At 56.5% G+C, this 230686-nt stretch carries 186 protein-coding genes, 3 tRNA genes and 2 pseudogenes (2 of these 191 cut by a window edge); 89 read left to right on the top strand and 102 right to left on the bottom strand.

Annotated features, from left to right (window positions below):
- A protein-coding gene (locus P4G45_RS07790) for a glycosyltransferase family 39 protein (RefSeq protein WP_348269106.1) crosses the window boundary here: on the top strand, nucleotides 1-833 show its 3' portion. The gene continues 568 nt to the left of window position 1, outside the view; 833 of the gene's 1401 nt are visible here — the last part of the coding sequence; its start codon lies beyond the left edge, outside the window; its stop codon occupies nucleotides 831-833.
- On the opposite strand, the gene P4G45_RS07795 is transcribed toward P4G45_RS07790, so the two are convergent.
- The 3 genes from P4G45_RS07795 to serS all read right to left on the bottom strand — a co-directional run bounded on the left by P4G45_RS07795 (nucleotide 796) and on the right by serS (nucleotide 3297).
- Nucleotides 796-1512, bottom strand: coding sequence for an outer membrane lipoprotein-sorting protein (locus P4G45_RS07795; protein ID WP_348269107.1), 717 nt, complete (start codon nucleotides 1510-1512; stop codon nucleotides 796-798). The genes P4G45_RS07790 and P4G45_RS07795 overlap by 38 nt on opposite strands.
- A gap of 68 nt (nucleotides 1513-1580) precedes the next feature.
- Nucleotides 1581-1961, bottom strand: a complete 381-nt coding sequence (locus P4G45_RS07800; protein WP_348269108.1) for a hypothetical protein — start codon at nucleotides 1959-1961, stop codon at nucleotides 1581-1583.
- Nucleotides 1962-1965: 4 nt separating this feature from the next.
- Nucleotides 1966-3297, bottom strand: coding sequence for a serine--tRNA ligase (gene serS / locus P4G45_RS07805; protein ID WP_348269109.1), 1332 nt, complete (start codon nucleotides 3295-3297; stop codon nucleotides 1966-1968).
- A gap of 327 nt (nucleotides 3298-3624) precedes the next feature.
- On the opposite strand from serS, the gene P4G45_RS07810 reads away from it, so the two are divergent.
- On the top strand, nucleotides 3625-3924 hold the full coding sequence (locus tag P4G45_RS07810; protein ID WP_348269110.1) for an STAS domain-containing protein: 300 nt from the start codon (nucleotides 3625-3627) through the stop codon (nucleotides 3922-3924).
- Nucleotides 3925-4107: 183 nt separating this feature from the next.
- Here P4G45_RS07810 and P4G45_RS07815 read toward each other — a convergent pair whose 3' ends face one another.
- The 4 genes from P4G45_RS07815 to cyoE form a co-directional block, all read right to left on the bottom strand.
- Complete coding sequence (locus P4G45_RS07815; protein ID WP_348269111.1) at nucleotides 4108-4572, bottom strand: single-stranded DNA-binding protein; 465 nt, start codon at nucleotides 4570-4572, stop codon at nucleotides 4108-4110.
- Between the two features lie 71 nt (nucleotides 4573-4643).
- Nucleotides 4644-4871, bottom strand: coding sequence for a hypothetical protein (locus P4G45_RS07820; RefSeq protein WP_348269112.1), 228 nt, complete (start codon nucleotides 4869-4871; stop codon nucleotides 4644-4646).
- Between the two features lie 10 nt (nucleotides 4872-4881).
- Nucleotides 4882-5460, bottom strand: coding sequence for a DUF420 domain-containing protein (locus tag P4G45_RS07825; RefSeq protein WP_348269113.1), 579 nt, complete (start codon nucleotides 5458-5460; stop codon nucleotides 4882-4884).
- Nucleotides 5460-6416 (bottom strand): heme o synthase, encoded by a 957-nt coding sequence (cyoE, locus tag P4G45_RS07830; RefSeq protein WP_348269114.1) that lies wholly within the window; start codon nucleotides 6414-6416, stop codon nucleotides 5460-5462. The genes P4G45_RS07825 and cyoE overlap by 1 nt, the downstream gene beginning before the upstream one ends.
- A gap of 607 nt (nucleotides 6417-7023) precedes the next feature.
- Between cyoE and P4G45_RS07835 the strand changes: the two genes are divergently transcribed.
- Together P4G45_RS07835 and P4G45_RS07840 are read left to right on the top strand one after the other, a co-directional pair.
- Nucleotides 7024-7587, top strand: coding sequence for a YdeI/OmpD-associated family protein (locus tag P4G45_RS07835; RefSeq protein WP_348269115.1), 564 nt, complete (start codon nucleotides 7024-7026; stop codon nucleotides 7585-7587).
- Nucleotides 7588-7944: 357 nt separating this feature from the next.
- Nucleotides 7945-8202: a hypothetical protein gene (locus P4G45_RS07840; RefSeq protein ID WP_348269116.1), complete on the top strand. Its 258-nt coding sequence runs from the start codon at nucleotides 7945-7947 to the stop codon at nucleotides 8200-8202.
- Nucleotides 8203-8407: 205 nt separating this feature from the next.
- Here P4G45_RS07840 and P4G45_RS07845 read toward each other — a convergent pair whose 3' ends face one another.
- The 3 genes from P4G45_RS07845 to P4G45_RS07855 are packed head-to-tail and all read right to left on the bottom strand — an operon-like array spanning nucleotide 8408 to nucleotide 12290.
- Nucleotides 8408-10600 carry a xanthine dehydrogenase family protein molybdopterin-binding subunit gene (locus tag P4G45_RS07845; RefSeq protein ID WP_348269117.1) on the bottom strand — a complete coding sequence of 731 codons (2193 nt, stop codon included), beginning with the start codon at nucleotides 10598-10600 and terminating at the stop codon, nucleotides 8408-8410.
- Nucleotides 10597-11589, bottom strand: a complete 993-nt coding sequence (locus P4G45_RS07850) for a xanthine dehydrogenase family protein subunit M (RefSeq protein WP_348269118.1) — start codon at nucleotides 11587-11589, stop codon at nucleotides 10597-10599. The genes P4G45_RS07845 and P4G45_RS07850 overlap by 4 nt, the downstream gene beginning before the upstream one ends.
- Nucleotides 11586-12290, bottom strand: coding sequence for a 2Fe-2S iron-sulfur cluster-binding protein (locus P4G45_RS07855; RefSeq protein WP_348269119.1), 705 nt, complete (start codon nucleotides 12288-12290; stop codon nucleotides 11586-11588). Before P4G45_RS07855 ends, P4G45_RS07850 begins: the two co-directional genes overlap by 4 nt.
- 330 nt (nucleotides 12291-12620) lie before the next feature.
- On the opposite strand from P4G45_RS07855, the gene P4G45_RS07860 reads away from it, so the two are divergent.
- Both P4G45_RS07860 and ribB read left to right on the top strand, forming a co-directional pair.
- Nucleotides 12621-12848 (top strand): hypothetical protein, encoded by a 228-nt coding sequence (locus P4G45_RS07860; RefSeq protein ID WP_020713518.1) that lies wholly within the window; start codon nucleotides 12621-12623, stop codon nucleotides 12846-12848.
- A 106-nt stretch (nucleotides 12849-12954) separates the two neighbouring features.
- Nucleotides 12955-14097, top strand: coding sequence for a 3,4-dihydroxy-2-butanone-4-phosphate synthase (gene ribB / locus P4G45_RS07865; RefSeq protein WP_348269120.1), 1143 nt, complete (start codon nucleotides 12955-12957; stop codon nucleotides 14095-14097).
- A gap of 2 nt (nucleotides 14098-14099) precedes the next feature.
- Here the strand turns inward: ribB and P4G45_RS07870 are convergent, their stop codons facing one another.
- On the bottom strand, nucleotides 14100-19943 hold the full coding sequence (locus tag P4G45_RS07870; RefSeq protein WP_348269121.1) for a choice-of-anchor D domain-containing protein: 5844 nt from the start codon (nucleotides 19941-19943) through the stop codon (nucleotides 14100-14102).
- A 124-nt stretch (nucleotides 19944-20067) separates the two neighbouring features.
- Complete coding sequence (locus P4G45_RS07875; RefSeq protein ID WP_348269122.1) at nucleotides 20068-20721, bottom strand: HAD family phosphatase; 654 nt, start codon at nucleotides 20719-20721, stop codon at nucleotides 20068-20070.
- 73 nt (nucleotides 20722-20794) lie between these two features.
- Between P4G45_RS07875 and P4G45_RS07880 the strand changes: the two genes are divergently transcribed.
- On the top strand, nucleotides 20795-21961 hold the full coding sequence (locus tag P4G45_RS07880) for a pyridoxal phosphate-dependent aminotransferase (protein ID WP_348269123.1): 1167 nt from the start codon (nucleotides 20795-20797) through the stop codon (nucleotides 21959-21961).
- A gap of 61 nt (nucleotides 21962-22022) precedes the next feature.
- Here the strand turns inward: P4G45_RS07880 and P4G45_RS07885 are convergent, their stop codons facing one another.
- The 4 genes from P4G45_RS07885 to P4G45_RS07900 all read right to left on the bottom strand — a co-directional run bounded on the left by P4G45_RS07885 (nucleotide 22023) and on the right by P4G45_RS07900 (nucleotide 24898).
- Nucleotides 22023-22649 carry an MBL fold metallo-hydrolase gene (locus P4G45_RS07885; RefSeq protein WP_348269124.1) on the bottom strand — a complete coding sequence of 209 codons (627 nt, stop codon included), beginning with the start codon at nucleotides 22647-22649 and terminating at the stop codon, nucleotides 22023-22025.
- A 192-nt stretch (nucleotides 22650-22841) separates the two neighbouring features.
- Nucleotides 22842-23138, bottom strand: a complete 297-nt coding sequence (gene secG / locus P4G45_RS07890) for a preprotein translocase subunit SecG (protein ID WP_348269125.1) — start codon at nucleotides 23136-23138, stop codon at nucleotides 22842-22844.
- Nucleotides 23139-23178: 40 nt separating this feature from the next.
- Nucleotides 23179-23263 (bottom strand) — tRNA-Leu (locus P4G45_RS07895).
- A 180-nt stretch (nucleotides 23264-23443) separates the two neighbouring features.
- Nucleotides 23444-24898: a radical SAM protein gene (locus P4G45_RS07900; protein WP_348269126.1), complete on the bottom strand. Its 1455-nt coding sequence runs from the start codon at nucleotides 24896-24898 to the stop codon at nucleotides 23444-23446.
- Nucleotides 24899-25651: 753 nt separating this feature from the next.
- Between P4G45_RS07900 and P4G45_RS07905 the strand changes: the two genes are divergently transcribed.
- Nucleotides 25652-29137: an alpha-amylase family glycosyl hydrolase gene (locus P4G45_RS07905; protein WP_348269127.1), complete on the top strand. Its 3486-nt coding sequence runs from the start codon at nucleotides 25652-25654 to the stop codon at nucleotides 29135-29137.
- A gap of 48 nt (nucleotides 29138-29185) precedes the next feature.
- Here P4G45_RS07905 and P4G45_RS07910 read toward each other — a convergent pair whose 3' ends face one another.
- From P4G45_RS07910 to P4G45_RS07950, 9 genes are all read right to left on the bottom strand, one after another.
- Nucleotides 29186-29563: a DUF192 domain-containing protein gene (locus tag P4G45_RS07910; RefSeq protein ID WP_348269128.1), complete on the bottom strand. Its 378-nt coding sequence runs from the start codon at nucleotides 29561-29563 to the stop codon at nucleotides 29186-29188.
- 529 nt (nucleotides 29564-30092) lie between these two features.
- Nucleotides 30093-30992 (bottom strand): type II secretion system F family protein, encoded by a 900-nt coding sequence (locus P4G45_RS07915; RefSeq protein ID WP_348269129.1) that lies wholly within the window; start codon nucleotides 30990-30992, stop codon nucleotides 30093-30095.
- A gap of 10 nt (nucleotides 30993-31002) precedes the next feature.
- On the bottom strand, nucleotides 31003-31974 hold the full coding sequence (locus P4G45_RS07920; RefSeq protein ID WP_348269130.1) for a type II secretion system F family protein: 972 nt from the start codon (nucleotides 31972-31974) through the stop codon (nucleotides 31003-31005).
- A gap of 13 nt (nucleotides 31975-31987) precedes the next feature.
- On the bottom strand, nucleotides 31988-33349 hold the full coding sequence (locus P4G45_RS07925) for a CpaF family protein (RefSeq protein WP_348269131.1): 1362 nt from the start codon (nucleotides 33347-33349) through the stop codon (nucleotides 31988-31990).
- 33 nt (nucleotides 33350-33382) lie between these two features.
- A complete protein-coding gene (locus P4G45_RS07930) occupies nucleotides 33383-34606 on the bottom strand; it encodes an AAA family ATPase (RefSeq protein ID WP_348269132.1) in 1224 nt (407 codons plus the stop codon).
- Complete coding sequence (locus P4G45_RS07935; RefSeq protein ID WP_348269133.1) at nucleotides 34603-36036, bottom strand: type II and III secretion system protein family protein; 1434 nt, start codon at nucleotides 36034-36036, stop codon at nucleotides 34603-34605. Before P4G45_RS07935 ends, P4G45_RS07930 begins: the two co-directional genes overlap by 4 nt.
- 32 nt (nucleotides 36037-36068) lie before the next feature.
- A complete protein-coding gene (gene cpaB / locus P4G45_RS07940; RefSeq protein WP_348269134.1) occupies nucleotides 36069-36878 on the bottom strand; it encodes a Flp pilus assembly protein CpaB in 810 nt (269 codons plus the stop codon).
- A gap of 4 nt (nucleotides 36879-36882) precedes the next feature.
- On the bottom strand, nucleotides 36883-37425 hold the full coding sequence (locus P4G45_RS07945; RefSeq protein ID WP_348269135.1) for a prepilin peptidase: 543 nt from the start codon (nucleotides 37423-37425) through the stop codon (nucleotides 36883-36885).
- A 143-nt stretch (nucleotides 37426-37568) separates the two neighbouring features.
- Nucleotides 37569-37757, bottom strand: a complete 189-nt coding sequence (locus P4G45_RS07950) for a Flp family type IVb pilin (RefSeq protein ID WP_348269136.1) — start codon at nucleotides 37755-37757, stop codon at nucleotides 37569-37571.
- Nucleotides 37758-38069: 312 nt separating this feature from the next.
- On the opposite strand from P4G45_RS07950, the gene P4G45_RS07955 reads away from it, so the two are divergent.
- From P4G45_RS07955 to P4G45_RS07965, 3 genes are all read left to right on the top strand, one after another.
- Nucleotides 38070-38561 carry a TadE/TadG family type IV pilus assembly protein gene (locus tag P4G45_RS07955; RefSeq protein ID WP_348269137.1) on the top strand — a complete coding sequence of 164 codons (492 nt, stop codon included), beginning with the start codon at nucleotides 38070-38072 and terminating at the stop codon, nucleotides 38559-38561.
- On the top strand, nucleotides 38561-39028 hold the full coding sequence (locus tag P4G45_RS07960) for a TadE/TadG family type IV pilus assembly protein (protein WP_348269235.1): 468 nt from the start codon (nucleotides 38561-38563) through the stop codon (nucleotides 39026-39028). Before P4G45_RS07955 ends, P4G45_RS07960 begins: the two co-directional genes overlap by 1 nt.
- A gap of 102 nt (nucleotides 39029-39130) precedes the next feature.
- Nucleotides 39131-40885 (top strand): pilus assembly protein TadG-related protein, encoded by a 1755-nt coding sequence (locus P4G45_RS07965; protein WP_348269138.1) that lies wholly within the window; start codon nucleotides 39131-39133, stop codon nucleotides 40883-40885.
- Nucleotides 40886-40993: 108 nt separating this feature from the next.
- Here P4G45_RS07965 and P4G45_RS07970 read toward each other — a convergent pair whose 3' ends face one another.
- Nucleotides 40994-41962 (bottom strand): amidohydrolase family protein, encoded by a 969-nt coding sequence (locus tag P4G45_RS07970; RefSeq protein ID WP_348269139.1) that lies wholly within the window; start codon nucleotides 41960-41962, stop codon nucleotides 40994-40996.
- 345 nt (nucleotides 41963-42307) lie between these two features.
- Between P4G45_RS07970 and P4G45_RS07975 the strand changes: the two genes are divergently transcribed.
- The 3 genes from P4G45_RS07975 (at nucleotide 42308) to P4G45_RS07985 (ending at nucleotide 48946) form a co-directional block, all read left to right on the top strand.
- Nucleotides 42308-45712: a glycosyl hydrolase gene (locus tag P4G45_RS07975; RefSeq protein ID WP_348269140.1), complete on the top strand. Its 3405-nt coding sequence runs from the start codon at nucleotides 42308-42310 to the stop codon at nucleotides 45710-45712.
- Between the two features lies 1 nt (nucleotide 45713).
- Nucleotides 45714-47009 (top strand): MFS transporter, encoded by a 1296-nt coding sequence (locus P4G45_RS07980; protein WP_348269141.1) that lies wholly within the window; start codon nucleotides 45714-45716, stop codon nucleotides 47007-47009.
- A gap of 569 nt (nucleotides 47010-47578) precedes the next feature.
- Nucleotides 47579-48946: a GGDEF domain-containing protein gene (locus tag P4G45_RS07985; RefSeq protein ID WP_348269142.1), complete on the top strand. Its 1368-nt coding sequence runs from the start codon at nucleotides 47579-47581 to the stop codon at nucleotides 48944-48946.
- A 105-nt stretch (nucleotides 48947-49051) separates the two neighbouring features.
- Here the strand turns inward: P4G45_RS07985 and P4G45_RS07990 are convergent, their stop codons facing one another.
- The 5 genes from P4G45_RS07990 to P4G45_RS08010 form a co-directional block, all read right to left on the bottom strand.
- Nucleotides 49052-50212 carry an energy transducer TonB gene (locus P4G45_RS07990; protein WP_348269143.1) on the bottom strand — a complete coding sequence of 387 codons (1161 nt, stop codon included), beginning with the start codon at nucleotides 50210-50212 and terminating at the stop codon, nucleotides 49052-49054.
- Between the two features lie 244 nt (nucleotides 50213-50456).
- Nucleotides 50457-52145: a hypothetical protein gene (locus P4G45_RS07995; RefSeq protein WP_348269144.1), complete on the bottom strand. Its 1689-nt coding sequence runs from the start codon at nucleotides 52143-52145 to the stop codon at nucleotides 50457-50459.
- 95 nt (nucleotides 52146-52240) lie between these two features.
- Entirely contained in the window at nucleotides 52241-53950 is a 1710-nt protein-coding gene (locus tag P4G45_RS08000; protein ID WP_348269145.1) for an Ig-like domain-containing protein, read from the bottom strand.
- Nucleotides 53951-54141: 191 nt separating this feature from the next.
- Entirely contained in the window at nucleotides 54142-55551 is a 1410-nt protein-coding gene (locus tag P4G45_RS08005; RefSeq protein WP_348269146.1) for an ATP-binding protein, read from the bottom strand.
- Between the two features lie 3 nt (nucleotides 55552-55554).
- Nucleotides 55555-56265 (bottom strand): response regulator transcription factor, encoded by a 711-nt coding sequence (locus P4G45_RS08010; RefSeq protein ID WP_348269147.1) that lies wholly within the window; start codon nucleotides 56263-56265, stop codon nucleotides 55555-55557.
- Between the two features lie 174 nt (nucleotides 56266-56439).
- On the opposite strand from P4G45_RS08010, the gene P4G45_RS08015 reads away from it, so the two are divergent.
- From P4G45_RS08015 to P4G45_RS08025, 3 genes are all read left to right on the top strand, one after another.
- Complete coding sequence (locus P4G45_RS08015; RefSeq protein WP_348269148.1) at nucleotides 56440-59289, top strand: TonB-dependent receptor; 2850 nt, start codon at nucleotides 56440-56442, stop codon at nucleotides 59287-59289.
- Nucleotides 59290-59970: 681 nt separating this feature from the next.
- Nucleotides 59971-60762: an alpha/beta hydrolase gene (locus P4G45_RS08020; protein WP_348269149.1), complete on the top strand. Its 792-nt coding sequence runs from the start codon at nucleotides 59971-59973 to the stop codon at nucleotides 60760-60762.
- 77 nt (nucleotides 60763-60839) lie between these two features.
- Nucleotides 60840-62276: an ATP-binding protein gene (locus tag P4G45_RS08025; RefSeq protein ID WP_348269150.1), complete on the top strand. Its 1437-nt coding sequence runs from the start codon at nucleotides 60840-60842 to the stop codon at nucleotides 62274-62276.
- Nucleotides 62277-62532: 256 nt separating this feature from the next.
- On the opposite strand, the gene ftsH is transcribed toward P4G45_RS08025, so the two are convergent.
- From ftsH to P4G45_RS08045, 4 genes are all read right to left on the bottom strand, one after another.
- A complete protein-coding gene (gene ftsH / locus P4G45_RS08030; RefSeq protein ID WP_348269151.1) occupies nucleotides 62533-64488 on the bottom strand; it encodes an ATP-dependent zinc metalloprotease FtsH in 1956 nt (651 codons plus the stop codon).
- A 30-nt stretch (nucleotides 64489-64518) separates the two neighbouring features.
- A complete protein-coding gene (locus P4G45_RS08035) occupies nucleotides 64519-65238 on the bottom strand; it encodes a nitroreductase family protein (RefSeq protein ID WP_348269152.1) in 720 nt (239 codons plus the stop codon).
- 205 nt (nucleotides 65239-65443) lie between these two features.
- A complete protein-coding gene (locus P4G45_RS08040; RefSeq protein ID WP_348269153.1) occupies nucleotides 65444-66601 on the bottom strand; it encodes a hypothetical protein in 1158 nt (385 codons plus the stop codon).
- A gap of 389 nt (nucleotides 66602-66990) precedes the next feature.
- On the bottom strand, nucleotides 66991-67554 hold the full coding sequence (locus tag P4G45_RS08045) for a lipocalin family protein (protein ID WP_348269154.1): 564 nt from the start codon (nucleotides 67552-67554) through the stop codon (nucleotides 66991-66993).
- A 270-nt stretch (nucleotides 67555-67824) separates the two neighbouring features.
- Between P4G45_RS08045 and P4G45_RS08050 the strand changes: the two genes are divergently transcribed.
- Together P4G45_RS08050 and P4G45_RS08055 are read left to right on the top strand one after the other, a co-directional pair.
- Nucleotides 67825-68604, top strand: coding sequence for a hypothetical protein (locus tag P4G45_RS08050; RefSeq protein ID WP_348269155.1), 780 nt, complete (start codon nucleotides 67825-67827; stop codon nucleotides 68602-68604).
- Between the two features lie 14 nt (nucleotides 68605-68618).
- Nucleotides 68619-68756, top strand: coding sequence for a hypothetical protein (locus tag P4G45_RS08055; RefSeq protein ID WP_348269156.1), 138 nt, complete (start codon nucleotides 68619-68621; stop codon nucleotides 68754-68756).
- A 720-nt stretch (nucleotides 68757-69476) separates the two neighbouring features.
- On the opposite strand, the gene P4G45_RS08060 is transcribed toward P4G45_RS08055, so the two are convergent.
- The 5 genes from P4G45_RS08060 to P4G45_RS08075 form a co-directional block, all read right to left on the bottom strand.
- Nucleotides 69477-70565 (bottom strand): LacI family DNA-binding transcriptional regulator, encoded by a 1089-nt coding sequence (locus P4G45_RS08060; protein ID WP_348269157.1) that lies wholly within the window; start codon nucleotides 70563-70565, stop codon nucleotides 69477-69479.
- 47 nt (nucleotides 70566-70612) lie between these two features.
- Nucleotides 70613-72181 carry a hypothetical protein gene (locus P4G45_RS08065; RefSeq protein WP_348269158.1) on the bottom strand — a complete coding sequence of 523 codons (1569 nt, stop codon included), beginning with the start codon at nucleotides 72179-72181 and terminating at the stop codon, nucleotides 70613-70615.
- A gap of 73 nt (nucleotides 72182-72254) precedes the next feature.
- Complete coding sequence (locus tag P4G45_RS17010) at nucleotides 72255-72461, bottom strand: twin-arginine translocation signal domain-containing protein (protein WP_373694169.1); 207 nt, start codon at nucleotides 72459-72461, stop codon at nucleotides 72255-72257.
- An 11-nt stretch (nucleotides 72462-72472) separates the two neighbouring features.
- Nucleotides 72473-73744, bottom strand: coding sequence for a GDSL-type esterase/lipase family protein (locus tag P4G45_RS08070; RefSeq protein WP_348269159.1), 1272 nt, complete (start codon nucleotides 73742-73744; stop codon nucleotides 72473-72475).
- Nucleotides 73745-73757: 13 nt separating this feature from the next.
- Nucleotides 73758-75794, bottom strand: a complete 2037-nt coding sequence (locus P4G45_RS08075) for a beta-galactosidase (protein WP_348269160.1) — start codon at nucleotides 75792-75794, stop codon at nucleotides 73758-73760.
- A 428-nt stretch (nucleotides 75795-76222) separates the two neighbouring features.
- On the opposite strand from P4G45_RS08075, the gene P4G45_RS08080 reads away from it, so the two are divergent.
- The 4 genes from P4G45_RS08080 (at nucleotide 76223) to P4G45_RS08095 (ending at nucleotide 85804) form a co-directional block, all read left to right on the top strand.
- Nucleotides 76223-79711 carry a carboxypeptidase regulatory-like domain-containing protein gene (locus P4G45_RS08080; protein WP_348269161.1) on the top strand — a complete coding sequence of 1163 codons (3489 nt, stop codon included), beginning with the start codon at nucleotides 76223-76225 and terminating at the stop codon, nucleotides 79709-79711.
- 361 nt (nucleotides 79712-80072) lie between these two features.
- A complete protein-coding gene (locus tag P4G45_RS08085; RefSeq protein WP_348269162.1) occupies nucleotides 80073-81671 on the top strand; it encodes a right-handed parallel beta-helix repeat-containing protein in 1599 nt (532 codons plus the stop codon).
- Nucleotides 81664-83472 (top strand): hypothetical protein, encoded by a 1809-nt coding sequence (locus P4G45_RS08090; protein ID WP_348269163.1) that lies wholly within the window; start codon nucleotides 81664-81666, stop codon nucleotides 83470-83472. Before P4G45_RS08085 ends, P4G45_RS08090 begins: the two co-directional genes overlap by 8 nt.
- Before the next feature lie 241 nt (nucleotides 83473-83713).
- Nucleotides 83714-85804: a glycoside hydrolase family 3 C-terminal domain-containing protein gene (locus P4G45_RS08095; RefSeq protein ID WP_348269164.1), complete on the top strand. Its 2091-nt coding sequence runs from the start codon at nucleotides 83714-83716 to the stop codon at nucleotides 85802-85804.
- A 156-nt stretch (nucleotides 85805-85960) separates the two neighbouring features.
- Here the strand turns inward: P4G45_RS08095 and P4G45_RS08100 are convergent, their stop codons facing one another.
- Complete coding sequence (locus P4G45_RS08100; protein ID WP_348269165.1) at nucleotides 85961-86398, bottom strand: hypothetical protein; 438 nt, start codon at nucleotides 86396-86398, stop codon at nucleotides 85961-85963.
- Nucleotides 86399-86712: 314 nt separating this feature from the next.
- Here P4G45_RS08100 and P4G45_RS17015 point away from each other — a divergent pair, with 314 nt between their 5' ends.
- Nucleotides 86713-87204, top strand: coding sequence for an HD domain-containing protein (locus P4G45_RS17015; RefSeq protein ID WP_373694170.1), 492 nt, complete (start codon nucleotides 86713-86715; stop codon nucleotides 87202-87204).
- A gap of 18 nt (nucleotides 87205-87222) precedes the next feature.
- Here the strand turns inward: P4G45_RS17015 and P4G45_RS08105 are convergent, their stop codons facing one another.
- Nucleotides 87223-88368 (bottom strand): PLP-dependent aminotransferase family protein, encoded by a 1146-nt coding sequence (locus P4G45_RS08105; protein WP_348269236.1) that lies wholly within the window; start codon nucleotides 88366-88368, stop codon nucleotides 87223-87225.
- A gap of 138 nt (nucleotides 88369-88506) precedes the next feature.
- Nucleotides 88507-88698 (bottom strand): annotated as a pseudogene (locus P4G45_RS08110) (GntR family transcriptional regulator); the annotation flags it as partial.
- Between the two features lie 79 nt (nucleotides 88699-88777).
- Between P4G45_RS08110 and P4G45_RS08115 the strand changes: the two are divergent.
- From P4G45_RS08115 to P4G45_RS08160, 10 genes are all read left to right on the top strand, one after another.
- Complete coding sequence (locus tag P4G45_RS08115) at nucleotides 88778-89329, top strand: hypothetical protein (protein WP_348269166.1); 552 nt, start codon at nucleotides 88778-88780, stop codon at nucleotides 89327-89329.
- Nucleotides 89330-89512: 183 nt separating this feature from the next.
- Nucleotides 89513-89977, top strand: coding sequence for an SRPBCC family protein (locus tag P4G45_RS08120; RefSeq protein ID WP_348269167.1), 465 nt, complete (start codon nucleotides 89513-89515; stop codon nucleotides 89975-89977).
- A gap of 368 nt (nucleotides 89978-90345) precedes the next feature.
- The gene (gene nadA / locus P4G45_RS08125) at nucleotides 90346-90924 is read left to right on the top strand and encodes a quinolinate synthase NadA (protein WP_348269168.1); all 579 of its coding nucleotides are present in this window, start codon (nucleotides 90346-90348) and stop codon (nucleotides 90922-90924) included.
- Nucleotides 90884-91561 (top strand): FAD-binding protein, encoded by a 678-nt coding sequence (locus tag P4G45_RS08130; protein ID WP_348269237.1) that lies wholly within the window; start codon nucleotides 90884-90886, stop codon nucleotides 91559-91561. Before nadA ends, P4G45_RS08130 begins: the two co-directional genes overlap by 41 nt.
- Nucleotides 91562-91690: 129 nt before the next feature.
- On the top strand, nucleotides 91691-92155 hold the full coding sequence (locus P4G45_RS08135) for a carboxymuconolactone decarboxylase family protein (RefSeq protein WP_348269169.1): 465 nt from the start codon (nucleotides 91691-91693) through the stop codon (nucleotides 92153-92155).
- A gap of 72 nt (nucleotides 92156-92227) precedes the next feature.
- Nucleotides 92228-92593 carry a hypothetical protein gene (locus P4G45_RS08140; RefSeq protein ID WP_348269170.1) on the top strand — a complete coding sequence of 122 codons (366 nt, stop codon included), beginning with the start codon at nucleotides 92228-92230 and terminating at the stop codon, nucleotides 92591-92593.
- 96 nt (nucleotides 92594-92689) lie between these two features.
- Nucleotides 92690-94186, top strand: a complete 1497-nt coding sequence (locus tag P4G45_RS08145; protein WP_348269171.1) for an FAD-dependent monooxygenase — start codon at nucleotides 92690-92692, stop codon at nucleotides 94184-94186.
- 84 nt (nucleotides 94187-94270) lie between these two features.
- Nucleotides 94271-95065: a class I SAM-dependent methyltransferase gene (locus tag P4G45_RS08150; RefSeq protein WP_348269172.1), complete on the top strand. Its 795-nt coding sequence runs from the start codon at nucleotides 94271-94273 to the stop codon at nucleotides 95063-95065.
- Between the two features lie 461 nt (nucleotides 95066-95526).
- Entirely contained in the window at nucleotides 95527-96711 is a 1185-nt protein-coding gene (locus tag P4G45_RS08155; RefSeq protein ID WP_348269173.1) for an alpha/beta hydrolase, read from the top strand.
- Nucleotides 96712-96935: 224 nt separating this feature from the next.
- The gene (locus P4G45_RS08160; protein ID WP_348269174.1) at nucleotides 96936-97163 is read left to right on the top strand and encodes a DUF4113 domain-containing protein; all 228 of its coding nucleotides are present in this window, start codon (nucleotides 96936-96938) and stop codon (nucleotides 97161-97163) included.
- Between the two features lie 212 nt (nucleotides 97164-97375).
- On the opposite strand, the gene P4G45_RS08165 is transcribed toward P4G45_RS08160, so the two are convergent.
- Nucleotides 97376-97999, bottom strand: coding sequence for a HAMP domain-containing sensor histidine kinase (locus P4G45_RS08165; protein WP_348269175.1), 624 nt, complete (start codon nucleotides 97997-97999; stop codon nucleotides 97376-97378).
- Between the two features lie 635 nt (nucleotides 98000-98634).
- Between P4G45_RS08165 and P4G45_RS08170 the strand changes: the two genes are divergently transcribed.
- The 6 genes from P4G45_RS08170 to P4G45_RS08195 are packed head-to-tail and all read left to right on the top strand — an operon-like array spanning nucleotide 98635 to nucleotide 104883.
- Nucleotides 98635-99504, top strand: coding sequence for an STAS domain-containing protein (locus P4G45_RS08170; RefSeq protein ID WP_348269176.1), 870 nt, complete (start codon nucleotides 98635-98637; stop codon nucleotides 99502-99504).
- Between the two features lie 5 nt (nucleotides 99505-99509).
- On the top strand, nucleotides 99510-99905 hold the full coding sequence (locus P4G45_RS08175; RefSeq protein WP_348269177.1) for an STAS domain-containing protein: 396 nt from the start codon (nucleotides 99510-99512) through the stop codon (nucleotides 99903-99905).
- Nucleotides 99889-100290: an anti-sigma regulatory factor gene (locus tag P4G45_RS08180; RefSeq protein WP_348269178.1), complete on the top strand. Its 402-nt coding sequence runs from the start codon at nucleotides 99889-99891 to the stop codon at nucleotides 100288-100290. Before P4G45_RS08175 ends, P4G45_RS08180 begins: the two co-directional genes overlap by 17 nt.
- Before the next feature lie 6 nt (nucleotides 100291-100296).
- On the top strand, nucleotides 100297-101301 hold the full coding sequence (locus P4G45_RS08185) for an ATP-binding SpoIIE family protein phosphatase (RefSeq protein ID WP_348269179.1): 1005 nt from the start codon (nucleotides 100297-100299) through the stop codon (nucleotides 101299-101301).
- Nucleotides 101298-103430, top strand: a complete 2133-nt coding sequence (locus P4G45_RS08190; RefSeq protein ID WP_348269180.1) for an ATP-binding protein — start codon at nucleotides 101298-101300, stop codon at nucleotides 103428-103430. The genes P4G45_RS08185 and P4G45_RS08190 overlap by 4 nt, the downstream gene beginning before the upstream one ends.
- Nucleotides 103423-104883, top strand: a complete 1461-nt coding sequence (locus P4G45_RS08195; protein WP_348269181.1) for a response regulator — start codon at nucleotides 103423-103425, stop codon at nucleotides 104881-104883. The genes P4G45_RS08190 and P4G45_RS08195 overlap by 8 nt, the downstream gene beginning before the upstream one ends.
- A gap of 1292 nt (nucleotides 104884-106175) precedes the next feature.
- Here P4G45_RS08195 and P4G45_RS08200 read toward each other — a convergent pair.
- Nucleotides 106176-106252 (bottom strand) — tRNA-Met (locus P4G45_RS08200).
- A gap of 165 nt (nucleotides 106253-106417) precedes the next feature.
- Here P4G45_RS08200 and P4G45_RS08205 point away from each other — a divergent pair.
- Nucleotides 106418-107689 carry a BON domain-containing protein gene (locus P4G45_RS08205; RefSeq protein ID WP_348269182.1) on the top strand — a complete coding sequence of 424 codons (1272 nt, stop codon included), beginning with the start codon at nucleotides 106418-106420 and terminating at the stop codon, nucleotides 107687-107689.
- 205 nt (nucleotides 107690-107894) lie between these two features.
- Nucleotides 107895-109877 (top strand): peptidyl-prolyl cis-trans isomerase, encoded by a 1983-nt coding sequence (locus P4G45_RS08210; protein WP_348269183.1) that lies wholly within the window; start codon nucleotides 107895-107897, stop codon nucleotides 109875-109877.
- Nucleotides 109878-109983: 106 nt separating this feature from the next.
- On the opposite strand, the gene P4G45_RS08215 is transcribed toward P4G45_RS08210, so the two are convergent.
- The 4 genes from P4G45_RS08215 to P4G45_RS08230 form a co-directional block, all read right to left on the bottom strand.
- Nucleotides 109984-110304 (bottom strand): Hpt domain-containing protein, encoded by a 321-nt coding sequence (locus P4G45_RS08215; protein WP_348269184.1) that lies wholly within the window; start codon nucleotides 110302-110304, stop codon nucleotides 109984-109986.
- A gap of 39 nt (nucleotides 110305-110343) precedes the next feature.
- Complete coding sequence (locus P4G45_RS08220) at nucleotides 110344-110721, bottom strand: response regulator (protein ID WP_348269185.1); 378 nt, start codon at nucleotides 110719-110721, stop codon at nucleotides 110344-110346.
- Nucleotides 110722-110789: 68 nt separating this feature from the next.
- Nucleotides 110790-112484, bottom strand: a complete 1695-nt coding sequence (locus P4G45_RS08225; RefSeq protein ID WP_348269186.1) for a response regulator — start codon at nucleotides 112482-112484, stop codon at nucleotides 110790-110792.
- Nucleotides 112485-112641: 157 nt separating this feature from the next.
- Nucleotides 112642-113709, bottom strand: a complete 1068-nt coding sequence (locus tag P4G45_RS08230; RefSeq protein ID WP_348269187.1) for a deoxyhypusine synthase — start codon at nucleotides 113707-113709, stop codon at nucleotides 112642-112644.
- A 343-nt stretch (nucleotides 113710-114052) separates the two neighbouring features.
- On the opposite strand from P4G45_RS08230, the gene P4G45_RS08235 reads away from it, so the two are divergent.
- Both P4G45_RS08235 and pncB read left to right on the top strand, forming a co-directional pair.
- Complete coding sequence (locus tag P4G45_RS08235) at nucleotides 114053-114478, top strand: hypothetical protein (RefSeq protein ID WP_348269188.1); 426 nt, start codon at nucleotides 114053-114055, stop codon at nucleotides 114476-114478.
- Between the two features lie 446 nt (nucleotides 114479-114924).
- Nucleotides 114925-116229 (top strand): nicotinate phosphoribosyltransferase, encoded by a 1305-nt coding sequence (pncB, locus tag P4G45_RS08240; protein ID WP_348269189.1) that lies wholly within the window; start codon nucleotides 114925-114927, stop codon nucleotides 116227-116229.
- A gap of 7 nt (nucleotides 116230-116236) precedes the next feature.
- Here pncB and hydA read toward each other — a convergent pair whose 3' ends face one another.
- The 5 genes from hydA to P4G45_RS08265 all read right to left on the bottom strand — a co-directional run bounded on the left by hydA (nucleotide 116237) and on the right by P4G45_RS08265 (nucleotide 122800).
- Complete coding sequence (hydA, locus tag P4G45_RS08245; RefSeq protein WP_348269190.1) at nucleotides 116237-117664, bottom strand: dihydropyrimidinase; 1428 nt, start codon at nucleotides 117662-117664, stop codon at nucleotides 116237-116239.
- Nucleotides 117640-119058, bottom strand: a complete 1419-nt coding sequence (gene preA / locus P4G45_RS08250) for an NAD-dependent dihydropyrimidine dehydrogenase subunit PreA (protein ID WP_348269191.1) — start codon at nucleotides 119056-119058, stop codon at nucleotides 117640-117642. Before preA ends, hydA begins: the two co-directional genes overlap by 25 nt.
- Entirely contained in the window at nucleotides 119051-120379 is a 1329-nt protein-coding gene (locus tag P4G45_RS08255) for an FAD-dependent oxidoreductase (RefSeq protein WP_348269192.1), read from the bottom strand. Before P4G45_RS08255 ends, preA begins: the two co-directional genes overlap by 8 nt.
- A gap of 53 nt (nucleotides 120380-120432) precedes the next feature.
- Nucleotides 120433-121239: a nitrilase-related carbon-nitrogen hydrolase gene (locus tag P4G45_RS08260; protein WP_348269193.1), complete on the bottom strand. Its 807-nt coding sequence runs from the start codon at nucleotides 121237-121239 to the stop codon at nucleotides 120433-120435.
- 319 nt (nucleotides 121240-121558) lie between these two features.
- Nucleotides 121559-122800 carry a porin gene (locus P4G45_RS08265; RefSeq protein ID WP_348269194.1) on the bottom strand — a complete coding sequence of 414 codons (1242 nt, stop codon included), beginning with the start codon at nucleotides 122798-122800 and terminating at the stop codon, nucleotides 121559-121561.
- 484 nt (nucleotides 122801-123284) lie between these two features.
- Between P4G45_RS08265 and P4G45_RS08270 the strand changes: the two genes are divergently transcribed.
- Together P4G45_RS08270 and P4G45_RS08275 are read left to right on the top strand one after the other, a co-directional pair.
- Nucleotides 123285-124853, top strand: a complete 1569-nt coding sequence (locus tag P4G45_RS08270) for an ammonium transporter (protein WP_348269195.1) — start codon at nucleotides 123285-123287, stop codon at nucleotides 124851-124853.
- A gap of 105 nt (nucleotides 124854-124958) precedes the next feature.
- On the top strand, nucleotides 124959-125297 hold the full coding sequence (locus P4G45_RS08275; RefSeq protein ID WP_348266006.1) for a P-II family nitrogen regulator: 339 nt from the start codon (nucleotides 124959-124961) through the stop codon (nucleotides 125295-125297).
- Nucleotides 125298-125368: 71 nt separating this feature from the next.
- Here the strand turns inward: P4G45_RS08275 and P4G45_RS08280 are convergent, their stop codons facing one another.
- Nucleotides 125369-126277, bottom strand: a complete 909-nt coding sequence (locus P4G45_RS08280) for a LysR family transcriptional regulator (RefSeq protein ID WP_348266007.1) — start codon at nucleotides 126275-126277, stop codon at nucleotides 125369-125371.
- Between the two features lie 110 nt (nucleotides 126278-126387).
- Here P4G45_RS08280 and nuoI point away from each other — a divergent pair, with 110 nt between their 5' ends.
- From nuoI to P4G45_RS08295, 3 genes are all read left to right on the top strand, one after another.
- Nucleotides 126388-126891, top strand: a complete 504-nt coding sequence (gene nuoI, locus P4G45_RS08285; RefSeq protein WP_348266008.1) for an NADH-quinone oxidoreductase subunit NuoI — start codon at nucleotides 126388-126390, stop codon at nucleotides 126889-126891.
- A gap of 422 nt (nucleotides 126892-127313) precedes the next feature.
- Nucleotides 127314-131075 (top strand): carboxypeptidase regulatory-like domain-containing protein, encoded by a 3762-nt coding sequence (locus P4G45_RS08290; RefSeq protein WP_348266009.1) that lies wholly within the window; start codon nucleotides 127314-127316, stop codon nucleotides 131073-131075.
- A gap of 60 nt (nucleotides 131076-131135) precedes the next feature.
- Nucleotides 131136-132812: a CRTAC1 family protein gene (locus P4G45_RS08295; protein ID WP_348266010.1), complete on the top strand. Its 1677-nt coding sequence runs from the start codon at nucleotides 131136-131138 to the stop codon at nucleotides 132810-132812.
- A 32-nt stretch (nucleotides 132813-132844) separates the two neighbouring features.
- On the opposite strand, the gene P4G45_RS08300 is transcribed toward P4G45_RS08295, so the two are convergent.
- Nucleotides 132845-133957, bottom strand: coding sequence for a tetratricopeptide repeat protein (locus P4G45_RS08300; protein WP_348266011.1), 1113 nt, complete (start codon nucleotides 133955-133957; stop codon nucleotides 132845-132847).
- 44 nt (nucleotides 133958-134001) lie between these two features.
- Between P4G45_RS08300 and P4G45_RS08305 the strand changes: the two genes are divergently transcribed.
- Complete coding sequence (locus tag P4G45_RS08305) at nucleotides 134002-135006, top strand: nuclease (RefSeq protein WP_348266012.1); 1005 nt, start codon at nucleotides 134002-134004, stop codon at nucleotides 135004-135006.
- A 43-nt stretch (nucleotides 135007-135049) separates the two neighbouring features.
- On the opposite strand, the gene P4G45_RS08310 is transcribed toward P4G45_RS08305, so the two are convergent.
- Complete coding sequence (locus P4G45_RS08310; RefSeq protein WP_348266013.1) at nucleotides 135050-135625, bottom strand: DUF2062 domain-containing protein; 576 nt, start codon at nucleotides 135623-135625, stop codon at nucleotides 135050-135052.
- Between the two features lie 65 nt (nucleotides 135626-135690).
- On the opposite strand from P4G45_RS08310, the gene P4G45_RS08315 reads away from it, so the two are divergent.
- On the top strand, nucleotides 135691-136485 hold the full coding sequence (locus tag P4G45_RS08315) for a lysophospholipid acyltransferase family protein (RefSeq protein WP_348266014.1): 795 nt from the start codon (nucleotides 135691-135693) through the stop codon (nucleotides 136483-136485).
- 43 nt (nucleotides 136486-136528) lie between these two features.
- On the opposite strand, the gene P4G45_RS08320 is transcribed toward P4G45_RS08315, so the two are convergent.
- The 5 genes from P4G45_RS08320 to cdd form a co-directional block, all read right to left on the bottom strand.
- Nucleotides 136529-137362, bottom strand: coding sequence for a purine-nucleoside phosphorylase (locus P4G45_RS08320; protein ID WP_348266015.1), 834 nt, complete (start codon nucleotides 137360-137362; stop codon nucleotides 136529-136531).
- Between the two features lie 17 nt (nucleotides 137363-137379).
- A complete protein-coding gene (locus tag P4G45_RS08325) occupies nucleotides 137380-138615 on the bottom strand; it encodes a nucleoside transporter C-terminal domain-containing protein (RefSeq protein ID WP_348266016.1) in 1236 nt (411 codons plus the stop codon).
- A 578-nt stretch (nucleotides 138616-139193) separates the two neighbouring features.
- A complete protein-coding gene (locus P4G45_RS08330; protein ID WP_348266017.1) occupies nucleotides 139194-141788 on the bottom strand; it encodes an AMP-binding protein in 2595 nt (864 codons plus the stop codon).
- A 257-nt stretch (nucleotides 141789-142045) separates the two neighbouring features.
- Nucleotides 142046-143434: a thymidine phosphorylase gene (locus P4G45_RS08335; protein WP_348266018.1), complete on the bottom strand. Its 1389-nt coding sequence runs from the start codon at nucleotides 143432-143434 to the stop codon at nucleotides 142046-142048.
- Nucleotides 143431-143859: a cytidine deaminase gene (cdd, locus tag P4G45_RS08340; protein ID WP_348266019.1), complete on the bottom strand. Its 429-nt coding sequence runs from the start codon at nucleotides 143857-143859 to the stop codon at nucleotides 143431-143433. The genes P4G45_RS08335 and cdd overlap by 4 nt, the downstream gene beginning before the upstream one ends.
- 84 nt (nucleotides 143860-143943) lie before the next feature.
- On the opposite strand from cdd, the gene P4G45_RS08345 reads away from it, so the two are divergent.
- The 6 genes and pseudogenes from P4G45_RS08345 (at nucleotide 143944) to P4G45_RS08370 (ending at nucleotide 153845) form a co-directional block, all read left to right on the top strand.
- On the top strand, nucleotides 143944-146088 hold the full coding sequence (locus P4G45_RS08345; RefSeq protein ID WP_348266020.1) for a chemotaxis protein CheA: 2145 nt from the start codon (nucleotides 143944-143946) through the stop codon (nucleotides 146086-146088).
- A gap of 83 nt (nucleotides 146089-146171) precedes the next feature.
- A pseudogene (locus tag P4G45_RS08350) lies at nucleotides 146172-146665 on the top strand (chemotaxis protein CheW).
- Nucleotides 146643-147014, top strand: a complete 372-nt coding sequence (locus P4G45_RS08355) for a response regulator (RefSeq protein ID WP_348266021.1) — start codon at nucleotides 146643-146645, stop codon at nucleotides 147012-147014. The pseudogene P4G45_RS08350 and the gene P4G45_RS08355 overlap by 23 nt, the downstream one beginning before the upstream one ends.
- Nucleotides 147015-147040: 26 nt before the next feature.
- The gene (locus P4G45_RS08360) at nucleotides 147041-148249 is read left to right on the top strand and encodes a chemotaxis response regulator protein-glutamate methylesterase (RefSeq protein ID WP_348266022.1); all 1209 of its coding nucleotides are present in this window, start codon (nucleotides 147041-147043) and stop codon (nucleotides 148247-148249) included.
- On the top strand, nucleotides 148236-149066 hold the full coding sequence (locus P4G45_RS08365; protein WP_348266023.1) for a protein-glutamate O-methyltransferase CheR: 831 nt from the start codon (nucleotides 148236-148238) through the stop codon (nucleotides 149064-149066). The genes P4G45_RS08360 and P4G45_RS08365 overlap by 14 nt, the downstream gene beginning before the upstream one ends.
- Nucleotides 149067-149108: 42 nt before the next feature.
- Nucleotides 149109-153845 (top strand): DNA glycosylase AlkZ-like family protein, encoded by a 4737-nt coding sequence (locus P4G45_RS08370; RefSeq protein WP_348269238.1) that lies wholly within the window; start codon nucleotides 149109-149111, stop codon nucleotides 153843-153845.
- Between the two features lie 92 nt (nucleotides 153846-153937).
- Here P4G45_RS08370 and P4G45_RS08375 read toward each other — a convergent pair whose 3' ends face one another.
- A complete protein-coding gene (locus P4G45_RS08375; RefSeq protein ID WP_348266024.1) occupies nucleotides 153938-154546 on the bottom strand; it encodes a hypothetical protein in 609 nt (202 codons plus the stop codon).
- A gap of 10 nt (nucleotides 154547-154556) precedes the next feature.
- Nucleotides 154557-155135 (bottom strand): hypothetical protein, encoded by a 579-nt coding sequence (locus tag P4G45_RS08380; protein WP_348266025.1) that lies wholly within the window; start codon nucleotides 155133-155135, stop codon nucleotides 154557-154559.
- A 147-nt stretch (nucleotides 155136-155282) separates the two neighbouring features.
- Here P4G45_RS08380 and P4G45_RS08385 point away from each other — a divergent pair, with 147 nt between their 5' ends.
- The 5 genes from P4G45_RS08385 (at nucleotide 155283) to P4G45_RS08405 (ending at nucleotide 160720) form a co-directional block, all read left to right on the top strand.
- On the top strand, nucleotides 155283-156161 hold the full coding sequence (locus P4G45_RS08385) for a DNA-formamidopyrimidine glycosylase family protein (RefSeq protein ID WP_348266026.1): 879 nt from the start codon (nucleotides 155283-155285) through the stop codon (nucleotides 156159-156161).
- An 82-nt stretch (nucleotides 156162-156243) separates the two neighbouring features.
- The gene (locus P4G45_RS08390; RefSeq protein ID WP_348266027.1) at nucleotides 156244-156456 is read left to right on the top strand and encodes a heavy-metal-associated domain-containing protein; all 213 of its coding nucleotides are present in this window, start codon (nucleotides 156244-156246) and stop codon (nucleotides 156454-156456) included.
- A 10-nt stretch (nucleotides 156457-156466) separates the two neighbouring features.
- Nucleotides 156467-158860, top strand: a complete 2394-nt coding sequence (locus P4G45_RS08395) for a heavy metal translocating P-type ATPase (protein ID WP_348266028.1) — start codon at nucleotides 156467-156469, stop codon at nucleotides 158858-158860.
- 91 nt (nucleotides 158861-158951) lie between these two features.
- Complete coding sequence (locus P4G45_RS08400) at nucleotides 158952-159227, top strand: metal-sensitive transcriptional regulator (RefSeq protein ID WP_348269239.1); 276 nt, start codon at nucleotides 158952-158954, stop codon at nucleotides 159225-159227.
- 35 nt (nucleotides 159228-159262) lie between these two features.
- Nucleotides 159263-160720: a glycosyl hydrolase family 79 C-terminal domain-containing protein gene (locus tag P4G45_RS08405; RefSeq protein ID WP_348266029.1), complete on the top strand. Its 1458-nt coding sequence runs from the start codon at nucleotides 159263-159265 to the stop codon at nucleotides 160718-160720.
- Nucleotides 160721-160759: 39 nt separating this feature from the next.
- Here P4G45_RS08405 and P4G45_RS08410 read toward each other — a convergent pair.
- Together P4G45_RS08410 and P4G45_RS08415 are read right to left on the bottom strand one after the other, a co-directional pair.
- A tRNA-Lys gene (locus tag P4G45_RS08410) sits at nucleotides 160760-160835 on the bottom strand.
- Between the two features lie 75 nt (nucleotides 160836-160910).
- On the bottom strand, nucleotides 160911-162488 hold the full coding sequence (locus tag P4G45_RS08415; RefSeq protein ID WP_348266030.1) for a hypothetical protein: 1578 nt from the start codon (nucleotides 162486-162488) through the stop codon (nucleotides 160911-160913).
- Nucleotides 162489-162688: 200 nt separating this feature from the next.
- Here P4G45_RS08415 and P4G45_RS08420 point away from each other — a divergent pair, with 200 nt between their 5' ends.
- The 4 genes from P4G45_RS08420 to thiS all read left to right on the top strand — a co-directional run bounded on the left by P4G45_RS08420 (nucleotide 162689) and on the right by thiS (nucleotide 166875).
- Nucleotides 162689-163696: a lysylphosphatidylglycerol synthase transmembrane domain-containing protein gene (locus tag P4G45_RS08420; protein ID WP_348266031.1), complete on the top strand. Its 1008-nt coding sequence runs from the start codon at nucleotides 162689-162691 to the stop codon at nucleotides 163694-163696.
- Nucleotides 163697-164107: 411 nt separating this feature from the next.
- Nucleotides 164108-166111 carry a DALR anticodon-binding domain-containing protein gene (locus P4G45_RS08425; RefSeq protein ID WP_348266032.1) on the top strand — a complete coding sequence of 668 codons (2004 nt, stop codon included), beginning with the start codon at nucleotides 164108-164110 and terminating at the stop codon, nucleotides 166109-166111.
- A gap of 181 nt (nucleotides 166112-166292) precedes the next feature.
- The gene (locus tag P4G45_RS08430) at nucleotides 166293-166613 is read left to right on the top strand and encodes a hypothetical protein (protein WP_348266033.1); all 321 of its coding nucleotides are present in this window, start codon (nucleotides 166293-166295) and stop codon (nucleotides 166611-166613) included.
- A gap of 43 nt (nucleotides 166614-166656) precedes the next feature.
- A complete protein-coding gene (gene thiS / locus P4G45_RS08435) occupies nucleotides 166657-166875 on the top strand; it encodes a sulfur carrier protein ThiS (RefSeq protein ID WP_348266034.1) in 219 nt (72 codons plus the stop codon).
- A gap of 48 nt (nucleotides 166876-166923) precedes the next feature.
- Here the strand turns inward: thiS and P4G45_RS08440 are convergent, their stop codons facing one another.
- The gene (locus P4G45_RS08440) at nucleotides 166924-168120 is read right to left on the bottom strand and encodes a glycosyltransferase family 4 protein (protein ID WP_348266035.1); all 1197 of its coding nucleotides are present in this window, start codon (nucleotides 168118-168120) and stop codon (nucleotides 166924-166926) included.
- Nucleotides 168121-168430: 310 nt separating this feature from the next.
- On the opposite strand from P4G45_RS08440, the gene P4G45_RS08445 reads away from it, so the two are divergent.
- From P4G45_RS08445 to P4G45_RS08460, 4 genes are all read left to right on the top strand, one after another.
- Nucleotides 168431-169735, top strand: coding sequence for a carboxypeptidase regulatory-like domain-containing protein (locus tag P4G45_RS08445; protein ID WP_348266036.1), 1305 nt, complete (start codon nucleotides 168431-168433; stop codon nucleotides 169733-169735).
- Between the two features lie 12 nt (nucleotides 169736-169747).
- Nucleotides 169748-170599 carry a zinc metalloprotease HtpX gene (locus P4G45_RS08450; protein ID WP_348266037.1) on the top strand — a complete coding sequence of 284 codons (852 nt, stop codon included), beginning with the start codon at nucleotides 169748-169750 and terminating at the stop codon, nucleotides 170597-170599.
- Nucleotides 170600-170628: 29 nt separating this feature from the next.
- Nucleotides 170629-171117 (top strand): DUF4149 domain-containing protein, encoded by a 489-nt coding sequence (locus P4G45_RS08455; protein WP_348266038.1) that lies wholly within the window; start codon nucleotides 170629-170631, stop codon nucleotides 171115-171117.
- Nucleotides 171118-171208: 91 nt separating this feature from the next.
- Entirely contained in the window at nucleotides 171209-171922 is a 714-nt protein-coding gene (locus P4G45_RS08460) for a ZIP family metal transporter (protein WP_348266039.1), read from the top strand.
- 317 nt (nucleotides 171923-172239) lie between these two features.
- Here P4G45_RS08460 and P4G45_RS08465 read toward each other — a convergent pair whose 3' ends face one another.
- Nucleotides 172240-172500 (bottom strand): hypothetical protein, encoded by a 261-nt coding sequence (locus P4G45_RS08465; protein WP_348266040.1) that lies wholly within the window; start codon nucleotides 172498-172500, stop codon nucleotides 172240-172242.
- Nucleotides 172501-172711: 211 nt separating this feature from the next.
- Between P4G45_RS08465 and P4G45_RS08470 the strand changes: the two genes are divergently transcribed.
- Entirely contained in the window at nucleotides 172712-173080 is a 369-nt protein-coding gene (locus P4G45_RS08470) for a VOC family protein (RefSeq protein ID WP_348266041.1), read from the top strand.
- A gap of 13 nt (nucleotides 173081-173093) precedes the next feature.
- On the opposite strand, the gene P4G45_RS08475 is transcribed toward P4G45_RS08470, so the two are convergent.
- Nucleotides 173094-173456: a hypothetical protein gene (locus P4G45_RS08475; protein WP_348266042.1), complete on the bottom strand. Its 363-nt coding sequence runs from the start codon at nucleotides 173454-173456 to the stop codon at nucleotides 173094-173096.
- A gap of 140 nt (nucleotides 173457-173596) precedes the next feature.
- On the opposite strand from P4G45_RS08475, the gene pdxT reads away from it, so the two are divergent.
- The 3 genes from pdxT to P4G45_RS08490 are packed head-to-tail and all read left to right on the top strand — an operon-like array spanning nucleotide 173597 to nucleotide 175964.
- Nucleotides 173597-174199, top strand: coding sequence for a pyridoxal 5'-phosphate synthase glutaminase subunit PdxT (gene pdxT / locus P4G45_RS08480; RefSeq protein WP_348266043.1), 603 nt, complete (start codon nucleotides 173597-173599; stop codon nucleotides 174197-174199).
- A gap of 53 nt (nucleotides 174200-174252) precedes the next feature.
- Nucleotides 174253-174993, top strand: coding sequence for a cytochrome b/b6 domain-containing protein (locus P4G45_RS08485; protein ID WP_348266044.1), 741 nt, complete (start codon nucleotides 174253-174255; stop codon nucleotides 174991-174993).
- The gene (locus P4G45_RS08490) at nucleotides 174990-175964 is read left to right on the top strand and encodes a molybdopterin-dependent oxidoreductase (protein ID WP_348266045.1); all 975 of its coding nucleotides are present in this window, start codon (nucleotides 174990-174992) and stop codon (nucleotides 175962-175964) included. Before P4G45_RS08485 ends, P4G45_RS08490 begins: the two co-directional genes overlap by 4 nt.
- 54 nt (nucleotides 175965-176018) lie before the next feature.
- Here the strand turns inward: P4G45_RS08490 and P4G45_RS08495 are convergent, their stop codons facing one another.
- The 13 genes from P4G45_RS08495 to P4G45_RS08555 form a co-directional block, all read right to left on the bottom strand.
- Nucleotides 176019-177173 carry a glutathione-independent formaldehyde dehydrogenase gene (locus tag P4G45_RS08495; protein WP_348266046.1) on the bottom strand — a complete coding sequence of 385 codons (1155 nt, stop codon included), beginning with the start codon at nucleotides 177171-177173 and terminating at the stop codon, nucleotides 176019-176021.
- Between the two features lie 529 nt (nucleotides 177174-177702).
- The gene (locus P4G45_RS08500; protein WP_348266047.1) at nucleotides 177703-178392 is read right to left on the bottom strand and encodes a dienelactone hydrolase family protein; all 690 of its coding nucleotides are present in this window, start codon (nucleotides 178390-178392) and stop codon (nucleotides 177703-177705) included.
- 48 nt (nucleotides 178393-178440) lie between these two features.
- Complete coding sequence (locus tag P4G45_RS08505; protein ID WP_348266048.1) at nucleotides 178441-178674, bottom strand: hypothetical protein; 234 nt, start codon at nucleotides 178672-178674, stop codon at nucleotides 178441-178443.
- A gap of 49 nt (nucleotides 178675-178723) precedes the next feature.
- Nucleotides 178724-179623 carry a flagellin gene (locus P4G45_RS08510; RefSeq protein ID WP_348266049.1) on the bottom strand — a complete coding sequence of 300 codons (900 nt, stop codon included), beginning with the start codon at nucleotides 179621-179623 and terminating at the stop codon, nucleotides 178724-178726.
- Nucleotides 179624-179676: 53 nt separating this feature from the next.
- Nucleotides 179677-181074: a flagellar hook-associated protein FlgK gene (gene flgK / locus P4G45_RS08515; RefSeq protein WP_348266050.1), complete on the bottom strand. Its 1398-nt coding sequence runs from the start codon at nucleotides 181072-181074 to the stop codon at nucleotides 179677-179679.
- Nucleotides 181062-181322, bottom strand: coding sequence for a hypothetical protein (locus P4G45_RS08520; RefSeq protein ID WP_348266051.1), 261 nt, complete (start codon nucleotides 181320-181322; stop codon nucleotides 181062-181064). The genes flgK and P4G45_RS08520 overlap by 13 nt, the downstream gene beginning before the upstream one ends.
- Nucleotides 181323-181324: 2 nt before the next feature.
- Nucleotides 181325-181636, bottom strand: coding sequence for a flagellar biosynthesis anti-sigma factor FlgM (gene flgM, locus P4G45_RS08525; RefSeq protein ID WP_348266052.1), 312 nt, complete (start codon nucleotides 181634-181636; stop codon nucleotides 181325-181327).
- Between the two features lie 39 nt (nucleotides 181637-181675).
- Nucleotides 181676-182005 (bottom strand): hypothetical protein, encoded by a 330-nt coding sequence (locus tag P4G45_RS08530; RefSeq protein WP_348266053.1) that lies wholly within the window; start codon nucleotides 182003-182005, stop codon nucleotides 181676-181678.
- Complete coding sequence (locus P4G45_RS08535; RefSeq protein WP_348266054.1) at nucleotides 182002-183171, bottom strand: flagellar basal body P-ring protein FlgI; 1170 nt, start codon at nucleotides 183169-183171, stop codon at nucleotides 182002-182004. Before P4G45_RS08535 ends, P4G45_RS08530 begins: the two co-directional genes overlap by 4 nt.
- A gap of 10 nt (nucleotides 183172-183181) precedes the next feature.
- Nucleotides 183182-184015, bottom strand: a complete 834-nt coding sequence (locus tag P4G45_RS08540) for a flagellar basal body L-ring protein FlgH (RefSeq protein WP_348266055.1) — start codon at nucleotides 184013-184015, stop codon at nucleotides 183182-183184.
- Nucleotides 184012-184551: a flagella basal body P-ring formation protein FlgA gene (locus P4G45_RS08545; RefSeq protein ID WP_348266056.1), complete on the bottom strand. Its 540-nt coding sequence runs from the start codon at nucleotides 184549-184551 to the stop codon at nucleotides 184012-184014. The genes P4G45_RS08540 and P4G45_RS08545 overlap by 4 nt, the downstream gene beginning before the upstream one ends.
- 7 nt (nucleotides 184552-184558) lie before the next feature.
- Nucleotides 184559-185347, bottom strand: coding sequence for a flagellar basal-body rod protein FlgG (gene flgG / locus P4G45_RS08550; RefSeq protein ID WP_348266057.1), 789 nt, complete (start codon nucleotides 185345-185347; stop codon nucleotides 184559-184561).
- Between the two features lie 54 nt (nucleotides 185348-185401).
- Nucleotides 185402-186160, bottom strand: a complete 759-nt coding sequence (locus P4G45_RS08555; RefSeq protein ID WP_348266058.1) for a flagellar hook basal-body protein — start codon at nucleotides 186158-186160, stop codon at nucleotides 185402-185404.
- 293 nt (nucleotides 186161-186453) lie between these two features.
- Between P4G45_RS08555 and P4G45_RS08560 the strand changes: the two genes are divergently transcribed.
- Together P4G45_RS08560 and P4G45_RS08565 are read left to right on the top strand one after the other, a co-directional pair.
- Complete coding sequence (locus P4G45_RS08560; RefSeq protein WP_373694101.1) at nucleotides 186454-186810, top strand: response regulator; 357 nt, start codon at nucleotides 186454-186456, stop codon at nucleotides 186808-186810.
- Nucleotides 186811-186858: 48 nt separating this feature from the next.
- Nucleotides 186859-187329, top strand: coding sequence for a chemotaxis protein CheX (locus tag P4G45_RS08565; RefSeq protein WP_348266060.1), 471 nt, complete (start codon nucleotides 186859-186861; stop codon nucleotides 187327-187329).
- A 16-nt stretch (nucleotides 187330-187345) separates the two neighbouring features.
- Here P4G45_RS08565 and P4G45_RS08570 read toward each other — a convergent pair whose 3' ends face one another.
- The 4 genes from P4G45_RS08570 to P4G45_RS08585 form a co-directional block, all read right to left on the bottom strand.
- Complete coding sequence (locus P4G45_RS08570) at nucleotides 187346-187885, bottom strand: YceI family protein (protein ID WP_348266061.1); 540 nt, start codon at nucleotides 187883-187885, stop codon at nucleotides 187346-187348.
- Nucleotides 187886-187974: 89 nt separating this feature from the next.
- Nucleotides 187975-188859, bottom strand: coding sequence for a pirin family protein (locus P4G45_RS08575; RefSeq protein WP_348266062.1), 885 nt, complete (start codon nucleotides 188857-188859; stop codon nucleotides 187975-187977).
- 40 nt (nucleotides 188860-188899) lie between these two features.
- Nucleotides 188900-189361 (bottom strand): MarR family transcriptional regulator, encoded by a 462-nt coding sequence (locus P4G45_RS08580; protein ID WP_348266063.1) that lies wholly within the window; start codon nucleotides 189359-189361, stop codon nucleotides 188900-188902.
- A gap of 391 nt (nucleotides 189362-189752) precedes the next feature.
- Nucleotides 189753-190064 (bottom strand): hypothetical protein, encoded by a 312-nt coding sequence (locus P4G45_RS08585; protein ID WP_348266064.1) that lies wholly within the window; start codon nucleotides 190062-190064, stop codon nucleotides 189753-189755.
- A 17-nt stretch (nucleotides 190065-190081) separates the two neighbouring features.
- On the opposite strand from P4G45_RS08585, the gene P4G45_RS08590 reads away from it, so the two are divergent.
- Nucleotides 190082-190243 carry a hypothetical protein gene (locus P4G45_RS08590; protein ID WP_348266065.1) on the top strand — a complete coding sequence of 54 codons (162 nt, stop codon included), beginning with the start codon at nucleotides 190082-190084 and terminating at the stop codon, nucleotides 190241-190243.
- Between the two features lie 119 nt (nucleotides 190244-190362).
- Nucleotides 190363-190809: a super-infection exclusion protein B gene (locus tag P4G45_RS17020; RefSeq protein ID WP_373695306.1), complete on the top strand. Its 447-nt coding sequence runs from the start codon at nucleotides 190363-190365 to the stop codon at nucleotides 190807-190809.
- Between the two features lie 8 nt (nucleotides 190810-190817).
- Here P4G45_RS17020 and P4G45_RS08595 read toward each other — a convergent pair whose 3' ends face one another.
- The 4 genes from P4G45_RS08595 to carA form a co-directional block, all read right to left on the bottom strand.
- The gene (locus P4G45_RS08595; RefSeq protein WP_348266066.1) at nucleotides 190818-191729 is read right to left on the bottom strand and encodes an IS1595 family transposase; all 912 of its coding nucleotides are present in this window, start codon (nucleotides 191727-191729) and stop codon (nucleotides 190818-190820) included.
- A 501-nt stretch (nucleotides 191730-192230) separates the two neighbouring features.
- Nucleotides 192231-193274: a 6-phosphofructokinase gene (locus P4G45_RS08600; RefSeq protein ID WP_348266067.1), complete on the bottom strand. Its 1044-nt coding sequence runs from the start codon at nucleotides 193272-193274 to the stop codon at nucleotides 192231-192233.
- Nucleotides 193275-193331: 57 nt separating this feature from the next.
- Entirely contained in the window at nucleotides 193332-196613 is a 3282-nt protein-coding gene (carB, locus tag P4G45_RS08605; RefSeq protein WP_348266068.1) for a carbamoyl-phosphate synthase large subunit, read from the bottom strand.
- A gap of 67 nt (nucleotides 196614-196680) precedes the next feature.
- Nucleotides 196681-197820: a glutamine-hydrolyzing carbamoyl-phosphate synthase small subunit gene (carA, locus tag P4G45_RS08610; protein WP_348266069.1), complete on the bottom strand. Its 1140-nt coding sequence runs from the start codon at nucleotides 197818-197820 to the stop codon at nucleotides 196681-196683.
- 146 nt (nucleotides 197821-197966) lie between these two features.
- Here carA and P4G45_RS08615 point away from each other — a divergent pair, with 146 nt between their 5' ends.
- The 5 genes from P4G45_RS08615 to P4G45_RS08635 all read left to right on the top strand — a co-directional run bounded on the left by P4G45_RS08615 (nucleotide 197967) and on the right by P4G45_RS08635 (nucleotide 202322).
- Entirely contained in the window at nucleotides 197967-198119 is a 153-nt protein-coding gene (locus P4G45_RS08615; protein ID WP_348266070.1) for a hypothetical protein, read from the top strand.
- A gap of 181 nt (nucleotides 198120-198300) precedes the next feature.
- Nucleotides 198301-199134 carry an ATP-dependent sacrificial sulfur transferase LarE gene (gene larE / locus P4G45_RS08620; RefSeq protein WP_348266071.1) on the top strand — a complete coding sequence of 278 codons (834 nt, stop codon included), beginning with the start codon at nucleotides 198301-198303 and terminating at the stop codon, nucleotides 199132-199134.
- 39 nt (nucleotides 199135-199173) lie between these two features.
- Nucleotides 199174-200484, top strand: coding sequence for a nickel pincer cofactor biosynthesis protein LarC (gene larC, locus P4G45_RS08625; RefSeq protein ID WP_348266072.1), 1311 nt, complete (start codon nucleotides 199174-199176; stop codon nucleotides 200482-200484).
- Complete coding sequence (gene larB / locus P4G45_RS08630) at nucleotides 200481-201236, top strand: nickel pincer cofactor biosynthesis protein LarB (RefSeq protein ID WP_348266073.1); 756 nt, start codon at nucleotides 200481-200483, stop codon at nucleotides 201234-201236. The genes larC and larB overlap by 4 nt, the downstream gene beginning before the upstream one ends.
- 60 nt (nucleotides 201237-201296) lie before the next feature.
- The gene (locus tag P4G45_RS08635) at nucleotides 201297-202322 is read left to right on the top strand and encodes an aldo/keto reductase (RefSeq protein ID WP_348266074.1); all 1026 of its coding nucleotides are present in this window, start codon (nucleotides 201297-201299) and stop codon (nucleotides 202320-202322) included.
- Nucleotides 202323-202387: 65 nt separating this feature from the next.
- Here P4G45_RS08635 and P4G45_RS08640 read toward each other — a convergent pair whose 3' ends face one another.
- The 4 genes from P4G45_RS08640 to P4G45_RS08655 all read right to left on the bottom strand — a co-directional run bounded on the left by P4G45_RS08640 (nucleotide 202388) and on the right by P4G45_RS08655 (nucleotide 207116).
- Nucleotides 202388-203164 carry a glucose 1-dehydrogenase gene (locus P4G45_RS08640; protein ID WP_348266075.1) on the bottom strand — a complete coding sequence of 259 codons (777 nt, stop codon included), beginning with the start codon at nucleotides 203162-203164 and terminating at the stop codon, nucleotides 202388-202390.
- 125 nt (nucleotides 203165-203289) lie between these two features.
- A complete protein-coding gene (locus P4G45_RS08645) occupies nucleotides 203290-204372 on the bottom strand; it encodes a sugar kinase (RefSeq protein ID WP_348266076.1) in 1083 nt (360 codons plus the stop codon).
- A 112-nt stretch (nucleotides 204373-204484) separates the two neighbouring features.
- Complete coding sequence (locus tag P4G45_RS08650) at nucleotides 204485-205747, bottom strand: tagaturonate epimerase family protein (protein ID WP_348266077.1); 1263 nt, start codon at nucleotides 205745-205747, stop codon at nucleotides 204485-204487.
- 94 nt (nucleotides 205748-205841) lie between these two features.
- Entirely contained in the window at nucleotides 205842-207116 is a 1275-nt protein-coding gene (locus P4G45_RS08655; protein ID WP_348266078.1) for a lactate racemase domain-containing protein, read from the bottom strand.
- Between the two features lie 70 nt (nucleotides 207117-207186).
- Here P4G45_RS08655 and P4G45_RS08660 point away from each other — a divergent pair, with 70 nt between their 5' ends.
- The gene (locus P4G45_RS08660; protein WP_348266079.1) at nucleotides 207187-207930 is read left to right on the top strand and encodes a dienelactone hydrolase family protein; all 744 of its coding nucleotides are present in this window, start codon (nucleotides 207187-207189) and stop codon (nucleotides 207928-207930) included.
- A gap of 60 nt (nucleotides 207931-207990) precedes the next feature.
- Here the strand turns inward: P4G45_RS08660 and uxaC are convergent, their stop codons facing one another.
- Both uxaC and P4G45_RS08670 read right to left on the bottom strand, forming a co-directional pair.
- Entirely contained in the window at nucleotides 207991-209388 is a 1398-nt protein-coding gene (gene uxaC, locus P4G45_RS08665; RefSeq protein ID WP_348266080.1) for a glucuronate isomerase, read from the bottom strand.
- A gap of 155 nt (nucleotides 209389-209543) precedes the next feature.
- Nucleotides 209544-211349, bottom strand: a complete 1806-nt coding sequence (locus tag P4G45_RS08670; RefSeq protein ID WP_348266081.1) for a hypothetical protein — start codon at nucleotides 211347-211349, stop codon at nucleotides 209544-209546.
- A gap of 217 nt (nucleotides 211350-211566) precedes the next feature.
- Between P4G45_RS08670 and P4G45_RS08675 the strand changes: the two genes are divergently transcribed.
- Nucleotides 211567-213729: a glycoside hydrolase family 20 zincin-like fold domain-containing protein gene (locus tag P4G45_RS08675; protein ID WP_348266082.1), complete on the top strand. Its 2163-nt coding sequence runs from the start codon at nucleotides 211567-211569 to the stop codon at nucleotides 213727-213729.
- A gap of 19 nt (nucleotides 213730-213748) precedes the next feature.
- Nucleotides 213749-214876 (top strand): N-acetylglucosamine-6-phosphate deacetylase, encoded by a 1128-nt coding sequence (nagA, locus tag P4G45_RS08680; RefSeq protein WP_348266083.1) that lies wholly within the window; start codon nucleotides 213749-213751, stop codon nucleotides 214874-214876.
- Nucleotides 214877-214921: 45 nt separating this feature from the next.
- Here the strand turns inward: nagA and P4G45_RS08685 are convergent, their stop codons facing one another.
- The 4 genes from P4G45_RS08685 to P4G45_RS08700 form a co-directional block, all read right to left on the bottom strand.
- A complete protein-coding gene (locus P4G45_RS08685; protein WP_348266084.1) occupies nucleotides 214922-216475 on the bottom strand; it encodes a hypothetical protein in 1554 nt (517 codons plus the stop codon).
- 278 nt (nucleotides 216476-216753) lie between these two features.
- Nucleotides 216754-219183, bottom strand: coding sequence for a lanthionine synthetase LanC family protein (locus P4G45_RS08690; RefSeq protein ID WP_348266085.1), 2430 nt, complete (start codon nucleotides 219181-219183; stop codon nucleotides 216754-216756).
- Nucleotides 219180-220403 (bottom strand): hypothetical protein, encoded by a 1224-nt coding sequence (locus P4G45_RS08695; protein ID WP_348266086.1) that lies wholly within the window; start codon nucleotides 220401-220403, stop codon nucleotides 219180-219182. The genes P4G45_RS08690 and P4G45_RS08695 overlap by 4 nt, the downstream gene beginning before the upstream one ends.
- 144 nt (nucleotides 220404-220547) lie before the next feature.
- A complete protein-coding gene (locus P4G45_RS08700; protein WP_348266087.1) occupies nucleotides 220548-221075 on the bottom strand; it encodes a hypothetical protein in 528 nt (175 codons plus the stop codon).
- Between the two features lie 451 nt (nucleotides 221076-221526).
- Between P4G45_RS08700 and P4G45_RS08705 the strand changes: the two genes are divergently transcribed.
- Nucleotides 221527-225222 carry a hypothetical protein gene (locus P4G45_RS08705; protein WP_348266088.1) on the top strand — a complete coding sequence of 1232 codons (3696 nt, stop codon included), beginning with the start codon at nucleotides 221527-221529 and terminating at the stop codon, nucleotides 225220-225222.
- Between the two features lie 175 nt (nucleotides 225223-225397).
- Nucleotides 225398-226924, top strand: a complete 1527-nt coding sequence (locus P4G45_RS08710; RefSeq protein WP_348269240.1) for a TonB-dependent receptor domain-containing protein — start codon at nucleotides 225398-225400, stop codon at nucleotides 226922-226924.
- A gap of 852 nt (nucleotides 226925-227776) precedes the next feature.
- On the opposite strand, the gene P4G45_RS08715 is transcribed toward P4G45_RS08710, so the two are convergent.
- The gene (locus P4G45_RS08715) at nucleotides 227777-228427 is read right to left on the bottom strand and encodes a BON domain-containing protein (protein ID WP_348266089.1); all 651 of its coding nucleotides are present in this window, start codon (nucleotides 228425-228427) and stop codon (nucleotides 227777-227779) included.
- Between the two features lie 347 nt (nucleotides 228428-228774).
- On the opposite strand from P4G45_RS08715, the gene P4G45_RS08720 reads away from it, so the two are divergent.
- On the top strand, nucleotides 228775-229680 hold the full coding sequence (locus P4G45_RS08720) for a universal stress protein (protein ID WP_348266090.1): 906 nt from the start codon (nucleotides 228775-228777) through the stop codon (nucleotides 229678-229680).
- 118 nt (nucleotides 229681-229798) lie between these two features.
- On the opposite strand, the gene groL is transcribed toward P4G45_RS08720, so the two are convergent.
- A protein-coding gene (gene groL / locus P4G45_RS08725) for a chaperonin GroEL (RefSeq protein ID WP_348266091.1) crosses the window boundary here: on the bottom strand, nucleotides 229799-230686 show its 3' portion. 735 nt of this gene lie beyond the right edge of the window; 888 of the gene's 1623 nt are visible here — the last part of the coding sequence; its start codon lies beyond the right edge, outside the window; it ends in the stop codon at nucleotides 229799-229801.

Raw genomic sequence — 230686 nt, forward strand, 5'->3', positions numbered from 1 at the left:
TTGCAGTTGCGGTGCTTGCTGCGATGGTCTGGCTGGCCTGGGTTCCCGGGCGCGGTGTGAGTTCGGTCTGGCCAGTGGCTCTGGCGGCTGTATGCATGGTGCTTCCGCTGGCTCCTTGGACGGTGCGGAATTGGGAGACGTTTCATGTGATACAGCCGCTGGCTCCTCGCTATGCCACCGATCCGGGAGAGCTGGTGCCGCTGGGCTTTCAGCGATGGTATCGAAGCTGGGGCATCGAATTTGCTTCGACCGAAGCTGTCTATTGGAACTACGATGATGCTGGGATCGACATTGGGGATGTGCCGTCGCGGGCCTTCGATTCAGAGGCGCAATATGAGCGTACCAATGCGCTGCTGAACGACTATAACCAGACCGACAATGCCACCCCTGCTATTGACGCGCAATTTGGGAAGCTTGCGGAAGAACGGATTCAGGACGATCCGGTCCGATACTATGTTGCATTGCCGGTGGCCCGCCTGCTGGACATGGCGCTGCGGCCCCGGACCGAGATGATGCCGATTCCACTGAACTGGTGGCGCTGGGCGCATCCGGCGAAGAGCTTATTTGCTTATGGCTATGCGGGGTTGAATCTTGCCTATCTCGTGCTGGGCGGCGTTGGGTTCTGGCTTTGGCACCGGCGCAAATGGAATGGAAATCCCGCGCTGGCATGGTCGATGATGGGGTTTGTGATCCTGCGGTGCGCTGTGCTGCTGACGCTCGATAACTCGGAGCCGCGCTATACGCTGGAGTTCTTCCCCGTGATCTTTGTCTGGTCGGCGATGGTGTTTTCGCGGCCTAGCGCCGATCGACTGTCGTCTTCTTGTCGGTCTTGATGGCGAAGGGCTTCGTATTAACAGGCTGGTTGTAGCGGATGTTTGTGAAGTAAGTGGTGCGCTCGTCTTCCGACGGTGTAAAGAACTGCTGCTTCAAGGAAATGCCGCGCGCCGGATCGACCCAGATGATGACGTGGGTAAACATGTTGCGCACGTTGGGGTCTTTCGAAACGAGATTGAGCTTGGTCGTGGTCACCATTTTGGAGCCGTCGTTGATGGGTTCGGTGCCTTGATCGGTGATGTCCCAGGCTTTGGCGAGATCGGTGCCGCTGCCGCCGAAGCCGAGAGTGAGGAAGCTCTCATACTGTGCCTGCTTGTTTCCCGCGCTCATAACGGTAAGGTGATCGGAGCCGGGATCGAAGAGTTGCAGGCTGCCATTTTTATACTCGATGACCTTCGCAGTCGGGGGATTGATCTTCGCGCCCATCTGCAAGGTAGAGCTGTTTTTGAGGAAGTAGATGGTGCCGTTCTGGGTGGTCGTCTCTTTGACGACGCGCTCGTAGATGTCCCATCGGAAGTCGGCCTCTGCCGATTTGAACTTTGTGCTTGCCTGATCCATCTGATGGAGGACGGTGTTCAGGTCTGCGGGCTTGCTTTGAGCGAATGAGGAAACCGGAGTGATAAGAAGCGCGGCGGCAGGAATGAGAAGCGTTGCGGCTACACGGCGGAAAATCTGCATTCGTTTTATTACTCCCGTTGATTGGATGAGTCGTGTTGCGTTGAGGATACTTGCGGATGATTTCGACGCTAGCGAAGCACCCAGGCGTTGTAGGCGATGGTCTTGCCCTGGGCGTCGTGAACGGCCTCGTAGCGCTCCAGCGTGACGCCGCCCGAGATGGGTTCGATCACGCGGAGAATGGCAGCCTGACGGTCGCTGTCGGTAGCCGCTCCGTGCATGTCTTCGGCACGGATCTGATAAACGAAGAGGTTGCCTTCCTCGTTGCTTCCCGCCGCCTTTACGAGGACTTCGCTCGATTGCAAAGCGACAGTTTCGACCGGCTTGTCTTTGAAATCGATGAATCTTGGCCCGACGAAGAGGAAGAGCAGGATCAGGGTCACCATGACGTCGTAGTGGAAGCTGCCGCGCTCGTAGGTCCAGAAGAGATAGTTGCGAAGAAGTTTAATCATCGCGTCAGCTCCTGCCTTGCTGTTTGCCGATGACTGTATCACCGTTCATATATGGGACGAGCGCTTCGGGGACTCGGATGGTGCCGTCGGCCTGCTGGTAGTTTTCGAGGATGGCAAGATAGGTGCGTCCTACGGCGAGGCCGCTGCCGTTCAGCGTGTGAAGAAATTCACCTTTCTTGGCACCGGTCGGACGGTATTTAATGTTGGCGCGCCTCGCCTGGAAGGCCTCAAAGTTAGAGCAGGAGGAGATCTCACGGTAAAGATTCTGGCCGGGGAGCCAGACTTCGAGATCGTAGGTCTTGGCCGAAGAGAAGCCCATGTCGCCGGTGCAGAGCAGCATGCGGCGGTAGGGAAGACCGAGGCGTTCCAGCACAGTCTCGGCGTGGCGGGTGAGGCGCTCGTGCTCTGCGTTGGAGTTCTCGGGCTTGGCGAACTTGACCAGCTCGACCTTCTGAAACTGGTGCTGGCGGATCATGCCGCGAACGTCTTTTCCATAGCTGCCGGCCTCGCTGCGGAAGCAGGGAGTGTAGGCGCAGAAGGAGATGGGGAGCTGCGCCTCGTCGAGGGTCTCGTCGCGAAAGAGGTTGGTGACCGGGACTTCGGCGGTCGGGATAAGCCAGTGGTCGGAGTCCTGATATTGGCCCGGTTCGTAGGGGCGATCCTTGTCTTCGCAGTGAAAGAGGTCTTCGGCGAACTTGGGAAGCTGGCCGGTGCCGAAGAGCGACTTCGAGTTGACCATGTAGGGCGGGAGGACTTCGGTGTAGCCGTGCTCGCGCGTGTGGAGGTCGAGCATGAAGTTGGCGAGGGCGCGTTCGAGGCGCGCTCCCTGGCCGAAGTGGACGACGAAGCGTGAGCCGGAGATCTTGGCGGCGCGGTTGAAGTCGAGGATGCCGAGGGCCTCGCCCAACTCCCAGTGAGGCTTGGCGGGGAAGTCGAAGGCGGGCTGTTCGCCCCAGGTCTTTTCGATGCGGTTGTCGTGCTCGGACTTGCCGAGGGGAACGTCATCCTGCGGCAGGTTGGGCAGGGTCTGCATCATCTCGCGCAAGCGCTCGTCGGCTGCTGTTGCCGTGGCTTCGAGGGATTCAGCTTCGGCTTTGAGAGTGCGCGTCTGCTCGGTCTGAGCGGTGGCGTCCGAGCCTGCCCGGCGGAGGGCGGCGATCTCTTCGGTGAGCTTGTTGCGCTGGGCCTTCAGCGTCTCGACGCGGGTGATGGCATCGCGGCGTTGCTGGTCAGTTTCGGCGAAATTGCCAAGCGCGACGGCGGGATCCATGCCCCGGGCGCGCAGTTTTTCCTCCACAAGGGGCAGGTTTGCCCGCATAAACCCTAGATCAATCATTGAGAACCATTTTAGCGTCTCGGCTGGAAAAGAGTGGCGCAGGAGAAGCAGGTTTCTCCTCCGTGAGCGAGATGACGACCTTTGGTGAAGGAGGAAACAGGTAATTCAACATCGTGGAATACAAATCTACCGGGTATCCCGCTCTGGTATCCAAACAACGAGGTCGTCCATGCGCGCCGGGTCGAGAGCATTCAGCAGCGTGGCTCGGGAAGCTGTGTGAGAATATTCATTACGTTGTAATAAATGATTTGATTACTGATCTCTATACTCCAGGGTATGCAAGATCGAGAATTGACGTATAGCTCCTGCGATGGCGCTAAAGACGGCATGCTTATCCTGACTCTGAATGGACCGTTGTTGCTCGGCAACCTGTTTGACTTTCAGAGTTTGCTTAGAGGATTGAAACCGTCCTGTTTGATTCTTGATCTGACCAATGTTCCCTATATGGATTCGGCGGGGCTCGGTGTGCTGATGAATTACTACGTTTCGGCACAGAACAATCACCGCGAATTTCTTATCGCGGGAGTGAACGAAAGAGTTCAGGCACTGCTTGAAATGACGAAAGTAGACCAGATTCTCAAGACCTATCCGTCAGTGGAATCGGCAGAGGCTGCCTCGCAGTTATAGGTCTTCCACGCTCAGGCAGATCGCCCGAGATTCGGGTAGTTGTATCGGAATTGAATTTTCAGATACAGAGTGCCAAGATCGAAATCTTTTATTTCTATATTGCTGGGGGAGGAGCGGCCTGCCTCTCCTCCCCCAGTTTAAGCCCTCTATGTCAAGTAAATAAACCGAAATCCAAGACCGATTCTAGAAGGGGATGTCGTCGTCGGTGATGCCTTGGTCTGCGTAGTCGGGTTGAGATGCAGGCGTGCGCTGATCGTAGCTGGCGGTGTTTGATTTGGTGTAGCCCCCGCCTCCTTCGCTGCCGCCTTCTCCTTTTCCAGAGAGGAGGGAGAGATCGCTGACGATGATTTCGGTCTTATATTTCTTCTGGCCTGTGGCCTTGTCGTCCCAGGACGAGGTCTGCAGTCGACCTTCGACGTAGAGCTTATTACCCTTCTTGACGTAGTCGCGGACTATCTCGGCAGTGCGCTGGAAGGCGACTAGGTTATGCCATTCGGTTTTGTCGGTGTACTGGCCGTCCTGACCTTTGATGCGGTCGGTGGTGGCGATAGAGAAGTTGGCGACCGTCATGCCGCCGGCGGTCGCACGGATCTCGGGATCTTTGCCGACATTGCCAAGAAGGATGACTTTATTAACGCTCTTTGCCATAAGGGATGCTCCGGTTCATTACTGGTTTTGAAGGTTGAGGATAGCAGATGAGGATGCGTTTTTCAGCAGCCTCATTGGCGGCGGTGGTCGCCCATGACTTTCGCGACGGCGAGGATGAGGGTCAACAGGCCGGTGGGGAGGCAGCCCATGGCCAGCATCAGTGCGAGCCAGCCCGCGTCGGTGTGCGGACCCTGATGGCTGACGCCGCCGAAGAGCGTGATGGTCAGCAGGGCCGCAAGGATTCCTGTCGAGAAGATGCCGATGCCGGAGCGGAGAAGCGTGCGTGTGTCTGGTTGCATAGGGGTTGGCTCAGTGAATCAGGGATTGCATGGCGTAGACGATGACTCCGGTGACGGAGACATAGAGCCAGATCGGGAAGGTGTAGCGGGCGATGCGTTTGTGGGCAGGGAAGCGGCCGGTCAGCGAGAGGAAGAAGGTAATCAGGATGAGCGGGAGCGCGATGGTAGAGAGAATGATGTGGGAGGCGAGGAGTTTCCAATAGAAGGGCCACCACGCGCTGAGACGGTTGAAGCGGGTTTCGCCGTGGAGGGCGAAATTCACCAGATAAGAGCCAAGAAAGATAGTGGAGAAGAAAAATGCCGTGAACATGGCGGCGCGGTGCTGCGGGATGCGTCGGCTGCGAATGAAGCGGTAGCCGAAGAGCAGCGCGATGGTGGAGAGCGCGTTCAGGACGGCGTTGACCAGAGGCAGCGAGTGGAGATGAGTCCTGCCAACGTCAGTTGGAGTGTGGAAGTAGACGAGCCAGCAGATGAAGGCGCTGGCCAGAACGCTGACAGCGATGATAATGGCGATGGTCGCGGGCGGCGTGCGCAGATCGTTGCTGGTAGAGAGTGTGCTTTGTGTCGTCGTTGGAGTCGGGGTCGTCATTAGAAGAGCAGGCGTCCTTGCGCGTTCAACATCAGCGCGGCCATCAGCAGTGGCAGATAAATGATCGAGGCGTGAAGAAGATCGCGGGCGTAGCGGCGCGATTCGTCGGCGAGCGGATTGCGGGTGATGCGGGCGAAGCGGATGGTGTAGAAGAGATATCCGGCGCTGAGAATGCTTGCGGCGATGGCGTAAGGAATTCCTGTAATGCCGAGCCAGGTCGGCCAGACACTGACTGGAATCATCAGGACGGCGTAGAAAAGCGACTGAATGACGGTGCTGCGCGCGGCGTCCTGCGCGTCGGGCTGGGTGGGAGTGAGGCGAATTCCGGCGCGGGCGTAGTCTTCGCGGTACATCCAGCCGATGGCCATGAAGTGCGGGAACTGCCAGATGAAGAGGATGGCGAAGAGCGCGACGCCGGGCCACTCGATGATTCCGCGAGCTGCGGTCCAGCCGATGAGCGGCGGAAGCGCTCCGGGAAAGGCTCCGATGAAGGTGTTGATGACGGTGAAGCGCTTGAGCGGCGTGTAGATGCCGACGTACAGAATCGCGGTGAGGAGGGTCAGAGTTCCGGTTAATAAATTTGTTGTGTAGGCGAGATAGAGCGAGCCGAGAAAGACGGCGGCGAATCCGAGGATCAGGCCGTGAGCAAGGCCGATGCGTCCGGCAGCCATGGGACGGCTGGCGGTGCGGCGCATGAGATGGTCGGTGCGGCGCTCGAGAGCCTGATTGAGCGCTGCCGATCCACAGGTGACGACCGCAATTCCGGCGATGGCTTCGATGAGACCGGCGTGGAAGGGGCTGATCCCGCTGTGCAGGCTGCCGAGATAGAAGCCCGCTCCGGCAGTGATGACGACCATGGCGGAGACGCGGAGCTTGAAGAGGGTGGCGTAATCGCTGAGCAGGGTGTGTGGCTTCGCCGGGGCGAGGACTTGATCGGTTGTCGCGGAGGTGGCCACGTTCTTAGGATACAGCGGATAACGCGGATTGTTTGCGCGATAGATTTTCAGGTGCGGCTGGGCGGAATTGAGAATCTATCGGCAGGCTCAGTAAATTTCTGGATGGCTTGGCTTCTCCTCCGGCTTCCTCCCTTCTCTCTTGATCCGGGTATACCCCCCCTGTACTTTTGGTCTCAAAGTCTTGCATCTAAACAGCTTATTTTGCAAAGTCTTCATTCTAAAGATGTTGCTTGTAAGTCATTCATTTGAATGATGTTGGAGTTCTTAAAAAAGAGAAGCCCCGGTTATTGGACCGGGCCTTTTCAACCTGCTTCTATTCTATTGGATCGGTGGAAACTGTTTTGCAATTTAAAACAAGTTTATCTTCTTTGTTTTGTTTAGGTTGCAAAAAAGTGGGTCTTGACAGGTTGCCTAAATCGGAGTTGCTGTTGGTGTGGAGGAAGGCAACCGCAGATTCCCTTCGGGAATGACAAGCAAGAGGCACGTCCGACTCTACGCGAACTGCTACTTTGCTCTAGCGGATGCCGCTCCGTTGGATTATCAACCACACAATAACTGCCGAGTTGCCGGTTAGCATTGTCTGGACAGAATGGATGGTGCGATGGAGATGGCTTATCGAGAGCGCTGGACGAAAGAGATTGTGGAGATGCGACGGTTGCTTGCCGAGTTCGCCATGAAGGAAGAGTGCAAGTGGGGAAAGCCCACCTACACCGTGAACGGAAATAATGTTGTCATCCTGCAAGGGTTTAAAGAATTCTTTGCCTTGGGGTTCTTTCAAGGAGCGTTGCTGAAGGATCCAAAGAAACTTCTAGTGCAATTGGGGCAGACGCAGGCGGGACGAGTGATGAAGTTCGCCGTTGCCGAGGAGATCATTTCCAAGGCTGCGACGATCAGAGCTTACGTGCGTGAGGCGATGGCCATTGAGAAGGCCGGTCTGCGGGTGGAGAGGAAGAAGACCGAGGATTTTCCGGTACCGGAGGAGTTGAAGGCAAAGTTCCAGAGCGATCCGCGGTTCAAGAAAGCTTTCCTTGCATTGACGCCAGGGCGCCAACGGGGATATTTGTACCACTTCGCTGCGGCGAAACAGGGGTCGACGCGAGTGGCTCGGATAGAAAAGGCTATGCCGGCGATTCTCGCCGGACGTGGATTTCTAGAGCGCCCCAAGAGGTAGCTCGGCCTTATTTCCCCCTTCCCAGCGCGTACGTGGGGGCCCAAAGCTTGCGGGCTCCGAGGATAGTGCTCGACGTGGTTAGGGATTGAACCTCAGCAATACTCGTGGATGCCACATCCAACCCCGAGATGGAAGCGGGCCTCTAAGTAATCGCTGTGAAGTTTTTTAGGAGGCAATATCTCTTCAAATTTAGGTCGACTCGTTGTTACACTCGCGTCCTGCGGAATTCTCTGCGCAGGGCAGGCATTTGGCCAGCCGAACCAAACGTGCAAGCTTCAAGATCTCAACGGCACGTACGGATTCACCCTGCAGGGTAACAACCTTGCTCGTGGTGTGGGCTACATCGTCGCCGGGGTCTTGACGTCCGACGGAAGTGGCAACATCACCGGTTCAGGAAAGCAGACCGTCGGAGGGCAGGTCTCTGACGCGCAGTTCACTGGCACTTACCAGATCAATGCGGATTGCACCGGCACAACTCATCTGCAATTTACCGGAGGCGTTCAATCAGATCTGTTTTTTGTTCTCGTCCAGGATGGCCAAGAGGCCATGATGCTCTACGAAGGACCTGGTGTGCTGGAGAGCGGCAACGCCAAGCGAGTACACACTAAGCCTTGATCGAGCAGGGAAATGTAAGATTCCCTGTTGTTCGGGTCCGATGTCCCTGACCGGACTAGGACCCGCAACAGTGGGAATGGAAGGCAAACGCAGATTCCCTTCGGGAATGACAACCAAGAGGCACGGCCCGACTCTACGCGAACTGCTCATTTGCTCTAGCGACGATGAAGCCGTCGCGAAGATGGGGCATCCGGTTTGGTTGGGTTCATGCGGTCATGAGTTTGTCGAGAGTGATGGGTAGGTCGCGGACGCGTTTGCCGGTGGCGTTGTAGATGGCATTGGCAATAGCGGCGGCGGTGCCGGTGATGCCGATTTCGCCGATGCCGCGTGCGCCGAGAGGGTTGAACCTGTAGTCGGGAATGTTGAGGCAGGTGACGTCGATTTCGCCTACGTCGGCGTTGACGGGGACGTGGTATTCGGCGAAGTTTTCGTTGACCGTGCGGCCATATTTCTTGTCGATGAGCGCCTGTTCGTGGAGGGCCATGCTGATGCCCCAGACGATGCCGCCGGTGAGTTGGTTGATACCGGTCTTGTCATTGAGCAGGGTGCCGATGTCGTAGGTGGCGACGACGCGGCGTACGTGGACCATGTGGGTGTCGGCGTCGACGGCGACCTCGGCGAAGACCGCTCCCCAGGAGTGGGAGGTGAAGCTGTCGCGGTCTTTGGCGAGTTCGCTGGTGGCGGTGGCTTCGACGGGAGTGCCGCCGTTGCGGGCGATGAGAGCGGTGATGGTCTCGGATTTATCGGGTGCGGATTTGAGGAAGAGCTTGCCGTCTTTGGCTTCGAGGTCTTCGGCGGTGGCTCCGTGGAGGGGAGACTGTGTGTCGGCTACCGCGAGTTGCGCGAGTTTGAGCTTGGCCTGGGATGCGGCTTCGTAGACGGCAGGGCAGACGGAGGCGGCGGTGGTCGATCCGCCGGAGCCGCCGGAGCGGGGGAGGTTGGTGTCGCCTAGTTTGACATCGACCAGCGAGGGGTCGATGGAGAAGGCGAGGGCTGCGGCCTGGGCGAGGATGGTGTAGGTGCCGGTGCCGAGGTCCTGGGTTCCGATGCCGACGAAGAGGCGGCCGTTGGGAAGGATGCGGACTACGGCGGAGGAGGGAGAGCGACCGGCTCCGTAGTTGGCGGTGGCCATGCCGTGGCCGATGAGCTTGTTGCCTTCGCGGAGTTGACCGGGCTGCGTATTGCGTTTGGACCAGCCGAAGCGCTCGGCGGCCTGGGCGTAGGCTTCGCGGAGATGCTTGCTCGACCAGGGCTTGCCGTTACGAGGATCCTTTTCGGCGTAGTTGGCGAGGCGGAGCTGGATGGGATCGATGTTGAGTTTTTCGGCCAGCTCATCGAAGGCGATTTCGAGGGCGACGCTGTTGGTGGCTTCGCCGGGGGCGCGCATCCAGGTGCCCATGCCGAGGTTGAGGGGGACGACGAGGTGGCTGACCGAGAGCGATTCGCTGTCGTAGAGCAGCGTGGTTGGGTTGGCGGCGCTCTCAACCCAATCGGAGATGAACGAGGTGTAGCAGGTGGAGTCGTGCTGCTGGAGCAGGAGCTTGCCGTCGGACGAGGCGGCGAGCTTGATGTGCTGGCGGGTATTGGGGCGCGAGCCTACGGGGCCGAACATCTGGTCGCGATCGAGGACGAGCTTTACGGGACGCTGAGCGACTTTGGCCGCCATGGCCGCGAGAATGGTGTGCGACCAGACGTAGCCCTTGCAGCCGAATCCGCCGCCGGTGTAAGGGCATTCGACGTGGACGTTGGTTTGCGGGATGGAGAAGGCGCGGGCCAGTCCCTGCTGAACGCTGGTGATGCCTTGCGTTGCATCGTAAACGTTGAGCTTATCGCCGTCCCATGCAGCGATGGTGGCGTGAGGCTCCATCGGGTTGTGGTTCTGGACGGGCGTTGAGTAGGTCTGCTCGATGGTAACGGTGGCTTTGGCGAGGGAGGCGTCTGGATCTCCACGGCGGGAGGTGCCGCCGCGTTTGGGCGGGCGTGCCTCTTTGAGGAGACCTTCGAAGTCAAGCTTTGCGGGCTGCTCCTTGTAGGTGATGTGGAGCAGCGCGGCGGCGGAGCGAGCCTCGGGCAGGGAGCGGGCGACGACGACGGCGATGGGCTGGCCACTGTAATAGACGGTCGTGTCCTGGAGGACGTTGACGTTGCCTAGCTCTGCGAGTTTCGGTGCGTTGAACGGGGTGAGGATGCTGTGGACACCGGAGGCGCGGGTGGCGGCTGCGTCGTCGATGGCGGCTACGGTTCCGGCGGGGATGGTCGCCTGCACGATGTAGGCATAGGCGACGTTCTTGACGGGGAACTCGGCTGCGTATTTCGCACGGCCGGTGACCTTGGCCAAGGCGTCGTAGCGGTGGTCGAGCTGGCGCTCGGGCTGCTGCTCTAGCGGAGTGTCGATCATGCTTGTGCTCCTTGCGCGGCGAGGGTGAGGGCGCGCACGATGCTCTGTTTGGCGAGTTCGATCTTGAAGGCGTTGTGCTCGTAGGGGTGGGCTCCGGCTACGGCGAGGTCGGCGGCTTTCTTGAAGGCTTCGGGACTGGCTGTTGCACCGGCCAGAGATTTCTCGGCTTCGAGGGACCGCCAGGGTTTGTGGGCTACTCCGCCCAGTGCGAGGCCGGCTGATTTGATGGTGTTGCCGTTCATTTCGAGGCCGGCGGCTACGGCGACCAGCGCGAAGGCGTAGCTCTGGCGGTCGCGGACTTTGAGGTACCAGGAGTTTTTTGCAAATCTGGGCGCGGGAAGTTCGACGGCGGTGATGAGCTCGTCGGGCTTGAGATTGGTTTCGATCTGCGGAGTCTTGCCGGGGAGGCGGTGGAATTCGGCGAAGAGGATGGTGCGTTTGCCCTTGGGGCCTTGGACGTGGACGGTGGCGTTGAGAGCGGCCATGGCTACGTTCATGTCGGAGGGGTTGGTGGCAATGCAGTCTTCGCTTGCGCCGAGAATGGCGTGTATGCGGTTGAAGCCTTGGATGGCTGCACAGCCAGAGCCGGGGTTGCGCTTGTTGCAGGCTGGGAAGGCTGTGTCCATGAAGTAGTAGCAGCGCGTTCGCTGGAGGAGGTTGCCGCCGGTGGTGGCCATGTTGCGCAGTTGCGGAGAGGCTCCGCTGAGGAGGCCCTGGGAAAGCAATGGGTAGTTGTGGCGAATCATCTCGTGGTTGGCGAGGTCGCTGTTGCGGACGAGGGCGCCGATGAGGGCACCGCCGGTGGATGTGGTGGTGACCTGGGTGAGATCGAGGTGGTTGATGTCGATCAGCGTGGCTGGATGCTCTACGCCGTCCTTCATCAGGTCGATGAGGTTGGTGCCGCCGCCGAGGAACTTTGCATCGCGGGCGGAGGCGGCATGGATGGCTTCTTCGGGGGCGGTGGCGCGTTGGTAAGTAAAGGGGTTCATGCGCTGGCTCTCTGCGCCGCGCGGACGGCGGCCACGATGTTGGGGTAGGCGGCGCAGCGGCAGATGTTGCCGGACATGCGCTCGCGGATCTCATTGTCGGTGAGCTGAGGGTTGCTGAGGTTTCCGGTCTCGAAGGAGACGGTGCTTAGAGTGCCGTGCTTCTGCTCAGTGAGCAGAGCGGTGGCGGAACAGATCTGGCCGGGGGTGCAGTAGCCGCACTGGAAGGCGTCATGCTCAAGGAAGGCGGCTTGCACGGGGCTGAGATTGTCGCCGTCGGCGAGGCCCTCGATGGTGGTGATCTCGGCTCCGTTGGCTACGGCGGCGAGAGTGAGGCAACTGTTGACCCGGCGACCGTCGATGAGGACGGTGCAGGCTCCGCATTGGCCATGATCGCAACCCTTTTTGCTGCCGGTGAGATCGAGGTGGTCGCGGAGGGCGTCGAGCAGGGTGGTGCGAGTGTCGAGGGTGAGGGCCTCGGATTTGCCGTTGACCTTGAGGGTGACGGAGATCGTCTGGGGGACGCTGGCGGCGGCGGTTTGGGCGGCCTCGGCTTCGGCCATGCGGGGGAGGCCGGTGGCGACTCCGGCGCTTAGGATGCCTGCGGCTTTGACGAAGGTGCGGCGGGAGATTTCGCTGTCGGAAGAGTCTGACTCGTTTTCGAGGAGTTCTTCATCGAGAGGGGAGCAGGGGGGTGTGCTCATTGAGATTGCCTCACATGCCGGTTGATCTTGCAAAAGTGGTCGGATCACAGGTGGACTTGATGGCATAGACGGACGGTGTGTCGAAAAAGATGCCCGCCTGCCTGGAGGAACGGATGACCGGATCATTAGCGTCGCCGAAAGAGAGCGATTGGCTTCGCTTAGAAAGATATCGCAGAGTGGGTGACTTTGTTCGAAATCGTGAAGAATGGCAGGGAAATGCTTGATTTATGAGGATAAATGCCATAGAATGAATACAGCGTCAATTTCCCTTAAATCGCCGCACGAAGTGCGATGGGATTAATTAGACATTAGAAGAGGTACTGAACAGATATGGCAAAGCGTCGCGGAAACCCGAACTGGGGCAAGCCTGAGCCGATAGGGCCAGTTGTGCCAACGGTTACATCGTTCGAGCAGGTTGTGAAAGAGTTCAAATTGACACCCGACCAGTACATCCGGTCGACCCGGCTGCGTGAGTGGGCCCGGCGCAACAAGAATTCCAAATATATCCCCGAGGCGCTGCTGGAGGCCTGGGGCTTTGAGATTGAGTCGACTCTGTAAGCAGTAGTCTGGAGCGATAAGCGCCGCCTGAAAATGGCGGCGTTTCTTTTTTGCGTCGAACGTATGATGAGTTGAGTCGAAAGTAGTGCAGGGTTGGAGGTAGTCGATGTTTGCCGATGTTGCCGAGGCGGTCGCGGAGATACGGGCTGGACGAATGGTGGTGGTCGTCGACGACGAGGACCGCGAGAACGAGGGCGACCTTACCCTGGCGGCGGAGTTTGTTACGCCTGAGGCCATCAACTTTATGGCACGGTTTGGGCGCGGTTTGATTTGCCTGACGTTGACAGAAGAGCGGGCGGATTATCTGCGGCTGGGGCCCATGACGCAGGAGAATACTTCGCGATTTGGCACGGCATTTACCGAGAGCATCGAGGCTCGGGAAGGCGTGACTACGGGAATCTCCGCGGCGGACAGGGCGCATACGATTCGCGTGGCGATCGATCCGGGTTCTACGGCTCAGGATCTGGCGCGGCCGGGGCATGTTTTCCCGCTGCGAGCGCGGAAGGGCGGCGTGCTGGTGCGGGCGGGGCAGACCGAGGCTTCGGTCGATCTGGCGCGGATGGCCGGACTGATTTCGGCGGGCGTGATCTGCGAGATCATGAATGAAGACGGGACCATGGCGCGTGTCCCGGATCTGATAAAGTTCTGCGAACTGCATGGGCTCAAGATGGTGACGGTAGCGGACCTCATTCGGTACCGGTTGCAGAATGAGCGGTATATTCATCGCGTTGCGGAGTCGCTGATGCCGACGGCGCATGGCGAGTTTCGCATGATCGCTTATGAGAGCGAGGTGGAGGGCGGCGAGTCGCATGTGGCGCTGGTGTACGGCGATGTGGCTGGCGATGAGCCGGTGACGGTGCGGGTGCATACGCACTGCCTGGCGGGGGATGTGTTTTCGACGACGCTTTGCGATTGCAGGGCGGTGGTCGAGAACTCTTTGCGCATCATTGCCGAGACAGGCCGGGGTGCTTTGGTGTACCTGCACAATGGAACCAAAGGTTTTGGCATCGATCGTGGGACGGTGCCTGCGCGGGTGGCTCTGCATCGCGAACAGCGGTCTCGCGAACGGGGTGATGACCGGACGCAGAGGACGCTGCGGCAGGTGGGGCTAGGGGGGCAGATTCTGTCCGATCTGGGGATTCATAAGATCCGGCTGCTGACCAATACACCTACGCATGTGCCAGCTCTGCAGGGATTTGGGATTGAGATTGTAGAGCAGGTTCCGGTGCCGGTTGGCGTGAAGGTTTAGGCCTACTGAACGGTCAAGTTAAGGGTGACGGTTTGGCTGAGTTTGGGGCCGCTGGTTGAGGTGGCGGTGATCTGGTATTGGTAGGTGCCGGGGGGCGTTCGGAGGAGAGATGCATCGGGTGGATTGATGCTGCCTCCGCTGCCGCAGCCGCTGAGGGTGAGCAGCGTGGCTGCCGCGAGGACCATGGCGCAGAGTTTGGTGCGGGCACTGGTGGGGCGAGTTCTCCAGAAGAAGATAAGAGCGGTGGGAAGGAGGCAGAGGAGTGTGCCTTCATGGAAGGGGTGCGTGGTTTGCGCGGTGGTGGCGTTGGCGGTGGTGATGGTATTGAGGGTGGCGGTGGTGTTCTGGACGGCTCCTTTCATGGCGATGCTGGAGGGCTGCAGCCCGCAGGTTGCGTATTGGCCCGGGGTGATGGCGGTGCAATTGAGGATGATGGTGCCGCTGAAGCCGTTTTGCGGAGTGAGAGTGAGCGGATAGGTGGCGGGGTCGCCGCTCTTGACCGTGGCGCTGGAGGTGGGGTTGCCGTTGGCGGTGAGGGTGAAGCTGCCGTTGGGAACTCCCGTGCCGGTGAGAGGGAGCTTCATGGGGGAGTTGACGTCGGAGCTGGTGACGGTGAGGGTTCCTGCGCGGACGCCTGAAGTGGCTGGCGTGAAAGCGAGGGTGATGGAGCAGCTGGCGCCCGCGTTAAGGGTGGTGATGGCGCAGGGGTTGGTGACGACGTAGTCGCCGGTGAGAGCCAGGGCGAGGTTGGTGATGGGGATGTTGCCAGAGTTGCTGAGGGTGAGCGTGAGGTCTGCCGAGGTGCCGAGAAAGATGCTTCCGAAGTCGAGCGACGCGAGGTTGGCCTGAAGGTGCGACTGCGCTCCCACGCCTGTGAGCTGGACGGTGAGGGGAAGGGTCGAGAGGGAGCTGGCTACCTTGATGGTTCCGATGCGCGGTCCGGATTGGGTGGGGGTGAAGGCGGCGTCGATGGTACAAATTGCGGCTGCAGCGAGTGCGCCTCCGGGCGCGGGGCAGGTTCCGCTTAGCGTGTAGTCTCCGGTGACGCTGATGCCGTTGAAGATTGCCGGGGCGGAACTGGTATTGGTGACTGTGAGGGGAAGGGTCGTCGTGCTGCCGACGAGGAGGGTGCCGAAGTCGAGCGAAGTGGGAGAGAAGTTGAGGCTGGATGGGTTTGCAGTGCCGACGAGGCTGATGAAATCGAGCGCGGTGCTGGCGTCGGAGGTGATTTCGAGCGCGCTGATGCGAGTGCCGGGAAGTTGGGGCGTGAAGTTTACGGTGAGCGTGCAGCTTGATCCGGAGACGAGAGTGTTGCAGGTGCTGGAGGAGGTAAAGTCGGGGGTGGTCTGAAGGCCAGTGATGTGGAGGGTGCGGGTTCCGGTGTTGGTGAGGGTAACGGTGTGGGGAGCGGAGATATTGCCGACGGCGGTGGCGGCGAAGGCGAGGGAGCTTTCTGAGGCGATATAGGCGACGAGCGGGGCGCTGTTGTCGGGGACGCTGACGAGAATCGGGGCGGCGGTTCCAGTGAGATCGACGAGGTCGGGGCTGGTGAGGGCATCGCTTTCGATGACGAGCGATCCGGTGTCGGTGTTGGAGAGAGGAGAGACTGTTCCGGTGGCTGCCTGATTGAGCGGCGAGTAAGTGACGGTGACGGTGCAGGTCTGGCTGGGAGCGAGGGCCGCGCCGCAGGTCGTTGCGCTGAGGAAGGGCCACTCGGTGGTGATGCGACGGATGGTGATGGGGGCGGTGCCGGAATTGGTGAGCGTGAGTGTCTCGCTGAGTAATTGCCCGGATGCGACCTGGCCGAAGTTAAGCAGGGTGCCGTCGCCGCCGGTGGGGGTCAGATTGCCCGTGATGCTGAGGTTGCCGGAGCCGAGGCCGTAGCCTTCGACGTAGCCCAGGCTGGTGATGGTCGCGCTGCCATCGGTAGGGGTGGCCTGGGCAAAGACGGTTCCGGTGACGTCGCCGCTGACGAGGGGAAGAAAAGTGGCGGAGAAGTTGCAGCTTGCGTTAGGTGCGAGTGCGGCGCAGGGTGGAGTGGAGAGGACGAACTGGCGGGGCAGGGCGAGCGCGAGGGTGAGGAACTTGGCGGTGAGATTGTTGATGGTGAACTGGCGGGTGATGCCGGTGGTTCCGGTGGCCTGCGGACCGAAGTTGGCCTCGGCGGCGATGATCTGGAGCCCGGAGTTGTCGGTAGTGTAGGCGCCGGTGAGAGGGACGGTGTAGGTGGCGGCTCCGGTGAGTGAACTGGTGACCGGGATGGTGAGGGTGTCGGTTGCGTTGGCAGTGCCGGGAGTGAAGGTGATGGTGACGGTGCAGGTGGCTGCGGGGGAGAGGGTGGTGCAGGTGGTGGTGGCGGTGAAATTGGCTGTGGCGACGGTGGGCGTGGCGATCTGGAGGATGGCGGTTCCTGTGTTTTTGAGGGTGATGGTTTGCTGCGTGGCCGTGATGCCGGGGACGGGGTTGAAGGTGAGGGTGTTGGGCGTGAGGGAGAGGCCGGGGTCGGGTGCGCCGAAGCCGGTGAGAGGAGCGGTGACGGTGTTGGCGCTGGTTGGAATAGTGAGGGTTCCGGTCTCGGAGCCTGCGGCTGTAGGCGTGTAGGCGACTTCGATGAAGCAGGACGCGGTAGGCGCGAGGATGGCGCTGCAGGGTGCGCCTCCGGTGGGGGCGTTGCTGATGCCGAAGTCTCCGGTGATGGCGGGTGGGGCGATGGTGACGGTTGCGTTGGTGAGGTTGGTGAGGGTGAAGAGGGTGGGGGCGCTGGCACTGTGGATGGGGATGGGGCCGAAGTCGTTGGTGATGGGAGTGAGGACGAGTCCGGTGAGGGGAAGGCCGTTGCCGGTGAGGGTGAGAGGGTAGGCGTTGCCGCTGGTGCTGGAGGAGAGGGCAACGGCGGCGGTCTGCGGGCCGGTGGTGGGTGGAGTGAATTGCAGGCCGAGCCAGCAGTTGGTGCAGGGGCCGGTGGCCGTAGTGGTGAAGGCGGAGGCAGGGGGCTGGCCATGGCCGTAGCCGATGTCTTCGACGAGGAGGGCTTTGAAGGCGGGGCTTGAGGTGGCGGCGGTGAGGGTGGGGAAGGATTGCGTGATCTTGTACCACTGGACGGCGGGCTCACCGGTGATGACGTTGCCGAAGTCGACGTTGCCGTTATTGGTGCCGAGGATGGGAGTGGCTGTGCCGCTGAGGGCAACATAGGCAGGCGTGGTTCCGCTGCCTGCGGTGACGGAGAGCAGGCCCTGCCGGGTTCCGGGTTGCGAGGGGGCGAAGGTGATGACTACCTTGCAGGTGGTGTGGCCCGGGAGGGAGGCGGTGCAATCAGTGGCCTGGGTAAAGTCTCCGGTGAGGGCGAGTGCGAGTGGAATGGGCAGGGTTCCGGTATTGCCGATGGTGACGGTCTGCGTGGTGCTGGACGTGGCTGTGACGGGAATGGCGTTGGGAAAGTTGAGAGTCGTCGGAGAGACGGTGAGGTTGGGGTTGACGGTGGCTCCGCTGGCTCCGGGGGGCGGGAGGGTTTTGCCGTTTACGAGGACGATGAGGCCTTCGTCGAGCGAGAGGGTGATGGAGTCATCGGAGGGAGATTTTGGGGAGAGGTAGCTGAGTTGTATCTGGCAGACGGTGTGGGGGAGGAGTTGGCTGGGGCAGCGGTCGGAGAGAGTGAATGGGGAAGGGCCAGGAATGGTGACGGCGGTGTGCGGAATGGTGGCGGCGGAGTTGTTGGAGAGGTAGAGATAGCGCGGGAGGCGGATGCCTCCGGTGTATTGGGTGCCAAAGTCGATCTCGGTGGCGGAGAGATTGAGAGATTCGGCTTGAGAGTAGCCGGTGAGGAGGAGGCTGCGGGAGCCGATGGTCCAGTTGGACTGGATGGGGCCGTCGTTGGCGGAATCATTGGAGGCGATAAAGGCGATGGTAATGTGACAGTTTGCGCCTGAGGGGAGCAGCTTCGCTGTGCCGTTGGTCGTGCAGTCGCTGGATTGCTCGGTGAATTGGGAGCCGCCTGTGGTGGAGGTCGCGACGGTTTGGCTTTGCTGGCTTAGGTTGGTGAGGGTAACGATGCGCGTGGCGGCGGGGCTTGAGGCGGTCTGGATACCGAAGTCCAGCTCTTTGGGAGAGAAGACGATTGGGTTTGGAGAGGTCGTTGATGCGGGGAGATTTGCAGTTTGGGTGGTGGCGTTGGCGGCTTGCGCGGTGAGCGAGCCGGGGCCGGAGCCGTTGAGGGATATGCTGCACTCGGCTCCGGGGTTGAGGGTGGGGGCGCAGTTGGTGGCGAGGGTGAATCCGCTGGCGGTGAGTTGCAGGTCGGTGGCGGCGATGCCGCCGAGGTTGCGTAGAGTGATGTTTGGAGAGTCGTCGGTGGAGAGGGCAAGACTGGGGGCTGCTGTGGCGGGATTGACTTTGGTGAGGTAGGCGGCTGATCCGGCACAGAGGCTTCCGGTGCAGGTGCCGGGAGCAAGGACGGCGTCGCGCATGTTGGAAGGGAGAGCGGCGGTGGGTGCGTTGTAGAGCGAGAGGTCGTAGGTCTGGGTGGGGAGGAGGCTCGAACTGGCGGTGGGAGTTACGGCTCCGGCGAAGATCGGTTGGCCGGTGGTGTCCGTAGTGAGTGAGGTGAGGGTGACCGGGGCGCTGGCGTATGAGGGGTTTGTAGTGGGAAGGCCGCCGAAGCGTAGCGTCTGATCGATAGTGTTTTGCGGTGTGACGCGCAGGGCGAAACTGTTGCCCGTGGTCGAGAGGGCTGGGATGGGAAGGAGTGGAGTGGTGAGGTTTCCTGTGGCCCATGTGTCGCCGCTCGACGTGTCCGCGATGAAGGATTGCGTGCCCGGGGCGAGGAGGACGGAGGATAGGACGGTGCTGCCATCGAGCGGGATGCGCAGCAGGCTTTGGTAGGTGGTGTTGACCAGCGGCGTGGTAACGGTGGCGATGGGGAATTGGCCGAGGGCGATGGTGCCGGAGAGGAGGAGATTTTGGGCGGCGGGGTCGAGCGCGAGGGAGGAGATGCCGTTGCCGGGAATGAAGGTGGAAAAGGAGATCCCGCTTCCGGTGGGGGTAAGTTTGGTGAGGAAGCCGGAGTTGGTGCCGAGCATCTCGGGGACGAGGGCGTTGAGGGTGGGGTAGCCAGGGGAGGTGGTGTATCCGGCGATGTAGGCGTTGTCGGAGGTGTTCGCTGCGATCGCCGCGGGAGCGGTATTGCCGTTGGCTCCGCTGAGATAGGTGGCGTAGAGCAGCGTGGTTCCGGTGGCGTTGAATTTTTCGACGAAGCCGCTTTGCGTGCTCCCTGTGGCTGGGTTTTGGATGAAGGCGGAAGGAGTGACGGGGAGATTTGCGTTGAAGATGCTGCCGGTGATGAAGACGGCGTCGGGGGTAGCAGTGATTGATGTGGCGGCGGTGCGTCCGCTGCCGGTGAAGGTGACGAAGAGAGGATTCAGGTTGGCGTCAAACTTGGCGATGAACGAGTTGGTGGAGGCATCGGCCGGGCTGGGGAAGGCTGCGCCAGAGGTTGCGGTGAGAGAGCCCGAGGTAGAGGTTCCGGTGACGTAGACGTTGCCCGAGGGATCGAGGGACATCGCTACTCCGATGTCGCCCTTGGCGCCTAGTTGTGCCTGGGCGAGAACAGTGGTGGCATTGGCGTCGGTTTTGAGAAGGCGGACGCCATCTTTCTGATCGACTAAAAGGTAGACGCCGCCGTTGGGCGCGGAGAGGACGGCATTGAATTGGCCCTGACTGGCTGTGGCGCGGAGGCCGGTGAAGACGAGTTGCTGAGTTTGCTGGGCGGTGAGGGGTATTGGGAGTGTTGCGGGAATGAGAGTGCAAAGGACGCAGAGGATGAGGCGAAGGGAGGATCGTGTTTTCATCATGGTCATTGGCTGCGGTGGTGCGCTGATTGCAGCCTGCCCTTAATATCCATGGTGTTGCGGGGGAGGAGTTGATTTCTTTAAGAATTCGTTACGAAGGTCATGACTTTGTGCCGATTTGGGAATGCTATGAGATCGCAGCTTCCATTGGAAGGTTGAGCAGGGAATCGAGGCCTCGGCGGCGTAGCTCTTGTTCAAATGCGGGCTGATCGAGATTGTATTGGATGGCCTGCATGCCGATCGATTGGGCGGCTTCGATGTTTTCGGGCTTGTCGTCGATGAAGAGAATTTCGGAGGGCTGGGTAGCAAGGCCCTGGGCAGCACAGTAATAGATGGCGGCTTCGGGCTTGGCGAGCCTTAGGGAGTAGGACCAGATGCAGAGGTCGAAGTCGGCGATCCAGCCGAACTTTGCGGTGAGGCCTTCTGCCATGGCGTCGCCGATGTTGGAGAGGATGCCGGTGCGAATGTCGGCGCGTTGCAGGCGCTGTGCCCACTCCACCATGGGGAGGTTGAGGCGGGACCAGAGGTTGACGTCGGCGGCGATGAGGGCGGCGACCTGCTCGGTCGTGAAGGTCGCGTGGGAGTCTGCGGCGACTTTGTACCAGTAGGCCTCGCCGGTGTAGGTGCCCCGGTCGTACTCATGGCGATGCGCCCAGTATTCGCGGTGAAGATCGGCTTCGGAGAGGCCGCTGATGGTGAGCATCTGCTGCCAGACGGCGGGGTCGGGGCGTAGGGAGAGGACCTGGCCGAAGTCGAAGAGGACTGCATTCACTGGGTTCATAGGTTGAATGGTTATTGTAGGGGAAACGGATGCTTAGGCGGATTTAAGACGAAGCGCAATTTAGCATGGGTGGGTGAACTTTCGATTTTCTCGGCGTACGGGATGGGATGTTGGGGAGAGCGGCTTCGCGGCGGCGATTCGTGAGGCGCGGGCTGCCGGACGCAGGATCTATGATCTAACTGTTTCAAATCCAACCATTTGCGGGTTTGAATATGATGCGGAAGGTTGGCTGGCTCCGCTAAGTAATCAAGAGGCTTTGGTTTATGACCCCGACCCGAAGGGATTGCTGTTGGCTCGGACGGCGGTGGCGGAATATTACCGAGAGCATGGAGCGGTGGTCGATCCCAATGCGTTTGTGCTGACTACAAGCACCAGCGAGGGGTATGGGTATCTGTTTCGACTGATTTGCGATGCCGGCGATGAGGTGCTGGTAGCGCAGCCGAGCTATCCACTCTTCGATTTTCTGGCTGATCTTGAGGATGTGAAGCTGAGGCCCTATCCGCTGTTTTATGACTTTGGGTGGTGGATTGATTTCGCGGAACTGGAGCGCGGGATTGGGCCTCGTACCAAGGCGATTGTGGTGGTGCATCCGAACAATCCGACAGGACATGGGACCAAGGCTGTCGAACGGGAGAGATTGCAGGAGATCTGTGCGCGGCATGGGTTGGCTTTGATTGTGGACGAGGTGTTTCTGGATTATTCGCTGCATCGGGCAGATTCGGAGGAGTTGGTCAGTTTTGCGGTGGGGCCGCATCCGGTTTTGACGTTTGTTTTGAGTGGGATGAGTAAGATCGCGGGGCTTCCGCAGATGAAGGTGGCCTGGATTGGCGGATTCGGGCCAGAGGCGGTTCAGCGGGAGGCGATGGGAAGGCTGGAGGTGATTGCCGATACGTTTCTGTCGATGAACGCGCCGGTGCAGATGGCACTCCCTTTCTGGCTGGAGGAGCGGAAGGGAATTCAGGAACAGATTCTGGAGAGGGTTCGGGTGAATCTGGCCCGCGCTGAGGCAAGTGGAGTGGAGGTGCTTCGGTTGGAGGCCGGGTGGTGCGCGATTCTGCGACTGCCGAGGGGCGGAGAGGTGGCAGAGGAGTTATTGCAGGAATGGGGGGTGATCGTGCATCCGGGGTCGTTCTATGGAATCGCGGAAGACGGTCGGGTGGTGATTAGTTTGATTGGGCCGGTGGACGAGTTTGCTGGAGGGATGGAGCGAATTGGGGGTTGTATGGGGAGAATCAAGTGAGTAAATAGCTCATGCGCTAGCAATAAAGTAATAGATTAGCATTCTTCTATAAGTTGTTGATTTATTGAAGGAACGGATTGGATTCGCGCTCGGATCCTATGGACGTCTTCGGGCCGTGGCCGGGGATGACGGTGACCTCGTCGGGGAGTGTGAGGAGGGAGTTGTGAATCGATTGGATGAGTTTTCGGCTGTCGCCTCCGGGGAGATCGGTGCGGCCTACGGAACCGCTGAAGAGAGTATCTCCTGCGAGCACGAGGGATTGCCTGGGGAGATAGAGGCAGACGCTGCCCTCGGTGTGGCCCGGGGTGTGGAGGATGGAGCCGGTTAGTCCAGAGATAGAGATGACCTGACCGTCTTCAAGACTGGCGTCGGGTGGGGCGACCTCCGGCGTGGGAATGCCGAGCCAAGCCGCCTGGATATCCATCATCTTGACCAGAGGCAGATCGTTCTGGTTGTAGAGGATGGGCGCTCCGGTGAGTTGCTTGAGGCGTTGCGCCCCGGCGATATGGTCGATGTGGGCGTGGGTGACGATGATCTGCTTGACCGTGAGGTGATGCTTTTCGAGGGTGCTGACGATCCGGGAGATATTGTCGCCCGGATCGACAACGATGGCTTCGCGAGAGGTTTCATCGCCGAGAATGGAGCAGTTGCACTGGAGCGGGCCGACGATCAGGATTTCGTGAATCATGCTTAAAGACTAAAGGCTTAACACGGATTTACACCGGATAAGAAGGGATTTAAAACAGGAAAGGCAACGGCAAAATTCAGGGATCTCTCCACTCCGGCGCGCTTCCGTCGAGATGACGTGGGTTTGTTGCTGGAACATGAAAAATGCGCAAGCCTTTTGGCCTGCGCATGGATGAATCCTGAAGCAAAAGGCTTATTTCTTGGGAGTGGTCTGGGTGACCGGGTGACCTGCACCTGAGAGGACTGAATGGTCTCCGCTGGAGCGAGAGAGCATGACCGTGAGGGAGATCGAGGTAATCATGAAGAGCACTGCGGACCAGGCGGTGAGCTTGGTGAGCAGCGTGGTCGCGCCGCGGGGGCCGAATGCTGTCTGCGAACCCTGTCCGCCGAAGGCACCGGCGAGATCTGCGGAACTTCCTTGCTGCAGAAGGATGATACCGACGATGAAGAACGAGACAATGACGTGAATGATAAGGACGAAATAGAGCATCGGGTTGCTTTACGACCTTCTTAAGCCAGAATGTTTGGATTGGTGCGGAGGAGGGGACTTGAACCCCTATGCCTTGCGGCGCTAGCACCTCAAGCTAGTGCGTCTGCCAATTTCGCCACCTCCGCATTATTTCTCTTACGTTAGAACGCGAGAGGTGCGGTGAGCAATCCGAAACCTAGTATAGCATTCCGATCGGGATAGATGGATAGAGAAATGCACAGGATTGGGTGCGTGATTTTGTGCTGGCCGGCTGGTTGAGCCCCATGTCCCCGGAAGAGGACATGGGGCATCCGGATTTGTGGTCTCTATGGGAGCATGGCGAATGGGCCTGACTGGCTCGCGTGCTCGACGTTGAGGAAGGCGGGGCGGGGACTGTTAGATGAAAACTCCAGATCCCAGATTGGTGATTGTAGCTCCGGCATGGGCTTGGCCTGAAAGAGCTTTCTGCATTGTCCGGCGGTCCAGCGCGCCCACCTTTTTGACTTCTTGCGGCGTGCGCTGTCGGTGGAGATTCCAGTGCCCGCATACATCTGCCGGTAGAGCTTCGACAGAAACATAAACGCGACTCTTGCGCGCAAGGTCGGTGTGCAGGCGGACCTTTGCCAGATGGCGCTCCAGTTGTAAAACCGGTCCCAGACCTTTTGAGTCCGCTCTCGAATTTCTTCCGAACTCATGGATGGATGCGGCGTGAACATCTTGGGGCGTACCGCTATGGGAATGAGCCAGTAGCGCGTGATCGGGACGTCGCCGACCAGCGTGGGATGCTCTGCCTGTTCCTTTTCCCAGCGAAGGAAGTCCACTGTGCCGGGGAATGGCGTCATCATGACGAACTGGGCGAAGGTTACGCCAGCCTTCAAGGCCATCTCCACAGTTGCGTCGAAGGTTGCGGGCTTGTCGGTTGGCAGACCGAAGATAAATGAGCCGAGCACATGGACGCCGTGCTGTTTGAATGTCTGTAACTGTTTTGCCAGCGCTTCGCCAGAGTAGTTGAAGTCCTTGAAGACCGCTTTCAGGCCCTCGGGGGTTACGGCTTCCACGCCGACTAGCGCGCCCTTGATGTTGGCCTTGCGCATGGCGTCGAGATACTCGCCGTCTTCGCCTGCTTCCATCGTGATCTGGGTGAAGAAGACCATATCCTTGGGCAGCTTGGCCAATTCTTCCATGAGGCGGAAGCGCTCTGCGCGAATGCTGGTGAGTTCTTCAAGGCGGGCGGTGTTGTTCTGCTCGCGAGCTAAGCGGAGATCGGTGAGGGTCACTGGGTAGAAGTTGTCGTCGGCGAGAGCGATGAAGCGAAAGCCAATGCGCCGCAGGGCGACGATCTCGTCGATGACTTTCTGGAACTGGCGCTGGCGCGGCTTCTGTCCGTCGGTGCGCCAGACGCTACAGAAGGAGCAATGCTTTGGGCATCCGCGGGTCGTCTGGACCGAGGCCCACATATACTTATCGCGCGGCATCAAGTCCCAACGCGCGGGAATAAACTCGCTGCCTTCGAGACGGCCTCCGTCGTAGATTCTGCCGGGCTTGCCTGCGAGACAATCGGTGACGACCTTGGCCCAGATGAGGTCGCCGTCGCCTTTGACGACAGAGTGAGCCTCGCCGCGTTCAAAGGATTCCTCGGGAAAGAGTGTCGCATGAATGCCGCCGTAAACGACCCATGCGCCCCGCGCTCGGGCCATGCGTCCAACTTCGTATCCACGCAGGGCGTTGCCGGTGTGGACGCTGATACCGACGATGTCGCCTGGGGAGATGGACTCTGGCACAATCTGCTCCAGGGACTCATCGACGAGAATGGGGTCTCCGGCGCTGGACGGGGTGGCTGCTGCCAGGACAAACAGCCACCTTGGCGTGATAACCGCGGTACCAAATGAATTGTCGCTGGGATTAACAAGATGGACTTTAATAGTAGAGCCTTTCCTCGTTCGAGTACTCCGGCTACCGGATCGGTTCGTGCAGACCAGGCCGCTTTGGTTAACGGGCTTAAAAACTAAGCTCAGTTGGCGGACCGTAATACCTGCGGTTCGTCGTCTAGGCGACATTATAAGGAACTGCTGCCATGAATGTCTTGCCCGGCAATTAAAAGGTAAAGGCGACCAGTGGTTGTTTGGCGGGCTATATAAGCCGGGAGTTGGTACTATGGGGCGCCGGGACATCCAACAGACCATGGCAGGTCATCTGACATGCAAGCTGGTTCTTTTTGTCCAACATTCGAGCTTTCGTGAATGTAGTCCGCGCGACTGCACTCGGAATCCCTTTGAGGAGTTCAACATGCAAGAGAAGGCGATGCTAAATGCCGTAGGGACTTCCCTGTAGACTCACAATTCAATGATGACGACGCATTTGTTTGTCAGATAGTAAAGACTGGGCAAGTAACCAGAATGGACGATAGGCCAATGATGGAATTTCACATTTCGCGTGACTCTCGCGACCGCTACAAGGTGAAGGAAGTACTTTTCTCGTTCAGTGGGAATGCTATATTCGCTAATCTCGCCGGCAGCAGGGAATTAGCGCACCGCATGAACGAAGTACGTGGCACTCAAGCGGACCCGGCAGGTTACATCAACCCCGGCGCGCTCTACGCGATGGGATTGATCGATGAAGCCAGCCATGCTCTGATTGCGCACTACCGCAAACATGTCGATCCAAACGTCATTACCGAGGCGCTAGCCTGGTTCGGAGATCGGGTTGGGCAAGCGTCGCTAGATAATCTGCTGCTTGCTTTCGTCACCAAATTTCCTTCCACCTCGGTTTATGTGGGCGAACAGGAGCCCGCCCAGTGGCTTCGCGGGGCGACCGATGGCATTGAGCACCGTGCTGCTGCACTGGAAGAGCTTCTTTTGCTCTGGACTGCGAATGCCAACCCGGCGTTCGAGCCCTTCCAGGAACTGTTTGACGACTCCGATCTCGCGGCAGCAACTGTCTATCCCAAGGTGGTAGAGGGTTTCCGCGATTATTTTGGAAGTAAGCCCTCCCTTGGGCCCGGCTTGCCGAACCTCTTCGACATGCTGCGCGCTCCAGTTCTGGCTGCTCCGCAATCTCTGAGCGGGCAGCTTGAGTTTATTCGCGGCCAGTGGGTTACTTATCTTGGCGAAACTCTACGGGACGTGATCCTGGCCGAAGACATTCTGCGCGAAGAAGAAGTTGCCATCTGGATGCGTTTCCATCCCCCTTCGCCAGATGCCGGAATGCGCCAGAAAGGGCACGCGCATTTTCACCAGGACCAGCACTCGGAGGTGCCTCAGTTCGCCAGTAGCCAGGAAGAATATGAAAAGTTCAGCCCGGACAAGGATTGGATGCCGAACACGGTGATGGTTGCCAAGAGTACCTACGTGTGGCTGGCGCAGCTTTCGAAGCAATATGGCCGTCCAGTTCATCGGCTCAACGAGATACCGGATGAGGAACTGGATTCGCTTGCGCGCCAGGGTATGAATGCTCTCTGGCTGATCGGAATCTGGGAGCGCAGTCGCGCGTCGCGGATTATCAAACGGTACTGCGGCAATGGAGAAGCGGTCGCTTCGGCTTATTCGCTGTATGACTACACCATAGCTGCCGAACTCGGTGGGGAGGCTGCCTATACGAATCTACGCGACCGGGCGTTTGCTCGGGGCATTCGCCTTGCCAGCGACATGGTTCCAAATCACATGGGCATTGATTCGAGCTGGGTCATCGATCACCCCGAGTGGTTTCTCTCGCGGCCTGACTGCCCTTACCCTGCATATCAATTCAGCGGACCCAACCTCTCGGGAGATCACCGAGTTGAAATCAAGATCGAAGACCATTATTACGAACAGACCGACGCAGCAGTCGTCTTTCGCCGCCGGGATAACTGGACCGGAGATATCCGGTACGTCTACCACGGTAACGATGGCACCAGCTTTCCCTGGAATGACACTGCGCAGTTGAACTATCTGAGTGCCGCGGTGCGCGAGCAGGTGATTCAAACGATCCTGCATGTTGCGCGTCTTTTCCCCATCATCCGCTTCGACGCTGCGATGACTCTGGCCAAGCGCCATATCCAACGGCTCTGGTTTCCCTCACCCGGCAGTGCAGGAGCCATTCCGTCGCGTGCCGAATGCGGTATGACTACCGCTGAATTCGATGCTGCCATTCCTGAGGAATTCTGGCGCGAGGTCGTGGACCGTGTGGCGACGGAGGTTCCCGGTACGCTGCTGCTGGCCGAAGCCTTCTGGCTGATGGAAGGCTATTTTGTGCGCACTCTGGGAATGCACCGCGTCTATAACAGCGCCTTCATGAACATGATGCGCGATGAAGAGAACGCGAAGTACCGGCAGGTGCTGAAGAGCACATTGGAATTCGATCCGGGAATCATGAAGCGCTATGTCAACTTCATGAGCAACCCGGATGAACGCACGGCGATCGACCAGTTCGGCAGCGACGACAAGTATTTCGGAGTAACGACGATGATGGCGACCTTGCCCGGCCTTCCTATGTTTGGACACGGTCAGGTGCAAGGTCTTACAGAAAAATATGGCATGGAATACTTCCGGCCCCGCTATGACGAAAGCCCGAACACGTGGCTAGTGGATCGCCATCAGCGGGAGATCGCCCCCCTTCTGCACAACCGGGCACTGTTTGCCGAGAGCGACAACTTCCTGCTCTACGACCTCTGGAAAGATGACGGAACCGTCGATGAGAACGTCTTCGCCTACTCGAATCGACGGGGTAACGAACGCGCACTGATCATTTATCACAACAAGTTCGCATCGACTCGCGGCACCGTTCACAACTCCGTGGCGTACCAGGATAAGGCCACCGGTATGCTACGCCAGCGCAGCCTGCAAGAGGGCCTCGGGTTGCCGGCAGACGGCTCGATTTTGATCGCCTATCGAAATATAACGAATGGGTTGGAATATTTGCGCCGCGCCAGTGATCTGACTTCCTCCGGATTCCACATCGACCTCGAAGCCTATCAGCACACCGTTCTTCTGAATTGGCGCGAACTGACTGCTGATGCCGAACATCCCTGGGATCGTCTTCACGATGCGCTTCACGGCGCAGGCGTAGAGAGCCTGGATGAAGCTCTGTTAGGCCTCAAACTTGTGCCTCTCCACGAAGCCATTCTTGAGCTTCTTGCGCCAGAGATGATGGGGAGACTGGCGGCGGCTGCGGACGAGGCGGCCATCCTTGCAAAACCTCGCAAGCCGAAAAATCGTCCGAAACCCGAACCGGCTGCGGACGAGGAGGAGTTGCTCCAACCATTGCTCCACTCCGCCGTTCAAGTTATTGACGAAGCCCGCAAGATATATCTCGCGAAGGTTGGCCTGACCGCGCAAGGCCAGGCTGGACTTAGGAATGGAATGATCGCCCATCGTCTTGAACAACAGATACGGTCGCTCATAAAGCTGCCGCAGCTTGCAGCGGGATTTTCTTTCGAAGGGCCTGCTCCAATCCGGACTGTGCTGCCAGGGACCGGCGCTGGCGTGGTGAATACCAAGGTGTGGGGACTTCCACTGGCCTACCTTCTTCTTGAAGGCTTGGCGCAAACGGTGGATGCCGATCAGACAGACGAAGCGGCGCTCGCGCTTTTTGAGAAGCTCCGTTTGCGCGACGTCTTCGCCAGGGCTTTTGCTGCCTTGGGTCTTAAAACAGAAGACAGTTGGCGTGCGGCAGCTCGGATTCGTCTGCTATTTTTGTCCGGTTGCAACAGTACGGAGCAGCAGCTCCCAGGTGTTGTGCCTCCAGACGATCAAGAGCTGGAAACAATATTCGGCTTCCCTCCGAAGTTATGGAAAGACCCGGATTTCCGCTGGCTCATTGGTCTGCATGATGATGGAGGCAAACAATACTTCGTCCAGGAATCGCAAGAAGAACTGCTCTGGTGGTGCCAATTGCCCTGTCTGCTCAAGCTGACGCGCACTCCCAGCCAGCAGGAGCTTCTGCTTAGTCTGAAAGCCAAGTTAGAAGACGCCACTACAAAGGCAAAAATCGCTAAATACCAACTTGCCCCAGAAACTTCAGTCAGCAAATTAGGCGAAGACTAACGAGCCATAAACCCGGCGAAGGAGTTGTTCGTGACCCGCTCAAGGATTTTATTGTGAGTCTGTCAGGGTCAACTGATCGCCGGGCTCGATTCTGCATTGTTCGATTTGACCCGCGGCTAGCTCCAGCACGCTATGAGTTTTAAGGCTCACACTCGTAACGCGAAACGGAGCCAGCCGAGGCCAAACCTTGAGCACGCGCAGATCTTTACTCAGCGCTACGACATCAATAGCAAATAGCATCCCTAAGGTGTGGACACCCGACGAAGGCCGAATGAGCAAACCGCATCCGGCATCGAGCCGCCTTTTACCGAGAAGGCCGAACAATCGTGTGGAGAATGTATTCGCAAGAACAATTCGCGTGCCGATCGTTACGGCCTTCCCGGTGTTACTGACGGTTAAGTACTTCATATTTTTGCCGACGTCCATAACTTAGACAGCTTTCTTTCTGCGATAGATGATGACGCCAAGGACAACGACTGTGAGCATGCCTGCAATCGCCCGGATGATGATTGTTGTATCCATATTTATTTCTCCTTTCCGACAGATGTCGATTGATCAGAAGTTTTGTGCTGTAACTTTACGGGCCTAAGCGGTTTTCTTTCTGCGGTAGATGATGACGCCAAGAACAACGGCGGTTAGTACGCCCGCAACCACCCGAATAATGATTGATGTATCCATATTTATTTCTCCCTTTTTAGATAGAGGTGTATTGACCAGAAATTTTATGCGGCAAATTTTTACTGAGCCTAGGCGGTTTTCTTTCGGCGGTAGATGATGATGCCGAGAACAACCACGGTTAGCACGCCCGCAATAACTCGAATGATGATTGCTGTATCCATGTCCATTTCTCCTTTCCGTATGCGTCGCCTTACCAGGCGCACACCCATCGTTCAGGACTGAATGTGCAGAACTGCTTATCTGCAGACAGTCAATTCCATATCTCCTATCGGCTCCCTTACTTCAATGCACTCAGGTTCTTTGCAAGGTTAAGAATTGCAGGGCCAAGTAAAACAATGAAGATGCAAGGGAAGATAAAAAGCACGAGAGGAAATAAAATTTTGATTTTGGTTTTGGCGGCGGCCTCTTCCGCGCGTTGTCGCCGCCTTGTGCGGATTTCTTCAGCGAAGCGGCTCAGGGCTCGAATAATCGGAGTTCCGAAACGGTCCGTCTGAATCAACATATTCACAAGCTCTGCGAACTCGGGAATTTTTGTACGGTCGGCCATGCTCTGCCAAGCTTCCAGACGAGGCTTGCCCGCTCGCTGCTCAAGGTTGATCTGCATGAACTCCTCATTGAGTTCGGGATGGCTGATAGCTAGTTCCTGTCCTACACGCAGCAGCGCCTGATCCAGTCCGAGGCCGGCATCGACACAGATGACCATCAGATCGATGGCATCGGGAATGCTTTTCTGAATACGCTTTTGCCTCCCTTTGCCGAGATGGCCCAGCCAGAAGTCCGGGATCATGTAACCGATGACGCCAAGACAAAGGCACCACATCAACGTATTGCCATGATTGAAGCTGCCGCAGACAATGCCCGCCAGGGGACAGAGAAAGCGGGCGGTGAAGTAGAGATCCATGCCACCGCCGCTCCGCAACCCGGCGCTTAGAAATCGTTGTTTGAGCTTTTCGTCCTCGGCCATGCCCACGCGCGCACGGAACGCCCTCGCAACTAATAAAACTTTCTCCTGTGCCCGTTCTTTGGTGCCTATCTTTCTTTCGTCCGGCCGGTTGCTCTGCACGATTTCAAGAATGTGTCGTGCTCCGCGCGAGGGCCGCAGCAGAATCGGAGCGACCAGCAGGGCGATGACGCAGAAAAAGGTCAGGGAGAGCGCGATGTAGAAGATCAGGTCCATATTGAGTTTTCTAGACCTCAATTCCATTGACGATGCGATGAATGATGACGGAACCCAGAACAATCAGAACCACCGCGGCATAGATCATCTTTCGGCCGCCGGGATCGGTCATGAGAACACTCGAATACCCTGGGTTGACGGCGTTGGTAAGAAGCAGCATGAGGATAGGCAGTGCGCTGAGGATCCACCCCGTCATGCGGCCCTGTGCTGTTTGAATGCGGATCTCTCCGTGAATGCGCAGTCGTTCGCGGATGATGAAGACCGTGCGATCGAGGATCTCTACCAGATTGCCGCCGGTGTCTCGCTGCACGAGGATCGCGGTCACCAGAACGCGTAAGTCCTGCGATGGGACGCGGTCGAGCATCTGCAACAGAGCGTCGCGAAGCGGCAGGCCAAAATTCTGCTGTTTGAAGACTTCACGGAATTCGAATGCGGCCGGTTCAACCGCATCCTGTGAAACCATTTCGATCGCAGCGGCCATCGAATGCCCGGCACGGAGAGCGCGGCCCATCATGTCAACAGCGCCTGGCAGGGCGGCATTGAATGCTTGAATCCTCTTTGACCGCTTCCATGAAATAAAGATATATGGAATGCAGCTAAGGATGAACGCTGCGCCCAACTCCAGGGGAAGCATAGGCGCGACGAGAAAACTAACAAAGAATCCTGCGGCAGCGAGTGCCAGACTTAAGAGAACCAGATTCGATACGGTGGTGGAACTGGCGCTCTGTGCAATGCGTGTTTGAAGCTTCTGCGAAATTCCGTACTTTTCGAGAATGGCTTCGAGCCAGCCGAATTGGCTTGTCCGGCTTATCTTGAGCAGTTGCAGGCCTTCAAAGGATCCATCCGACTGCATGTCTCCAGCTTTGATTGCAGCCAGCCGCTGCTGAACAGTTTTGTCCAGTTGCGTCGGGCCGGTGGCGAGAGCTACCAGGCTGAACGTGACAATCAAAATCGTACTGAATCCAAGAACAAGAAGGATCATAAGTTTGTCACCGCTACACTTCCACCGAGTGGTCCATCATGCCCGCCGGAAGCGGAATCCCCGCCGCTTTGAGCCGCTCTCCGAACTTCGGCATAATACCGGTCGAGCGGAATCTGCCTTTGACCTTGCCGTTTGGCCCGAGGCCCTCTTTCTCAAACACAAATAAATCCTGCATGCTGATCACATCGCTGTAGGCGCCGGTGAGCTCCGAAATATGGGTAATGCGCCGGCTGCCGTCGCTCATGCGCGCCGCCTGCACAATCAGGTCGATTGCCGAAGAGATCTGCATGCGAATGGCTTTTTCCGGTAACCTCATGTCTCCCATCATGCACATTGTTTCAAGACGTGCCAATCCATCTCTTGGGGTATTGGCATGGATGGTTGTAATCGATCCGTCATGACCGGTATTCATGGCCTGCAACATGTCGAGCGCTTCCTCGCCTCGAACCTCGCCGAGGACGATGCGATCGGGACGCATTCGCAGTGCATTGATGACCAGTTCTCGCTGTTTCACCGCTCCTTTGCCTTCCACATTCGGAGGACGGCATTCCAGCCGCACCACGTGGTCCTGTTTCAGTTGCAGCTCGGCGGAGTCTTCGATGGTCACAATTCTCTCGTTCGCTGAGATATATCCCGAGAGGACATTGAGAAGCGTCGTTTTACCGGCGCCAGTGCCGCCGCAGACAATGACATTAAGCCGCGCTTTAACCGCTGCGCCCAGTAGTTCAAGCATCGGCTGCGTGAGTGCCTTGTTCCTCACTAGATCCTCGGCGGCCATCGGCGTCGAGCCAAAACGGCGAATGGAAAGGATCGGACCATCTACCGCCAGCGGCGGGATGATGGCGTTGACGCGGGAGCCATCTTTCAGGCGCGCGTCCACCATGGGGGATGATTCATCGACGCGTCTGCCCACGCCAGAGACGATTTTATCGATGATCTGCATGAGGTGGCGATTGTCCTTGAACGTCACATTCGTGTGTTGCAGTACGCCACGGCGTTCCACGTAAACGTGGTTGTAGGTATTCACCAGAATGTCGCTGATGGTGTCGTCCTGAAGCAGCGGTTCGAGCGGCCCGAGTCCAAAGACCTCATCGAGTACCTCCTGGGCCAGCCGGTCGCGTTCAGACGAACTCAGCGGAATGCTCTGTTCGCCGATGATCTGCTGGATCAACGAAAACAGCTGTTGCTGGCCGGCGCGGGTTTCCTGAATCGCGCCAAGCTTCTCCAGGTCGAGACGCTTGATGAGCTCTTGATGGATTATCGATTTCAGTCCTTGCTGCTCTTTTCCCTGGGACGCTCTGGCGTTTCCGTTTCCGTTGCGCAGGGTCGGCCCGATGACCCGGAGCGGCATGATGTTGAGACTGCTGTCAGCCATAAAGATTCCTCTTCCTGCTCAAACCCATTTCGCTTACCACAGAGCAAAGCGTTTCTTCGCTGGAGGTGCGAGTTCCGTGCTATTTGCACCCACCAGCATGTTGGACCACTTTGTGAACTGCAGTGAAAATTCCGATTTGCGCTCCGGTCCGATCGGCTCGCCTACGTTGATCGCGCGCACACACTCGGCATAGCTATTGCAGATTCTGACTTCTACCGGCAGCCGGATTGCCTTTTCAATCTGTTCAATTCCCACGGCGTCGCGCGAGGAGAAGCGATTGATGACAACGTGAACCTTGACGGTGGTGTGCTCATTCTGGATCAGGCCGTCGATATATCTCGAGAGATCGCGGATCGCACCGATCTCGGGGGTCGCAATCAGATAAATCTGATCGGAGCGGTCCATGACTGCGAGATTGGTTTCGGCGAAAGATGTTTCGCAATCGAGGAGGACGTAATCGTATTCGCCCCGAAGAAACTCGAGCGTCCGTTCAATAGCGTCGGGATCGATGTTCCGCAGAGCATCGTGGGAGTCTGGGGAGGAGAGCACATCGAGACCGCTTTGGTGAGTCGCTATAAATCCGCGTAGAAGGTCAGAGTCAAGACGGTCGACATTCCGGAGCAGTTCGTGGAAGTGATAACGGTTCCCATCCAGCCCTAAATAGAGGCAGACATGGCCCAACTCCTGATGATTGTCGATGAGCAGGACCTTTTTCTTGTGGCAGCGAACCAGGAAAGTCGCGAGTTGCACGGCCACTGTCGTTGTTCCCACACCGCCTTTGGCGCCGAAGAAAGACAGGATTTGCCCAGTGTTGCGCGCTCGACCCATATTGTTCGACCATTGCTGCTCGAGGCGATCCAGCGTTTTGGCAAACGGAATGGGATCAAACGGCTTCTTTAGAAATTCGTTGCAGCCTGAGCGCATGGCCCGCAGCAGAAGTTCGCTGTCTGCCAGAGAGGAGAGAGCAATGACGGCGATCTTTCCAAAAAAGAGTTGATGCAGATAAGCGGTCGTCTCCAGGGCAAGTTCAGCATCCTGATCGAAGTCCACTACGGCGATGATCGCGTCCGCATTCTTCACATCAATCGAGAACTGAGTCCGCCGGAGCGGGGACATGTATTCCTCAGACTCCGCCGGGGCCACTTTCCACGGCATATGAGCGGTCGGTTGCAGAAGCTTGTCCGTCAGGTCGCGATCGACGCAGACGGTCAGCATCGCCACATTCAGAGCTTGCGAGTTGTTGACTGCCTGAATCACGGTTGAACTCTCTTGCTCACGGTTTTGTCGAACGCTTGCGGTGTCATGGTGGGAATGGCTAGATGTGGCTCTGCAGGAGAAGTGGAATCGGTGAGAGGATCGACGATGCTTGGCGTTACGATCACAACCAGTTCCACTACGGAATGGTTGATGCTCTTCGACTTGAACAGAGTTCCCAGGACCGGGATGTCACCGATGCCCGGCGTTTTTGACAGCAGATCTGTCGTCCGGTGGTCTAGCAATCCGGAGATCGCAAAGCTCTGGCCGTCCTTCAACTCCACCTGAGTATCGGCGCGCCGTGTTGAGAGCGCAGGGATCGTATAACCGGAGATGGTTACAGCGTTGCTGTAATCGAGCGCGCTGACCTCTGGCGTCACCTTGAGTTGAATAGTGCCTTCCGGAGTGACAACTGGAGTGAAGTCAAGTTTGACTCCATAGGGGCGAAACTGAATCGTCACCGAGGTAAAGCCGCCTGTTCCTCCCTGTATAACGGGGAACGGAAATTCGCCGCCGGAGAGAAAGGAGGCCTTTTGCCCGCTCACAGTGGTAATGGTCGGCTCCGCCAGTATTTGCAGAATCTGCTTATTTTCCAGGTCTTTAACGACCGCGCCTACATTCAGGCTGCTGTTATAGAAAAGCAAATTGAGCGGATCGCTGAGCGCAAGAAGAGATGCTGCCGTGGAACCCGCGCTCGACGAACTGCTGCTGCTCGATGAACTCTGATTTTGATTCGTCGTAACGGCAGGGAACTGTCCCGTAGTGAAATTGCTGGTGTTCTTTCCAACGCTGAAGAAGTTGAATCCTGCCTGGTCTGCCTTTGACCTGTCGATCTCAACAATTCGTACCTTCAGTCTGACCTGCTTTGCGTGCTGTGGAGCGAGCACAAGTGAATCGGCGACATTTTTTGAATAAAGCGCGGCCAGCTTCAGAGCCGTATCTGCGGCTGCAGTGTCGGAGACCGTACCGGCGAGCGAAACCTGATCTTCGTTTCCCTCCGCCCTGATGCTCTCGTAAGGGAGTGCTTCTTTCAGAGATTTGCGCAGGCCATCTACATCGACATCCGCTGAGACGAGATACGCCTGCGATTCTCCGGTCTCATTCCAGAGAACCAGGCTGCTGATGCCCGCCGTCTTGGCTGTAATTACGATCTGAGTCGGGCTAGCGGTAAACGAGTCGAGCACTGCGGGATTGCTGACATAGATTCGGCGAAGTCGTGCCTTCGTGTTGACAAACATCGACCTTCCCACGAGGAGGTGCAACGGATTGCCCACCGCCTCTGCGCGACTCATTGATCCCGCGACCGCCAGAGGAGCAGTCGCGACCCTGGATGCCTGGGCTGGTATTGCTCTGACGAACGTTTGCGCTGCCGCGCACGCAAGTGTTGTTGCGGTATAGCCGAACAGCATGATGGCGCGACGCAGATTCTTCAAGAATTTTTCTCTTCCATGTGTCATCAGGCTGCTCAATTGAAACTATCCGTCTGCGGTTTCTGGCCCAAGAGGGTCTCTACAACCCAAGGTTTATGCGCGGGCTGTGCAGGACGCCTAGAGATTACAGTCGTTTTCGTAGGCTGTCCGGCCATCAGTTGCGGGAGTGTCACCGGTGGCGTATCGGCCTGCTGGTGGTCTGCTCCGTTGCGGAGCACGAAATGGACGGTGCCCTGGCTGCTTGCCAGCACCGCTTTCGCGGCGTCTTCCGGCTTCAGCAGCAGGGTGACTACATCCACGGTGGTTGGCTTGCCTGCCGGATCAGGCTGGTATTGGTGTCCCGCAGCGAGCACCTCCACATCCTGAAGTGCCGTGGCCGTAACCGGCCCCGGCCGATCGTTATCGCGAAAGGTCACCAGTACGTCAACATGGGTGCCGGGGAGTAGAAAGCCCGCAACACCCACCACTTCATCAGACTTAAGCGCGATAGCTCGCATGCCTTCCGGAATTTTTCCGGTCAATCCTACACCCGATCCGGCTGCACTCAATTGCCTGTCCAGAATCGGCTCTCCTGCAGCTAACGGATACAGTACGGCTCGTCCAATGATGTCTTCCGGCTTCATGAAGGCGCCTTGGAGCGGTATCGATTTTGGCCAGTCAACCAGCGAAATGTCCTCACGTTTAAGCACCGCGCCGGCGTCCAAGGGGTGAGCGGCAGCAGCATAGCGGTTCTGCACCTGCACGGCAGGGTGCGATTTGGCCACCTTTTTGCTCAGCCAGAAAGTAAACAGACCGGACACCATCAATGCGGCGATCAGAGCTATGGTAAGGCGGCGTGCGATCACTTCTTCACCTTTGCACCGTCAGGACAAAAAACATGAGAGCGCAGCCCACGGCAATGGCCAGGGCATAAGGGAGACGAAGCGTCTGATTGTTCGCGATATTCAGTTCCGGATGCGGCGCAAGCCCCTCGTGTCGATGGTGGGCCGCAAGCGCGCCTATATTGGATACGGTTTCCTTGACGCGGCCACGGTAGAGCACGAGCCCCAGCGCCATCACTCCGCCGGCAAGCGCGGTCAAAATAAGTAAATAGCCGGTACGGGGCAGCCCGGCAATGCAGCCAACCGCCGTGATGAGCTTGACGTCGCCACCGCCCATACCACCCGCGATGTTGAGTAAAAGAAAGATGAAACCGCAGATCAGGCCGGCAGCAAGAGCCGAGCCCAGTTGTCGCCACCCGCCCAGCGCGAGATGCAATAGAAGGCCGAAGACGATGGCTGGCAGCGTTAGCAGATTCGGCACCCGGCGGCTCCGCACGTCGTACACCGCGCCGATGATGGCGCAGAGGAGGGCAGCAGCCGGGTACACGAAATCTGTCGTTAATCCGAACATTGGAGATCCAAGTAAGGTAAAGATGCGCACCGGTCATGCGTGCGCATCAAACACGGTTAAAAGTCTGGCAGCGAGGATGATCGGTCTTAGCTGGTTCCTGCGCTGCCAGAGAGAAAAGTAACGATAGCTAGGCTGGCGTCTGGTTAGGAGCCGATGGCGGCGGTGATCTTGCCTCCGACGGAGGTAATGGCACCGGTGATAATGGTCGAAAGGCTGCCAGAAGCTGTGAGGGCAATGCCGGCAACCATCGCCACGACGAGCGCGTATTCGACGAGATCCTGACCTGACTCGTCGTTCAGAAGGTTGGCAAAAATCTGTTTGTAATTCTTCATTGGTAATTCTCCTTGAGAGGTTAGGGCGGGTTACCCTCGCTCTGTAGCGAAGGCTTAATGCGTGATGATGTGATTGATACTGTCACGAATCCAGCGGTTCTCAATGACCCTTAAGTGTTAGTTGTTTGGACTTTAGTTACTATCCGGTACCGCTAACGTGGCATCGATAAAGCGGTAATGCGGAATTGATAATGAATCATCATTCGCTGACGGAGGGATAGACTCCGCGGAGGCTTGCTTTCGCTGGAGTGGGAGTCGTGGACAGCAATGGACTGCAATTACAAAAAACGCGCAGGTGAGGCAAAGGGGTCTGTGGGCAGAAGCCGCTTCTGGCGTCAGGACGAAGGCCAAAGCCTGATTGAGGTCGCCCTCTTCGTTCCCCTGTTTACACTGCTCATTATCTACGCGGTCGACTTCGGCTTTTTTTTCCTGGCAGCCACGACGCTGACGACAGCCGCAAGAAACGCAGCCAGCTTCGCGATCCAGGGAGTCAAGTCGCCTTCTCTGGCCGCCGAGCCTGCCGCGAGTCTTGTTCAATCTCTTGCGATCGCCAGCATCGGTCTTCCTAACGCCTCGTCTGCCAAAGTGCAGGTCTGCTCAAACTCTGTGGGCACTCCCTCGGCCAGCAACATCGCGCAATGCACGTCGTCTACCTATACGGCCGGCACCGATCCTGAATCCCCCATTTTTCAGTTGAACCGTGTGGACATTGTCTACACCGTGACTCCGCCCATTCCTCTTCCCGCTGGCGTATTTCCCAACCTGACCTTCCATCGCTATGTAGAGATGAGGGCCATCCAGTGATGCTCGGGAACTGGATGATTGGTCGCGGCCTTCGCAAGACGCTGCAAGACGAGGATGGCACGGCGCTACTGGAGATGGCCATCTCTCTCACAGCGACCTTCCTGCTGGCATTCGCGCTCTTCGAACTGTGCATGCTCACCTACACCTGTATCGTCCTCAATGATGCCGCGCAGGAAGGGGTCCGCTACGCAATCATGCATGGGACAGACAGCAGCAATTGCAGCGGTCCAGATAATGGTTGCGCCGATAAGACCTATGCGAATGTTAAGAAGATTGTTACAAAGACTGCCTCCGCTTCGCTTCACGACCTATCGGCGATGACCGTCAACGTGACCTATGGAAGTGTCACAGCAACGCCAGGTAATCCTGTTTCAGTCAAGGTGGTCTACACGTACGTTCCCTATATGAATTTTCCAGGTTTGAAGCGAACGATGACCTTTACATCTCAGGGGCGGGTCTTATTTTGATTCGACGTATTGAAATTTGTTTAGCAGGTGCTACCGGTCTCTTTAGTTGTTGAGATTGCATTTAGGTACATAGCCGGAGAGATTATCCGGCAGGATAAACCGATGAAGGAAACGAGAATTAACCGGAACAGCGAGTCGGGCCAGGCGTCGATACTGCTGATCATCATGCTGGCTTCTTTTCTGCTTGGGTCGTTAGCTTTCTCCGTCGATTTCGGCAATCTCTGGTTTCGTCGTCAAGCAGCCCAGACAGCCGCCGATGCGGCCTGTCAGGCGGGCGCGATGGATATGCTCTACATTGCCAGGGGAAATACCCTGTCTGGCATGGGGTTTACCCCTGGAACCAGCAGCAACTGCACATCGTCCTCAAGCTCGACCATTTGCTGGTATGCGAACAGAAACGGCTTCAGCGGCTCGGGCTATACCGCAACGACGGCTGGCAGCCAGGTAAGCTGGACCTTTCCAACATCGACCTCCGTGACTGGCGTTAAGGCGGCGGGTGTTACCTATCCTTTCCTGCAGGTAACGGTCCAGCAGAACGTAAAGACGTGGTTCATGGGTTTATTGGGCAAGAACTACCAGGCAGTTGCGGCAAGCTGTACCTGCGGACTTACTCCAGGGCCCGCACCAGCGCCGCTTATCATCCTGCACCCTACCCTCGCTGGCGCGCTGACCAGCACGGGCGCCACTAAGATTCAAATTGCGGGTGGCCCGCAAACCAGTATTCAGATAGATTCGACCAGCTCGACAGCGTATCAATGCGTGTCGCCGGGTTCGCTCGACACCAGCACGGCCGGCCCTAATGGTACGGGTGGTAACATGGCGATTGCCGGCGGACCCGCTGCCAATCCAACCTGTGGCGGAGGGTTAGGTTGGAATGGGGGTACCACGGGATCGTGGCAGGGCGGAATTACCTCACTCAATCAAAAGACCACTGATGGCACCACCATGCTCAACGATCCTTACAAGAGTGTCCCTGCTCCAACCCGTCCAGCTGTACCCGCCGAAGCAACAACTCCCGTGGATTCTCCCGATCATCACCAAACGGCCGACGGCACCAACGGTTTCGACCAAGGCACCTGGGTTGCCACCGGTGTGGATAGCTGCCCGAACATCAACCCGTCACAGCAATATCTGTGGCACAGCAAGACACAGGGTAAGGACGTCTATGCGAATTGTCTGGAGTTCACGCCCGGGTACTATCCCACCGGCATCGATCTGACAAGCATCTCCGGCGCTGGAGCCAGCAGTGCCACAATAATTTTCATGCCTGGGATTTATTATCTGAACGGAAACCTGAAGGTTGGCGCGAGCAGCACAGTCCGGAATGCGTGGCCAGCCACCGAGCCCTCCACCCAGGGCGTTGTTTTCTATTTTCTGACTGGGGCACCTCAATTTTCCGGTGGTTCGGGCGCCGCCAACGCCAATATCAATTCAGTTCCTTCCTATTACCTAAATTGTTCGAGTACTACAACCCCCGGCAGCATGCCATCTTCTGTTAACGGGAATGTGCTGGTGGCACAGTGTAGTTCGGCAGCGACCTACGTCGGTTCGACGAGCACGGACACCTATTCGGCTTCAGGGAGCAGGGGATTGCTTTTCTTTCTGGCCCATTCGAATGTGTTCAGCGGAACTATCGTTGGAAATGGCGCGTCGTTGATTTTTACCGGTGCATTTTATTTTCATAACACTACCTTCCAGGACAGGGTGGAGTGGGACGGCGCCGGTGCTTCGACGACATACGCAGTTGGCAATATTGTGGTGGACCAACTGACACTGGGTGGAAGCGGAAATATCAAAATGGGCTTGAACGGAATTGAAGTCGGCGCCGGGCCCCCTCTGGTCGGCCTCTTTCAGTAGCGATCTATTTTTGGCCTATATCTACATAATAGATATAGGCCAAAACATTTATTCCGTGTCTTGGAGGTAACCCTGAGCACATCGGCGATTCTTTAGGTGTGCCTCGGCTTACAGATTTTCCTGGCTTGCGCTTCGTGGGCGCCACTTGTAGGCAGCCATGGAGTTTTTCCAGAAGAACTTTTGCGCCACCGCGTTGCCTTTCGGCAGAACATAGCCCCGTACGAGCGCGAGTGTATCGGCATATGTGGCCAGATGATCGCTGTTGGGCCAGTCACTGCCGTAGAGAATGCGATCCTCGCCGAAGATGTTCCAGATTATGTCGAGCCGCTCGCGATAATAAGCAGGGTCTTTTGGGACGTTCTGGCCAACTCTAACGGGGATCTCTGAAAGCTTTATAAAGATGTTTGGATTGGCCGCACAGTGACGAAGATTGGACCAGTATTCATTGCGCGCAGTGCCGGGAGGCGGTATTGGCGCGGAAGGCAAGTGATCGATGACGATGCGCAACTCTGGAATCTTGTCCGACACCCCGACGATCGCTCGAATAAGATCGTCGTCAGGATTGGCGCTATCTAACTCAAGACCGTAGCCCGAGAGTCGTTTCAGGTCAGAGATAAAATCAGGGTTTCTCGAGTCCACTCCCAAGTCGCGTTTCCAGAGATTTCCATAACGAATGCCCAGGAAGAGGGAGTTTGCGTGGAGGCGCTCTAGTTCCTTCGCGTAATCCGGTGTTCCGGGAATTAGATCGCCAACCATTCCTACGATGACGGGGTTCCTTGCTGCAACCTCCAGCACCCAGTCATTATCGCGGAGCAAAGGACTGGCCTCGATAGCTATCGCTCCTACCACCCCGAGCGGCGCCGTGATCTTTGCATAACGATCGGGAAGTGCGGGTTTATAGATGACGGTATCGCTGGGCTCTGGCCATGGAACCCCGCCCGGGCGACCAGGATCGAAAAGATGAATGTGGGCATCAATGATAGGAATCTGGGATGCTGAGACGGCTGCATGAATTGGACGGGTCGCCCACGATGCACCTGCGGATGCTGCGAGTTTTAGAAAGTTTCTGCGCCGCATGTATACCTCAGTGTTCGTCTGGAGAAGGAAGCAAGCAGTTTCTTGTCTCGAGGCCAATTCAAGCGCCTGGGAGAGAAGAACGATCCGAGGCACGTCAATACTACATCGGTCGCCAATGACGCTGTCAACCAGCCGCCTGTGTCCATCGCCAATCGGTTTCGCCTGTCTGTCTGCGCGGAAGGAAGCGCTTTAGTTTTCCGATTGAGATAGTTGCCCTATTGATCTTTCGTGTGGTATCAAAGTGTGGCTTGCGAAAAACGGTTCCACGGCGTTCGAGCGGGTTCGCTCACATCCAAAAAGGAAACCGAGCACTGGGCGGCTAACAACTGAAAGGATCCATCAGAGATGATCAGAAGCAAATCGACAGCAATCGCCACTCTCATAGTGCTCTGCCTTCCAGGTGTTGGCGCCATCAAGGCGCATGGACAGGCCAGTCAAGATTCGATGATGCGTGAATTCGAAAATCCGCCAAACAGCGCTCGACCACGCGTGTGGTGGCACTGGATGAATGGAAACATCACAAAAGAGGGAATCGATCTCGATCTGCACTGGATGAACAGGGTGGGAATCGCGGGCTTTCAGACCTTCGACGCTGCTTTGGCAACACCACAGGTAGTGCCAAAGAGATTGGTGTACATGACGCCCGAGTGGAAGGACGCGTTTAAGTACGCGACGACACTTGCCGGGCAACTCGGTATGGAAGAGGCGATCGCAGGTTCCCCGGGGTGGAGTGAGACCGGTGGTCCATGGGTTCCGGCTTCGCAGGGGATGAAGAAATACGTATGGAGCGAGACGGTTGTTGAGGGCGGTCATCCATTCACCGGTAAGCTGGCCCATCCTCCGATCAATACTGGCTCGTTTCAGGATCTCGGTGTGCATGATGCGTTGGAGGCACCGAAAGGTTCGAAGCCTATTCCTCAGTTCTATGCCGACTCGGTTGTGATCGCGTACCGCAGGCCTGCTGGCGATATTCCGCTTGAATCTCTGCATCCAGTCATAACGGCTAGCAGCGGTACACCTGACTTTTCCATCCTTTCTGATGGAAAGTTGCAGAACACGACGAATCTGCCTATCCCGAGCGCGGGTGGCGAGGCCTGGATACAGTATGAGTTCTCTACTCCGCAGACAATCCGTGCGCTGACGCTGGCGATGAAAAACATCGGTGGATTGCCTGCGGCTCTCTCCGGGATCGGTAATCCTGAGAAAACCCTGGAGTCGAGTAGCGACGGAAGTAATTTTCAAACGGTTGCACAGATTCCCGATGGGCAATCGCCGGAGTATACGATATCGTTTCCGGCCGTGACGGCGAAGTACTTCCGCGTTGTGTTCAAGCGGAAACTTCCTCCACCTCTGCCTGATTGGGCAAAAAATATAGATCCCCACTCGTTCGGCATCAAGCTTGGGGCGCCTCCAACGGAGTACGAAATATCTGAGTTGGAATTACACACGGACGGTCGGGTAAATCGCTTCGAGGAAAAGGCGGCGTTTGTTCCCGTGCCGGATCTGTATGAGTACGCAACTCCATCGGAGCCTTCTGCGGATGCGGTGCAGAAGAACGACGTCATTGATGTGACCAGCAAAGTGCGGCCCGACGGCACGATGGATTGGACGCCTCCCGCCGGCAACTGGGTCGTTCTTCGCTTCGGCTATTCGTTGCTTGGCATCACCAATCATCCTGCGACGGCCGAAGCCACGGGTCTCGAGGTGGACAAGCTGAACCGCGGCTTTGTCAAGAATTACATGAACAACTATCTGGACAGTTATAAGCAGACCGTCGGCGCCGATCAGATGGGCAAGCGTGGTATCGAGTATGTGATTACCGATAGCTGGGAGGCGGGAGCGCAGAACTGGACCGACGACATGATTGTGGAGTTCAAGAAGCGGCGTGGCTACGATCCGATTCCGTGGATGCCGGTACTCACGGGCCAGGTTGTCGAGAGCGCCAAGGCTAGCGATGATTTTCTATGGGACTTGCGCAAGACCATTGCAGACCTGACCGCGGATGAACACTACGGCCAGGTAGAAGCGTCTCTGAAGGAACGGGGAATGGGACACTACGGAGAGTCCCATGAGGCAGGCCGCGCTTTTATCGCCGATGGGATGGAAGTCAAAAAGTTGGATGACATCCCGATGGGGGCGATGTGGACTCAGACACCCGGGGTAAATGAGGTGCAGTACGATTTCAACGCGGACGATCGTGAATCAGCGTCTGTGGCGCACATTTACGGTCAAAACATTGCCGCCGCAGAGTCGATGACCGCAGCTGCCGCTCCGTGGGCGTGGTCGCCTGCTACGCTGAAGCCGACTGCGGATCAGGAGCTACTCAACGGCATCAACCGGATCGTCATTCACGAGTCGGCACACCAGCCACTGATCGGCAAAGCACCTGGTTTAACCCTCGGACCTTTCGGACAATGGTTCAATCGCAACGAGACCTGGGCGGACGAAGCGGGTCCGTGGATCGATTACCTTGCGCGCAGCAGTTACATGCTGCAGCAGGGGCGGTTCGATGCCGACTTGCTCTACTTCTATGGTGAGGATTCCAACCTGACCGCAATCTTCAATAAGAAGGCGCCGGAGATACCTGCGGGATACGGCTTCGACTACATCAATGCGGATGGACTGATTCACGCGATCAGCGTAGCCAACGGCCTGCTCACAACGAAGAGCGGTATGAGTTACCGTGTCCTCGGACTTGATCCCTACGCGAAGCATATGTCGCTTCCCGTGCTTCGCGCCATCGACAAGCTGGTGCGAGAGGGCGCCGTAGTGGCCGGTCCGAAGCCGGTTGACGATCCCAGCCTCGCCGATGATCAGGCGGAGTTCCAACGCTTGAATGAAGCACTCTTTGGGGACGGTACGGGCGTTCACCACGTCGGCAAAGGCGAGGTGTTTGCCGGACAGAGTCTGAACGAGGTTCTCACTGCCTTGAAAGTGGCCCCAGACTTCGACTACACCAAGGGAGAGGGTGACACACAGATTCAGTTTAATCATCGCAAGTTGACTGACGGTGATATTTACTTTGTGGACAACCGCAGCGACCGAGACGCGTCAGTGGATGCAAGCTTCCGAGTGGCGGGTAAACTGCCTGAGATATGGCATGCTGAGACCGGGAAATCGGAGCCAGTATCATATAAGATCGCGGATGGCCGCACGACCGTACCCTTGCACCTGGAGCCATGGGGCACAGCGTTCGTTGTATTTCGCAAACCTGCCAAAGAATCATCGCATCAGCTTCCTCCTAAGACGGAGACGAACGTTGCCACGGTCAGCGGGCCATGGACTGTTGCTTTTCAGCCAGGTCGCGGAGCACCGGATTCCATCAACCTGGAAAAACTGATCTCATGGAGCGATAGTACCAACCAAGGCGTGAAGTATTTCTCGGGCATTGGAACATACACGACGACTCTTCAGGCCGAGCCGCAGTGGTTTCAGAAGAACGCGCACCTTTGGATCGATCTCGGCGACGTAAAAAACATGGCGGATGTAACGGTGAACGGCAAGGACCTGGGCCAGATCTGGCACGCGCCCTATCGAGTCGATGTGACGGGGGCGCTGAAGCCTGGCGCGAACGAGGTCACAATCAAAGTGACCAATGCCTGGGTGAATCGTCTGATCGGTGACGAACAACCAGGTACCACGGTGAAATATACCTTCGCCGACGTCAAGCCATATCGGGCAAACTCGCCTTTACTGCCTTCGGGGCTGCTGGGACCGGTGCGGATCTCCTCAGTAGCGACGCAGCAGTAGGGTGTCATCAGCTTCCTCGAATCCGGCGGACCAGGCGATCGCGCATGCGAAGCGTCGCCTGGTGCCGTTCCTGCTCCTGATGTATGTGGTGTCGTTCCTCGATCGGGCCAACGTTGGATTTGCGAAGCAGGCGCTTCAGCAGTCCCTCGGCCTATCTGCTGCCGCGTACGCTCTGGGGGCCGGCCTGTTTTTCGTCACGTATGCGCTGTTTGAGATTCCCAGTAACCTCATCATGCAAAGGGTAGGTGCGCGCGTCTGGATGTGCCGCATCATGGTGAGTTGGGGTCTGGTCTCGATGGCCACCATGTTCGTTACCGGCCCGATCTCTTATTACGCGCTGCGCCTGATGCTTGGAGCTGCCGAGGCGGGTTTTTTTCCGGGTGTTCTTCTTTATCTCACCTATTGGTTCCCGAACCGTACCAAAGGTCAGGTTCTTGGCCTGTTTTACTTCGGTGCTCCTCTTGCCCTTGTCCTTGGCGGCCCGGTATCGGGAGCGCTGCTCCAGATACCCTCTACTAGCGGACTGCAGGGCTGGCAGTGGATGTTTCTTATTGAAGGACTGATGGCCGTGATCGTCGGAATCTGGGCATTCGCGTATTTACAAGATAAGCCTCAGGATGTTGCGTGGCTCACAGAGATACAGAAGGCAGCTCTGCTCAAAGAGCTTTCCGAAGAGGAGCAACTGAGACGTGCATACGGGGCCACGGGTCTTAGATCGTTGCTGAAAAGTGGTCCGTTGCTCTACTGCACGCTTATTTATCTTCTTATTCAGATGAGTGTGTATGGTGTGGTCTTTTACCTGCCGACGCTGGTGGGGGCGATGCTGGGCCGGACGATGGGCTTTAAGGTGGGCCTTGTATCAGCTATCCCGTGGGTTTGTGCGGTTGCGGCCACTTATTGGATACCACGTACGGCAGACCGTCATCGGAATCATCGGCTGCTCGCTGGCCTGACACTCTTTGGTGCCGGGATAGCAAGCGCGCTGTTCGGGTCGGGAAGCTCGCTCGTAGCCATGCTCGCTTTATGCTTCGCTGCGTCAGGGTTCATCGCTGTCCAGCCACTGTTCTGGACGCTTCCCATGGGTTATCTGGCTGACAATGCAGCTGCGGGTGGACTTGCTCTGATCAATGCAGCAGGGGCCGTGGGGGGATTCCTAGCGCCCAATGCGAAGGTTTGGGCGGATACTCAGTTTAGCTTCCCTCGGGCTGGACTGTATCTACTTGCAGGCTTTTCTTTACTAGCTGCAATACTTATCCTGGGCGTGAGAAAGATCGAACTATCGCGCGTGAGAGGTTGATCGCGCACGTGATCCTCGCGGAACAGTGCCACGCAGTGGGCGACGTGCACTCACGATCATCTGGCCGCGATAAACGCGTCTGACATTCAAAGAATCCCAACCTCCTGATGATTGTCCTTTGGGCATCTTAGGGAGAAGAGTTGGGCAGCGCGCGGCGGAAATTGGAGAAATGATTCGATTTCTTGACCCTCGACGCGTCGACGAGCGGATGAGGCCACTGTGCATCGGATTTTCAGGCTGGTACCAGTACTCTTTCTGTGAAACGCCAGCATCTAACCGACGATGTGTCGATGTGGGTGCGAATATTCCGGCTCGTTTTCAGGGGGAAAGTCTCAGTGACTTGGCAACGCAAACATCAAAGATCAAGCCAAGATATCGAGAATCAGGGTAAGCCAGGTCCGCTACGCGAGGTTGTCGCTTCGTCTAGTCGGCAACGGTTTACAGATTTTACAAATCCTAGACTGTTACTTGCTTTAGCACTTTTAGATGTTGTGACATGCTCCGTACTTGGGGAGTTTAGACCATTCCAGAGGGGTCTTCTTGGGCTTGTTGGTGCGGGAGTGCCATTTTTGGCCGCGCTAGGATGCTTGCAGCGTGGTTTTAACGGCCCCATTGAGACAAGAAGAAGCTGGAACCTGATAGCCGCGGGTCTCGTTCTTTGGGCTGTTGGGCAGGCTGGGCTTTCATATTTGAGCGGTGCCTTCGATTTACGGCAGATGCTTGCTCCAACGTGGAACTTCTTTTTCTTTGCTTACGGAATTCCAATCATATTGGCGTTGTCTTCTGCCAATGAGAATGTGGGGCTTCGATCGTTTCTGTGGCCGGATGGGGCGATTGCAGCAATCGTCGTCGTATTGGCCAATTTGCAGCTCTTTTCAAGTGCTCCCGGCTGGAGTCGCTTAGTGCCGCTTTCTGTAACCGACCTTGGAAATATCTACAACATACAGAACGTCCTGCTCGCCTGTGCATGTACGTTGCGTTTGCTTTTATCTTCGCGGGGAGAGAAGAGGACGATCTATTCCATCCTTTCAGGATTTCTGTGGATCAATGCTCTGGTTTGGGCGATCTTGAGCTCCTTTAAGGAGATGCCCGTGCCGATCCGAAATGCCCTATGGGAACTGCCGTTTCTTTTGCTCCTGACTGCGCTTGCGTTCTGGCCGCAATCTCACGGCTCTAAGGTAGCTAAAGGAACTGGGATCTTGACAGTAGGGTTTTTGGTGGACAATTTAAGCCCGGTTTTGTTAACGATAGGCGTGATCATCCTGGCCTCCGAAATCAAGAGAGAACACATTGTCTTCAAAGTCCTCTCGATGACCATCGCTGTTGTGCTTTTTGGTATTCGAACGGCCATACGCCAAAGCGACTACTTTCGTGGGCACTTGCAAATCGTTGAGAGCCAACAGGCATTGGAAGAAGCGAATGTTCAACTGACCCGAGATGCGGTACGAGATGGTCTGACGGGTGCATACAATCGACGGTACTTTGATCAGACGCTTACCGAAGAATGGAAGAGAGCGAGCCGCGCACAGCAGCCTCTCTCACTGATTATGGTCGATGTCGATCACTTCAAATCGCTTAACGACCACTATGGACATCCAACGGGGGATGCCGTTCTGCGTGCGATCGTTCGGACTCTGACGACCGTGTTAAGGCGCCCAAATGATCTACTCGCACGCTACGGAGGCGAGGAATTCGCTGTGATTCTGCCTGGAACTGATTTGAAGGGAGCCATGCTAGTCGCCGAACACATGAGGGCTTCAATCGAGGCAAGAGAGATCCCAAATGATCGATCAGGTTCGGGTCGAGTAGTAACTTTGAGTGTAGGCGTGGCGAGCGACCAGCCTGCGATTGGGGGCACCCAGCAGGAACTGCTGGATAGGGTCGATTCAGCTCTCTATCGCGCTAAATCGCAAGGAAGAAATCGAATTTGCTCTTAGCATCTAGTGGGAGATGCTGAAATAGTAGAGGATGGAGACGGTGGGTACTGAACACAACTGCCGCGCAGACGTTCCTTGCGTCGGGCCATCACACGAATTCAACTTCTAATGCTTGAGCGCGAAATCGACCTTAACAATAGTCGCAATTTCTGTTGCCTTGCCATGGATGACGTAAGGCTTATAGACCCAAGTGCGGACAGCGCTGGTCGCTGCTTTTCGAAGGAGATACGGCCCTTTGATTACGTGCACAGATTCCACGGTTCCATAGGGGGAGATGATCGTCTGAAGGAAAACAGGTCCTTGAACATGGGTCAGGCTTGCCAGCTTCGGGTAGGAAGGTAGGCTGCACTCCAACAGATTTCCCGTCATTATGCCGGATGATATGCCGATGCTGTGTGTCTTTTCCTTCGATGAGTCCGAATCTGGCGGCGTGGATGTCGTTGCAAAGCTTATATTTCGTCTCAGAGGAGAGAGACGAGCGCTGTTCGACTTGGCGGATCCATCGAATTTACCGAAATGATCGGAGTGGGCTGTAGGATTTTGCTCTAGGCTTCTTACGCGGGAGAAGCCCTTTTGGGGATCGAAATTTTTCTCGCTTGTGTTTGAGAGTGGGAGAGATATGGCCGCTTGGCTCGGGGGAGGGAAGCTGGTGGATGCAATTTTCCCATCGATGGAGCTACTCTTCTCTGAAGATATTGCTCTCTCGGAGTGTGTACGACGGGCAGTGAGGCTCCGCAGAGATGAGATTGCCAGAAGTGAGAGAATCCCGAAACCAGCCACATAGAGATATTGCCTGGGCTGTGGGAAAAGCTTCACAGCTGCAACGGGAAATATCAATTTCTTACCGTCGCCGTTTTTCGGTCCATTTCGATCAGAGGATTGTGGAGCGTAGGCTGGATCCAGGACTTCGGGAACGCGTGAGAGTGCAGGATCATTCTTATGAGCAAGAAGAATGGCGTCGAACTCCGTAACGAGGTCTCCTATTTGACTATCCGCAGTAGAGACTTCGGTTCCTGCCACCGAGATCACAAGGAGCGTAAGCAATTCGCATTGAGAGAGATTGCCCTTCTCTTTCATTTGTACGAACGCCGTGTGCTGCCAGAAATCAGCAGCAAAATTCGTATTCTCTTTTAATTCTCGAATAAATGCAGAGAGATTTTGAGGTGTTCCATAGGAGATGGAATGCCGATCGAAGAGGAATCTATACTCTCGGACATCCGGATCCGACTGGCAGGCAATTTCTTGAAGATTTGGACACAATTCCATTCATAAGCTTGGATGCGCGTTTCATCTCGCAGGTAGTATGGATCTTGAAAGATATGGACTTCGGAGCACCGCTGAATCCTCACCCGCCCCGACCTAAGTCATTCATTCGAAAAGGGACGTTCGGGAGGCAACGGGAGGCAATAAGCGCTAGAGGAACTCATTGGAAAACGGCCGGCCAAGGGTTAACATGGCCGGCCGTTTTCTGAGTTGCTCTAGCGCTGCTCATTGCATTGAACAGGCAGAGCTAGTTCACTGTGTGGCCACGATGTTTAGCTTTCTTCGAAACCTCTACCAGCGAGGTGTCAGCCGCCGAGGTATCCGACACGTCATTTGCAAAGTTCGCACCCGAAGGAACGAGGTAGTTCTGCACGGTTGGGGTTCCTGAATTACCAGTACGAACCTCGATGCGGGCAGAATCGACGCCCTTCTCGTCCACAAGGTAAGCTCTGGTATTGATGGCCCGCTCCACAGCCAGGGTAGAGCCGTGTCTCTCTGCGGGACCACTGTTCCCGACAACCACGTACTTAGCATCGGAAGAACGCTGCAAGTTCAACGCAACATCGTCCAAACATGCCTTTCCTTCATTATCGACACGGCTGGGGCGACGTTTGTCTCTGCCGAAATCTATCGTGCAGAGCGCTTGAGTCTTCGCCACTGGCGCTGGTGTGGGTGCATTGATCGTCACGGTGGTAGTCGCCGAAGCGGTCTGTCCCGTGTCATCGACTACGTTGCATGTCACCGTTACTGCGCCTGGTGCAATGTCCGCCGTGTTCAGAGTAGCGCTATTGGTGGAACCGCTGATCTGGCCTGAAGCCGAGCTGTAGCTGTACGACAGAGGACGGTTCTGGGGGCTGGACGCTTGCGTGGTAATGGTAGAAGAATCGCCCGGATTCACGGTCGATGGGTTGGCTGAACAGGCAACGGTTGGTGGTCCGAAAGGCTTCACCGTGAAACCGGCGCTGCAATCGGCGGACTGACCAGCTTTTGCACCTTCCGTCACATGGCCGGTAACCGTGTAGCTGCCTGGGGCCAGACCGGTGGTATCAATATTCGATACGGAAGACGTGCCGCTGGCTTTGCCGCCCGTCGTGGTCCATCCGTAGGTCGCCGTCCGCTTCGGGTTGAGATTTATGGCACTTCCCGTTACCGTCACCGGATCTCCCGGAAACACCTCGGCGGGGCTAACTGAGCAGCTGTAGCCTACTGGTTCGGGCCGAGCCATACCTCCGAACATGAATACTGCACCGCTCTGGAGTCTCACGCCGCGAAGTTCGGTGGTGGGAACAGTCGCAGATGGTCCAAATTGATGGTTGGAAAATACATAATCGCCTTGTATAGGACGCCACGCGAAGTGCCTGGTCAAAGGAACGTCGATTCCACCTCCACCGATAAACCCGATGCTGTCGCTGCTGCCGATCCCACTATATTCGGAATGCAGTCTCTGCCAGCCGACCAAGCCTTCGATAAAAGGGGCAAAGTGTGCCTTGCGATACGTCAACTTAGGTCCAATGGACGCGGTGTAAAGGTTGGAGTCATCCAGTGTGCCAATGTATCCTGCAGCCAGATTTGGTCCGCCCTCTCCATCGCCCCAATCTCCGCTGAAATCACCCGTCACACCTAGCCAGCGAGTGAAATTGTAGGTAATGCTGGCACCAACACCTCGAGGATTCGATTCCTGGCGAAGGCTCACAGGAAGCGTTGCTCCGGGATTAAGGTAATGCAGATTCGCACCAGGATAAAGGAAGGAATATCCGCCAAAGAGCTCCCATCGCGGATAAGGATGGTCCTGATTTGTAATCGGATGAGGAGCTGGAGCACTGATAGAAGCCTGGTCCTGCGCCTGGGCTAGCGTTCCGGTACTACATAGGACCGCAAATGCTGCGATCAGTATTGCTGTAACAGGCCCACGAGGGCTCTGAGAATAAAATGACATAGGACAGTTCCTCCGAACTTTGAGACTTGAGAGCGAATTGGAGCGCAGCCCCGGTAGATGACAGCTTTAGGCTGTCGTCTACCGGTTGCTCATAGTTAGGGGGCAGTAACTGCGTTGCTGTCCAGGGTGACCGCGCCATTGCTGGCCAATGCTCTGCCGTGCAGACTCGCACCGGTATCCAATGTGATCGATTGGAGAGACAGGATCGTCCCACTAAAGGCGGAGTTTGTGCCAAGCGTCGCCGAGCTGCCGACCTGCCAGAAGACGTTCTTTGCCTGCGCCTTTCCCGCGAGAATGACTTGCGTGGAACCTAGCGTCGTTAGCGTAGAGCCGACCTGGAAGATGAAGACAGCATCCTGATTGCCTTGAGCGTCTAGAGTCACATTGCCTGACGATAGTTGGACAGTGCTGGACGTCTTGTACACTCCCGGTGTGAAGGTCAGGCCGGTCATGTCTCCCGGCAGAACTGCCGCTCCCTGGACTCCGGCCGCGTAGTTATAAGCGGCTGTCAAATCCAGTTGCGCCTGTGCTGCAGTCGGATCCGTCAGGAACATGGCTGCCGGTGGGGTAAGCGTTCCTGGAGGAAATCCCGTGACCGCCGATCCCGGGCTAAGTCCGAGGTTTCCGCCTGTGAGACTGGTTGGGCCCGTATTCGTCACAGTCGATCCCGCGAGCACCAGAAAATTAGCCGCTGAGTTCAGAGGAACGGCCTGTTGGCACGCCACACTTGAGGTTGTGAAGGTCCAAACCTCGTCGTTTGCGAGCCCATTGCCGGAGAGATCCTTGGCTCCCGTCGTGATTGTGGCGGTGTACGAGGTATTCAGCGAGAGCGGCGCGCTCGGGGTATAGGTTGCCGTCAGGCTGGGCAGATCGTAGCTCACGGTTCCTGCGGCGCCCGCTCCAGCAAGAGTGAAAGTGCTGCTATTGATCGTGGTTGGGTTCATTGCTTCGCTGAAAGTGCCCGTGACCAGCGTGTTCGGACAAGCTCCATTGGCAGGAGTAACCGTAACCACTGTTGGCACAACCGGCACAGTGCAAGCGGATGTCGTGAAATTCCAGACATAGTCGCTCGCTAAGGCGTCGCCCGCCGCATCTTGGGCTCCCGTTGTGATGGTGGCCGTATACTGCGCGCCGACAACCAGGGGAGTGGAGGAAGATGGGGTGAACGTCGCGATATTGCCTGAAGAATTATAAGTAACCGTGCCTGTCACAGAAGAGTTGTTCGGCCCCATTACTGTAAAGGTAGAAGCATTGATGGTAGAAGACTTCATCTGTTCGTTGAAGGCTGCGGTAACAACCGTGCTTATACATGCAGTCTGGCTGCCATTGATCGGTCCCACTGTTACGACTGTGGGCAAAACGGGCGGTGGAATCACGATGCATATGCCCGAAGTGAAGCTCCACACATAATTGCTGGCGACTGCGTTTCCGTACAGATCTTTGGCGCCTGTGGTGATTGTCGCCGTATATTTCGTATTTTCGGCAAGAGGCGCGGATAAAGTAAAAGTCGCCGTTTTATTTGTGGAATTGTAGGAAACCTGTCCCGATACTGCTGTTCCATTCGGTCCGGCCAACGTGAAGGTGGTGCCGTTGATCGTGGAAGGATCCATCGCTTCGCTGAAGGTGGCATTCACAACGCTGAGACCACAGGCAGCAGTGGTGCCATTCGAAGGGCTGACGGAAACTACGGTAGGTAAGTTGAGTCCGGGAGTACCGGGATTCTTGTCTAGGTCTTTACATCCGGTGGTAACAAAAATAAGTAGGAATGCTACTAACCAGATCTTGTAGCTATTGTGTTTCTGCATAACCGAAGCCTCTTGTTCTTAGGCCTTGGTTGAAGTTCCGAGATACGTTGTAATCCCCGAGGTCTGAGTCTAGCGTAGCAGTGTACACGTCGGCTATGTCTACGTCCTTCGGGGGATAGACCATGCTCGGTTTGGCTGCTATGCTTTAGTCCATCGCGAAGCAGCCTTCGCCAACGAAGGCTGCTTAAGTTCTATAGCGTCCCAATTGTGGGAGGCTTCATTGCTTGACAATTGGTGGGAAATATCATCTGGATGCAGGTGCCGCCCTCCAGCCGGTTCGTCGCTCGCAGGGTTCCCCCATGAAGTCTGACGGCACGTTCTGTTATCGCCAGACCGACGCCAAAGCCGCCAGTAGAAGAACTGCGTGCCTGATCAACGCGGTAGAAGGGCCGGAAGATGTGTTCCAGTTCGGCGTCCAGTATGCCAGGGCCGCAGTCGTCCACTTCAATCTTTGCAAACCGCTTCGCCTCCACAGACATCTCGGTGATCCGGATCGTAACCACGGTATTCGGGTATGTGTAACGAAGTGCATTGCGAATTACATTTTCAATTGCGCGGTACAGCAGCTCCCAATCGCCGCGGATCGTGCAATCACTATCCTGCGCCAGAACGACGGTGCAGGGACGCCGTTGCGCTTCGTATTCGGCATCCGGCAGGATCTGCTCGCAGATTTCATTGAGGGAGATTGGTTTGAACCCTGTGGTGTTCTCCCGTGCCTCCATCGAGGATAGGGTGAGCAACTGACCGACGAGTTGGTTGAGTCTTTCAGCTTCTCGTTCGATGCGCGATAAGTGCTTGCCGAGTTCAGGTGCCGCATCCTCATGTGCCAACTCGAGGGCGACACTTAATCTTGCGAGCGGCGAGCGAAGCTCATGAGAGACGTCGCGTAATAGAAGTTTTTGAGCACCGACCAGGGACTCGAGCCTTTCTGCCATGTGGTTGAAGTCGTGGACGAGACCCTGGAACTCATCCGAGTTTGGCCTTAATGGGCCTGAAGGTGCTTCTTCGACGCGCGCGCTGAGATTTCCCCCAGCGAGTTCACGCGCCGCCTTCCGTAAACGTACGAGGGGACGGCTGAATAGAAGCACCAAGACAAAAGTTGTCAGGCCACCCACGGCGATCGCAACGGGCAGTTGCGGGAACGCGAAATGCATAAGATTCCACCCGTGCCGCTGTGGTCGACTCGAGGGAGGCTGAAACCAGACATACTCGTAGTGCGTGCCGTTGGTGGACACAACCGGAACAAGCCAGACATAACCACTCGCTACCATCCTTCCGTCGACCCTATCAGGGAAACGTGGAACTAAATCCCTTAGCGAAAGTGCGTTCGAAGTGCGACAGACGGTGTGCCCACTCTGATCGAGGAGCGCCGAACCGGAGGGTTCGTGGCGCGTGGCGTTAGCTGCAAAGCTACTGCAACCGCCAGCTTCATAGGCTCGAAGAGCAACAGCGCCATCGTGTTGAAGATTACTGTCGAGTGCATCGGAAAGAATATTTGGACCTGGAAAACGTTGCCGGACGATCAACGTCGTTGAGATGACGAAGATTAAGCTTTGAGCGAGCCAGAAGATTGCAAAGATCTTGAAGAATAATCCGCGCATACGTCAGCTCCGCCCGCTTGCGGGAGTTCGGCGCAAGACGAGTTGATAACCTGTCCCTCGCACTGTCTTCACGCGATCATCACTACGGCCATCCCCAGCCAGTTTCTTACGAAGGCGGCTTACGTGCATATCCAGGCTCCGATCAAATGGGTTGAATTTGCGACCGAGCACCTCTTCTGCCAGGCCTTCGCGCTCCACTACCTTGCCGGGTGATCGCATCAGAACTTCTAACAGTGTGAATTCAACATCAGTCAGATCGATCTGTGCACCGTTCTGCCTTACAGTCCGTGCTGCGGGGTCAAGCACCAGGTCCTCGACGACAACAGCCGAGGACTTATCTCCCACAACCGGGACCAAACTTCGGCGTCGAATCGCACGAATACGTGCGAGAAGTTCACGTGCGTTGAAGGGCTTGGCAAGGTAGTCATCCGCTCCCATCTCAAGTCCGACGATGCGATCAACATCTTCTCCGCGCGCTGTCAGAAGGAGAACGCTTCCGGTCGAAAAACTTCGGATCTGTTTGAGGACCTCGAAACCGTCTAAACCGGGCAGCATTACGTCCAGGAGAATCATGGACCATTGACGGCCCTTAGCGACTTCGAGCCCGGCGTCCCCTCGATGGACCGCACGAACGCGCAGATCGTAGCGGCCGAGGTACTCCGTCAACATGTCGCACAACTCGACGTCATCATCGATCAGAAGAATATCTTCCATTGCCTCACAAACTTTCTCCCTTAGGGTACCCCTCTCAGCCCTCAGTGTTGAGACTCTTCATGTAACAAATGGTCAAGAGCTTCGTTACAAACCGTTACAGAGCGTTACTCAACGTAACCGCACGGGATCATGCGATGCGGTGTTCTTGAGATACGCCACGAAGAGGTAACGATAATGAAAAAAATTACTGCTTCTCAACTAATTCCATACCTGTTTTTGATTGTGTGTCTCCCCATCCCCGCGTTCGCACAAGTGGCTACAGGGACCATCAGAGGAACGGTCAGCGACCCATCCGGAGCGCTCGTGCCTCAGGCCGAGGTCACACTCGCGAACTCCAGCGGGTTTTCGCGCAAGATCAAAAGCGGTGCAGCCGGAACATTCGAGATGATGCGCCTGGTTCCCGGACGCTACTCCTTGAGTGTCAACGCAAAGGGTTTCACGCCAGCGACGGTGAATGACGTCGATGTGTTCGGCGGGAAGGTAACGAGCCAAAACCTGAAGCTGGAGATCTCCGTCGAGTCGGAGGTCCAGGTCACCGCTGAGAGTTCCACTGTGAGCACCAGTCCAGACGACAATGCAAGCGCGCTGGTCATCAAAGGCAAAGATCTGGACGCACTGTCAGACGACCCGGACGATCTTCAAAATGAATTGTCCGCTCTTGCTGGCCCGACTGCCGGACCAAGCGGCGGTCAGATCTATATCGACGGATTCACGGGTGGACAGCTTCCTCCAAAGAGTTCCATCCGCGAGATCCGCATCAACCGCAATCCGTTTTCCGCTCAGTATGACAAACTCGGCTACGGCCGAATCGAAATTCTGACAAAGCCGGGGACCGATAAATTCCATGGGTCGTTTATGGTGAACGGGAACGATAAAGCGTTCAATTCGCTCAACCCATTCGTCACCAAAGAGCCCTCTTATTACTCGTCCTTTCTAACCGGAAATGCGAGCGGTGCCTTAAGCAAAAGCGCATCCTGGTTTACCAGTGTCTTCCGCCGCGACAACCAATCGAACTCAATCATCAACGCCGACATCCTTGGTACCGACGGGACGACACAGAACTTCACGCTGGCGGTTCCCAACCCCCAGTCACGAATCGACATAAGTCCTCGCCTTGATTTCCAACTCGGCGCAAACAATACACTCAGCGTGCGCTACATGTTCGATCGTCAGAAAGAAAACAACAGCGGTGTCACTGGATTTGCACTGCAGAGCCAGGCTTACAACGTCCTCAACTACGAGAACACGGTGCAGATCAGCGACACCCAGATCCTGAGCCCGAAGATTGTCAACGAGACACGCTTTCAATACACGGCGGACCGCGACAGCCAGATTGCATCCTCTACTGACCCGACGATCACGGTACAGGGCGCATTCACGGGGGGCGGAAGCAACTCGGGAACCGTCCGAGACAATCAGGATAGATTCGAGTTGCAGGATTACATCACATCAGCCGAAGGAAGACACGCGCTGAACTTCGGCGGCCGGTTGCGGCTTACTCACGAGATCAATTCTTCAACCTCCGGTTTCAATGGGAACTACATCTACCAGTCTCTGGCTGCCTATGCCGCGGGTAGACCATCGGAGTACAACGTGACCGTCGGCAGTTCCAAAGCGGGTGTCAATCTGTTCGACGCCGCGCTCTTTTTTCAGGACGATTGGACGGCGCGTCCGAACCTCACGGTGAGCTACGGCCTGCGCTATGAAGGCCAGAACCGAATCAGTGATCACTCCGATTGGGCTCCTCGCCTCTCGGTCGCATACGCACCTGGGGCGCGCAATGGCAAGAAGGCAAGCACAGTCTTCCGCGCTGGCTATGGCTGGTTTTTCGACCGATTCTCTCCGACGTACGTTCTGGATGCCATCCATCAAAACGGCATCAACCAGCGGCAGTACGTCGTGAAGAACCCCACCTTCACGGTGGGCGACGCCCCTTCAGCATCCGTGCTATCGAGCACCAACACGACTGCTCCAACGCTCTATACCGTCGCCCCAAATTTGAAGACCGCCGTCAATATGCAGGCGGCGGTTGGGGTCGATCATCAGTTCGGAAAGGCGGTGACACTCTCGGTAACATACCTTAACTCGCGCGGAGTACATCAATACCTAAGCGACAACACGAACGCGTACATCGCTTCAACCTACAACGCGACAACGGGAACGGGAGTCAGGCCCAACGGGATTAACGAGAACATCTATCAGTTCCAGTCGGGCGGTGTCTATAACCAGAATCAACTGATGCTCAATTACTCCATCAAAGCGAGGAAGGTATCTCTCTTCGGCTTCTACGTGTTGAGCTCAGCGAAGGCAGACACCTCAGGCGCGACCTACTTTCCTTCCAATCAGACAAATCCGGGAAGTGACTACGGACGAGCGACCTTCGATGTGCGGAATCGCTTTCTGCTCGGTGGCAATTACATCGCCCCGTTCGGAATCTCGGTCAGCCCCTTCCTTGTCGCAAACTCCGGCAGTCCATTCAATATCACGGTCGGCCAGGACCTCAACGGGGACAACCAATACAACGATCGCCCCTCCTATGCAACCGAAAGCAGCACCGACACGCTGCAGACTGTCTACGGAAATTTCGATCTTAATCCGGACGCGGGTGCAGCCCGGATTCCTTATAACGCCGGTGTCGGTCCGGCACAGTTCAGTATGAATCTGCGCGTGAGTAAGACCTTTGGCATCGGCCCGCGGGTCGAAGGCGGCGCTGGTGCCGGATCTTTTGGCGGCGGTCCAAGGGGGCCCGGCGGTCCTGGCGGAGGCGGTCCCGGCGGCGGCCTTGGGCCGGGAGGCTTGAGCGGCAACAACGGTCCGCCAAGGCTTGATCAGGCGCCTCCTCGCCGTTACTCGCTGACATTCTCTGCGATGAGTCGGAACGTGTTCAACCATGTAAGTCTGGCGGCGCCGGTAGGCGTGCTCGATTCGGCGCGCTTTGGCCAGTCCACTGCAATCTCCGGAGGTTTCTTCGGTTCGGCCGCTGCCAATCGCAGCATCGACCTTCAGGCCGCTTTTAACTTCTGAGATGCGCTGCCGCTCGTACCGGACTAAAATCCGACGATTTCAAAAGCCTGTCCCGGCGAGAGGGAACTGATCAAGAAAATAAATTCTCTGCTGGTGGATGGTCGGTGTGGAAGGACGAGGCCCCACTTTTCGGCGGTTGAGACTCTTCCTGCAACTGAGGTGTATGCTTGGCTGGCACAAAATCAGCATAAGAAAGATCAAATGAACAATTTGGAAGTTTCTCTGCCTAGTGAGTTGGTGTCAGCCGAAGCAAAAATCCAGTGGATTTCGCCTACATGGATGAGGCCGTATCTTTGCTTAATTAGCAATCCTAGTCATTCTTTGCACGAAGTGATGACGGTGGAGCAGGTCCTCAACGGCCCCGATGGTGATCGTAAAGCAGTAGTGTCTGCTCAGGTATCCCTTGTCTGCCGGATGAAGTCGCTAGGGTTTCTTCGATAAAGGTATTAGGCAGGTGAGGCAGCAGACGGCTTCCTGTATTGGTACATGACGACTGACCCTGGTGAGACGGAAGAGGGGCTGCGGGCCTCCTGGCACGAGTACGCCATGATCTCTAGGAGGCGCACGCAATCATAAAAGCCTCTCTGGTACCTACCTGCCTTTTTGCGGTTGGTCGTGGGCCCACGTATCATAGGAATCTTGAGCAGTCGATAAATAAGGCCTAAAGTGGCTTATAAGGACATGATGAAGGCCCTGCAACGAAACAATGTACATGTACTGGGAACAGGCGATCGAGTGCTCATGTTTGCTCACGGGTATGGCTGTGACCAAAGCATGTGGCGGCATGTGTACCCCTCCTTCCTGGACAAATTCAAGGTCATTCTCTTTGATTACGTCGGCTCCGGCTCTTCCGACGCATCCGCTTTTGATCGCACCCGGTACAGTACTTTGAACGGATACGCATCGGATGTACTCGAAATTCTCCATGAATTGGAAATTGAACGTGTCAATTTCGTTGGGCATTCGGTGAGTTCCATGATTGGAGCTCTTGCAGCCAACCGAGAACCGGATCGTTTCGACTCCCTGGTGATGATTGGGCCGTCGCCAAGTTATATCAACGATGGTGACTACATCGGTGGATTCGATAAAGAGGACATTGATGGTCTTCTATCTTCACTCGAAAGCAACCATATGGCGTGGTCAGCTACGATGGCTTCCGTGATTATGGGAAACCCGGAGTCACCAGAATTAGCCGGGGAACTGGAAGCCAGTTTTTGCAGAATGGACCCGATTTTGGCACACCACTTTGCTCGGGTGACGTTTCTCTCGGACAACCGGGCGGACCTCCCGCAGATCAAAACACGTACGCTGATCTTGCAATGCGTAAAGGATATGATCGCGCCCGCCAGCGTGGGAGAATATGTACACCAATGCATCCCGGGAAGCCAATACGCGGTGATGGACGCGACAGGTCACTGTCCGCACATGAGCTCCCCGAAAGAGGTAACCCGAGAGATTCTGGCGTTTCTTTAGAGGAGACAGAAATAGAAGCTCCTTCCGAGGCGTTCTTCAGTCAACTTATTTGCGACACTCCTTCCAGTCAGTTGGTTATGAAGATGGATGGAACCCTGCTGTACGCAAATGAGCGTTTTCTATCCCTGACCCAACTCGCTCTCCCGGATCTGAAGAACCTTCGGTTCCAACAGCTGCTCACTCGCGGAGCAGCGATTTTTTATGAGACTCAGTTTGCCCCGAGTTTGATCCTTCGCGGGTACCTCGATGAAATCTCCTTCGAACTGATACGTGCTGACAAAAGCCGCGTTCCTGTTTTCGTGAATGCTATAGCTCGGCGTGACGCTTTCGGCTCTCAAATTGACATTGTGATGGCTGTGTTTGAAGCAAGCCAGCGCCGGGCGTATGAAGAGGAGTTGCTTCGTTCTCGAAAGAGCTCGGAACAAGTTGCCGAGGTCGTGCACCGTTCCTCCGACGCGATCATTACCCTGACGGATAAAGGCGTGATTCGGAACTGGAATCGCGGCGCGGCTCAAATTTTCGGTTGGCAGCGAGATGAAGTTTTAGGGCAAGAACTGGCTTCACTGCTTCTCCGCGACAGCGGACAGATCGAGTTCGCGAGAGCTACTTCGATCCTTCATTCGGGCGCGGACCAAACGTTCGAGCTGGAAGGATTTCACAAAAGTGGACGTTCCATCCAACTTTCTCTCAGTCTCACGGCACATATGGAGGCGCCTGGAGTTCTCGTTGCTTTTTCAGCGATCATTCGGGATATTACGGCTCGCAAGCTATCAGAGAAAGCTCTCATTCAAACCGAAAAATTAGCTTCGGTAGGCCGACTCGCAAGTTCGATCGCACATGAGATCAACAACCCGCTCGAAGCGATCACCAACCTTCTGTACATCCTTGCAGGAGAGGTCGAGGGCACCCAAGCTAGAGACCTGGTTCAGACTGCCCAGGAGGAATTGGCGCGAGTTTCTCATATTGCGGCTCACACACTTCAATTCCACCGGCAGAGCAGCAATCGCACCCCTCTTGATCTGCGTATTCTCTTTGAGTCCGTCTTGGGTTTGTACCGGGCTCGTATGATCAACAGCGGAATCACGGCTGAAATCGAAACAAGGAGAGCTTCCTCTCTATATTGTTACGAGGGCGAACTTCGGCAAATTATCGTAAATATTGTGGCGAATGCTTACGATGCAATGAAGAAGGGAGGCAGACTCCTGCTTCGGGCTCGAGATGCTACTGATTGGCGAACTGGCACGAAGTGCGTTCGTCTCACAGTCGCAGATACAGGAATCGGAATTGAAAAGGAAATTCTGGCTCGAATATTTGAGCCTTTCTTCACGACGAAAGGCATTGGGGGTACGGGTCTTGGGCTTTGGATCACCCAAGGCCTGGTTGAAAATAACCGAGGTATTATTCAACTGCGCAGTACCACCTCATCAAGCAAATGCGGCACCGTTGTAGTCCTTCGATTTCTAATAGACCCACCGGCCGATCAATCTTCTGAGGCGAAATCTTTGGCTCGTTGAAGATCGGAGTTTTGACGACATCGGCTAGTTCCTTTTCAGGAAGACAGTTCCAATAGTCAAGGTTGCAGCAGAAGTTGGCGCGGCACGCGTCGATCCGTGTCCTTGCGTAATAGGCGTTCCACGTCGCGCCGTAGCCGCGCAAACCACCTCTACTGGCACGGGAGGCCAATCCTTGGCTCGATCGCCGCGCCAAAGTCCTCGCAAGCGTCTGCGGCATAATCGGCATCCGCGCCGCTCCAAGCGCAGTCCTGAACCCTCAAACCTCTACCGCTTTGCGCGATTCTTCTCCATGTTTGCTCGTGGCAATGGCTTCAGACGCCGAGTTTTTCGCTAGTGCTTCTTTTACGGCATTGCCGCTCACGGTCTCTTGCGCCAGCAGTTGCTGAGCCAACGTCTTCAAGCCCTCGCGGTGGTCCTTCAGTAACGCTTGGGCTCGCTGATATTGTTCAGTTATCAAGCGCTGGACTTCTTCATCGATCGCCTGGCGCGTCTCTGGACTTATCTGGCTGTTGTCCTCGACGGATGTCCCCAGGTATTGCAGTTGTTGGCCCGCGTAGCGTACCGACCCGAGCTTCTCGCTCATGCCGTATTCGACAACCATGCGGCGGGCGAGTTCCGTCGCTCGCATAATGTCGTCGCTGGCCCCGGTGCTGATGATCTGAAACTCAACGATCTCGGCGGCACGTCCGCCCAACATCACGGCGATCCTGTCCTTTAGTTCGTCGATCGTGAGGAGATAACGGTCTTCGGTTGGCATCTGCATGGTGTAGCCTAACGCTCCGCGGCTGTGAGGAACGATGCTAATTTTGCTGACCGGTTCGCCATGGGGCACCAGTTCGGCCACCAGTGCGTGGCCTGACTCGTGGTACGCAACCGTTTTCCGTTCCTGCTCATTCATTACCCGGCTCTTTTTCTCCGAGCCTGCGACCACCCGCTCTATCGCAACCTCGAAATCGTTCAATGTAACGGCGACAGCCTTGTGCCTGGCGGCGAGCAGCGCAGCCTCATTCATGGCGTTCGCAAGATCTGCTCCGCTGAAGCCAGCCGTCATCCGCGCAGCCCGCTCGATGTCAAAATCCGCCGCGAGTTTTACTCGCTTGCTGTGAATCCGCAGGATCTCCACCCGGCCGATAAGGTCCGGATTTCCAATGGCGATCTGTCGGTCAAAGCGGCCGGCACGCAGCAGCGCCGGGTCGAGCACCTCCGGACGGTTGGTAGCCGCCATGATGATGACTGGGGCGCTGGCATCGGTTTTGAAGCCGTCGATCTCGGCCAGCAACTGGTTCAGGGTCTGCTCGCGCTCGTCGTTGCTGCCTAGGCGCATGACACCTCCCCGGCTTTGGCCGATGGCATCGATCTCATCAATGAAAACAATTGCCGGAGCAGCCCTCCGCGCCTGCTCGAACAGGTCTCGCACGCGCGCAGCGCCGACCCCCACAAACATCTCTACAAATTCCGAGCCGCTGGTTTCGAAGAAGGCAACTTTGGCTTCTCCGGCCGTGGCCTTGGCTAGCAGAGTCTTGCCCGTTCCCGGCGGCCCGACCAGCAATACTCCCTTAGGGATGTGCCCGCCCAGTTGAGCAAATTGCTCAGGCGCCTTCAGAAACTGAATAATCTCCTGGAGTTCGGCAATTGCTTCATCAGCTCCGCCAACATCCTTATAAGTGACGGAGATGTCCTCAGGCTTAACCTCGATCGCTTTGCTCCTGCCAACTCCAAAGATGCCGCCCGCGCCTCCGGCCGCTCGCCTGTACCCCATGTACCAGAACCCGCCAAGCATCACCATTGGCAACAGGTAGCCGAGCAAGAATTCGCCGATGGGATTGGGAGGACGCTCGAATCGGTAAGGAATATTTGCGTTCTGTAGCTCTTCGATTAGCTTTGGGTCGCCTGCCGGCGCAGGAAAGGCGGTGAACGGCACGGTAGGAGGGAAAGCATTTGGCGTAGGGTTCTTCATCTTCCCATCGATACTCCTTGCACCGATGGTTATATTTACAAGTTGTCCAGCAGCCAGCTTCTTCTTGAACTCGTTGTAAGGAATCTCCGTGGCTCCGCTGAAAAGAACCGTGGTCAACAGCTGAATCAACCATAACGCAAGCAGACTCGTGATCAGGTAGCCGATACCGAAACGAAACTGCCGCCCACTTTGTTCCTGGTGTTTCTTTGGGTCGTCGTTGTTGCGTTTACGTGGCGACAAGTTCGATTCGTCCACGATCCACCTCATCTGTATAGCCGTAAAGGGTCAGTCAAAGCCCCGATTGCCAAACCGGTTGTGATGTACGAAGTCGTCGATATCGCGACGCACCCGAAGGTATTTAGCTGGCTTCGATGCCAGAAAGCCAAAGCGGCAGGCAAATGCGATCTTCATAGGAGGGGGAATATTCAGAATGGCTCCCACCTGGCCTTCCACGCCCGCTGTGCTGAAAGTACTCAATATCTGGCACCCTATGCCTAACGATTGAGCCATGAGCCACATGTTCTCCATTACGCAGCCCAGACTCATCATCCCCAGCACATCTCCCTCGGAAGCCGGAGCTCTCTGGGTCGCATCGTAAATGACGACAAGCAGGAGAGTACTCTGTTGAAGTGCATCGCCCAGGAATGAATGCAGGATTTCGATTGCGGCATCGGGCGTGGCATCGGGCTTACGCCAGGAGGCGGGGAACATGCTGGCCAACACGCCAGTTTTCTTGTTTAACAGTTCCTCTTCGGAGAAAGACATCTGCAGGTAATTCTCACGCAAAAAAGTTTCGGATACCTGCGAGCCGATACTCCCGATGGCCTGCAATCGTTGTTGGTCATCAACTACGACGATCTCGAAGTTCTGCATATTGTGAGCCGTGGGGGCCCAGCGAGCCGCTTCGAGGATTTTCTCCAGGTCTTGCCTCGAAATGGGGAGCTGCGGATCGAATGGCTCGCGCGCCGAATGTCTTGCTCGTACGATCTCCAAAAGGTCACTCATCTGTGCCACTCGATCCGTGTTGCTACGCATGTTATGCGCTTTGACTCGAACGTATGTATGAACACCAAGACCCTCATGTTCTCCCCCAAAAACTTCCATTGAGCCGGGCACCCCAGATTGCGCTTCAATACTGCAGATATCGAGGCCGCAAGAACCAGCACGTCTCCATTGTCGCGAGTGCAGCCACTTGGTCCTGGTGAATACCTTAACGATCTTTTACTTGTGCCGTCGCGTCAAAAGCCTTATACCGCAGGATCGCAGCTGCGGAACCCCCTGAGGGCAGTTGTTGATGGGCGAAGGTTGCAACGTGGCCGCCATGACGAAGAGTTTCCAGCGCAATCAAATTTAGCAATTCTTCTTGATCAGAAGCTCTGTTTTGCTCACTAAGCAACAAGAGTTGAATATGACCGGAACGAGCGGCAGTGAGCATGGAGGGGATGCCGGTCAGGGTCAGGCCGCTCGATTGTTTTTCTGCGAACTGCGACAGGAGATTTGTCTCGTCAACAGCAGCCTCATCATCCAGGACTTTTAGCGCTGAGTGATGGAGGTCGGAGTTGGAAACCCTCTCCGGGCTCCCCTGAATGTTTCCCTCAAGCAGATGCGGATAGTTGCTTAGCTTCTTATATATCGCCAGTTCGCGTTCGACTGCAGCCAATATCAGGGGCAACTCTTCTCCCCTATAGCGCTGGTTTATCTCGTGGTCGATTATTCTGAAAAAGTGAGAGATGTATTCTTCGGTCTTCTCTTCCGCCGTACCGGTTCCAAAGTGAATCCTGCTGCGACTACCGGGCGCGGATCCGGCCGCCGAGCGGGCCTCCAGATCATGATCGGGTTTGTCAAATGCTCCGGCTTGCTCAACGCTTCGAGGAATCGATGCGGGAAGATCCACCTCGACCGCTTCAAAATTGCTGCACCGGAGTAGTCGAACGTGTTTCTCGCTAAGAGCAAGAATGATAAATTGAGTAGGCTTGGAGAGAACCGACAACAAAGGCGTGATGTGGAAGTCGTTGCCAACATGCACCGACTCCGATACGACATGCGAAGTTCGAAAGATGCGGATCAAATTTCGTGCGCAAAAAAATGCCAAGCCGCCTCGTTCTTTCTCCCACCGCCTCTCTTTCGCAAATTGGCGCAGTTGTTCTAGTGGGAGATCATCGCCGTCAGCAAGCACAGCGGTTGAACCCAGCTTTTGCGTTGCAAGCTGCAGCGCGGCCTTAAACTGCGCATCGAAGCGAATGGAGTCGTTTTCAGGAGAGTAAGCAGAGAGATAGATCGAAAGACAAGGAGGCTTTGCCACTTCCGCGAGTTCCGAAACCTGTCTGATGGAGTTCAGTGATTCTTCAATGATTCGGTCGATGGCCATTTCGAGTTCTCTTTTCCCGGCAGTTTATTGGCAACTGTAATTGCTCGCTGATCTAGACCCCAGAGACAATCAATTTCTATAACTGGTTTGCCTGTCGGGGCTGTGATCAGCATCACTCATTCGCTGAAGCGATGCCGCAAGATAGACTCGTTGCGTCTGCCCGGATAGTGCAAGCATCACAGGGGAGATGACGCGGCTTATGTCACTGGTTGCGCTGGACCTGGCCTTTGCCGCAGTAATGCTGGCATGGCAGAACCGGTGTCCGAGCAGAGAAGGGAACCTGGGTCTTCCCAAACCCCAACAGTGCCGCGGTGAACGGCATGATCTGGCTCACGTCTGGGCTCGGGTGGGCGGGGAAGCGTCTCTACAGAATGCGCCGAAGACCACCGTCAATACGTCTGCTTCGTCCTCTCAAGCCTTGCCGCATCATAACCCTTGGCCGCTAGGCGATTCGTAAGTTCAGCATAGAGCGTATCGTCCATCTTCGGAGTGCGGCTCAGAACCCATAGGTATTTTCGGCTTGGTTCCCCGATCACGGCATACTCATAATTCGGGCCGAGGTCGATAATCCAATAGTCGCCAAAGAACGGCCAGAAGAATGTCACCTTGAGCTTAGAGCAAGTTTTCCGGTCAACTACCTTGGCCCAACCGCGCGATTGGGTAAGCTTGCCTTCGTGAGTTATGCAGCTATTCACTACGCTGATCTTGCCGTCGGCACGGATGGCATATGTCGCCTTCACGTCGCTGGCACACTTGCGCTCGAAACGATTGGGGTACTTTGCAATCTCATACCAGCGCCCAACGTAGCGGTTTAGGTCAACGTTCGGAACCGAATCAAGAGGAGAATCAACGCCTGCCGCTCTAGCCAAAGAGAAAACTCCCATCAATGCGAAACCAGGATAAATGAGTGTTTGCACTTTCATAAGCAATGGATTTCCTTTTTTGATCCCCATCCGTTCACATTGAACTGTCTCTGAGAGGGGTCCCGTTCAATACTTTTAACGCGATCCCTCTCAAATGGGGCCTATCTGCTCAGAGTATGCTCAGCGAAGCTGAGCCGTTTAAATTCTGGTGCGACGACGATGATATGTATATCGAATACTCTCAACCGGCGCTATCGTCTTTCTCGTTTTTTGCTTCTATGCGTCATGCTGATGGTTGGGGTTCCTGATGCTATAGCGGCACCGGCATTCTCCGGACAAACTCCGACGGAGGTCTTGCATGTGCCGGAACTCGAAACCGGTTTTCATCTTCTGTACGAATTAAAAACGGTAGAAGCTCGCGCCCAGTTTAGGGCCTGGCAGAAAACCCACCCAGAAGATCCTCTTGCGAGTGCTTCGGAAGCTGCGAGCTATTTATTTGAGGAGTGCTATCGACAAGGAGTTTTAACCTCCGCGTTTTTCTTGGACAATAAGCGTTTTCTTAGCAAAATCCCTCTTGCCCCGGACCCGGAACGACGCGCAGCCTTCTTCGCCGCGGACAAACAGGCCCAGGATCAGGCGCAATTGCGATTGAGGACAAACCCTGACGATACGAATGCTCTGTTCGCCATGACTCTAAGCCTGGGCATGCAGGCCGACTATGCCAGTCTGATTGATAAGCAACAGATGGAGAGCCTGAAAAAGACCCGAGAGGCGGATCTATATGCTAAAAAACTATTGGCGATCGCGCCGGACGCTGCCGACGCTTACTTCACACTGGGCAAGGCGAATTACGTCCTCGGAAGTCTTCCGGGTTTCAAGAGGCTTTTTCTCAGCCTCCTTGGAATCCATGCTGACAAACGGGTCGGCATTCAGCAACTCGAGATCGCCGCCGAGCACGGTCATTATCTCCGTCCGTTTGCGAAGCTCACGCTGGCCCTGGCGGCCATCCGTGAAAGAAAGAGAGATGTGGCCCGCGCACAATTTAAGGAACTGGCCACGGAATTCCCTGAAAATCCACTCTTTGCGGCTGAACTGAACAAGGTCAATGTCCCTCCCACAGCGGCTGGCCCTCAAAAATGAATTAGGAGCAGAAGGTGCAGCAGGAACTGATGCGACACGCCTCCATCCAGACGACGATGAATGTCTATGGACAAGCGATGTCGTCATCGAAGCGGGAAGCGAATGGAAAGGTCGTGGAGATGGTGCTCAAGCCGATGAAACCGAGCGCCTGAACTCCACTTTTTGCTATTGGGAGTTTATGGGAGTCTGCAGGTAGTTTCAGACTTTTGTAAATTGTTGATTTGATTGGTTGCGGGGACAGGATTTGAACCTGCGACCTTTGGGTTATGAGTTCTGAAATCTAGGCACTGGCAAGCGACGAGAATCGCCGAGCTGCACCACCGGGCACCGAGAACGATCCCGGGAAGCTTACTGGAACCGGGAAATTGGGTTCGACCGACAACTGTCGTTTTGATCTCTCAAGGCACGGTATCGCTAGTGGGATGTCCCTTCCAGGTAACTGCGGCGTCCAGGAAATTACTCTGTCTGGGCTGTGGCTCGTTGCTGTAACCCGCTTGGCCGAATGTTGATGTTTGGTTGGCCGATAGCCCGCATTCGGGTTCGAGAACTGCGGCGTGTTGCTCAATTGGGTCGCATCGATGTAGGTCTCCAGGGAGGCCTCGCGGAAGATGGGGAAGCTCTTGAACAGCGAGATGTTGTCCTGCTACGGGATGCGCATTCATTTTGGCAATTTCGCCCTGCTTATCCATGACGTGGCAATGGCAGTTTTGGCTGCCATTGGTGGGTAATCTAGTGAAAACTAGGCGCCGAATACGTCGGCGGGTGATTTCGCCAAGCGCACAGTCGAACCTGTTCCGAAGTTCGTCGGCAAGCGCGCTCAGTATGAGCTTTCTTGTATTCGGCGAATGGGTTGTAATCACCGTTCACAGATATCATGACCGTTTTCTTGCCGTCGCTTGAGATGAGCTGCGCTTGATTCGCAATCCACGAGTCGCCGCTGCGTGAAAGTTGGTGGATTCGCGGACAATGAGTGAGGTGCCGACACGAATGGCCTGGTGAGGGGTCTTCATCTCGGAGCTGGTGATCAGTTGCAGGGCATTGAAGGCGTTGCGTGCGAGATCTTCGCGTGACATGCGGACTGTGGTGAGGGGCGGATTGGCAAATTCAGCCAGATGGATATCATCAAAGCCGATCACGGACATATCGCCTGGCACTTTGACATTTCGTTGCGACAGAATTCGCATTACACCAACTGCCATGATGTCGTTTGAGCAGATGATCGCTGTCGGCCGGACAGCCATGTCGAGAAAGTGACGTGCAGCAAGCGTTCCGCCCTCAAAGGTATGTGCCCCTTCGAAGATCTGCGACTCTTTCGCTTGCAGTCCGATCGAACGGACTGCCTGGATGAATGCTTCTTTTCTGCGCAGGTTCGTGAGATGAGGCATCGGGCCGCCGGCAAATGCAATTTGACGATGTCCCAGGACGGCCAGATGCTGAACCGCCTGCGTAATTCCCTGGGCATAGTCTACTTCCAGCACGACGGAGCGCGGGGCATTGGTACTCACATCGATGGAGACCATCGGAACATCCTGTGCGATGAGCTCGTCCAGCAGGTGCGATTCAGCACGAAAGGTCATGACCGCCACTCCCTCGACCCTTCGCTGTGCGAGCCGTTTGATGAACAGCCTGGCGTGCTCGTAGTTATAGTTGGTTGAGCCGACCATTACTTCAAAGTCATTCTTGCCCGCAATATCCTCAAAGCTCTGAATCAACTCCGGGAAGAACGGATTTGTGATCTCGGAGACGAGGAGGCCGAGCGTACGGCTGCGACCAGACACCAGGGCGCGCGCCTGGGGATTGGGCACATAGCCAAGCTCCTCGATCGCCTCCCAGACACGCTTCGCTAACTTCTTGTCTACGGAAGCCAAGCCGTTAGTGACTCGCGAAACAGTTGCAACTGAAACGCCAGCCCTCTTCGCGACCTCTTCAGACCGCGATGGAGCGGCAACTCGTTTACTCATGAAATCAGCCTCAGTCCCAATGCCGACATTGTCAAGCCGGTTGCCCTTCAACTCCAGAGGATGTTAAACAAAATGCAGCAGACCACCAATAGAACTGCGAGCGCGTACAACGTCTTCGAAGCCGGGAGGACTGCGATTTCAGCGAGACCGGAAGAATTCGCGGGCTGCAACCGTTGCTCGGCGGGGATTAAACGAGTGGCGACCAGGCAGGCTATTAGCGAAGTGCCGAAGCTCACGATAGCGGTGTGGAAGTTCGCATTGAGTTCACTGCCTGAATGTAGCCAGTGACTGCGATATGCCAACTGCGTTATTCCTCCCATGACGATTCCGCAAAGCGCACCGGCAATTGCCCCGGCAGACGAGGCTCGCCGGGAGATGACGCCCATGATGACTACCGCGAAGAATGGAGCCAGAGTCAGCGAGAAGATGGCGAGCATGAACTCGGACAAGCTCTCGAAGTAGAGAGTCGCGCACGCTCCTGCCAGGCTCAGGACGACACAAAGCACGCTGGCAATACGGCCGACAAAAATATAGTGCTGCTCCGGCCGATCCGGCCTGAGGGCACTGCGGTAAATCTCCTGGGTCCACAGCGCGGAGAAGGCTGAGATATTGCCGCCGAGCCCTGTCATAAGACTGGCGACGAGAGCCAAAATGCCAACCCACAGAAACCTCGGATCATACAGGGAGCGCATCAACATCGCCGCGGTCTGATCCAGCGTGCCTTTTCCCGAGGAAGGCAACGAGTGGCCGACGAGCAGGATCGGCATGACCACCAGAAACGAGAACAACAGTTTGCCAAAGCCTGCATAAAGGGGTACCCGTCGAGCCGCTTCAGTAGAGCGTGCGGTCAATGCGCGTTGCATCAGGAGAAAGTCGGTACACCAGTAGGAGAACCCGATGACCACGCCCAGACCTATAACGACTCCGACCAGGTCCACGGGGACTTTCGCGGAGAGGAGCGGTGTTGCGCGCCATAGGTGGGTACGGGTACTCCAACTCTCTGCCGGTTGCCCAGCGACATGCCGCGACAGGTACAGCAGCGGCAGCAGACCGGCGAACATGACGAAGAAGTGAAGGATCTCTGTCCGCATCGTTCCTCGAAGGCCTCCCGTCAGGACGTTTGTCATCGCCACGCCTGCCGCAACGAGTGCGCACGTCGTAAACGTCCAGCCGGCGAAGACGTGCAACGTCATCGCGAGCGCATAGAGGCTGATGCCCGCGGTGAGACATGTGCTACCCAGCAGAACAGATGCGTTCAGCAACCTGACCTCTGGTCCGAAGCGCCGCTCAAGATATTCGGGAACGCTGCGAACGCCGCTCCGCTGATAGACCGGCAACACGACGAAGGAGACGAAGATCATCGCAGGAATCGCTCCGATCCAATAGAAGTGAAAGGTCTGCACGCCATAGCGGGCAGCAATCCCGCTGAGCCCTACTATCTCGAGTGCCCCACAATTTGCTGCCAGAAACGAGAGGGTGGCCACCCAGGTTGGCAGATTCCCAGTTTCATTCAGGAAGTCGTTCGATGTTTTCTGTTTATGGAAGGAGCGAATCGCAATGACCAGCGTACAGCTAAAGTAGGCTGCAATGAGCAATGAAGGAAGATGCGTGTACACTCGAATTCTTCCTTTCACTTAGAGCGCAGCCCAAGGGAGCGGCTTCCAGGCTGACATTGATAGCAGCTCACCGTCAACCGTTTGAATGTCTGTAGGGTTCACGATTAATGCTGCGAGAAGATATCCCTCCCAAACCATCGCTGTAACCAAACTCCGACAGTAGAGCCGACCCAGGGCTCTTCGAACACCACGCGCTTCGACCCCACGGCCCAGTGCCGGCAACTGTTGCAGTCGCCAGTGATCCCTGTTGAAGAAAACTTCTGCGTGAAATTCTTCCCATGGTCAGTCTCCTTATTTCGATCCAGACGCCAATTCTAAAGAGTAGTGGTGTACCGGAATCTTCAAGCTATCGCGTCCCTTGGTTGTAAGCCCCTGCTCGCCTTCCGCAAGTGCGTCACTGGCAGCTTGCTTCCCGCTCGCTGATGTATCCACACGCAAAGAAAACTCCGCCTCTTCAAGCTTAGACCTACTGTCCAGATCTCCGCTCAATTCTTTAGCCTGATGCAGCATCGGCGTGTTCATCGTCGCGAGATTGATCCCATGTGCAAGCTCTTCAGCCGTAAACGGACCGAGTGCCTTCTCATGATCTACCTTAACCGTATATTTTCCGGCTGGAAGATCGGCGACGCTAAGTGTCTCTTGATCGAGGGATGAGAGATCCGTCAGGGATAGAAGCAGCCGCATGAGGGGGTCATTGAGATTCAGCGGAAGAGGAAGGGCTTCGTCCTGCTGATCCCAATTCAGTGTTGTGCCGCTGGCGGACAATCCGGAAACATGTGTTCTTTCCGATGCATCCACTCTGGATTGTGCGGCGTTCAGCTTGACGGTGCTTACAATTGGGGTGACGTGCCAGGCCTTCATGACCGCTGCAGCAATAACCCAATGCGCTGCTTCAGCCGGATGAATGTGATCGGGGATAAAGAGTTGCGCCAGTACCGGTTGTGCTTTGGCTGCCGACTCGATGAGATCTTCGACGGGAGCCTCTACGTTGATTACCGGTACCTTTTCGGATGCGCCGATCGCGGGAATGCTGTTCGCGATTCGTTTGGTGGTATCCATGTAACCGGTGAATTCGGTGCCGTGAGTGACCTCATCGTATGACGTGTTCTCCAGCAACGTAATACGTGCGTCCGGTGCGGCCTCGCGCAGAAGCGTCAGCAACTTCTTGTATCCGGTCTCAAATGGAGGAATGACGTCTGGGTTGAAACTTGTGTATCCACCTTCGTTCATGCCCAGCATCACGGTAATGACCGAAGGATGGAATGGAGCGACATCGCGGGTGACCCGTGTGGCGGCATCTCCTGCGTATCCCCCCGTGACGCGATCCCCCGGAACGCCGGCATTATGAAATGCGATATTCAGCTTCGGGTACCGCGTGTCCACGAAGGATTCAATGTCCTGCGTGTAAAAGCGCTGTGCCGTGATGCTGTCCCCGTAGAACGTGACTCGATCGCCATCGTGCAGATAAAACGCCTGAGCGTGAATGACCGGTGCGGCGGCTACGAAGATGCTCCCCAGCAATACAAGCCGTAACGAAGATGGTTGCAGTATTTCGCGAAACATCGATAAATTCTCCTCAGTTTTCTTCCACGATGATGACATCCCATGGCTGCACGGTGACAGTCTTGCCGTGCGCAATAGGATGGGCAGTAGGTAGGTCAACTCCATCAGCATAGGGATAGACGAACTGCTGTGCGGAGCCTGAATAATTCAGGTAGTAGTGAACGCGCTTATTGAAGCGGTTCGTACCGTGCTTCACGTGAACGGGCGCCGGAAGCGATTGGTCCGGGCCAGTGAGGCCGGACCGCGTCAGTACGTCGAGCAAGACGCGACGTTGCAGCTCATCGGACAGATAGGTGCCCTCGTAGGTCAGCGTGCCGGAGCCAAAGCTATTGCGGGTAATGGCCGGCCATCTGCCAAAGAAGGGATGGTCATACCAGGCCAGGGCAGTAGCGTGTTCGGGCATAAGAAATTCGGCCCAATAACTAACTTTGTTTTCGGCACCGGCTCCGAATGGATCGCCCTTCAGGGCGAGCGGATGCTCGAGGCTCGAAAATTCCTGGTAGCTGAAGCCGGTGGCTTTCCTCAGAGGCCCAGGAGCGCGTTCCCAGCGCACGGCCGAGTCCTCGTTGGCAAAGCCGCTCTTGAAGGTCATCAGGACGTGACCACCGTTCTCTACATAGTCGGAGATCTTCTGCAACAAGGCATCATCAGCGATATAAAGGGCAGGAATAATGAGAACCTTATACCGCGAGAAGTCCGGGTCTTCCGGAAAGACGAAATCTGCACCGACGTTAAGACGATAGAGCGTGTGGTGGACCTGGCTGACCAGCGTGCCGTAATCTGCTACAGGCTGTGCACTGGCCCATTGCGGACCTGAACTGGAGAAAGGCATGAAGCTGATCGCATTGAGCGAGTCGGTGCTCCAGAGGATTCCGACCTGGTTTGAGATTTTGAGATCGACAAGATGGGGACCAATGCGCCTAAGCTCGTTTCCAATACGTGAGACCTCTGCGTATGCCCGATTAGGCTCAAGATCGTGAGATAGAACACCCTTCCAGTAGGTCTCCTGGCCAGAGTGGATTGAGCCCCAGTGCCAGTACTCGACCATGTTCGCGCCGCTGGAGAGATCGGTATAAGCATCCAGACGGAGCTGCCCGTCGTATGGAGGGTATTGGAAGGCCGAGGTCCAGTCGGTGGTTTGCGCGTTGGTCTCGGTGATGAGGTAATTGGAGTGCTTCAGGGATCGGGTGAAGTCACCGTGTTCGGCCTGTGCCCATCCATCCATGTTGTCCTGTGTGCCGTGATAGATGTTGTCCGCGGCGATATCGAGTGACTTGGCAACCTCAAATTCATTTACATCGCGGTGCATTGCCCCGGCAAAATCGGTGGTAACAAATTGGTCTGGCCTGCGGTACTGCCGCACGAGAGCGGCCTGCCAGGCCAGGTAATTTGTGACTCGCATTTGCTGCCAACGCGACCATTCCAGCTTATAGCCGGTGCTTTGGGCGCTGTCGGGCGTGGGCATTTCGTTCCAGTTATTGATGTCCTGACCCCAGTAATTGAGGAACCAAGCTTTGTTAAGGTTTTGCGGTGTACCAAATTTCTCCTGGAGATGATGCACGAAGCCAGCGAACACGTCAGGGTTGGAGGCTCCATTGGAGCTGGTCTCATTGTCGACCTGCCATCCAATAACGTTGGGGTTATTGCGGTAATGCTCGACCAGATGAGCGACGAGTCGCTGCGCATAGGACCGGAATATGGGATTGTCGGTATCCATATTCTGGCGCATACCGTAAAACTGCGGAGCTCCCCCGAGGGGACGGGCGAGCATCTCGGGATGCTCGTGGTACAGCCAGACGGGGAGGGAATATGTGGGCGTTCCCATGATGACCTTGATTCCCGCCTTACCCATGGCATCAACGACGCGGTCCATCCAGGCGTAGGTGAAATGGCCGTCCTCCGGCTCCCATAGGCTCCAAGTCGATTCGCCCATACGTACGACGGAGAAGCCAGCTTTCTTCATCATGGCTACATCCTGATCGAGGCGCTCGTAAGGCTCGTACTCGTGATAATAAGCTGCACCGTACAACACGTTGGGAAGCAATTCCACAGAAGGCGTGGGGCTGCTTGTTTGCGAGTCCTGCCCATGAGCGAGTGGAAGACTACAAGTCAGCAAAGCAGCCAAAAGCACAAAGAACACTTTTTTTGCAGCGGCTATCCGACGATATAAAAGGTGCATGAGAAAACTCCGTTAAGAAATCCTTTTCTGAAACTTATCATGAGATGCGGGACATGGGCCCCCGATGGGGCTTATCCACTATATCTCCAGTGATATATACAAAATGATTTGACTAACGATCTAAAAATTAAAAAGAACATGCTTGACAACAGCATAGAGGCGGAGGCAATCTCGTATGCGCCTTAAGAATTCGTTTTCTTAAGGAGGTTCAGAACACAGTTCAACCGCTGCTTTGGACAAGAGGCAACAAATTTATTGCAAGGGCAGGCCAGTTCTCAAGAAATCAGGAGAAGATCGACATGAAAAATATTCGTAATAAGTGCTTTGGGTTATGCGCCGTGGTTTGCGTATTGTTCCTTGCTGCTGGTACGGCGAATGCCCAGGCAACCACCGGACTCATCGTCGGACAAGTAACGGATGCGACGGGGGCCGTGATACCGCAAACCGTCATCACGGCAAAGGATGAAGACAAGGGCGTAACCTTCACGGGGCGATCTGACGGCAGCGGCAACTACGTCATTCTCAACCTTACTCCCGGCACTTATACGGTAACGGCTGCGCACCAGGGCTTTGGAGATTCCTCGTTGCAGCATGCCACCCTGGTAATCGATCAGAAGCTTCTCTTGAATTTCCACCTCACGCCGGGAAGCGTATCTACGAGCATCGAGGTGACCGACAAGGCCCCCGTGCTACAGACACAGAGCGCCGAGGTGGGGACCGTCATCAGCGGAGACGTCATCACATCGCTTCCTCTGCTCTCACGCGACTTTTACAGCCTGACCACCTTGGTTCCCGGTGTGGCTCAAGTGGGCGGCAGCATCAACAGCTACGCCTTATCGGTAAGCGGCCAACGAGAGTTCGCCAACTCAATCCTTCTCGATGGCGTGGAGTCCACAACGAACCGCACCCAGGATGTGACGGTTACGCCAAGTGTTGATTCGGTACAGGAATTCAAGGTCATTACCTCTAGCTATGATGCGGAATATGGCAATGCCGCCGGAGGAGTGGTGCAAGTCCAGACCAAAGCCGGCACGAATAAATATCACGGAGTTGCCTACGAATTCTTCCGCCCTAATTTTTTGACGGCAAAGCCCTATTCTTTCGGAGGATCAGAACCTGCTCCCACTCTCAAGCAGCACAATTTCGGGGGCACCTTCGGTGGCCCGATATTCAAAGACCGCTCCTTTTTCTTCGTCTCCTATGAAGGGAGTCGCCAGAATAATGCGTATACCTATCTCGATTCGACGATTCCATTCGGCCTGATAAAGACGCAGCCCGATGGCTCGGTTGACCTTTCCGGATTGGTGGATCCCAATGCGGGACTAGACCCCAGTTCCTGCAATGGAAAGCCATGCCCCAAGGCTGGGACTGTGGATCCGATCTTCGACCCAGCGATCTCTTACGCCTGCTACGGCGGCTATACTGGCTGCTTGCCTCAACAGTTCCCTGGAAATATCATTCCGGCGAGTCGCGTGAGTGCGGCGGGGCTGAACACACTGCTTAAGTTCTTCCCCAAGCCCAACCTCCCCGGAACCCGCAATGGATGGTTCTCGAATTATGCTGTGGACTCTCCGGTTACATCCAACACCAACCAGGTCGACTCGCGTTTTGATCAGGTGATCACCCAGGCAGACCGTCTATATGCCATCTATCACTGGGGCACAAACAACTCCCTTGTCACTGACCCATATCACGGCAATACGGTGGTACCAGGCGCTGGGGATGCCGATCAGGCCAACAAGCAGGATGGGGGTGCTCAGTCGATTTCAATCACAGAGGATCACACCTTCTCGGCGACCATGTTGAATGAGTTTCGTTTTGGCTACACGAGATACTATCTTGATCAATACAGCTTGCTGAATGGCACCGACTACTCGACGAAGTATGGGGTGGGCAATATCGCGGTTCCCGGCTACTCCGCAACAGTGGGTTTCCCGTACATGTACCTCGCGGATGGTTATCTTACCGGGGGCTCAACCTACAAGCCATACCACGTTCTGGATAACAACTCCCAATTCACCGACTACCTGACAATGACCGGCATTTCCGGGCACACCATCAAGATTGGCGGAGACTTCCGCAAGCTGAATTCTCATCCGAACTTCTCACTGTTCCCGACGGGCTTCCAGTATTACTCGAGCTTTGGTACCGCTGAAACGTCCGATCCCACTTTCAACTCGGCAAATGGGTATGCGCAGTATGTCCCCAATGGATGGAACGCCTATGGCGGATCAGACATTGCCGACCTGATAGTCGGGATTCCTCAGGTTGTGGATATGGGTTTGCAGTTGACCAATCCTCACACGAAGTCCTGGGATCTGGATTTGTACGCTCAGGATTCATGGAAGGTAACGCAGAAGCTAACGTTGAATTATGGGGTACGCTACGAGTACCAGAACCCATATACGGAAGCCAACAACTATATGTCCAACTATGACGTGGCTACCAATCGTATTCTGGTTGCCGGAGTTGGCGGAAATTCAAATTCGCTCGTGGCTGCACGGCGGAATCAGTTTGCTCCCCGCGTTGGCTTTGCCTTCCAGGCAAACCCGAAAACCGTTCTTCGCGGCGGATTTGGAATTTTCTACACCCCAGAGAATGACGGCCGCGAAGACTTCCTGACAAAGAACACTCCCTTCGCAACGCAGTCGAGCTACTACAACACACCTTATAACGGATATGTGACGTATCAGCTTGACGCAGGTGTCCCGCGCAACACAAAGATCCTCTCTCCTACTTCAGGGGGATATATCGACCCTGCCACTATTCCGAATGGCTCCCTCAATGTGACCTATGCGCTCGACCCCCACATCAGGACCGGGTATTCGGAATCGTTCAACGCGGCGGTGGAGAGACAGGTTGGATCCTCGATCTCTGTAGATCTGGCTTATGTTGGCTCCCTTAACCATGCTCTGCCGTATGAGATTGGCGATATCAATCAGAATCCACTCGATAGTACGAATAAATATGACAATCGCCTTACGGCAGACCTGGGGCAGATCCAGTACCTCACCGATTCCGGCTTCGGTGACTATAACTCCATGCAACTGAAGGTGACCAAGCGGCAGTCACACAACCTAAGTTTCCTGGGAAGCTACACCTATAGCCATAATCTGGACAACGGCCCGGCTCCGTTCAATCTCGGACACATTAACAATGACAATCCTCAGAGTCCTTATAACCTGCGCGCGGAGTATGCGTCCGCAGATAGTGATCTGCGGCACAACTTCGTCTTTAGTGGATTGTGGTATCTCCCCATCGGACGGGGACAGCGTTACTTTTCCCAGTGGAGCAATGTAACGAACACAATCCTGGGTGGGTGGCAGTTGAACGCCATCTATGTGATGCAGTCTGGAACGCCCGTGAATGTTGTGCGCGGCAATAATCCGACGGGCTCGTCCGCAGGGTTGAGGCCCAACCTGATCGGGACGCCAAATCTGGCGCGGGGAAAGCGCACTCTTGCCAAATACTTCAACACGGCGGCATTTACAAACCAGCCATTCAATGTGCCGGATCCCCTCGCTCAAATTGCTCCCGGCAATGCAGGACGCAACCTTGTCGTAGGCCCCGGCAACATCAATCTAGACGCCTCGATCTTCAAAGAAGTGCCCGTCACCGACCGTGCAAAGCTGCAATTGCGGATGGAGGCTTTCAATACTCTGAACACTCCGCATTTTGGCAATCCAGACGGCAATGCAAACAGTGGCACCTTCGGCGAGATCATACGGCAGAATGGGGCCGCCAACGCCAATCGTGTCATACAACTAGATATAAAGGCCATCTTCTAAACCATTCTTCTACCCGCGCTGCCGTGTATTTCGGCAGCGCGGCTTTATTTTTCCGAGAGCTTATTCGATGATTGCCGTCCGACGTGCATGCCTGTTCTTCTCCGTGATGACCTGTCTGATTTCAACCTGCTTCGGACAAACCATCGCTCAGCAAAGCAACTCACCCGGGCACGAATATTTTGTCGATTGTTCCAGCCGCATCAATGGAAATGGCGAATCTTCCACATCGCCATGGAACTCTCTGCAGTCATTCCAGGCAAAGGTCTTCTCCCCGGGAGATGTTATCCAATTGCGCCGCGGCACTGAATGCCGAGGCTCGCTGTGGCCTAAAGGATCCGGCAGTACGGATTATCCGATACGGTTGACTGCTTACGGCGAGGGCGCGCGCCCCAAAGTGGTCGCCGGAACATCTGCTCAGGAGACGTTACGACTCTTTGATCAGCAATATTGGGATATCGACTCGCTCGATCTATCAGGCGGCACCACCTACGGCATTTTCGTCAGCGGAACGAAAGGCATTCTGCACCATATCCACCTCTCGAACCTTGCGGTTCACGATGTGTTCGGCGGCCCCATGAAGAACAAAGACAATGGGCTCGTGATGTTTTCTCCTGGCAGCGTCGACCAGCATTTCGACGACGTACTATTGGATGGTGTGACGGCCTGGAATACGAATCAATGGGTCGGGATTATGATTGGCGGCGGAAATCTGGGCTACCCGCCGGAGAGCGTCTGGAACACAAATGCGGTAATCCGCAACTCCACCGTACATGATGTACAGGGCGATGGCATTGTTCTGTTCCGCGTGCGCGGAGGAAGCATTGATTCCAGCGTTGCGTGGAATACCGGCATGCAGATTACGCAATCGATCGGTACGCCGAATGCGATCTGGACGTGGATGTGCGACGACTGCACCGTCGAGGGGAATGAGGCGTATCTGACGGACAGCCCCGGAGTCGACGGCGGCGCATTCGACATCGACTATGGAAATACAAAAGATTCTGTCATCGATAATTATGGCCACGACACGCAGGGCTACTGTGTCGCTATCTTTGGCGCCGGATTTGTGACCCGGCAGAGCGTCGTGCGCGGAAACCTTTGCATCAATAACGGCCGCAGTCCGCGTATGGCGAATTACCAGGGTGCAATCTTTCTGTTGTCGTGGAATGACGGTTCCATCGACGGGCTGACCATGGAAAATAACACTGTCTACTGGAGCCCATATGAGAATGCGCCGGCATTGTTGAACCAGGGGAACATCAAGCCAGGAACGGCGGTATTTCGCAACAACACGATTTACTCCACCGCGCCATGGATGGTAGATAGCAATACGTCACTGTCATTGGCACAAAACCATTACAGCTATTTTGGAGCTGGAACTCCGGAGTGGCGATATGGGACATCACGGTTCACAAGCCTCACAGCAATGCAAGGCGACTCGCATCAAGAGACAGGGAGCAGTCTTTCGCAGCATGTGCTGCAACAATGGCCTCGAGTATATGAGCTGAACGCCGAATTGGAGCAAACAAAAGCCGCCAGCGCGGTACCGCGTGAGCAACAGCAGATTAAAGGTTGGGTGCTCTCTTGCTTGCTCCCGGTTTCCCTCGATGCGAATGGAATGATGAGCGATGCAGCGTTACGGCAGATGGTGGTGCTGAAAAGCTTGAGCCAGCAGTATCGAGCGCTAGGCTTGCAGGTAAAATTGCGGATGACCTCGCCTGATGCCCAGTTATTCAAAACCGAAGCATTCCATAATGCGGTCGTCGATCTTGATCTGGCCGGCATTACGACGGAGCAGGATTCAGGCAGCGGCGTGGAGCAGACCATGCTATTGATGCCTGGCGGAAAAATTGTCGCACGATGGAAGGGATTCACTGGACCGTCGACGCTGGGGCTCGCGCTACGTCGATGGATGGGTGAGCCGAATTATTCGCAAATGGGAGTTAAAGCAGATGAATAGTGCGAAACGCTTTGTTGTTGTTTCTGCGGCCCTGGTTCTTATAGGTGGCACTTGCTCCGCTGCGCAGTATGCCTTAGCGCAGAAGGGATACTCCAGAAATGTTCTCGGCTCGCCGACCCTGCCAGACCCAATCTCCATTTACAACAACTGGTCAGCCTATGACGAACTCTCGGACAACATCCCGCTCACACAGGACCTCGCCATGCGAGAGCTCGACAATGTCATTCGTCTGCGGAAACTTGGAGTGCGTTTCGATTACTACATGATGGATGCCTTCTGGTTTGATCCTGATGGTGGGTACCGCACATGGAGACAGCCAAATTGGCCGAATGGTCCCGATGCCTGGATCAAAAAATGCCAGGACAATGGCATTCGCCCTGGTATGTGGTTCAGCTCGAATACGCTCGTGAAGATCAAGCCTGCTCCACAGTGGCGCGACTCGCTGAACAAGCAGGGAAGCGCCATGTCTTTCTCTGAAGGCGGATTTTTGCCCGATTTTGTGGATGTGCTGCAGTACTGGTACGGCCACGGCATTCGCATGTTCAAATTTGACTTTGTTGACCTGACGGTGGCTACGCCGAAGGACGAGGCCACGCTTACCAAAGCCGAGATTGTGCGACGAAATGCGACGGCGTTCCGCAATGCGCTGGCGGCGTTCCGCACTCAGCATCCCGATGTTGTCCTTGAAGGCTTCAATGGCTTCGGCGGTGTTCTGGACTCCACCTCATACCCGTTTCCCTTCAAGGATCCCGTCGATCTGCGTTGGCTGGGGGTACTCGATGCGCAGTACTCCGGTGACCCTCGCCCCGGCGATGTGCCTGAGATGAACTTCTGGCGCTCGATGGACATCTATAGCGATCATCAGGTGCGCCGCTTTCAGGAGTCCGGATTGCCAATCGAGCGTATCGACTCCACCGGCTTCATGGTGGGCAAGACCGGCACCATCTATTACCGCGGCATGCATGCATGGAAGGGGGCATTGATTCTTATGCTGGCGCGTGGCGGCTGGATGAATACAACGCACGGCAACCTTGAGCTCATTGGAGAAGATGAAGCCCGCTGGTTCGCTCGTGTGCAGTCGCTGTATCTACACCTCCAGTCGGAAGGCCGCATCAAGACCTTCGGCGGCATTCCCGGCAACGTGCAGACGTACGGGTTTGGCGCGTTGGATGCCAATGGCAGCGTATACGTGATGGTGAATCCGGGACAAGATATGGCGAAGATCCGGATGCCGTTACTTTCACAGGCGCAGAAACCACTCGGGCAGGGACGGTTGCTCTTTCGAGACGCAGGCTTCGTACCACGCCTGAACGAAGATACGATCGAACTTGGACCGGGGCAGATGGCCATGGTGGGTTTCGGCAAGTACGCTACGCCCGCATATGATTTTGGCATCCAGCAGGATGTGGTTATTCCGCGTGCAATCCGCCCTGTGGAGGCTGAGTTCAAGTCAATTGGTAAAGGCATCATTCAGGCGACAATTCCGGCACCTGCGGGTGGCGATCTGCGCCTTATCATGCAGCAATATTCCCCCGATGGAAGCCTTCGCCGGACGTGGGCGGGCGGTCCGCCAAACGGTACGAACATGGACAAAGTTTTTCTGCTGAAGGCAGAGCAGGAAGGCCGGGAACTACCCATTCGCGAAGACTATAATCGCGTGATCTGGGCCGGACTCTCGTGGGCCGCAGGCGAGATCAGCCAGAATTACCTGCACGCGGGAGAGCCTCTAACACTTACCTTCCAGTCTACGGAGAAGGATCCGGTGACACTGAAGGGCAGTTTGTATCTTGTGGACTATTAGCTCAGATTGCAGGTCGCAACTCGTCAGGAGCTCTAAGCCGGTGACAGATTCTGACTTCTCAACCAGACGCGTTATGTGGCCCACATAACGCGCAAGCCGGAACCGACAAGAAGGAACACTGATGTCATTTTGCATGTTTTCTAAGAGTCTAAAGATCTCTTCGCTTCTGATTGTTCTGGCGCTCGCATCCGCTGGCGCAGTGCAGGCTCAAACACCGCAAGATGCATCGCGAATGCCGTGGATGAACACGGCTCTTTCGCCGGATCAGCGGGCCGACATGGTGATCGGCCAGATGACCCTCGACGAAAAGATTCAATTCGTTCACGGAACCGGCTGGGGCATCTCGAATGTCATCGACGCTCGCTCCAACGGCGGTGCCGGCTTTGTTCCCGGTATCCCCCGTCTGCACATTCCCGACATCAACATGACTGACTCAGCCGTCGGAATCTGCAAGGCTGCGATTCAGGGCCGTTATGCTACGTTGCTGCCATCCACTCTAGGAGCGGCTGCAAGCTGGGACCCCGATGGGGCCTTCCTCTATGGATCGGTGATCGGGCGCGAGGCCCGCGCCCTCGGATTCAATATGTCCATCGGGGGCGGCGTCGATATCACCCGTGAGCCGCGCAATGGCCGCAACTTCGAATATGCCGGCGAAGATCCCGTGCTGGCTGGAACCATGACGGGCGAGTTGGAACGCGGCGTCAAATCCGAGCACGTCATGAGCGACATCAAGCACTTTGCACTTAACGACCAGGAGACCGGGCGAACCGTCGTCAACGTCCTGCTTGACAAGCGATCCATGCGCGAGTCCGACTTACTCGCCTTCGAGGTTGCTATAGGAATCGCCGAGCCATCAGCCGTGATGTGCTCCTACAATCTCGTCGAGGGCGATCATGCCTGTGAAAACGACTATCTTCTCAACCAGACACTGAAGAAGGACTTCCACTTCAAGGGCTGGGTCGTTTCGGATTGGGGTGCAACCCACAGCACAGTGAAGTCCGCGCTGAACGGCCTGGACCAAGAGATGCCGGGAGACGACAACTACTTCAATGCACCTCTCAAAAAGGCAGTTGAAGACGGCCAGGTTCCGATGACACGCCTCAACGACATGGTGCATCGCATTCTGCGCAGCATGTTCGCCGCGGGTGTCGTCGACAATCCTCCAATTCGCAGCGTGGTCGATCCGTTTCGTGGCCGTGATGATGCCCAGCGTATCGAAGAAGAGAGCATTGTGCTGCTCAAAAACTCCGGCAATATTCTGCCGCTCAAGGCCTCCGCCGCAACTTCCATTGCGCTCATAGGATCACACGCCGATGTTGGTGTCCTCTCCGGCGGCGGATCCGCGCAGGTGGATGCGCCCGGCGGCAACGTAATCGATCCAAAGCCCGGCCCCTCCCCCTGGGGAGAATCCATCTACTTCCCCTCGTCGCCGCTTCGCTATATCCGAGCGAAGTCGCCACAAAGCAAGGTTCAATTCATCGATGGAAAAGACGCTGTTGCTGCGGCAAAACTGGCTGGCTCCTGCAATCTGGCCATCGTCTTCGTCACCCAGCCGATGACGGAAGCCAAGGATGCGGCAACGCTATCCCTGCCTGACAATCAGGACGCTCTTGTAGAAGCAGTGGCCAAAGCCAATCCCAACACCATCGTTGTTCTCGAAACCGGTGGCGCCGTCACCATGCCCTGGGTGCAGGATGTCAAAGGAATCGTAGAAATGTGGTACCCCGGCATAGGAGGAGCACAGGCGCTTGCCAATATTCTCTTTGGCCACGTCAATCCTTCGGGCAAGCTCGCCGTCACTTTCCCAAAAAGCGACGCGGACCTGCCGCATCCAACCGCTCCCGGCCTTGAACCCGTCAGCAATGGAGACTCCCATCACGAGGTGCGTCCCTTCGACCTCACCTACACCGCAGGGGCCGAGGTCGGTTACAAGTGGTTTGAGGCGACCCATCGACAGCCGCTATTCCCGTTCGGCTTCGGGCTTTCGTACACCACCTTCGCCTACTCCGGCCTCCAGATCGATAACCATGCGCGTACGGCTCGCCTCACTATAAAGAACACGGGATTTCGCGAAGGTACTGAGATCGCCGAGCTGTATGTTGCGCTTCCGTCCGCTGCACTCGAGAATTACAAGCGACTCGTCGCATGGCAGCGGGTCACGCTTGCGCCTGGAGAATCGAAGAGCCTCACCCTGACCATGAATCCGCTCTATCTCTCTATCTTCGACGTCCCCAAAGACGCATGGCAACTTCTGCCCGGCGACTATAAGGTGACGGTGGGTCCATCCTCCGGCCAAGCTCTCCTGAAAGCCACCCTACACGTGCGCCCATAAAAGAGAGCGGTGCAACCCTGAAACCGAGAAGATTTCGATCATCTCTCATCTCTGAGATCGCGAAGCGGCGCAAAAAATCGAGGGTCATTCATGCTTTCACTGGAAAAGGACAACGTGTGAGTCTCGAGTACCCAGGGGGGATACCTCCGGTATGCCTTAGAACGTAGTGCTGACCGTCAGGCGGAAGGTCTTGCGCGGCTCGCGAAGCAGGTAGTTCGCCCCGTAGTATTGCACCGCCTGCTGGTAGGTGAACAAGCCCGCATCCGACGTTGGGAAGAAGCTTTGGAACTTGTTGCCCGCGCCCGAGTTCGGCACGGCAAGGTCCTGCGGAATCTGCTTGTAGAGCCGCAGCGGGTTATAAGCGTAGTAGAGCCGGAACGGTGCATTCACAATCGGCAGAATCACCTGAAGCTCAGCACCGTTCGACATGCGCGGCACAAAGTTCGTGCCCGGAACCACATGCAGCCGGTCCGGGAACGCTACCGACTGACCGCCGAAGCAGGAGCCGTTGACCAGCGTCGGGCAGCCATAGGATGCGCCGGAGATGACCGACTGGCCGGCGATGCTCTGCCGCAACTGGTTGGGCTTGCGCATCGAAGGTCAGGTTGAAGTCGGTATCCAACCACTCGTTAGCAGTCTCCAAACGTTCCAGATTATTCCTCCATCACCGAGCGAAGGCGCCTCACCGGCCCTGCACTTCGGCGCTTCTTTAATATCATGCAGAAGTGGAAGGTAGACACGAAAGACGCGCGGTTTCTGCTTGGTGGAATTACCAGCCGGCGCTTCAAACAGTTATCCTCTCGCCCGGAAGGACGAATTCTCAACCAGGATCAGCTTTTTCGAGCAACCAGCGTGATCGCAATCGATCAATCCCTCCACAAACTGCTCCCTCGGCGGGAGGGTGATGAATGGGTACAAACGCCCAACAGGCAATTCCGCGGGGGAACATATTCCCTCATTGCTACTGGCCATTCAATCATATCGAGGGTATCTATCCGGGGGAAGTTGCCTCATCTGCCGTCACTGTGTCTGTTTTCGCACGTCTATTGCTATGTGAGTTGCGCCACCGGAGGGACAGCAAGTCGAGAGAAAGTGGCAGCGCGGCGCGTGTTTGGATTGCTACCAGAACCGTTGGCGACGGACCTGTATCGAGCCGGGAGGAATTCGAGGCTCGCGTCACTCCCGAAGCACGTTTCGCACGCGCAATTGACCGCTTGCAGCCACTTCTTCACAACTACTACACACGCGGCTTAAGTTGGAAGCAACATGGGATTTCGGCAGTGCAGGTTCGAAAAGTCATGTCAGTCATTGACGAAGCGTCAAGGCCCCTTGGAGAACTTGCCGCCGCAATCATCGAAGATTCTGTCGATCGAGGTTTCCTTCCCGAGACAAGCAGCTAAAGGCACGACTCGGAAGACTCAATTCAATACCGATGCGAGCACATCCACCCCGCGCCGCAATTCGTCAGGAGTACATCCGGCGAAACCCAGCATCAAGCCATTAGGTTGGTGACTTCGAATGGCGAACTGTGAGAGCGCTGCGATTTCGAGGCCCTGAGCGCGGGCGCGCCCCGCGACAGTTTGGTCGAGTTCGGCTCCTTGAAGCCAGCCGATCGTCCGCATTCCCGAGGGTGCAAGATCTACATTTAGCCGCCCACTCAATCGGTTCTTGGCAGCTTCAACCAGGACGCTGACTCGTTCTGAATAGATCTGGCGCATGCGCCGGATGTGGTGTCCGAAGTGCCCGTCGAGGATAAACTCTGCCAGGATTGCCTGCTCCAATGTCGGCGAATGGCGGTCGATCAGGAAGCGAGCAGACGCAAATGCTTCAACGAGCCGCTGAGGGAGCACGAGGAAACCAAGGCGCAGAGAATTGAACAGCATCTTGGTAAATGTTCCGACATAAATTACGGTTCCGGATCGATCGAGACTCTGTAGCGCGGGGACCGGCCGTCCGAAGTAACGATACTCTGCGTCAAATTCGTCTTCCACAATCCATGCCCCTTTGTCGATCGCCCAATTCAGCAGTTGCAGTCGGCGCGGAAGCGACATCGTGATACCAAGCGGAAACTGATTGGCAGGTGTTGTATAAATCAATTGTGCCTTTTGGTGATGGCGCGGAACCGTTGCGATTTTGATTCCTTGCTCATCGACGGGTACTGGCACAACGCGGCCACCACCCGCTTTGAAAGCGGAAACAGCACCTGGATAGCCGGGATCTTCCATCAACACCACGTCGCCGGGGTCCAGCAGCAGACGAGCCACAAGATCGAGCGCCTGTTGCGCTCCCGCAGTGATGATGACTTGATCAGGTTCACAGCGCACACTCCGGGCGCTTCCCACATATTCGGCAATAGCTTTCCGAAGCGGCGCATATCCATGCGCATCGCCTTGTCCGTAAAGCGATCTCGGCGCGCGACGTACTACTCTGCCTGCAATTCGCGACCAAAGGTCGACCGGAAACAGATCGATTGCCGGCTCGTATGCCCGAAATGCCTTGCCCACAGAACGAGACGCAGGAAGTGGAGAAATATTGTCGGCCGTGAGATTGCCTCTCTTGGACAAGCCTGCTCGCGATGGTCGATCCGAAGCTTGAATCGCAGGACGGTTCGCAGACAACAAATCGTCCGGGAGCGCTAGCGCCACAAATGAACCTGCCCCTTTGCGCGTCTCGATGTACCCTTCGTCTTGAAGATGTTCAAAGGCAGTGACAACTGTTCCACGAGAGCATTGATACTGTTGAGCCAATCCGCGGCTGGAGGGCATTCGCGTTCCGCGCTTGAGCTTACTCGATAAGATTGAATTCCGAATCTCGTCTCTTAGCCAACGCCACAGCTCTTTTTCCCCCCTTGGGTGTGTTAGCGGCAAATCCTGAAACGTCTCCTGTTTGCTCATCGTGGACTACTCCATATTTCAATTATGGTCCGGTTGGCCATCCACTGCACGCATATCTTAAGAGTGGAAGGACATTGATATGCAACCAAGACTGGAGGTTCAGAAGATCGCACGGCAGGAATGCCGCACAGTCATAGCCTTGGAAACGTACGTTAGGAACTCCGGGCGACGACTCGGTAAGAGGGTGTGCCCCCAACTGCAAACAGAAAGTGAGTTGGTCTCAATGGCCATCGAGGAGAAATCTATGAATTTAGGTAAACTGTTTCACCGCTTCCGCGTACCAATGCTCACCCTGGTAGTTTGCACCCTGGTGTTATTCGGCGCGCAATCTTCTTCGGCCCAAGAGATCACCGTATCAACGCCGAGGTTTTCTGTCGGGAGCCAACACTACTCAACCGGAACCTACAGGTTCACTCTTATCTCCACATGCTTTCTCTCCATTCGCAAAGTGGGTGGTGGAGACGAAAAGATGTTTCTGATACGGCATGAAGGCGACAGACAGCTGGGAGCAAAGGGTGGCCTGACCTTCGATGAATCCAAGGGACAAAGAATTCTTCGAGCAGTCTATATTCCGGGGGCAAACATGGCCGCCGAGTTGGTCGGAGACGAGATCGCGAGGAATGGAGAGTAGATCATATACGGCGGTCTTGACGAACTCTCTCCCTAAGGGGCGCGATCGGCAAGCGAGGTTCAACAGACCAATGAAGTAAGGACTGTGATCGAACTCACCACATCATACGATTCGCAATTAAACGAAGGGCGAATTGCTGATCCCTGGCCAATCCCGAACGTCCGATAAAGACAAGGAGCTGCGATGACTCTGGCAACTGAAGCAGGAACGGAAAAACACTTTGTAAATCCTGCCTTGCTTACCATCATCTTCGATATCGAGGCATCGTCCGATCGAGTGTTCACGGTGCTATGCAATGTTGAGCGCTGGCCCGAATGGACTTCAACGATGTCGAGTGTTCGACGAATTGATGACGGCCCTTTATCGGTGGGAAGTCGGGCGCAGGTTCGACAACCCGGATTGCGCCCGGCAATTTGGCAAGTCACCGAAATGGAACCAGGAAGGAGTTTTAGTTGGGCCACTCGCAGCCCTGGAGTGCACGTTACGGGGCGCCACCTCATCGAGAAGCGTGGGGCAAGCAGTAGGGTGACGCTGTCAATCGAATTCGCGGGGCTTCTAGGGCCGGTGGTCTCCCGCCTGTTTCGCAAGATGAACGAGCGGTACCTCACGACCGAGGCCGAGAGCCTCAAAACGCGCAGCGAAAGCTGAATGTTGGAAGCGAAGAAATATTTTCACTAGTTTTGAGCTCATCTGATATCTCGGTGCCGGCGCAGAAGCGTGAAACCGGTTACAGCCGGTTAGGTCCCCGGTTGTAGAGGAGCAGGCTTGACATCAATCGCAAAACTATCCAGCTGATTCGCATCGGCAAGTGGCCAGGAGGAGCAACCACCTGCACACCTGAATTAGCGCATTAACCGTGGCAACATGACAACGAAGGTTACGGTCCCGGTGCATCTGTTGCGGACCGCTCACCAGCGAAATCTCCCGTCTAGAGGAACATTCCTTAATATCGCTACGCATCTGAGGCGGAACTGCATGCGCACATTCACGCTGCGAAACGTGAGCTAGGAGAGCAAGTGATCATACTCGGTCACTTCTACCAAAGAGACGAAATCGTCCGCCACGCGGACTTTCTCGGCGATAACTTTCAGCTGGCTCACGCTGCCAAGAGCCGTCCAGAGGCAGGATACATCGTCTTTTGCGGCGTTCACTTCATGGCGCAGACGGCCGCAGTCCTTTCCGGTCCAGATCAGAAAGTAATTCTCCCAAACCTAGCGGCCGGTTGCTCTATGGCCGACATTGCAGACATCGATTCCATATGGGATTGCTGGGAGGATCTCACCGCTTTCCTGGACTACGAGGCTGGCGGGAAGCAGCGAGTGCTGCCGGTGACGTATATGAATTCTGCGGCGGGCATCGAAATCCTAAAGGATGCATGTTGGCATGTCCTGAACGCCGATGTTGTTGTGATGGCGAGTGGTGGCGCTGGTCAGGTCTTTCTCCACACTACAAACCCGCGTTGTGCGACTGGCGATGGATTTGCGATGGCATTTCGCGCCGGGGCGGAGAATTGCGGATGTGGAGTTCTACCAATTCCATCCAACCGCACTTGCGGTGGGGTCAACGTTCCTCTGTTCAGAGGCAGTGCGTGGTGAAGGCGCCGTGCTGGTGAACGCTGCCGGGCAACGGTTCATGCAGAGCGTCCATCCCGATGCCGAGTTGGCGCCGCGAGACGTTGTGGCACGTGGCATTGCAGTCGAGATGGCGGCCCAAGGTGGCCGGGCAGTCTGTCTGGATGCCTCTGTAGTGGAGGCAAAGCATGGCGCGGGATTCCTCGCGCATCGCTTTCCGACCATTGACCGTGCGGTGAAGGAGCGCGGGCTCGATTGGGCACACGAACCAATCCCTGTTACGCCAGCTGCTCACTATTGGATGGGTGGAGTTCGCACAGACCCGTTGGGGCGTACGAGCATTCCTGGGCTGTTTGCGGTAGGAGGGGTGGCGTGCACCGGAGTGCACGGCGCCAATCTGCTTGCTTCCAATTCACTCCTTGAGAGTGCAGTCTTTGCATGGCAAGCGGCCCAATTCTGGAACAGCAACAACTACGACCCAATATCAAAGAATGAAGAGCCGAACCATGCGATCCGGTTCTACGAACGCGAAGCGGTTCTCACAACGCATGTCGATCGTCTCGCACTCCCTTTCCCGCACCGAGTCGCGCACCGTCGTGACTTTCCTATCGCAAGCACCGCATGGCACGTTCGCTCGTCTACTCGCGGCGGCCTGTGTTGAGACGCCGCGCACGAGTACAGAGCTCTGTGACCGTGGCTTAGTCAGCTTGGAGTGGACCGCTCCAAATTTCAATTATGGTCCGGTTTGATGTCCACTGCACGCATAGTCTGAGAGTGAGAGGAGATTGATATGCAATCAAGACTGGAGATTCAAAAGGTCGCGCCGCAGGCATACCGCACAATGGCGGCGCTGGAAACATACGTTAGAAACTCCGGGCTGGAAGAAGCCCTGATTCTACTTGTAAAGCTGCGTGCATCGCAGATCAACGGTTGTTCGTACTGCATCGACATGCACACAAAGGATGCACGTGCGAACGGCGAATCGGAGCAGCGTTTGTATGCGCTCAGTGCTTGGCGGGAAACTCCGTTCTTCACTGACCGGGAACGGGCGGCGCTCAACTGGACCGAGGCGCTCACCTTGATCAGCCAGAGCCAGGCGCCGGACAGCATCTATGAAGAGGTGCGGGAACGGTTCAGTGAATTGGAACTAGTCAACCTGACAATGACCATCGTCACGATCAATGGCTGGAATCGTATTTGCGTCGGATTCAGAAAGGTCCCCGGAACGTATGAGCCGGCTTCGAAGCACCCATGATCCAAGAGGGAAGGGGGACGAGATTCACTGGACGTTGCGGATACGCCGTCGAATTCCTAGCGAGGAGAACATATGGAAACTCAGGAATACAAGAAGGGCCGTGAACTCTGCGAAAGACTTCACGGTAAACATAGTGGCGGCGCTCTAGTCGCAATGCTAGAAGAGATCTGTCCTGATTATGTCGACATGACAAATGGAATGGTCTTATGCCGCAATCACCGCAAGACCAGGCTTATCGATCGAAACCAAAGTATTACTCTTGCTTGCCTGCTGCATATGCCGTGGCGAACTCCCGCTGCAAGTGAAAGCTTACGTGGAGGCGGCTCATGGTTTGGGCATTTCGAAAGAGACGATCCTGCAAACGCTTCCAATTGCGGGATTTCCTGCAGTCACGAACGCATTTCTTTGCGCCAAAGAGGCGCTGGCCGCCTGAAATAAATTGTGGGCTCGACTGCAGCGTTCGTTACAGCGATTGATGTGCTCATCGACCTCCTAAGCAAGTGCGGAAGGGGAGGGCCGGAATCGGAGGAATCTATGAAAAACAACCGGAACAAGGTAGATATCTTGATCGTCGGTGCTGGACCTGTGGGCCTGTTCCTGGCAAATGAATGTGCTCGTCGAGGTCTGCAGTACCGCATCGTCGAAGAGCGCTCATCGCAGTCAGAATATTCCAAAGCGCTGGCCATTTTTCCGCGGACACTTGAGATCTTCGACATGGCGGGGATTGTAAACCCGTTCCTCGATGTTGCTAACCCGGTGAAGTCGGTGGCCGTAGTGACCCGCGATATAACGCTTGCCCGTTTGCGTTTCGAACCCGAGGAAAGCCCGTATGGATTCGTCGCAATGGTTCCACAGAACGTTACTGAAAGATTACTGGTTGAAGAGCTGAAACATAGAGGCGGAATGGTCGAGTACAACACAGCATTCTTCTCCGCCACGCAACAAGATGGTAATGTCGTCGTCACTCTCGATCACAACGGCGAGGTCGAAAGGATCACAGCTTCGTTCGTCGTCGGATGCGACGGGGCGCATAGCAAGGTCCGGAAAACGTTAAATGTTCCCCTCGAAGGAGGAGACTACGAGACTCCGTTCATGCTTGCCGATATTGAGACGAACGACGCTCTTCCCGGTGACGAACTGCAATTATGCCCAAGTGAATTCGGACCGGTCGCCATCTTTCCAATGAGCGCAACCCGTCGACGCATTGTGGCAACCATCGAGCAGCCGCAGGGAGATGCGCCCAACTTGGAACTCGTTCAGAAGATATTGCACGAACGGGCGTCTCGCGAGATTGAGGCTCATGCTCTCCACTGGAGCAGCTATTTCCGCATCCACCACCGGCACGCGGCCAAGCTGCGCGACGCACGGATCTTCATCGCAGGAGACGCCGCACACATTCACAGTCCATTTGGTGGACAGGGAATGAACACAGGCTTGCACGATGTCTGGAACTTGATTTGGAAGCTTGACCTGCACCTCCAGGGTTATCGATCTGAAGAACTCCTCAATAGCTACGCAGAAGAACGGATTCCCGTAATCAAGAGCGTCATCCAAACAACTGATCTTCTGACTAAGGCGATGGGGACATCAAGTGTGATCGCTCAGGCCCTGCGTGATGCTGCGATACCCATCGTTTCACGCTTAGCCCCCTTTCAGCACGCTTTTGTGGAGCGACTCTCGGGACTTGGCATCGCCTATCGTTCAAGTCCAATTATTGAGGGATCGGGCGAACGGTACTTGGACGATTCCATGCGTGGTGGTAATGGAATCTGCGGGCGCTTTTTGCTGGTTACCCAAGGCACCGAAGATCCGTCAATTACCGACGCAGCGAAGCTGATCTGCTCGGAATTCGATGATCTTGTCGAGTGGAAATCGTCGCGAGCTGACCCGCCAAAAAATGGGGTCAAGCTTGTCAGGCCCGACGGCTATCTGGCGTTCTCTTCACGGTGCGATGATGGCCTCGCTGCTATGAGTTCGGTACGGTCAATCCTGATGCGGGTGGCCGCACAACCGCAAGTTGCCACCGCTTAGCGAACTGTCAATAGGAGAGGTATTGAACCAGAGACGAATCGTTGGGAACGTGCGGATAGGGTTCCGCCCCTGGTGGTCAAAGTCATGACGCAACCTCAGAATATCTACGATAATCCAGAGTTCTTTCAAGGCTATCGGGAGCTTCGTGAAAGCGGCTCCAGTTTGAACAATATTCTCGAGCAACCAGCACTTTGGTCCATGCTCCCAGCGTCGCTGACTGGAATGCGCGTGCTCGATTTGGGGCGCGGTTTCGGCAACTTTGCCCGAAAGGCGCGACAAGGTGGGGCACGGCAAGTCCTTGGTATCGACATCTCAAAACAAATGCTTGCCTATGCAAGAGAATTAACCCTTGACGATGGAATCCAGTATCGCCGTGCCAGTATCGAAGCACTCGATTTGGGTAGCCAGCGTTTCGATCTGACCGTGTCGTCTCTCGCACTTCACTACGTCAGAAACTATGCAGCCGCAGTTGTGCGCGTGGCGCTTCTTCTGAAGGAAAGAGGGCGGTTCGTATTCTCAGTCGAGCATCCGATCTGTACAGCAATGGCCCAACAGCAATGGACACGAGACGACGCTGGCCAGGCGCTGTCTTGGCCCGTCGACCAATATCAGTCTGAAGGTGAGAGGCAGACCAAGTGGTTCGTAGACAAAGTTGCGAAATATCACCGCACGATCGAAACGTACGTGAGCGTGCTTATCGAAAATGGATTTTGCCTGCGCGGCCTCCGCGAGCCGAAACCCGCAGTTGCGACGTCACCCTTGATTCCCGACTTGGATCTGCACCGGCGTCGCCCCCCGTTTCTAGTTCTTTCGGCCGACCTACAAAGCGCAAGTCCTCGAAATGAGCAGGCAACAAATCATAATCGGAGATCAGCGTGATTCACTCGGATTCATCACTAAAGAGCGCAATGGGTTCGTGGATGTGCCTCAACCCAGAAGTTCTCATTCGAAGTGGGCCCTTAACAACGGCGTTTATGCAGATTGGACTGACCGACTTTCGTTCTGCAGCTCAATGGGTGTGTTCACTTCCATACGGGAGGAACTCGAACCCAAATGAGCACATGGTCGTGTTCTTCGAAGGCCATGGTACATGTAGCACAAAGCACGCACTTATCTGCCGGCTGGCGATTGAGCAAGGTCTCAACATGGCACTAACCGTCGGGATCTATGAAATGACGGAAAGCAATACCCCAGGAGTTGGAATCGTGCTGGAAAAGTATGGCCTCGAAGCAAGTCGTACAGGACCATGAACTCAATTCAAGTGTCATTGCCGCTGGTCGGTTCCTGTTTGAAAATCTGGATGCGTACTGCATTCACAGCAATCCTATAGGAGATGTTAGGTGAAAAAGAATCGTTGTTTCCACGGTTGTGCGCTTTTTGTATCTTTACTGGCCTGCCAATGCGTCGCGCAGACGCAGACAATTCAATCCACTGCAGCGGCGGAACAGCCTCAGCAGAAAATGATGTCGCGGCAGAAGGTGACGGACATCATCGCTGCATCGCGGAAGATCGTCTCGCCGAATGGCGTCGAAGAACTTCTGCCTGTACAGATCAATGGGATCACGCAGTGGTTATCTATTCGCGGTCGAGATCGTCGCAACCCAATTCTGCTATTTCTCCATGGCGGACCGGGATCTCCGACAATGCCCGCCGACTACACCTTTCAGAGCCCGTGGGAAGACTACTTTACCGTCGTGCAATGGGATCAGCGTGGCGCCGGAAAGACCTACGCCTCCAACGATCCCAAAGCGCTCGCTTCGACCATGACGGTGGAGCAAATGACGAGCGACGCGGAACAGGTCGTTCTGTACCTGCAGAAAAACTATGGCAAGAAGAAGATTTTTCTGCTGGGCCATTCCTGGGGAACCGTCCTTGGTGTTGCTTTAGCTCAACGACATCCTGATTGGTTCTATGCCTATCTGGGAGTCGGGCAGGTAGTGAATGACGAAAAGAGCGAGGAAGAGGGTTACCAATTTGCCATGCAGCAAGCGAAGTCCCATAACAACCTTGAAGCAGAAAAAGAGTTGACAGCGCTCGCTCCATATCCAGGAAAGCTTACGTTCGACCGGATCGGGGAGGAGCGCAAATGGCTGATGTACTACGGCGGATTGACCTACGGGCGGACCAATTTCTCCTACGACGGTAATGCATGGTCTCTCTCTCCTGACTACACACAGAAGGATCTGGATCTTGTGAACGATGGCAGTTTCTTCTCTGTGACGTACCTTCTTGGAGCGCTCGAGGCCGTGGATTATGATTCCGTGACAAATTTCAAGTGTCCGATCTTTCTTTTTGAAGGACGGCACGACTATACGACGTCTCATACACTGGCGGCGGAGTGGTTCGCGCGCATCCATGCTCCGTCAAAGAAGTTCGTGTGGTTCAATAACTCCGCTCACATGGTGATGCAGGAAGAACCTGGGCGCTTTCTCTACCACCTGATCACCGATGTCCGTCCCTTGGCTGCGAAGGCTGGGGATGTCCCACCGGGTGATGAGCAAAGCGTCTCTTTGCAGCAGCAGTAGCAGGCGCATTGATCCCACTCACCATGCACGGCCGGAGGTCCGAGTGGTGACGGCTGGGCATGACGACCTACCTTGTTACGGGCACGGCGGCGGCCACCGCGGCCCGCGAGCGGAAGCGAGCTTCGTTAGCCTCACAGAACCTTCTACTGTGTATATAAACCGCCCACCTAAGGCGAGTGACGTGGAATGACAATTGTTGTGGATTTCTTACTGCTGTAAGGGTGATGTTGAACGAGTTGATTGATGCGAAAGCCTCATCGGCTCAGATGTTCCCTCCGCGTGATCCGCAGAAATCAGCACGGCTGATGAACGCGATGGATAACATTAGCGGCCGTTTGGGACCAGGGATGGTAATTCCGGCTGTGTCTGGCATCGACCGGCGCTGGAGGGCCAAAGCAGAATTCCTGTCGCCGCGCTATACGACCCGGCTAGAAGAAAGAAATCGTGACTGACACAGCTTAGGACGGCGCCGACTTCAATCCTTCGTAGTAGAAATTCGGTAGACAACCAGGATTTAGAAGAAGCCGGTCAGTTGCTTCAGGCGCGCTTGCTCGTTGAAACAAGCGAAGGTATGACCGCCGCTGAACCCGTAGCCGTCTCTGTTGTACATCGTCCATTCCAATAAGAGCTGACCGTAGTGGACAAGAAGTCCGTTGCTTCTAAACTAGCAAGCTGGCAAGGAGATTCGAAATGCTGTGCCACTCCTGCCCTGTCGAATACTGCTTCGGGTCTTCAATCTGCCGTGATGGCCTTCGACGATCGACTTCGAGATAGCCAGGCCTAAACCTGTTCCCAGATCCTGCTTGGTGGTGAAAAATGGCTCGAATATCTGAGAGAGAATCGATTCTGGGATTCCGTGGCCGTTGTCAGCGACCATAATGTGAATCTCTTGTCCTGCTTTTCGAATACTGAGCGCTAGCGATCCTCCAATTGGAAGGGCATCTAACGCATTCCCAACAAGATTGGATAGGACCTGGAGCATCTCCCCGGCGTGCCCGTTGATAGCTGCTTTTTCGGGAAATACCTTCCGAACCTGCAGGCTGTTTGTTGAAATTTTGTGTTGATGTACGCGAAGCGCCGCCTCTGCGACCAGGATCAGATCGATCGGCTTCATCTCCGAAGACTTTCGATAGAAAGTGAGCGTTCTCGTTGCGATTTGTCTTACGGTTGCGAGCTGCTCTGCAAGCAAGCGTGCATATTGGCGCACCTTTGCTGGATTTTCGGCTTCCTCGTCAATCAAATAGGCAAGATTTCCGGCCGCGTCAAGAGGATTATTGATCTCGTGCATGATAGCCGCGCGAAGTATCCCGCTGTGGCCAGGGTTTGATTTTTGCGCGATGTCTCGACAATTTCGATCCACTTGGCCTGATCATATAACGCTTCTACCATGACAAATCCCCGTTTCCAGAAGAGGCTCTGGACTGGAGAAAACGTCTGCGAGGCGTTTTGTGAGCTGGAGAAAAAGTACCTCCACTGACCAGTTTCTTCACTTCCGACAGAAGGAGACAGTTTTCAATCCTAATGTCGCGCACCAAATGTTGGATGCATAAATGCTGGCTTTAGTTTTCAAATGCCTCCAAATAGCGAACGCACCAACTATTGGAACGGGTTTCATCTACAAATCGTTGCAAGAGCGGGAATCACTGGGATTCGATCAACAGGTCGCCACCGGTGTCCATAGTAGGGCCAAGTTCTATATCTGAAAGGGTTGAAGAAGACGGATTTGGCTCCTCGTCCGTTTCGCGTCGACGAGCCCAGTCGGGGACCTGAACGACACTCTCCTTTCCATATTTCAAGGTCATTCAGCGGCCCACTGAACGGATATAGCAACCACGGTTTAGAACCATCGCGATGTGTCTGAAAAATGACGAAATGATGTGCGAACAGTAAGATTGAAGTTCTGTGCAAAAAAGGAGCCGATGAATGAGCGCGTTTCAGCAGCTAGTCCGGTCGAATGAGTCAGGAATTCTCACTGGCTGGATACATGAGATGTCCAGTACAACGCGCCGTAGCGACCTTATGGACGACGCTGATTTGAAGCAACAGGCAGCGGAGTTCCTGCGGCTGTTCACAGACGCCGCGCAGTCCGGCTCTGACGTCCAAGCTCAGGAGTTCGCAGCGACCAGAGAATTTCTGAAAGCCATCGCGAAGTCCCGTATGGAGCAGGGGTTCTCTCCGGTAGAAACGGCTATGTTTGTTCTTTCCTTGAAGCAACCAGTTTTTAATGCTCTCAAGGACGCTCTTAAGGCAAATGCGTCCGAACTGGTGACAGAGATTTGGCTGTCAGGAGATCTCTTGGACAAACTTGCGATGCTGACTGTCGATATCGCGATCGTGTTTCGTGAGCAAACGATTAGCCGGCAGCAAGAAGAGATGTTGGAACTCTCAACTCCCGTAGTAAAGTTGTGGGATGGGGTCCTCGCGCTTCCGCTCATCGGGACCTTGGACAGCGCTCGTACACAAGTCGTCATGGAATCGCTTCTCACGGCCATCGTAGAGACCAACAGCCAGGTCGCCATCATCGACATCACCGGCGTTCCGACCGTGGATACCTTGGTGGCACAGCACCTCATCAAGACCATTACAGCTGCGCGTTTGATGGGCGCGGATTGCTACTTGAGCGGCATTCGCCCGGCAATTGCCCAGACTATTGTTCATCTGGGCATCGACCTGATTGATGTTCAGACTAAAGCTAAACTTTCGGATGCGTTCGCGGTGGCTCTACAGCGCCTCGGCAAGACCGTCGTATCAATAAAGACTTCGGCAAGTCACGCGCCCAAGGGTAGGGAATAAAACAAATGGATCGTATCCCCATCCTAAAATTTGGCGACTGTCTTCTCGTCACGATCCAGGTGGATATGCACGACGAGCTCGCGATGTCTTTGCAGGAAGATCTGACTGCACAGATCGCGAAGTACGCTTCGCGGGGAGTGCTCATTGACATCTCTTCGCTTGAGATCGTCGACTCCTTCATCGGGCGCATGCTTGCAAATATCGCAGCCATGTCCCGTGTACTGGACGCGCAGACGGTGTTGACCGGCATGCAGCCCGCAGTAGCCATCACACTGGTCGAACTTGGTATGTCACTTCCCGGCATCAAAACCGCGCTCAACATTGAGCGCGGCATGGAACTGCTTAAAGAGTATGTGAAGCAGGAGGTTGATGCCGAGGACGTCGATGACACTGAATCGTGAGACCCATCTCATCTCGGTTTCGGACGATGTCGTCCGCATACGGCAGATCGCCCGAGCTTGGTGCGTGGAACTAAAGTTTAGTCTCGTCGATCAGACTAAATTCGTAACGGCAGCGAGCGAACTTGCGCGCAACACATTGGAACATGGCGGTGGTGGCAGGATGAGCGCCGAGATTGTTGAAAATGGAGCGCGACGCGGTCTCAAACTGGTCTTTCAAGACAACGGACCAGGGATTTCGGATTTAGAACTAGCACTCAAGGATGGCTATACAACGGGCGGCGGCATGGGGCTCGGTTTGAGCGGCAGCAAACGACTTGTCAATGAATTCGATATCAAGAGCGAACCGGGGCAGGGCACGACTGTCACGATTGTCCGCTGGAAGTAGCGAGCCTTGCAACATCATCAGAAATCGATCGCGATCACCGATCGCAGCTCCATTGGGGAGGCGCGCCGCTCCGCAATTCATGCGGCGCAGACACTCGGCTTTGACGAAGAGCATCGTAGCAATATCGGGATCGTTTCTACGGAAGCCGCGACCAACATGCTGCTGCACGGACGCGAGGGGGAACTGCTTATCTGCCCGAATCTTTGCGTCGACGGCGCATGGCTGGATTTGATTGCGTTGGACTCTGGTCCGGGAATACGTGATGTAAGCCGGGCTATGGAAGACGGTTATTCCACAATAGGCACTGCCGGTCAGGGCATGGGAGCCATTCAGCGCATCTCTGACACTTGTTCGCTCTATTCGGCAGTAGGTAAAGGAACAGCGTTTTGGTGCCGCTTCGTCCGCGGCCGAATACCCGCGACAGCGAATGTGGGAGTGGTGAGCCTCCCCATCAAGGGCGAGACGGTTGCCGGCGACTCCTATCTGGTATTGGAACGACATGGCCGGACGATCTACGTGGTGGTGGATGGTCTTGGACACGGAGCCGGGGCGACAGAAGCGTCGCAGGAGGCAGTCACTTCAGTCGAAAGACATTTCGAGCAGCCAGCCACAGTCATCATTGAACGGGCTCATGATGCGTTGAAGAAGACGCGGGGAGCTGCGCTTTCAATCGCCATTTTCGAATCTGCAGATCGAACACTAACGTACGCGGGAGTCGGCAACGTCAGCGCCATCGCCGTGACCGCGTCCGCCTCGCGCAGCCTAGTGACGCAGAATGGAACTCTTGGCGCAGTAATGCCACGCTCTCCGCAGCAATATGTATATCCGGTTGAGCCGGACACAACCCTCATCATGTTTTCTGACGGCCTAACATCCAAGGTCAGCCCGGCTGGCTATCCTGGCATTCTCCATCGTCCTCCCGGACTCCTGGCAGCCCTGCTCTACAGGGACTTCAGCCGCAGGCGGGACGATGCTACGGTACTGGTCGCAAAGCTCGGAGACAGGTCATGAACAGGCACATCCATAGTGTGAATCTGACGACTGAACGCGAGGTGGTCAGCGCCCGGCAGCAAGGCCGCACCATCGCCAGCGCCCTCGGCTTCGATCATCACGATCAGATTCGCATCGCCACAGCTGTGTCGGAAATTGCAAGGAACGCGTTCCGTTACGCGAAAGATGGGACAGTCGTCTTTAGCGTTGACCCTCAGGTACGGCTGTTCCGCGTCACAGTAACCGACCATGGCGCTGGAATCCCCCACCTTGATGTCGTGATGGAAGGATCATACCGATCTACAACCGGCATGGGCATGGGTATTTTGGGTACAAAGCGTCTGATGGACGAATTTTCTATCGATACGACCCGGTTGGGTACCGCCGTCGAGTTTGGAAAATTTCTCCCAGTCCACAGTACCGCTCTTGGTGAAGATGATCTCCAGAGACTCATCGCCGAAGTTGCACGGCAGCATCCGGCTGCGCCGATCGACGAGTTGCAGACGCAGAATCGTGAGTTGTTGCGAACGCTGAACGAGCTTCGTGAGCGCAAAGAGGAACTGGATCACATCAACGCTGAACTCCAGGACACCAATCGCGGCGTTGTAGCGCTGTACGCGGAGCTGGATGAGCGTGCCGACTACCTGCGAAGAGCGTCCGAACTGAAGAGCAGCTTCCTGTCCAACATGTCCCACGAGTTTCGTACGCCGCTCAATTCCATGCTGGCTCTGACGCGAATGCTGCTCGAAAGGCTTGATGGAGAACTGACTTCGGAGCAAGACCAGCAGATTCGCTTTATTCAGCGCTCGGCAAAAGAACTTTCAGAGATGGTGGATGACCTCCTCGACCTGGCAAAGGTCGAAGCGGGTCGGTTCAAGGTGAACGCCAAGACTTTCGACGTGAGTGAGCTGCTTGGGGCGCTTCGAGGGATGCTGAAGCCCTTGCTGGCCGAAAGCTCGCTGAATTTGGCCTTTGCATACGCTGAAAAGCTGCCTCCCCTGCATACGGATGAACAGAAGATATCGCAGGTACTGCGTAACTTTATCTCGAATGCAATCAAATTTACGCCGCACGGGGAGGTGCGTGTTTCGACACGCGTCGTTGATGATGAGATTGAATTTTCTGTCACGGACTCCGGTATCGGCATTTCCGAGAGTGATCAGCGCATCATCTTCGAAGAGTTTTCTCAGATCGACAGCGCGATGCAAAAGAAGGTGAGGGGAACCGGCCTCGGTCTGCCTCTGTCAAAGAAGTTCGCCGAGTTGCTAGGCGGTCGAGTGGAAGTGAAGAGCGCAATGGGCGCGGGCTCTACCTTTTCCCTGATCGTTCCGATTGTCTTCAACAGCTCCTCTGCCTCCGTAGAGCCGGTCGTCCCTCTGCTCGATGCCGACAAGAAGCTCATCCTCATCGTGGAAGATAATGCCGAAACGGCATTTATCTATTCCAAATATCTCTCGAAGGCGGGCTTTCAGGCTCATTGCGTCTCGACGGTGCAGGCGGCCGAGGAACTTATCACCAAGATTCGGCCGGCCGCCGTCATTCTGGATGTTCTCTTGGGTACCGAGACTACTTGGGATTTTCTGCGCGAGATCAAGAAAGAAAAAGAAGCAATTCCTGTATTGGTGATGAGTGTCACTGACGATGCTCAGAGAATCTTTGGCTCCGGTGCCGATTCGTACCTCCTCAAGCCGTTTGTGCCCGAAGAAATGATTGCCGAAATCCTAAAGTTGACGTCGCCGTTCGAACGCATACGTATCCTCATGATCGACGACAACGAGGTCTCCCGGTACCTGCTTCGGGGGCATATACCGGAGACACGTTACGAAGTCTTCGAGGCGAGGGATGCCAGGGAAGGGCTTCGCATGGCACAGCAACTGATGCCCGCGCTCATTTTTCTCGACTTTTATATGCCGGATCTCAACGGAGCAGAAGTTGTTCGCAATATCCGCAACTCCAAAGACATCGCGCAGACCCCGGTCGTCTTGCACTCCACCAAGGTCCTCGATGCCGAGGAGCTGGAGTATTTTCGCGAAAACTCCATCACCATTTTCCCCAAGCAGACTCTGACTCTGACAGACTCGTCCGTCCGGATTCGCTCGCTCATTGAAAGTCTTACTGCCCACGGGAACGAGGAGGAGCCTCGTGTCTGAACTAGAAAATCGCGGGCGCGTTCTGATCATTGATGATCGAGAGGAGACCCGCTACATTTTCCGACGAATCCTGGTTCGAGCAGGTTTTGCAGTCGAAGAAGCAGCGACTGGCAGTGAGGGATTGGTGAGAGCACTGTCTCTACCAGACATCGTCATCTCAGATGTGAATCTCCCCGACATGCTCGGCTACGAGGTGTGCAGGAGACTGAAATCTAATCCTGTCACGGCCAGCATCCCCGTGTTGCAGATATCCGCATCTTTCGTTTCAGACGAGAGCAAGGTCCAGGCACTGAAAGAAGGGGCAGACTCCTATCTGACGCAACCCGTAGAGCCGACTGTGCTTGTTGCGCAGGTTGAGGCGCTTCTACGGTTGCGCCGCGCGGAGTCCCTTTCGCATCACTCGGCTCTGCAATGGCAGACCGCCTTTGACGCCTTGAATGATGGCCTTGCGCTCGCAGATTCAAACGGACGCACGATTCGTGTAAATGCGACCTTTATGCAGCTTCTTAATTTGGTCGCGGCGGATATTGAAGGGAAAAGGCTCGCCGATATCTTTCAAGCGAATTTTCAGATGAGCTTGGAGAGCTTGCTGGAATCGAGTGAAAGAGGCCAACTTGGAGAGCTTTCATTCGGGAATCGTTGGTTTAGGGTGCGTTATGACACGATCAAAGCAAATCTTGATATGGAAAGTGGCTCGATTCTGATCCTGACCGATACGACGGATCATCGAAAACTGCAAGAGATGCTGAAATTGAGTGAGCGGCTAGCGGCTACCGGTCGGCTGGCCCACATCATCGCGCACGAAATCAACAATCCGCTTGAGGCGATGTCGAACCTGCTTTATCTGGCGGCAAACGGATCGAGAGAGAATTTTCCGGAAACCCAAAGCTACATAAATCAGGCATCAGAAGAGCTGCTGCGCATCAGCCGAATCACAAAGCAGGTGCTGGCTTTCCATCGCGAGTCGACGTTGCCCACGATGTGCGCGGCCAACGAAATGATCGAAGGTGTCATCGCGCTCTTCCGTATTCATGTCGCGAAGCAGAACATAACGCTGAAATCGGATCTTAGATCCAACGATCAGCTACTGCTCCACTCTGGTGAAATGCGACAGGTATTCAATAATTTGGTCACGAATGCTTTGGACGCTATGGGAGTATGTGAGGGTACGGTGTTGGTACGCTGCATGCGTTCCGTTAGCTATCCGGACGGCGTACCAGGGGTGCGCTTCCTCTTCAGCGATTGCGGAAGAGGAATTCCGCCAGAGGCTTTGCCTCGGATCTTTGAAGCGTTCTATACCACCAAGGATTCGAAGGGCGCCGGTACCGGTCTGTGGCTGAGCTCTGAAGTAGTAGCCAAGCACCAAGGGCTGATCCGCGTCAGGAGCAGAACATCAGGGTCTTATCGGGGTACCCTCTTCGACGTTTTCATTCCTTTGCCATCTGCAAATTAGCCGTTGTAAATTAGCGTTGCAAGTATCCCGCTCTGATTCTAACTTTGCAATTATCGCCAATCCACCGCTGGACGACGCCTTCCAGCAGTATGCCTGGCAAGCGTAAAGGCAGAGAATGAAAGCCCGTTAAGACGACCTTATAGCAGAGCTCCGCTGTCCGGTTTAGCTTTGACAGGAAGAGATCTAAATGGCAATGCATTCTACTCATACCGTTCCTGCGCTCGGCGACTTGTTGCGATGGATACGAGCCGTTCCTCAGTCTCACGACCAGCCTCTTCGCCTCCCCGTGCCAATGCGGATGCAAGCGGACCTTCGTCGCCTCCCGTCAAACACACCAGACCAGAAGCGTATTGCCGGAGATCGGCGCAGGCAGCGGCGCCCTCCTGTTTGGAAGTCTTGCGCATCTTGAATTGCGTGATGAGCTGACAATGATTCTGCTATCCCTCCCGGGATTCGCAGAGCAATGGAATCCGAGCGGGTTCTTCCAATGTGTTGGTGTGGGAGCCAGATCGGCGGTGTGAGACGAAGTCCCATGTCCGATACAGCGAAATGAAAACGAGCGGAGCCATAGACTCCGTTCCGATCCACCAGGGCCATAGCACTCTCTTGGGCATTTGAATGAGGCGAGTAGGCAGAATTGGCACACGGCACTTGATGCTTGGGGGCTCTTGGGCGAGCGCGGTAGGCGAAAATGGCGCACAACCCAGCTCTCGACACTGCTTTAAGTCCTTTGGATTACCGCCTACTGTGCAAATAAACTCCCTACTGTGTATATAAACCGCCTACCGAAGGCGAGTGATCATGTTATGTACTGATGCCGAGAATTCCAGAAGTCATAGGCGGGACGTAAGCAAAGAGCACGCATGGCTTCGCGATTCCCAGTGACCGGCAGCGCTCCTTACCAGTTTTTCCGGCTTGAGCAGCCCCCTGCGCTTCTCGCGTGTGTAGAACAACGAAATTGCCTGCAGAAAGTCTGTGTTCGAAACCTCAGCAATGATTCCGGATGCAGTTCCTTCTCTCCATTCGTACGGACGCCAACATACGGCACGTCACACATACCGAAGCCTCCTAGACGATGCAGGGGCACCCATCGGAGTCCAGCAGAAGCTCATGCGGCACGCGCAGGTGAGCACGACAATGGACATCTATGGATCTGCTTATCTGGAGTCGAAGAGGGCAGCTAATGGGAGCGTCGTCAATCTTATCTTGGCTCCAAAACAGATTGGCCAGAACCATGCCACCACATGAGTTCTGGCTTATCTTTGGTTTCTATCGGTTCGGAAACCCCTAAATGGTTGCGGGGGTAGGATTTGAACCTACGACCTTTGGGTTATGAGCCCAACGAGCTACCGGGCTGCTCCACCCCGCTCTTTGAATATACCGCTATTTGAATGGAAGGTCAACGCACTCCAAAAGCAGGAATTAGACGAGGTATTTGTGTTGTACTGGAGTAACTTTTTTTCGCAAACTGCGTTTTTATAGATTGGCAACTGTGCCTAATAAATTTGGTTTGACAGTCGCCACGAGGGAAATCATGCAACAGTGGAAGTGCTTTCAGATCTCAGGTCTCGTGCTAGGTGTTCTGCTAACGGCTGGCGGTGCGGCGACCGCGCAGGAAAAAACGGCGATAGTGCCAGATGCGCAGATTGAAGCCAACGTTTTGAAGGCGTTAGCGGCCCAACCTCAGCTGGCGGATCAGGCGATCAGCACGACCACTGTTTTTGGTCAGGTCACACTCACCGGGACGGTGCGGGATGAGGCCTCCCGAGACATGGCCGAGAAGGTCACGTCCGATGCTCCCGGAGTCAAGAAGGTGATCGACCAGCTGGCCATCGGCACGGTTGCGGCTGAAGGCAGCCCCGCACCGGATCAGGGAGCCGCAGCCGAAGGCACTCAACCTGAGTTGCAGTCAGATGGGACCTATGCGCCAGCACCCAATGGGCAGCAACCGGACAATCAACAGAACGGAGAGATGGGCGCCGCTGGAGTACCCCCGTCGAATGGCCCAGAGAATGGACCTCAATATGGTCCGGCCGGACCTCCTCCTCCGCCACAGGAAAGCCAGAATCAGCCCGAAGGCCAGTATCGGCCACCTTACAACCCGTCCAATGGCCCGGCGAACGGCCAGGCGCCTCCTCCTCCTCAGTACCGGAGACCCTATCCTGCGCAGCGGGGTGGGGAAGCGGTTGTCGTTCCCAGCGGCACGATGCTTCGTGTCCGGGTAAATGAGGGAATGGATAGCAAAAACACTGCACCGGGAACGATGTTTGATGGTGTTGTCATCAACGATGTCGTCGCCGGAAATGCAGTCGCGATTCCACGCGGCACAGCGGTGCAGGGAAAAGTTGTGGATGTGCATAACGCCGGTGCATTGAACGGAAAAGGAGAGCTGGCGCTGCAACTGACACAGATAACGCTAGCTGGTCAAACATATCCGATCGTCTCCGATGCCTGGAGTCATCAGGGTGCAGACAAGACCGGACAGACCGTGGGCAATGCGGTTGGGTTGGGAGCGTTTGGTGCTCTCATCGGAGCCGTGGCAGGCGGTGGCCCGGGAGCGTTGGTTGGCGCCGGACTCGGCGGGGCTGCGGGTGTCGGCGTTTCGGCTGCGTCCCGGCGTGGCGAAGCGATGGTTCCGCCCGAAGCGATCCTGAACTTTCGTTTGGCTCAGCAGGTGCCATTGACGACTGTCTCGCAAGATGAGATGAATCGCCTGGCATCCGGTATCCAGCCAGCGCGGCAATTGCAGCGGCGTCCTTATGCCCCGCCCTATTACTACTATGGCCCAGCTTATTACCCTTACTAGAGGGTGCGTTAGACAAGAGTAGGCAGTGAGAAGCAAACCAGTTGGATGAATTCAGGCGCTGGCTGATTTATACTTGTAGCTTGCCCTGCAAATGGCTCGGTGCACGTCGAAAAGACATGCGGCCAGGTCACGCAAAATCCCGGGCACGCGGTCGCCTTCCGGCATGGAGGGCGGGAACGCGCGAAGTGAAGGTCTTTCGTCTAGCATGATTCGTATTCTGCAGCAGGACAACCGCCTCATCAAGATCATCTTTGCCGTCATTATTACCGTGGCGTGCGTCACCATGGTGATCACGCTTGTTCCCGGCATCTTCGACAATGCTGATACCACCGCTGGGCCGAATGGCACCTTTGCAACGGTTCGCGGTCCTGGCATCCTGGGGCGGTTCACCGGCGAAAGCATTCCCATCAAAGAAACAGATGTGGAGCAACTGGCGCAGCGACAGTTGCAGCAGCAGCACCTTCCGGATTTCCTCATGCCGTACATGACCCAGCGCGCCGGGCAGGTGCTGGTGCAGCGAGCGATCCTGAAGCGTGAAGCAGACAAGATGAAGCTGCAGGTGAGCGACGAAGACCTTCGTCGTGAGTTGCAGACTGGGCCCTTCGCGCAGTACCTCTTTCCCAATGGGCAGTACATCGGCGACGACGGCTACATGAACTTCGTGCAGAGCAACTTCCAGACCAGCCGCAGCGACTTCGAGTCCAAGGTGAAGAGCGACTTGGAATTGAACCGGCTGCAGGCCCTGATTACGGGCGGCGTGACGGTCCCGGACAGCGCGGTTCGCGAGGCTTACCGGGTGCAGGGAACCAAGGTCAAGTTTGATTACGCTGTGATCTCGTCTGACGATTTAGCCAAGACGATCAATCCGAGCGACGCGGAGTTGCAGTCCTTCTTCAAGGCGAACCAGGCCCGCTATGCCACAGCGATCCCCGAGACTCGCAAGATTCAGTACGTCGCCTTCGACGCATCGAACCTGCCCGGCGGCAAGCCTCAGATCACCGATGCCGAGGTGCAGGCTTACTACAAGCAGCATCAGGATGAGTACCAGGTGAAGGACCAGGTCAAGGTCCGGCACATTTTGATTGCCGTTCCTCAGGGCGCAGATGCCAAGACGGATGCCGCAGCCAAGGCGAAGGCTGAGGATGTGCTGAAGCAGATTAAGAGCGGCGGCAACTTCGCCGAGCTTGCCAAGAAAAACTCAGATGACCCGGGAAGCAAGGACCAGGGCGGCGAGCTCGGCTGGCTCGACCATGGCAAGACGGTTCCGGAGTTTGACAAGGCCGCCTTTGCATTGGCTCCCGGACAGACTTCCGATCTAGTCAAGACGCAGTTCGGTTATCACATTTTGCAGGTCGAAGATAAAAAGACCGCTCACGAGCGGCCTTTGGAAGAGGTAAAGTCGGAGATTGTTCCTGTGCTGGAGCAGCAGAAGGCTGGAGCAGCCGAGCAGAACTTCGCGACGCAGTTAGCGGCAGACGCAAAGAAAGAGGGTCTCGACAAGGCTGCAGCGGCAAAGGGTCTGCACGTCGTTACGACCGACTATGTAGCCAAGGACGGCGTTATAGCCGGGCTGGCTGATGGATCTGCTCTGTTGACGCAGGCTTTCGCTACGACAAAGGGAGCGGCTCCCGCGGCGGTTTCGACCGGCAACGGCTTCGCGGTATTTCAAGTCGAGGATGTGAAGACGGCACACGCGCCGGACTTTGCCGACTATAAATCTCACATTCTTGACGACTACAGAGAACAGCAGTTGCCGCAATTGCTGAGCACCCAACTCACTAAGCTGGATGACCGGGCCAAAGTTCTAAATGACCTGAAGAAGGCAGCCGCTGAAATGAACGTTCCAGTGAAGACCAGCGACTTCGTCTCCAAAGATGGTCAGGTTCCTGATCTGGGCGCGATGAGCGGCCCGGGCGCAGTGGCTTTCTCGCTAGCCAAGGGAGCCATCTCTGGACCGATTAATGCAGGCAGAGTAGGAGTTGTCCTTACGGTCCTCGACAAACAGGAGCCGACTGCGGACGATATTGCCAAGAACTTTGACAAGATGCGAGCGCAGTTGATGGGAGAACGTCAGGATGAAATCTTCCGCGTATATATGGGAAGCCTGATGGAGAAGTACGAGAAGGGCGGGGCAGTGCGGTATTCGAAAAAGCCGGCTGAACCAGGTCAGGCCCCCATCGGCGGTTAGAATCCTGTAGTTTTGCAGTAAGGCCCGGACAGATGTCCGGGCCTTGTGTTTTTAGATCACCTTGGAAGCTGGATGCGATTTCGCGAGCGCTTCGGTTGAACCATAATTATTTGCCGAGTAATGTCTGACGCAGCTCTGTCGTCAACGATGTGAGGTCACTGTGAGAATCGGAGGTTAAGGTCTTCAGTATCTGCTCCATTTGACGGGCGATCTCCGTGCCATGGTGGTAGCCGAACATTCCGAGAGAGCCGGAGAGTTTGTGGGCGACCTCGAAGGCCTGCGCCCGCAAGGTTTCACTCATCGTACCCGATGCAGCTTCCGATGCGGCGCGGTCGAGAAGGTCGAGCCGTTCGTACAGCGTGGGCAGATGGCGTTCCCACATGCTTCTCAACAGGACATCGATTTTAGCTTCTTCTTCTGGGGTCATTGGGGAATCTGCGGCGTTGCTGAGTGGCAATCTGACTCGCTAGTCTTCTTTCCAGCCAAGCGCCTCAGATATCTGATGGGCCAGGGTCAGAGGATCGAAGGGCTTGAAGAGAATTGCGGCCAGGCCGAGGCTGGCGAAACGGCGCTGATCTACTCCTTGCACCTTGGCAGTGAGCAATAGAACGGGGATGTGGGCGACGAGTGGATTCTGCTGCATGTTGCGGAAAGTGGTTGGGCCGTCTACGCCGGGCATCATGACGTCCATGAGAATTGCATCGGGTTGCTCGGCAGTTGCGACCGCGATTCCTTCGACGCCGGAACCGGCAGTGAAAACCTGCCAGCCAGCGGTCGCCTCCAGCGCGAGCGCGGCGACTTCGCGGATATCGTCCTCATCGTCAATGATCAAGATGCGTCGCATAAGCGTGCCTATTCTCTCATGCTACCCGAAGGATTGCCGATAACCGTGCAGCTTCGCCGGAGACTGGTTCACGCTGACGGGCCGACCGGAGCGAGGTCGGAAAGTTTCGAGCGCAGGCGCTGGACCATTGAAACCACAAGTTCCTCGACCTCCTGCGGTTGAATACGTGCTTTGGTGAGGAACTCGGTGGGACCGAGACGGAGCTTGGCCATTTCACTATCTGAGACTTCGCGGCCCGAGTAGACGATGAGCGGCAGCGCGCGAAGCTTGGGTTGCTGACGGAGCCACTCGACCAGACTGAAGCCATCGCCGTCGGGAAGCGTCAGATCAAGAATAAGCAGGTCCGGGGGCGAGTCGATGCATTGCCGGATTGCCTCCTGCCGCGTGGCAGCGTGGCAGATCTTTACGCTGGCGCTCCGAAAGCTGGCGAGTACGACGTTAGCCAGATCGCTGTCATCCTCAATGAGCAGAACATTGGCTGGCCCTTCGCCATGATGCAAGACGCGGCTCAGTTCGGCGAAGAGATGCTTTTCGTCGAAGGGTTTCTGCACCCATCCCTGGGCGTCGCCGATAAATTGCGGGCGCAGTGTGGAAGACAGGACGCTGAGGACGACGACAGGGATGTGAGCGGTGGCAGGATTGTTGCGGAGGTGCTGGAGAGTCTCCCACCCGCTGAGTCCCGGCATATACAGATCGAGGAGAATGGCTTCAACCTGATGCTCGGCGGCGAGGACAAGCGCTTGCTGGCCAGAGTTGGCTTCGATGACGGTGTAACCCTGACGCTGAAGGTGCTCAGAGACTACAGTGCGGATTCCGGGATCGTCGTCGCAGATCAGGATAGAGGCGTGAACAGGAGAAGACGGTAGCGAAGCAGGTTGAGCCACATCGCTCGCTCGCGTGACCCGAGGGAGCATGACATAGAACGTGGCTCCGGGGCCGAGGTTACGCTGCGCCCAGATCGATCCACTGTGCTGCTGGACGATGCTGCGGCAGATGGAGAGACCGAGACCAGTTCCGCCTTTTTGGCGGGCGTCGGAGGGTTCGACCTGCTGGAAGCGGTCGAAGATGCTGTCCAGCTTGTCGCTGGGAATGCCCCGGCCTTCGTCTGAGACCTTGAGCAGGATGGAGTCTGAGGATGCTTCGGTGTAAATGCTGACGGTCGACGCTGCGGGCGAGAACTTGATGGCGTTGGAGAGCAGGTTGGTGAGGACCTGAAGGATGCGGTCAGAGTCGCCGTCGAAGAAGAGGCCTTCTTGCGGACCAGCCGGCGTAATGAGTTGGAGGTGAACGGTGTTCGCGTCGGCCATCGGCTTCATGGTTTCGATGGCCTGCTTGCAGAGGTCGCGGAGAGAGCAGCGGCGGACCTGAAGCGGCGCGCGGCCGGATTCCATGCGCTCGATATCGAGGATGTCGTTGATGAGGCGGATGAGACGATCGGTGTTGGTGACGGCGATGCGGAGGAGGTTTTGTGCCTTGGCGTCGACATTGCCGATAACGCCGGAGGAGAGCAGACCGAGTGCACCGCGAATACTGGTAAGTGGCGTGCGTAGTTCGTGGGATACGGTAGAGATGAACTCGTTCTTCAGGGTGTCAAGCTGCGAACGTTCGGTAAGTTGGAGATTGTGCTGATGCTGCTGTTCGCGGGCCTGCGTGAGCTGGACAGAGATGTCCCGCAGATTGCGTCGGGCGCGAAGAGCGACGAAGGCAAGAACGGCGATGAAAGCAAGCAGTACAAGATATCCGGCAATGAGGAGCGTGTTCATTTGAGGCCCGTAACTCTATAGTAACTTCCTGGCAGCGTAATAGTAACGCATTGACTATGACTGTTAGATGTATGGAATCTGAATGGAATCTGATTGATACATAAAAAAAGGACGTTCCAGAGGGAGCGCCCTTTTTTTCGGCTTGATAAGAAGGGAGTTAGACCGTAACGGGAACCTGGTTGAGGATGGTTGCCCATTGCTTGCCTTTGCGGGCGGCGTGGGCCTTTTTGTGGAAGGCGTAGCCAGCGATAAGGGGAAGGGCGAGGGTGGCCTCTGAGAAGACCATCTGCTCGTAGGTGAGGTCTACCTTGCCCCAACTGGATGCTTCTTTCAGGGTGCTTCCGGAGAGAGCACCGTCGCGGGCGTCGGCTACGGTGATCTGGATCGCGTATTTGTGCATCGAGGCTTCGACGCCGAGCACGTCTGCGGCTACGACGATGTCCTGAGCGAAGTTTTTGGGAACGCCGCCGCCGATCATGAGCAGGCCGGTGGTTGGGTTGGCGATCTTGAGCTGGGTGATCTCGTAGAAATCTTTGGCGGAGTCGATCGAGACCATTGGCTTGCCCTGACGCGCGTGCTGGTGAGCAACGAGGCCGAATCCGGCAGAGCAGTCGGAGAAGGCCGGGCAGAAGATGGGAACGTTCTTCTCGTAGGCGGCGAGGATGATGGAGTCGCGTCCGCCTGCTGCCGGGGTCTTGCCTTCCTTGACCAGGTAAGCACCCATCTCGCGGATGAACTCGCGAGAGCTGTAGGGGCGATGTTCGAGGGAGTTGGTGATCTGGTGGATGGTCTCGTCGCAGATGCGCAGCTCTTCTTCGTCGATGAAGGTATCGTAGATGCGATCGATCATCAACTCGCGGAGATCGGCGTCACCGGCACCGTACTTATACTCGTCACCGGCGATGTAGTGGTTGAAGCCGAGGGCCTCGAAGAAGTCCTGATCGACGATGTTTGCTCCGGTGGAGACGATGGCGTCAACCATGTTGTTGCGGATGAGATCGATGAAGACCTTCTGCAGACCGGCGGAGATGAGCGAGCCGGCGAGGCAGAGGATGACGCCGCAGTCGGTGTCGCGGAGCATCATGTCGTAGATGGAGGCGGCCCGGGCGGCGTCGCGAGAGCTGTAGGCCATCGACTGCATGGCGTCGATGAGGGGGACGACGTTGTGCTGCTTGATGTCGATGTGCTGAATGGGCTGGCTGAGGAGTTCTTTTTTGGTTGGCATGGCAAGTATTAGGATAGCAACTTTGGGGCTGTATTAATGCGGGTTTGAGTGTAAATTTCCGTTGTAAAAGCGCGCTGGAGATGGATCGGGCTTGCAGAAGCTGCTGGAATGGGTGGCACGGAGAAAAACGTACCTCAGGGGCTGAAGCCCCGTTTCCGATGGAGGATCTGCGGCACGGCTGAAGCCGTGCCCTTAAGCGAGACGGGCCTTTTCCGGCTGGTTCGTTCGCTGCGTCGGCCTGGAGGGTGGGCAGGATGGCGGTTTCGCTGATCTCGGCTACGGGTGCGAGATCTCCGTAGCGAGGGTTGGTGATGACCTCTTCGACGGACTGGTTATCCTGCTGATGGGATTCGGTTTCGCCGACTTCGGGCAGGTTGAGGCTGGCGATCTGCAGGCCGTAGAGGAGCAGACCGGCTTGTTTCGTCGGGAGGTTGTCGCAGGCGATACGCTGAAGGACTTCGGTGATGGCGGCCAGGATGGAGCTGCGATCTTCGAGTGGGGGCAGCTCAAACTCCGTCCAGGTCCGGCGCTCCCGCTTCTCGTCGGCGAAGCCGCGTGTGGTGTGATGGTAGTAACAGAAGTGCTCGCCATGCAGCGATGGGCTGCCGCATCGGTGGCCGTCGATGAAGATGTGGCGGCAGCGGTAGCGTTTGGATTTATCTTGTGTGGCCTCGGTCGTGGCTTCGATGATCTTCATGGTGTATCCCCCCCTGTACTTAAAGTCCCAAAGTCTTCAAAAGAAAGGGCCTACCTGTGGACTTCGAGGTAGACCCGGTTAAATGCGAAAGCCCGGCACTAGGCCGGGCTGTTGATTTACTGCATTGGGTTAATTGTAGCGGATGGGAGATAACTCTTTTGCAATTTTATGTTGCTGAAGATGCAGGAGTTATGCGATTTAGGGCTTGACAAGGTTTTCCACAGGAGGGTTAGGTGCAACGAAAAACCGGACCTCAGGGGCTAAAGCCCCGTCGCACGGGAATGCATTTGCGGCACGGCTGAAGCCGTGCCCTTAAGCGAGACGGGGATCTCTCCCAGGTTATTGAAGTTCCCTGCATTCGAGCAGTTCGGGTTACCCGGTCCTCGGTGTGGGCAAGATTTGGCGATCCGGGTGGCGGGTCGAGCTTGACGGTTTGTGTCCTGTCTTCGTCTGAGCGCGTGCTGATTGGAAGGAAGCGGACGGTTGCGTGTTGCGGGGCTGGAGGCGAGACTGGTGGCATGAATGTTAATTTTGCGGAGCGGGCGCATAACCATAACTGGAAGCTGGATCCAATTGTGCGGTCGCTGCTGGACACGGACTTTTATAAGCTGCTGATGCTGCAGTTCATCTGGAAGAACTTTCCGCAGGTGCATGTGACCAGCGAGGTGGTGAATCGGACGGTTTCGGTGAAGCTGGCGGAGCGCGTGGGCGCGGCGGCGCTGATCGAGCAGATGGAGCATGTACGCGGGCTGCGGTTTCGCAAGAGCGAGATGGTTTGGCTGGCGGGCAATAGCTTTTATGGAACACGGAGCATCTTTGAGCCGAAGTTTCTGGAGTGGCTGGAGCGGGACTTCAGGCTGAGCGGCTATGAGGTGATGGAGCAGGACGGACAACTGGTGCTGCGGTTCAGCGGGCTGTGGACCGAGGTGACGATGTGGGAGATCTATGCGCTGGCGATTGTGAGCGAGCTGAAGACGCGGTCGGCGCTGGCGGAGTTGAGCGAGCTGGAGCTGGACATTTTGTATGCGCGGGCGAAGACGCGGCTGTGGGACAAGATTGAGCTGCTGCGCGGGGTGGACGATCTGGAGCTGTCGGACTTTGGGACTCGGCGGCGGCATAGCTTTTTGTGGCAGGAATATGTAGTCGAGGCGCTGCGGGCGGGGTTGGGCGACCGGCTGAAGGGAACGTCGAATACGGCGCTGGCTTATAAGCACGATCTGGAAGCGATGGGCACGAATGCGCATGAGCTTCCGATGGCGCTGGCGGCGATGGCGACGAGCGATGAGGAGTTGCGGGCTTCGCAGTATAAGGTGCTGGAGCTTTGGCAGCAGAGTTATGGTGGCGCGCTGCTGGTGATGCTGCCGGATACGTTTGGGACGACGCAGTTTCTGGAGGGCGCACCGGATTGGGTGGCGGATTGGACCGGGCAGAGGGTGGATAGCAAAGACCCTATGGCTGCGGGAGATGAGTATATTGCGTGGCTGATGCGGCGGGGGCGCGATGCGAGAGGGAAGCGGCTGATCGCTTCGGATGGTTTGGACGCGGAGGACATTGTTAGGCTGGTTGCTTATTTTCGCGGGCGGATACGGTTCAGCGCGGGTTGGGGGACACTGCTTACGAACGACTTTCGGGGGTGCCATCCGCGAGGGGAGGACACCCTCGAACCGATCAGCCTGGTGTGCAAGCTGATGACGGTGGAGGGCAGGCCCGCAGTGAAGCTGAGTGATAATGCGCGGAAGTCGACCGGGCCGGCGGAGGAGATTGCACGGTATCGGCGGGTGTTTGGGAGTGTGGCGGTGGAGGGAGCGCTGGTGGTTGTCTGAAGATGACTCAGCGCCATGCTCCGCCGCGTGGCTCGCGCTTCAGATATCGGCCGCGGCCTGGCTTGCCGAGGAACCTTCCGTGCTCGACGATCAATTCACCGGCGGAGTAGACCTGCCGCGCATTTCCCCTGACTTGATAGCCCTCGAACATGGAGTAGTCGCAGCGCATGTTGTGGGTGGCGGCGCTGATGGTGTGCTCAGACTCGGGGTCCCAGATTACGATGTCGGCGTCGCTGCCGGGGGCGATCGTCCCCTTTTTGGGATACATGCCAAAGATGCGCGCCGGGGCGGTGGCGGTGATCTCGACGAACCTGTTCAGCGAGAGACGGCCGGAGTTGACGCCATGATGATGGATCAACTGCATTCGGTTCTCGATGCCCGGACCTCCGTTGGGGATCTTCGTAAAATCGTCGATGCCCAGTACCTTCTGATCGGCGAAACAGAAAGGACAGTGGTCGGTCGAGACCACTTGTAGATGATCGTGCTTCAAGCCATCCCACAGGCGGGCCTGGTTCTTTTTTTCGCGCAGAGGAGGAGTGAAGACATACTTGGCATCCTCGAAGGAGCCGGTGTTCATATTGTCTTCAATCGAGAGCAGAAGATACTGGGGGCAGGTCTCGGCGAAGGCGGGAACTCCGCGGTCGCGTGCTTCGCGGACCTGGTTCAAGGCGTCTTCGGAGGAGAGATGCACGATGTAGACGGGCGCGCCGGCGATCTCAGCCATCGCGATTGCGCGCTGCACTGCTTCGGCTTCGGCGAGCGTGGGCCGCGTGAGAGCATGATAGATCGGTGCCGTCTTACCTTCGGCGAGGGCCTGCTGGACGAGCACATCGATGACGCTGCCGTTCTCGGCGTGCATGCAGACGAGCGCGCCGTTTTTGGCGGTCTGCCGCAGCGCCTTGAAGATGGTGGCATCGTCGGCCATGAGGACGTTGGGATAGGCCATGAAGAGTTTGAAGCTGGCTACGCCTTCGCGCACGAGGTCGTCCATGTCGTCGAGGCCAGCCTTGCCAGCGTCACTGCCGAGATCGGTGACGATCATGTGCAGACCGTAGTCGATACAGGCTTTGCCCTCAGCCTTCTTCCACCAGAGATCGAGCGCGTCGCGCATCTTCGTTCCTTTGGCCTGGATGGCGAAGTCGACGATGGTAGTTGTGCCGCCGATAGCTGCGGCGCGGGTTCCGGTCTCAAAGTCGTCGCTCGACATGGTGCCGCCGAAGGGCATGTCGAGATGGGTATGCGCGTCGATGCCGCCCGGCAGAACAAGCATTCCCGCCGCATCGACAACCGTATGTCCGTTAGAAGAAATTCCGGCGCGGACTTCTTTGATGACTTCGCCTTCTACCAGAACATCGGCGGCGAAGGTCTTGTCCGCGGTGACTACGGTTCCATTCTGAATGAGCAAACCCATCAGCAACTCTTTCCTGTGAGGCATTCGGCAGTACGTTCTTCCCAAGTCTCCGATGGCAGATGTGTCTTCACTTCCACCATGGTGATGCAGTCATCGACAGGACAGACCAGCGAACACAGATTGCAGCCCACGCATTCGGTCTCGTCCACTCGAGGAATTCGTGCGAGCGGAGTTGCATAGCTGGGAGTTGTAACACTCGCAGCGTCCAGCTTCGGAATCGGAGTAACAGTAATTGTGTTTCTGCTTGCAGCTTCTATTTCAGATGGCTTCAGGTGTAACTCAACGGGGCCGTCTATTGGGCCGCTTACGCGGTCGACGTGGATGCACTGATGCGCTCCGTCCCAACATGCGGTGTAGCAGAGCCCGCAGCCGATGCACTTCGCTTCATCAATGTGCGCGACGACTTTGTAGTTCAGGTTCAGGTCCTTCCACTCCGTCACCTTTGGAAGACTGAGCCCACGAAAGTCTTCGATGGATTGAAAACCCTTCTCGCACATCCAGTTTTGAAGACCGTCGATCATGTCCTCGACGATGCGGTATCCATAGTGCATCACCGCCGTGCACACCTGAACAGTGCCGGAACCAAGCAGGATATATTCAGCAGCATCCTTCCATGTGGCGACGCCACCGATGCCGGAGATAGGCAGCATCGACTCCGGATCGCTCATCACCTGCTGCACCATGTTGAGCGCAATTGGCTTCACCGCCGGTCCGCTGTAGCCGCCATGTGTTGACCTGCCGTCGACATTTGGCTGCGGAATGAATGTATCCAGATCGATACCGGTGATGGAGTTGATGGTGTTGATGGCGGCGAGCGCGTCGGCACCACCGCGTTTCGCTGCCTGCGCGATTACACGAATGTCGGAGATATTCGGCGTCAACTTGACGATGACCGGAGTCGTAGCCTTCTCCTTCACCCATGCCGTAATCATCTCCGTATACTCCGGCACCTGGCCGACAGCGGAGCCCATGCCGCGTTCGCTCATGCCGTGGGGACAGCCAAAGTTCAACTCCAGACCATCGGCGCCTGCGTCTTCGGCCTGTTGCACGACTGTGTGCCATGCTTCGCGGGTGGACTCAACCATCAACGATGCGATGAGCGCCTGCTTCGGGTAACGCTTCTTCACCTCTGCCAGCTCACGCAGATTTATATCAAGCGGACGGTCACTGATCAGCTCGATGTTGCTGAAGCCCATCATGCGCTGGCCATTCCAGTTGATCGATGAATAGCGCGAAGAGGTATTCGTTACCTGCGCTCCCATCGTCTTCCACACGGCTCCTCCCCAACCGGCATCGAAGGCCCGCATAATCTGCTCGCCGGTATTGGTCGGTGGGGCAGATGCAAGCCAGAATGGGTTTGGCGATTTGATGCCCGCAAAAGTAACCGCAAGATCGGGTTTCACTATGTAGTTAGACATACGCGACCTCCAGCAGACGAGCGATGGCCGCTCCGGCACGCTTACCGTCCGCAACTGCGTCTACTACTTCACGACCGCCGTTGACGCAATCGCCGCCGGCAAAGTACTTCGGATTTGTAGTTTGTCCGGTGGCGCGGTCTACTACTACCCGCCCTTGCTGCAACTGCACATCTCGGCATTGGGCTAATAGCTCTAGCATGGGCGATTGTCCAATCGCGGAGACCACCATGCTGCACTCTAAATGGAAGGTCGAATCTTCAATTGGTCGGAGTAAGCCGCCGGAGCCGATCTCCATGCGTGCACATTCGACGGAGGTAATCCCTTCAGAGGACGCACGGATGGCCATCAGTTGCGTCAACCAGAGAAAACGGATGCCTTCCTGCAACGCCTGTCGATATTCAAAATCAAAGGCCGAGATGTGCTTTCTGGTGCGCCGGTACAAGATCGAAACCTCTTTCGCTCCCAGCCGCTTCGCAGCGTTGGCAGCGTCGATGGCGGTGTTGCCCGCTCCTACCACTACGACCTTCCCCTCTATGTGCGTGGTCTTTCCCGTCTTGTAGTCTTCTATCAATTGCAGAGCTTCAGTAACTCTCGGCTGCTGATCGCCAGTAACGGCGAGCTTATGCATTGCGCCAAGCCCTACACCGATGAAGATGATGTCGAACTCAGCTTCGAGTTTTGCAAGGGAAGTCTTAGTGCCAATTTCGACGCCAAATCGAAAGTCGACTCCCAGTTCCTTAATCAATTCGATCTCACGAAGGCTATCGAGCAACGGCAGCTTGTACTCGGCTATTCCATAGGTATTCAGGCCGCCCGGCAGAGGATGCTTGTCGAAGATAGTTACCTGAAAGCCTCGCTGCTTCAATTCCGCCGCCGCAGCCAAGGATGCGGGGCCAGCGCCGATGCAGGCAATCTTTTCGGGACGATTCTCATATGACTTACGCGGCAGCCTTCCACCTTGCGCATGAAAGTCGTCCATGGCAAAGCGCTGGAGCCGTCCAATCTCAATCGGCTGCTGGTTGAGGCCATGCATGACGCAGGCTCCCTCGCATAGTACCTCGACGGGACACGCTCGAGCGCAACTGGCTCCTAGAATGTTTGCATCGAGGATGCCGAGAGCGGCGCCGTGCAGGTTGCCGCTGGCGATCTTCTTAATGAACCTTGGCACATCGATATGCGTGGGACACGCGCCAGTACAGGGCGCATCGAAACAATTCAGGCAGCGGTCCGCTTCAATCACGGCGGCTTGTGCCTGGAATGGTGGATGCAGGTCTGCGAATATCGCTGCAATCTCGGGCTTCTGCTGGAGTAACTCCTGCATTGCTACTTACCTCGTAATGACAAAACCGTCATGGGCTGAACGCCAAAAGGGAACTACGGCTTCACCAGATCGCCGTACATCTCTGGCCTGCGGTCGCGGTAGAACTGCCACGTCTTACGAACTTCAGCTACCTGGTCCAGATCGAGATTGGCGGTCAGCACTTCGTCCTTATCGCGCGAGGCCTCAGCAAATATCTGTCCGCGCGGATCGCAGAAGTAACTCTGGCCAAAGAACTCGCCGATGTTCCAGGGCGCTTCGGTGCCAACTCGATTGATCGCGCCGACAAAGTATCCATTCGCTGCGGCGTGTGCCGGTTGTTCAAGCTTCCATAGATACTCGCTCAAACCAGCGACGGTGGCGGAAGGATTGAAGACTATATCTGCGCCGTTCAGGCCAAGCGCACGGGCGCCTTCGGGGAAGTGGCGGTCGTAGCAGAGATAGACGCCGATCTTGCAGAAGCCGAGGTCGAAGACTGGAAAGCCAAGATTGCCGGGCCGGAAATAAAACTTCTCCCAGAAGCCGGGAGCAAGATGCGGAAGATGTGACTTGCGATATTTTCCGAGATAGTTGCCGTCGCCATCAATGACCGCAGCCGTGTTGTAGTACACGCCGGTGCCTTCCATCTCATAGATGGGGACGACGATGGCGACGTGTAGCTCCTTCGCAAGGTCCTGCATGAGCTTCATGGTTGGGCCGTTGGGCACGGCCTCGGCGAGGTCATACCAGCGGGGAGACTGCTCCGCGCAGAAGTATGGCCCGTAGAAAAGCTCCTGAAGGCAAACTATCTGGGAGCCGTCGGCAGCAGCCTGGCGGATGAGGGGAAGATGCTTGTCGATCATGGCCTGTTTAATCTCGGCCAACGATCTTCCTTCATGTTGAGGGCTTGTAGCCTGAATCAGGGAACAGCGAACGATACGCGACATTCTAGTAAGTCCTTCCGTGGATTCCGCCTCATGCGAGAGTGCAGATCCCTTGGCAAAATTACATTGCCTACTGCTTTAGAGACGTTGCCTGCTGGATTATGAGCCCAGCGGCTTCGGTTCTCATGCGCGAGCTTCGCAGCCCCAACCGGGTGGCGAAATACTTGCAACGGCTTCATTTTACGCCATTGGTATAAAAATAGCCGACCCGCAGAGGGTCGGCTATTGGAGGGTTATTTTGAAGTGTCGTTGCTGGAACTCATCGCTTGGGTCCGAAGAAAGCAATCATGCCAACCGTGATTCCCGGTTGATTTTGCGTACTTGCCGGGTTCTTGTCTTTGTCGAAGAAGTTCGTGTCCGAGTGATCGTTTCTGAACTCCACTCTCGCCAGCATTCCTTCTACCATCTTGTACTCATACGTTATGGTGAATTCGTTCAACGTCTGCGCCGTACCGGTATTGAATCCTTGTGGATCGAGGAAGTACTCAAAGCGCGGGGTGAACGAAGATTTGGCTGTCACCTGATAGTGCGCGGCGGCGGCAATGCCTTGCCAGCGCGCCAAGGATCCGGTCGTGAATCCTGTTCCCGTCGCTACAGCGTTCCGATTCTGGCCATAGTCGTAGTTGATGTAGGCGCTCAACTTTGGCGTTGGGGTCAGCACCAGGTTTGCGTCAATCAAGTTCCGCCAGCCGGTGTTGGTGCCAACGTTTTCCGGCCCTACATAATAATTTCCATAGAGAGTGAACTTCGGCTTTGTGTAGACGCCAGTGAAGCCCAGCGTCTTTCCTGTGTTGTTGTCCTCGGTGTCGTTCCATCCATTCACTAGCTGAAAGCCGCCGGTAAATGACTTCGTCAGTGGCATCGACGTGCGCAAACCCATGTGATAGTAAGGGACGGCATAGGAAAACAGGAGTGAGTGAGAGTAGTTCCAGTTCGTCATTGTTTCAATGACTTCGGCTCCTGCGGAGGTCACAAACTGTCCGAAGTCCGCCTCGAACCCCTTCGCTTTTGCTGGTTTTATCGCTATATACGCCTGCTCAACGTTACGCAGATAGCCTGTCGAACCGCTGGGTTCGGTGGCATGGATCCAGTCAAAGGCCTTGCCGAATCCCAGATCAACCTGGAAACCGATGGGGTCAGGAGAGTGCGACATGGACACCTTCAACATCTCAAGGCTGAATTGATTTGCCTTGAAGTCGAAGTTTTGCAGCTGGTTTACCTGCGAGGCCGGGTTATTGAAGTTGCCGGAATAATAGCCGTCCACGAGACCGCTGAAATCAATCGATCCAACGCTCCACACTGGCGCTGCCGCTGGAGCTGGGGCTGGAGTTGCTGCCGGTGGCTGGGTAGAAGGAGCAGGGGTGTCCTTCGGCGCCGCGGCCGACGGTGGAGACGCATCCTGCGCCTGGGTGTGGCGCACAGTGAAAAGTGCGCCGGTGCAACAGATCAATACCGCAAGCGTAGTCCTGGTGAGTGCAGTCTTCCTCTTCAATTGAGCCATCGCTTCGTGTCCTTTCTCTTACTGAGTTGCTGTGATGGTAGAGCGCAAATCATAGGAAGTTCGTAGAGAAACCGTTAAGAAGTCATAAGTGTACCGTTGCAAATGCCAACGGTTATCTATGGCCCGTTATCCTGCCCGGTGCTACGTCTGAGCAGGCTTGCTATGTGTGTAACTTGGGTATAGCACGCAGATTTTGGCATTCTTCCTGAATCAGCGCATTCGATACGCCACATCACAAAAACTTATCAACACTGCCTTCCTTCAGCACTGGAGAGGGATTTCCGTCGCAAAAAGTGATGCCGTGCATAGAAAAAAGTTCTTCTACGAATCTGCCCTTGCTGCCCGGCGAGGGGCTGTGTAACGGTACAGCTACCGCAACGTAACCAGGGATCGCAAAATCAGGTAGTTGGCTCCAATCATCTTCCGGGTCGAAGCGATACGTGTCTCCATAGCTTCATCTACTTCCAGCAAAGGAGTTCTCTGAATGTCACAAACAGTGAACCAGGCAGTAAGACTATCTCTCCCGCAGAAGATCAGCCGTCTGGGCGAACGCCTGCACGATGCTCAATGGCGCCGTTATGGCATGGTGTTGCTTGCAGGCAAGGCGCTGGGTGTTGCAGCGGTCCTGCTGGTCGCCACCTTTATCACCGAACTCTGCTTTACCAATGTGCTGGCGGCGGATGCCCCCATCAAGGCCGCCGACATCGTCAATCCAGTCAATACTGCGTGGACGCTGATCGCTGCATTCCTGGTCTTTGGAATGCAGGTTGGCTTCACCATGCTCGAAGCTGGCTTCTGCCGGTCGCGAGAGACCGTCAACGTGTTGATGGAATGCGTCGTCGATACCTGTCTCTGCGGCCTGCTCTTCTACGCCATCGGCTTTTCATTCATGTTCAGCCACGGCAATGGATTCATTGGCTATCACTGGTTCTTTCTGAAAGACATACCAGCAACTTATGAAGGTACAGGGGTTGCTTTTCTGGCCTTCTGGATCTTCCAGTTTGCCTTTGCCGATACCTGCTCCACGATTACCTCGGGAGCCATGATCGGTCGTACCGGTTTCGTCGGCGACCTGCTCTATAGTCTCGCCGTCTCCGGCTTCATCTATCCCATCATCGGTCACTGGGCATGGGGTCCGGATGGTTTCCTTGCAACCATGGGAAGCACGGGCTTCTTTCTTCCTACGCTTGGTCAAAGCTTCCACGATTTCGCCGGGTCAACGGTGGTCCATACCATTGGCGGCATGATCGCTCTTGCGGGATCGATCGTTCTTGGCCCGCGTCTCGGACGCAAGTTCAAGCGTGATGGCGGCGGACCCATGCTTCCTCACGATCTGACCATTGCTGCATCGGGTGGACTATTGCTGTGGTTCGGCTGGTACGGATTCAATCCGGGGAGCACGCTCTCTGCGATGGACTTTGAAGGCATCGGCAGAATTTCAGCAAATACCACGCTGGCAGCCTGCGCCGCCGGTCTCACTGCCATGATGGTCGCCTACATTATGAGCAAGAAATGGGACATCAGTTTTACCGTGAACGGATTTCTGGCGGGGCTGGTCGCTATTACCTGCCCATGCTATTGGGTCAGTCCCACGGGAGCCATTATTCTGGGCGGAATCGCCGGCGTCATCGTTGTCTTCGGAGTGGAGTTGCTGGAATGGCTCCGCATCGATGATCCCATTGGCGCTGTGCCGGTTCACGGCATCTGCGGCATATGGGGCACGCTCTCGCTGGGCTTGTTCGCGGTAGGGAAGTACGGTGCGACCGGTCCGCTTGCTCCGGACAACAGCGCACCGCTCCGTGGATTGTTCTACGGCGGAGGCTTGACGCTCTTCAAGGCGCAGTTCATCGGCAGCGCAATCATCACGGTGTCTACCTTTGCGGTTGCCATGCTGGTGATGTGGCTGGTCAATCTGACGGGCACCCTGCGCGTATCGAGAGAGGGCGAGCTTTACGGACTCGATCTACACGAGCACGGCATCTCCGCCTATCCCGAATACGTCATCACGTCTCTGGGGACACCTTCCGGCATCACGCACTCGGACGGCAGATAAGTTCGTGAGGGGATGGCTTAGCGACGGCCATTCCCTCACACTTTTTCTTATCTCGATGACGACGAAAGCTCACCATTCAACCTGATGAATCGATGCGAGGACAGCATGACAAAAATAGAAGCGATTGTAAGACCAAATCGATTTGATGCGATTAAGGAAGCGCTCTCAGAGCTCGGCGTGGAGGGCATGACGGTTGGCGAGGTTCGCGGACACGGCAGGCAGAAGGGTCACACCGAGACCTATCGGGGACGAGAGTATGAAGTCAGTCTGATTCCTAAACTGAGGGTGGAGATCGTGGTTGCAGACGCTCGCGTCGAACCCATTATTGAAGCCATTATCAAACATGGCGCCACCGGCGAGATAGGCGATGGAAAGATCTTCCTCTACAAGGCGGAAGATGCCATTCGGATAAGAAACCAGGAACGTGGCGAACGCGCTTTATAGAAAACATCGGTACAACAAAACAGCCCGCTGAGTTTATCGACTCAGCGGGCTGTTTCTGTTTGTTCCAGCTACTAGGCCGGAAGTCCTGAAGAACCTGGCCCTCCGACATCACGGGTTGCGATCTCCAGAAAGGCCTTCGTTGCTCGGGTCATTGATTTTTCCTTGAGGTAGACAATTCCGAGATCCCGCGACAGGCGCAGGGATTCCAGCTTTACGATCTCCAAAGTACCGCGCTTGATCTCGTCCGCAATATTGGCGCTGGGCAGGAACCCAATTCCGAGGCCCGAGAGGATAAATCGCTTCATCAGCTCGCCGCTCTCCACCTCCATCACGGTCTTCGGCTGAACATCCTGCATCCCGAAGATGTTGAGAATCAGCTCACGCTGCCGTCCCTGCTTCGGCAGAAGAAACGGATACTTCACAATATCTTTTACCCCGGCGTCTTTGATGGAACGCAGGGGATGGTCGGTCGGAACTGTAAGCACCAACTCATCACGATGAATGGTCTCGACCGCAAAGCGCGCGTCCTTTACGGGAAGAGAGACAACTCCAAAATCAATCTCCCGGTTTGCCAGTAACTCGAGGGTACGTGCTCTCTCCGAGCGAATGATCTTCAGCGCCACCTTCGGATAATATTTCTTGAACTCCACGAAGACGTCCGGCAGGACATAGAGGCTGGTCGACTCCTGCGCGCTGATGCCGACTTCTCCGCGGGGGGATCGAAGCTGCTCGGCAACCATCATCATCATGTGCCGCTGGCAGTCGAGAGCGTGTTCGGCAAACGGCTCGAAGACGCGGCCAGCGGCGGTAAAGGTGACCTTGCCGCCCTTCCGGTCGAACAGCGTCTCACCAATCTCGCGCTCCAGAGAGCGTATCTGCGCCGAGACCGCGGGCTGCGTAATCCGCAATTTTTCAGCGGCTTTTGAGAAACTCTTCTGGCGCTGAACCTCAATAAAGGTCTTCAGTTGCTCAAAATCCATGATGATCCCCTAATCCCCGGCACCAGCAGAATCTTTGATCTTATTTCCCATCCTACCCTGTCAGGCGAAGGTCTTCATCAACTCTCTCCGACACAAGTTATACTTATTCCATGTCCAAAGTAAGCGCCGCCGCAGCCATAGCCAAGGGAATGAGCATCACCCTCAAGGAGATGTTCCAGCCGACCGAAGTCGAGAACTATCCCGACGGCAAGGGGCCCATGCGAGGGGCTAAATTTCAGGAGCGCTTCCGTGGGAAGCACCAGCTTCAGCGCGACGAAAACGGCTTGGAAAAGTGTGTTGCCTGCTTCCTTTGCGCCGCTGCCTGCCCGTCGAACTGTATCTATATAGAAGCAGCGGAGAACACGGAAGAGACCCGTATCTCCTCAGCCGAGCGTTACGCCAAGGTCTACAACATCGACTACAACCGCTGCATCTTCTGCGGCTACTGCGTCGAGGCCTGCCCGACCGACGCCATTACCCATGGCCACGGCTTCGAACTTGCGAGCCTTAATGCGACCAACCTGGTCATGCGTAAGGAAGATCTTCTCGTTCCCTCCCACAAACTGCCTGATGCGGTGAGTTCGGAGAAGGACGAAGCCGAAATACTTGCCTGATCTGAATGTGTCGACCTCGCGTCTTTGACGACTGGTGGTGTAGATCGTGGCGTTACTCGCCAGACTCTGGACTTCTTTTCTTTCGGGACAGCAAGCGATTTCCCTTGAAAGCTAAGCCGATGCTGGTGAAGACCGAGACAGAAAGAGCTTTCATAGCTTTTTTTTTTGTCGATCTCAGTAGGCTCAATAGCCTATAGAGGCACCCCCTGCGATAGGCCTACCGGTTCACGGAATTAGTACGCCTAATCCTCGATGAGGTAAATGCTACGTAAGTGTTTGTCGTTGACAGGAACGCTCGATAGGGAGTATCAATACTTTCTGCAGTATATAAACGGTTTAGCAAGCAACTAAACGTCTATGATGCGAACGCACTGATATCGCATTGATTCGTAAAGGTAAACGTTTCTTTTCTTGGAGAGGCCATGATGAAACTCGAATTGCTTTCTCAGGCTTCGGCGAACTCGCCGAAACCGTGTTTTGTGCAGCGTATGACCGGTATCTTGTTGTTTGCTCTACTGGTGCTCGTTGCTTCACCGGCGCTCGCGCAGCAGTTGACCGGCACACTGAGCGGCACGGTCTATGACCAGACAGGCGCCGTCATCCCTGGTTCTTCCGTTGTGTTGAAAAATCAGGCCAGCGGAGACCAGCGAACCACGACCGCTGACAGTACGGGGCATTTCGTCATCACGGCCGTTCAGCCAGCCAACTATTCCATTACGGTCTCCGCCAAGGGCTTCAATAGCTGGAAAGAAAGCGGAATCGTGATGAACCAGGGCGACTCCCGCAACGTTCCGAACATTAAGCTCGCAGTGGGCAGCAGCACCACGGAGGTGGTTGTCTCGGCTGCGGATGTGGTTGTTCCGACCGATACCGCCGAGATCAGCACCTCGTTGAACGAGAAGATGATTAACGATTTCCCACTGGCAGGCCGTGACGCCGGGGAGTTGATCAAGGTCATGCCGGGCATGGCGCTCAATCACGGCGGCAGTGCCGGTTCAAGCTTCAACGACAAAGTTGTGGGCTCCAATAACGGCCCGGTTGGCGCGTACTCCTCCAACGGCACGCAGCCGAACGGCACCATGGCTTACATGCTCGACGGCGCGAACCTGGTCGATCCCGGCAACTTTGGCACTCAGATCGCCAACATCAACCCCGACATGGTTTCCAATATTAAGGTGTTGATGTCGAACTATGGCGCGGAATATGCAAAAGGTCCGGTAATTTTCCAGGCGTTCAGCAAGAGCGGCGGTCAACAGTTCCACGGCGAGGCTTACCTTTATACCCACAACTCGGTACTGAACTCGGTCGATGCTTACACCAAGAGCCAGGGTGGCAACAACAAAGCTGAGAGCTACTACTACATGGGCGGCAATGTCGGCGGCCCGGTACTGATTCCCCATCTCAATTTCAATCGCACCCGGAACAAGCTGTTTTTCTGGGGCGGTTACGAATACATGAAGCAGCAGCCTGCCGGCTCCATCATTAACTACAACGTCCCCAACGCAGCGCAGCTTTCGGGAGACTTCAGCAACGCGGGCATTCCCGCCGCCGCGATCTCTGCGTGGCCCAATTTCTATAACCAGTTGTCGAAGAACACGCCTGCGGGTGGCACAGCAACCTCGTTTCCCACCTCGGATATCGACCCCAGCATTTCGGGCATCCTGAAGCTTTATCCGGCGACCAACCAGACGCCGAGCGCGGCGAACGGCTACAGCAATTACCACTATGTCAATACCTCGCCTCAGAACCGGTGGGAAGCGACGGGTAAGCTCGACTATGCAATCAGCGACAACACCAAACTTACCGGCTCGTATACCCGTCAGAAAGAAAGCGATCTGGCTCCCATCTCCGTCTGGTGGGCAGTCCCCAGTACGCTGCCTTACCCCAGCCCCGGTGCCTCCAGCACGGTAACTTACGTCGTTTTGACGAACCTGACCCACGTCTTCAACCCCACCACGACGAACGAGACTGTCTTCACCTGGTCACACTTCGTCAACCCCTATAAGCTGGCGAATCCGTCGGCGGTTTCGCGCAAGACAAATAACTTCAACGTCCCTGGCCTCTTCGGAAATACCACCGACCAGATTCCAAACTTTCTGCCGGATAACTGCTGTAATGAGTCGCTTGCGAGCATCAACTATTACCCGATGTCGCCCGGCTCTTTTGGCGGCGTCAAGCAAGTGCCTGCCATCTACGACAACCTCACCAAGATCTTTGGCAATCACAGCTTCAAGGTCGGCTTCTATTGGGACGATAGCCGTAACAGTCAGAACAGCACCGCGCCGGACAATGGCAACTATAACTTTCAGACCTACGGTCAGAACTCGACCAATAACCTGGTCGCCGACATGATGCTGGGCAGGGTCTACAGTTACCAACAGCAAAATAAAGATGTTCCTACCAATACGCACTATCACCAGGTATCGGTCTACGCGCAGGACTCCTGGAAAGCCAGCAAGCGATTGACGCTGAACTACGGTGTTCGGTTCGATCACATCGGCCAATGGACCACGATCGGTGCGGGTCCTGGTTTCCAGGTATTCAATGCAGCCGACTATTACAAAAATCCCCTAGCAACCAATCCTGGTTTGCTCTGGCATGCCATCGACCCATCCATTCCGACCTCAGGCTTCCAGACGCCGTTGTTCTATCTGGCGCCGCGCATCGGATTGGCCTATGACGTCTTCGGCAATGGGCGGACGGTAGTTCGCGGTGGCTTCGCCGTGTACCGCTACCAAGCAACCAGCGAGACGGCGAGTGCCCAAAGCGGCCCGCTCGGTTCATTTGAATACACCACTCCAACCCCGTTCACGGGATACGCGAATGTAACGTCTTTTACTCCTCCCTCCTCCGTTTCGCAAAACGGATCGGATATCCATGCAATGCAGCAAGGCGACACTCGTGCTCCGTTCACCAACGACTGGAACCTAACGATCTCCCAGGCGCTGCCATGGCGCTCGGTACTTGAAGCTTCGTATGTGGGCAACAGAAGCGCGAATGAATATATGGATGGATCGAACAGCAATCTTTTCAACCTGAACAACGTTGCTCCTGGCGGCCTCTTCCAGAAAGACCCGGTCCTTGGCCAGTATGTTTCACCGAATGCTCCTTCGTGCCCCGGCGGCGGTGCCACCGACTGGTCGCTGTACTGCCAGAACGATCCCGCAGCCTATACGGCAACTTATACGGTCAACCACTATCGCCCGTACCAGTCCTATCAGAACATCTATCTACTGACTCATGCCCCGTACTCGAAGTACAACTCGCTGCAGGTGTCATTCCAGAAGCAGACGGGTCCTGTAACCTTCGCTACCAATTACACGTTCTCTAAAGTACTTGGCATCCGCGATGGAGGATCCAACAATGGTCCGGGTAACGGTTCCGGAGTCGATCCGTTCGTGCTTCGCAACAACTACGGGCCGCTCGCCTATGACCACACCCACATCCTGAACCTTACGTATAACTGGACGCTGCCCTCTATTCATGGCGAGGGACTTGGCATGCATCTCCTTGGCGGCGCGGTGAACGGCTGGCAACTTTCCGGCTATACCGCGTTTCAGAGTGGAGCACCGATTCAGCCAAGTATAGGAGGTGGCATGCAGGCGACCTACCCCGGCGGCCTGACCGTTCCCACCGTTCAGCACCCGAACCTGCCTGACAATAGTATTCTGATGCCCAATGGACTTCGCGCGACCGCGGTCAACCCCTCGGTCTGGTTTGGCTCCAATGCCTATAACGTGCTGATTCCAGCGCTGACCTGCGATCCGCTCAAAGGTCTGAAGAGTGGGCAGAGGTTCAACCCCAATTGCTTTACTACTCCAGCGTATGGACAGCAGGGACCGACCAACCTTCCTTACATGAGGAACCCAAACTACTGGAACAGCGATCTGGGCATCTACAAAAACTTCCACTTTACGGAAGCCAGATACATCCAGTTCCGGGTCTCCGCAACCAATTGGCTTAACCATCCCAATCCACAGTTTGGGCTGGCCAATAACAGCGATATATCTCTCAACTTCACTCAAACCACCAATGCCACCTGTGGAGGCTGCGTCGACTCGAACGGCAATCCGATCAAAGTCACCTCTCTGTCACCCACAAACACGAACACTCAAACCACGGGAACGCCTCGATTCAAAACAGGCTCCAGGTTTGTGACACTGGCGGCGAAGTTCTACTTCTAGTCCATGCTTTCCATTACCATCTTGAGGGAGCGGTTCACGCCGCTCCCTTTTTTGGAGAGAATGGTTTTCTCAAAACTAATTCGAAGCTTGTTTTGTCTTAGCCTGCTGCAGGCTCTGGCCTTCAGCCTTCCGCTCAAGGGCCAGTCGAAGGCCGCACCGATCCAATTCGATCTACAGAAGATTCCTTTCCGTCTGGAAAACGATGAGACGCCAGCAAAGAACGCGCCCGAAGCGATGGCGGGCGGCGTGGCCATCTTCGACTACAACGGAGATGGGCGTCCGGACATCTTCTTCACCAACGGCGCCAATATCGCCACTCTTAAGAAGGACTCGCCCAAATACGGCAACCGCCTCTTCCGCAACGACGGTAAGGGAAAATTTACCGATGTGACCAAGGCCGCGGGCCTCGAAGGATTGGGTTACGACATCGGCGTTGCGGTTGGGGATTTCGATAACGACGGGCATCCCGATATCTTTGTCGCAGGCGTGCATCGCAACACGCTTTATCACAACAATGGTGACGGCACCTTCACCGACATTACTGCCAAGGCTGGTCTCGGCGACGCGGTGGATCCGCAGTATGGCCCGCATTGGGCGGTGGCTGCCGCCTGGGTCGATGTGAATAACGATGGCCTTCTGGATCTCTTCATCGTCAACTACATGCAGTGGACTTATAGCCCGCAGCCGCTCTGCTCGTTTAAAGGCGTAGCCGACTACTGTCACCCCCGTTATTACAAAGGCCAGCCCGACCAACTTTTCCTGAATAACGGCAACGGTACTTTTACCGATGTTTCAAAGCAGTGGGGCATCGCCGAGCACGTAGGCAAGGGCATGGGCGTGGGCATGGCCGACTACGATCTCGATGGCCGTCCCGATCTTTTCGTGACTAACGACGCCGGCTACGAGTTCCTCTTCCATAATCTGGGCAACAAGTTTGAAGAGGTAGCCTTTCCGAGCGGCGTTGCCCTTTCCGAAGACGGCAACTTTATCTCGGGCATGGGGCTGGACTTTCGTGACTTCAACAACGATGGGTATCCGGACATAACCTACGTCGCGCTGAACACGCAGACCTTTCCGCTTTATGCAGGTTCGCGCGACGGCACCTTTCGAGATGTAACCACCGAAAGCGGTATGCGCAGCCTCAGCTATAACATGTCTGGATTCGGTGCCGGGTTCTATGATTTTGATAATGACGGATGGAAGGACCTATTCGTTACGCGCGGTCAGGTTGCGTCGCAGCCGCACCCGGGTTCGGACATCGATCAGTACAACACTGTGTTTCGCAACCTTGGCCCTAGCGGAAAGTGGGCTGCATTGACCGGGGAGGCAGGTTTGACCGCCTCGCCCGCTGCCCGCCATCGCGGCTGTGCTTTCGGAGATCTGGATGGAGATGGGCGGGTCGATGTGGTCGCCACCGGACTAGGCAAAGATGCCGAGATATGGATGAATCGAAGCGCGAACTCCGGCCACTGGCTCGACATTGCACTGCGCGGCACAAAGAGCAATCGCGACGGCATCGGCGCACGCATCAAGCTGGTGACCAAAAGCGGCGCTGAGTACAACCACATGACTACCAGCGTTTGCTATGCTTCGTCGAGCGACGGGCCCGTACATTTCGGCCTGGGTCCGGACAACCGTGCTGAATCAGTAGAAATTCATTGGCCATCTGGAATTGTTCAGACACTTCATGACATCGCTGCCGATCGCATCCTGAAAGTTACCGAGCCATCGCAGTAGGAGGCTGCGCGGTTCGCAGCCATCGAAACAGCCTACTGTTGCGGACCCTTCGCTTGTTGCGCAGCCGTCAGGCGTTCTACGATCTTCCGCTCTCTCGCTCCATCGGCAGGACGATGCAGCCGATAGTAAAGTGCCGCGAGTTCCACATGCGGTTCCAGCCAGTCCGGATCATCTTGAATAAGCTTTTCGAGCTTCTGAGCAGCATCGTCCTCTTGTCCCGTGGCACTCTCCAGCATGGCAACTTCGTAGCGCGCCATGGAGGACGATGGATTGAGTTGAAGCGCCCGGTCCAGATAGATCTTGGCTTCGGGCAGATGACGTTGCTTGTAAAGGATCGCTCCCAGGTAGAGGTTGGCGTCGAAATCATTGGGGTTGAGTTTGACGGCTTCCTGAAAGGCGGGCTCAGCCGCCTCCGCATCGCCATCCAGGTCTCTGGCCTTTCCGGCCAGTGTATTAATGCCGGGCAGGCTGGGATTCAGCCGAAGTGCGGTGTCGAGATCGTGGCGCGCCTTTGCGAATTCGTTGAGTTGCAGTTGGGTCGACCCGGCGATCATGTAGGCATCCGCGCTGTTGCCCAGATCGGCGGACTTTTCCATGAGCAGCGCGCCATCACGCAGCTTATTGCTTTTGATCAATGCGGATGCCAGCACGAAGTCGAAGTCAGGGTTCTCAGCGTTCGCCGCTTCGAGTGGCATCAACAAAGCCATCGCGTCCGCCGGTTTTCCAAGATGCAGGTCGCAGTCTCCCAGCAGAAGCGCGATGCGGGCATCATCCGGTCGTGCATTGTGTAGCGTCTGAAATTGCGTATGCGCATTTTGCCAGTCGGCCTTCTTGTAATAGGCGAGGGCAAGGTTGAGCACGACGGCATTCTTATCCTGCTGATCCTGGATCGAGGGGAGCGCGGCCCGGTACACCGCAATCGCCTCGTCGAACTGGCCTTCATGGGCCAACGCCGCGCCAAGGTTGACCTCTGCTTCGACCGCGCCGGGATGCTTCGCCAGAAAGCGATGGTAGTCGCGAATGGCCTCCGGAAAGTCGCCGCGTTGCTGGGCGTCGATTGCGGCCTTGAGAAGCGGGTCGGCATTCGGCTCCTGCGCAACTGCCATACAGGAGAAGAGAGCAAAGATAAGCAGCAAAGCGCGCATCGCCTATAGCATAGCGCGATTACGAAAGCTTCGCGCCTGAGTCGATGGAATTTAGTCGGGGTGCCACCTTCGCATTCAACGGGGCTCGTAGATTTCTCGCTGCCGGATATACTGCGCTGATGAAGATTGGTAGTGGGGCGCGGTTTGTGATGGCGGCGGCGATGGTGCCTTTGATGACGGTGCAGCCTTCGTTTGGGTGGGGGTCCGATGGGCACAAGATTATTAATCGGCTGGCGGCGGCCAACCTGCCACACGATGTTCCGGTGTTTGTACGGGATGGAGAGGCACTCTCTGCGATGGCTTATTTGGGGCTGGAGCCGGACCGGTGGCGCAACCAGGCGGAGAGTGAACTGGAGTCGGAGCAGGCTCCTGACCACTTTATCGATCTGGAACGCGCAGACATGGTGGGCACGCTGCCGCGGAGACGGTATGACTTTATCCGCGACCTGGCGAAGGTGCAGTCGGCGCATCCGACGATTCCGCTGACCCCTGAGAAGGTGGGGATGCAGCCGTGGCAGGTGGAAGAGATCTATCAACGGCTCAAGGTTGGGTTTAGAGAGTACCGGGAGCTTATTGCTGCCAATGAGGATACAAAACCTGTCGAGCTGGCGATTGTTTATTATTCGGCGTGGCTGGGGCACTATGTCGGCGATGGCTCGATGCCGCTGCATACGACGATTCAGTACAACGGGTGGACGGGACCGAACCCGAATGGCTATACGACGGAGCGCCATATCCACTCAAAATTCGAAAGCGCGTTTGTTTCGGCGAATGTGAGGGTTAGCGATGTAGCTCCGCTGGTGGCGGCGGTGCGAACGAAGGTGCTGACGGATGAGTGGGACGACTATCTGATGTACCTGCGGCATACGCACTCACTGGTGGAGAAGACGTATCAGATCGACAAGGCGGCGGGATTCGATGGGGCGGGAACTCCGGTGGGGAAGGCGTTTGCGGAGGAGCGGCTGGCGGCGGGCGCGATCGAGCTGCGAGACCTGATTTATACGGCTTGGCTAAGGAGTGCGGATCCGGTGCAGGAGTTTCGCGGGTAGTTTTCGAAGGATGACGATGCTCTGGGACGTGGTGAACGACAGGCTATGGGTCGGCGCGTTCGAGCGAGAGATGGGGCGGATGGATGATGGGGTATTCATGATGCTCGATGCGGAGGAGAAGACGGCGAAGGAAGGGGGTGATGGACAGGGCGATGATGGGCACGAGCACGATGGCCAGACCCAGCCAAAGGGTGAAGGCGTGCCACTCCCATCGCCAGAGCTGGCGGGTGAGGGCGATGGGGCTGGTGCGGGCGGCGTGGATCAGCGATCTGGCTGAGAAGGGCATCGGCGCAGTGTGGAAGACGACGTCGCCGAAGCGGATGAATGGAATCACCAGTAGAAGTTCGAATGGATAGACGAGATGGTTGGCCAGTTGCGAGGCGGCTACGTTGAGGCGCAAAAGGAAGGCCGCGGCGAGGCAGAAGAGAGTGGTACTGCCGATAATCGGGTTGATACCAATGAGAAGTCCGACGGCGATGCTCCACGCCAACTTTTGCGGGGATGCTCCCATGCGTAGGAGCGCAAAGATAGGAAGGGCGACTCGACGATAGGCCCAGTTATGGTGGAGCGGTGACGTGCCCTTGGCGGCGCTGCTGGATTTCGCTTTTTTCAGGTTCACTCATTAACAGGATAGACTGCGCAACAAGGTCTGTGCCGTTTTGTGAGAGGCGAGGGTTGGGTCTGGTGAGCTTTTTCCGGTCGTTGGGACGAAGTATTCGTTTAGCGGGGATGTTTGCGGTGGCGGGGACGGAGCTGTTGGTGAAGAGACCGGCGACGCGGGAGGCCAGGGCGGACTGGCTGCACCGGTTTGCGGCGCGGGCGATTCGAGGGTTGGAGATTGAGGTCGATGTGACGGGGACGTTTCCAGAGCGAGGCGCGGTGATCTCGAACCATCTCAGCTATCTGGATATTGTGGTGTTTGCGGCGCTGCATCCTTGTGTCTTTGTATCGAAGGCGGAGCTCCAGACGGTTCCGATGCTGGGCTGGATGACGACAATGGCGGGAACCGTTTATGTCGCCCGTGGGCATGGCGGATCGGCGGCGAAGGCGCGGAGTGGAATGCAGGCCGCCGCAGATGCGGGATTGCCGGTGGTGTTCTTTCCTGAAGGAACGACCACGAATGGGAGTGGGCTGCTGAAGTTTCACAGCGGTCTGCTGGCGCAGGCGATGGGGAGCGGGATGTCAATTACGGCCGCGTATATACAGTACAGCCTGGGAGCGGGGAATCAGGCAACGGTGGCGGATGATGTCTGCTACTGGGGTGATGCGAAGATGCTGCCACATATCTTCAAACTGCTGGGGCTGCGCGGCCTGCGGGCGGAGGTACGGTTTGCGGAGAGGCCGATTAAGTTTTCGAGCGATGGGGCGGATCGCAAGGCGGCGGCCATGGAGGCACAGGCTGCGGTCGCGGCACTGGGAAGCTCGAGAGTTGAGGAAAGATTGGCCACCGCTCAAGATTGGACCAGTCAGAGTTCCTGAGCGTTGCTCCATGCTGGGATGGCCTGCTATCCGGAGGTCGGCGCTATGGTGTGATGTCAATCTGGGGAATGAGGGCGGTTAGCAGGCTGGTGAACTGATGTTCGACGCGGCGGCCTGTCTCCATAACCTCTTCGTGGTTGATGGCTTCGTTGAGAACCCCGGCAGCCATATTGGTGACGAGGGAGAGGCCGAGAACTTCAATGCCCATGTGGCGGGCGACGATGACTTCATGCACGGTGGACATACCGACGAGGTCGGCACCGAGGATGCGAAAGGCGCGGATTTCGGCGGGAGTCTCGTAGCTGGGGCCGAGGACGGCGAGGTAGACGCCTTCGGCTAAGGCAATCTTCTGCTTCGCGGCTTCGGCATGGGCGAGCGCGCGGAGTTTCGCAGAGTAAGCCGTAGTCATGTCGAAGAAGCGCGGCCCGAACTTTGGGTCGTTGGGACCGAGCGCAGCGTTGGAGCCGGTGAGGTTGATGTGGTCGGAGATGACTACGAGGTCGCCCTGTTTGTATTTGGTGTTGATGGCTCCGGCGGCGTTGGTGACGATGAGGGATTTGCAGCCGAGGAGGCCGAGAACTCGTGTGGGGAAGGTGACTTCGGAGAGGGGATAACCCTCGTAGGCGTGGACGCGGCCCTGCATGACGGCCACGGGGACTCCGGCGACGTGGCCGAGGACCAGCTTGCCGGAGTGGCCTTCAACGGTGGAATGAGGGAAGTAGGGTATGTCGGAGTAGGGGACGATGACTGCGTTCTCGACCTGCGAGGCAAAGTTGCCGAGGCCTGAACCGAGGATGATGCCGAGGCGCGGGGCGATTGGGGTCAGGGCGCGGATAGAATCGGCGGTGGCGGTGGCTTGGGTGTATTGGTCAGTCATGGGGTGATGTAGGAAGTCTATTTGATGAGCATGGAGACGATGGCGGCGGACATGAGGTTGGCCAGGGTTCCAGCAACCATGGCGCGGAAGCCGAGGCGGGCGAGGTCGTTGCGGCGCTCGGGGATGAGAGCGCCGATGCCGCCGATCTGGATACCGATAGAACTGAGGTTGGCAAAGCCACAGAGCGCGAAGGTGGTAATGGTGAAGCTGCGGGGAGAGATGAGCGCTTTCTGTGCTCCGAGATTGGTGTAGGCGATCAGTTCGTTGAGGATGGTGCGCGTGCCGAGGAGGTTGCCGACGAGTTTGGCCTCGCGCCAGGGAATACCGATGAGCCACGCGACGGGAGCGAAGAAGAAGCCGAGGATGGCGTTGAGGCTCGATGGGAAGGGAATGTGGTGCGGGGCGAGGAGGTTGTGAACTCCGCCAAAGATGCCGTTGGCGAGGCTGACGAGCGCGAGGAAGCTGATGAGCATGATGGCGACGTTGAAGGCGAGCGAGCCGCCGTCGATGGTGCCGCGGGTGATGGCTCCGAGGAAGTTTTCGTTGCTGTGCTCTTCGGTTGGGGGCATCTTGACGATGCCTGCGGTGGCGGGGACTTCGGTCTCGGGGACGAGCATCTTGGAGATGAGGATGGTGCCGGGCGCGGTCATGATGACGGCGGCGAGGAGGTCGGAGGCGTGGATGCCGTAGGCGATGTAGGCCGCCATGATTCCGCCGGAGACGTGAGCCATACCTGAAGTCATGATGGTCATCAGTTCGGAGTAAGTGGCTCCGTTGAGGAAGGGACGGATCGTGAGCGGGGCTTCGGTTTGACCCATGAAGATGCTGGCGGCGACGTTGGTGGATTCGGCTCCAGAGATGCCCATCGTCTTTTGCATGACCCAGGCGAAGGCGCGGATGACAAGCTGCATGAAGCCGATGTAGTAGAGGACGGCGAAGAAGGCTGAGATGAAGATGATCGTGGGCAGGACGCGGAAGGCGAAGACGGCGACGGCGGCGTTGTTGCCGCCGAGTGGGCCGAAGACCATGGTCGAACCGGCGACGGAGTATGAGAGCAGCTTGTTGACGGCGTTGCCAGCGGCGGCGAGGAAACGCTGGCCTAGAGAGGAATCGAGCACCAGGAAGGCAAAGAGGAATTGCAGGCCGAGGCCCCAGGCTACGGTGCGCCAGCGGATAGCGCGACGGTTCGTGGAGAAGACGTAGGCGATGCCGATGAAGACAATAAGTCCGAGAAGACCGGTGAACCGAGCCAAAGGGTGCTCCTGCAAAGGGGAAGCAAGTGGGAAACGTTTGGAATGAGTGTACCGGGTCGGTCCCGGGTGCCTTCGGGTTTTTGCTGATCTTCTGCGGAGAGAGGGAAGTACCCCCTCCCCCCTGGTACTTAGGTCCTAAAGTCTTCGAAGTAGATACTTTAGGTCTGGACTTCCACGCAAGCAAGTCCGGACTTAAATGCGAAAGTCCGGCGGTGGCCGGACTGGGTTGCTGTTACTTATTCTCTGAATTAATTATAGCGATGGTGTCAAGAGGTTCAGGATTCGTTCAGGACGAGCAGAAGGATAAGGCGGGCAGGCCGGATATTGACTCGTTTGAGGCGGCGATGATCCGATCGGAACTTGCGGCATGAGTGAAGCCACGCCCTTTCAAAACGAAGACTGAATAAGGGGTTCCTTAGATCGAATTTGCTATTGGTGTGGGAGGAAGGCAACCGCGGATTCCCTTCGGGAATGACAACCAAGAGGCACGTCCGATTTGCCATTGGTGCCGAGGAAGGCAACTGCGGATTCCCTTCGGGAATGACAACCAAGAGGCGCGTCCGACTCTACGGGAACTGCTACTTTGCTGTAAGCTGCTGGACGCTTGCCTCCAGTTTTGCGGTTAGCTCTGCCGGGGTTGCTTGCTGATCCGGCAGGATCGGGGTGCCGATGCGAATCTCCAGATGGCCGGAGCGGAACCAGCCGGTCTTTTTCATTTGACCGAGACCGGCCAGCGCGATGGGGAGCACAGGGACGCGCGACTGCTGGGTCAACAGGCCGATGCCGGAGCGGAACGGAGTCAGCTTCGCATCTGGACTGCGGGCGCCTTCGGGAAAGACCAGAACCGAGTAGCCCTGGTCCATTGCCTCGCCTGCGTGTTCGAAGCTTTGCTGGAAGCCGCGCAGCTGGGGCATAGGGAAGACGTTGAAGAACGCTGTGACTAGCCAATAGCCGATTGGCGAGAGCAGGTTGAGCAGAGCGTTGCGTTGATTCTGGCCGCGGCGGAGGTCGAACAGCATCTCGCCGGACATGGCAATCGCCGTTCGATGCCTCAGAGCTGGGGGCAGAGCGTAGAGGACCAGCGCTCCGTCGTAGGCGGTGACGTGGTTGGCGATGATGAGCAATGGACCTGACGGGAGATCGTCCCTCAGGCGGATTACTCGTGGCGCGGCAAGCAGCCTGGTCAACGGTCTCATGACAAGCTCGATGAAGACGATACGGATTGTTTTGACTGGCCAACTCCATGGCCATCGTGGATAGATATGGTGGGGCGGGGCTGCCGCTGGTTTTTCCAACGGACTGATTTGTGGTTGCGATGCATTCGTCTTCGCTTCGATGGCTTGTGCAGTAGAAAGCGGGAGAAGATTCGCGCTGGACTCTTCGCTTAGCAGCTTGCGTAGATCGCCCAGCCTCTCCATGCCAGCGATTCGATCGTCCTGAAGTTCAAGGCCGAGCCTCTGCTCCAACTCGGACTGCAACTGCACGCGGCCCAGACTGTCGAGATGCAGGTCCTCTGAAAGGCGCAGGCTGTCGCCTGTACCGGAGATTGATTCGCCTGTGATTTCGGCGATCAAATTGATCAGGACATCTTCGCTGGACGGATTGGATGACTGCTGATGCGAGAGGGTATCGCAGGCCCACTGCGTTACCTTTCTTCGGAGCAGTTTTCCGGTGGTGGTGTAGGGGAACTGCAGTTCGGGCCAGCGCAGGATCCGGCGAATTTGCTGATAGTCGGCCAGTGTGCGGTTTGCGCTGACCGCTGCCGCTTGCAACTCTTCCTCGTTTCCTGAAAAGAGCACGACGGCGACGGGTTCGGTGCCGCTTGCCGTTTCGCAGGGCACGACGGCGCATCCGCGTACGCCTGGCTGTCTGCTGATTGCCTCTTCGAGATCGGCGGGATGGATGTTCATCCCTGCGGCGGTAACGATGAGGTCGCCTTTTCTGCCGAGGAAGCGGAGTTCGCCGGACTCGTTCTCGGCTGCGAGATCGCCTGTCGCCAGCCACTCGCCTTCGCGGGGACGCATTGTGCCGCGCTGCCATGTGGCAGAGGCGAGGATGTCGCCGCGCACCAGGATTTCGCCTTCATTGCTGATGCGGACTTCGCGACCCGGGAGGGCTTTCCCTATGGTTCCGCGGCCGATGCGGAAGGGGTGATTCAACGTTACCAGCGCGGCGGTCTCGGTCATTCCGTAGCCCTGGATGAGCGCGAAGCCCAACTGGTTCCAGAAGGCTTCCAGCTCGGCAGGGAGCGTCGCTCCGCCTGAGATGATGGCCCAGAACTTCAGGCCCAAGGTTCGATGAATGCGCCGAAAGCGCCACCAGCGTTTCCAGATGGAGAGTCCCTTTGTGCGCTGCAAGCTTTCCGCGAGAGAAGGGAACTGCCCGAGCAGGTGCGCCCGCAGGAGTTGCAGGATGCGCGGCACGGCTATGAGCACGGAGATGCGTTCCCGCCGGATGAGATGGGTCATGCGCCGGGCTTCGAACTGATCTACAAAGTGCACCTCGGCTGCCAGCAGGGCAGGTGTCCAAAGGCCCATGAACTGTCCGAAGACGTGGCTGAGGGGAAGAGCGTGGAGGAACCGCAGCGGATGCACCCAGCGCTCATATTTTTTATATTTCGCCATCTCGTTTTCGATGGGCTGAAGGCTTGCAAGCACGTTGCGGTGGGAGTGGACGATGCCCCTTGGCTCCGCTGTGGTGCCGGAGGTGAAGACGATCTGGAATGGAATGTTCTCGTTGACAGCGTCGCTAATTGCGAAGAGGGGCGTGGTGGGGAGATGTGCTGCCAGGCAGGAGAGATATAGCTGCGGTAAGTCTGTTTTTAGATTGGCTAAGAGATTCTGGTCGCCTGCGAGCAGTCGTGGGGCAACATCTTTGAGGACGAGCTCGGCGAATTCGTTTGTGCCTGCAGCGTCGAGGGGGACCACGATGACTCCGCGCAGCAGGCAGCCAAAGAAGACGCCGATCCACTCTGCGGAGTTTTCGCCCCAGAGGAGGACTCGCTCGCCGGGTGCTATGTTGCGGCGCTCAAGCTCTGCGGCGAAGCGGCCTGCAAGCTGGGCGAGCTCGCCATAGGTGGTTCGATAGCTGCGGTTGCCGCGATGGGACACCACCGCGGTTTGGGCAGCGTGCTGGCGAAACTCGTGCACGAGAGTGGCCAGATGAGCGCGCACGGTTCCATCATAGTTGCTGACTGAGTGCGATAGAGATCGGGCCTTCAGTCCTTGGTGACGTTGGACGGAAGATTATCTGGGCCGATGGCCCAGGCTGGAGGAAGACAACCGCAGATTCCCTTCGGGAATGACAACAAGAGGCCTTTGGTTCGGATAGAGATTTGTGGCGGGGCGGAGGAAGGCGGTTCGCTTCGCGAATGTACCCATCTCAAAATTGAGATATGGGGCACCCGCACCCGGCACCCGGATTTGTGGAGTCAGGCTAGTTTGTTTGCGGTGATGACTTCGCGGATGAGCGGTTGGAGCTTTGGTGGGGTAGGGGAGAGTCGGAGGGTTTCGCGAAGCATAGCTTCGGGTTCGTTGAGGAGTGCAGCGTCTTCGCTGAAGAGGGTGACGAGGGGCTGGCCTTTTTTGAGCTTGTCGCCTAGCTTGGCGTGCATCTCTATACCGGCGTGTGCGCTGACCGGGTCGCCGGGTTTGGCTCGGCCTGCGCCGAGACGCTGGACGGCCCAGCCTACTTGTTTGCAATCCATGCTGCTGAGGTAGCCATCTTGCGAGGCGGTGAGGCTGCGGGTGGCTTTGGGTTTGTGGAAGGCTGCGGGGTTTTCGAAGATGGTGGTGTCGCCGCCCTGGGCTGCGATGATTTTGAGCCAAGCGTTGTAGGCTGCTCCGCTGGTGAGGATTTCGTTGGAGAGCTTTGCTCCGGCTTCGGGTGTGGCGGCCTGGCCTGCAAGGTGGAGCATCCAGCCGGAGAGGATGTTCGAGAGTTCGATGAGGTCGGCGGACATGGGGTGGCGTTTGCCCTGCATGATGTCGACGCACTCCCATACTTCGAGCCAGTTGCCGGAGAAGCGGCCCAGCGGCTCTTCCATGGAAGTGAGGAGGGCGACGGTGCGGGTGCCGGAGGCTTTGCCGGTGCGGACCATAAGCTCGGCGAGGAATTTGGATTTTTCGTAGGTGGGCATGAAGGCTCCGCTGCCTACTTTGACGTCGAGGACGAGGGCGTTGAGGCTTTCGGCGAGCTTCTTGCTCATGATGCTCGCGCAGATGAGGAAGGGGGATTCGACGGTGCCGGTGTGGTCTCTCAGCGCATAAAGGATGCGATCGGCGGGAACGATGCTGGGGGTTTGGCCGATGAGGGCGGCTCCGCAATTTTTGAGTGTGTCGGCGAGTTGCTGGAGGTTGAGCTGAGTGTTGAAGCCGGGGATGGTTTCAAGCTTGTCGAGGGTGCCGCCGGTGTGGCCGAGCGAGCGGCCGCTGATCATGGGGACGCAGATGCCGGGGATGCCGGCGGGCGTGGGTTTCGATAGACCTGCGGCCGCGAGGATGGGGGCGATGAGGAGCGAGGTCTTGTCGCCGACGCCGCCAGTGGAATGCTTGTCTACGGTGAACGTATGAAGGGGCGTCGCGTCGAAGGTTTCGCCGGAGAAGCGCATCGCGGTGGTGAGCGTGGCTAGCTCGCGGGTGTCGAGGCCGCGCTGGAAGATGGCCATGAGGAGGCTGGCGATTTGAGCGTCGGTGACGAATTGTTTTTCTGGTGTGCGATCTACTATGGCGCGGATGAAGGCGTTGATCTCGGCGTCGGTGAGGGCCAGGCCGTCGCGTTTGTGGAGGATGATGTCGATGGGGTGGATGGGCTGGGTCATTTATTTAGGAGAAAAGCTGCGGGGAGGAGTTCGGCGATGGTGGCCTGGTCGAAGGTGCCATCTGGTTTGGGGAAGAAGATGAGGGTATCGGGGGTGCTGAACTCCAGGATGGTCTGACGGCAGGCTCCACAGGGTTGGCTGGCGGCGTTGTTGAGGTTGGCTACGGCGATGGCGCGGATGCGGATGGCGGGACCGTGGAGGGCGACGGCGGAGGTGATGGCGGTCTGCTCGGCGCAGGTGGTGAGGCGGTAAGAGGCGTTTTCTACGTTGCAGCCGGTGACGATGGTGCCATCTTCAAGGAGGAGGGCGGCGCCTACGCGGAAGTGGCTGTAGGGGGCGTAGGCTTTTTGCGCGGCTGCGGCAGCTTTGTGCTGGAGTTGTGCGACCAGTGATGGGGTGAGTTCGGAGGCAGGATTCGACGGCATGTTTGTGAGGCTAATGGGTGGGTATCCAGATAGGCAAGTGCGGGGCGGCTAATGATTTAGTGGGTATCTGTCGATAGATAGCTTGTGGATGACTTGACTAAAGAATTTATCGCGGAAAGCCAGGAAGGTCTGGACCGGATGGAACGGTGCCTGACTGAGCTTGAGTTGCGGCCCGACGATGGCGAACTGGTGGGAGAGATCTTCCGCTCGGTGCACACGATCAAAGGGACGACGGGGTTTCTGGGCTTTGAGCGGCTGGAGAAGCTGGCGCATACCGGGGAGCATCTGCTGGGCTCGCTGCGGGATGGCAAGCTGGCGGTGAACTCGGAGCTGATTAGTGGGCTGCTCAGTCTGCTGGATGGGCTACGCCGGATTTTGGCCCTCATCGAAGCGACGGGTGGCGAGGGAACCCGCGCTAACGATGAGGATAGTGAGCTGATTGCTGAGCTTGCGGCTTTGAATGGAGCTGCACCGCCAGCTGTGGATTCGGTGGAGACTACGCAGCACGAAGAGACAGAAATACATGTTGCGGCGACGCCTGCGGCGGGTGGGACTTCGGCGGCTGCGATGGGGAATAACGATAAGACGCTGCGCATCGATGTGGATGTGTTGAACCGCATGATGAATCTGGTGGGCGAACTGGTGCTGACGCGCAACCAGATGTTGCAGAGCAATATGGATGCGGCGAATTTTCCTGAACTGGCGCGACGACTGGACAGCGTGACGGCGGACCTGCGCGAGACGGTGATGCAGGCGCGGATGCAGCCTGTGGGAAATCTGTTTGGCAAGTTTCCGAGGCTTGTAAGAGATCTGGCGCGGACCTGCGGGCGGGACGTGAGGATCGAATTCAGCGGGCAGGAGACGGGGCTGGATAAAAGTCTGCTGGAGGCGATTAAGGATCCGCTGACTCATGCCGTGAGGAATGCGGTGGATCATGGGATTGAAGCGCCGCATGTTCGCGTACTGGCGGGGAAATCTGCCGAAGGATGTGTCAAGCTGCGGGCGTTTCATCAGAGCGGCTCGGTGGTGATTGAGGTTGCGGATGACGGCGCGGGGATTGGAATTGAGCGCGTGCTGGCGAAGGCGGTGGAGCGCAATCTGGTAACGGCGGAGCAGGCGGCGGCGATGTCGGAGCGGGAGGCGCTGCAACTGATCTTTCTGCCGGGGTTTTCGACGGCTGCGGCGGTGACAAATGTTTCGGGACGCGGCGTTGGCATGGATGTGGTCCGAGCAAACGTCGAGAAGGTGGGCGGCAGCGTTGAAGTGGAATCGAAGATGGGGCAAGGGACGACGCTGAGGCTGCGGGTTCCGCTGACGTTGGCGATTGTTCCGGCGCTGGTGGTGCGCAGCGGCGGGCAGAGCTTTGCGTTGCCGCAGACCGCGCTGGTGGAGCTTGTGTATGTGCCGAAGCGTGAGGCGCAGAAGGCAGTCGAGAAGATTGGCGCTGCGGAGCTTTACAGGCTACGGGAGCGGTTGTTGCCTATGGTGTGGCTGGATCGGCTGCTGGCTCTGGAGACGCAGTGCACGGATGAGGCGCATGGATTTTATCTGGCGGTGCTGGAGGCAGAGGGTTGTCGCTATGGATTGGTGGTCGACGATCTGCTGGCACCGGAAGAGATTGTGGTGAAGCCGTTGTCGTCGGTGCTGCGGGAGATTGGTTTGTTCTCGGGCGCGACTGTTCTGGGGAATGGGACGCTTGCGCTGATTCTTGATATTGCTGCAACGGCTGCTCGCGCCGGGGTAAAGCCGACGGAGGAAGAGCCGGAAGAAGTTGAGATGGCGAAGACCGAGGACGCCGCAGATGTTTCGTTCATGGTCTTTGAAGATCGCTTGAGAGAGCGTACCGCGCTGCCGCTGGACGTGGTGGAGCGGATTGAGAGTGTGCCGTTGACCCAGATTGAGTATGCGGGCGGGAGAGCGTTGTTACAGTATCGTGGCGATCTGCTGCCACTGCGCGATGATGGCAATGTGCTGGCGGAGTTAGAGAGCGGGGATCAGAAAGACGATGAGGCACTGGTGACGGTGTTGATCTGCGCCAACGCGGGCGCGGGCGGACGGCACAGGATTGGCATGGTGGTTCGACGAGTGCTTGATGTTTCTTCGGGAAGGATGCTGGAAGAAGATGCGTCGACCGAGGGAATGGAGCTGGCGCTGGTGAAGGAGAAGTTGACGATGGTGCACCACCAGTTTGGCGCGAAGGCGGTGGCGGGCTGGAAGGAGGTTGCATGAAACTTGTTGGCCAGAGCGCAATGAATGCGGGGAGTTCGATAGACGAGATGCAGGATGAGAACGATGCAGTGTCTTTGTGCTCGATGTTTGCGGGCAGCGAAAGTTTTGGCATCGATACCAGGAAGATTCGAGAGGTGCTGGGCAAGCGCGAGTTGCAGCGGGTGCCGATGGCACCGTCGTTTATTGGAGGTGTGGTGCCGTACCGCGGCGAAGTGCTGACAGCGGTGGCCTGCGGGCACTGCTGGGCATGAGCGAGAACAGTGCGACGAGTTGCGTGCTGGTACTCGAAGACGATGAAGTCTCGGAGCGGTTTGGCTTGATGGTGGATGAGGTCGGTGGCGTGGTAACGGTGAACCGGCGAATGCTGGAGACCAATCCCTGCACGCTTGAGGCGCGTGGAAAGTGGCTGTTCGATGGAGCGTACAAGATGCAGACGGGGTTGATGGTGCAGCTCGATCCGAAGAAGCTGCGGCCATCGCGGCTGGCGGAGACGGGTCTATTCAAACGGAGTGTGACTGGACATATGACTGGGCATGGCGGAACGGGAGCGATGGATGCGAGCACTGATAGTCGATGATTCGAGCTTTATCCGCGATTATTTGCGGCAGCTTTTGCACCGGATGGGGATTACCTGTGAAGAGGCCGTCAACGGAAGCAATGCGCTGGAGGTGCTGGCGGCGGCGCAGGCGTTCGACCTGATGTTGCTGGATGTGAATATGCCGGTGATGAATGGGTTGGAGTGCGTCAAAGCGTTGCGCGAGGCGCAACTGGGGCCGGAGATGAAGGTCATGATGGTGACGACTGAGTCCGACAATTCCTTTATTACGACCGCGCTGAGTCATGGTGCGGATGAGTTCCTGATGAAGCCGTTTACGCCGGAGAGCCTGCGCGAGAAGATGGCGTTGCTTGGATTCGCAGCGGCCTGAACAGGAAATTGAAGAGGGTGGATGGCATGGGGATTTCAAGCGAACAGCCGCTTCGTGTTCTGGCGGCAGACGACTCCGCAGTGATGCGTGAAATTATGCGGAAGCTCTTCGAGATGCATGGAGAGGACGGGCCGAGCAGTCTGCCGCGAATGGAACTGTGCGGGACGGCGCAGGATGGCGTGGAGTGTCTGGAGGCGGTGGGCCGGTTGGGGCCGGATGTGCTGGTGCTCGATCTGGAGATGCCTCGGTTGAATGGGCTGGATGTGTTGGACCGGCTGCGAGATGTGAATCCGGGGCTGCCGGTGATTATGTGTAGCTCTTACACGGAGCGGGGTGCGCGATCGACGCTGGAGGCGCTGGCGCGCGGGGCTGCAGATTATGTAATGAAGCCGAATGCGCAGCGTGATCTGACTGCGGCGTTGCAATCACTGGCGCAGCAGTTGCTGCCGAAGATTGCGGCGTTGACCAAGGGGCGCAGACGTACAGTCGGAGAGAACGCTGCGCAGGCGGCGCAAAGTGCAGCGACCACAGGACGAAAAGATTCGCCCATTGAGGTGGTCGTGATTGGTCTGTCGACGGGCGGGCCGTCCGCGTTGGAGCAGATGCTGCCACGGCTGCCTTCGAGCTTTCCTGTGCCGGTGTTGATCGTGCAGCATATGCCGAAGTTGTTTACAGGAGCGCTGGCGGAGCGGCTGGATAAGTGTTGCGCGCTGCGGGTGAGGCAGGCGTATGACGGCGATGCGATTGTGCCGGGAACGGTGTGGCTGGCTCCGGGTGACTCGCATATGGAGGTAGCTGTTCGGCGGATGGGATTTGGCATTGACGATGTGAGTTTGCAAGGACGTGGGGCCAGAGTGAAGCTGCATCAGCGGGAGCCGCTGAATCATTGCCGACCTTCGGTAGATTATTTGTTTCATTCTGCGGCGCGGCTTTATGGAGCGGGTGCGCTGGCGTTGATGATGACGGGCATGGGTGCGGATGGTCTGGGCGGCGCTCGTGCGGTGCATGAGGCGGGTGGCGTGGTGTTGGCGCAGGATGAGGCGACGTCCGCAGTGTGGGGGATGCCGGGGCGAGTAGCGGATGCCGGTATTGCGAATGCTGTTTTGCCACTGGGAGCGATTGCGGGTGAGTTGAAACAGAGGGTTAATGCGGGACGGCCGACGAGATTGGCACCGGCTGAACATGCAGTGAGTCCTGCGGGTTCGCGGCGGGAGGCGATGCATGACCTGCTCTGATTCGGATTATGCGTATCTGCGAGCACTGGTGTTGGAACAGTCGGCCAATCGCATCGATCCATCGCGCAACTCGCTGTTCGATGCGCGGCTGAAGCCGATTGCGCAGAAGGCGGGTGCAGCCAACCTTAAGGATTTCGTCAGCCTTTTGAAAGTGGACAGAGCGCCTCATCTGCATCGCGCTGTGGCCGAGGCGATGACGATTAATGAGACGAGTTTTTTTCGGGACTTGAAGCCGTTTGAGATGCTGCGGGAGACGATTCTTCCGCGATTGATTGAGCGGAGGAGAGAACAGCGGCGGCTGCGTATATGGAGTGCGGCGAGCTCCACGGGGCAGGAAGCCTACAGCGTGGCGATGCTGATTGCGGAGCACTTTCCTGCGATTGCGCGATGGGACGTGAAGATTATTGGGACGGATATCTCGCAGTATGTCCTCGAGTATGCGCGGCGAGGACGGTATCGGAGGTTGGAGGTGAATCGGGGCTTGCCGGCGCGAATGCTGTTGAAGTACCTGGTGCGCGATGGCGAGGAGTGGGAGATATCTGAACGGATTCGCTCGATGTGCGAGTTTCAGTATGCGAATCTCTGCGAGCCGCTGCCGAAGCTGCCGGTGTTTGATCTGGTGATGTTGCGCAATGTGCTGCTTTACTTTCCTCAACAGGACAGGAGCTATTTGTTCAAGGGTGTCTACCAGTTGATGGCTCCGGATGGGTGCCTGGTGCTGGGAAATGCGGAACAGGCGGAGGATTCATCGGACCAGTTTGAGGTAGAGTTTGCCTCCAGCTCTTACTGCTATCGACCTGTGCCGCCGCTCGATTAGGACGGAGGAAGCTTTGGACGCATCTTATATAGTGTGCCAAAGGTGCCGCGAGCTTCCTCCAATTCGAAAAAGGTAGGCGTAGCGACACCGTCGAGTGCGGACGCTGCGCTTTCGTTGTTTCATCCGATTACGGCGAAGTGGTTCAGGGCTGTGTTTGAGGCGCCGACGGCTCCGCAGATCGAGGGGTGGCCGGCGATTGCGCGTGGCGAGTCGACGCTGATTCTGGCGCCGACGGGAACGGGCAAGACGCTGACGGCGTTTCTGTGGTGCCTCGATCGATTGATGCTGCGGACGGCTGCGGATGCAGCGCGAGGGTGCAGGGTCGTGTATCTGTCGCCTTTGAAGGCATTGGCGGCTGATGTGGAGAGGAATCTGCGCTCGCCGTTGGCCGGGATCGCCAATATGGCGAAGCGCGAGGGTGTGGAGGTGCGGATTCCGGAGATCAGTGTTCGCACCGGAGACACGCCGCAGAAGGAGCGGGCGAGGTTTCGGCGGCATCCGGGAGAGATTCTGATTACGACTCCAGAGAGCTTGTATCTGCTGCTGACTTCGGAGGCTGGTGAGTCGCTGCGGACGGTGGAGACTGTGATTGTGGATGAGATTCACGCGCTGGTGCCGAGCAAGCGTGGGGCGCACATGGCGGTTTCGCTGGAACGGCTGGAGGCTTTGACTGGACGGCGGCTGCAGAGGATTGGGTTGTCGGCTACGCAGAGGCCGTTGGAGGAGGTGGCTCGATTTCTGGGGGGAGCGGAGGGGCAGGGAAGTGTAACCGATACGGTTACAGAAGAACCGCTGGCCAATGTGTTGATGGATGCGGCCAGCGACGATGGGGTGAAGGCGGATGTGGGGGTGAATGCTCCGCGATATCGTCCGGTGACAGTGGTGAATGCGGGGGCGCGGAAGGTGCTGGAGCTGAAGGTGGAGGTTCCGGTGGAGGATATGGCTCGGCTGGGTGAGATTGAAGAACAGCCGAGCGGGCCGGCTTCGCAGGGGCCGAAGCGGACTTCGATCTGGCAGTCGATCTATCCGCGGTTGCTGGAGATTATTCAAGGAAGGACTTCGACACTGATCTTCGTGAATGCGCGACGGGTGGCGGAGCGGCTTGCCGGAGCGCTGAATGATTTGGCTGGGGAGGCGATTGCGCGTGCGCATCATGGGTCGCTGGCGGCGGCGCAACGGAGCGAGATTGAGGAGATGTTGAAGGCGGGGAAGATCAAAGCGCTGATCGCTACTTCCTCGCTGGAGTTGGGCATCGATATGGGGGCGATTGATCTGGTGATTCAGATTGAAGCTCCGCCTTCGGTAGCGAGTGGGATGCAAAGGATTGGACGGGCGGGGCACCAGGTGGGCGCGCCTTCGCATGGGATTATCTTTCCGAAGTATCGCGCGGATTTAATTGCGTGCGCGGCGGTCACGCGGGCGATGCATGAGGGCCATGTGGAGTCGACGCGGTTTCTGCGGAATCCGCTGGATGTACTGGCGCAGCAGATGGTGGCGGTGATTGCGCATCCTCCTCTGGGTGTTGCGGATGCGGAGAGGCGGACGGCGCATAAGTCGGAGGAGGAGGAGAGTCCGGGGATCAGCTATGAGGCTCTGTTTGCGCTGATGCGGAGTGCGGCTCCGTTTGCGGGTTTGAGCCGGAGTGTCTTCAATGGCGTGCTGGATATGCTGGCGGGACGGTATCCGTCGGATGAATTTGCGGAGTTGCGGCCGAGGGTGACGTGGGACCGAACGCGGAACTGGATAACACCGCGTGCGGGGGTGAAGCGGATTGCAATCTTGAACGGTGGGACGATTCCTGATCGCGGCACGTATGGGGTTTTTCTGGCGGGGGAACGGAGTAAGCCGGTTCGTGTGGGCGAGCTGGATGAGGAGATGGTGTTTGAGACGAAGCCGGGCGAGGTGTTTACGCTGGGTGCTTCGGCGTGGAGGATTGAAGAGATTACGCATGACCGCGTACTGGTTTTGCCTGCTCCGGGTGAGGCGGGGAAGATGCCGTTCTGGCATGGGGATCGTGCGGGCAGGCCGCTGGAGTTTGGGCGCAGGATTGGTGCGCTGGTGCGGGAGCTGCGCGAGACTCCGCGAAGTGTGGCGATTACGCGGCTGACGCAGGAGCATGATCTGGAGGCTGGGGCTGCGGAGAACGTGCTGCGGTATCTGGCGGACCAGGAGCTGGCTACGACGGTTGTGCCGGATGACCGGAACATTGTGATCGAGCGCGTGCGCGATGAGTTGGGTGACTGGCGCGTGTGTGTGCTGACGCCGTTTGGCAGCAGGATTCATGCGCCGTGGGCGATGGCGGCTACGGCGAAGATTCGCGCTCATGGTGGACCGGCTGTCGAGACGATGTGGAGCGAGGATGGGTTTGTGCTGCGGTTTCCGGAGACGGAGGAGGCTCCTGCGATAGAGCCGATTTTGCTGGCTCCGGAAGAGGCTGCGGAGCTGGTGCTGCAACAGTTGGGATCGACGGCGCTGTTTGCGGCGAAGTTTCGCGAGAGCGCGGCGCGGGCTTTGCTGTTGCCGAGACGGCGGATGGATGGGCGAACTCCGCTGTGGCAGCAGAGGAAGCGGTCGTATGACCTGTTGAGTGTGGCCAGCCGATATCCTTCGTTTCCGATATTGCTGGAGGCTTATCGTGAGTGCCTGCGGGATGTGTTCGATATGCCTGCGCTGATGGAGACGCTGCGGCTGATGGCGAACCGGTCGGTGCGCGTGTATACGGTGGACTCGCGGACGCCGAGCCCGTTTGCATCGGCATTACTGTTCAGCTATGTGGCGAACTATATCTATGACGGCGATGCTCCGCTGGCGGAGAGGAGGGCGCAGGCGCTCTCAATCGATCAGGACCAGTTGCGGGAATTGATGGGCGATGCAGATCTTCGCGAGTTGCTGGATGCAAATGCGATTGAGGAGACGGAAGAGCAGTTGCAATGCATCGTCGAGAACTACAAGGCGCGGACGATGGATGGGGTGCATGATCTGCTGTTGCGGCTTGGGGATTTGACGCGGGATGAGCTGCGGGCGCGGTGTGTGAGCGATGCGGTGGCGGAGAGCGTTACAAAGCTGATGCGGGCGCGGCGGGTGCTGGAGGTTCAGTTTGCTGGAGCGAAACGGTTGATTGCGGTGGAGGACGCAGCGCGGTATCGGGATGCGCTTGGAGTGCCTTTGCCGCCGGGACTGCCTACGGCATTTTTAGAGGCGGCTCCGGAGGCGGTGGTCGATCTGCTGCGACGATATGCGAGGACGCATGGGCCGTTTACTTCGCATGATGCTGCCGGACGTTTTGATCTGCCTGTGGAGAGTGTTGACGCCGTATTGCAGCGGCTGGTGCAGACAGGGCGAGTTGTGGAGGGTGGATTTCGTCCGGGTGGGATTCATCGCGAGTGGTGCGATAACGAGGTGCTGCGAACGATTCGGCGGAAGTCGCTGGCGCAGTTGCGTAAAGAGGTCGAACCCGTTGAACAGCGAACGCTGGCGCGGTTGCTGACGCGGTGGCAGGGTGTGGTGCAGCCGCGACGAGGGCTCGATGCTCTGCTGGATGTGATTGAGAATTTGCAGGGCGCCCCGCTGCCAGCTTCGATTCTGGAGACGGAGATTCTGCCGACGCGATTACTGGGATATAAGCCTGCTGATCTGGATACTTTGATTGCTGCGGGCGAGGTGGTTTGGGTGGGGCTTGATCCCATTGGCGAGCGAGATGGACGGATTGGACTTTACCTCGCGGAGAAGTTGCCGGGGCTTTGGAATGCAGGAAACCAAGAGCAGGGAACGGCGATCAGTGAACGAGCGGAGAAGGTGATTGCGTATCTGCGGGAACGGGGGGCTTCGTTCTTTCAGGATTTGCATGATGGGGTTGGGGGAGGGTATCCGGGAGAGACGCTGGATGCGTTGTGGGAGCTGGTTTGGAAGGGATTGGTGACAAACGATGGGATGGCTGCGCTGCGGGCTTATTGCGAGCGGCCGGCTACGAGTGCGCGTAAGCAGCGGCGGGTACATCAGCAGACGGGATTTCGTTCGCGGCGGACAACTCCGCCTACGGCGCAGGGACGATGGGCTTTGCAGTCGGCGGCGTTTGTGGCAGACTGGTCGGCGACAGCGTGGAGTCATGCGATGGCGCAACAGTTATTGACGCGGTATGGTGTGGTGTTTCGTGAGACGGCACATGCGGAGAATCTGCCGGGTGGCTTTTCTGCGATTTATGACGTGATGAAGGCGCTGGAGGAGAGTGGCAAGATTCGTCGTGGATATTTTGCGGCAGATCTGGGGGCGACTCAGTTTGCTTTACCGGCTGCGGTGGATCTGCTGCGGTCGCTTCGGGTGCAGCAGGAGCCGGAGCGTTCGGAGATGTTGCAGTTGGCGGCTACCGATCCGGCGAATCCTTATGGAGCGCTGCTGCGATGGCCTGCACCTCCGGATGCGGGGTCTTCGCTGACGCGGAGTGTGGGAGCGCAGGTGATCTTATGCAATGGAGAGCTTGTAGCTTATCTGCGTCGGGGCAACCCGAATGTGCAGGCGTTTCTGCCGGAGGAGGAGCCGCAGCGGTCGCATGTGATGCGCAGTCTGGCGGAGTTTCTGGTGAAACGCGTGCAGGCCCTGGAGGATGAGAATAGTCGGGCTGGAATGCTGATTGCGATGGTAAATGGGATTGCGGTGGCGGAGCATCCGATGGCCCGGGCATTGCTGGATGCGGGCTTTGCAGCGGGGGCGATGGGGTTCAATGTGAGGCGGGGACTGCCGCATCTGCCGGGGGTTCGTGGCGATGCGAGAGCGAATGCGTGAGCACTAAAATTAGCGAAAAATGTGGGCTGAATATTCTGTGAGAGATATTCAGCCCACCATCATGCTGGCAGATGTCGATTGCGGCCAGCCGATTATGGAAGCGATTCAGAGCAGGAACTCGCGAGGACCAACTGGCGGACATTCGTCAGGCTGGCCTGCATATCTGCGACGAGCGAAGCGAGCGGCAACTTCGGATTGTTCCCCAGGAGTGTAGGCAGCTTTGCGACCTTGGTTGACATTGTCGCGACGTCCTGGGTCAGCATGTCCTTCGGACCTCCGATTCTGATGATGTCGCGGATGTCCTGGCTATAGAGCTGCATTCCCACAAGCGTATTGTTGTTGATGGTGTAGGTACTGGCGTTTGCTGGATTCGCAGTTTCAGCCGCTGTGTAGATCTGTTGCGTGTAGAGCAGGTTTGCATAGACATGATTCATCGCACTGATTGCGTTTGAATAACCGTCACAACTGGCGGGTGGACTCGTCGTTGAACCCGAGCCAGGGTTTGTGATGGGGCCAGTTGACGAGCCACCCGACGGATCGCCAACTGTAACCGGCGGCAGTCCAGGATCTCCTGTTGGAGGCTGAATTGGTGAGCTGGGTGCGGTGGTGAGTACCACCTTGAAGATGATGGTCCGTGGCGTGGGGGTCTGGGCGGCGAGCGGTGCAGCCACCATAAGAAGTAAACCCAGGAACGATTTCACAGGTGGCCTCTTAGTGGAGCTGCTGAATGCTGAGTGATGCGCTGATTACGCTTAGGGGAGAAGGGGAATCGACGTACGTGAATAGCCGAACTGCAGTGCCCGCAGTAAATTGAACAATTCGGGTATTCATAATTACATTTCGCATTCCGTTTGTGGTGGTCCAGAGAAAGTCCGGGTTATCGACGTTCGTTGGATTGACACCCTGGCCGTAGCTGACGCCAGGGGGGACGCCATCGGCAAGACGGACATGCGACACAATGAGGTAGGTGCCAGTGGTAGGAATGACGTAGGAGTTAGTAGTCCAGTTCCACGCTGACGCGGTGTCGGTAACTACGGTGTCCATGGGGACCGTAGTGAAGGCAGTACCAGCATTTAATATTCCAGAGGTGTTCGTAGCGGTGACGACAAACGACGCGAGCGGAACGGATGTGGGGGCGGTGGTTCCTGGCGGCACGGCAACGGAGACGGGAACGGTAATGGTGGTGGTTGTGCCATCTTGCACGGAGGTGAGCGTGCCGACGGTAACTGACTGGGCGCCAGCCAAGGTAGAGACAGATAATATAACTGCAAGTAATTTCAACTTATACATGGACTAGCTCCCTCGGGAAGTACAGATATGATTTTGGGAAGATTTGAATTGCTATGCGATGAGAGTAACTACCTGTTTGATTTGTAAGAATTGCACATTCAGGTAAGTCGAGCGGCCCAAACGGGGTATGTCAGGGAAGGAAGTTGTATGCCTGAGGGCGATACCATCTATCGTGCGGCCCGGGCTCTGCAAAGGGCGATTGGCGGCAAGGCGGTGACCGGTTTTGAGACGGGGCTGGCTAAGCTGGCACGAGTGAATGACGATTCTCCTCTGGTGGGACGGATCGTAGAGAAGGTAGAGTCGCGGGGGAAGTGGCTGCTGATTTATTTTTCCGGCGACCTTATTTTGGTTACACACATGCTGATGAGCGGAAGTTGGCATCTCTACCGGCCGGGGGAACGGTGGCGGATGGGGCGGAGCCGGATGCGCGTGGTGATTCGTGCGGGAGATGGCGATGGGGATTGGGAGGCGGTGGCCTTCAACGTGCCGATTGCGGAGTTTCATACGGCGCGATCACTGGAGCGGAATACTCAGATACCTAAGCTTGGGCCGGATATTCTTGCGGCTGAGTTTACAGTGGCCGGTGGAGTGGCGCGGTTGGCTGCCTATGGACGGGAGCATCCCGATGCGGAGATTGCGGTAGTGCTGCTGAATCAGCGGGTGCTGGCGGGTTTGGGGAATGTTTATAAGAGCGAGGTGGCGTTTGCTGCGGGAGTGAATCCGTTTCGGGCGATGCGGACGATTACGCCCAAAGATATGGAGACGATGGTGGACTTCGCGCAGCGCTATATGAAGGCGAATGTAGTGGATGGGAAGGGGGATGGGATTGTCACGTACTCGGGTAATCGGAGGACGACCCATGCCATGAACCGTGAAGAGAGGCTTTGGGTGTACCGGCGACAGGGGCAGGAGTGCCGGAGATGCGGCGCTACAGTGATGATGCGAAAGCAGGGGGAGCAGGCCCGGTCGACTTACTGGTGTCCGGCGTGCCAGCCGTGGATTGAGCCGGCTTTGGAAGATCAGTGAAGACTGACCGTTAGTTAAATATCTGATATTTTTCATACCCCTGGGGGCTATTTACATCTAACATGGTGTGAGGAGCTAAAACATGGAAAACACACTGAAACTTTCGATTGATGGCATGCACTGCGGAGCTTGCGTGAGCAGGGTTACGACTGCGCTGAAAGGTGTGGAAGGAGTTGAGGTTGGAACGGTGGATGTGGGGTCGGCCTCGGTTGGATTTGATCCCGCAAAGACATCCATCGAGAAGATCACTGCGGCGGTAGATCATATCGGATTTTCGGCGCGCGTCGCAGATTGAGGTGCATGGTATGGCGCATGGGTTAATGAGTGAGGAAGCAGGGAAGACCACGCTGGAGCGTGTCGAAATTCCCGTCACCGGGATGACCTGTGCGGCGTGTCAGTCGTTTGTGCAGCGAACGCTTCAGGGAGAGGCAGGGGTGCAGAGTGCGAGCGTGAATCTTATGCTGCACCGTGCCGCTGTCACCTTTGATCCGGGGGTGGTGTCGGCGTCGAAGCTGGTCGAAAAGATTCGCAGTACAGGATATGGGGCGGAACTGCCGGTGCTGGACGAATCGGTTTTGGATGCTCAGGAGAGGAATGACGAGGAGCAACGAAGCGAATATCGACAGTTGCGCTGGAAGGCCGGGGTGAGTGTTGCGGCTGGCGTAGTTGCCATGATTGTGTCGATGCCGTTGATGAGTATGAATAGCGTGGGCGGCATGGAGCGCATGAAAGACCCGTTCCTGAACTGGTCGATGCGAGTGCTCGATTCGGCGCTGCGTAAGGCGATGCCCTGGATGTATTCGGTTGATGCGAGCGCTATTCGCTGGTTTTTGTTTGCGCTGGCGGTATTGGTTGCGGGATGGGCGGGGCGGCGTTTCTATGTCAAGGCGTGGTCGGCTCTACTGCATAAGACAGCGGACATGAATACGCTGATTGCGCTGGGCACGGGTGCGGCGTTTCTCTATTCAGCCGCGAGCACGATTGCGCCGGGATACTTTGTCGCGCATGGCATCGCGCCTGATGTTTATTTTGAAGCGGGCATCCTGATTATCGGCTTGGTGCTGGTTGGCAATATGCTTGAGAGCCGAGCCAAGGGGCAGACGGCGGTGGCATTGCGCAAGCTGGTGCAGCTGCAACCAAAGACGGCGCGCGTGCTTCGGGACGGCGCGGAGCATGATTTGCCCGTAGACCAGATTCAACATGGCGATTTGATTCTGGTGCGTCCCGGCGAGCGTATTCCTGCGGATGGCGAGGTTGTCTCCGGCCAGAGCAGCGTGGATGAGTCGATGCTTACGGGAGAGTCGCTGCCCGTTGAAAAGAGAGCGCAGGACCGGGTAATCGGCGGCACGCTCAATCAGCAGGGAGCGTTGCAATACCGTGCGACCATGCTGGGAGCGCAGAGTATGCTAGCGCAGATTGTGCGGCTTCTGCGGGAGGCGCAGGGGTCGCGTGCGCCGATTCAGCGGCTTGCAGACCGGGTGAGTGCGATCTTTGTGCCTTCGGTGCTGGGCATTGCCGTTTTGACCTTTGTAGCGTGGCGGTTCTTTGCGCCGGGCGCGGGCATCATGCAGGCTTGTGCCGCCGCCGTGACGGTGTTGGTGATTGCTTGTCCTTGTGCGATGGGATTGGCTGTTCCTACGGCTGTGATGGTGGCGACTGGGCGCGGCGCGACCTTTGGTCTGCTTGTAAAAGGGGGCGAGGCGCTGCAGCGCCTTGAGAAGATTGATACGGTCGTGCTTGACAAGACCGGCACCATCACCGCTGGACGTCCAGAGGTGACAGACGTCCTGGTGGCATCGTCGACGGGGTTGGATGAGCAGCATCTCAAAGAGCGTTTGGTGCGACTTGCTGCTGCGCTGGAACGCGCCAGTGAACATCCTCTGGGCGCGGCTGTGGTTCACTATGCGCGGCAGCAGAACCTGGTATTAGAGGAGCCGGAGAGCTTTGCATCACAGGCCGGCTTCGGCATCTCGGGCGTTGTCGAAGGAAGAGCGACGTTGGTGGGCAATGACTCGTTGATGGAACAGAACGGAATCTCTGTTGCGCCGCTGCAAGCGAGTGCGGAACGGCTGGCGGAGGAGGGAAAGACACCGCTGTGGATTGCGATCGACGGCGCTTTGGAGGGAGTGATCGCCGTCGCCGATACGGTGAAGCCTGCGTCTATCGGAGCGATCCGACAGTTTCATCGTGAGGGTCTTCGCGTGGTGATGCTGACAGGGGATAACGAGCGGACAGCGCGTGCGATTGCGCGCGAAGTCGGCGTGGACGATGTGATTGCAGGCGTGCTTCCGGCGGGAAAGGTCGATGCGATTAAGCGATTGCAGGCTGAGGGTCGCGTCGTTGCCATGGTGGGCGATGGCGTCAATGATGCTCCCGCGCTGGCGCAGGCAGATGTAGGCGTTACGATGGGGACGGGCGCGGACGTGGCAATGGAAGCGGGCGACGTAACCCTGATGCATAGCGAACTGACCGGGGTTGCGGCGGCCATCGCACTTTCACGCGCCACCATGCGCGTGATTCGGCAAAATCTCTTCTGGGCATTCGTATATAACGTGGTTGGGATTCCGCTGGCTGCTGGAGCGTTTTATCCTGTCTTTGGCCTGCTGCTGAGTCCTGTGCTTGCAAGCGCGGCGATGGCCCTCAGTTCGTTTAGTGTTGTGATGAACAGCCTGCGACTGCGCCGACTGCGGCTCGCATAAGGAAGATATGGCTACGAAGAAAGCTGCGTCGAAAGATCGTCGCGTTGCGGAAGAATCCTGCGATGAGGCTGCCGGTCGCAAGGCGGTGGGCGTGGACCCGGAGCTCAAGGCTTCCAATCTACGTCGCCTGCGCCGCATCGAAGGCCAGATTCGCGGGCTGCACCGGATGGTCGATGAAGACAGATATTGCGCCGATATTCTTATTCAGGTCTCTTCCGTGCAGGAGGCGCTGCGGTCGGTCGCTCGGGCCTTGATGCGCAATCACCTGACGCACTGCGCCACCCATGCCATCAGCGAAGGGTCGGAAGAAGAAAAGAAGGCGATGTATGACGAGCTGCTGGAGATGATCTACAAAAATGCTCGCTAAAGCAGCATAGCTTGGGATTGAAGATTAGGAAAAGAATGATCAAAAATACAGGCACCAATCGTAGAACTTTTCTTGCGGGGACAGCTCTCGCATGTGGCGAGATATTTTCAAAGAAGGCTTTCGGAGCTTTCAGCACGACGACTGGGGCTTATCCTATACGGGTTGCGCTAGACTCGACGCGCACGATTGGCGCGATTCCATCGGACTTTACTGGTCTCGGCTTTGAGATCTCATCGGTGGCAGTGGCCAATCTGCTGACAGCGGCAAATCACACCTATGTACAACTCGTCCGTAACCTGGGGAAGAATGGAGTGATACGGATTGGCGGGAACACCTCCGATTACTCCTCTTATGAGCCACAAGGCAAGCTGCTTTCGACTCCCAAGGGGACCATTGTCAACGAGGATAGCCTTCGGCAGCTCGGGAGTTTTCTGGATGCTACCGGATGGAAGCTGATCTGGGGATTGAACCTCGGCAATAACACCGAACAGAATGCGGTTGAGGAAGCCCGTGCAATCGTGCGATTCACAAAAGATAAACTCCTTGCCTTCGAAATCGGCAATGAGCCTGACCTGTTCGGGCATGAGGGCCACAGACCACGCGGATACAGTTATGAGGACTATCTCGCCGACTATCGGCGCTATAAGTCTGCTATTCGCGCCGCGTTGCCCGGCGTTCCGCTTGCAGGCCCAGACGTGGCAGGGGCGACTGACTGGGCTATCCGCTTTGCAAAAGATGAGGGCAGCGACTTAAAGTTGCTGACCCACCACTATTACCGTGGCGGAGCCCGCAATCCGGCAAGCACGCTCGATCTGCTGCTGCAAAGCGATCTCAGGCTGGCACCGGATCTCGCGAAGATGAAACAGGCTGCCGACGGTGCATCGATTCCATTTCGTATCTGTGAAACAAACTCGTTCTCTGGCGGAGGCAAGCCGGGTGTGAGCGATACCCTTGGCTCCGCGCTATGGATGCTGGACTACATGTTGACGGTGGCCTGGAGCGGAGGCGGTGGTGTGAATATGGAGACCGGGGTTAATCAACTGGACTTCGTCAGCTCCTATTCGCCGATCAGCGATGATGGACATGGCATGTATGCTGCGGCTCCCGACTACTATGGGATGCTTGCTTTCGCGCAGGGTGGGCAGGGAGAGCGGCTTGCGCTCGACTACGATCCTGGACCGGTCAACGTCAAAATTTATGCCGCCGCCCAGGACCGGGGCCGCATGGTTTTGACGATCATCAATAAAGATGTCTCCCGCGATGTCGAGATTGAATTCAGCTCGGAGCAGCATTTCACCCATGCAAGCGTCATGCGTCTCCTTGGGCAAGGTCTTGAGAGCAGGTCGGGTGTGACTTTTGCCGGGGCCGCCGTCGGAGCGGACGGAACGTGGCGTCCGGCTAAAGTGGAATCCATTACGATTCGCGGGAAGGCTGGGAGGATTCAGATACCTGCAGGGAGTGCTGCCGTGGTTGCCGTAGAGGCAAGACCATAATCAACAACTTCAATATTGGGCTGCAAATTATTGAATTTATGGTGAGAGCGCTGGGGCTCGAACCCAGGACCAACGCCTTAAAAGGGCGATGCTCTACCAACTGAGCTACGCTCTCAAACCACATTACAAAGTTAGCACATTTAGGCGAGCAAATTGTGGAGGGAGGTCTCATCCCGGACCAGCGAACGGGTCAGGGCAGGCGGCAGACTTTGACCTCCGCATTGGTGTAGGCACAAGGGAACTCTGTGATCGCTTCTCGCTTCAGCACAACCCAGGTCACGCCCAGCGGTTTTAGCGCGGCGGTCCTTTGTGCGTCGGATTCAGTGTTGATCCTTGCTTGAACGATCTCCCCGGTCTGCCAGGCGGAGGTCAATTGCGGGGTGATGGAAGCCTCTCCTCCATCTTTGGAGTAGTCCGGCAATGCGCTTCGTTCGGCGATTGCGCGGAAACATTGTGCATCCTCGCCTGGTGCCGTAATGTAATGCGCATCGAGCGCGAAGAAGGCTGTCTTCGGCGTATTTTGTTTGATCCACAGGAATGCCTGCTCCCATTGGTTCTGAGAGGTCTTCCATGGCAGTTCGAGATGCGCGGAGTTGGCAAAGGTTCGTCGCTCGGCGGTGAACATGATTCCGGACAGCACGGAAAAAATGATGGCCCATCGCCAAAGGTGGCGTTGTAGGAGCCATTCCGCGAGCGCTGCGCCCACTGCCAGAATCATGACGATGTAGACAATTTGAAAGATTCGCAGCGGCTGGAGTCGGGCAACCGCGAGGGTCGCTGACTCCGGCCTTGCAAAGAGCAGCGCAACCGCCACGGCTACAACGCCGCATATCACTGACATGCGTGCAAGTGCTCTTCGCGCAGCGACAGTCTCTGGACAGACTCTGAAGCCAACGATCGAGAGAATTATTAACGGAGCGGCAAGCCCGAGCAGCTCATACCAATGCCAGGCCGCGAGGAACCAGTAGAAGCGCGTCGTCGCTACCTGCCGGTAGATCGTATCTGCGGGTGGAGAGAGTGCCTGTATTGCCGACGCTACTCCGAATGCGGTCAGGCACAGCACTATTGTTCCCCAGAGGCGGACCCGGCGAATTGGGGACAGCACGCAACCCAACACCAGCACGCAGCCAAACCCGTAGGCGGCCATCAATGGATGCATTGCCGCTGCGCAGACCAACGATGCGCCGCACAATGCCAATCCACGCAGCCGATTTCTCAGCTGGGTTGCGGAGGAAAGAAAATCGATCATGCCGACCAGCGCGAATAATACGCAGGGCGTCGAGAGGCTTCTCGCTGTGACGTAGGGGTCCATCAGCATGAGCGATGTTCCGGCAATTGGTAGCGTGATCCACGTCGCCACCAACGAGACCGCCCCCATGCGCGCCTCGACTGAGTCATAACATCTTGCCGCCAGTAGATAGGCAGCGAACAGAACCAGCCAGACGCTTGCGAGATGCAGCAACAGAAGTACAACCGGCAATCCAAGATGCGATTGGCGAACGAGTGCGGCCACCATTGGCGCAAAGAGTGAGAAACGCAGATGGCCGGTCACAAACCCCGGATCATGGGGATAGAGCGCGGGATCGAGCAGTCGCTTGATGCCGGCCATGTATAGGCCGCCGTCCTCGGCGTAAGGATGATAACCATGTATCAGAAGGACCGCGGCGGTCAGAAGGGTGACTAAGATGCTGGCGAAGCGAAGTTCGGGTTTACGAATAACTTTCGGTGAAAAAGGGGAGGGAATTGGGAATGTCGAAGTCGTTGCCAAGCGTGCCTGCTCCCATCTGGAAATTACAGTTTAAATAGCAGGCTATTCTCGCGGCCTTGTTTCTCTTAATCGTGGCTTGATCTGTTGCACAACGGCGAGATTTCGAGAGATTGAGGCGATAGCGACGGTACAATGAAAGTGCCTATGCCTAAATCACTCGCTTTTGGATTCGTTACTTTCAATGGGGAACTTGTCCCCGCATGAGTTCGTCAACCGGCGGTCGCAATCTTGTGAAGGTCGTCCCCGGCCTTCTTATCAGCGCTTTTTTTCTTTGGTACACGTTCAAGGGAATCTCCTTTTCGCAAATTCGCGCCTTACGTCTTGCGCACCCTGTCTGGATTCTGGGCGTGCTGGGTTTTACGCTGGCCAGCTATACGCTCCGCTGCGTCCGCTGGACACGGATGATGCGTTCGACAGGCGCCCGCTTTACCGTCTGCGCGCGCGTGCTGATGACTTCGCTCGCGGCCAATAATATTCTGCCATTTCGCATCGGCGATGTGATGCGCATCTTCACTTACGCGCCGGACCTGGGCGCTTCGCCATCCGTCATTCTCAGTACCGTCATTCTTGAAAAGCTTCTGGATGTCTTTGTTGTGGGTCTTATCTTCATCGCCACCATGGGGCGCGATCTTCCGGTTAAAATCCGTCACGGTGCTGACATTGCAGTCCTTATCTCCGTCGTCGGTCTTCTTATCTTTATGCTCGGAGCCGCGCACCTTGAAGCCCCCCTTCGCCGCATCTTCGCAAAGCTTCCAGCGAACAAGTTCGTCCAGAAACTAGAACACTGGCTTCTCCTTGCTGTAGATACACTCCGTCAGCAGGGAATTGCCGGTAACCTCTTTCTGCTACTGCAAAGCTTCACCATCTGGATCTGTGAAGGGATGATCTTCCTCACCGCCATCCATCTCGTCGGCCTCAGCACGGATGTCCTCGGCCCGTGGGAGGCAGTCTCCTTTGCAAATCTCTCCTACATGCTGCCCAGTTCACCTGGCGCCATCGGCACCTTTGAGTGGGCCGTGAAATCAGCACTGGCCAGCCACGGAACTCCGCACGCTCCAGCCGCCGTCTTTGGCCTGGCCATTCACGCCTGGTTGCTCGTGTCCATTACCGGAGCAGGCGGCCTGATCTTCCTCATCCATCGCTTCAAGATCCACAATCACAAGCCATTGCTTGAAGAGATTGAGACGCTGCCTACCGAACTTCCATGAACTGATTCTTCAGGTCCCCCCACCTGTACTTAAGTCCTAAAGTATTCGATCTAAATACGTTAAGTCTGGACTTCTACCGTAAGAAAAAACGCAGATTCTCCGCCTCTGGCGAAGAATGACAATGTTTTGGGTATAGCTTCCCTGGAACCGTCTTAAATGAAAAGGTCCGGCGCGATGCCGGACCTTCTGTTTTTTGTTCTGAATTAATTGTATCAAGGGTGTCAAGGGATGTCTGCTGAACTCAGGACAGCTTCCATGGTGTAAGGCTCCCCAAGCAGCAGATTCCTTTACTTCGCCGCGGAATGGCCAAAAAACAAACCGCTGCATCAATGGGTATCCGGCTCTCGACATTGAGAGTCAAGTAGACTCAATGAAGACCCATAACTCTTCTTTAAGCGGTGAACCTGAAGCATGTATCGCACAATTCAACAGTCCTTGCTGGCCCGTCTCCAGGCCATTCTGCTTGCAAAATACGACGTTACGATCGCCAGTTTAGCCATTGAGCAGCCCCCGAATATCGCTCTCGGCGAAGTGGCCCTGCCGGTGGCCTTTGAGCTGGCCAAGCGGCTGCGCAAGGCGCCGCGGGTCATCGCTGCGGAACTGGTGGCGGAGTTGCAGGAAGTTCTGCCGGAACTGGAAGGCGTTGCCAGCGTAGAGGTAGCTGGCGCCGGTTATCTCAACTTTCGACTGGATCGGACGGCTGTCGTCCGAAGCATCGCCGCGGATAAGCACGCCGATATCGGCGGCCCGGGCTTTCGGCTGGTCGAGCATACCAGCATCAATCCCAATAAAGCCGCGCATATTGGCCATCTTCGCAATGCGATCCTCGGCGATACCTTTCAGCGGCTGCTTCGCCCGGACAGCTATAAACGCGGCTACGAGGTTGGGGTCCAGAACTACATCGACAACACCGGCGTACAGGTTGCAGATGTTGTGGTTGGATTGGTTCATCTTGAAGGAAAGACGCTGGGGAGTACTCGCGAACTGCTTGCCGACCTCGCCAGTCGCGGCGAGCGTATCGACTTTTATTGCTGGGACCTCTATGCACGGGTCTCGCAGTGGTATACAGCAGACCCGGCGCAACTAGCGGCGCGCAAGCAGCTTCGGCTGGACACGCTTCATGCGCTTGAGGCGGGCGGCAATGAGACTGCTGCTATTGCCGATCTGATTTCTACGGCGGTTCTTCACCGGCATCTGGAGACGATGGAGCGGCTCAGCATTGAATATGATTTTCTACCGCGAGAGAGTGAGATTCTGCACCTTCATTTCTGGGACGCTGCGCGCGAGCTGATGATCGCCAAAGGCGTGCTCTACGAGGAGACTGAAGGCAAGAACAAGGGCTGCATGGTGATGCGCCGGGCAAGCTCAGAGGTTGATGCCGAAGCTACCGACGAAGATGCCAAGGTCATCGTCCGCTCGAACGGGACTGTCACTTATGTTGGCAAGGACATCGCCTATCATCTTTGGAAGTTCGGTCTGCTTCCGGGCAAGGACTTCGGTTATGTGAAGTTCCACGAGTATCCGACGCATACCTGCTGGATCTCTACAGATGGGGCGAGCGATCCCAGCCATCCGGTCTTTGGCAAAGCAGATGCAATTTATAACGTGATCGATTCGCGGCAGAACGATCCGCAGAATAACGTGGTGCAGGCGCTGCGGGGCATGGGCTTTACCGATGCCGCCGATCGCTACACCCACTTCAGCTATGAGATGGTTGCGCTCACTCCACGCTGCGCGATGGAGCTTGGTTACACCATCAGCGACGAAGACCGCGCGAAATCCTATATCGAGGTGAGCGGACGGAAGGGCTTCGGCGTGAAAGCCGATGATCTGCTGGACCAGTTGATCGCTGCTGCGCAGGCGGAGGTCGATACGCGGCATCCTGAGCTTGAACCTGAGGCGCGGCGTACCATTGCCACCCAGATCGGCGTCGGCGCACTGCGGTATTTCATGCTTCGCTTCACGCGAAATACTGTGATTGCCTTTGACTTCAAAGATGCGTTGAGCTTTGAGGGCGAGACCGGGCCTTATGTGCAGTACGCCATCGTGCGTGCCGCCAACATCTTTCGCAAGGGGGACACTACGGCAGAGGATTCGCTGGCCGCGATTGCGCGGCTCGATCTCTGCGCGATCCTTGACAGCGAAGAGGGAACCAGCCTGTGGGAGACCTGGCTGCTGGCCTCGAAGCTGACTTTGATGATCGAGCAAGGCATCGCTACGGCAGAGCCTGCCTATCTGGCCAAATACGCCTTCCAACTGGCGCAGCAGTTCAACAACTTCTACCATCGCCACCATGTGCTGAAGGAGACAGATCCCACTCGCAAGGCGCTGTTGCTGGCCACGGCCGCCGTCGCGCAGCGCGAGATGGTTCGCGCCCTGGGATATCTCGGGATTGAGGCGCCTGAACGTATGTAACGCGGAACGAAGGCAAGGTGGCCTGCGGGCTGTGCCATTATGGGACACCGCAGTTGTTACACCGCTTGATTTTTATTGACCAGCGGAGGCGCAGGGACAACAATCCTAGTTGCCGGACGAGTCTCAGGCTAAAGTCGCGAATGATGATGCCGATGAAGACTCTGACGGAGGATCGATTGGCATGTCCATTACTGCACCCTTTCCGGATTCGGCCCAGATGGTACGGACCGATGTGTTTCGTGAGCCGGCGACGCCGAAGCGGGTGATCCGTCGGCGCCCAAGCCAGACGCAGGGGCAGGCGCTTGAAAAACTGGGACGGGCGATAGAGTACCTGCTGGATTCGCGCCTGGCGCTGATTCATGAACCGTCGACGAAAGCCGATGTCGAAGCTTTGGATATTTTGATGCGTCTCAACCGATGTGTTTTCTCCGAGTGTGAGGAAATTGTTCCGGTAAGTCAGCGGCTGAAGTCATGGATGGCGAGCAGAGTGCGGGCTCATTAGGCGCAGGGAAGTCATGGCGCAGGTTTGCTACTCTGGAAGAGCTATGTCTCTTACGCTTGTTCTCAATGGCCAATCCCGCACCTTTGACGCTCTTTCACAGCCAGCGAGCCTCGATCTGGTGATCGCCGAACTTGGGCTGCAGGGAGATCGCGTGGCGGTGGAACATAATGGCCAGATCGTTCCTCGCAGTGCCTGGCCGCAGACGGGTGTGGCGGCTGAGGATCGGCTGGAAGTGGTCCATTTTGTGGGTGGCGGAAGCTAGTGTGCTTCCACAGATAAAAGATCCTACGCCTGCAGCGAGGGATCTTGGTTATAGCTTTTGTGGAATCGGTTCAGGGCGATTTGCAGATGGATGGCCCGCAATGAGGTCTTTAAGAACTGCCTCCCATTGGTTGCCGTAGTCGCCCCAGCCGCCGATGCTCTGGACACGGCGCAGGGCAGCTTCGCTCATTCTTGCTTGTAAAGCGGGATCGTCGGCCAGCTGCTGCATTCTTTCGGTGAGGGCGGAGACATCGCGGATAGGAACGATAAAGCCTTCGACGCTGTCCGTAAATAGGTCTTCGCCGCCGGTGTTGGTGGAGCAGAGGACGGGGCAGCCGCAGGCCAGCGCTTGACCTTGCACGAGGGCGAGGCCCTCTTCGAGGCTGGGAAGGACCATGACGTGGCTGGTGCTCATGAGTTTGGCCAGCACGTCCTGCTTGACGGAGCCTAGAAATTCCACATTTTCGCGAGGGAGACGGTCGAGCACGGTCTTGAGATCGGGATGGACCGTTCCGGCTACGCGCAGGCGTTTTGCGGGATGGCGGAGTTTGGCGAAGGCTTCTAGGAGGTAGGGAAATCCCTTGCGGAGGCCGACGGAGCCGGCGAAGAGGACCTGGAACTGGTCGGCTGGCGGCTCGCCGGTGCGGGTGAAGCGTTCGAGCCGGACGCCGTAGGGGATGACGCGGAGCTTCTCCGCAGGGATGCCGCTTTCGATGAAAGATCGGGCGGCGAAGCGCGAAGGGACGGTGATGGCGTCCGCTGCTTCGTAGATCTGCTCCTCGCGGAGGGTGTCGCGGATGTCGGAGATCGGTAGATTGACACCCCAGCGACGGTATTCGTCGGCGACTAGCTTTTCCTGATAGCGCTGGTGCGACGAGCCCCGGTCGCAGATGAATTTGCCGCCGCGCTGCTGGACGAGCCGTCCGGTCTTGAGTCCGGCACCGGAGATGGCGATGAAGGCGTCGCAAGGAGGAATGCGGCGGAGGGTCCACTCATCGAAGGCGAGCGCATTGGCATAGCCGATCTGGTCGCGGAGCCAGTACGCATCGAGTCCTGAACGGAGTAGGAGCATCTCCGAGGTATGGAGCCAGGGGAAGGTCTTTACTTTGGCGTGGTGGAGGCCTTCGCGCTTCAGCCGCGCCCAGGGCCAGGTGGAGTAGATGACTTCGAGGTGTCCGCGGCGTTCGAGTTCGCGAGCAAGCTCGAAGTGATGAAAGACGCCAAAGACAGCTTGAACAATTCGCATGGATTCTCGGGAGGAGGACTCAGTCGATAGTACCAAAGCAATACCGGCGGAGGAGGACTGGCCGGGGCTTAGGCACATCTACCGCCCGGCACGTTCACTGAAGCGAAGTCCTCCTCTATATTTTTATTGTGAAACATACGGCGAGAATCTCTGGTTTTACTTGAAAGGGTAGCCACCAAGAGCTACCTGGCAACGGCAAGTATACATAATATGTGTTATCAGACGTAACATGACAGGGCTCGGCTGTAAGTGCTTATCCTCTGTAAGCTCCATCCGGGTCATACCAATGAGTTTGACGTAAACTCAACCTGTGACCTTCTCCACTCGAAACCTGAAACGTGTTGCAGGAATTGCTACGCTGTTTGTCGCAATCTCCGGTTTTGCCGTCGCCGAGTCCATCACCGGCACTGTGATCAACAAGACGACCAACAAGCCCGCCGCCGGCGACGATGTTGTGCTCATCCAGCTTGCCCAGGGGATGCAGGAGGCAGCGCGGACAAAGACCGACTCGCGGGGCCGATTCACGCTGGAGGTTCCCAATGCCGGAATGCATTTGGTGCGGGTGACCCATGACAAGGCAGCCTACTTCCGCCCGGCGCCTCCGGGAACGCAGTCCGTCGAGGTCGAAGTCTACAACGCCGCCGCCAAGGTAGCTGGAGTCACCGGCGAAGCCGACGTCATGCGCGTCCAGACCGATGCGAGCGGCAAAAAACTCGACGTGGTCGAGAACTTCTTCATTAAGAACGACTCCAATCCGCCGCGGACACAGTTCAGCCCGAAGTCCTTCGAGTTCTATCTTCCTGCAGGTGCGATTGTCGAAGGATCGGCAGCGCTTGGCCCGGGGAGTATGCCAGTGAAAGCTTCCCCGATGCCACTGGGAGACCCGAACCACTATGCATTTATCTTTCCCATCCGGCCAGGCGAGACGCGGTTTCAGATTACCTACAGCTTGCCCTACAGTGGAACCTTCAAATTTGCGCCGCGCGTGACCATGCCGACGGACACCGTTGCGATCATGATGCCGAAGAGCATGACCTTCGCGGGCGGCTCTTCTACGTCTTACGCGCCGGTGACCGAAGAGACTACGGCCCAGACATACGTGGCGCGCAATGTAACTCCATCGCAGGCACTTGATTTCACCTTGTCAGGAAGCGGTCAGCTTCCACGGGACACAGAGGCTGCGGCTACTTCGGGAGACTCCGGCCAGCCTGCAGCCGCGCCACAATCCACTGCGGCGGCGGACACGCGCCCTGGTGGCGGTTTGGGAAATCCTATCGACCCGACCGGCAACGACGATCCTTGGGCGAAGTATAAGTGGTGGATTCTGGGCGGCCTGGGATTGGCGATGGCTGCTGGCGCGGGAATCATGCTGAAAGGCAATCCTGCGAAGCCTGCCTACGCTGGAGCTGCGCCGATAGCGCCTGCGGGACCAAACGCTTCCCTTGCGGCACTGAAGGAAGAGTTGTTTGCCCTGGAGGCAGACAAGTTACAGGGGCGCCTGACCGACGCTGAATACGCCGAGCAGAAGTCCGCGCTCGAGGTCGTGCTGCGCCGCGCTCTCCTGCGCAGCGAACCTGGCGGCAGTGCGTCTAAGATTGACGGGCCTGTTCTATAGAGGTACTGACCAATGAATACATTCAAATCGACACTGCTGCTGGTAGTTCTTACACTCTTTCTGCTGTTCGTTGGAGAGCGTATCGGCGGACGAAACGGAATGCTGCTGGCATTCGCGCTGTCGGTGGTGTTCAATTTTGGTACCTATTTCTACTCGGACAAACTGGCGTTGGCCATGTACAGGGCCCAGCCTGTGACCCGCGCCGAGTTGCCACGGGCTTATGAAGTTGTAGAGCGGTTGACGGCAAAGCAGGGTCTACCCATGCCAAAGATTTACGTGCTGCCTACCGAATCACCAAACGCCTTTGCCACAGGGCGAAATCCGCAACATGCATCCGTAGCCGTGACGCATGGCATTCTGGAATTGCTGGATGACGAAGAACTGGAGGGCGTGCTGGCGCATGAACTTGGCCATGTGCGCAACCGGGATATCCTCACCAGCTCCATCGCAGCAACGCTTGCGGGAGCCATTACGATGATCGCCCGCATGGGGTATTGGGCTTCCCTCTTTGGCGGCTATGGAGACCGCGACAGCCGAGAGCGTGGCGGCGGACTCAGCAGTTTATTGATGCTGATTCTTGCGCCCATTGCGGCGACACTGATTCAACTGGCTATCTCGCGCTCGCGGGAGTACGAAGCCGACGCCACGGGAGCGCATCTGACCGGCAATCCGTACGCCCTGGCGCGGGCGCTGCAAAAGCTCGATGCTTATTCGAAGCGGATTCCGATGCAGGCATCTCCGTCGACGGCGCACTTGTTTATCGTCGCACCCTTGCTGGGTAGCGGCGGTTTTGCAAATTTGTTTTCGACGCACCCGCCAATTCCCGAGCGGATTCGGCGATTGATTGGACGGGACTACGCTTAATGATCGAGAAGATACTTAGAGGATTGCGAATGCTGGCGATGGTCGCCTGGGTGGGGGGGCTTATCTTCTTCGCCTTTGTTCTAGCGCCGGTCGCATTTCAAAAGCTGGCGAGTCCGCATGAGGCTGGTCTCGTCGTTGGCGCGACGTTGCGCATCCTGCACGAGATCGGACTGATTGGCGGGTGTGTGTTCTGCGTCTCGACCGGAATTCTGTGGCTGCGCGCCGAGGTTCCGGCACGAGCGGGATTTGCGGTAGAGACTGCGTTGACACTGGTGATGCTGGCCATTACAGCGTACTCGCAATTCAGTATTCTTCCGGCGATGGAACAGGACCGCGTCCTTGCCGGTGGAGAGATCGACGGTGTTGCGATGACGAGTCCGGCGCGCCAGGACTTCGAGCGGCTGCATAGCCGATCCGAACGCCTCGAAGGTTTTGTGCTGTTATGCGGCCTTGGCGTGGTGCTCTTTCTGGCTCGCGAGGCACAGTGGCCTGAGACGGGTAAAATCAAGCTGATATGAAGATTGAAATCTCCGGACAGCCAGTGGGCCCGGCAAAGGATGGCGATGCTGTGCAGCTTCGCCATATTCAGTAGCGATGCCGAGGCTATGGTTGAGTCTAGGGCTCGGATTGGTGGCCGGGCTGGCAGATTACCTTGGCGGGATTCTACTCGTCCGGCGGTCGCCCACCTCTAAGTCGCTACGCTATTTCGTGGCACTTGGCGCGGGCTTTATGCTTGCCGCGGCACTGCTGGAGATGGTGCCGGAGGGCATGGCAGTCAATGCGAAGTGGGCCCCTGCACTGATCCTGATTGGCTACTGTGGAGTGCACCTGCTGGAGCATTCCCTGGTCCCACATTTTCACTTTGGCGAAGAGACCCACAAGCACGAATTTCTTTCGGCGAAGACCAGCTATTCCGTGCTGCTGGGGCTGGCGACGCATACCTTCTTTGATGGCGTTGCTATTGGCTCAGGGTTCGTCGTATCGGAGTGGCTGGGCTGGGTGCTCTTCTTCGCGGTGTTCCTGCATAAGTTGCCTGAAGGATTTACTGTAGCCAGCGTGATGATGGCGGGTGGCCAGGGACGACGCGCAGCACTGAACTCCGCGATGTTTCTTGGCGCTACGACTGTCGTTGGTGTTCTCGTCATCAATCTGGAGCCGTCTCTCGTGCGGGCCGGATTGCCGCTGGCAGCTGGGGTGACGATTTATGTGGCGGCGACCGATCTGGTGCCAGAGGTCAATCATGAACCGGGCATTAAGATGGCTCTGGTCTTCTTTGCCGGAGTTGTGGGGTTTTTTTTGCTGCGCCTGCTAGCCCCGGCCTAATTTGTTTTCTCGATTGGCGTAAACCACAAAATGATTTGTCACATGTGTCAGGCAAGAACCCGCCATTTCCGAAATGCCCTTGATATAGGTTCTACAATACTGACGTCGCGATTCCCTTCCAGGTCCGCTCTACCGTTTGAGAGTGAAGTGAACTCTTTGAATGTTTTGGATGCTATAGGTTGGATGGGAGATGAGGCAATCAAAGTTAATCTGCCAGAAGAGCAGGGCGCCCTTTGCGGGGCGCCCTGCTCTTGCACTTCAGGTGTTAGCGACTATAGCAACCAAGAGTGTGACAATTCTGTCAGCACATCCTGTCTTTAGTGGCGATGATCCTGATCGGAATCGTGGCTCCAGGCATTCTGATACCCAGCGTTATAAGCCTGACGATCCTCATCGTTTTTGTAGTGATGCCTGTGCTTGCGCTGCTTGTTGTGTTGCCGGTCTTGCGCCGCTTCCCGTTGCCCCATCTGATAGGACGAGTTATTCGACCAGTCGCGCTGGTTGTTCTGGTTGTGGTCCTGGCTCTGATAGTGGTTGTCGTGTTCCTGCGCTGAAGCGCTTGCTAATGCAGGCCCCATGCTGAAGGATGCTGCGCATATTGCAAATACAGCTACCCGTGCATACATTTTCAAATTGCTAACCATAAATGATTCCCTCACTCTAGACACAACCATAGGATGTGCATTTGCTTCAGCTAGTGGTCTTGAGAAAACTGATTTGCATTAATATCCCGTTTTGTCGAATAGCCCCGCGACAAAACTCATCCGTACCGGCACTAAAATATTCTCTATGTCAGATATCCGGATTGCCAGCATCGCACCCATTCTTCCGAGCCACAATCTCCGGCGCTCCATGGATTACTACCATCTCCTCGGCTTCTCCTGCACGCCCTATCAGGATGGAGACGGCTACGCGTTCCTCACTCGCGACGGCCTTGAGATTCACCTCCGCAAGGCACCAGACCTCATTGAGCGCCACAACCCCTGCGGTGTCTACTTCTATCTCGACTCAGGCACGACAGCCACCCTTGAAGCCGAGTTCCGCGCCGCCGGGGTCGAAATCCTCTCCCCGCTCGAACCCCGCGAGTGGAAGATGAACGAGTTCATGGTCAGCGATCCCGATGGCAACCTTCTTCGCTTCGGCGAAAAGCTCGCCTAAGCGTAAGCAGCAGCTAATACTGCGTGGCTAGAACTGCGACCGGCAGAACCACAATCGTCTTCCCCTGCCAATACCCCACGATTCCCCGCGCTCTTACCTTCGCATCCCTCTCGATCTCTTCATCGTCGCGATGCTCAGTAAAAAACCTCTCTGCTCCGGCCCCAGTCGCAAAGACGATGAAGTCGTCCGGATGCCGCGCAACATCCCGGCGAAGACTCTCGCGCATCGTCCTCGCATCATCGGTTCGATTCGCCGTGATAATCTTTCCGGCCGCCTCGGGCTCTGGATTCGCCCGAGGCGTTACCGTACCCCAGGCATGCAAACCCGTGAGCAGCGTCAACGCTCCCAACCACACTCCAACCCCAGCAACTCGCATTCCTTTGATATATCGCGCCGCCCTTCACCCCGGTATTCCCCGAATGGTGTAGCGCGGTTGCCTTATCCGTCACTATTTCCTTTAACCATCGTCGCAGCACCGGCAGGACACCAAACCTCTCAGATAAGATTGAATCAACCATGCCCAAAGACATCATCATCGGCGTCCTTGCGCTACAGGGGGCCTTCGAAGCCCACGCCAGAGCCCTCGAGTCGCTCGGCGTAACGGCAAAGCTCATCCGCAACCCATCCGAGCTCAAAGAACTCGACGGCCTTATCATCCCGGGCGGCGAGTCCACTACCTTTCTCAAGTTCCTCGAGCGCGATGGCTTCCTCGTTGCTTTGCAATCCTTCGTAGAAACCACTCCCACTTTCGGCACCTGCGCCGGAGCCATTCTGCTGGCGAAGCGTGTAGAAAATCCCTCGCAAAAATCCCTGGCTGTTCTCGACATCACCGTCGAGCGCAACGCCTACGGCCGCCAGATCGACTCCACCATCCTCAACGCTCCTACCAAACTCGAAGGCGGCCCGCTGGAGATGGTCTTCATCCGCGCGCCGCGCATCACCCGAGCTGAGCCAACGGTTGAAATACTCGCCGAACGTGACGGCTTTCCCGTCCTCGTCCGCCAAGGGCATCTGCTGGCCGCCACCTTCCACCCTGAGCTAAGCGCCGACACACGAGTCCACCAACTCTTCCTGAGTCTGGTTAGAGAACATGTCTCAGCCGAGGTTCGACACTCTTAATCCGTTCGTGCCCCGCTAGGGCTACCTTTAAGGGGATCAATTCAGAGGCATACATGACGACTCAATCTGAACCCGCTTTGCAGATCAGAAGGAAGCACCCACTGGCCATCCGCTGGATGCACTGGGTCAACTTCCCACTGCTCTTCACGATGATCTGGAGCGGCATTCTTATCTACTGGGCCGATTCCGTTCCCTATATCGGCCACTGGAACCGGGTCTATCGCGTCGGCATCGGTTCGCATACGCTCTTCCGGTTTTTTCCGAACTGGTTTTACTCCGCGCTCCATGTGCCGTGGAAGCTCACCACCGGCCTCGGCTATCACTTCCTCTTCATGTGGCTCTTCGCCCTCAATGGCATTGCTTACATCGCCTACCTCACCTTCAGCGGCGCATGGCGAGATCTCCTTCCCACGCGCCATGCGCTGCGAGATGCCTGGTACATCTTCCTGTACGACCTCCACCTGCGTAAAGAAGCACCGCTCCACCACAAGTACAACGCAGCTCAACGCATCGCTTATACGATCGTCATACTCATGGGCGCGGCAAGCTGTGTGACCGGACTCGCCATCTGGAAGCCCACCAGCCTCCACTGGATCACGACTCTCTGCGGAGGTTACGAGACCGCCCGCTGGCTGCACTTCTGGCTCACCATGGGCTTCGTGGCATTTTTCCTCATCCATGTCTCGCAGGTCGTGCTCGCCGGCTGGAACAACTTCCGCAGCATGGTCGGCGGCGACGAGCTCGTCACCCTCGATGTTCCTGCTCCTGGCCGAAAGGAGGAGCCACTCGCATGACTAACCCTTATAGCGACTCTCAATCCCAGGCAGATCTCAACGAAGAGCTGCGCCGTTCCATGGCCCGCAAAACCCGCCGCAGCTTTCTCATCGGAGGCGCCGCAACAGCAGCCACCATCGCCGCCTACGAATGGCTCTCCCATGCCAAACAGATCGACATGCTCGAATCTCCGCTTCGCCGTGCAGAGCAGTTCAACGCGGCCGTCTCCCGCGCCCTCTTTCGCGAGAAGCCTCTCGCGCCTACCTATCCCATCGGCCGCTCCACCGAACTCCGCCTGAACGGCATCATCGGCCTCGACCCGCACATGATCCTCGACTCCTGGCGTCTTCAGGTCGTCGGCCTCGCCCATCCCGAGAAATATAAGCAGTACATCGAAGACGTCGACCTCTGGGATTACCGGTCCACCGACAGCCCGCAGGACGCCCCGCTGCCACCCGAACAGCCCGATTCCAAGCTCAAGCCGGGAACGCGCGTCGATGTCGATCAGACCAACGATCAGAGCATTCCCAAGGCCCCCTCCAGCGATACAACCCGCACACCCGGCATCGTCCTTTCGCTCCAGGATCTGCGCACCTTGCCCTTCACTGAGCAAGTTACCCAGTTCAAGTGCGTTGAAGGCTGGAGCCAGATCACCAGCTTCGCGGGCGCATGTTTCGCCGATTTTCTTAAGGCCTATCCGCCCCAGCTAAATCCCGACGGGACACTGCCCGCTTACGTCAACATGGAAACAGCAGACGGCGCTTACTCCGCAAGCCACGATATTGCGACTCTGCTGCACCCGCAGACGCTGCTCTGCTACCAGATGAACGGCAAACCGCTCAACTCTGATCACGGCGCGCCTCTCCGTCTGGCAATGCCGATCAAATACGGTTATAAGCAGATCAAACAGATCGCAAAAATCACCTACACCAACCAGCGCCCCGTTGACTTCTGGGAGACCCAGGGCTACGACTGGTACGCCGGTCTATAAGAAGCTTATGGTGGCCGTCAACGCATAGGCGGCCACCATGAGTCCCGCAGAAGATCAGGCGTTCGGATGCAAGATCACCTTTGTCCATCCAGCGTCGCGATTGTCGAAATGCTTGTATGCATTGGGTGCGTCTTCAAGTGGCAACTCGTGAGAGATAATTCTCGACGGGTCGGCCCTGTCGTGATGGATAAGATCGCAGAGGCGTCGGTTATATGCCTTCACATTACATTGCCCTGTTCCCATCTTCTGTCCTTTGAACCAGAACTTACCGAAATCAAATGCAATCTGGCCCTTCTTCGCCAACTTGTCCTCAGCGCCCGGGTCCTTCGGGACGAAGACGCCAATTACGCCAATTGATCCCGTTGCTTTGACACTATCCACGAGCGAGTTCATGACAAGATTGGGGACCTCTTTGCCCTTGGCATTGTGACATTGATAGCCAATACACTCCGACCCGCAATCCGCGCCTAGTCCATTTGTAAGTTCGCGAATCTGATCGCCAATATCTCCGTCCTTGGTGTTTATGGTGGTTGCGCCAATCTGTTCCGCAAGCTCGAGACGGTCGGCCTGGCCATCGACAACGAAGACCTGGCTGGCTCCCTGAATGCGTGCGGACATAGCGGCCATCAGACCAACCGGTCCAGCACCGTAGATAAGGATCGATTCTCCCGGCTTGAGATTCGCCAAACGAGTGGCGTGCCAGCCTGTAGGAAATATGTCGGAGAGCATTACATAATCTCTCTCCTTTTCGTCAGCATCTTCAGGTAGCCGCAGACAGTTGAAGTCGGCATAAGGGACGCGAAGAAACTGTGCCTGTCCGCCGGAGTAAGGGCCCATTCCCGCAAATCCATACGCCGCTCCTGCCATGCCCGGCATCACCGAAGGATCTGCGCACGTCAGGCAATATCCCGTCAGGCCGCGCTCGCAGTTGGCGCAAAAACCGCAGCCGATATTGAATGGAAGGACAACTTTATCGCCCTTCTTGACGATATCCACGGCCTTGCCCACCTCGACCACCTCGCCGAGATTTTCGTGGCCCAGGATCTTTCCCTTCTCGACATCCGTCCGCCCTTCGTACATGTGCAGATCGGAGCCGCAGATGTTGGTAGTAGTGAGTTTGATGACGACATCAGTCAGCTTTTCAAGCTTGGCATCGGGAACAGTATCGACAGAAACCTTCTTGGGGCCGTGGTAAACAAGTGCTTTCATGGCATTTCCTTTTCTCAGCTCAGGAGGGCTGACGTTGTTAGAATGCGACTTGGAATCTCCAGAAGACGTGAGATTGCCGACAACGTTGTTGCATTCCGAATCGTTCCTGGGGTGGGCCACTCAGCGCACGAGCGGCAAAAGCAAAAAGCTTTGAAGAACTCTTAGCGAGCAAGAGGTCGAGGCCGGACGTTCAGGCACTGGCAGATAGGATGCGCCAACATCTGCAGGGTTGGCCTGCTTAAAAGAGGAATAGCTCGTTTACGCTGTCACCATTGAGCGAAGAGAAAAACCCCTATTTTGTATTTGCTTATTTCCAGGAGGTCGATCGACGCTTCCAAAATATAGCGGAAGGGCCTTTTCCGTAGCAAGTTCGGTTCACTCAATGTCAAGAAACGTCATCTCCACCGAAGCCGCAGCTTGTGCCGCCGCAGTGGAGAAACCAAGTATTTTTAGTTCCTGCTCGTGTTACGCTCTTACCCTCTTAAGGGAATTGGCACTTGCACCCCAAGTTCCACAATGAAAACAGACTCTAAGCGACATGTGTCTTCAAGAAATCCAGCGTTCTCTTCCGGGCCAGCACGGCCGACTTCGGATTATATGAATTGGGATCGACATCGCGATTGAATCCATGGCCCGCGCCGTCGTAAACGAAGACCTCAACCTCTGGATGCGCCGCGCGCACCGCCTCAATCTGGTCAGATCCGATATGACTATCCGCGCTGCCAATATGCAGCATCACCGGACAGCTCGGCTCTTCTTTTGCAAACTGCCCAATTCCACCAGGATAGTACCCCACGCAGCACGAAGGCTGCATCTTCAGGGTCTCGCCTCGCGTCGCTGTCAACCAGCTCATCAGCCCACCAAAACAAAATCCGAGAACACCAATTCCCTTGCCTGTTGTCTTTGCCACTTCATAGGCTGCGGCAATATCCAACAGAGCGGTGTCGTGTCTCAACTTCTTCCAAAGCTCGCCCGCCTTCTTGGCATCCTCGCCTTCATACTTCAGCTCAACCCCGCGCTCGTACCGGTCAAACAGCGCAGGCGCCACGACAACAAACCCATCCCTGGCATATCCGTCGGCAACGCTGCGTATATGCGCGTTGACGCCGAATATCTCCTGCACGAGCACCAGCGCACCGATTGCTTCCCCCGACGGGCGCGCCACGTACGCGCTCAGTTCATGCCCATCGGCTGCTTCCAACTTCAGCCACTCACTCATAGGATCTCCCTCCAGCCGGTAACATGGCTCTCTGAAATAGATGCAAAATCATTGCTTGCCGTCCACAGCGCTCTCTGAATATGCCTTGATCTCTCCCGTCCAGCGAAGAAACCGCAGCAACTGCTTCTTCTCTTTCCAGAAAAGATTCCAGAAATCCCTCGCTCGAACCGTATCCGCCCGCTGCCCCGAATAGGTCTCCAATCGCCAGCGCAGGTAAGGACTGCGCCACGGTCGTAGCCTGTCGCCTCGCGTAGCGTTCCAGAAAAATCTAATCGCACCCATAAATGTCCGCCTCAGTAAGTATAAAGAAGCAGAAGTAAAACGCAGATACTCATTGAATGTAGTCGAACAGATTTGTCTTTTGTAATGCAGTCATCACGCTCATCAAAGCCTGATTCTGCACCTCGGCAGCGCTCAACTGGGTAGCCACCGAAGCCGGATCCGCAGACACCAGATTCCCCTGCTGCACTTTCATCTGGCTCTCCTCCGTCTGCGCATAGGTGCTGGTCGCCTGCAACCTGCTCAGCGAACCATCGAGCAGACTACGCTGCGCGGACACCTGGCCAAGCGCAGCCGACAACGCTCCAGTATCGGCAGTAGTGCTAGAGCTCGCCGGAGCACCCGAAAAATCGGCGATCAGTTGATTCAGTGCTCCAAAGACGCCCGACGCGCCCGAACCAAAGACGGCCGATCCCGGAAGGTTCGTCTGTATCTTCTGACCGCTCGGGGTCTCGACAGAGTTCAGAATCGTATCGCCCACATAGCTGGTTGTAGCGGGAGTCGTAGAGGTATCCAGAGTAAATGGCTTCAACGATCCCTGGCTGCCGGCAAACAGCGACTGCCCTAGGTAGCTCGTATTGGCAAGCGACAAGACCTGGTCGCGAATGCCGGTCAACTGCTGCTGGATGCTGGCGATATTGGCCGAGTTGAGGGTCCCATTGCTCCCCGACACCGCCAGCGACAAGGCTGAAGTGAGTTGGCTGACCACCTCGCCCAGCGTGGAGTCCGAGACCTGCATCATCGACTGCGTTCCCGATGCCGTCTGCACAAAAGTGTCGTCTTTGGAGATAGCGCTGGCCATCAACGTACTCTCAGCCACAGCCGCCGGATCATTCTGCAAGGAGGTGACCCGCAGTCCGCTCGATAGCTCGTTGGTGAGCGTAGCTTCGAGGCTGCTCGACTGGTTCAACACGCCGGCGAGATTGCTGACAAAATTTGGATCCACTCTCATGCGCCCCTCCTGATCGGAGCTAACTGAAAACGTAAATATGTGAACCTGCGACTCTAAGTAACCGTAGTCTCCACGCCCAGATTGAGTGCGCTCGCCATAAGCGAATTGACAATGGAGAACACCTTAGCTGCCGCCTCATAGGAACGCTGATACTGCGTCAGGTTCGAAGCCTCTTCATCGAGCGAAACTCCAGAGAGCGAATTCCTTTGGCTTGTAAGCTGCGTCAGAGTGGCTTGCTGAGCAGCATTGTCCGTCGTTGCCCCAGCCGTATCGTTGCCAATGCCGCCAAGAAACGACGCCAGAAAACCAGTTGCTGTCTGGCCTGCTACAGCATTCGCCGTCGCGAGGTCCGCCATCGCAACCGCATTTCCATTACCCGAGGATCCCTGTCCAGTCTCCGCCGCCGCAATTGCCTTCGGATCGCTCGTCGCCACCTGAATCGAGGTCGCCGCACCGGCAGCGCTTGCTGGAAGGCTGAAGATTGCCGCACCGAGATTACCATTGCCATCGGTGCCTAGCGCATTCTGCGCGTTCACCGCAGTTCCAATCCCATAGGCGAGATTGTCCAGTGCACTTGCATACGTCGGCAACTCCTGGTCCCTAGCTTGCAGAACACCGCCAAGTTGTCCACCGCTAAGGCCCGAGGTCACATCCACTCCTCCGGCTACAACATCGGTCTTTCCCGCTACCGACGTCGTACTCAGAGCAAAGGATTGGCTTCCGCTGACTAAAGCCGCGCCATTCGCAGTCGTCAGCGTAATGCCGTTCGATTCGGTCGTGATCTGGTTGAGACCGACATATTGGGACAACTGAGTGATCGCCAACTGCCGCTGGTCTTCCAGCGCGCCAGCATCCCCAGTGGGGCTAGCGCTGGCAATCTGCTGATTGAGCGAAGCAATTGTCTTCGTCAGCGCATTGACTTGGCCAACCACCGTGCCGACCTGTTGATCGAGGCCCGTGCCGACCTGCGCAAGCTGGTTCGCGGCAGAATTGAAAACCGAGGTAAGGTTATTCGCCGCTGTCAGCACGCTCTGGCGCGTCGAAGCATCAGACGGATTTCCCTCCAGCGTCGAGAGCGAATTGAAGAAGCCATCCACCGCCGAACCAAGTGCCGTCGAACTCGCAGACGTGCTCGTCGAGCTCAGTCCAAAGATGTTCTGGACCTGCTGCAGCGCAGATTCGAGCGCTCCACTCTGCGACTGGGTCTGCGTCTGCTGCTGGACCCGCTGCTCAAGAATGCGGTCCCGCTGCGATACCGCGGTCGACGTGATCCCAGTGCCGTAGCTCGTCCCGCTCAAGGTCACAGCATCCGTCGGCTGCCAGTTGACCACCTCCCGCGTATAACCCGGAGTGTTCTGGTTCCCTACGTTATTCGCAGTGATATTCAGTGCATTCTGGTCAGCCATCAAGGCCTGCCCGGCAAGATCCATCAGCGAAGTCAGTGTTCCCATAGGTCTCTCGTATTTCTTCCGTACAGACGTTGGAGTGCGTTGAGATTAGATTCACTGTGCTGCAAGACCAGTTCGAGCACACGCTTCTTTCTCAGGATGGAACCGATACTGGCTTGATCTGCAATCAGCGCGGATTGAGTCAGAATCGTCAATCGCTCTTCCACAGCTTTAAGAGCGTCAAAATCCAAGAGGGCAAGCGCATGTATCGTCTCGTCCAGAGCATCCTCTAACGCCTGTTTGATGGCCATATCTACTTCAGCAGAGAATCAATCATCTTACCCGCCACATCGGACGAAGAAACGTTATATGTCCCCGAAGCGATGGCCTGCTGCAGGGCACCCACTTTCTCCATCCTCACGTCGGAGCCCTCGAGTGCATGGGCGATCATCCCCCCAGCCGAACTCAGATTAGTATGGTCCGCCTGCTCCGCTGGAGAAGTTGCTGTCTTATGCTGCTTCGAGGCGTTTACCGATTCCGTTGCCTGGGATGCCGGCTGTGTCGTTGCAGGTGTGACCGAACTAAGCACCTGCTGCAGGTTCCCGATTCCGTTTGTGTAGCTCATGTACTCCTCCGTATGCTTCAATCTATCGGCGTGACCTCACTAAACTTTAGTACCGTGCTGGGCTTTTTTCACGTCTCGCTGGTGCTCCTGCGTAACCTGCCGAATCACTTGACGAGCGATGCCAAGCCCTCCTCCCTTCGAGATCGCCGTCGCCACTGCTTCCGTTCCAAAGCTGCTGATGGTGTCCATCGAGCTGTCGCTGCTCTTATCGCCATCGCCTCCCCAGCTATCCTCTCCGGAGCGCATCGGCTTCAGCATCTCCTGCAGCATCATCGATTCGAACTGCTGGGCAGCATTGACTAACTTGTGATTCTTCGCCCCATCCGTTGCAGTCGGAGCAGCACTTGCAATCGCCGATTCGATCTTCATAGCACCTCAATCTCCGCTTCCAATGCACCCGCACTCTTCATCGCCTGAAGTATCGAGATCACATCCCGCGCTGAAGCTCCAATCGTCTGCAAGCTGCGGACGAGGTCGTCAACGGTGGCCCCCTGCTTCAACTCGATGCGGCTAACCGGTTTGTCTCGCGCGCTGACCTGCGTCTGTTGCACTACCTGGGTCGAGCCTGTCGCAGAAAAGGCGTTCGGCTGCGAGACCTCGAACTGGCTCACTACATTGATAGCCAGCCCACCGTGCAAAATAGACACCGGTTGTAGCACTACGGTTCCGCCGATCACAACTGTTCCTGTCCGCTCATTGACCACAACCTTCGCTCGCGGAAACACCGGGACTTCTACCGACTCGACCTGTGACAGGAACTCCGGAATATCCTCTCCGTGTACGACCGAAAGCTCGATATCCCTGCTGTCGAGCGCATGAGCGGCTGGCCTGCCAAGTTCATGATTGATCGCCTGCGACACTGCCTCTGCTGTCCGAAAGTCCGCATCGTTCAATAGCAGGGAGAACTTACTTCTTCCCTCCAGTTCAAGCGGTACGCCCTGCTCCACCATCGCGCCAAATGGCACTCGTGCCGTATTCGGATGGTTGTACTGCTTCGTATTTCCATTCACGCTGACCGAGTAGCCGCCTACCACCAGCGGCCCTTGCGCCTGCGCATAGATCTTTCCATCCGCTCCATAGAGCGGAGTCATCAAAAGAAGCCCCCCTTCAAGGCTTCTCGCATCTCCCGCCGAAGAGACCGTCACATCCAGCTTGGTGCCGGGCCGCGCAAACGGTGGCAGCGTCGCCGCCACAAATACTGCCGCAAGGTTCTGCACCCGGATCGAAGCCGCCGGAACGCTGACGCCCATGCGTAGCAAAGTCGCAGCCAGCGTCTGCGTCGGAAACGTCGTCTGCTGGCTGTCGCCTGTGCCCTGTAGCCCAACCACGATGCCATAACCAACCAGTTGATTGTCACGGATGCCCTCAATCGAGGCGATATCCTTTACCCGCGCCTCTCGTTGCGCCGGTGCTGCTGTGTCGGCCGCGAATCCGGGAAGCGTCAGCGTTAATACGCCAAACAGCAACCATCCACGACGGGTAAACCTTCTTACCCATATTGCCCGTGCGTTCCATCCATTTATCCCTGCGAGCATGTTGTATCCACTAAAAGATCAATATCTGTTGCAGAAGCCGGACGAGCACATTCTGGCGGTGGGTATAGTCGTTGATGATTCCCTTCCCGCGAACCTCAAGTTCAAGGCTTGAAATAGCAGTCGAAAGCACCTGGTTTTGTTGTGAAATATCCTCAGGCCGCACCAGCCCATGGAGGACAATCGTCTGCGTCTGTTGACTGAACTCGACCTGCCTGGCCGCTTCAATCACAAGAATTCCGTTCGGGAGCACAGCCATCACCTGTCCGCCGAATACCGTGCTCAGTCTCGAATTGGTCGCGCTCGCTCCCTGAGCATTGAGCCCCGCTGCTGCATTCTGATTGATTAAGTTCTGAAGAGCATTCCCCGCATGAAGCGTACCGATCAAGCCGGAGATGCCGGAGTTCGCATTCGAAGCGCGCGAATTCTTCACCGTTCCATCGGTTGAAGCCGCAAGGTTCTCCTCTACCACCACCGAGATCAGATCGTGTGGTCGCATGGCGCGAACATCCGTGTTCATCCGCGTGAGCCGTCCACTGTCGGTCCAGATCGATCCCGGCACAGGCTGCACGTTGGAATTGGCGGCGCGCACCCGCTCTAAATAAGAGTCCAGCGACGTCTCCGCAACATTGGGCTGCGGTGCCACTGCTTTCTTAATCGCATGGACCTGCGCATGCAAGGAAGAGGCAGCCATCAACAAAAGTAACGTGCCTATCACCCCGGCAACCAAGGGCCCCATCCCGCCGTTCTGCGGCTGCCGCGGTGTAGCTGTCGTTGCAGGCAGCGTCTCAGCAGCGGGCCACTTGCCTGTCTTCACGCCCAGCCCAGCCTCCGCAAAGTTCATCATGGCTGCATCTCCACATCTGCCCGCCCGCGGACGACACCGCTCAATTGTTCTTCTATCGATTGATTGCTCCCGGGCCGACGCAACAGGCGCACACGAATCGTCTCGCCCACGCTGCCGCTCTGCTCCGCAACGCCGGCGACTTCAATACGCAACAGATCCTCCTGCCGCCACAGCTGCACCATGTCACCTGCGCGAACCACCGGCGTGTGATCCTCTCGAACCTGCACGCTCAATCTATGCTCGGCATGGTTCGCGTCGCCAGTGCGAAGTAAGATCCCAGGCCGCTCCGGATGTGCACAGCTCACAATCGTCGCCCAGCTTTGCCTCATCACCGGGTCCCAGCGAACGCTCGCCACTCGATAGCCCTTGCCCTCGGGCAGCGGCGAAAGCGAAGATCCTGCTCCCGCCGACCTGGCAGCCGCCGCAGGCGTTCCCGCGCAATTGGCCGCCACAGCAAATGAGGCTGTTCCCAGCAAGCTCAACACTGCAATCCCGCACCATAAAATCCTTCGACGCAGATTGAATATATTTTCCATGGCAACCCTACCGGATCATGCCGTTGATCTGCGAATACATATCGTCGGCCACATGCACGACCTTCGAGTTGCTCTCATACGCGCGCTGCGCCAGAATCATCTGCACAAACTCCGCCACCACATCGACGTTCGAGTTTTCGAGGCCACCCTGTTCCAGAGTTCCCATGCCGGTCGTCCCGCCCGGCACGTCGGTAATTGCATTTCCAGAGGAGTCCGTCGGAGTCAGCAAATTCCCACCAATGGAATTCAGTCCGCCGGGGTTCACGAATGTCGCCAGCTGAATCGTCCCCAACTGCGCCGCCGCCGTCTGTCCCGGAATCGTCGCCGTCACAATTCCATACTGAGAGATGGTGAGGTTGGTCGCATTCGATGGAATCGTAATCGCCGGCAACACCGTATCTCCATCGGAGGTCACCATGGTCCCCTGATTATTCCTATGGAAGCTTCCGGCCCGGGTATATGCAATCGTTCCATCCGGCCGCGACACCTGAAAAAAACCGCTGCCCTGAATCGCCAGATCCAGCGTGTTGCCCGTCGCGTTGAAGTCTCCCTGCGTCATGATGACCTCGCTCGCTGCGGACTTTGTTCCCAGCCCAATCTGCAAGCCCGCCGAATTCGTCTGCGGGCTCTCTGCTGATCCAGGCACGATCACGTTCTGGTAGATCATGTCCTGAAACTGCAGCCGCCGTTCACGGAATCCCGCAGTCGCAGAGTTGGCAAGATTGTTTGCCACTGTATCCAAATTTGCCTGTTGCGCGCTCATGCCGCTCGCTGCTGTATATAACGCTCGAATCATCTCCCGCTCCCATCACTCAAGTTTGATCGGGCCCGCGAGCGCCCAATGGCTATCTCAGACTCGCGGCAGATCTTCCGCCGCAACCTTATCGAAACTGTTATCGAAGACGCTCAGCGCCTTCTGCATCATCTCTGCCTGCCGCTGCACCAGTACCATCTGCATCGTGCCGTGAATTGCATCTTCATTCGATCCCTCGATCGCACCCTGAACCAGCGCTGCTTTTCCCGCAATCGGCTTCGCTCCATCTGCCGAAAAGCGATTGGTTCCTTCAGCCGCAAGTGCCGATCTGTCGCTGAAGTCGAAGATCCCCACCTGCGCGACAATCGCGCTCCCATTCGCGGTCGCAACCGAGATGTTTCCATCTGGCCCCACATGCACCGTTCCGCTCGGAATCGTGATGCTCTTCTGATTGATATCAAGCACGGGCTCTCCGGCGCTTGTCTCCAGCACCCCGGTAGCGGACCGCATGAACGAACCATCACGCGTGTAGCGAACCCCGTTGGCCGTCTGGATCGCGAAAAATCCCTGTCCCTGCAATGCGAAGTTCAGAGGATCGCCTGTCGTCGTAAGTTGTCCCTGCCCCATGTCCAACAAGTTGCCGCCCAGAATGCCAAAGCCATTGACGGATTGACCAACCTGCGACGCATCCGGCGAAGTGTCCTGGTCGATGCCACCCGCCAGCACGCCGCTGAAGTAGTCCCGCTGCGCGCGAAAGCCCGTCGTTCCGGCGTTCGCCAGATTATTGGCTGCGGTATCAAGTGCCTGCGTCCGCGCCAGCAACCCCGTATATGCCGCATATAAGCCGCTATCCATGCCCGTGCTGATGCAGGTCAATGGCCGAAGTACGAGATGGCAGGGTTAGAAAAACTTAAGAAGGTGACATGCGTAAAGGAGCTTCCGATCAATTCCCGGCTTGAAAGGGCTGGGCTTCAACCATGCTGCAATTAGCTCCTATATAAACGGGCTTTAGTCTCCTGAGGTAATGTTAGGGAGAAATCAAACCATCGCCTCAAGCATCCACCACGTCGGCCGATACAGAGTACAGATCGAGATGTACTTACCGGAGGGGCAGGTTGCGAGCATTAATTATTGACGATTCAGCAGTGATGAGAAAGGTGATCGAACGGGCACTGCGCCAGGCCGGACTCGAACTCACCGAAGTGTTGCAGGCGTCGAACGGAGAAGAGGCTCTGCAGGCCCTGCGCGACGAGAGCGGCAAGCCCAACTCGCTGGCTTTGATCCTCAGCGATATTAATATGCCGGTCATGGACGGCCTGCAGTTTCTTGAACAGCGCCGTGACGAGAGACTCGCGCCGGGCGTTCCTGTCGTCATGATCACGACCGAAGGAAGTGAGCCGTTGGTTCTGCGAGCCATCTCCGCAGGGGCACAGGGCTATATCTGCAAGCCCTTCACCGCGGAGCAAGTAAAGGCGCGCGTCGTGCCATTGCTGCCAGCAGCCTAACGTCACGCATTGCGACTGGAACCAATTTCTAAAATCTAAAGAGGACACATGTTGGCAACCGGAAACCCCACCCCGCAGAACGAAATGGTCAACCGTCTCGACTCGGCCGTCTCCGAGGTCTTCGAGATGATGCTTGAACGAAGCTGCGACCCCATGGATGGAGACGTCCACATCGTCGACGGCAGAATTGTAGCCCGCATTCAATTCACCGGCGCTGTCTCCGGCGAGTGCATCCTGTACGCCAGCCCCGCTACCGCCGCCGTCACCGCCGAAGCTCTGCTCGGAACCGCATCCTCCGAGCCCTGCGATCCCATGGTCGATGACGCCATTGGCGAGCTATGCAACATGATCGCCGGCGGGTGGAAGAGCAAGCTCGAACATCCACAAGCGGGATGTTTGATCTCCGTTCCCGCCGTGACCCGCGAAGGTCTCGTTGCCCTGGAAGGAAAGTTTGGCACAAAATTCAGCCGCACCTACTCCTTCCAGGGCAACATCTTCGGCATTGTTCTCGCCTTTTAGAAAGCAGACAACGTCTTTATGCGCTCTTTTGCTTCACCAGTTCAAGATCAAGCTCGATCTTGACATCATCACCCAGCATGACGCCGCCCGTCTCGAGCATCGCATTCCAGGTCAGCCCAAAATCGCTGCGCTTGATCTTCGTCGAACCCGAAGCGCCGATCCTCAAGTTGCCCCAGGGATCTTTCGCTTCGTCCGACGGGCCTTCGACCTTCAGCACTACTTCTTTTGTCACTCCCAGAATCGTAAGGCCGCCGGTCACCTTCAACTCTCCGTCGCCCGCCGATTCCACCTTGTTGCTTTTGAAAGCGATAGACGGATACTTCTCGGCGTGAAAAAACTCCGCGCTCTTCACATGGGCGTCGCGATTCTCATCGCGCGTGTTCAGCGAGTGGACATCGATCTCCGCCTGAATGCTGGTATTCGCAAGATTCTCCGGATCGTAAACCACCGTGCCTTTGACGCTCTTGAAGTCGCCGCGCACATTCGAAATCATGAGGTGGCGGATCGTAAATTGCGCACTCGAGTGCGCAGGGTCTATTTCATAAACAGTCTTCATTGATCTTTCTCCTTGGTTGAATTGCCTGAATTAACTTTCTTGTTGTCTGATCTAAGCTCAGTCTGTTGCATCTCGGTGAAAAGGCTGCTTTATGCAAGCTGCCCCATCTTTCCCGCCTTGTAGTCCTCCATCGCTTGCACCAACTCTTCGCGCGTGTTCATCACGAACGGTCCATAGCTGGCAACTGGCTCGGCAATCGGTTCCCCGCTCAGCACCAGCAGCGTGGAATCCTCTTTCGCTTCAATCCCGACGCCAACTCCCGAGGCACTCAACACCGCAATCCGGGCTTCGCCCATCAGCGAGTGCGGGCCGCCCTGATGCTCATGGATCGAAACATCTCCCTTTCTCAACACAACCGCGGCTTGATGTCCCTCCGTCAAAGGAATCTCAATCCTCTCTCCCGACTTCAGCACCACGTCGAACACATTGATCGGCGTAACCGTGCGCGCAGCGCCCTTGATTCCATTCCACTCCCCGGCAATCACACGCGCATGTCCGCCAGTCTCAAACTTCACAACCGGAATCTGCTCCTTCGTAATTGCCTGGTAGCGAGGCTTCGACATCTTCTCCGCTTTCGGCAAGTTCACCCAGAGCTGGACCATCTCGAAAACGCCGCCCTTGCGAGCGAACTCCTTCTCATGCATCTCTTCATGCACTACGCCCGAAGCCGCCGTCATCCACTGCACATCGCCCGGATAGATCACCCCCGAGTTCCCCGCCGAGTCGCGATGTTCAACCGAGCCCTGATATGCAATCGTGACCGTCTCGAAACCGCGGTGCGGATGCTGCCCCACACCCGGAGTCTTGCTCGACGCCTTGAACTCGGTCGGCCCCGCATAATCGAGCATCAGGAACGGATTGACCTCTGCTTCCAGGCCATTCGATGGAAACAGGTTTCGCACCGGAAAGCCGTCCCCAACCCAGTGGTTCGACCCCGCGCCATAAGTGCCCAATACCTTTTTCTGTTCTGTCATGGTTTGCTCCTTCTCTCGTACTTCAACGCCAACATCGGTTTCAAAACTTCTCCTCTGCCGCTCGCCCCAATCGACGCAGCGCCTTAATCAAAGCCGCCCGCTCTTCAACTGGAAATTCCGAAACGGCATTCTCCATTGCCTCCCGATGGTCGGCAAATACCCTCTCGATCAACTCCCTGCCGGTCTCCGTCAGGTGAATAATCCACGATCGTCGATCCTCTGGGTCATCCTGCCGAGTCACCAAGCCCTTCGCCTCCAGCCTGTCGACCGCCGCCGTCATGGACCCGCTGGTCAAGAGCACCTTGGCTCCGATCTGCTTCACGCTCAGTGGTCCTCGATGGAGCAGCGCCTCCAGAACACCGAAGTCGCTTTGCCCTATACCGAATCCACGAATGTTCCGCAGAGCGTGGGCCTCCACCGAACGCGCCGCCTTCGATAGCACCAGCCATAGATGAACTCCGCTGAGGTCTGGCTCTTTCTCGTGTTTTGTCGGATTGTTCATGTCTTGAAGTATAGATGCTTGATATCAAGATAAAGATTCAAAGCAAGAATTCTGCCTACCTCGATATCGGTAATTCTTTACCATCTCGCAGCCGACCCCTCCCTGAAACCCTTGACACCTCGGCTACAATTAAATCAGAGAGAAAACAGGAGACCCGGCAAACCGCCGGGTCTTTTCCTTTAACCGGTCCAGACCAAATCCGGACTTAAGTACTTTCTTTCTAAGACTTTGAGACTTAAGGTAATGATTGTATGTTTCACGTAGGATGAGTCAAACACACTAAAATCATTGAGAATAGCTAGCTTGACACAACAATAAAATCCCACCCCAACCAAAGGATTTATTGTGTCAACTCCTCCCTTCGGCACCATCGAACGCCTTTATGTGGACATTATTCCTGCCAACGGGCGCTGGCCTGCGTGTTCGGTAGCTGCATGGAATCATCCACAAATATCAAATCAGCCCGTTCGACAATTGTTCCTTCGTTACATTTACGACCATTCGCGTCCAGATTCTCGCAAAGACCTGGAGATAACAGTCCGAGTTCTGGCTCGTCTGCACTACGCAAATCTTCTAGTGTCGCGTCGGTTTTTAACCAGATATGACCGAGTTGGACGGGCAATCCACAACGGTTGCAGGGTATGCCGAAACTATATTTATGACGTTTTTCTGTGTTTACATCGGGCTGGACTGATTCGCTCATACGCGGAAGAATAACGCATGGAAGACGAAACTCTCTACGATAAAGACAAGTTTGAGAAGGTATTAAGGCGAATGATCGAGATGAAGCCGATACCGTTCAAAGATGCCGTTGCCAAACCAAAACTGAAGAAGGATGGAACGCTTAGAAAGCCCAATTCTGTCCAGAAAATGGACAAATAGCCTCCCTGTTCCTGGGTTACTCTTGGTGGATGCCACCACCTGTTGATTTGATCGGTACGGTAAGCGCGATAGTCGAATGGGCTAAGGCCCCTGTTAAAACTATGCTGATTCTGTGTGTCATGTGCGCTTTGGCCTTATTCCTACCCGCATCACGGAGCCAAACATTCATCACCTCGCATGACCTTTGGTTCTGGGGAGGATTGTTCTTTACAGGGTTGTATCTCCTATTCACCGGAATTCACGAGATCGGAAAGAAAGTTGCGATCCCTCTACAGCAGCGGTGCAAGGAAAAGCGCATGAAGTTCGTTTTGGTTAATCTTCCAGATGACGAGTTTCAAGTTGTACTGCAATACGTCAAGGGAAACAAAACGTCTGTGGACTTTGTAAGCGGTCGGGCGGACGGAACGCTATTGGATCTTGTAACCAAAGGCGTTCTTACACGAGGAATTGGTTATGAGAGCGGTTATGCCATTGTGACTTCTTACGAAATAACATCGGAAGCTAATAAATGTGTTCGCGAATCGGACATCCGTCAAGCTTTTCTAAATCGGGGGATGTTGAAGTAAGAAAAGTATCAAAAGATTAGGTCTTTGTAAGGCAACGGTTTTCTTTTAGCCATGTTCTCTAGCGTCATCTGGAATAGACAAGGCTGCAAACCACGTCGGTTATAGCGCCAGCAAAACTCACCTAAATAGCGGTCTAGGTGATCTTTGGACAATTGGTGATAGTTGCCGACAATCCCACGCTTGAATAGCGAAAATGCATTCTCTACGGTCTGAGTCGAAGTCCAGTTTTTATCTCTGAGTTCGCGGTGATGGTTGCCAGCTTTGTGTTGTTCCTTCGGAAACATACCCCTGAACTTGAGTGCTCCATCTGTCACGACTTGTTCGGTGTCTTTGTTCAGATTTTCGCTAACGACGGTACGCACGTGACGAGAATGACCAGACTTCACGGTTTGTAAATGAATGCGGCCATCACGTTCTGCAATGCCCACTACGATAGTTTTTGAGTTTTTGGCCGCTTTTACACCCGTTCCACGTTTGCGACCGCCAACATACATCTCGTCAATCTCGACCGTGACAGATTCGCCACCTAATTTCGTTCCCTTATCTTCCTGCATGGCTTCGCGGATTCTGTGGCACAAATGCCAAGCCGTCTTATAGGAAATTCCAAGATGACGCTGCACCTGGCTTGCTGAAATGCCCTTCTTTCCTTCAGTCATCAGACAGATAGCCATAAACCATTTCTGAAGTGGGAGATGCGAATCGTGAAAGATGGTGTTTGCTGTGGGGCTGAAGTGCAAACCACACTCCGCGCACTCAAACTTGCGGTATACCTTGCCAGTTTTGCCTTTGGTTTCGATCAGATAGCACTTGTCGTGGTCGCAAGCTATGCACCGTACACCATTCGGCCAACGCTGCTTAATCCAAAACGCTAAGGCGAGTTCTTCAGTAGGAAACGACTTGGCTAGAGAGAAGAGATTCATGACTTCAAACCTTTCGCGGTTCCAGTTATCGGAAGAAAAGATATCGACATTCGAACCGCTGCTAAGTCGTTTAGAGCCGCTGGAGTATATTCCGCAGCGAGTGCTGGACGATCTCCCTCCCGAATTGCACCTCTACGTATTAAAGCTCCTTCGAGAGCGTCAACTTTCACCGTTAGTACCTGAATGATTTGCACCATGTCATTCAAAACTTGCTTTTCTGCCTGAGTCATAGCATTGCCTCAAAACTACAAACCCTTTATAGGCTCAGACTCACCCTACGTCAAGCATATAATCATTCTTAAGGTACAGGAGGGGTATACCTCGCAAGTCGAACGGTGGAACGGGATGCATGGGGAGCTTCTGTCTTGAAAGGGGTCCAAGGGGGCTCAGCCCCGATGGCAAATTCAGGAACCAATCAGGCGTTCCCAAAAACGACAGAAAAGCCCCACGTCCGATTTCGGGAGGTGAGGCTTTCGACGTGACGCTACGCAAGTCTGGAAGTTAGACAGCACTCTTCAATGGCTGCAGGCTCTTTACGACGTCCAGCAGGTCTTGCCCAACCGTACGGGTCTTGGCAATCGCATCGGCAATCGCAATGTCCGAGATCTGGGTTCCGCGCAGCACCACCAGACGGCCGAACTTGCCTGCATGGACGAGATCAATCGCTGCAACACCATATCGTGTCGCCAGCATCCGGTCATAAGCGGTAGGTGTACCGCCCCGCTGGGTATGACCCAGGTTCACGCTGCGCGTCTCGTAGCCAGTACGCTTCTCAATCTCTTCGGCGAGCGCCTGACCGATGCCGCTCAAACGCGGATGGCCAAAGGAGTCAAGCGATGTGTCATGGGTAGCAAGTGGTCCTTCAGGAAACTTTGCGCCTTCGGCTACAACCACAATCGAGAACTTCTTCCCATGCTCACGACGGTACTTAATCAACCGGCAGGTTTCGTCGATATCGATTGGTACCTCGGGCACTAGAATTACGTCCGCGCCGCCGGCGATTCCGGAGGTCACGGCGATCCAACCAGCATCGCGCCCCATGACTTCGCAGACGAGCACGCGGTTGTGCGACTCGGCGGTCGAGTGCAGGCGGTCCACCGCCTCCGTAGCAATCATCACAGCAGTATCGAAACCGAAACAGGCGTCAGTACCACTAAGGTCATTGTCAATCGTCTTGGGAACGCCGACGCAATTGACGCCGCGCTCGCCGAGTGCCAACGTAATGGACTGGGTATCATCGCCACCAAGAGCGATCAGGGCGTCCAGCTTATTCCGCTTGATCGTCTCCATGCACTTCTCGAAGCCGCCTTCGACCTTCTTCACGTTGGTGCGCGAAGAGCGCAGGATCGTCCCACCCTTTTGCAGAATTCCGGAGGTCGTCTCCAGTGTCAGCGGCATTGTCACATCGTCGATAACCCCACGCCAGCCTTCCATGAAGCCGATGAACTCATCGCCATGGTGCTGAATTCCCTTGCGCACTGCAGCGCGAATCACGGCGTTCAATCCAGGACAATCTCCACCGCCAGTCAACATTCCAATCCGCATCAACCATTCTCCTTAGTTTAGACCAACAGAAAAATCATACGCCCGAAGCCCACCAGATCAGACAGTTGCCTCAACCCGGTTCGCATGGAGCGTCTGCAACGCAACCACGCTCAGGGTCCCCTGCTGTAACGCGGAGATGCCCTCAGACGCCGCGCGTGCCGCCGCGAGAGTGGTGATCGTGGGAATCCGCGCCAGCACCGCAGCCCGGCGAATCGCCTGCTCATCGAAGAACGTGTCCTGCCCGCGCGGCGTATTCACAATCAGATGAATCCGGTCGCCTTTGATGAGGTCGACGACATTGGGACGACCTTCCTTCACCTTGTAAACGCGCTCCGGCTGCAACCCTGCCTTCTCCAGCACTGCCGCCGTTCCATGCGTGGCAACCAGATGGAATCCCATCTCCACAAACTGGCGAGCCAGCGAGACAACGCCTTCCTTATCGTGATCGTTGACGCTCAAGAAGATGGTCCCCTCGAGCGGGAGCACCTGTCCGGCGGCGATCTGCGCCTTGGCAAATGCCTCGCCAAAGTTGTCCGCCACGCCCATCACTTCGCCGGTAGACTTCATCTCCGGACCAAGCACCGTATCCACTCCGGGGAACTTGCCCCATGGAAACACCGGCGACTTCACAAAATAATGTGAACCTGTTCCGAGGTCATTCCCGTTCGCTACCGCTTCGGGCAGCAGCTCCTTCAACTTCCGCCCTACCATTAATCGTGATGCAATCTTGGCAAGCGGAACGCCGGTGGCCTTTGAAACATAGGGAACTGTACGCGAAGCCCGAGGATTTACCTCGATCACAAACACCTTGCCGCGCTGAATAGCGAACTGAATGTTCACAAGTCCCATCACGTTCAGTGCCATCGCCAGTTTGCGCGTATATTCGCGAATCGTACGCAGCACAGCATCGCTGAGATCGACCGAAGGCAGCACGCAGGACGAGTCGCCCGAGTGAATCCCCGCCTCCTCGATATGCTGCATGATCCCAGCAATCACAACGTCGTCGCCATCGCACAATGCATCGACGTCGACCTCGGTCGCATCCTCAAGGAAGTGGTCGATCAACACTGGCCGCTCCTGTGAGAACTCGATGGCGGTGCTCATGTAACGGACAACCGCCTCATCGTCATAAGCGATCACCATTGCACGTCCGCCCAGCACATAGGAGGGCCGCACCAGTACTGGATATCCCACGCGGTTCGCGCCTGCAACCGCTTCGGCCACGCTGGTTGCCATCGCGCCTTCAGGCTGCGGAATCTGCAATTCTTCAATCAGCTTGCCAAACCGCTTCCGATCTTCGGCCAGATCAATCGACTCCGGCGACGTCCCAATAATCGGCACACCAGCCTTCTTCAACGGCAGGCTCAGGTTCAACGGAGTCTGGCCGCCGAACTGCACTATCATCCCAATCTCTGCACCCGATGAAGCCTCATGCTCATACACCGCCAGCACGTCCTCGAGCGTCAACGGCTCAAAGTACAACCGGTCGCTGGTGTCGTAGTCGGTCGAAACAGTCTCAGGATTGCAGTTGACCATGATGGTCTCGTAGCCGTCTTCACGCAGCGCGAACGCGGCATGGCAGCAGCAATAATCGAACTCGATTCCCTGCCCGATCCGGTTCGGCCCGCTGCCCAGAATCAGAATCTTCTTGCGCGTCGTCGGCGCAGCCTCGTCTTCTTCGTCGTAGCAGCTGTAGAGATACGGTGTATAGCTCTCAAATTCTCCGGCGCACGTATCCACCATCTTGTAGACCGGCAATACATTCAGCTTCTTCCGCAGCGCACGAACCGCAGCAGTCCCCTCAGCGCCCTTCAATCCCCAACTCGCAGCCAGCCGCTCGTCCGAGATGCCCATCCGCTTGGCGTCGCGAAGCTGTTCCGCGGTGACCTCATCCATCGACACGCCGCCAATCGCCTTGATCTCATCCGTAATCTGTTTCATCTGGTACAGAAACCACGGATCCATCGAGGTCATACGAGCGACCTCGCGCACTGTCATCCCGCGTTCAAACGCATAGCGAATGTAGGCCAGCCGGTCAGGATGCGGCGTCACCAGCCGCTGCGTCAGCCTGCGCGGTTCAATATCGTCCGCCGTGGCCTTCTTGCCCGTCTCCAGCGACCGCACCGCCTTCATCATCGCTTCCTTGAAGGTGCGGCCAATCGCCATCACTTCGCCGACAGACTTCATCTGCGGCCCCAGGCCCTCATCGGCGCCGGGAAACTTCTCGAACTGCCACTTCGGAATCTTTACGACGACATAATCAATCGTCGGCTCAAAGCAAGCCGGAGTAGCCTTCGTAATGTCGTTCTGAATCTCATCGAGCGTATAGCCGACGGCAAGCCGCGCAGCGATCTTCGCAATCGGAAACCCGGTGGCCTTCGAAGCAAGTGCCGACGACCGCGACACGCGCGGGTTCATCTCGATCACTGTCATGCGCCCGTTCACCGGATTCACCGCGAACTGCACGTTGCTTCCGCCCGTCTCCACACCAATCTCGCGGATCACGCGAATCGCAGCATCCCGCATGCACTGGTACTCGCGATCAGTCAACGTCTGCGCCGGAGCGACTGTAATTGAGTCGCCCGTATGCACGCCCATCGGATCGAAGTTTTCAATCGAGCAGATGATGATGACGTTGTCATTCAGGTCGCGGACAACCTCGAGCTCGTACTCTTTCCAGCCGAGCACACTCTCTTCAATCAAGCACTCGTGCACCGGCGAGAGATCGAGCCCGCGCGAAAGAATTTCCATCATCTCTTCGCGGTTGTATGCAATACCGCCGCCCGATCCACCAAGCGTGAACGAAGGGCGAATCACAACGGGAAAGCCAATTTTTGCGGCAAACTCCAGACCATCGCGAAGGTTGTTCACAAGCTGCGAGCGCGGCATGTCCAGACCGATCTTGTTCATCGCATCCTTGAACAACAAACGGTCCTCGGCCTTCTTGATCGCTTCCAACTTCGCGCCAATCAGTTCAACTCCGAGCTTCTCCAGCACTCCCGAATCCGCCAGATCTACAGCGAGATTCAGAGCCGTCTGGCCACCCACCGTCGGCAGCACGGCAAACTTGCCGGAACCGGACGCCAGCATCTCCGCTTCGACGCGGAGAATTTCCTCAAGATAAGCCGTATTCAGAGGCTCGATATAAGTGCGGTCCGCAACCTCAGGATCGGTCATGATGGACGCCGGGTTCGAGTTCACCAGCACTACCTCATAGCCCTCAGCCTTCAGCGCCTTGCAAGCCTGCGTGCCGGAGTAATCGAACTCCGCCGACTGACCAATCACAATCGGCCCGGAGCCGATCACCAGAATTTTTGCGATGTCATTCCTGCGTGGCATCTATTTCTCTTTCTCAACTAATTTCTATGTGCCGAAAAAATGCGCGACCAAAGCCGCGCCTTTAGTTTTACTTCTTCCACTCTTCCATCATCTTCCGAAAATCCCGGAAGAGATAATGCGAATCGTGCGGCCCCGGACTTGCCTCCGGGTGATATTGCACGCTGAACATGGGATCGGTCTTATGCTTCAACCCAGCCAGCGTCTGATCGTTCAGGTTCGTATGCGTCCGTTCGACATTCGCCGGCAGCGATTCCGGATCGACATTGAAGTTATGGTTCTGAGCCGTAATCTCCACCTTGCCGGTCTGGTGGTTCATGATCGGATGGTTGCCGCCATGATGCCCAAACTTCAGCTTGTAGGTCTTGCCACCGAGCGCCAGCCCAAATATCTGGTGTCCTAAACAGATCCCGAAGATGGGAATATTTCCCTGCAATTTCCTCACATTTTCGACCGCATACTCCAGCGGTTCCGGATCGCCCGGCCCATTGGAGAAGAAGACTCCGTCTGGATTCAACGCCAGTACTTCTTCGGCAGGAGTCTTCGCCGGAACAACAGTCACCCTGCAGTTCTCGCGCGTCAGCATCCGCAGAATGTTTTCCTTGATGCCGAAATCATAAGCCACCACATGCATCTGCTTCCCTTCCGCATTTTCCGAAGGCATCAGCAGAGAATCACCAGTCTGGTTTTTCGGCTCGTTGGCATCCCATTGGTATACGGTTCTGGTTGTCACGATGCTGGCAAGATCGGTGCCTTCCATCTTCTTGATCGAGCGCGCCTTCGCAACCAGCGCATCTACATCCAGGTTCTCGCCACTCGCAATCACGCCACGCATCACGCCATTGGCGCGCAGATGCCGCACCACAGCCCGTGTGTCGATCTCCGCGATCACCGGCACGCCATAGCGCTCAAGATACTCATCGGCAACCTGCGTCGAGCGCCAGTTCGAACTCATCGGCGAAAACTCACGCGTCACCAACCCTTCGATGTAAGGCCGTGTGGCCTCCGCATCGTGCGGTGTCGTCCCATAGTTTCCAATATGCGGATTCGTTAGAACCACAATCTGGCCCGCATAGGAGGGATCGGTAAAGATCTCCTGATAGCCGGTCAGCGATGTATTGAAGACCACCTCGCCGGAGCATTCCGCTCCTGCGCCAAAACTCTTGCCACGAAAGATGCGCCCGTCTTCAAGCGCCAGTATTGCTTGCATTGCCTCTCCAGAGGAGTGGATTTTATAGATTCTAACAGCTTTGGTGCCCATAAGCCGCATCTATCGAAGCTGTCACCCATAAACCCTTCTGCAGCCACGAAAAAAGGCCCGAAACCTTGCGGCCGGGCCTCTCTTCCAGCGCATAAATGCTAGCGTCTGTGATGGCGATGATGATGACGGTGGTGATGATGCACCGCGGCATTTGCAGGAACAACGGCTCCCGCCAATACAACGAATGCAATGGCACCAAGGATCAGGCTACGAATCTTCACAATATCTCCTTCAACCCATCTATTTAGTTTTCAGAAATAGTCAGGCAGTACACGAAGCTTACTCCGCCGATGGTCATCCATCCAACATCCCACTATAAAAAGCCCGGTGAGGAATCTGACTTTACACTCGCCATTCGCTTTCTCGAAATACTGCGGCTTTTTCAGCGACGACAGCATCTCTCCTACAATAGAGGTCAGGGCGACCCAAATGGACCTTGCGCAAAAATCCGCACTTCTGCAGACCACCCTTCGCGACCTCGGTGGCCTTCTCGTTGCCTACTCCGGCGGAACCGACTCCGCCTACCTTGCCTATGCCGCTCATCAAGTCCTCGGCGACAACATGCTGGCCGTTATCGCGGACTCCGCATCCCTGCCCCGCGCTGAACTGGCCGCAGCCCTAGACTTTGCCGCCCAGTACAACATTCCGGTCCAGATTCTGCACACCGAGGAGCTGGAAAATCCCGATTACCAACGCAACGACAGCAAACGCTGCTTCCACTGCAAGGACGAGCTCTTCACGCGCATGGAGTCCGAACGCGAGACTCGAGGCTTCCGGCACATCGCCTACGGCATGAACCTCGACGACCGCGGCGAGTTTCGCCCGGGCCAGCAGGCTGCCGCCCAACACCACGCCGTCGCCCCCCTGGTGACTGCACAGCTCACCAAGGCCGAGATTCGCCAGCTCGCCCATGAAGCCGGTCTCAAAGTGTGGGACAAGCCAGCCTCAGCCTGTCTCTCCTCACGTATCGAGTACGGCCGCCCGGTTACCCGCGAGAACCTCTCGCAGGTCGAGCAGGCCGAAGAGGCCCTCCACGCCCTTGGCTTCCAGCAGGTCCGCGTTCGTCACCACGGCGATCTGGCGCGAATTGAGATCGCCCGCGAAGAACTTCCCCGCGCCCTTTCGCTTGAAACTCTCGACCGTATCACCGCCGCTCTGCGCGCCATCGGCTTCCTCTATATCACCCTCGACACCCAGGGCTACCGCTCCGGCAGTATGAACGACATACTCCCTGCCGCGTCCATTACTCCCGCCGGTCAGTGAAGCGTCCAAATCTTTCCATCGCCGTGAAAGAATAGCCACATGCGCATCGCTTACCTCGACTGCTTTGCCGGCATCAGCGGAGACATGTTCCTCGGCGCTCTGCTCGACGCCGGAGTCGCCCCTCAGGTCCTCCACGAAGCCATCGCCTCCCTCAACCTCGGAGCATCCCTCAGAATTGAGAAGGTCGACCGCAGCGGCATCTCCTCGACCAAGGTCTTCGTCCTCGACGGAACCCACGTAGCCGACGAAAAGGACCTGTCCGAACCCCAGGTTTCCCAAACGAAAAACCACGACGAGGGCAGCAATACCCACGTTCACGATCACAATCATGAAGCGGCCCACACACACAGCCACGCCGAAAAGAAAAGTGGACATCATCATGGACGCCACTTAAGCGCAATCCGCAAGATCATCGAATCGAGCACTTTAGCTCCCCAAGTCAAACAGACAGCGATCCAGGCCTTCGAACTCCTCGGAGCGTCCGAAGCCAGAATCCACAACGTAGACGTAGAAAAGATCCACTTCCACGAAGTCGGCGCCATTGACGCCATCGCGGACATCGTCGCCGCGTCCGCCGGGATTCATGCGCTCGCAATCGATCAGTGGTTTTGCTCTCCCCTTAACGTTGGAGGAGGCACAATCGACTGTGCCCACGGGCGTTTTCCCGTCCCCGCCCCGGCTACGGCAGACCTGCTCCGCGGCTTCCCCACCTACTCCGCCGAACCGCAAATGGAACTGGTCACTCCCACCGGCGCAGCCCTAATTCGCGCGCTTGCTCCTACCTTTGGCCAGCAGCCCGCGATGCGTGTCCAAAGCATAGGTTACGGAGCCGGGACCCGCGATCCCAAGGGCTTTCCCAACGTTTTGCGTTTGAACATCGGCGAATCAGGGCAGAACACGAGCACAGACACTGTGGCTGTTCTCGAAACCGCCATCGACGATCTCAATCCTCAAATCATTGCTCATGTCACTGAACAGGCCCTCCAGCAAGGTGCGCTCGATGTCATGCTTACCCCGGTCCTGATGAAGAAGGGTCGGCCCGGCACGCTTTTAACCATCCTCTGCGACCCCGACAAAGTACCTGCTTTCGAACGTTTCCTCTTGCGTGAGACCAGTACTCTTGGCATCCGCATCCATCAGGAGCAGCGTTCCTGCCTCAGCCGTAGCCATCGGTCCGTCACCACAGCCTATGGAGACATTCGCATCAAGGTAGGCTCACTCGCCGAAGAAGAATTTAACGCAACTCCGGAATTTGAAGACTGCCGCACCGCCGCCGCGACCCATAACGTTCCCGTCAAGCAAGTCATCCAAACTGCTATCGCCGCCTATCACGCCAGTAAATCAAAATGAATAAATCGTCCCTTCTCGAACTCCTCGCTGAAGTCCAACTCGGCAGCGTCTCCCCGGAGCAAGCCTCCGCCCGCCTCGCCACACTTCCCTTTGAAGACCTCGATTACGCCAAGATCGATCACCACCGGTCGCTCCGTAACGGTCTGCCAGAGGTTATTTATGCGGCAGGAAAATCTGCCGAGCACACTGCGGAAATCTTCTCGCGCATGGCCGCAACCGGCATCGACGTCCTCGCCACGCGAGCCGACGAGGCCACGGCAGCGGCAGTCCTCGCCATCACTCCGGCCGCCCGGTATCACCAGCAGGCACGGGCCATCACCCTCCGGCAATCGCCCGCAGCCGAGCCGCTAGGCCACATCGCCATCCTCTGCGCCGGAACCAGCGATCTCTACGCCGCTGAAGAGGCGGCTGTCACCGCCGAACTCTTCGGCACCAAAGTCACCCGGCTCTACGACGTCGGAGTTGCCGGCCTTCACCGCCTGATGGCCCAGCGCGATTCTCTTGTCACGGCCGACGCGGTCATCGTCTGCGCCGGCATGGAGGGTGCCCTCCCCAGCGTTGTGGGCGGCCTGGTCGGTGTCCCTGTGATCGCGGTCCCAACCTCGGTCGGTTACGGAGCCTCTTTCGCCGGGGCAGCAGCCCTTTTAGGCATGCTCAACTCCTGCTCGCCAAATGTTTGTGTCGTCAATATCGACAACGGCTTCGGCGCCGCTTACACCGCCACGCTGATCGCTCGCGCGGCAAGCAGGTAGCTTCCTTAGGCACTGGCTGCATCCAACTTTGCAAGCAACTGGCAAAGCAGGAGAGTGCCCATGGAACGCAGAAGCTTTATCAAAGCAGCGACAGCGGTCGGAGTCACTGCGGCCACAGGCACGGGCCTCGGCCAGTCCGCCTCTGCCGCAAAACCATCCAGTGCCGCCACCAGACCCGAATCGCCTGACATGATCTATCGCGAGCTTGGCAGGACCGGCGAACGGGTCTCCGCCATCGGCCTGGGCGGTTTCCATATCGGCAAACAGCCAGACGCCAAGGAAAGTATTCATCTCATTCGGCAGGCTATCGATCGCGGCATCACCTTCATGGATAACTGCTGGGACTATAACGGTGGCATCAGCGAAGTTCGCATGGGACAGGCACTCCGCGACGGCTATCGCAACAAGGTCTTCCTCATGACCAAGATGGACGGCCGCACCAAAGAGGCCTACAACAAGCAGCTCGAAGAATCTCTCGGACGCCTTCAGACCGATGTTATTGACCTCGTCCAGTTTCACGAGATCATCCGCATGGAAGACCCCGACCGCGTCTTTGCGCCAGGCGGCGCGCTCGAAGCCGCTGTCGCTGCAAAGCAGGCCGGAAAGATCCGCTATATCGGCTTTACAGGGCACAAGGACCCAGCGGTCCATCTGCGCATGTTCGAGACAGCGGAGAAGCACGGCTTCCACTTCGACACCGTCCAGATGCCGGTCAACGTTATGGACGCCCACTTTCGTTCTTTTACGAAGGAGGTTATTCCCGTCGCGCTCAAGCAAGGCACCGGAGTCCTCGCCATGAAGACCTTCGGCGATAACCACATCCTGCGCAGCAAGACGATAGAACCCATCGAAGCCCTTCATTACGGACTTACACAACCGGTCTCTGTCGTCATCACCGGTATCGATTCGCCAACCGTCCTCGATCAGGCCATTCAAGCCGCAAAGACCTTCAAGCCGCTCACCCAAACTCAGATTGCAAGTCTGCTCGATCGCACCCGCGAAGCCGCCAGCGAAGGGAAATTCGAGTTATTCAAAACGACAAGCCAGTTTGACGGTACAGCCGCCAATCCAAAATGGCTTGGCTAGCAAAAAAGCCAGCCGTTATCTTCAAATAACGGCTGGCTTATATATTATGAAGAGTTTTCGAGCTGTTATTGGTTTACGCCGCTGGCGAGGAACCCGCCATCGACCACCAGAATCTCTCCGGTAACAAAGGTAGAGGCGTCGCTCGACAGAAACACCGCAGCGCCAATCAACTCTTCTGTCTTGCCGAAGCGACCCAGGGGCGTCCGCATCAGAAGTTCCTTGCCACGGTCGCTCTCGTCCAGCAACTTCTGGTTCAACGGGGTACGAAACACCCCGGGAGCAATCGCATTGACTGTCACGCCCTGCGAACTCCATTCGACGGCCAGCGACTTGGTCAGCGCACCCACAGCAGCCTTGCTGGTTGCATAGGCAGTAACTTCTTTGAGCGAGACAAAGGTATTGAGCGAAGCAATATTGATGATTCTTCCATAGCCACGTTCCAGCATGTGCTTTCCGAAAATCTGGCATGCACGTAGCGTCCCGGTCACATTCGTATCCATAATGTCGTCCCAGGTCTCTTCGGACACAGTAAGCGTCGGCTCGCGCTTGATTTTGCCGGCACAATTGATCAGAATATCGACCTTGCCAAACGCCTTCAGCGTCTCATCCAGCACCGCTTGGAGAGAAGCACGATCTCCCACATCCGACGTCAACCTAAGTGCCTTGCGGCCCCTGGCCTCAATTGCTTTCGCAGCCTCTTCCACCTGTTCGGCGCGCCGCGATGTTGCCACCACATCAGCACCCGCGTCTGCAAGCCCAATCGCCATCGCCAAGCCAATGCCCGACGTCCCACCAACCACGACGGCCGATTTGCCGCTCAAGTCAAACAACGGGTGTCCCATTCAATCTCCTCGTTTTACAGTTTTCAATCCGGACGCGCGCTCCTGTCTTCCCCGATAGGGAGAAAACAGGAGCGCGCACTAATTTATAGATCCTGGCGAACGAACCGCTTCACCAAGGCAATGAACTAACGCTGAATTCGTGCCGATCCGCCGCTGGCAAACGCCTTGACCTGATCAAGGGTCGCCATCGTGGTATCACCGGGGAAGGTCGTCATCAACGCTCCATGAGCCCATCCCAGCTTGATCGCCTCTTCCGGCTCCGCTCCGCTGAGCAGACCATAGATAAAGCCTGCGGCAAAACCGTCTCCGCCACCGACACGATCGAGCACCTTCAGCTCTGCGGTCGGAGCGTTCACCGTCTTGCCATTGACCCAGGCTACGGCGCTCCAGCTATGGTGGTTCGTGTTGTGAACCTCGCGCAACGTGGTCGCAACGATCTTGATGTTGGGATAGCGCTTCACCACCTGATCGATCATCGACAGGAAGACGCTCGGATCGAGCTTGGAGCTGGCACCAACCTCCGGCCCTTCAAAACCCAGTCCCTTCTGCAGGTCCTCTTCATTGCCGACCAACACATCAACGTTCTCGACGATCTTGCCAAGCACTTCATGGGCACGCTTGATTCCGCCGACGGTCTTCCAAAGCTTCTCGCGGTAGTTCAGGTCGAACGAGCAGATAACGCCAGCGGCGCGGGCTGCCTTCAAAGCTTCAATCAGCAACTCAGCAGTCGTCTCCGAGAGAGCGGAGAAAATGCCGCCGCTATGGAACCAGCGAACACCCTGGGCAAAGATCGCCTTCCAGTCAAAGTCGCCCGGCTTGAGCAGCGCAGCCGCTTCATTGCTACGGTTGTAGAAGACCACTGGGGCGCGGACACCAAAGCCCTGGTCGCTGTACACGGTCGCGATATTCGGGCCGCGTGTGCCATCATGCTCGAAGCGCTTATAGAAAGGCTTGACGCCCATCGCCCGTACGCGCTCATTGACGAGATCGCCGATCGGATAGGACACCATTGCCGTCGCTATGCCGGTGTTCAGGCCGAAGCAGTCCGACAGGTTCGCCGCAACGTTGAACTCGCCGCCGCTTACGTGAATCGCAACCTCGGTTGCTTTGCGAAATGGGATGATGCCCGGGTCGAGACGGGTGACCATTGCCCCGAGCGACAGGAGATCCAGTGTGCCTTTTTCAGGAATGTTGAAGCCAAGATTCATTGCGCCATTCTCCTCAATTTTCAATACCCATCAGGGCATGATTCTATTCATCATATCTGTCTGAAGATCAACTCCAGATGAGCCGACAAGATTGCCCTAAAAAACTATAGAGCTATTTGCCGAGAAATACCGGACGGATGTGCCGCTCGAACAAATTCGTTGTCACATTTTTTGCGACAACCTCTTCATTCGCCTCAAGCGCTCTCAGATACCGATCGCCCAATTTTGCCGCGACCTTGAAGCCGACATGCAGCAATTGCCGGAAACTCGGGTTATATTCCTTGTTGCCCTGCTCGTGGCGAAGGGCCGAGGTGTACTGTTCACTGGTCCACCCATTTACCTCTTCTGGCTTCGGCAGTTTCGCAGGATCGATGTCGATCACCGTCGCGTAGGGCGCGCAAAGCTCCTTGCTATGCGCATAGGCCTCCGCATAGACTTCTTTGGCGATCTCAAGCCCAGTTCCACCAGCCTCCGCCAATCCAATCAGCTCTTCCAGCCACGTAGTCCCTGCGGTCTTCATATGAACGCCGGCGTCAAACTTCTTTACCGCGTCATGAACCGCGTTATAAATCGAGAACTTATCCGAGCCTGAGTGAATGCTCAGCTTCAGGTTATCCGGCAGCCCATAGGTCTTGACCGCGAAAGCGATGGTTGCCAGATCTTCGTTGAATTCCTTCGTGAACTGCGCGACATCGCCCACATAATCGACGCCCTTATTGAACCGTCCCGTAAACTTCGGCGCAATCGTCTGGATCGGAATCTTCTCGTCGGCGATCGCCGCCAGAATAATCAGCAACTCCACTGGCGTTTGCGGAGAGTCCGTCTCGTCCATCGAGACCTCAGGAACAAACTTTCCAGCTCCCTTCTTTTCCACCAGAAAGCGATAGATGCGTCCGGCATCCTGTACTGCTGCAAGAAATTTATTCGCAACGTCAGTCACAAACGCGGCGTCGGTCTTGAACGGCTCATCGATATGCGGAATCGTCACCGTGCCCACTAGCTCCGGATGCCGCTTGACGAAGGCTTCCACGTCCTTGGGATCGGCTGGTTGTCCAATCAGATCCGCAACGTCCAGGGTAAAGAAATCGCACGGCTCCAAAAACCTTCCTACGGTCTTGAGATTGATATGGTCCGCATCCAGAAAGTACGGCTTCATCCATCCCAGTTCTTTTACCGCCAAGTCAGCCGCAACACGCGTCTGACTCGGCTCCGATCCAATAATCATGTGCTCCCGGTTCGACTTGTTCCACACCGGAATGACCTCAACACCTGCATCGGCAGCCATAACACATGCCGCAAGCTGCGCCTTTGCCTGATGCGCAAACCGGTCACCCACTCCCAATGAAAACTTCGGAAGCCTCAATTCCTCGCTCATGATGAAAAACCCTTCTCAAATCTCAGATCTAATTGGTCTAACCAATTTCCGCCTGCTCCAGCATACCGATTAATCCGGCTTCGCTGCAAATTCTTTATTTTTTGAATCGGCCTTCATAGGCCCAGAGGCCGAGGCCCGGGTTGGAGATGTAAAAGATCTCTTCGCCGTCGACTGTGTTCCAGCCGTCCTGAAGCGTCTCTGGCGTGTACTTTGCCATGGCTTCAGCGAGGTCGCCGTACTCGAAGTGGACACTCTCTATCTCCTGGCGGGTGAGGTGTCCCGGGCAGTAGCGAATCGTGAAACGGCCTTCACTGGAGCCGTGAATCAAGTGCGCAGCTGCACTTAGATTGCCAGCCAGCGCTGGATCTTCCTTTACCGCCTCCAGGGTTCGTGGCGTGCCGCAGTAGCCGTACTTGCGGATGAGGACATCGATTGCGGCATCTTCGCCAAACTCATGCACTCCGGGCGCAAGGACGATCAGCTCGGCGTTGTCTGCAAGCGCCATGCGGGTGCGATAGACGCTCTTGTTTCCCAGCCAGGTGCTGCGAAATTCGTGAGGATCGAGGAAGACCACGGCCTTCTTAATCTCGCGGTCCATCATCTTGAAGTTGACTTGAAGGCTAAGCTCAGCGGCTCGCTCAAAGCACTCGACATCGTCGCCTACATACATGCCGCGAATGACCAATTGGCCTGCGTCGTTCTTCCCTATCACCGTCTGTACGTACACAATGGGCATATCTTTCGCGAAGTGGTCGCTGGCATAGTTCAGCACCCGGCGCACGGGAGTGTCTGCCCGGCCCATCATGCGCTCCATGCCATAAACAGCGCCGAGGAAGTGGCTGCGATGGATGCCCATTGAACCGCCCGTTCCGACGAAGATATTCTTGTTGTAGTTGGCCATGCCCACTACTTCGTGCGGCACCACCTGGCCAATCGACAGAATCAAGTCATGGCCGCCATCGCGAAGCAACTTATTCACCTGCGCAGGCCAGGTGTAGTCGAGCTTGCCCTCGCTCACCTCGTACATAAACTCGCTGGGAACTTCGCCAAGGGTCACGATGTCGTTGCGCCAGTCATGCACACGGAATAACTCTCTTGGAGTGGCGCCAAACATGGTCGCGATCTCCTCGTCGCTCATCGCTTTATGCGTTCCCAGTGCGGGCAGCACATCTGTCAGGCTGTCGCCGTAGTATTGCCACGCCAGCTCCGTCAGAACGCCGCTCTGCGAGTGCATCCGGGTAAAGTCCGGCGGAACCGCCAGCACTTTTTTTCGTTTTCCCAGCTTATCCAGCGCGCTAAAAAGGTTTGATCGCACATCACTCGGCGACATCTCCGTCGTCGCACTTCCGGCAGCAAAAAAGAGGCTCATAGACACTCATCTTACCCTGTAGCGGCAAGTGTTATACAGTCCGATCAAGGAGCTATCAAAGGAGCTATCCATGACTGAACAAGACATCCAGATATCCATGCCGAGCGGTGCTACGGATGCCGTTTTATTCTCCCCCAACGCCTCCACCCCGCTTCCAGGCGTTCTTTATCTCCCTGATATCGGCAGCATTCGCGAGGCAAACCGCACCATGGCGCGAAGGCTTTCCGAGCAAGGTTATGTCGCGCTTCTGGTCAATCCCTTCTATCGCACAAGCCGTCCGCCGGTGTTTAATTTTCCCAGGGTAGCCGGTGAGGCGCGGACCATTCAGCGCATGGGAGAGCTTATAGCCCCGCTGACACCCGGCGCACAGGAAGAGGATGCCGCCGCCTATGTCGATTTCCTCACGGCACAACCTGCCGTCCGACCCGGCCCAATCGGCGTTGTGGGTTACTGCTTCAGCGGAGCGCTTGCCCTGCGCGCGGCCGCTGTCCGGCCATCACAGGTGGCCTCGGCAGCTTCTTTTCACGGGGGCGGCCTCTACAAAGCTGACACTCCCGCCAGCCCCCACCTGGTTCTCCCGCGTGTGACTGCGCAGCTCTACTTTGGCCACGCCGCCAACGACAAGAGCATGGATGAGGAGGCCATCAAGCACTTCGAGCAGGCGCTAGCGAAGTGGGGTGGCCGCTATGAGAGCGAGACTTATAAAGAGGCGCACCATGGCTGGACTGTTCCTGATAACCCAGCCTTCAATCCGAAAGAGGCTGATCGCGCTTTTCAAAAGCTGACGAAATTGCTGGGAGAGACGCTTCGCTAGAGGTGAGGGCCAGCAGATTCGCTGGCCCTCTTTTCAACCCGTCGATGTTTCGCAGGTGGCTTACAACTTGTAGGCCTTCCTTGCCAGATTTACCGTCAGATCCTTGGCGACTTCAAATGCTTCGTCTTCGTCCAGACTGCCCTCCGCCACTAGTCTGCCGAGAAAGGCGCAGTCGATCCGGCGAGCTACGTCGTGACGGGCCGGGATCGACAGAAAGGCACGCGTATCGTCGTTGAAGCCTACCGTGTTGTAGAATCCTGCGGTCTCGGTAGCCTGCTCACGGAAGCGCATCATGCCTTCGGGAGAGTCCTGGAACCACCAAGGCGGGCCCAGCCGCAGCGCGGGGTAGTGTCCGGCCAGCGGAGCCAGCTCCCGCGAGTAGGAGGTCTCGTCGAGGGTGAACAAAATCAGGGTAAGGCGCGAGTCGTTTCCGTATTTGGTCAACAGCGGACGCAGGGCGCGGACATATTCGGTGGGCGAAGGCATGTCGGCGCCCTTATCGCGGCCGAACTTCTCGTAGACCAGCTTGTTGTGATTGCGTACTGAGCCGGGATGAAGCTGCATGGTCAGCCCGTCTTCGACGCTCATTCCTGCCATCTCGGTCAGCATCTGCGCCTGAAAGATCTGCTGCTCCTGCGGCACGGAGTGGCCGGAAAGGATGCGCTGATAGAGCGACTCCGCCGTGGCGGTATCGAGGTCGGCTGTCTGCGCTGTCAGATGCCCATGATCTGTAGCCGTGGCTCCCATCGACTTGAAGAAGGCACGGCGGTTGCGCAGCGCGTTGAGATAACCCTTCCATGTCCCGATATCTTCACCAGTGATCTGGCCCAGCTTCTCTATATTTTGAACGAAACCTGCGTACTCCGCATCGATGACTGAATCGGGGCGGAAGGTGGGCAGGACTCTTCCTTTCCATCCGGATTCCTTAATTGCTTTGTGAAATTCCAGCGTGTCGAGGGGCGTGTCCGTGGTAGATAGCACCTCGATGTTGAACTTTTCATAGAGCGCACGCGGACGAAACTCCGGTGTTTCCAGCGCCTTCGCAATCAGATCGTAGTAAGAGTCGGCGTTTTGCGGACTCAACCGATCCTTCAAGCCAAATTGCTTCTCAAATGCATAATCCAGCCATAATCGGGTAGGCGTTCCGCGGAAGAGATAGTAGTGCCTGGCAAAGATGCGCCAGACCTCGCGAGGGTCGGCGGATTCGCCGCCATCTAGCTGGGGAATCCCAAGAGACTCCAGTGAAACGCCCTGAGAGTAGAGCATCCGGAAAACATAATGGTCCGGAGTGATGAATAACGCGGCAGGATTCGGAAAAGCCTTGTCCTCGGCGAACCAGCGCGGATCGCAGTGCCCGTGCGGCGAAATAATGGGCAGGTCACGCACCGTCTCATACAGCTTCGCGGCCACTGAACGTGCCGCACTATCCGAAGGAAATAGCCTGTTTTCGTCAAGCATTATCTTTGTCACCTCTGAAAAAACCATTGCGCCTGAGCGCTGTCCTTTGAAGCCTATCAAAATTGCTCGCACCACGAACAATATCTGTCTCAGAACAAAAAAGGAGAGCGCTCCGAAGAGCGCCCTCCTTTTTGCAACATGGATACATGGCTGATTTATGGAATGTAGTAACGAATGCCCGTGAACACCATGTTGTTGGTCCCTTTGGGCGCTCCGCCTACACCGCTCCAGGCGTTGCGCGTAAGGTAGCTATACTGCATGGCATATTGCAGCTTGCCGTACTTGGGACTGCTGTAGAAGCGATAGGTGAAGCCTCCTGTGCCTTCGATAACCGCACGGGTTGCTCCGGTGCAGTTCGCCGGGACCGCAGGGTTATAGCCAGTGGCTCCCGTTGGCGGAAGCTCCGTGCCGCAGCCCGTGTTATTGGCCGTTCTCGGGCCATAACCGGTGAGTTTACCCGCATTCGGTCCGGTCAGGTTGAGGAATGCAGTACGCTGCGCATACTCGCCGCCGGCGTAGCCAAACAGGTCCAGCTTCTTGTTGGGATGAAGTTCAAGCGAGAAGAGCCCCTGATCGGCTTTGATGGTTGCCAGGGTTCCGTCGGGGTGAACTGTGGTGTCAGGAAGCGTAGCGGTGCCATAGCGACCGACACCCGTGCCTACGAGGACATGTACGCCGACATCAGCAAAGCGCGTTACCGGGACGCGGGCGTTGGCAAAGAAGCCGCCGCCGGTCTTGGTGTCGTTTGCCGCGCCGGTAGCTCCTGTTGTGGGAACTGTGGTCACGCCGGGGTAGTAGCGGTCACGGAAGAAGCGAGCGAGTCCGCCGATCTCGTAGTGGCCGATCTTCGGATCGAAGGCGGCCTTCACTATGACGTCGGGGGCCACGTTGTTGGAGTAATTCGCGGTGGAGTTATACAAGCCGCCACCCGTACCAGCATTGCCAAAGAAGAAGTTCGAGTTCGCATTCGACGCCGAGAAGATATTCTGTGTATTTTCGAGCGCTACTGCCACCGTTGCCATGCCGAGCCTCTGCTGGATGCGGACGCCGGGCTGACGCTCCCAACTGAAACCGACGTGATACTGAGCGTCGATGGTCATCGGCAGGTTCTCAGTGCGGTTGTCGGTTCCCTTCTTGGTCTCGGTCACGAGCGACCACATCTGGCCGCCGGTAAGGGCGAAGCCCTTTTGGGTAGCAATCTGGCCCCAGATCTGGCGCTGACGCAGCGTGTAGCTGTTGCTCTGATTGTCGTTGCTGGTGACGCCAGCGGAGAGGAAGTCGGCCTCAAAATAGCCGGACAGTTTGAACGGCCCAGTGTTGCCTTCGAACAGTCCACCCAAACGACTCTGGCGACCGGAGAAGTTGAACTCGCTGGTATGCGCCTGAGCCGCTCCCGGATAGGGCGTGGAGTTGAAAGGAGTGTTTATGTCGGAGTTCAACGAACGCTGTCGGTAGACCGATTCCGCCGCGAAGAAAGCGACGGGAGTAATCTTGACGCCCTTGTAGTGGAGTGCCAGGGGCTCATCGATCTGTTTGGTCAAATCCTTCTTTGTGTCGCTGACCGTCTGCACCAGATCTGCATTTTTTGTCTTGAGATCCGTCACGGTGCTGTTCAGCGTGTTCACTGCGTCAGTGTTCGCTTGTACGCTCGAACTTACGCCCGCTGCCTGCGACTGCGCCTGTGCCGCCGCTGTGTTCGCAGCCTGCGCGTCCTGCGATGCCGTCGCCAGCTTGGCATCCTTATCGGCGTTCTGTTCCTTCAGGCTGTCGATCTGGGCCTGCTGGCTCTGCATCTGCTCGCGGAGTTCGCGGATCTGCCGCTCTGTTGCGCTCTCGGTTGCCTTCTTTTTTGCGACTCTCTTGTGGGTCGATTTCTTCGGCGTCGTGCTGGTCTGCGCTTGCATCGACACTGTACCTAACACCAGTATCGCTGCCATAGCCGCTTGTAGTTGCTTCGTCATGAGCCCTCTCAGGTTGAACAGAACATCCGGCAGATTTCCGGCGAGCCAGCCTTATGGCCAGATCACGCGCTGCCTTGCTCTTTGAAAACTATGGTTGCAAGCGAATGTGAATAGAACGCGAATTTTGCCGTCTATTCACACTCTTTTGACATAAAGGTCACAAAAGGACACCTACGAGCCCTGCACAATCTATGCTTTGGCTGATATACCGTTACGTATGCTATTTTTTCGCAGCGGGCTCCTGCTCCTCGCACTGACCACCTTCGCCTCCGCACAATCCTCCATCAAACTGATCCCCATGCCGCGCGAGGTGCATGCCACCGCCGACGTGCCGCTGCCCAATGGGGTCCGCGTCGTGTGCGCCGCGCCATGCTCCGAAGAAGACCACTTCGCCGCCACTGATCTTGGCACCAGCCTGCAGCAGCGCAATATCTCCTCAGTTTCGCCGTCCGGCTTCGTCATCGAGCTGACGCGACTCACCAACCACCCAATTCCGAATTTCACTGCCGAGATGAAGCCCGAAGGCTACGTCATCTCGGCCAGCCACGATGCGCTTACCGTCACTGCGGCCACCGCCGAAGGTCTCTTCTATGGTGCGCAGACCGTGAAGCAGCTCATCGTCGGCGATGGGCCGCGAGCGGTCCTTCGCGCTGCAAATATTCGCGACTGGCCAGCAATGAAGTATCGCGGCCTCGACGATGATCTCTCACGCGGGCCGGTGCCTACCCTGGATTTTCAGAAGAAGCAGATCCGCACGATCGCCACCTATAAGCTCAATATCTACTCCCCTTACTTCGAGCACACGCAGCAGTACGCTTCCAACCCGCTGATGGCGCCTCCGGGCGGCAGCCTCTCCGCCTCCGACGCAAAGGCTTTGGTGACGTATGCGCAGGCGTACCATGTGACCATCATTCCCGAGCAGGAGGCCTTCGGCCATCTACATCACAACCTTACCTGGGAGCAATACTCTGCGCTCGCCGAAACTCCTCATGGGGACGTTCTCGCGCCGGGACAGCCCGGCTCCATTCCCCTGATCAAGCAAATGTTCGACGAGCTTGCAGTCCTATATCCGGGACCGTTTCTACATATTGGCGCCGATGAAACTGTCGATCTTGGCACCGGCCAGACCAAGGCCGACGTCGACGCTCGCGGGCTGGGGGCAGTCTATCTCGATTTTATGCAGCGCATCGTCACGGCACTCCAGCCACTGCATCGCAAACTGCTCTTCTGGGGCGACATTGCGCAGGACTCGCCCGACCTCTTGAAGAAGATGCCCCAGTCGTTCAAAGACTCAACAATCGCCATTGCGTGGACTTACAATCCCGATCCACGCGGGTTCGACCGCTATCTCACTCCGTTTACCCAGGCAGGGTTTGAGACGTGGGTTGCGCCCGGTGTCAACAACTGGTCGCGGGTCTATCCCAACAACAGCTATGCGCTGCTTAATATTCAGGAGTTCATTCGCGACGGCCAGCGGCTTGGCTCAACCGGGGCGCTCACCACCATTTGGAATGATGATGGCGAGGGCCTCGAAAACATGAACTGGTACGGGATCCTCTTCGGGGCTGCAGCTTCGTGGCAGAAGGGCGAGTCGTCGATTCCACAGTTCGAAGATTCCTATGCCCAAGTCTTTCATGGCGACATGACCGGCGACTTGAATGAAGCGCAAAAGGAAATGATGCTGGCACACGATCTGCTGAAGCAACAAGCCAAGACCGGCGATGGCTCGGACGGACTTTTTTGGCTGGATCCCATGAGCAAGGATGGTCAGGTCTACGCCGACAAGATTCGACCCTATACCCATGAACTCCGTCTGCATGCCGAACGGGCGCTTACCCTCATCGCCGAAGCTCGAGCCGCCGCGCCAGCGCCGCCGAAGACATTCTCGGCCACCGCTGCGCCTTATAACCCTGCCGATGCGTACCCTTCAAATCCAACCAGCTTGCGGGAGACGGATGCGATCGACGCACTCGAATTGGGAGCGCGCCGCATGGACTTTATCGGCCTTAAATTTCAACTAGCCGATGAGATCGCCCAAGGCTACCAACGCGCTTATGACATGCGCATGACCACCGACCACGCGCAGCGCATGGACGTGGCACGCGAGCTTTCTGCCATCAACGGCACCAACGGACGCATCGCCGACCTGCGCGATACTTATTCCCTCATCCGGGATCTCTATCAGCAGGCCTGGCTGCGCTCAAACCGGCCCTATGCCCTTCGCCCTGTGCTTGAGCACTATGACTACACCATTGGGCTCTGGCTCGCCCGCAGCGACAAGATCCGCGTCGCCCAGCGGCAATGGGCCGATAGCCACACTCTGCCGACCGCGGCTGAACTCGATATCCCAGCGCCACCTCCGGCTGCGGCAATTCACTAGCCGGAATAGACTAATTTTGATGCCAACTACTCTTACCGGCCGCCGTCTTTGTACTTCGCAAGGTGCTATCGACCATCCCGTCATTGTTATCGACCAGGATGGCTTAATTGCCAGCATTCATTCCGATCCAGCAAACTCGTCGGAAGATGTTCTGACTAGCACCTTTTTCGACATCCATACGCACGGCGCGGCTAACTACGACTTAATGAATGTCAGCCCCGCTGAACTTGGCGTCATTAACAGGTTTCTCGCTACTAAAGGGGTGGGACACTATCTCGCTACTACTGTCACCGCGCCTATCGACCAGACGCTTCGGTCGCTGGACGCCTTGGCCAACGCTGTCGAATCACGCAGCGCCGCCAATGAGGCTCGTCCTATCGGGATCCATCTCGAGGGCCCGTTCATCTCGCACGCAAGAAAAGGCGTGCACCCCCCAGCCGATATCCTTCCGCCGGACATTGCGCTCTTCGACCGCTTCTACGAGGCTGCTCGGGGGCAGATCCGCATCATCACCATCGCTCCCGAGATCCCCGGCGCACTGGCGCTTATTGAACACGCTGCATCGCTAGGAGTAAAGGTCAGCATCGGACACACCGATGCCACTTCCGAAGAGGCACAGGCCGCCATCGCAGCCGGAGCCCGCAGCGCCACGCATACCTTCAATGCCATGCGTCCTCTTGACCATCGCGCTCCCGGCGTCATCGCCACCGTGCTCGACGACGACCGGCTCTTCGCCGAACTAATCTGCGATGGCATCCACGTTGCTCCGGAGGTAGTTCGCCTATGGTTCAAAGCCAAGGGGCCGGAAAAAGCCATCCTTATAACCGATAGCATGTCGGCTACCGGGATGCCGGACGGGACCTACACCCTGGGAACCTTTCAGGTGCAGGTAAAGGACGGTCGAGCCATGGCGAACGGCAGCCTCGCCGGCAGCGTTCTCACGATGGATCGCGCGGTTGCGAATCTACAACGCTTCACCGGATTGCCCCTCGACACGGCCGTCCGGTTGGCGTCGCACAATCCTGCAGCGCTGCTCGGCCTCGAAGAGGTTATTGGGAACACCGACGCCGGAAAAACCGCAAACTTCAACGTCTTCGATGCCTCGGGCCAACTCCAGGGCACAATTCTGAACGGTGTTCGTATCTAAGAATCTCCAACCTCTACCTATTTTCAAACAAATCCGAAAAGGCTTTTACTCAGTACTTCCATTGTCTTGTGCAGGAAGCATCTGATAACTGACGAAGGCAAGGTGATGGCTATCCGGAGCCCAGGACGGAACATTGATGGTGCCCGAACCGCCAACAAGGTTCACAAGCACCCTCACCTTTTTGGTATCCAAAGACATGATGCGGAGGGCGATATCTTTGTTTACCGGATGTCCCGTTACCCCCTTTTCGTAACTGAGAAAGACTATAGATTTTCCATCAGGCGAGGCGTGAGGTGTCCAGTTCGGCAGATCGTCGAAGGTCATCTGCTCCGGATCACTGCCATCTGAGCGCATACGCCAGATCTGCATACTGCCGCTACGGTCGGAGTTGAAATAGATGTATTTGCCGTCAGGCGAGCAATCCGGATCATCGCTGATGCCGCTGCCGGAGGTCAGAGCTATCTCCTCTCCGCCTTCAGCCGGAATAGCGTAGATGTTGCCGGAGCCATGGCTCGGGCGAGTAAAGATGATCTTCTTGGCGTCGGGCGACCAATTGTGAAAGTACGAGTCGGGATGTTCGGTGACGACGCGCGGCGTTCCTCCGCTGGAGGGAATGATGTAGACGCGGGATTCAGGCTCTCCCGGCATACTGCAACTAATGGCCAGCCACTTGCCATCAGGCGAAAGGCCGTGGCTGCCGTTGCACTTCGTGGCAGCGCCAATGTCGAGCGCCTCGGGCGTTCCGCCTGTTACGGGGACCGTCATAATTTTGCCGTCCTGATTAAAGATCAAAGCCTTTCCATCTCTGGTCCAGTTGGGAGCTTCAACGTGTCCTTGCGTCGTATAGATCACCGTTGCCACGCGAGCACTCTCGTCAATGGCAATCGTCTGGAGCGTGCTGTAAAGCGCAAGAGCAGAGGATGCGGCGGGCGTCAGCGTTTTGAGTTCGACGTTGGAGAAGACAGCCTTTTCCACAACCTTAACATCATGAGAGCAGACTCCAAGGCCGACATAGTATGGCTCGTCGAAATGAAGCTTGATGGACGCGCCCACCTGATGAAGCGGCTCGCCGTTCCGGCTTAAAAACATGGTGATCGTATCGCCACGCTTTTCGATGCGAATCCTCTTTGGCGACGAGATATTCAACTCAATGTCCTGCGTTGTCGCGCCCTTCTCTCTTCGATATTGCAACGCCGTCAAGCCTGAACCATGCTGCGCAGCGTCGGCATAGACAACGTCGGCGTCAAGGCTCTGACGAAACATCAACAGCGCTTTGCGATGGGGGCTGGGGTTCCTGGTCTTATTGGGAAAATCGATATCAGCCGTCAGCGATACATCGCCAGATACCTTCTTCCAGACGAAATCAAATCCGTCGACCGTAGACCACAGATTGGCGCCCGCCGAGGTAATCGTGTAGGTGCCCGCGCCCGGATCGTAGACGAAAGTTCCCGGAGGATTTACGCTGCCGACGTCGGTACTACCTTCAAAAATGCCCAGGGATTGGGCATTGGTTTGAGACAGGAGCGGCCGAGGTTGAGCGCATACGAGAAATCCTAAAAAGAGAAGGACTACTAGCCGCCGGCTGGATATTATTAACATAAAACCGCCTCAATGAGAATCAATTGCATCCTGCGCACGTCCGTAAATCGCGTTAGCGAAGATAGTCAAGGGAAGAAGAAAGGACAGTGCCCCACGCTAATTGAAATTTCCTGAAAAGTGAAATCGTGGACTTGAATCGCTCGGCGCGGCTTCCCATTTCCAGAATCTAGAATTTTGAATGGGTTTGTGAGTTGGATATGTCTGGATTTTCTGGCAAGACTCTTGAGAAAGGCTTTCACCTGGGCAACGCCAGGAGCCGTTGCGCTTCCTGCAAGGGTTTAAATCTTGGTAATACGACGTGGGGAGGGCCACCCTTCCGGCTCGAAGAATGGCATGCAGGCAGTATGGGGAGCAGACAGCTCGGCGGCGAGCAGCGCAACTCCCATCTCGCCTTTGTAGAGGCTCTCCGGAGGCAACTTGAACTCCATATAGTTTTCGGAGTTCCATGCTGCGGCGCGGGAAGCCAGTTCGCGAGCGCGTTCTAACCAGATGTTTTCTCCTGTGTGCTTGTAGAAGTTCAATAGTCCATATGCCTGCCCCGCAAAACCACAACAAAGGTTGGTGATAGAACTGGGGGTTTCCCACGCGTTCCATGCGGCCTTTTCCGCAATCCGCAGATACGCATCGTTACGGAACCTGCGATGCGCGGCTGTCCATAGGAAGATATGGCCTGCGGTGCCATTACACCAGCCCGGCATATAGCTTGCCGCACCGCCTTTCCTGCCTTGGGGAAGAACCCAGGGCCAGCGGACACCGCTGCCCCACGGTTCGGCGCATTCCATGAGCTGTTGCAGTCGTTCCTCCAGCCCGGAGGGTAGTTCTGATCCCGATGACTCATGCCAGCAAAGTGCGGCATACAGAATCCCAGCCCAGCCATGCGCAATTCCGGGATAAGTGATCACCGTCCCTTCACGGATTGGAGGCTGTTGTTCAATCTCCTGCCAAACCGACTTCATGGTCTGATTGCCAAATGCCATCAGCGGGGCGCGAGGCAAAACGTCGCCTTCTTCCAAAGTGTCCAGCAGCAGGGAGCTCACGAGCAACGTGCCGGAGCGGCCCAGAGCAAGATCGAGGTTGTCGCATGGTTTCTGCGAAGCCGCCATGAAGCCTTCCAACGCGATGGCTTGTGAGGGGACGTCGCACATCGCATGACTTACCAGCGCGTGCACCGCATGGATTCCGCTCAATGTGTGGTAGGGGGCAATCTGCCCGACGATTTCCGGAGTTATTTCAATTTCGGAGTTGTAGAACGAATCGTTGTTCTCAGGTTCCGACAGCGCCCGACGACACCACACGTCGGCAAGCGAAAGTAACGCGGCGTCCTGATGTCGACACGCGATGCGATAGAGGGCATAAGCAACTCCGGCGGCGCCGTACGTCAACGAAGCCTTGGGCGCAGTAGGTAGACCGGAATTTATAAGGCCTCCGGAGAATCCGACCCGGGCAAGTTCATGTTCCAGCACACGGTCCAAAGCCGCCGCATCCACGGTGGTACCGCTCCGGATCCATCCACCCTCCGGCATCGGGGCGCTACTGAAAGCATCGGCAAACTCGGACATTGAGATAAAGCGCGCAGACGGATCTTTGCTAAGCGCCTTGCCGAGCGCCCTCTCCGCTTCGGGCCAACGAGCCATGTCCCGTCTATCGAACGGTAGGGGCCCGTCCTCCGCGATCTGGCGCATCATCTCATCTCGTGTCAGGGAGAAATCGATGTAGTTTGTGCCTGTGAGAAGGGAGTAGAGCAACGCGGCCAGAGCATATTGCTCGCCAAGCCGACTAGCGGAAGGAGGTTGATTGCCCTGCCGGACCGCTGTTGCATACTCCGGTTCAAAGTAGAACCCAACGCCTCCTCGGTATGGTTCGCCAAATTGTTGATTTACGTTTTCCTCCCAGGCCAGACCAAAATCGACGATCGTAACCTTATTCGCATCGTCCACCAGAAGGTTGCGGGGATGAATATCAGAATGCGTAACTCCCTGATCATGCAATCGAGAGTATGCGCGGAGAATGTTGCAACAGAGATCAAATAGCTTACGCTGGGCATCCGCGCTGCGGTCCTGACTCAGCATGGCGGCTGCACTTCCCGCATCAACCCCATTGCACCACTCAAGGAGGAGATACCGGCGATCTTCCCATACACCTTCGTCCAGCAGGGCGGGGCTCACCGAGCCATCCAATCGGCGGAGGATTGCAGCTTCGCGATGAAACATGCGGCTGCTTTCAGGGGGGGCGCCGACGCGCAATATCTTCAACGCAGCTACTTGACCGGTTGGGCGCTTGACTTGATAAACCTCGCTATCCTCGAGAGCCTGAAAGCATTGCAGCACTTCGCATCCCGCCACGGTTTCGCCAGCGTGGAAGGACGGCTGAATCTCCTCAGCGTCGTTGGAGTCGGGTGGAACCAACAATCGCCATGAAATCAGCTGGGTGAGCATGGGAAGAGCATCTTCGAGTGTGTGCTCCGGGTCGCTTCCCACCGCCCGGCTGTAATAGGCCACGGCCTGACCAATCGTCTTCGGGGTTGCAAACTCACGCAACAAGGCTGCGGATTGCGAATCGAGAATGCGGGAAGGGGTGCGGGACTGAGGACGCGAGATAGCGAAGTCGCCGTCATTGGCCTCCACTTGCTCGCGCAGTTTAGCTGCAAGTTCCTCAACGGGAGTGATGATGATGCCTTTGGGCAGAACCCATGGATCGGTGATGCTCATGCAGGATAAGCCTCCGCGTCAAAGCTGCGCTTCTGATCTGTCCCTGCCGGTGTCCAGGAACGCGTATCGACGCCCTCAAGCTGCAGGCGTCGCAGGGCGAATTGCCATGGCTCAAGCTTAGCCGTGTTCTCCGTACTCGTTGCGATCAACGCCACGGCCAGCCGATTCGTCACCCAGAGCCGCCAGCTCTCACGGCCCAGCCAAGGCAACACCTGCCCCTCTGCCGGCGGATCCACTCCCCATGACAGCAAACCATCACTACTAAGCTCAGCAGTAAACGGCACCCCCTGTGCCGGGCATCCAACCAATTCCCTCTTTAATTGCTCTGCTGTTGCAATCAAATCCTCGTAGCTGCTGAAGTAAGCCACCATTTTGTCGGGACGCAGTAATCCCTGGGCGCCTTTGCCGATCTTGAATTGGCGCACTCGGCAGCGGCTCAACACTGCAAGAATAGTGGGCAAAAACTCTTGGAAGCAGTCCGTTCTAGGACTGATGTATAGTTTGCATCCGATTCTCGTCGGCTTGCCGAAAGCAGTGCGTGAGCCAGAACTGCGTGATTGCCAGGCAAGCCAGCCTTCGTTAAGGGCAGCGTCGGAGATCTTCGACCACTCGCGATCAAGCAAGTCCTGATTTTTTCCGTTCTGTATGCCCAGGTACTCGGCAATTCCGTTCGGGCCTGCGAGAGTTTTTTTCCAGAACGGTGAGAGCGGCGTGCGGTTGTAATTGTAGAGGCGGTTGGAGAGGGTCAGGCGATCCGTAAGTCCCAGGGCCTGTCCGTAGCGCAGAGCCTCCAGCGAAAGACGCTCGATAAATCCTTCTGCACCGGCAAAGGTAGAAGCGTCTTCATTGCCGGGGTCGATCAAATCGGCAGCGTCCGCTCCGCAAAGAAATTTGCCATCCTTCTCGACAGCCAGCACGCTGTCAAGAATCAATCGTGTAATCTCCTGGTTGCACTGCTCTCCGAGCCTCTCGCGTACATATCCAGGGATCTTCCCCGGCTGCTGTAGCGTCAGGTAGAGCAGAGCGATATCTCGTGAGACCGATTTCGCACCCAGACCTGACTCCGCCGATGGCTGAAGAAGTCCATAGAAGTCAGGATCCTTCCGGAAGTCTTTCAGCATCTCGCGCTGCTCGGGTGGCAGCCGATCGAACAACACTAATTCATATCTCGGGTTCGCTCGGAGCACCCATTCCGAGATGTTCAACAGAGAACTCTTCATATCGAAATCGACTCGAGGACAAGGAGGACAAGTGAGTACTACGCGATTGAGCGGAAGCTATATCCAGACCTAGCTTCCGCTCAATTCGCTCCAACAGTTCCCTGTATCAGGAACTACGAAGCGCCCTCGTGTGCTGCGTGCATGTCACTTCGCTTTCTTCCCTTCCTTCGCTTCTTCATCAATGCGGCCTTCGAGATGCTCAATGTCCTTTAGCGCGGCGTTGAGCTGTGCCTTCACCTCAGCCAGGGCCTCACGTTCGATGCCCTGATAAAGGATCGTTCGATTTTCTGTACCCGCGCAGTAGATGGTTCCCCCGCACGTTACTCTCGTGTCGAGGCAAGTGTAGGTTCCGAACTTGCAAGGCAGGATTGACGGCGTACAGTGAGTGAGTACGCCGTATGTGCACTGAAGCGAACATAGACAGTGGATCGTCGGCGGACGGCAAATGACAGTGGGGTGGCAACCGCCTGAGGCGTAGCAACCTCCCGAAGCGTAGCAGCCGCCTGAGGCGTAGCAACCTCCCGAAGCATAGCAGCCTCCCGATGCATAGCAGCCACCGCCCGATGCATAGCAGCCACCGCCCGATGCGTAACACCCTGCGGTGGGGTTGCAGATGATGGGCCCGCTAACCTTGGTGATGTCGATCATCAATTCTTTGACGTCGAATGCCATACTTCCACCTCTCTCTCCGGGCAGACAGAGCTAGTCTGCCAATCGCAGGCGAGGATTGTACATGCGTTGTAGAGATCCATGCAATATTATTTAACGAATAATTCCATCTGTGAATTTGCGGAAGACATTTTTCACATCATCATGTAAAATGCGACCCAAGCATTGTGGGAATGCAATTGCACCGACCTCTCCAGGCTGGCGGTATCTTTGCTTCATTTGAAACAGCATCCACCAGGTCACTTATCTATGGGCAATTGCATTTGGGGCGGCACGCATCAACGTTCCGCAAAGTAATTGAAAGAGACTCCGGGCCCGATTCGTCGCCAGTTCGCTGTTCGGCTCTGATCCGAAGGGTAATTCGCCCCCAAAGTGTGGGTATTCGAATGTCCTAAGAGGCCGGATCAACCGTGGCAGCGTCGCTCTCAACGGCTGTACCTGAGAGGAGTGGACCATGGCAATCGTCATTCGTATCAATGGCAGCAGTGCGGGGGATGGCTTCCTGATAGCGCCAGATAACGGGCGCACCTTTTCGGTGCCGCTGAATCTCAGCACCGACGATGGCACCACCGTGAACGCGACGGTCGACGCCACTCCAAATGGGGCCGGCGTGACGTTGCCGGGGGGCTCCATCAGCGTCGGCCCGGCTGGTACAGACATCCCCATCAACGCGACAGCCGTGAGCAACACCCGCGGCGATACGACGATCAATGTCCATGTGGGTGGAGCGACGACGACTTTCGCATTGACAGCGATCAGCAATCCAGTGATCTGGTTTCGCGGCCGCTTCGAAGCCCGCTTCGCAACGGACGGAGACTATTACAACAATCCGAGGGGCACCGACGGAGGCACTCCGGGTCACGACCCCAATAACGACATGATTGGGCCAAACCCGGGATGGACTTGGGCGCTGGAAGGCGAGCCGGATTTTGTCCCTTCAGGCGTGGATTCACACGGGGTACTTAACAGCATTCCATCGACATTGGACAAACCTGTGGGGCGAGTGGTGCGGCTCAACAACCCGGTTGCCCCACGTACGTTTGCGGCACCCGTCGGGACTACCGTAAACGAGATTTCAGGTTCCACGATGGGCGGGACCGAGGTGTTTACCGCAGGGGATCCTGTATTCGGTGCGACGGCGAATCTTGGCCCGAACACCTACCTCGCGGCCAATCAACCACCGAACCCGAGCGATCCACCGCCCTACGAGCAGAATGTCGAAGGCAACGAACCGATGAACCTGTTCGAGTTTCACATCGACGGCTTCTTTTCAGGGAAATCTGCTGCTATCGCAGATCGCCCTACGGCGGCTGGCTATGTGCCCTTGGACGCCGCTGAACAGGCAATTGTCCAGTTTATTGACCCCCAGACTTCCACGGCGCAGGCGTTCTTCCCTCTCAATACCTTCAACACGGAGCGCCTGAAGCAACTGCAAGATGCGTATAACGCCCTTTCACCTGCAGATCAGACAGGCACGGTGGGAGGGCGGAACCTGAAGACCCGCATTGACCACTTCACGACGAATCCCACGGAAGTGGCATCCTGGTCCTCGAAGGAAGAGTACAGCGGAAAGGTCAATGACAGCATCACGATCCAGTTGAATGGATCGAGCGTTCTCGCTTATTTCGCGGGCTATACGGCTTTTGCATTCTTCGGTAAGTTCTTCACCTTCCACTCCGATGAACTTAACGGGTATGTCCACGGCAACCTCAGTGTTAACCCAGCCGCTCCTTTGGCTAAGACGTGCTCGATCCAGATCCAGAATGGCACCTTCGGTAAAGACGAGTTGGTCTCAATGGGATTACCAGCGACGTTCCCATCTGCCTTCTGGGTGGTCATGGATGGATTTTTCCCCTCTGAGTTGGGCATTGACGCGACCGACAACCTCACAAATCCACCTAACCCGCCAACCGTTAGCTTCTCCATAGACCCGCCTGCGAATGCAAATCCGACGATCGTGAATGCTTTGCAGACCCAGCACCAGCTTCAGATCCAGCCGTTTAGCGGCGCGGTCTTGACGACGGCCCTGCCGCCGACAAGTACGCCACAGCGCATTCTCTATCCCTTCAGTATCCAATTCACCGGCACCGATGGTTTCGTCACTCAGGACGAACTTCTAACGCTGACGGCAACCATCACCGTCGACGGCAAACAATACAACGCCTCCGCACCTCTCGAACTAACCACGGCCGCCAATCCGTATGTGATCGACGCCGATGCGGGCAATCAATACACCTCCTGGCTAAGCACCGACCTGCGTGTGTTCACGGTGGATGATGACGAAGTGTTCTTCGGCAAACGGGTCAGCGACTTCTACCCGGCTGGCGCAGTCGCCGCGCAGTATCCTGTAACGGCAGCCGCGGCTTCAACGGCGGCGACGGCGTACATTGCCGATCTCATCCAGCGGTTGACTCCCAGTGGTTCAGCCGGCGGAGACAGTTTCGAAAGCAGTCTCACTGAAGTCGAAGCTGCGACCAGGGATGAGCTCGAATATTTGCAGGTCAATCCGCGAACCGGGAAGGCCGCATTCAACTTCGCCGTTTGCCGGGTGCGGATACGCGGTACAACGCCTCCCAACTCGCCACCACCGTTCACTACCCAGGCACAGAATTGTCGCGTCTTCTTCCGCGCCTTCCAGGCGCAGACCACGGTGTCGACTTTCAGCCCCACCACGACTTATCGCTCAACACCGATTGGCACGCCTGACGTTAGCCCACGGGTTCCATTGCTGGGCGTGCAGACGGATGCCATGGGTCAGGAAGAGTTCGTTACCATCCCGTTCTTTGCCGTCAATCGGGTCAATCTTGCCGGGCCCGCCGACCTCACCACGCAACCACCGGATGCGCCAAATGTGCAGACCATCTCCCCGATAACCGGGACGGAGGTAGACACGTACTATGGCTGCTGGCTCGACATGAACCAGCCGACGCCGCTTTTCCCACAGTTTGCGAAGCCCGGCGACTTTGATAACCGGACTGGATACTTCAACACAGGCACATTTACGACCCAGTCGATCAACGCAGCATTCAGCAGAGCCCCGCATCAATGCCTTATCGCCGAAATAGCCTTCGACGATGTCCCAATTCCACCCACCGCCGACTCTTCGACCTCGGACAAGCTCGCGCAGCGCAATCTTGCGTATGTGGACGGCCCTAATCCGGGTGACATCAATTCTCGTCGCATGCCGCATCCTTTCCAGGTTCAGGCCAGCAAATCAACGGCGAAGCATGTAGACGAGCTCATGATCATGTGGGGCAACACGCCGGCTGGCAGTACCGGAGCCGTCTATCTGCCCGGAGTGGCAGCCAGCGAGATTATTTCGCTCGCGGATAGTCTCTACCCGTATCACGGGCTGACCATGCAGGACGCGCACACAATCGCTGTCCAGTCGGGCCCGGTGTCCTTTGTTCCCATTCCAGCAAATACCGGTCTTCTCGCCGGCTTGCTGACTGTAACGTTGCCGCCGGGGGTCCGCCGAGGAGATGTTTACAAGATTGTTGTCCGTCAGGTAACCGAAGCCGTCAAGTTCCTCACAGGTTACGAAGGGCTGAACCAAGCCCAACTTGGCCAGGTCGGTGACCATCCAGCTGCAAGGAAGAAGGCACAGGCGAAACGGCGTCCACCCTCAACTTTGGTTTGGAGACGCGTTTTGGGCGCCTTCCAGATAGATATTCCGATCAGCACCAAGGAGGAGCTGCTACCGCCCGAAGAACACCAGTTGGCCTTGTTCCGCTGGATTGCAGACAACGTTCAGCCGCAGAGCCGTTGGCATCCGGTCATGCAACGCTATATCGAACAGTTGGCTGGCCGTGTCACCGGGTTCGGCGGCGATCCCTGCAAGATACCGCCGTCCCAAACCGGCAATGTGACAGTTCAGCCATGCCATGGCGAGGAGGAGGGTCACGAGCATCATGAGGTGACCGGAAAGGTTAACGGGATTATTTTCGATCACTTCGGAGATTTTGAAGGCCTCGTCATCGAAACCTGGCGAGGCGAACTGTGGCGTTTCCAAAGTCGGGAGCGGCGTGTGCTCGATATTGTCCGCTCCGCATTCGACGACCGCAGCGTGGTGACCGTCATTCGGCACTCCGAGCGAAGGGGGGACGTCCAGTCGATCATTGTCCGCCTTGCTCCCGCGTGGCCGGTCTGATCGTCCGGCTCGTATGACGGGAGCCGTAGCGGCAACACGGCTTGTGATTTTCGGTTCCGTTCATACAAACTCAAGTCAAAGGAACCGAACGACAAATCGGGATTGTATTGAGCCAGCCGGATGCGACGCTCGACCTCGCGTCGGCTGGGGGCGTTGGCCTGGATCGGACGCGATGATGATTGACCGTCTCTCGTGCGCGCTCGGTGTTCTCTATATAGTTGCCCTCGTCCCGCTGTGCCGTGCCCAGACGCCTGCGCCGCCAGGGGCTCCTCCAACAGCCACAAATAAAACGGCGGCCTCGAATAGCCCGTCCAGACCCACCTTATTGACTGTAATCACTGTGACGGGTGAACCCCTCGCTGTCTCGCTTGCTCCCGCGTCGGCCAGTATTGTCGATGATGAGCAGATTAGAAGTGCCCACACGATCACTTCGGTTGACATCATGCGAACAATCCCCACTCTGTATCTGGCCCAGAATGGAAGCTTAGGTTCGCTTAGCACCGTCACCATCCGCGGAGGCAAGCCCAATCTTGTTCTAGTGATGATTGACGGGATTCCAGCAGACGATCTAAGCAATCTTCTGGGCGGGGCCTTTGATTTCTCCACACTTCTCGTACATGATGTCGAGCGCATTGAGGTGGTAAGCGGACCTCTTTCCTCCGGCTATGGTTCAGAAGCCGTGAGCGGCGTCATCAACGTGATCACTAAGCCGACGCACTACGAATCGAACGTGCTTGCAGGTGTCGAGGCTGGCTCCTTCGGAGGCGGCGGGCTGAATCTCGGAGCTGAAGGCTTACAAGGCCGGCTGGGATACAAGCTGTCGGGGTCGTTCCTCCGGATGGGAGAACAGGTCGAATCTGACGCTTTCTCAACTAACAACTTCTCTTTGGCATCCGACTACAGCCACAGCTTGAGCACTATCGTTAGCTGGACGGCGCGCTGGATTCAACTCGACCGTTCGGGTTTTCCTGAGGGTGGAGGAGGACCTGAGCTGTCCATTCTCAGGATTCCAAAGACCAGTAACTCCGGCAATATGCTCAGCGGCTTCCTCGTGCAACATCGCGTTAACAATATCTGGACTACCAGCATCAATGCCGATCTCTTCACCCGAGGTGAGCACGCCTACACGCCTGCTATCCTCGACAGCCCTCATCCATCCCCGGCTTCTCAGCCCAGCACTGATACGCGGACCCGCTTTACTCGCTCTCGAGTTGCATTGCAAAACGTGTTCGATTTGCATCCTCGACTGAAGTCCCATCTGAATCTGCGCGGCGCTGACGAGTTCGGGAAAAATAACACTCTTATTGAAGGGGTGTACCCAACCCACTTCAGAGATAACAGGGGCACTTCCGACATTTCAGCCGACTTGGTTTACTCCACTCCCACAATGACAGGAATGATTGCGTTAGGAATTGACAAAACTTCGGGATTCAATGTGCAGCTTGCTCCTCGGGTGGGTGCCGCTGTGTCGGCAGGAAAACGTACGATCCTGAAGGCAAGTTGGGGCCGCGCCTTCAAGGTTCCATCTTTATATGCACTCGGAAATCCAAACGTCGGCAATCCCAATCTTCGGCCAGAGGAGATAAATGGGATGGATGTAGGGGGGGAACATCCGGCCAGCGAGTCAGTCTGGCGGCCACTTATTATTACAACCTGTTCTCCGATCTTATCGATTTCAGCGCGATCTCCTTTCGCCTGGTGAATCGCACACAAGTGCGTACGCAAGGTGTGGAAACGACAGCCTCGTTCAACGCAACCCGCGGGATACAGGTAAATGCCTGGGGGGCGTTTCTAAACTGGAAGGTTAAATCTTCGAGTGAGCCCTTGCGAAACCAACCGGGATGGAACTCTGGCTTCACCATTGAAGCCCCCCTTCCCAAATCGCTCAGGGCATCCAGCACGACGATCTGGGTGGGCCGCCGCTACGACTTCCAGGTACCGGCACCTACAGTCACTTCAGTCGGAGGATTTTCCGCTACCAATCTAGTGCTCGGGTATTACGGATTGAAACACACTTCGATCTACGCCAGGACTGACAATCTCTTCAATACAAAATTTCATGAATATTTGGGTTTCCCGAATCCAGGAATTTCCACTGAAATTGGCATAACGTATCGGCTGCACTGACCCCGGTTCACACAACCAAGCTCTGTTTGCCTGGTGGTTGAGTAAATTTGATCCCCCATAGACGATAGCTCATGAGGCAGAACAATCGGCACTCGAGGCGAGCTGTATGGTCAGACTCCTATCGTTTTGCCATCGCGAGCATTTGCTGATTCTTTTCAATGGAGTTCTGGAGAACTTGCATCTGACAGCGCAGACGGGTTCGGTCAACTTCTGCACAGAATCCGTTGCGGGAGACGTGGGACAGCAATTCCAACTCACGCTTAAAAAGGTCCTCGAGTACCCTTTTATCGCAGGCGAGTTGCGCTTCCAATTCCCGTATTACCTTGGGATCGCTCATATCGATTGGACCGAGATGATTTGTCACTCGCAGGGCCACTCCCTTTGCGCTCTGCGAGCCTGACATTTATACAGCCTGCAGGCAGTCGATTTAGGCGATCAGCAACTCATCCTCGACCGCTGTCACACCAGGCGCCGACCACGCTGCTCGCTCAGCCGCATTGCGCTCTGACCAGGAATGCACTTGTCCGCGCAAGACCACCTTAGCTCCGCGAACATCAACCTGTATCTCTTGAGCGTCCAATTCTGCAGTACGGCGCATAGCCCTCTCGATCCGCGTCTTTACTTCGGAAGGCATCGCTAGTGGCTTAACCTTGATGTGGTTTGTTATACCCTTTACGCCGGCCAGACTTCGAATTGCACTCTCTGCCGCAATTTGTTGATATCTGTAATCGACGGTTCCCGTCAGAATAATCCACCCATGCTCCACATGAACCTTGACCCGATCCTCGGGCACAAGCACGTCCCATTGCAAGGCAGTCAGCACGGCACGGGCAATATCTTCGTCGGTGCGTTGATAGGAGGTAGGCAATTCGACACTAATCTCATCGACGACCGCCTTCACTCCCCCAACACGTTCAACTGCACGAACAGCAGCCCATTTTTCGGCCAGGCTCTTCACCTTTCCGGAAAGGGTCACGATTCCGTCGTGCGTGGTGATTCCGATCTCTGCGGGATCAACGGTGGGTTCATATTGCAGCTCATCTAATACATCCTGTTGAAGTTGGACATTCGTTTTCATATTGTTGTTCTCCTTGATGCGTGAATCTCTCAAAAGGGAATGCTTGCAGAATTCACGAGTTCCCTATGTCGACAGATATTCTTACGAATGGAAGTAGCCTGCAGTGACTAGAATCACGCTTACCAACGTTCCTCGCAAAGCCGATGTGATGGCTCTATTGCCCATTGTGAGCCGTCGTGCTCCGAGCCCGGAGAAGGCACCGACTATGCGGATCCTCGACATTATTAACAACCACCATGGTAGACACACTCCTCTCGGCTACACCAGTGACCGAGATCACGTTTCAACCCTCCACAGCGGGGGTACGGTAGGCGAGGAGTATACGTTCCGAGAGCCGGTAGAGAGCCATGCCAAGCACAATCAAATCACCGTTTCACGTTATCCTCTTCGCCACCGATCTATCTGACCACTCGGCAGCCGCGCTACGCTATGCGGCGAGCGTGGCTACCGCCTACGGAGCTAAGCTCTTCCTGGTCCACGTGCTTGATCCAGATATCACACCGACGGATTCCTCTCCTTCAGATCTTCGCAATCTCGCACAATCTGCAATGAGTGAATTGAAGGGTATCTGCCAAAGCCTCTTGGCAACTCATGGAATTACCGCGCAGGCGATCGTTCGCTATGGCAACGTCAGGGACGTGATCTTTCAGGTTCAGCAAGAGTGTTCAGCGGATATTGTTGTGCTTGGGTCAAGTGGGAAGAAGATCAGTCGGGGCAACACGCTGGGTTCAACCGCGGAGGCCGTTCTTCGCAGTATGCCATGCAATGTCCTTACCATCGGCCCCCATATCGAATGGCACCCTTTTTCGACAAAAGCGCAGGCGATCCTCTTTCCGACGGATCTTTCTGCAGATTCACTCGCTGCGCTCCCGACCGCTGTTTCAATGGCTACCAGTCTTTCAGCAAGGCTGTTACTGCTCCACGTCTGTGACCCATACGAGCTCCATTCCTGTTTCGGAGGTGAAGTGGATTGCAAAAAGAAACTGCGGGAAGTTGCTGCATCCACTGAAACTCAGGAACTGCGAGTGGAATATTCCGCGGAAGAAGGCCGGATCGCGGAACGAACACTATCGTTCGCTAAAGAAAAACATGTTGATTTGATTGTGATGGCAATACATCAAGGCAACCTGGACGATGGAACGCGATTGCATGGAATTGTGTCTGATATTGTGAGAGAGTCGCAGTGCCCTGTCTTTACCGTGGCTCGTCACGTGGATGCTTCCTTAGCTCCGCCGCAAGGGACTTCGAAATGAAATAGCTCCCAGCGAATACAGGTCCCAAACGAATCAAACTACTAGAATCCCTGTAGCTAAAGTGCAGCCATACAAAAAAGAGTTGAGGTTCGATCACGTTCCTTGCGCATTCCCTTCCCTACACATCTACATATTGCCCAGGGCTATTCTTGGTCCCATCCTCCGGGATGTCGGTGATTGTGGCTTCGGTCAGGAGGAGAATGCTAGCGACTGACACCGCATTCTCAAGCGCGATCCGCACTACCTTCGTGGGGTCGATGATCCCAGCTTCCATCAAGTCCACATAAGTTCCGGTAGCAGCGTCAAAACCGTAGTTTCCAGTACCGGTGCGCATACGCTCCACCACAACACCTTCATCCACGGAAGAATTTATCGCAATCTGCCTGGTGGGCGCTTCCAATGCGTGATTCAATACTCGCAGGCCGATCCGTTCATCCCCATCGCATTTTGCTTCTTCTTGTGTGATCGCATCCACAGCGCGGAGCAGTACAAGGCCGCCGCCGGGAACAATGCCCTCAGCAATAGCTGCCTTTGTTGCGCTAACAGCATCTTCAAAAGCCTCTTTTCGATTTTTCATTTCGGTTTCTGAAGGGGCGCCCACTCTAATTACGGCAACACCTCCTGCCAGTTTCGCCAGGCGCTCCTGCAATTTCTCTCGGTCATAGTCGGATGTACACTTCTCGATCTCCCTGCGTATCTCATTGCAGCGGCCCTCGATCGCTTCCCTCGCCCCGCCACCCACAATGATGGTCGTTGTCTCGCGATCTATGACTACACGCTTTGCAGTTCCTAAGTCGGCGAGTGTGATGTCTGGGAGCTTGATTCCGAGTTCTTCGGCAAGAAACTTTCCGCCGGTCAGGATAGCAACATCCTGTAACATAGCCTTCCGCCGCTCCCCATAGCCTGGGGCCTTGACAGCCGCAGATATAAGGGTTCCCCGCAATTTATTGACAACGAGTGTGGCCAGCGCTTCGCCGTCAATGTCATCAGCAACTATCAGCAATGA

This window comes from Edaphobacter paludis, assembly GCF_039993895.1.
In the GTDB taxonomy this organism is placed as follows: Bacteria; Acidobacteriota; Terriglobia; order Terriglobales; family Acidobacteriaceae; genus Edaphobacter; species Edaphobacter paludis.

Excerpts from the sequence above, each read along its gene's own strand:
- P4G45_RS07795 (WP_348269107.1), bottom strand. The coding sequence starts at position 1,512 with ATGCAGATTTTCCGCCGTGTAGCCGCAACGCTTCTCATTCCTGCCGCC.
- P4G45_RS07800 (WP_348269108.1), bottom strand. The coding sequence starts at position 1,961 with ATGATTAAACTTCTTCGCAACTATCTCTTCTGGACCTACGAGCGCGGC.
- serS (WP_348269109.1), bottom strand. The coding sequence starts at position 3,297 with ATGATTGATCTAGGGTTTATGCGGGCAAACCTGCCCCTTGTGGAGGAA.
- P4G45_RS07810 (WP_348269110.1), top strand. The coding sequence starts at position 3,625 with ATGCTTATCCTGACTCTGAATGGACCGTTGTTGCTCGGCAACCTGTTT.
- P4G45_RS07815 (WP_348269111.1), bottom strand. The coding sequence starts at position 4,572 with ATGGCAAAGAGCGTTAATAAAGTCATCCTTCTTGGCAATGTCGGCAAA.
- P4G45_RS07820 (WP_348269112.1), bottom strand. The coding sequence starts at position 4,871 with ATGCAACCAGACACACGCACGCTTCTCCGCTCCGGCATCGGCATCTTC.
- P4G45_RS07825 (WP_348269113.1), bottom strand. The coding sequence starts at position 5,460 with ATGACGACCCCGACTCCAACGACGACACAAAGCACACTCTCTACCAGC.
- P4G45_RS07835 (WP_348269115.1), top strand. The coding sequence starts at position 7,024 with ATGGCTTATCGAGAGCGCTGGACGAAAGAGATTGTGGAGATGCGACGG.
- P4G45_RS07845 (WP_348269117.1), bottom strand. The coding sequence starts at position 10,600 with ATGATCGACACTCCGCTAGAGCAGCAGCCCGAGCGCCAGCTCGACCAC.
- P4G45_RS07850 (WP_348269118.1), bottom strand. The coding sequence starts at position 11,589 with ATGAACCCCTTTACTTACCAACGCGCCACCGCCCCCGAAGAAGCCATC.
- P4G45_RS07855 (WP_348269119.1), bottom strand. The coding sequence starts at position 12,290 with ATGAGCACACCCCCCTGCTCCCCTCTCGATGAAGAACTCCTCGAAAAC.
- P4G45_RS07860 (WP_020713518.1), top strand. The coding sequence starts at position 12,621 with ATGGCAAAGCGTCGCGGAAACCCGAACTGGGGCAAGCCTGAGCCGATA.
- ribB (WP_348269120.1), top strand. The coding sequence starts at position 12,955 with ATGTTTGCCGATGTTGCCGAGGCGGTCGCGGAGATACGGGCTGGACGA.
- P4G45_RS07870 (WP_348269121.1), bottom strand. The coding sequence starts at position 19,943 with ATGATGAAAACACGATCCTCCCTTCGCCTCATCCTCTGCGTCCTTTGC.
- P4G45_RS07875 (WP_348269122.1), bottom strand. The coding sequence starts at position 20,721 with ATGAACCCAGTGAATGCAGTCCTCTTCGACTTCGGCCAGGTCCTCTCC.
- P4G45_RS07885 (WP_348269124.1), bottom strand. The coding sequence starts at position 22,649 with ATGATTCACGAAATCCTGATCGTCGGCCCGCTCCAGTGCAACTGCTCC.
- secG (WP_348269125.1), bottom strand. The coding sequence starts at position 23,138 with ATGCTCTATTTCGTCCTTATCATTCACGTCATTGTCTCGTTCTTCATC.
- P4G45_RS07905 (WP_348269127.1), top strand. The coding sequence starts at position 25,652 with ATGAACGAAGTACGTGGCACTCAAGCGGACCCGGCAGGTTACATCAAC.
- P4G45_RS07910 (WP_348269128.1), bottom strand. The coding sequence starts at position 29,563 with ATGGACGTCGGCAAAAATATGAAGTACTTAACCGTCAGTAACACCGGG.
- P4G45_RS07915 (WP_348269129.1), bottom strand. The coding sequence starts at position 30,992 with ATGGACCTGATCTTCTACATCGCGCTCTCCCTGACCTTTTTCTGCGTC.
- P4G45_RS07920 (WP_348269130.1), bottom strand. The coding sequence starts at position 31,974 with ATGATCCTTCTTGTTCTTGGATTCAGTACGATTTTGATTGTCACGTTC.
- P4G45_RS07925 (WP_348269131.1), bottom strand. The coding sequence starts at position 33,349 with ATGGCTGACAGCAGTCTCAACATCATGCCGCTCCGGGTCATCGGGCCG.
- P4G45_RS07945 (WP_348269135.1), bottom strand. The coding sequence starts at position 37,425 with ATGTTCGGATTAACGACAGATTTCGTGTACCCGGCTGCTGCCCTCCTC.
- P4G45_RS07950 (WP_348269136.1), bottom strand. The coding sequence starts at position 37,757 with ATGAAGAATTACAAACAGATTTTTGCCAACCTTCTGAACGACGAGTCA.
- P4G45_RS07960 (WP_348269235.1), top strand. The coding sequence starts at position 38,561 with ATGCTCGGGAACTGGATGATTGGTCGCGGCCTTCGCAAGACGCTGCAA.
- P4G45_RS07965 (WP_348269138.1), top strand. The coding sequence starts at position 39,131 with ATGAAGGAAACGAGAATTAACCGGAACAGCGAGTCGGGCCAGGCGTCG.
- P4G45_RS07970 (WP_348269139.1), bottom strand. The coding sequence starts at position 41,962 with ATGCGGCGCAGAAACTTTCTAAAACTCGCAGCATCCGCAGGTGCATCG.
- P4G45_RS07975 (WP_348269140.1), top strand. The coding sequence starts at position 42,308 with ATGATCAGAAGCAAATCGACAGCAATCGCCACTCTCATAGTGCTCTGC.
- P4G45_RS07990 (WP_348269143.1), bottom strand. The coding sequence starts at position 50,212 with ATGGAATTGTGTCCAAATCTTCAAGAAATTGCCTGCCAGTCGGATCCG.
- P4G45_RS07995 (WP_348269144.1), bottom strand. The coding sequence starts at position 52,145 with ATGTCATTTTATTCTCAGAGCCCTCGTGGGCCTGTTACAGCAATACTG.
- P4G45_RS08000 (WP_348269145.1), bottom strand. The coding sequence starts at position 53,950 with ATGCAGAAACACAATAGCTACAAGATCTGGTTAGTAGCATTCCTACTT.
- P4G45_RS08005 (WP_348269146.1), bottom strand. The coding sequence starts at position 55,551 with ATGCGCGGATTATTCTTCAAGATCTTTGCAATCTTCTGGCTCGCTCAA.
- P4G45_RS08010 (WP_348269147.1), bottom strand. The coding sequence starts at position 56,265 with ATGGAAGATATTCTTCTGATCGATGATGACGTCGAGTTGTGCGACATG.
- P4G45_RS08015 (WP_348269148.1), top strand. The coding sequence starts at position 56,440 with ATGAAAAAAATTACTGCTTCTCAACTAATTCCATACCTGTTTTTGATT.
- P4G45_RS08020 (WP_348269149.1), top strand. The coding sequence starts at position 59,971 with ATGATGAAGGCCCTGCAACGAAACAATGTACATGTACTGGGAACAGGC.
- P4G45_RS08025 (WP_348269150.1), top strand. The coding sequence starts at position 60,840 with ATGAAGATGGATGGAACCCTGCTGTACGCAAATGAGCGTTTTCTATCC.
- P4G45_RS08035 (WP_348269152.1), bottom strand. The coding sequence starts at position 65,238 with ATGAGTGACCTTTTGGAGATCGTACGAGCAAGACATTCGGCGCGCGAG.
- P4G45_RS08040 (WP_348269153.1), bottom strand. The coding sequence starts at position 66,601 with ATGGCCATCGACCGAATCATTGAAGAATCACTGAACTCCATCAGACAG.
- P4G45_RS08045 (WP_348269154.1), bottom strand. The coding sequence starts at position 67,554 with ATGGGGATCAAAAAAGGAAATCCATTGCTTATGAAAGTGCAAACACTC.
- P4G45_RS08060 (WP_348269157.1), bottom strand. The coding sequence starts at position 70,565 with ATGAGTAAACGAGTTGCCGCTCCATCGCGGTCTGAAGAGGTCGCGAAG.
- P4G45_RS17010 (WP_373694169.1), bottom strand. The coding sequence starts at position 72,461 with ATGGGAAGAATTTCACGCAGAAGTTTTCTTCAACAGGGATCACTGGCG.
- P4G45_RS08070 (WP_348269159.1), bottom strand. The coding sequence starts at position 73,744 with ATGTTTCGCGAAATACTGCAACCATCTTCGTTACGGCTTGTATTGCTG.
- P4G45_RS08080 (WP_348269161.1), top strand. The coding sequence starts at position 76,223 with ATGAAAAATATTCGTAATAAGTGCTTTGGGTTATGCGCCGTGGTTTGC.
- P4G45_RS08090 (WP_348269163.1), top strand. The coding sequence starts at position 81,664 with ATGAATAGTGCGAAACGCTTTGTTGTTGTTTCTGCGGCCCTGGTTCTT.
- P4G45_RS08095 (WP_348269164.1), top strand. The coding sequence starts at position 83,714 with ATGAACACGGCTCTTTCGCCGGATCAGCGGGCCGACATGGTGATCGGC.
- P4G45_RS08100 (WP_348269165.1), bottom strand. The coding sequence starts at position 86,398 with ATGCGCAAGCCCAACCAGTTGCGGCAGAGCATCGCCGGCCAGTCGGTC.
- P4G45_RS17015 (WP_373694170.1), top strand. The coding sequence starts at position 86,713 with ATGGGTACAAACGCCCAACAGGCAATTCCGCGGGGGAACATATTCCCT.
- P4G45_RS08115 (WP_348269166.1), top strand. The coding sequence starts at position 88,778 with ATGCAACCAAGACTGGAGGTTCAGAAGATCGCACGGCAGGAATGCCGC.
- P4G45_RS08120 (WP_348269167.1), top strand. The coding sequence starts at position 89,513 with ATGACTCTGGCAACTGAAGCAGGAACGGAAAAACACTTTGTAAATCCT.
- P4G45_RS08135 (WP_348269169.1), top strand. The coding sequence starts at position 91,691 with ATGCAATCAAGACTGGAGATTCAAAAGGTCGCGCCGCAGGCATACCGC.
- P4G45_RS08140 (WP_348269170.1), top strand. The coding sequence starts at position 92,228 with ATGGAAACTCAGGAATACAAGAAGGGCCGTGAACTCTGCGAAAGACTT.
- P4G45_RS08145 (WP_348269171.1), top strand. The coding sequence starts at position 92,690 with ATGAAAAACAACCGGAACAAGGTAGATATCTTGATCGTCGGTGCTGGA.
- P4G45_RS08150 (WP_348269172.1), top strand. The coding sequence starts at position 94,271 with ATGACGCAACCTCAGAATATCTACGATAATCCAGAGTTCTTTCAAGGC.
- P4G45_RS08160 (WP_348269174.1), top strand. The coding sequence starts at position 96,936 with ATGTTGAACGAGTTGATTGATGCGAAAGCCTCATCGGCTCAGATGTTC.
- P4G45_RS08165 (WP_348269175.1), bottom strand. The coding sequence starts at position 97,999 with ATGCACGAGATCAATAATCCTCTTGACGCGGCCGGAAATCTTGCCTAT.
- P4G45_RS08170 (WP_348269176.1), top strand. The coding sequence starts at position 98,635 with ATGAGCGCGTTTCAGCAGCTAGTCCGGTCGAATGAGTCAGGAATTCTC.
- P4G45_RS08175 (WP_348269177.1), top strand. The coding sequence starts at position 99,510 with ATGGATCGTATCCCCATCCTAAAATTTGGCGACTGTCTTCTCGTCACG.
- P4G45_RS08180 (WP_348269178.1), top strand. The coding sequence starts at position 99,889 with ATGACACTGAATCGTGAGACCCATCTCATCTCGGTTTCGGACGATGTC.
- P4G45_RS08190 (WP_348269180.1), top strand. The coding sequence starts at position 101,298 with ATGAACAGGCACATCCATAGTGTGAATCTGACGACTGAACGCGAGGTG.
- P4G45_RS08205 (WP_348269182.1), top strand. The coding sequence starts at position 106,418 with ATGCAACAGTGGAAGTGCTTTCAGATCTCAGGTCTCGTGCTAGGTGTT.
- P4G45_RS08210 (WP_348269183.1), top strand. The coding sequence starts at position 107,895 with ATGATTCGTATTCTGCAGCAGGACAACCGCCTCATCAAGATCATCTTT.
- P4G45_RS08215 (WP_348269184.1), bottom strand. The coding sequence starts at position 110,304 with ATGACCCCAGAAGAAGAAGCTAAAATCGATGTCCTGTTGAGAAGCATG.
- P4G45_RS08220 (WP_348269185.1), bottom strand. The coding sequence starts at position 110,721 with ATGCGACGCATCTTGATCATTGACGATGAGGACGATATCCGCGAAGTC.
- P4G45_RS08225 (WP_348269186.1), bottom strand. The coding sequence starts at position 112,484 with ATGAACACGCTCCTCATTGCCGGATATCTTGTACTGCTTGCTTTCATC.
- P4G45_RS08230 (WP_348269187.1), bottom strand. The coding sequence starts at position 113,709 with ATGCCAACCAAAAAAGAACTCCTCAGCCAGCCCATTCAGCACATCGAC.
- P4G45_RS08235 (WP_348269188.1), top strand. The coding sequence starts at position 114,053 with ATGGGATTCGGTTTCGCCGACTTCGGGCAGGTTGAGGCTGGCGATCTG.
- pncB (WP_348269189.1), top strand. The coding sequence starts at position 114,925 with ATGAATGTTAATTTTGCGGAGCGGGCGCATAACCATAACTGGAAGCTG.
- hydA (WP_348269190.1), bottom strand. The coding sequence starts at position 117,664 with ATGCCTCACAGGAAAGAGTTGCTGATGGGTTTGCTCATTCAGAATGGA.
- preA (WP_348269191.1), bottom strand. The coding sequence starts at position 119,058 with ATGTCTAACTACATAGTGAAACCCGATCTTGCGGTTACTTTTGCGGGC.
- P4G45_RS08255 (WP_348269192.1), bottom strand. The coding sequence starts at position 120,379 with ATGCAGGAGTTACTCCAGCAGAAGCCCGAGATTGCAGCGATATTCGCA.
- P4G45_RS08265 (WP_348269194.1), bottom strand. The coding sequence starts at position 122,800 with ATGGCTCAATTGAAGAGGAAGACTGCACTCACCAGGACTACGCTTGCG.
- P4G45_RS08270 (WP_348269195.1), top strand. The coding sequence starts at position 123,285 with ATGTCACAAACAGTGAACCAGGCAGTAAGACTATCTCTCCCGCAGAAG.
- P4G45_RS08275 (WP_348266006.1), top strand. The coding sequence starts at position 124,959 with ATGACAAAAATAGAAGCGATTGTAAGACCAAATCGATTTGATGCGATT.
- P4G45_RS08280 (WP_348266007.1), bottom strand. The coding sequence starts at position 126,277 with ATGGATTTTGAGCAACTGAAGACCTTTATTGAGGTTCAGCGCCAGAAG.
- nuoI (WP_348266008.1), top strand. The coding sequence starts at position 126,388 with ATGTCCAAAGTAAGCGCCGCCGCAGCCATAGCCAAGGGAATGAGCATC.
- P4G45_RS08290 (WP_348266009.1), top strand. The coding sequence starts at position 127,314 with ATGATGAAACTCGAATTGCTTTCTCAGGCTTCGGCGAACTCGCCGAAA.
- P4G45_RS08295 (WP_348266010.1), top strand. The coding sequence starts at position 131,136 with ATGGTTTTCTCAAAACTAATTCGAAGCTTGTTTTGTCTTAGCCTGCTG.
- P4G45_RS08300 (WP_348266011.1), bottom strand. The coding sequence starts at position 133,957 with ATGCGCGCTTTGCTGCTTATCTTTGCTCTCTTCTCCTGTATGGCAGTT.
- P4G45_RS08305 (WP_348266012.1), top strand. The coding sequence starts at position 134,002 with ATGGAATTTAGTCGGGGTGCCACCTTCGCATTCAACGGGGCTCGTAGA.
- P4G45_RS08320 (WP_348266015.1), bottom strand. The coding sequence starts at position 137,362 with ATGACTGACCAATACACCCAAGCCACCGCCACCGCCGATTCTATCCGC.
- P4G45_RS08335 (WP_348266018.1), bottom strand. The coding sequence starts at position 143,434 with ATGACCCAGCCCATCCACCCCATCGACATCATCCTCCACAAACGCGAC.
- cdd (WP_348266019.1), bottom strand. The coding sequence starts at position 143,859 with ATGCCGTCGAATCCTGCCTCCGAACTCACCCCATCACTGGTCGCACAA.
- P4G45_RS08355 (WP_348266021.1), top strand. The coding sequence starts at position 146,643 with ATGCGAGCACTGATAGTCGATGATTCGAGCTTTATCCGCGATTATTTG.
- P4G45_RS08360 (WP_348266022.1), top strand. The coding sequence starts at position 147,041 with ATGGGGATTTCAAGCGAACAGCCGCTTCGTGTTCTGGCGGCAGACGAC.
- P4G45_RS08365 (WP_348266023.1), top strand. The coding sequence starts at position 148,236 with ATGACCTGCTCTGATTCGGATTATGCGTATCTGCGAGCACTGGTGTTG.
- P4G45_RS08380 (WP_348266025.1), bottom strand. The coding sequence starts at position 155,135 with ATGTATAAGTTGAAATTACTTGCAGTTATATTATCTGTCTCTACCTTG.
- P4G45_RS08385 (WP_348266026.1), top strand. The coding sequence starts at position 155,283 with ATGCCTGAGGGCGATACCATCTATCGTGCGGCCCGGGCTCTGCAAAGG.
- P4G45_RS08390 (WP_348266027.1), top strand. The coding sequence starts at position 156,244 with ATGGAAAACACACTGAAACTTTCGATTGATGGCATGCACTGCGGAGCT.
- P4G45_RS08395 (WP_348266028.1), top strand. The coding sequence starts at position 156,467 with ATGGCGCATGGGTTAATGAGTGAGGAAGCAGGGAAGACCACGCTGGAG.
- P4G45_RS08405 (WP_348266029.1), top strand. The coding sequence starts at position 159,263 with ATGATCAAAAATACAGGCACCAATCGTAGAACTTTTCTTGCGGGGACA.
- P4G45_RS08420 (WP_348266031.1), top strand. The coding sequence starts at position 162,689 with ATGAGTTCGTCAACCGGCGGTCGCAATCTTGTGAAGGTCGTCCCCGGC.
- P4G45_RS08425 (WP_348266032.1), top strand. The coding sequence starts at position 164,108 with ATGTATCGCACAATTCAACAGTCCTTGCTGGCCCGTCTCCAGGCCATT.
- P4G45_RS08430 (WP_348266033.1), top strand. The coding sequence starts at position 166,293 with ATGTCCATTACTGCACCCTTTCCGGATTCGGCCCAGATGGTACGGACC.
- thiS (WP_348266034.1), top strand. The coding sequence starts at position 166,657 with ATGTCTCTTACGCTTGTTCTCAATGGCCAATCCCGCACCTTTGACGCT.
- P4G45_RS08440 (WP_348266035.1), bottom strand. The coding sequence starts at position 168,120 with ATGCGAATTGTTCAAGCTGTCTTTGGCGTCTTTCATCACTTCGAGCTT.
- P4G45_RS08450 (WP_348266037.1), top strand. The coding sequence starts at position 169,748 with ATGAATACATTCAAATCGACACTGCTGCTGGTAGTTCTTACACTCTTT.
- P4G45_RS08455 (WP_348266038.1), top strand. The coding sequence starts at position 170,629 with ATGCTGGCGATGGTCGCCTGGGTGGGGGGGCTTATCTTCTTCGCCTTT.
- P4G45_RS08465 (WP_348266040.1), bottom strand. The coding sequence starts at position 172,500 with ATGGGGCCTGCATTAGCAAGCGCTTCAGCGCAGGAACACGACAACCAC.
- P4G45_RS08470 (WP_348266041.1), top strand. The coding sequence starts at position 172,712 with ATGTCAGATATCCGGATTGCCAGCATCGCACCCATTCTTCCGAGCCAC.
- P4G45_RS08475 (WP_348266042.1), bottom strand. The coding sequence starts at position 173,456 with ATGCGAGTTGCTGGGGTTGGAGTGTGGTTGGGAGCGTTGACGCTGCTC.
- pdxT (WP_348266043.1), top strand. The coding sequence starts at position 173,597 with ATGCCCAAAGACATCATCATCGGCGTCCTTGCGCTACAGGGGGCCTTC.
- P4G45_RS08485 (WP_348266044.1), top strand. The coding sequence starts at position 174,253 with ATGACGACTCAATCTGAACCCGCTTTGCAGATCAGAAGGAAGCACCCA.
- P4G45_RS08490 (WP_348266045.1), top strand. The coding sequence starts at position 174,990 with ATGACTAACCCTTATAGCGACTCTCAATCCCAGGCAGATCTCAACGAA.
- P4G45_RS08495 (WP_348266046.1), bottom strand. The coding sequence starts at position 177,173 with ATGAAAGCACTTGTTTACCACGGCCCCAAGAAGGTTTCTGTCGATACT.
- P4G45_RS08500 (WP_348266047.1), bottom strand. The coding sequence starts at position 178,392 with ATGAGTGAGTGGCTGAAGTTGGAAGCAGCCGATGGGCATGAACTGAGC.
- P4G45_RS08505 (WP_348266048.1), bottom strand. The coding sequence starts at position 178,674 with ATGGGTGCGATTAGATTTTTCTGGAACGCTACGCGAGGCGACAGGCTA.
- P4G45_RS08510 (WP_348266049.1), bottom strand. The coding sequence starts at position 179,623 with ATGAGAGTGGATCCAAATTTTGTCAGCAATCTCGCCGGCGTGTTGAAC.
- flgK (WP_348266050.1), bottom strand. The coding sequence starts at position 181,074 with ATGGGAACACTGACTTCGCTGATGGATCTTGCCGGGCAGGCCTTGATG.
- P4G45_RS08520 (WP_348266051.1), bottom strand. The coding sequence starts at position 181,322 with ATGGCCATCAAACAGGCGTTAGAGGATGCTCTGGACGAGACGATACAT.
- flgM (WP_348266052.1), bottom strand. The coding sequence starts at position 181,636 with ATGAGCTACACAAACGGAATCGGGAACCTGCAGCAGGTGCTTAGTTCG.
- P4G45_RS08530 (WP_348266053.1), bottom strand. The coding sequence starts at position 182,005 with ATGAAGATCGAATCGGCGATTGCAAGTGCTGCTCCGACTGCAACGGAT.
- P4G45_RS08535 (WP_348266054.1), bottom strand. The coding sequence starts at position 183,171 with ATGCTCGCAGGGATAAATGGATGGAACGCACGGGCAATATGGGTAAGA.
- P4G45_RS08540 (WP_348266055.1), bottom strand. The coding sequence starts at position 184,015 with ATGATGAACTTTGCGGAGGCTGGGCTGGGCGTGAAGACAGGCAAGTGG.
- P4G45_RS08545 (WP_348266056.1), bottom strand. The coding sequence starts at position 184,551 with ATGGAAAATATATTCAATCTGCGTCGAAGGATTTTATGGTGCGGGATT.
- flgG (WP_348266057.1), bottom strand. The coding sequence starts at position 185,347 with ATGATTCGAGCGTTATATACAGCAGCGAGCGGCATGAGCGCGCAACAG.
- P4G45_RS08555 (WP_348266058.1), bottom strand. The coding sequence starts at position 186,160 with ATGGATAGCGGCTTATATGCGGCATATACGGGGTTGCTGGCGCGGACG.
- P4G45_RS08560 (WP_373694101.1), top strand. The coding sequence starts at position 186,454 with ATGAGAAAGGTGATCGAACGGGCACTGCGCCAGGCCGGACTCGAACTC.
- P4G45_RS08565 (WP_348266060.1), top strand. The coding sequence starts at position 186,859 with ATGTTGGCAACCGGAAACCCCACCCCGCAGAACGAAATGGTCAACCGT.
- P4G45_RS08570 (WP_348266061.1), bottom strand. The coding sequence starts at position 187,885 with ATGAAGACTGTTTATGAAATAGACCCTGCGCACTCGAGTGCGCAATTT.
- P4G45_RS08575 (WP_348266062.1), bottom strand. The coding sequence starts at position 188,859 with ATGACAGAACAGAAAAAGGTATTGGGCACTTATGGCGCGGGGTCGAAC.
- P4G45_RS08580 (WP_348266063.1), bottom strand. The coding sequence starts at position 189,361 with ATGAACAATCCGACAAAACACGAGAAAGAGCCAGACCTCAGCGGAGTT.
- P4G45_RS08585 (WP_348266064.1), bottom strand. The coding sequence starts at position 190,064 with ATGAGCGAATCAGTCCAGCCCGATGTAAACACAGAAAAACGTCATAAA.
- P4G45_RS08590 (WP_348266065.1), top strand. The coding sequence starts at position 190,082 with ATGGAAGACGAAACTCTCTACGATAAAGACAAGTTTGAGAAGGTATTA.
- P4G45_RS17020 (WP_373695306.1), top strand. The coding sequence starts at position 190,363 with ATGTGCGCTTTGGCCTTATTCCTACCCGCATCACGGAGCCAAACATTC.
- P4G45_RS08595 (WP_348266066.1), bottom strand. The coding sequence starts at position 191,729 with ATGAATCTCTTCTCTCTAGCCAAGTCGTTTCCTACTGAAGAACTCGCC.
- P4G45_RS08600 (WP_348266067.1), bottom strand. The coding sequence starts at position 193,274 with ATGCGGATTGGAATGTTGACTGGCGGTGGAGATTGTCCTGGATTGAAC.
- carB (WP_348266068.1), bottom strand. The coding sequence starts at position 196,613 with ATGCCACGCAGGAATGACATCGCAAAAATTCTGGTGATCGGCTCCGGG.
- carA (WP_348266069.1), bottom strand. The coding sequence starts at position 197,820 with ATGCAAGCAATACTGGCGCTTGAAGACGGGCGCATCTTTCGTGGCAAG.
- P4G45_RS08615 (WP_348266070.1), top strand. The coding sequence starts at position 197,967 with ATGCTAGCGTCTGTGATGGCGATGATGATGACGGTGGTGATGATGCAC.
- larE (WP_348266071.1), top strand. The coding sequence starts at position 198,301 with ATGGACCTTGCGCAAAAATCCGCACTTCTGCAGACCACCCTTCGCGAC.
- larC (WP_348266072.1), top strand. The coding sequence starts at position 199,174 with ATGCGCATCGCTTACCTCGACTGCTTTGCCGGCATCAGCGGAGACATG.
- larB (WP_348266073.1), top strand. The coding sequence starts at position 200,481 with ATGAATAAATCGTCCCTTCTCGAACTCCTCGCTGAAGTCCAACTCGGC.
- P4G45_RS08635 (WP_348266074.1), top strand. The coding sequence starts at position 201,297 with ATGGAACGCAGAAGCTTTATCAAAGCAGCGACAGCGGTCGGAGTCACT.
- P4G45_RS08640 (WP_348266075.1), bottom strand. The coding sequence starts at position 203,164 with ATGGGACACCCGTTGTTTGACTTGAGCGGCAAATCGGCCGTCGTGGTT.
- P4G45_RS08645 (WP_348266076.1), bottom strand. The coding sequence starts at position 204,372 with ATGAATCTTGGCTTCAACATTCCTGAAAAAGGCACACTGGATCTCCTG.
- P4G45_RS08650 (WP_348266077.1), bottom strand. The coding sequence starts at position 205,747 with ATGAGCGAGGAATTGAGGCTTCCGAAGTTTTCATTGGGAGTGGGTGAC.
- P4G45_RS08655 (WP_348266078.1), bottom strand. The coding sequence starts at position 207,116 with ATGAGCCTCTTTTTTGCTGCCGGAAGTGCGACGACGGAGATGTCGCCG.
- P4G45_RS08660 (WP_348266079.1), top strand. The coding sequence starts at position 207,187 with ATGACTGAACAAGACATCCAGATATCCATGCCGAGCGGTGCTACGGAT.
- uxaC (WP_348266080.1), bottom strand. The coding sequence starts at position 209,388 with ATGCTTGACGAAAACAGGCTATTTCCTTCGGATAGTGCGGCACGTTCA.
- P4G45_RS08670 (WP_348266081.1), bottom strand. The coding sequence starts at position 211,349 with ATGACGAAGCAACTACAAGCGGCTATGGCAGCGATACTGGTGTTAGGT.
- P4G45_RS08675 (WP_348266082.1), top strand. The coding sequence starts at position 211,567 with ATGCTATTTTTTCGCAGCGGGCTCCTGCTCCTCGCACTGACCACCTTC.
- nagA (WP_348266083.1), top strand. The coding sequence starts at position 213,749 with ATGCCAACTACTCTTACCGGCCGCCGTCTTTGTACTTCGCAAGGTGCT.
- P4G45_RS08685 (WP_348266084.1), bottom strand. The coding sequence starts at position 216,475 with ATGTTAATAATATCCAGCCGGCGGCTAGTAGTCCTTCTCTTTTTAGGA.
- P4G45_RS08690 (WP_348266085.1), bottom strand. The coding sequence starts at position 219,183 with ATGAGCATCACCGATCCATGGGTTCTGCCCAAAGGCATCATCATCACT.
- P4G45_RS08695 (WP_348266086.1), bottom strand. The coding sequence starts at position 220,403 with ATGAAGAGTTCTCTGTTGAACATCTCGGAATGGGTGCTCCGAGCGAAC.
- P4G45_RS08700 (WP_348266087.1), bottom strand. The coding sequence starts at position 221,075 with ATGGCATTCGACGTCAAAGAATTGATGATCGACATCACCAAGGTTAGC.
- P4G45_RS08705 (WP_348266088.1), top strand. The coding sequence starts at position 221,527 with ATGGCAATCGTCATTCGTATCAATGGCAGCAGTGCGGGGGATGGCTTC.
- P4G45_RS08710 (WP_348269240.1), top strand. The coding sequence starts at position 225,398 with ATGATTGACCGTCTCTCGTGCGCGCTCGGTGTTCTCTATATAGTTGCC.
- P4G45_RS08715 (WP_348266089.1), bottom strand. The coding sequence starts at position 228,427 with ATGAAAACGAATGTCCAACTTCAACAGGATGTATTAGATGAGCTGCAA.
- P4G45_RS08720 (WP_348266090.1), top strand. The coding sequence starts at position 228,775 with ATGCCAAGCACAATCAAATCACCGTTTCACGTTATCCTCTTCGCCACC.